The organism is Janthinobacterium sp. PLB04 (assembly GCF_021165895.1).
GTDB lineage: Bacteria > Pseudomonadota > Gammaproteobacteria > Burkholderiales > Burkholderiaceae_D > Janthinobacterium > Janthinobacterium lividum.
Window position 1 is genome coordinate 1,831,439 of sequence record NZ_CP088968.1, and the last position, 201,233, is coordinate 2,032,671.

The window sequence follows — 201,233 nt, forward strand, 5'->3', positions numbered from 1 at the left end:
TTTCGAGCTGGGCGTGGAACTGTCGCAGCGGGAAAAGCGCGCCACGGCCCACTATGCGGGCGAGGAGGGCAGCAGCGAATCGAGATACAGCAGCCGCCGCCGGCAGCTGGCACCGCGCCTGCGCCATTACGGCAAGGTGGGCGGCGTGGGCACGGATACGGAAGTGGGCCTGGACCTGATGCAGTGGCAGCGACGCTCGGGCAGCGATGGCGATGGGCAGCGCCGCCAGTATTCGCGCGCGCTGCTGCTGCGCGAGGAGCTGGCCTTCGGCGGCCTGTATGCGCCGCGCCTGTTGCTGGGACTGCGGCATGAACAGTTCCAGCTCGATCCTGCCGACATGCCCGCCGGTGGCAGCGACTGGGAAAACCAGAATGCCTGGGACGTGCAGGGCAGCCTGCAATTGCGCCCGCAACTGAGCGTGTACGCCAAGGCCGCGCGCAGCTACCGCATCGACGACGATGGTTATACCCGCGCCGGCTACCGCCCCCTGGCGGGACAGCTGCGGCGCGAAATGGAAGTGGGCGCCACCTTCGGGGACGCGGCGCGCAGCGCTTCCGTGCGCGTGTTCAGCGAGCGCCTGAGCAACCAGATCGTTTTCGACCAGAGCCTGGGCCAGCTGGGCTTTGCGGGCAACCTCGACCCCTCGCGCCGCGACGGCATCGCCATCGAGGCCAGCATGGCGCTGGCGCGCGACTGGCGCCTCGACGGGCAACTGCGGCAAGTGCATGCGCGCTATGACGATTACGCCTATGACGGCCCGGATATCGCCCTCGTGCCGAAAACCCTGGCCAGCCTGCGCCTGTACTGGACAGGGCAGGCCGGCGCCAGTGCCGACATGGGCGTGCAATGGCTGCGCGCGCTGCGCTACGGTCCCGATTTCGCCAACAGCTGCCTGGCGCAAGTGCCTGCGTTTGCCACCGTGGACGGGCGCTATGTGCGCAAGCTGGACGCCTGGGAGCTGGAACTGGCCGGCAGCAACCTGGCCAACCGCCGCCATTACGGCGATGCGCCCGGCTGCCGCTCCAGCATTTATCTCAAGGATGCGCGCCAGCTGCGCGTGTCGGCGCGCTACCATTTTTGAGGCGCGGGCGCGGCGGGGCTTAAATGGGGCTTAAGCGGGCGCAGACCGGGGCGATAAAGACGGTTTTTTTCCGCCCGGGCTTCATCGCCCGGCGCAAAAAGTGGTAATCTCGCCCCGTTCACGACCATTTATGATGAAGGATTATTATGCGTTTTCTGCGTTTCTTGCGTCCCCTGCTTGCCGCCGTCACCCTGGTGGCCGCCACCGGCGGCGCCATGGCGGCCGATACCGGCTTTACCACGCTCCCGACGCCAGTGCGCACGGACACGGGCAAGAAGGTGGAAGTGGTCGAGTACTTCATGTATTCCTGCCCGCATTGCTACGCGCTCGATCCGCTGATGCACGACTGGGTCAAGAAGCAGGGCGACAAGATCGCCTTCCGCCGCATCCACCTGGCCTTCAATGGCCCGAAGGATCCGCAGGCGCACGCCTATGCCACCCTGGAAGCGATGGGCCAGCTGGACCAGTTCCACGACAAGATCTTCCGCGCCATCCACGTCGAGCGCAACCGCCTGAACCGCGATGACGCCATCCTCGACCTGCTGGTCAAGAATGGCATCGACAAGGCGAAATACCTGGACATGTTCAATTCCTTCGGCGTGCAGACCAAGCTGAAACGCAATGAACAGCTGATCACCGCCAGCAAGATCGACAGCGCGCCGACCATCGTCATCGATGGCCGCTTCGTGACGTCGCCGGCGCAGCTGTCGCGTCCGGGGCAGTCCGAGCCGCAAACCCAGACAGCGACCCTGCGCGTGATGGATGAACTGGTGGCGCGCGTGCTGAAAGAGCGCGCCCCGGCGGCAGCGAAGAAGTAAGCGGAGCGCATCATGAAACAGCTGCCCTGGACCTTGTGCGCACTGGCTCTTGCCCTCGTGGCGTGGCTGGCGATTGCCGTCGTCAGCGTGGAAAACCAGCGCAATGCGCTGGTCACCAAGGCGTGCGTGGACCCCGCGTTCAAGAACGAGGTCGACGCGAAATGCCTGGCGTCGGTGCAGTCGCGCGAGCACTGGTGGCAGCACTTGACTTACGCCATGACGCACTTCAGGAACTGAAGGTGTTTGCATACAGAACCCGCCATGCGCGGGTTTTTTTTCGTCCGCGTATGATGGAACCACAACTATCGAGGAGGAACGATGAAGGAAGTGATCTTGATTACCGGCAGCAGCCGCGGCATCGGCGCGGCGACGGCACAGCTGGCGGCGCGCCAGGGCTATGCCGTGTGCGTCAATTATGTGCGCGATGCGCAGGCGGCCGACGCGCTGTGCGCGCGCATCGTCGCCGATGGGGGCGAAGCCATCGCCGTGCAGGCCGACGTCAGCGACGCGCAAGACGTGGAACGGCTGTTTGCGGAAGTCGACGCGCGCCTGGGGACGCTCACGGCGCTGGTCAACAATGTGGGCGTGCTGGAGCAGAAATGCCGGCTGGCCGATATCTCCGTGCAGCGCCTGGAACGCGTGCTGCGCACCAACGTGATCAGTTATTTCCTGTGCTGCCAGCAGGCCGTGCGGCGCATGTCGACGGCCAACGGCGGGCAGGGCGGGCGCATCGTGAACGTCTCGTCGGCAGCCGCGCGCCTCGGCTCCCCGGGCGAATACATCGATTACGCGGCCTCGAAAGGCGCCGTCGATACCCTGACCCTCGGCCTGGCGAAGGAAGTGGCGGCCGAGGGCATCCGCGTCAATGGCGTGCGCCCTGGCATCATCTATACGGAGATCCACGCTTCCGGCGGCGAACCGGGACGGGTGGCGCGCCTGGCGTCCGGCGTGCCCATGCAGCGGGGCGGCCAGCCGGAAGAAATCGCCGACGCCATCCTGTACCTGCTGGGACCGGGCGCCAGCTATGTGACGGGCAGCATCCTCGACGTGGCGGGCGGTCGCTGATTTCCACGCATTTTCAACATATTTTCAACCGCTGCAAGCAAGTGATTCAAGCGCGGGGCCAATTGTCAAATACGGCAAGCGAGTCCAGAATGGCGGGGTGCCCTATGCAGCAGGCACGCCGATCAACCTACCTGGACTTACCATGCCCGCACCTGTTCTTGCCCCCGCCATCCTTGCCCTTTCTCTGCTGGCCGCTGCCGCTCCAGCCCATGCCGCCGTAAATCTGCCCATGCCGGCCCACCTGGCCGGCGCGGCCATCACCGACAAGGTGGTACTGGCGGCGCGCCGTTATGCCGCGTTCTGGCAGAGCGGCGATCCGGCCTTGGCGCGCCTGGCGCTGGCCGATGATTTCAACGACCGCACCTTGCCTGCCGGTCGTCCGCAGGGGCCGGCAGGCCCGCTGCAGGCATCGCAAGTGTTCCACGCGGCCGTGCCGGATTTGCAGGTGGCCATCGAGGACATGCTGGTGGCGGGCGACCGTGTCACCTTGCGCCTGCATTTCACGGGGCGCTTCACGGGCGTCTTCCCCACGCCGCAGGGACCTTTGCAGGGGCAGGGGCAAGCCATCGATTTCCATGCCTTCGATCTGTACCAGGTCAATGCGCAGGGCCGCATCAGCGACAACTGGCACCTGGAAGATAATCTGACCCTGCTGCGCCAGCTGGGCGTGCTGGCGCCTTGATGACGGCCCGCTAGCCTTGCGCCGGCAGGGCCGCGAACTGCTGCAGCAGGAATTCGATCAGCAGGGCCACGCGCGGCGGCTGGAAGCGGCTGCGCCGGTACAGCAGGTTCAGGGGAACGCTGTCGGAAAAGTAATCGTCGAGCACCGTCTGCAGGCGCCCAGCGCGCAGGTCGCCGCCGATGTCGAGCAGGGATTTGTAGGCATAGCCATGGCCGGCCACGGCCCAGCGGCGGATGATTTCGCCGTCGTTGCTGTGCCAGGCGCCCTGCAGGCGCAGGCTATGGCGCTTGCCGTCCTCGCGGTAGCGCCACTCCTGCGGCGCGCCGTCGCCCGCCGTGAGCACGAGGGTCGGCAGCAGCGCCAGGTCGCGCGGCGTGGCCGGCACGCCCACCCTGGCGGCCAGCGCGGGAGACACGCACACGACGCGCCGGCCAGGGTGCAGCAAACGCGCCACCATGTCGCTGTCGGGCAGTTCGCCGTAGCGGATGGCCAGGTCGATGTCGTCCTGCAGCAGCCTGGCCGTGGCGTCCGTCAAGGTCAGCGCATGGCGCACCTGCGGGTGCTGGGCGGCAAAGCGGTCGAGCATGGGCAGCAGCAGCTGGCGGCCGATGTCGGACGGCGCCGAGATGCGCACCACGCCGCGTACGCCGGCGCCGCCTGCGTGCAAGCCGTCTTCGGCCTGCGCCAGCAAGTCCAGCGCCTGCTCGCTGTAATGGCGGTAGTGCAAACCCTCTTCCGTCAGGCGCAGCTGGCGCGTGGTGCGCTCGAACAGGGTGACGCCCAGCGCCGTTTCCAGGCGCGCGATGGCGGCGCTGGCGGCGGCCGGCGACAGGCCGTGCTTGCGGCCGGCCGCGGAAAAGCTGCCCAGCGCCGCGGCGTCGAGGAACAGGGCGATTTCCGCCAGGCGCCCGGCGCCGCCGCTGCGGATCATGCCGGGTGCGCGGCCGCGGGCTTTGGCGCCGGCGCAGAATGGGGCGTGATCACCACGGTGCAGGTGGTGCCGGCCACCAGCAATTGCCCTTTCGGCTGCTCGTCGATGTGGATGCGCACGGGCACGCGCTGCGCCAGGCGCACCCAGTTGAAGGTGGGATTGACGTCGGCCAGCAGTTCGCGGCCCGTGGCGGCGTCGCGGTCGGTGATGCCGCGCGCGATGCTTTCGATATGGCCATGCAGGGTGCCGCCGCTCATCAGATTCATTTCAGCCTTGTCGTCCTGCGCCAGCATGCCCAGCTTGGTCTCTTCGAAATAGCCGACGACATAGTACGAGGCGCTGTCGATGACGGCCAGCTTGGCCGCGCCGACGGCGGCGAAATCGCCCTTGTGCACGTTCAGGTTCGTCACGTAGCCGCTGACGGGGGCGCGCACGGTGGTGCGTTCCAGGTTCAATTGCGCCAGCGCGCGCGCGGCCATGGCGGCCTGCACCTGCGACGAGGCCGAGCTGGCGGCAAACGCCGCGCTTTCGCGGCTTTCCGTCGAGATGATGCTGGCGTCAAGGCCTGCGCGGCGCTGGGCTTCCTTGCCGCGGCGGCCCATTTCCGTTTTTTGCGCGGCCAGCACGGCGTCGGCCTGCGCCAGTGCGCTCGTGTAGCGTTCCTTGTCGACGACGAAGAGCACGTCGCCCTTTTGCACCACCTGGTTGTCGCGCACCAGCACGTCCGTGACGGTGCCGGCCACGTCGGCGCTGATATTGACGATGTCGGCCTTGATGCGGCCGTCGCGCGTCCACGGCGACTCCATGTAGCGGTCCCAGACGGTCTTGCCTATCCACAGCGCGGCGGCCAGGAGCAGCAAGGTGATTGCATAGCGGGTCAGTTTGCTTACCATGTCGGCAGCCTTTCCTTGATGGGGTTGAACAGTTTTTTTTATTTGTAAAGCGATAAAGCCAGCGCGCCAAAGATGGCGATGAAAATGCACAGCCGCGCCAGCGACGGGTGCCACACCATGCGGTACACGCCCAGCCAGCCCAGCATGCGGTCGAGCAGGGTTTGCAGGCCGATGCTGAGGATGAACAGGGGCAGCAGGGTAGGAATCAGAATTCCGAACAGGGCGAATTCACGCGGCATGGTGGTCTCCGGCGCCAGGCGCCATATGGTCGAGTAATGAGGTGTAGATCGAATGCAGGTCGGCCAATGCCGTGTGCAGGCGCAGGTCTTGCTCCTGCTTGCGTTCTGGTGTCGCACCAGCTTCCGTCTGGGCCGCGCGCACCACGGCGCCCGCCTGCAGGGTGGCTGCCAGCGCCGCCTGCAGTGCCGTGTCGCTGCGCGTGCGCAGCCAGGCGGCGATGTGGTCCACGCACCGCTGCAGCGCGTGGCGCGTGGCGCCTGGCCGGGCCGTCGCGATCAGTTCGCGCAATTCGATCACCGAGTGGCCGATTTCCAGCAAGGTCAAGGCCTGGCGCACGACGGCGCGCGCAGCCTCGCCCGGCGCCGGTCCGGCCGCCGCATTGAGCTGGCTGAGCAAGTCGCGCACGCGGTTGTCGAAACGGTGTTTCACGCGCCGCGCGGGCGCCGTGCACGCATGCAGCGCTTCGCGCCACAGGGCACGGCCGATGTGGTCCTTGTGGCCCATCGTGTGCTCGGGCAGCAGCACGGCAAACACGAGGGCCGCCAGCATCAGGCCCACGATCAGGGCCATGCCCGTGTTCAAGAAGGCCGCGCCGTCGACATGCATCAGATTCGTCGGCGCCATCTGCGTGATGAAGGTCGACACGCCCAGGCCCACGCCCAGCTTGGCGGGATTCGTCATCAGGTACAGGCCGACGGCGAGGAACGGCGCAAAACTGAGTACCAGCATGGGGAAGCCGTCGCCATGCACCAGCACGAAATACACGCACACCAGCGACAGCGGCATGGCGATGAGGAAGCCCGCCAGCACCTGGCGGATCATCATGATGGGGCGCGGCGAGGACGAGGCCAGCGCGCAGAACACGGCCGCCATCAGCATCGCCGTGCTGGCGTAGGGCCAGGCGAGGAAGTAGGCGCCCAGCGCCAGCAGGGCCAGGCTGATGGCCGCGCGCGCGCCGCTGGCGATCACCAGCGCGGGCGGCGTCTTCGGCGCATACGCCTGCGGCGTGCTGATTTCCAGGGGCGTGTCGTGCGCCAGGCTGAAATACACTTCGTGGAAGCGGCTCATGTCGCGCGCGAAGCGCTCCAGCAGTTCGCATACGGTGTCGAAATCGATGCGCTGCGCATGCGCGATGGTCGCGCCGTCGATATCCGAGCGGGCCTGCGCCAGGGCCGTTTGCAGGTGCAGCTGCATGGTGTCGAGCGAGTCTTGCGAAGGCGTCGCCTGCAGCGCTTCGGCGACGATGGCGTACAGGGGCGCGCAGGCCTGCATGACTTGGGTTTCGCCATCGCGCTGCAGGCGGTCGAACAGGCGGTGGAAGGTGTAGAAAGTGGTCAGCGCCGTCATGAAGGTGGCGTTGAAGGCGTGCAGCTTGCGGTTTTGCGCGCGCACGTGGCTGACCTTGCTGGTGACTTCGAACAGGGCGGCCGAGCGGCCCAGTTCCAGCGCCGCGACGTCGGCGGCAAACTGCAAATGCATCAGTTCCACCTGCGCCGGCGTGAGTTTTTGCTGCAGCACGTCCTGGCAAAAGGTGAGGAATTTGCCGTAGCGGGCCTGCACCGTGCGCATCACCTGCGTGCCCTGGTGGCGCGGCAGCAGCACGCTGGAGACGGCCGCCGAGCAGATGATGCCCAGGCTCACTTCGGCCACGCGCGTGACGGCCAGCGCGAACACCTGCATCGGTTGCTCGATGGCGGGCAGTACGATCATGCAGGCCGTGTAGCCAGCCAGCACGTACACATACGATTGCGCGTTGCGGTGCAGGGCAGAGCCGCTCGTGCACAGGCCCACCCACAGGGCCAGGCCGGCGAACAGCAGCACGGGCTGCTGCGGGAACAGGCCGATCAGGGTCAGCGCGGCCGTGCAGCCGAGCAGGGTGCCGCACAGGCGGTAAAAGCTTTTTTCCAGCACCATGCCGCTGCTGGGCAGGGCCAGGATGATGGTGGTGGTCATCGCCGTGCTGGGCGAATCGAGCCCAAGGCGGTAGGCCAGCCACAGGGCGCAGAAGGACGCGATGAGGGTCTTGCCGACGTAGATCCAGCGTTCGCCTTCCGTTGCGCGCCAGTCCTGCAGCGCCAGCGCCAGCCAGTGAGCCGCCCGGGTCAGGGGGCCGTGTGTGAATTTAGTTGCTGTGGCTGGCGTCATCGATAGGCTATCAGTTCTGGTTGTTGAGATTGTTCAGGTTGCGCAACTGGCGCATGTACAGCTTGTCGAGCACTTGCAGCTCTTCGTCCGTGAACCCTTCATACAGGGCCGAGGTTTCCTGGTACACATCGGGCAGTGCCGTTTCGATCAGTGCGCGGCCCTTGTCGGTCAGCGAGATCATCACCGAGCGGCGGTCGCCGGGACGCGTGCCGCGGTGGATCAGGCCGCGTGTTTCCAGGTCGTTGCACACGCGCGTCAGGTTGGCCGGCTTTTCATGGCAGGCCATGCCCAGGGTGCAGGCGTTCGAGGTTTCGTCGTCCGTGCCGTACAGCACGGCCAGCACCATGTAGCTGGCATCGACCAGGTCGTGCTTTTTCAGCGCCGCGTTGGTCAGGTCCTTCATGCCTTTTTGAATGTGGTACGTCATGCGCAACAGGCGCATCAGTTCCATGGGGAAGCCTGGCATGCGCGTGCGGATGTTTTGCAGCCGCTTGGAGGTGGCGTCAAAAGCGGTCATGTCATATTCCTTCATGTGTGAATAAAGTTCCGATTGTATCTTGTTGGGCTAGGGCAATGCCAGGATTGCAAGCTCAGATGCCGCCTCCCAGTGCATTCATCAAGGAAACGTACAGATCGAGCTCGCGTGCCCCATTCTGCGCCTGCTGCTGTTCTTCCGCCAGCAGCGCCACTTGCGTGTTGAGCATGTTGATGGCGTCGCTCATGCCTGCCTTGTAAGCCTTTTCCGCCAGGTCGCGCGCGCGCTGCGCCGTGGCCAGCGCCTGCACCGTCAGCTGGTGCTGCTTTTCCAGCGACTGGGCGCGGGTGACGGCATTGGCCACGTCCGACATGGCGTTGATGACGGTGGCGTTGTATTGCTCCACGGCGCCGTCGTACACGGCAGTCTGGCTGCCCAGCTGGGCGCGCAGGCGGGCGCCGGCGAAGATGGGCAGGCTCAGTGCGGGCGAGGCGCCGCGCACCTGCGAATTGGCGTCGAGAAAGTGGCTGAAGCCGAAGGCCTGGAAGCCGGCAAAGGCCACCAGGTTGACGTTCGGGTAGAACTCGGCCTTGGCGGCGTCGATGCGCTGCGCCGCCGCTTCCACTCTCCAGCGCTGGGCGGCGATGTCGGGACGGCGGCCGATCAGGTCGGCCGGCAGCGCGGCGGGAATGGCCAGCGGCTGGTCCAGGCGCAGCACGGGGCGGCTCAAGGCCGCGCCCGCAGCCGGGCCCTTGCCCGCCAGGGCCGCCAGCTGGTTGCGCAGCAGGGCCAGCGATTCGGCCGACTGTTCCAGCTGGCGGCGTCCCGCCGGCAAGGTGGTTTCGATCTGCGCCACGTCGATGTCCGTGCCGATGCCGGCGGCCTTGCGCTGGCGCGTGATGTCGAGGATGCGGGCGCGCTGCGCCAGGCTTCGTTCGATCACGTCCTGCAACTGGAATTCATACGACAGCTGGATGTAGGTGCGCACCAGCGCCGTTTCCAGGGCCAGGAGGGCCATCTGCGATTCGGCCGACGCCATCTGCACGTCGCCCAGCGCGGCTGACAGGGCGGCGCGGTTGCGGCCCCACAGGTCCAGGTCGTACGAGGCCGTGACGGTGGCCTGGTTGCGCCAGGCGTAGTTGCCGGCCAGCGGCGCCGGGGTGCTGCCGTGCTGCGAATACAGCTCGCGGTTGATGGAGACATTCGCGTCCGCCTGCGGACGGGTCTTGTCCTCGGCCGCGCCGGCCAGCGCCTCGGCCTGGCGCACGCGCGCCTGGGCGCCGCGCAGGGTGGGACTGTCGGCCAGCGCCTGCTCCATCAGGCGGTTCAATTGGGGATCGTGCAAGTCTTGCCACCATTGCGTGCGCGGCCATTGGATGGCGGCGCTGGCGGCGGCATCCATGGCCTGGCTCGCTTGCAGCTTGTTGGCGTCGAGCATGGCCGATTGCGGCGCGATATGGCCCATGTCGGCGCAAGCGCTCAAGGCAAGGATCAGGCTGGCGGCAAGCAAACGGCGGTGCAGGGACATGCAGGGACTCCGGGAAAGATCGTGTTGGGGGTGCTGCTGACAGCTCGCCGCGGTGAGCGCCGGGAGTGGCCCGGGTGCTGCGCCGCAACTGAGGTGTGTTACTGACTGACTGAAACCGGCTGACTGGTTTCTTATTTCACGACGTGTTTTGTCGTTTGCGCGACATCAAAGTCCGCTTCCGTTTGCGGGATCAGGCCAGCCTTGCGGGCGGCGTAGAACTCGGCCATGACTTGTTCGCGCGTCACGTTGCTGGCGGCGGTGGCCGGCGTTTTCGGGTAGTCGACTTCGCTGGTGGCGATTTCGCCGGCGTTGCGGGCACGGATGTATTCGGCCGTGACGTCGGCGCGTGTGAGTTGCTGGCTGGCAGCGGCTGGCGCGGCGCTTTGGGCGAAAGCCGAGGTAGCGGTGGTGATGGCAAACAATGCTGCGATGAGTGATTTGGCTTGCATGATAAAACTCCAAAATGTGCATGATGGCTGGGTGGATGGGCCGGATCGCCACGTACCGGTCGGTTCGGCGGCAGGGCGCTGGTGGGCGCCCTGCCGCCGATGAAGCAGTTTCTGGATGAGAAGATGCTTACTTGAATTAACTATAGCAATGAATATTACATTTGTGAAGTAATTTTTGAAAATATTTGTGCGCCGCCGCATTTCCCCCAGGGAAAATGCCGTGCAGACGTGCGCCGCTGGCCAGGCCAGGGGAGTAAGCTGGTTTTTTTATCAAGGGGAGCCAGCCATGAGCAGCAGTTCACTCGATCCGGACAATTTGCCCGTCACGCCCGACCGTATCCTGGGCAGCGGCCATGGCAAGGGCGCGCTTGGGCCCAGCGACAGTTCCGACAGCGGCAGCGACATGCAGGGCGTGCCGGGCCAGGACCCGGAAGCGCTCGAGAACGACAGCGATGCGGCCGGCACGGGCGAGCGGGCTGGCGTGGAGCCGCAGAATACGGCGCCCGATGGCGGCGATATCGACGTCGACCATGTGGAAAGCGTGGCGCCCGTGCGGCCGGCAGAGGAGGAGGGCGAGGGCGAACCCGGCGGTTCGCGGGGGACTGCGCCGCGCCCCTGACGGCTGCTGGCGGCACGGTCACCACGAATTACTGTCTCTCCTGCGCCATCAGCGTAAAATGCGGTCAAGGCGGCGTGCGCGCCGCCATGGCCAGCCGGCCGGCACAGGATAGGATGTCAGAGGATGCAAACGCAGATGTCGGAAGAGAAAGAAAAAGACTTGATGTCGATGTACCGCGAGACGCGGCCGCGCGAGTTTTTTGGCGAAAAAAGTAACACCAATCACCTGGCCTGGAGTTTGCTGGTGGTCTTGCTGGCGTTGGCGTTCTGGCTTGTCGTGGCCCTGGCGGCGGCGGAAAACCAGCGTTATGCCCTGGAAACGAAGGCTTGCCAGGATCACGTGTTCCCCACGGAAATCGACACGTCTTGCCTGAAGCAGGTCAAGTCGCGCGATCACTGGTGGCAGCACGTGGGCCACGCGCTGGTGCGCATGGGCGCCTGATCTTGGCGCGATCTGGCTGAACCTGCGGCGGCGGGGGCCGCTGCGGTGATGGAGCGATAGTGCGGGAGGCGCCATGCCACGCGATCACTCGCGCGAGCAGCCGCAATGGCTGCTGGCGCGCCACAGTGCCTTGACGGCGCGCCAGCTGCTGCGCGCCTATGGCTTGCTATGCCTGTTTTCCCTCGTGATTGCCGCCGCCTTTGCGCTGCGCGGCCTCTGGTACATTCCCGTCTTTTCGTTCGCCGAGCTGGGCTTGGTGGCCATTGCACTGCTGCATTATCTGCGCCATGCGCGCGACTATGAACACATCGCCCTGCGCGACGGCGAGCTGATCATCGAACAGGTCAGCGCCGGGCGCTGCCGGCGCCACCACTTTTCGCCGTGGCGCACGCGCATCGCCATGCCGCAAGGGCCGCGCCAGTTGATACGCATCAAGGATGTCGGCCAGGCTGGCGCGCATGTGGACGTGGGCGTGTTCGCCACGCCCGAACGGCGCCGGCAAGTGGCGCAGGAACTGCTGGCCCTGCTGCCACCGCCAGCGTAATCGCCTTACACGGCCCGCGACGGGCCTTCCCACAGATTGATATGCCCTTCGCGCGCCTGCACGTCGATGGCGGCCAGCTCGTCGGCCGTGAATGACAATTGCTGCAGCGCGGCCACGTTTTCGCGGATTTGCGCGCTGCTGCTGGCGCCGATCAGGGTCGAGGTGACGCGGGGATCGCGCAAGACCCAGGCCAGCGCCATCTGCGCCAGGGTTTGCCCCCGCTGCGCGGCGATCTGGTTCAGCGCGCGCACGCGGGCCAGGTTTTCCGCGCTCAGGTGCTTTTGCAGCAGCGAGCCGCCGCCGGGGCGGTTGACGCGCGCATCCTGCGGCACGCCATCGAGGTATTTGTCGCTGAGCAGCCCCTGCGCCAGCGCCGTGAACGTGATGCAACCCATGCCTTGCTCTTGCAGGGTGTCGAGCAAGCCGTCTTCCTCGATCCAGCGGTTGAGCATATTGTAGGCCGGCTGGTGGATCAGACACGGCACTTTCCACTCTTTCAGCAGGGCGGCCGCCTCGGCCGTCTTTTGCGGAGAATACGACGACAGGCCCACGTACAGCGCCTTGCCCTGCTGCACGGCCGTGGCCAGCGCGCCCATGGTTTCTTCCAGCGGCGTGTCGGCGTCGTAGCGGTGCGAGTAAAAGATGTCGACGTAGTCGAGGCCCAGGCGCTGCAAGCTCTGGTCCAGGCTGGCCAGCACATATTTGCGCGAACCGCCGCCCTGGCCGTACGGGCCCGGCCACATGTCCCAGCCTGCCTTGGTGGAAATGATCAGTTCATCGCGGTATGGTAAAAAATCGTCGCGCAGCAGCTTGCCGAAATTGCTTTCCGCGCTGCCATACGGTGGGCCATAGTTATTCGCCAGGTCGAAATGCGTGATGCCCAGGTCAAACGCCGTGCGCAGCATGTCGCGCTGGGAAGCGAGGCTGTTGCTGTCGCCAAAGTTGTGCCACAGTCCCAGCGACAGCAGCGGCAGTTTCAGCCCGCTGCGCCCGCACGTGCGGTATTGCATGGTGTCGTAGCGGTTCTCGGCGGCGTGGTAGGTCATGGCATCTCCTAGTTGAATGAAGTGCTTATTTTCGCGCAAAATCAAGGTCTGCGTGCGTGCGTGCGCCTTGCGCGCGAAGGGACGCGCCTTACAATAAGCGTTGAGAAGTCTCGCAAGGAGCGGTCATGGAAATCGAATTGAAATTGTTGCTGGCGCAGGAAGATGTATTGCGTTTGCGCGCGCACCCGCTGCTGGCGCAGTCTGCGCAAGGCGAGCCGCAACTGCTGCAGATACACGATATCTATGTCGATACGCCCGATTTGCAGCTGTGCCGCCAGCAGGCGGGCTTGCGCGTGCGGCACGTGGATGGACACTGGGTGCAAACCCTGAAGGCGGGCGGCACTGTCAGCGGCGGCTTGCACAGCCGCCACGAGTGGGAAGGCGAAGTTCCCGGGCCGCAACCGGACCTTGCCGCGCTCGATGCGGCCATCGGCCGCAAGCAGCCGATCCGCGCGCTGCTGCGCCAGGACGCCATCCGCGACGCCTTGCAGCCCGTGTTTACCACGCGTATCGAGCGCACCGTATGGCAGTTGCGCACGCCGCAGGGCGACCAGATCGAATGCGTGCTGGACCAGGGTGTCATTGAAAGCGGTGCGGATGGCGCCGTCCGCAGCGTGCCCGTCAGCGAGATCGAACTGGAGTTGAAGCAGGGGCAGGCGGCCAGCCTGTTCGACGTGGCGCTGGCCCTGCTGCAGGACGTGCCGCTGCAGCTGGGCCACATGAGCAAGGCGGAACGCGGTTACCGGCTGGCGGCATCCTATCCCTTGCAAGCCGTCAAGGCGCAGCCCCTGGCGCTGGACGCGGCCATGTCCGTGGAGCAGGTATTCCTGGCCATCGCCGGCAATTGCCTGGAGCAAGTCAGCGGCAACCAGGATGGCGTGGCGGCGGGCGAGGACGTGGAAAGCGTGCACCAGATGCGCGTGGGCCTGCGCCGCTTGCGCTCGGCGCTGGGCATGTTCAAGTCCCTGCTGGCGCTGCCGGACGCCTTGAAGGGCGAACTCGGCTGGCTGGGCGGCGCGCTGGGCGAGGCGCGCGATTGGGATGTGTTGGCTGGCAATACTCTGGCGCAGCTCGATGGCGAGGCGGCCGCGGATGCGGCGGCGCTGGCGGAGGCGGCGCACGCGCAGGCGCGGTTCAAGCACGCGCAAGCGGCCCAGGCCGTCACCTCGGCGCGCTACACGGCCTGCATGCTGGGCTTGCAGCGCTGGCTGCAGGCGTGCGCCTGGCGCGACAATTGCTCCGCGCGCCAATTGCGGCGCCTGGACGCGCACGTCTTGTCGTTTGCCCGCGCGACCCTGCGCAAGGACCAGCGCCGCCTGATGAAGCGCGGCAAGCGCCTGCTGCATGCCACGCCGCAGCAGCGCCACCGGGTGCGCATCGCGGCCAAGAAGACGCGGTATGCGACGGAATTCTTTGCCTCGCTGTTTGCCGCGCGCACCGTGCAGCCGTATGTGGGGCGGCTGTCGCTGCTGCAGGATGAACTGGGTTGGCTCAACGATGTGCAGGTGGCGGACCGGCTGCTGCAGCAATTGCCCGAGGTTCAGACTGGCCAGGCTGACCATTCCGCTCAGTCGGCCCAGTCCGCCCGGGATGGCTTGCGGCTGCACGCGGCCTTCGTGCGCGGCTATCTGGCGGCGCGCGCGCAGGCGCAGGACAGCGATGGCCGCATGCACAAGGCCTGGCGGCGCTTCAAGGCGGCCCGCTTGCCGGCCTGAGCCCGCTCTTGCCGCAGTATCAGGCCAGGCCAAGCCAGACCAGGCGCGGCTAGGCCAGCGGGCGCTGCAACCGGCGTTCGAGGATGGCCAGCGGCGATTTGTGCGGGGCGGCCATGGCGTGCACCGGCAGCAGCCAGGTTTGCTCCAGCGCATGCTGTCCCCGCAGGGCCGCGTGCGATACGGCGTCACTGAAGACGATCCACGTCTGGCCCGGCGCGAACGCATGGGTGTGCTGTTCCACCTGCGCCTGGTAGCCCAGGTCGGCCTTCATGGCGTCGTGCAGCTGCAGCATGTAGTGGTCGTAGGGCGTGCGCCGCGACTTGGTGATGCCCAGCCATTGCAGCAGGGCCGCCAGCACGGGTTGCGGACGCTTCGCGACGGGTAAAAAATGCTGCGCCACCTGCTCGAATGGCGCGCCCAGTTTCCACACGCGGGGTGCGTCGCGCGGATGGATGTTTGTGAAGACGCGCAGGATGCGCCGGCCCTGCGTGGGCGAGGAGGGAAAGCTGTCGACATGCAGGCGCGTATCGTCCTTGCGCCAGGAACTCGCCCGGCCGGCGATTTCCACGGGGCGAAAGCTGCCCTTGCCTTGCTGCAGATGGGAAGAATAGCCAGGCAGCAAGCCGCCCAGCAAGCGCTGCGTGTGCCGCGCGTAGCGCTGCATCAGCGCGGCCAGCAGGGCCGCATCGTAGGCATCGCCGTGGCCGCGCACGCCGCGCGCCGGTTCCCAGCTGATATTCTTGGCGCTGCTGGCGTTACCCACCGCGCCGTTCAGCAGCGCATGCTCTTCCTGTCGCAGGGCGAAGCCCAGGCGGGGCAACAGCAGCACTTGCCCATCTTCGAGTGCCTGCAGCGCCGCCGCCTGCTGCACGGCGCTGCCGCTGGCGTCCCACTGGTTCAGGGAAATGTCGATGAGTTTGCTCATGGCACAAACGGGGAAGACATCGGAGCGGCCAGTATGGGCGCCTGCCGCCCGCTCACGTTTGCGCTAGCGCAGGTTCAGCTCACAGTTTGCTGTTCTGGCAGCCGGCGCTCACGCATTCGCGCACGCGGTCTTGCAGGAATTGCGCGCGTTCGATGGTGGTGCGCGTGGCGCAATCGAGGTTCACATAGAAGCCCGAGCCATCCTTTTTCGAGCATCGCTCGTTGCGCTCGCTGATCCAGGAAAGCTGGCCCGATTTCAGCTTTTGCTTGCCGCCGGCATCGAGCTGGGAGCTAAGTTTCTTGTAGTTGGCGTTGAGTTCCTTGTCCGCTTCCTGGTACACCTTGTTGAGGCAATACAGGCCATCGAAGTCGTTGCGCGGCGTGTCGCAGGCCGAGTTGGCGAAGGCGGAGCCGGAGGCGCAGAGCAATAGGGCGAGCAGGCATTTTTTCATGGAGTGCTTTCAGAAAGTGGTGTGGCAGGATAGGCGAGCACGGCAGCGCTCTTGCGCATCGTATAACATTTTCCATCCGGGCCGCAGACGCTTGCGGGCGCGCCCGCAAGTGTGCCGTCAATAGGCCAGGCGGCCCGGCACGCTCACTTCGATCTGTGTGCCGGCGCCGGGCCGGCTGTCGATGCGCAGGCTGGCCCCGATGGCGGCGGCGCGCTCGCGCATGCCGACCAGGCCCCAGTGGCCGGGCCGCTGGCCCGCCTGCGCCACGGCGTCATCGAGGCCGCAGCCGTCGTCGCGCACGCGCAGGGTGAATGCCCGCTCCGCATAGTCGAGCTCCAGCACGATGTTTGCCGCCTCGGCGTAGCGCGAAGCGTTGAACAGCGCTTCGCGCGCGATGGCATAGATTTCGTCGTGCACGCGCGGCTGCAGGCGCCGGCAGATGCCGCTGACATGCACCGTGAAGGCGTGCGCGCGGTGCTCGGCCAGGCCCTTGCCGAATTGCTGCAGCGCCAGCCGCAGTTCGTCGGGTTCGGCCGAGGCGCGCAAGTCCATGATCTGGTCGCGGCCTTCGATCAGCAGCTGGTCCGCCAGGTTGAGGGTGCCATCGAGGCGTGCCCGTTCGCGCGTGCCCTTGGGCAGCATGTCCGCATGCGCATGGAACGACAGGATCAGGCCTTGCACGCTTTGCAGCAGTGTGTCGTGCAGCGAACGGGCGATGCGCGAGCGTTCGGCCAGGCGCTCCTGCAAGCGTTCCTGCAACCGTTCCTGCATATTGCGCGTCAGGTGGCGGATGCGCAGCACGTAGCCGCCATACAGCAGCAGCGCGGCGCCCAGCGCCAGCAGCACGACGAACCACGGCGTTTGCACGAAGGCGGGCGCGATGACGATGTCGAGCCCTGTCCCCTGCTTGTTCCACACGCCGTCTTCGTTGGCGGCCGTGACGTCGAAGCGGTAGCTGCCGGGGGCAAGGTTGGTGTAGTAGGCTTCGCGGCGTCCCACCGCCTCCTGCCAGCCCGTGTCCACGCCTGCCAGCCGGTAGCGCAGGCGCACGCGTTCCGGCATCGACAGGCTCAGGGCCGTGAAGCCGATCTGTAGGGTCTTGCTGCCTTGCGGCAGGTGCTGCGGCTTGCCATCGTCCAGGGCGTAACGCACGCCATCGGCCAGCAAGCTGTGGATCTGCACGGGCGGCGCCAGGGCGTTGCGGCGGATGTGCAGCGGGTCCAGCATGGCGATGGTGGCCGAGGTGGAGAACCACAGCTTGCCATCGGGCGCATGGATCAGCGACGGCACGGGGCGCAGTTGCGAGGCATGGCCCTGCAAGCCGTCGAGCGCGTCGAAGCGCTCCGAGGTAACAGCGCTGCCGTCCCGCATCCACGCGGCCAGGCTGGCGGCAGCGATATGGTCGATGCCGTCCGCGCCATGCAGCCACAGGTCGCCGTCCGGCAGGCGCACGATGCCCGATACGCCGCGAAACGCCGCCCCGTGCGCGCCGCGCAGCATCTGGAAGCGGCCGGCGCGGTACAGGGCCACGCCGTTTTCGCCGCCGGCCCACATCGCCTCGCCATCGCGGTACAGCTGCAGCACGGTGCCCACCTGCAGGCCCTCGGGCGCGCCGAGCCGCTTGACGGCGCCTGCGCGCTGGCCATCGGCCACCAGGCTGAGCGTATTGTCGGCATGGCCCAGCCAGACGGTGCCGGCGCCATCCATCGCCATGGCCGTGGTCAGCACCGCCGGCAGGCCGGACAGGCCGCCGTCGGCGATCCATTTTCCTTCGCTCAGGCGAAACAGGCCGCCGCCGGAAAACGAGGCCCACATGGCGCCCGAGCGGTCCTGCTGCAGCGCCTGCGGATCGAGTCCCAGCACGGGCGGCACCACGCGCGTCATGGCGCCGTTGCGCGCGCGATGGTGCAGCTCCTGCTCGTTGCCCAGCCACAGCGTGCCGTCGGGCGCCCAGTGGCTGGCCGCCAGTGCTCCTTTCAGTATCACTTTCTTTACTCCGTCGGCGGTAAAGCTGCGCACGTCGCCCACGTAGTCGCCGATCCACACGTCGCCATCGGGCCCCGGCAGCATGCCGGGATGGTCGAAGGGCACGGCGACGGCCAGGGTCTTCAGGCGGTTCGGCCGCAGCCGGTCCAGGCCCGTCGACGTGCCGAACCACAGATTGCCTTCGCGGTCCTGGAACGACGTTTGCGGCAGCGGGCCGCTGATGCCGTTCTGGCGCGTCAGGCGCTGGGCCGGCAGGCTGGGGCCGGAAGGATCGAACTTGCGCTCAATGCCATCGGGCTGCATCAGCCACATGGTGCCGGCGCGGTCGAAGCGGATGCCGTTGCCCGTGGCGTCGGGCCGGATGGGCGCGTCGCCGCGCGGCGCGCTGGTGCGCACGCGATAGTAATTGCTTTGCGCGTCCACAGCCCAGATGGCGCCATCGGGCGCTTCATCCATGCTGGTGAGCATGGTGCGCGGCCAGGCATGGGAAAAGCGCATCTCGCCCGGCCTGCGGAAAAAGACGCCGTGCATGGTGCCCATCCACTGCGTGCCATCGCGCCCGAACAGGATCTGGTACACGCGCTTGTCGGGCAGGCCCACGTTGGCGGCCTGCGCGACGAAGCGGTCGGCGCCCGGCGCCAGGCGCGCCGCGCCATCGCGCGTGCCGACCCAGATGGCGCCGTCGGGCGCTGCCTCGATATGGAACACGGCGCCCGGCGGCAAGCCGTCCGCTTCCCCGTACGTGCGCGTGGCACCCTGGCGAAAGACGCTGACGCCGCCGAGGCGGTAGCCGACCCAGACGGCGCCGTCAGGCGGCGTGGCCAGGCCCAGCACATTGCTCGACGGCAGGCGGTGGCCGTACACGCTGTCGACGCGGTCGAAGCGCACGCCATCGTAGCGGTACAGGCCGGTGGCCGTGGCGATCCACAGCCAGCCATCCTTGCCCTGGGCGAATTTCAGTACGTCGACGGGCGCGCCTTGCAGGGCGCCCCAGGCGTTGTGGGTGTAGTCGGACAGCAGGGGCGATGGGGCGGCCGCGCACGCGTGCAGGTGGCACGCCAGCAGGGGCAAAATCAACAGGCGGCGCAGCAGGCGAGCGGACATCGGGGCAGGGCGGGGTGGGAAGATGCTGATTGTAGCGCAGCGCCTCGCCTTTCAGCAGGCAAAAAAAAGCCCGCGCGGGGCGGCGCAGGCTTTTTCTCCTTACGTTGACAGGAACTGCTTACGCGAAGTTCTTGGCAACGAAGTCCCAGTTGACCAGGCCCCAGAACGTTTCCACATACTTGGCGCGCAGGTTGCGGTAGTCGATATAGTAGGCGTGTTCCCACACGTCGCAGGTCAGCAGCGGCTTGTCGCCGGTGGTCAGCGGGCAGCCGGCGTTCGAGGTGTTGACGATGTCGACGGAGCCGTCGGCTTTTTGCACCAGCCAGGTCCAGCCCGAACCGAAGTTGCCCACGCACGACTTGGTGAATTCTTCCTTGAACTTGTCGAACGACGACCATTTGGCGTTGATCGCGTCAGCCACGGCACCCGCAGGCGCGCCGCCGCCGGCCGGCTTCATGCCGTTCCAGTAGAAGGTGTGGTTCCATACTTGCGCTGCATTGTTGAAGATGCCGCCCGACGATTTCTTGATGATCTCTTCCAGCGACAGGTTCTCGAACTCGGTACCCTTGATCAGGTTGTTCAAGTTGGTGACATACGCCTGGTGATGCTTGGCATAGTGGTATTCCAGGGTTTCTTTCGAAATATGCGGCGCCAGAGCGTCCATTTCATACGGCAGTGGTGGCAGAGTATGTTCCATGTGATGTCCCTTTGTGGTGAATGTTCGGAGTCTTCCAGCCTGCGGCCGGAGGGTTGAGCCAAGCTTGCTTGAAGCAGGCATTCTTGCTGAACGAGCCACTATTGTAAAGCGGATGCGCCATTGCTGCAGATTCCCGCATGCGTTGCGGATACTGGTAGCGTATTGATTCTCGTTCAGGAAAATAATGGTATATGGTGAAGCGTCAGCACCTTGAGAAACCGTAGCGAGCAAGCCCGATATCGGGTTGAGTAGCGCAGCTGTACAAAAAGTACAGCGAGCAACGCCGACCCGAGAGTGGGCTGCGCAGTAGGTTTATCATGGTGCAATCCTTAGCGGATGCGGCGAGTGGTTTCCCGCACGATGAGTTCCAGCGGCGGGATGGCGGCCTGCACGGCTTCGCCATTGATCAGGCCCAGCAGCGCTTCTGTGGCGATGCGGCCGATGTCGTACAGGGGCTGATGGATGGTGGTGAGCGGCGGCGTCGTGTAGGACGAGCCGGGCAAGTCATCGAAGCCGACGAGCGAGATATCGTCGGGCACGCGGATGCCCTTGCGGTACAGGCACAGGCGCACGCCGTAGGCGGACAGGTCGTTGGCGGCGAAGACGGCGCTGAACTGCTGCTGCGTATCGAACAAATGGTTCATGGCCAGCATTCCGCTTGCTTCGTGGAAATCGCCTTCCACCATCAGCTTCGGGTCGATGGCGATGTCCGCTTCGCGCAGTGCGCGCTGGTAGCCCGTCAGGCGCTCGGCCGCATCCGTGTTGTTGGCGGGGCCGGCCACGAAGGCGATGCGCCGGTGGCCCAGTTCCACCAGGTGGCGCACGGCCAGGTAGGCGCCGTATTCGTTGTCGAGCTTGAAGCCGATGGCGCTTTTCGTGGCCAGCAGGCGGCCTGTCGAGACGATGGGACGCTGCTGCGAGAAATCGAGCACGCTCTCGTCCGAGATGCGCCCCGACAGCAAAATGATGCCGTCAACCTTTCTTGCCAGCAGCAGGCGGATGCGGTCCGCCTCTTCCTGCGCATTCCAGTGCCCGCTGACGATGACGGACGCATAGCCCGTGTCCTTCAAGCCATCGTCCACGCCGCGCAGGCTTTCGTCGAAGAAGGGGCTGGAAATATCCTGCACCACGATGCCGATGGTCATCGAGCGGCCTTTTTTCAACCCCTGCGCCATCTGGTTCGGCGCGAATTTCATGTGCGCGATCGCCGCCAGCACGGCGTCGCGCTTGTCGTCGGAGACCCTGGCCGTGCCATTCAGGATGCGCGAGACGGTGCTGGGCGACACGCCGGCCTGGCGTGCCACGTCGAGCAGGGTGGAAGGGGGAGCAGCGTGGGCGCTATCGTTCAAGGTGATTCCTGGGTATCAAGATGGCTGGTTCTCAGTGCTCTGAAAACCTTTTCATCGGAAGATTACCATAAATGGCCACGAGCAACCGCAGGTCGGTGCAGGTCGTTGCAGGTCGGCGTAGGTCGGCTTAGCCCGCAGGGCGTAAGCCGACATATTGTTGGCCGTGCACGTCGGGTTACGCGCTTGCGCGCTAACCCGACCTACGATTGAAAACGTTTTCACAAAAAACAACGGCAGCGCAAATGACGAATTTGTGCGCTTTTTCATAGGAGAAAACGCGCCACGGCGTGCCGCTTGCCACGCTGCCTTCAATAAAAATGACAACTTTTTCGGTTGACTTGATTTTCTTTGCGGTGTTAAATGGACACATGTTGTGAAAACGTTTTCAAGATAGAAGACGCTCAATAAACGGAGATGAAATAATGAAGTCAAGCATCCTTGGCGCCGCCCCGCTGGCAGCGCTGACCCTGGCCGTCAGTGTGGCCGCCGCGCCCGCAGCCGTGCCGCCGGCTGCAGCCCTGCCGACGCTGGCCCCGGCCACGATTACCGTCGCCTCGTTCCCCGACCTGGACCGCGCCGTCAAGACGGCCTTGCCCCTGTGGGAAAAACTGTATCCGCAAGTGAAGGTCAAGCTGGTCAGCCTGCAGATCGACGACCACCATAACTCGATGACGACGGCGCTGGCGGCCGGCGCGCGCCTGCCCGACGTGATGGCCATCGACTTCCGCTATGTCGGCAGCTTCGCCGAATCGAAGGGCATGGAAGATTTGCTGCAAGCGCCATACGGGGCAGGGCAGTACCGCGCCCAGTTCGTGCCGTTCACCTTCGTGCAGGCGACCAGTTCGCGCGGTACCCTGGGCGCCATGCCGGCCGACCTGGGACCGGGCACCCTGTTCTACCGCAAGGACCTGATGGACAAGGCGGGCATCAAGGAAACCGACCTGACGCAATCGTGGGAGTCGTATATCGCCGCCGGCAAGAAGCTCAAGGCCGCCACCGGTACCTATCTGCTGGCCGGCGCCAGCGACCTGGCCGACATCTATATCCGCGCCAATTTGAAAGATGGCGAAGGCATTTACTTTGGCGACAAGGGCCAGGTGCTGGTCGACTCGCCCCGCTTCGTGAAGGCGTTCGAGCTGGCCAAGGCGGCACGGGTGGCCGGCATCGATGCGCGAACCGTGGCCTGGACGGGCGAGTGGGCCGAAGGCTTCAAACGCGACAAGGTGGCCAGCCAGATGATGGGATCGTGGCTCAGCGGCCACCTGGCCAAGTGGCTGGCGCCGGCTTCGTCCGGCCAGTGGCGCGCGGCGAACTTGCCGGCCGGCGCGCTGGCGTCGTATGGCGGCTCCTTCTACGGCATTCCGAAAAAGGCGGCGAATAAAACCCAGGCCTGGGAATTCATCAAGTTCATGACCGTCAACAAGGATATCCAGCTGCACTCGCTGAAAGAGATCGGCGCCTTCCCGGCCCTCAAGGCAGCCTATGCGGACCCGATGATGGACGAGCCGCAGCCGTACTTCGGCGGCCAGAAGACGCGCCTGCTGGCGCGCGACACGGCAGCGAAGATCCCCGTCATCCGCGTCGACAAGTTCGACGCCGTGGCGCGCGACATCGTCAACATGGAACTGGAAAGCGTGCTGGCGCAAAACAAGGATATCAAGACGGCCCTGGCCGACGCCAAGGCCCTGATCACCCACCGCGCGCGGCGCTAGGAGCAGCATGACTACCTCCATGCCTTGTACCGAGGGTGCGCCCGCTGCTGCGGCAGCGCGGCCCGCAAAAAAACGCTTCAACATGAAGCAGTGGGCGCCGTACATCTTCATCAGCCCCTTCTTCATCCTGTTCGCCGTCTTCAGTCTGTTCCCGCTGCTGTTTTCCATCTATTTGTCGTTCAACCAGTGGGAAGCGGCCAGCGGCGTGGAAGCCATGCAGTGGGTGGGCTTGGACAACTACAAGTATGCCTTGAGCGACCCGTGGTTCCTGCGCTCGCTGGGCAATACCGTGTGGCTGGCGCTGGCCTCGGGCGTGCCGCAGCACCTGGTGGCCATTCCGCTGGCGGCCTTCATCCACAACAGCTTCAAGCGCTCGCGCAACCTGGTGATCGGCATCTATTTTTTACCGTTCATCACGTCCAGCGTGGCCATCGCCATGGTCTTCAACACCCTGTTCTCGCGCGACTATGGGCAGATCAATGTACTGATCCAATGGTGCGCCAGCCTGCCGCTGGTGGGCGGCCTGTTTCCGGCAGAATCGATCGACTGGCTGGGCAGCTCGCTGTTCATCAAGCCGGCCGTCGCCTTCGTGATTTTCTGGCGCTACCTGGGCTGGAATCTGGTGCTGTACCTGTCCGCGCTGCAGGTGATCCCGAAGGACCTGTACGAAGCAGCCACCATCGATGGCGCCTCGAAACGCCAGCAGTTCTGGTACATCACCCTGCCGCAGCTGCGCCCCATGATCTACCTGGCCGTGACCCTCACCATCATGGGCAATCTGCAGCTGTTCGAGGAGCCGTTCGTGCTGGTGGCCGAATCGAGCGGCGTGAGCCAGTCCGTGATGACGACGGCCATCTTCGTCTACAAGACGGCGTTTTCCTCGGGCGACTTCGGCACGGCGTCGGCCATTTCCTGGCTGCTGTTCCTCATCATCGCCAGCACCACCTGGGTCAACAACCGCATCTTCAGCCGCAATGAACGCAAGGAGGTCCGATGAAAACCACCCGCTGGACGGCCTACGCCATGGTGGCCATCGGCGCCCTGATCATGGTCGCGCCGTTCTACTTCATGTTCGTCTTCGCCACGCACACGAGCGCCGAGATCTACAGCCTGCCGCCGCCGCGCTGGTTCGGCACGGCCCTGCTGAACAACATCGAGCTGCTGCAGGAGCGCCTGCCATTCTGGCGCAATATCGGCATCAGCCTGTATGTGGCCCTGATGACGACGGCGCTGACCCTGTTCTTTTGCTCGCTGGGCGGCTATGCGTTCGCCATGTACGAGTTCCGCTTCAAGCGGCCCTTGTTTACCCTGGTGATGGCGTCGATGATCATCCCGTCGTTCATGAACATGATCCCCACCTTCATGCTGATGGATTTCCTCGGCTGGCTGGACCAGCCGCGCGCCCTGTACGTGCCGGGAGCGGCCGGCGCACTGGGGATTTTCCTCATGCGCCAGTACATCGGCACGGCGATACCGAAGGACCTGATCGAGGCGGCGCGCATCGACGGCTGCGGCGAATTCGCCATCTACTGGCGGGTCGTGCTGCCGCTGATCGGCCCCGCCATGGGCACCCTGGGCCTGATCACCTTCATCAACTCGTGGAACAATTTCATCACGCCGCTGGTCGTCATGCGCTCGGTCGAGAACTACACGATCCCGCTGGCCCTGCGCAGCATGCAGGCGCCCAACAACACGGAGTGGGGCTCGCTGATGACGGGCGCCGCCATTGCCGTGCTGCCGCTGCTGCTGATGTTTTTTGTTGCCTCCAAGCGCCTGATCGAAGGGCTGACCCAGGGCGCCGTCAAAGGCTAGCACTCTTTTAATCCACTCACACTGACATGACCACCATGCATAACGACGACATTGACAGCAACTTTCCCGCCACCTTCACCTGGGGCGTGGCCACCAGCGCCTACCAGATCGAGGGCGCCGCCGCCATCGACGGCCGCGGCCCATCCATCTGGGATACCTTCAGCCACACGGATGGCAAGATCATCGACGGCAGCAATGGCGACGTGGCCTGCGACCACTATCACCGCTATGCCGAGGACGTGGAGCTGATCGCCAGCCTGGGCGTGAACGCCTACCGCTTTTCCATGTCCTGGTCGCGCGTGCAGCCGGCGGGTTCCGGCGCCTGGAACGAAGCGGGCTTCGACTTCTATGCGCGCCTGCTCGACGCCCTGGCCGCCAAGGGACTCGACGCCCATTTGACCCTGTATCACTGGGACTTGCCGCAAGCGCTGCAGGACGAGGGCGGCTGGCTCAATCGCGCCACCTGCTACCACTTCGCCGCCTATGCGGCCGAGGTGGCGCGCCGGTTCGGCCACAAGGTCGTCAGCATCGCCACCCATAACGAACCGTGGTGCACGGCCGTGCTGGGCCACGGCACGGGCCAGTTCGCTCCGGGCATGGCCGATCCGGCCGCCGCCGTGCAAGTGTCGCACCACTTGCTGCTGTCGCACGGCCTGGCCATGCAAGCCATGCGCACGGTGAATGCGCCGGCGAAGCTGGGCATCGTGCTCAATCAATGGACGGCCACGCCGGCCACCGACAGCGCCCAGGACCGCGAACTGGCCGAACTCGAATATGCACGCTCGGTGCAGTGGTATATGGACGCCATCTTCAAGGGCCGCTACCCGGCCCTGGCCCTGAAACACGCCGACGCTTCTGCTTTATCCATATTTGAAAACGATTTCATAGATATTAAACAGCCTATCGATTTCCTTGGCGTGAACTACTACACGCGCGCTTTCATGAGCGCCGAGACGCCGCCGCGCAAGCCCGACTGCAAGCTCGGGGTCAACGACATGGGCTGGGAAACCTATCCGCAAGGCTTGACGGAGCTGCTCGTTGGCCTGCACCGCGAATACCGGCTGCCGCCCGTCTACATCACGGAAAACGGCATGGCCGTTGCCGACAAGCCCGTCGACGGCAAGATTCATGACGAACCGCGCATCGAGTACGTGCAACTGCACCTGGACGCCTTGCGCGCCGTGATCGCGCAAGGCATCGACGTGCGCGGCTATTTCTACTGGAGCCTGATGGATAACTTCGAGTGGAACTCCGGCTACGCCAAGCGCTTCGGCATGCTGTACGTCGATTACGCCACGCAGCAGCGCAGTTTCAAGGACAGCGCCCTGTGGTACCGCGACTTCATCGCCGCGCAGCGCGCCGCGCATGCCGATGCGGCCGTCCTGGCCGGGGAGCACTGACATGGCCGCCATTTCCCTGCGCGGCATCCGCAAGACCTACGGCGACGGTCCGGAAATCGTCAAGGGCCTGGACCTTGATATCCATGACGGCGAATTCATGGTCTTCGTGGGACCGTCCGGCTGCGGCAAGTCGACCCTGCTGCGCATGATCGCGGGACTGGAAGACATCAGCGCGGGCCAGCTGCGCATCGGCGACCTGCTGGCCAACGACGTGGCGCCGGCGGAGCGGGGCATCGCCATGGTCTTCCAGAGCTACGCCCTGTATCCGCACATGACGGCGCGCGACAACATGGGTTTTGCCTTGAAACTGGCGGGCAAGGGGGAAGCCGAGGTGCGCGCTGCCGTCGGCAAGGTGGCCGAGATTTTGCAGATCACGCACCTGCTCGACCGCAAACCCAAGGCATTGTCCGGCGGCGAACGCCAGCGCGTGGCCATCGGCCGCTCCATCGTGCGCCAGCCCAAGGTATTCCTGTTTGACGAGCCGCTGTCCAACCTCGATGCATCGCTGCGCGTGCAGACGCGCATCGAGCTGGCCAAGCTGCACCAGGAACTGGGCACCACGATGATCTACGTTACGCACGACCAGGTCGAGGCCATGACCCTCGGCGACAGGGTCGCCGTCTTCCACGGCGGTCACCTGGAGCAGGTGGGCGCGCCCCTGGACCTGTACCGCCATCCGGCCAGCCAGTTCGTGGCCGGCTTCATCGGCGCGCTGCGCATGAATTTTTTGCCGTGCGCCGCCGTCCCGGCGCTGGCCAGCCAGCTCGGTGGCGAGGCGGGCATGCTGGTCGGCATACGTCCGGAACACCTGCGCCTGGTGCCGCGCGAGGAGGGCTACGGCGCCACCGTCACGCTGATCGAGCAGCTGGGCGATGCGCAAATCATCCACGCGACGCTCGATGGCGGTATTGACGGCAGACCGCATGCGGTGGCCATCAAGCTGCACGGCGAGGCGCGCCACGCGCTGGCGCAGGGCAGCGCCATCGGCTTTGCGCCGGAAGAAGGCCATGCCTTTCTATTCGACACGGCCGGGCGCGCCGTGGCTACCCATTGACCCCGCACGGAGGCGACATGACTTCAGATTGACACCCAAAAAATGTGCAGCAGTAGCCAAAGAGCTATGTGATCATCATTCAACCAGCGGTACAGGAGACAACAACAATGCAACAGCTCAAACGCAATACCATCGCCCTCAGCCTGGCGCATGCGACATTCGCCCAGTTCATCTTGCTGGGCAGCGGCGCCGCCATGGCCCAGGAAGCGGCAGCTACGGACGCGGCAAAACCGGCCTCAGAACAGATGGACCGCATCGTCGTCACGGCCACGCGCCGCAATACCTTCGTGCAGGAGACGCCGCTGGCCGTCACCGCCTTCAACCAGGACACCCTGCAAAACAACCAGGTCAAGGATCTGGCGTCGCTGGCAACCATGGTGCCCAGCCTCGTCGTCGAGCAGCATGGCGACTCGGGCGGCGTGCACGTCTACATGCGTGGTGTCGGCTCGGCCAACCACACGGAGCTGGGCGACCCGGCCGTCGCCTTTTATGTCGACGGCGTGTATTCGCCGCGTCCGCAGGGCGCCACGGCGCTGATGTATGACCTGTCGCACGTCGAGGTGGCGCGCGGACCGCAGGGCACCCTGAACGGCCGCAATTCCACGGCAGGCGCCGTCAACCTCGTGTCGGCCGCGCCGAGCACGGCCAAGTTCATGGGCTCGGCCGGCATCACGGTGGGCGACAAGCGCCATTTGCAGACGCAGGGCATGATCAATATCCCGTTTTCCGACGACGTGGCGCTGCGCATCGCCGCCATCAAGGATAGCCATGACGGCACGGTGGATTTCCGCCGCGGCTCGAACGTCATGCCGGGCACGGCCAAGTATGGCGCCGGCGACCAGATGGGCGTGCGCGCCTCGCTGCTGTGGAAGTTCACGCCGCAACTGCGCGGCACGTTCATCGCCGACTACTTCCTCGACCAGGGCGCCGGCAACGTGTATCTGGCGGCCGAACCGAAACGGGGCGAGAAGCTGCGCTCGGCCCTGATCGACACGCCGGGCACCCTCGACCAGTCGATTTTGACTTACAAGGGCAAGCTCAATTACAAGCCGACCGATGCGCTGGACTTCACCTACCTGGGCAGCTGGAGCCGCTACAAGCGCCAGAACAGCAACGATGCCGATGCGGGCCTGTTCCCCGGCTTCAAGTCGGAAAACCGCACCGACTGGGCGCAGTTCGACAGCTATTCGCACGAGCTGCAGGCGCGCTCGGACGACGATGCGCCGTTCCAGTGGGTAGCCGGCCTGTTCCTGTTCAATGAAAAGAACAAAGTGCGCTTCGATATCGACCGCAGCCAGATTTCGCAGGCCGCCGTGCAGCAGGATATCGCCAACGGCGCCGTGATCTTCGTGCAGCCGACCGTGGGCCAGTATGCCTCGTCCATGTCCTTCATCCAGGGCGACCGCCAGCTCAAATCAAAGGCCGTATTCGGCCAGGTCAGCCAGCAGTTGACGGACCAGATCAAGCTGACGGCCGGCGCGCGCTACACGAAAGACCATAAATTCGACGTCGGTGGCAAGAACTGGGCCTGCCCGAACTGGCCTGCCAACACGCCGCTGGGCACCACCGTGCTCACGCCCGATCAACTGGCGCAGCTGGTCACGCCGGGCACGGGCCTGGCCAACACGCACAATATCGGCCCCGGCGGCGCCATCACGGCGGCCACCTGCGGCAATACGCCGGGCGACAATACGGCCGACCTGAAATACGGCCAGGCCACCTGGCTGGGCCGCATCGAGTACAAGCTGCGCTCCGATATCCTGCTGTTCGGTTCCGTGACGACGGGTTTCCATTCGCCTGCCATCGGCGATGGCGGCGCCACCACCAAGCCGGAAAAGCTGACCAGCTATGAAATCGGCTTCAAGTCGGACCTGCTGAACCGCGAACTGACGCTGAACCTCGATGCTTTCCTGATGAAGTACAAGGACAAGCTCGAGTCGCAGGTGGTCAACAGCGTGCTGGCCAACTTCAATGCGGCCGGCGCCACCGTCAAGGGCCTGGAAGCGGAATGGGTGTGGCGGCCAACGAAGGTCGACCGCCTGACGGGCAACGCCACCTGGCTGAAAGCCGTGTATGACGACTTCATGTCGTGCGACGTCGATGCGGCGCGCGCGAATGGCCAGTCCTGCGGTTCGACGGCGCCATTGGTGAACGTGGGCGGCAGCACCATGAAGCATGCGCCGAAGTTTTCCACGACCGTCCAGTACGAGCATGATTTCAATGTCGCCGGCGGCCAGCTCACGCCGCGCGCCTCGGTGCATTATGAAACCATGTCGTATGTGGGCGCGGGCGCGTTCAACGGCGACGTGCCGGGCCATGCCGGCGTCAAGCGCCAGGAAGCCTACACGACCCTGGACCTGAGCCTGCGCTTCCAGCCGGCGAACAAGGCCTATACGGTGGAGGCGTTCGTGCAGAACGCCACGGACAAGGCGGTCAAGCTTGACGTCAATGAAATCTGCACGGACGTCGGCATGCCATGCCAGCCCACGCAGCAGATATACGGCGCCTTCTACAATGCGCCGCGCACCTTTGGCGCGCGCGTGTCGATGAAGTTCTGATGGCGTAGGGTGAAAGAGCAGTTGCAGTAGCAGTCCACTCAGTAGGGTAGGTGTTGGGCCGGGGAGCTTCCCCGGCCTTTTTTATTCCAGCGTTTATTCCAAACTCGCTTGCACGCTGGCGATGCCGATCTGCGCGCTGCCTTCGGCCAGGCGCACATTGACGTTCTGGCGCGCCTGCAGCTGCGCCGGCGAGCGCACGATCGCGCCTTTTTCATCGCGCAGGATGGCGTAGCCGCGTTCCAGGGTGCGCTGGGGATTCAACAGCTCCAGCTGCGCCGCCAGGCCGTCGAGGCGGTGGCGCCGCTGTCCCAGCTGCTGTGTCATGGCCGCGCCGCGGCGCCGCTGCATTTCTTCCAGGCGCGCGCGCGGCGCCGCGACGTCGGGCCGCAAGGCCGCCCAGCGCGCACGCAGGCGTTCGAGCGCGTACTGCGACTGGTTCACGGGCGCGCGCGCCGCATGCGTCATGGCTGTCGACAGGGCCAGCAGCTGCAAACGCTGCTGCTGCAGCTGCGCCTTCGGGTTGAGCAGGCGGCGGCTGTGGCGGTCCAGGGTCTGCGCCGCGTCGTCGAGGCTCCGGCGCATGGCGCGGCGCAGGTCGGCCGCATCGGCGCGCAGGGAAGCCATCCAGTCGGCGCGCGGCGTGGCCGCCAGTTCGGCCGCCGCTGTCGGCGTGGCTGCGCGCAGGTCGGCCGCGAAGTCGGCGATGGTGAAATCAGTCTCGTGTCCCACGCCGCTGATCACGGGCATGGAACAGTCGGCAATCGCATGGGCCACGGCTTCATCGTTGAACGACCACAAATCTTCGATACTGCCGCCGCCACGGCACACCAGCAGCACGTCGCACTCGGCCCTTGTGGATGCCGTGCGGATGGCGTGCGCGATCTTTTCCGGCGCCTGCTGCCCCTGGACGGGCGTGGGGTAGAGGATGATGGAGACGTGCGGCGCGCGGCGCTTGAGGGCGATCAGCACGTCGCGCAGGGCGGCCGCCTGCGGGCTGGTGACGATGCCGATGCTGCGCGCGAACATGGGGATGGCGCGCTTGCGTTCCTGGTCGAACAGTCCCTGCGCGGCCAGCTTTTCCTTCAGGCGCTGGAACGCTTCATACAGGGCCCCCACGCCGGCGCGGCGGATGGCTTCCACGTTGATCTGGTAATCGCCGCGCGCGCCGTACAGGGTGACGAGGGCGCGCACTTCCACCTTGTCGCCTTCGCGCGGCGTGAAGCCGGCAAACTGGGCGCGACCGCGGAACATCACGGCGCGCACCTGGGCGCCATCATCTTTTAATGTGAAATACCAGTGGCCGGACGCGGCGCGCGTGAAGTTGGAAATCTCGCCGGCGATCCACGTCAGGGGAAACGAGCGCTCGAGCAGGCGCGCGACGGCCTGGTTCAGGGTGCTGACGGTCAGCACGGGCGGGGCGGCAAAGCCGCTGTCAGTTGGAGTATCGGTCATCATCTGGTGCTATGGGGGAGGGAACTGTCCACATATTATCGGCGAGGTCATGCTTATGTCATATATCGTGCAAAACAACAAGTTCTATTTCTAAGTATTTGATTTCATGATGAATTCCTGTATGCCTGATTTGCGTGCACAGGGAAAAAAACCTTTAATATCAAGCACATCAGTAAAGCCCCTGCCACTTACGCACAAAGTTATCCACAGAAAGTGTGCGGAACTTTTTGCCTTGGACAAACGTTGCCTGACAAGCCAGCATTGAGCGATAAAAGTGCCGTGCTACATTTTTGCGCACGGAAATAAAGTGTATAGGAATCAAGCGCTTAGTATGCCATGCATGGCCTTGCGCACAATCTTATCCACAAAAAATGTGCAGAACTCTGGCACAGCGCCTGATTTATCCACTGGAACGCCCATGGCATGGCTTGCCTGAATTTTGCGCAGCATAAAAATAGCCATATAAATCAAGGGTATAGCATCACGCCGTACGCCTTGCTCACAATCTTATCCACAGAATGTGTGCAAAACTGCATAAACCGTTTCGCCTTTTCGCCTGCTTTTCCACTGCACGACCAGAGCATTCCTCTGCCTCATTTTTCAGCATTGAAAAAAACTCCTTTAAAATCAATGCTCTTACATGGAGTCAATCCGCTTGCTCACAATCTTATCCACACTTTATGTGTGGAACTGCCTTCACGCTTAAAAACTGCCGTGTTGAAGTGAAATCGGAGGCCGAAAACCCTGCTTTTCAGGCCGTGCTACATTTTTATGCATGGCAATAAAAACGATATAAATCAATGTACTTGGCGCCTATCTTTGAGCTTGCGCACAATCTTGTCCACAGATTGTGTGCAGAACTTTTACGGCTACTATGCCGCGTATCGCATGCCAGCTGCCACTTTTTTACTCATTGATTTAATTTCCTTTAAAATCAATGGCTTAATTGAATTACCGGGCTTTGCGCACAATCTTGTCCACAGTAAATGTGCAGAACTCTTCAGGTATTGATTTATTGATATTGACTACTGCCGTTAAGCTGCTATGCCTGTATTTTGCGCAGTTCTATAATCCACATATAAATCAAGGACTTGCCTGATGGACTTCATGCTTGCTCACAATCTTATCCACATAAAATGTGCAAAACTGGGCAGCGCGTGCCCGCCGCGCGGTGGGGACATGCGGGCGCCACTTGCCGCCGGCGCGGCAACGCGCTACATTGCGCCATTCCTGCGCGGACGTACAATCGGTCTTCGGCGCTCGGTACAATACAGGCTGTTCGGGCGGTCCATCGCCTTCCCTTTTCCAGGAGTTTCTTTTGCTCGCTATATTTCAAGCCGCTGGCTGGCCCATCTGGCTGTTGTTGATCGCTTCCATCGTCGCCCTGGCCCTGATCATCGAGCGCCTGCTGTATTTGCGCCGCGCCAAGATCCTGCCCCGCAAGCTGTTTGATGAAGTGGTGCAGGTGTATCGCAGCGGCAAGATCACGCCGGACACGGTGGCCAAGCTGGAAGACAACTCGCCGCTGGGCGTGGTGCTGGCCGCCGCCCTGCGCAACGTCGACGCGCCACGCGAGGTGATGAAGGAATCGATCGAAGAGGCGGGCAGCGGCGTGGCCCACACGCTGGAGCGTTTCCTGACGACCCTGGGCACCATCGCCACCCTGGCTCCACTGATGGGCCTGTTTGGCACGGTGGTGGGCATGATCGAAATCTTCGGCTCGCAAAACGCCAGCGGCTCCAATCCCGCACAGTTGGCCCACGGCATCTCGGTGGCCCTGTATAACACGGGCTTTGGCCTGGCCATCGCCATGCCGACCCTGGTCTTCTACCGCCATTTCCGCGCCCTCGTCGACAGCTTCGTCATTGACATGGAGCAGCAAGCGGTCAAGTTCGTCGACATCGTCCACAGTGGCCGCAAATGAACTTCCGCAAAGGCAAGGGGCGTGAAGATCCCGAAATCAATTTGATCCCGTTCATCGACGTGCTGCTGGTGATCCTGATCTTCCTCATGGTCAGCACCACCTACAGCAAGTTTACGGAGCTGCAGATCACCTTGCCGACGGCCGACGCCGAGCAAGCCAAGGAAAAGCCGCAGCAGATCGACGTCACCATCGATGCCAAGGGCAATTACACGGTCAACCGCGAGCCCGTCTCGTTCCGCGACGTGGCCGGCTTGGCCGACGCCCTGCAAAGCGCGGCCAAGGCAGCCAATGGCGGCAAGGCACCCGCGCAGACGCCGGTGGTGGTGGTCAACGCCGACCAGTTCGCCATGCACCAGATGGTCATCCACGTGATGGAAGCGGCGCGCCTGGCCGGCTATGAAAAGCTGACGTTTGCGGCGCAGGCGGGTGGCAAGTAAGGCCAACCTCCAACCCCAACCGAAGTGCCGGGGTCGGACCCTCAGGGTCTGACCCCAGGTGTCGATTTTGGGTTCCAATTTTAGTTGACACGCATGCCCACATCCTCTCCCGCCAAGCTTGAAACCACTCTTACCCGCGCCTGGCTGACGCGCGGCCCGCTGGCGTGCGCGCTGTGGCCCGTATCCCTGCTGTTCGGCGCCCTGAGCGCCGTGCGGCGCGGCCTGTATCGGGCCAAGCTCCTGAAATCCGCGCGCCTGCCCGTGCCTGTCGTCGTCGTCGGCAATATTTTTATCGGCGGCACGGGCAAGACGCCGCTGACGATCTGGCTGGTGCAAGCCTTGCGCGAGGCGGGCATGCGCCCGGGCGTCATTTCGCGCGGCCATGGCAGCGCCGACCGTTTGCCGCGCGCCGTCAGCGCCGCCTCCACGCCGCAGCAGGTGGGTGATGAGCCGCTGCTGATCTTCCAGCGCGGCGGCTGCCCCGTGATGGTGGGGCGCGACCGCGCGCAAGCGGGCAGGGCGCTGCTGGCCGCGCATCCCGACGTCGACGTGCTGGTGACGGACGACGGCTTGCAGCATTACGCCTTGCAGCGCGACGTGGAAATCGTGCTGTTCGACGGCCGCGGCGCAGGCAATGGCTGGCTGCTGCCGGCGGGGCCTTTGCGCGAATCGCCGCGCCGCCGGCGCGATGTGACGGTGATCAATGCGCCCGAGCTGACGCCGGCACTGGTGGCCAGGGCCGCGCCGCAGGGCGGGCTGGTGGTGCAGATGTTGCTGGCCGGTGGCGTGGCCGAGCGCCTGCTCGACCGCAGCGAGCGCATGCCTTTGGCGACCCTGGCGGCTGGCGGCCAGCGCATCGTGGCGGCGGCCGGCATCGGCAACCCCCAGCGTTTCTTTGCCATGCTGCGCGGGGCCGGATTGGACTTCATGGAATTGCCCCTGCCCGACCATCACGACTTCCTCGACCAGCCATTTGCGGCGCTCGACACGGATGTGATCTTGATCACCGAGAAGGATGCAGTAAAATGTGCGCAAATTGAACATCTCAAAGATGACCCGAGACTGTGGGTCGTCCCCGTCAGTGCGCGCATCGATAGCGCGCTGGCCCAACAAATTGTGGAGAAATGTCGTGGACGCTCGACTGCTTGATATCCTGGTCTGCCCTGTTTGCAAGGGTCCGCTTGAACACGATAAGAAGGCGCAGGAACTGATTTGCCGCGCCGACCGCCTGGCCTATCCGATCCGCGATGGCATCCCGATCATGTGGGCGGACGAAGCGCGCACCCTGCAAGACGCAGTGGAATAACGATGGCGTTCATCGTCATCATCCCGGCCCGCCTGGCCTCGACGCGCCTGCCGGGCAAGCCGCTGGCTGACCTGGGCGGCAAGCCCATGGTGGTGCGCGTGGCCGAGCAGGCCGCCTTGTCGGGCGCCGCGCGCGTCATCGTCGCCACCGACCATGACAGCATCCGCGCCGCCTGCGCCGCGCATGGCGTGGAAGTGTGCATGACGCGCAGCGATCATCCGTCGGGCACGGACCGCATCGCCGAAGTGGCGCGCACGCTCGATTTGCCGTTGGACGCCATCGTCGTCAACCTGCAGGGCGACGAGCCCCTGATCGATCCGGGCCTGCTGGCCGCCTGCGCGGCGCAGATCAGCGCTGCCGTCCCAATGGCCACCTGCGCCCATCCGCTGCACGATGTGCAGGATGCGTTCAACCCGAACGTGGTGAAGGTCGTGCTGGACAAGAATGGCCGCGCCTTGTATTTCTCGCGCGCCACCATCCCGTGGCACCGCGACGGTTTCGCGCAATCGAAAGACAGCCTGCCGGCTGGCTACGTGCCGCTGCGCCATATCGGCCTGTATGCGTACAGCAATGCGTTCTTGCAAGAATATCCGCAATTGTCCGCTTCGCCGCTGGAAGCCATCGAGGCGCTGGAGCAGTTGCGCGTGCTGTGGCACGGTGTGGCCATCGCCGTGCATGTCACGGACTCGGCGCCAGCCGCCGGTGTCGACACGCCGGAAGATCTTGCCAGGGTGCAAGCCCACTACGGCGCCCTGTAAGCGCTACCCGCAAAACGGCAGGCGTGCAAATATAATTTTGTGCGCCTGCAGTAAAAACCACATTTTGAAACGTGCGTCGCGCGAATTGCTGGCTTTGATCAATCAGGGCATAGCAATTCGATAGCAAACTGGCGTTCCGGGGTTTTTTTGTGGTAAGTTTCGTAGGGAAAGATAGCCTTAGCAACACCATCTAAAAATAATTACACATACCACCATCCAAAATCTGTTTTTTAGGAACTTTTCAATGCGTCTGATACTTTTAGGAGCACCCGGTGCCGGCAAGGGCACCCAAGCTAATTTCATCAAAGAAAAATACAACATTCCACAAATCTCCACGGGCGACATGCTGCGCGCGGCGATCAAGGAAGGCACGGAACTGGGCCTGGCTGCGAAAAAAGTCATGGATGCGGGCGGCCTCGTGTCGGACGACATCATGATCGGCCTGGTCAAGAACCGCCTGCAGGAAGCCGATTGCGCCAATGGCTACCTGTTCGACGGCTTCCCGCGCACCATCGCGCAAGCGGATGCCATGAAAGATGCCGGCATCAATGTCGACTACGTGCTGGAAATCGACGTGCCTGACGCGTCGATCATCGAGCGCATGGATGGTCGCCGCAGCCACCCGGGTTCGGGCCGCGTCTACCACGTCAAATTCAATCCGCCCAAGGTCGACGGTATCGACGACATCACCGGCGAACCGCTGATTCAGCGCGACGACGACAAGGCGGAAACGGTCAAGAAGCGCCTGGACGTGTACCACAACCAGACCAAGGTCTTGCTGGGCTACTACAATGACTGGGCCAAGTCCGGCCTGCCAGGCGCACCGAAATACCGCCGCATCGCCGGCGTCGGTCCGGTCGAGCAAATCCGCGACAGCGCATTTGCCGCCCTGGCGGAATAAGCAGTTTATGAAAAGCGGACCTGAGTGTCCGCTTTTTTTGTGCCCGCTTTTCAGCAGCGGTGCCACATCGTTTTCGTAGTTCAGGTTTTTTGCAGGTCGTGTTTTCCTGGCTGCGCGTGCCTACCCGGTGCGGTCTGCAGCTGTTGGCAATGACGTCGGATAAAAACAGAAGGGGACGATATGGCAGCCAGTTTGTGGTTTGCGGTAGCCTGCGGCGTGGTCGCAGTCATTTACGGTTTGGTGTCGCGCAGCTGGATCCTGAGGCAGGATCCCGGCAACGCGCGCATGCAGGAAATCGCCCTGGCCATCCAGCAGGGTGCGGCCGCCTACCTGGCGCGCCAGTACCGCACCATCGCCATCGTCGGCGTGGTGCTCCTGATCGCCATCTATGCGTTGCTTGGCCTGCATACGGCACTGGGTTTCCTGATCGGCGCCGTGCTGTCGGGCGCCTGCGGCTTCATCGGCATGAATGTCTCCGTGCGGGCCAATGTGCGCACGGCGCAGGCGGCCACCCTGGGCATCAACCAGGCGCTGAACGTGGCCTTCAAGGGCGGGGCGATCACCGGCATGCTGGTGGTGGGACTGGGCTTACTGGGCGTGACCCTGTTCTACTGGCTGCTGGTGACGACGGGCGCGCCCGGCCTGACCCAGCATGACCTGATCAAGCCCCTGATCGGCCTGGCCTTCGGCGCCTCGCTCATTTCCATCTTCGCGCGTCTGGGCGGCGGCATCTTCACCAAGGGCGCCGACGTGGGCGCGGACCTGGTGGGCAAGGTGGAGGCGGGCATACCCGAGGATGATCCGCGCAACCCTGCCGTCATCGCCGACAACGTGGGCGACAACGTGGGCGACTGCGCCGGCATGGCGGCCGACCTGTTCGAAACCTATGTCGTGACCCTGATCGCCACCATGCTGCTGGGCGCCTTGCTGATGGCCGAGGCCAGCGGCACGGCCATCCTCTATCCGCTGCTGCTGGGTGCTGTCTCCATCCTCGCCTCCATCGTCGGCTGCTCGATGGTGAAGACCAAGCCGGGCGCGAAAATCATGTCGGCACTGTACACGGGCCTGTGGTGGGCCGCCGGCCTGTCGCTGGTCGGCTTTGCCGTCGTCACGTGGCTGCTGTGGCCCGATGACGCCATGCGCTACAAGATGCTGGGCGCCACCGTCGTCGGCATCGTCCTCACGGGCCTGATGGTGTACATCACCGAGTACTACACGGGCACGGACTTCAAGCCCGTGCGCCACATCGCCGAAGCGTCGACGACGGGCCACGGCACGAATATCATCGCCGGCCTGGGCGTGTCGATGAAATCCACTGCGTATCCGGTGCTGGCCGTCTGCGTCGCCATCCTCGTTTCGTACCAGCTGGCGGGCCTGTACGGCATTGCCATCGCGGCCACCTCGATGCTGTCGATGGCGGGCATCATCGTCGCGCTCGACGCATATGGCCCCATCACGGATAACGCGGGCGGCATCGCCGAGATGTCGGGCCTGCCCGACTCCGTGCGCGCCATCACCGATCCGCTCGACGCCGTCGGCAACACCACCAAGGCCGTTACCAAGGGCTATGCCATCGGCTCGGCCGGCCTGGCCGCGCTGGTGCTGTTTGCCGACTACACGCATGCGCTCGAATCCGTGGGCCAGCACATCACCTTTGATTTGTCGAACCCCATGGTCATCGTTGGCCTGTTCATCGGCGGGCTGATACCGTATCTGTTCGGCGCCATGGCGATGGAAGCCGTGGGCCGCGCGGCCGGCGCCGTGGTGGTGGAAGTGCGGCGCCAGTTCCGCGACATCAAGGGCATCATGGAAGGCACGGCGCGGCCCGAATACGACAAGGCCGTCGACATGCTGACGGCGTCGGCCATCCGCGAAATGATCGTGCCCTCGCTGCTGCCCGTGGTGGTGCCCATCGTGGTGGGCATGCTGCTGGGGCCAGCGGCGCTCGGCGGCCTCTTGATGGGAACCATCGTCACGGGGCTGTTCGTGGCCATTTCCATGACGACGGGCGGCGGCGCCTGGGACAATGCGAAGAAATACATCGAGGATGGCCATTTCGGCGGCAAGGGTTCCGATGCGCACAAGGCGGCCGTCACGGGCGACACAGTGGGCGATCCGTACAAGGATACGGCCGGTCCGGCAGTCAATCCCTTGATCAAGATCATCAATATCGTGGCCCTGCTGCTGGTGCCGCTGCTGCCGGCCACGGGCTGGCTGGCGGTCAAGGCGCCGGCACCCATCCATGCGCCCGTGCCGCCCATCCTGGCGCCGGCGACACCGGCGCAGGTCTTGCCGGCGCAGTAAGGCAGCGCACTCACGCGCAACAGCCCCGCAGCCAGCGGGGCTGTTTTTCTGTGCACACGCGAAACTTTCCTGCCATCCGTATCCCTCGCGTATCAACGGTGAGCATTTGTTACCCTGCCTTTGACTTCCGGCCGCAGCGACCAATAATGGAGTGATAGTCACCGTTGATGGTGCATGGCGGGAGGATGTCATGGACAGCAAGTACAAGAGACGTGGCGTGGGGCTGGTGCTGCTGGTGGTGGGACTGGCGCTCAGCGGCGCCGCCGCGGCCGGGCCTGGCGGACACGGTGGACGTGGCGGGCATGGCGCGCACATGGGGCACGGCCAATTCCATGGCCACCATGGTCATCACGGCCACTTTCACGGCCGCCCGCAGGTGGGCGTATGGCTGGGATCGTCGTGGGGCTATGGGCCGGGCTGGTATGGCGACCCGTGGTATGGCTATCCCTACCGTTATCCGTATGGCCGCACGCTCATCGTGCCGCCGCCGCCCGTGTATATCGAGCAGGGTGGCGTACCGACGGCGCAGAGGTGGTATTACTGCGCGCGGCCGCAGGGCTATTATCCGTATGTGAAAAATTGCCTGACGCCATGGCGCGCAGTGGCGTCCTTGGGCGGACGCTGAGACGCGGGAGGCCGCCGGCATGAACAGGAACGGGTGGTGAAGGGCGACGCCCATGCTGGCAGCGTGCCGGCCAACGCCGGCACGCTGCCGCCCCCTTATCAAGTCTTACAGCCAGGCCTTAAAAACGCGACGTCAGGCCGACGAACATGCGGCGTCCCGGCACGTAATAGTCGACCAGTCCATCGGCCATCGGCCCCTTCTTGAACAGGTTCTGCACGCCGCCACGCACGGTCCACTGTGGCGTGACCTTGTACGACACGACGGTGTCGACGATGGTGTAGGCTTTTTCGGCCAGCTTGCCGGCATCGAGTTCCTTGCCCGTGTACTGGGCCGATACTTCGCCGAACAGCTGGTCGTTGACTTGCCAGCCCAGCGCCGAGTACCACGACAGTTTTGGCGTGGACAGCAGGTTGGCTCCCGTGGTCAGGTTCTTCGCTTCCGCCATGTAGGTGACGTTGTTACGCCAGTTCAGGTTTTTCGTCAGCGGGATGGTGGCCGTCGCTTCCAGGCCGCTGGTGCGCGCCTTCTGGATATTCGTCATCTTGGTCCACCAGCGTTTCTGGTAAAAGCCCAGCGGCGCATAGTCGATCTTGTTCTTGAAATCCGTGTGGAAGTAGGTCAGGCCCACATCCCAGCCATTCTGTTCCCACGCCACGCCGATCTCGCCGGCCGTGCTCGTTTCCGGTTTCAAGTCCGCATTGCCAGCCATGTAGCAGGAGCCGGTGATGTAGCCCAGCGGTTTCAGGCTGCCGCAACCGCGTCCGCCCGAGTTGGTCGCTGCCGCTGGCGAGTTTTCCTTCAGGCTCGGGGCGCGGAAGCCTTGCGAAATGCCGCCCTTGATGGTCCAGGCCGGGGCAGGGTGGTACACGAGGTACAGGCGCGGGCTGTAGTGGTTGCCGAACTTGCTGTGGTGGTCGAGGCGCAGGCCAGCCGTGGCCGTCAGGTTTTCGCGCAGGAACAGCTGGTCTTCCGCAAACAGGGCCGAGGTGGTGCCCGACAGGGTCGCGCCGCTCACGGGGTTGCCCAGGTAATCGGTGGGCACGGTGCCGATGGTGTCCGTGTTCGTCAGCTCCTGGTGCTTCCACTGGCCGCCCATCACCAGCATTTGCTCGATGCCGCCCCAGCCGACCCGTTTTTCCAGGCTGGCGTCCAGGGTGCTGTCCTTGGATTTCGCCACCGTGCCGACGACTTCGTTGTCGAAATCGTTGTGGTACAGATTGACCGTCGCCTTGCCGAAGTCCCAGCGGCCTTCGTAGCCGAGGCTGACGCTCTTGCGTATCAGTTTGTTGGCGCCCCAGCTGTAGACCAGCGGCTCGCCATCCGCATCATGCGCGCTCGAATCGCTGGCTTCCTGCCTGCCATAGCTGGCGTCCAGCGACAGGTTCTGTTTCTTGTCCAGCGCCCAGCTCAGCTGGCCCGAGACAGTCTGGTTGCGTTCGCCGCCCATGCCACCCGCTTTGTCGAATTTTTTATCGGCGTTCTGGCGCGACTGGCTCACGCCCAGGCGCATGCCGACCGTGTCCGACAGGGGGCCGGCCAGGTTTACGCCCAGCTGGTGCGCCGTGCCGCGGTCACTGTCCTGCGGCTGCGTGTAGTTGGCCGTGGCCGAACCGTTCCATTTGCCCGGCACCTTGCGCGTGATGATGTTGATCACGCCGCCCATGGCGTCCGATCCGTACAACGAGGACATGGGGCCACGCACCACTTCGATACGTTCGATCATGTCGGGCGAAATCCAGTTCAAGTCCTGGCGGCCCAGGTCGGGACGGTAAGCCGTGTCGGCCGAGCTGCCCACGCGCTTGCCATCGACCAGGATCAGCGTGTATTTGTCGGGCAAGCCGCGCAGCTTGATCTTCGACGCCTCGCCTTCAGGGCTGGTGCCGCCCGTCACGCCGGGGATACGGCGCAGCAGCGTGTTCAAGTCATACACGGGCTGGCGTTCGATTTCCTCGCGCGTGATGACGCTGATACTGGCCGGCGCATCCTTGATATCGATGGCCGTGCCCGACGCGGTGACGACCACCGTATTCATGGTGGGATCGGCGGCCACATTGCCTTCGGCCCAGGCATTGCTGACGGCCAGCGACAGCAGGCAGGGCAGGAGCAGGGCGGCGGAATGAATGGAGCGGGCGGGAGTGGCGACGGGGGCTACGGAGACGGAACTACGCTTGGTCATGATGAACTTTCCGGATATTGTTATTTCCTGGCTGCCTTCCGGGTGGCTCGGGTATAAATGAGTGAAAAGATAATAAATTGCGCTCTCACTCCACTAATGAGAATAAGAATCGTTCTTATTGTAATGCCATGCTGGCAAGAAAGAAAGTACTGAAAGGAAATAAAACACCGTTACCGGACGCGCATCGGCGGTGTGCGGCACCAGCAAGCGTGAGTAATTGTTACCTTGCTGGCATCTGGCGCGGCATGTGCCAATAATGAAAACCGGGCGATGGATGCGTTGGGAGAGGGCATGAAGCGGATGACAAAAAGCATAGTGGCGCTGGCTTGCGGCATGTCGGTATCGGCTGGCGGCCATGCCTGGGCGCAGCAGCAGGCGTCCGAGTCCTTGCCCGTGTGCCAGCTCGACCCGCGCGACAGCAGCAAGCTGGCGGTGGAACCATGCCGCCCGGCGCCGCCCGTGCAGCCGCGCCGTTCCGTGGCGCAGGTGATCGGCCGCATGCCGGCGCAATCCGTGCCGCCCGTCGTGCCCATGGCGCCCCTGTCGCCCAGCCCGGCTGTACCGATGCCGCGCGCGCCGCAGCCCATCGGTGCATGCGATACGGGCGGTTGCCGCGACTCTGCCGGCACGCGCTATAACGGCGCGGGCAATGCCACGCTCGATGCCAACGGGCGCATCTGCCACCGCAACGGCGCTTTCATCCAGTGTTTTTAACGTTCTCATTCGCCAGCGCTGCAAGTTTTCGCTCGGTGCCCGCAAAAATGGCTACAATTGTCGCCGACATTACGTTTACGTAAACGTAATAGCGCGTAATAGCGCGTAACGATGGCATCGTGCATCCACCATCAGGCGCCGGGAACACGGCCCTTATCACTCAGGAGATTTCATGCAGATTCAGGACAATGTATTCATCATCACGGGCGGCGCATCGGGCCTGGGCGCGGCCACGGCGCGCATGCTGACGGCAGCCGGCGGCAAGGTCGTGCTGGCCGACGTGCAGACGGAGGCGGGCCAGGCGCTGGCCGCGGAGTTGAACGGCGTGTTCGTGCAGTGCGACGTGACCTCGGAAGAAGACGGCCTGGCCGTGGTGGCCGCCGCAAGCCAACTGGGTACCTTGCGCGGCCTGGTCAACTGCGCCGGCGTGGCGCCGGCCGTGAAAACCGTGGGCAAGGACGGCCCGCATCCGCTGGCCCTGTTCCAGAAGGTCGTCAACATCAACCTGGTGGGTACCTTCAATATGTGCCGCCTGGCGGCCGACGCCATGGCCAAGCAGGATGCCACCGTTGAAGGCGAGCGCGGCGTCATCATCAACACGGCTTCCGTGGCGGCCTACGATGGCCAGATCGGCCAGGCCGCGTATGCGTCGTCGAAGGCGGCCGTGGTGGGACTGACCCTGCCGATGGCGCGCGACCTGTCGCGCAACGGCATCCGCGTGATGACGGTGGCGCCCGGCATTTTCGAAACGCCGATGCTGCTCGGCATGCCGGCCGAAGTGCAGGATGCGCTGGGCAAGATGGTGCCGTTCCCTTCGCGCCTGGGCAAGCCCGGCGAGTACGCGCAACTGGTGAAAGCCATCGTGGAAAACGTCATGCTCAATGGCGAGACGATTCGTTTGGACGGCGCCATTCGCATGCAACCGAAATAAGCCTGGCGTGATTTGATGTAGGATACCCCCGTATGGGGCGTACAGCCTTGCCTGGCTGTGCGCCCTTTTTTTATCGGAGAATCCATGATCACATTGAAGCCGCTGGCGCTGAGCCTGACCTTGCTGGGAGCCCTGGCTGCCAGTCCCGTATTTGCCGAGGTGCCGCAAAAGGCGCCGGAAATCGCCACCGCGTATGCGGAAAAATCGGGTTGGGCAGCGCAGAAATTCATGGTCGCCGCCGCCAATCCGCTGGCCGCCGATGCGGGCTACCAGATGCTGAAAAAGGGCGGCAGCGCCATCGACGCGGCCATCGCCACGCAGTTGGTCCTGACCCTGGTCGAACCGCAGTCGTCGGGTATCGGCGGCGGCGCCTTCCTGCTGTATTCCACGGCCAAGGGCGTGCAGGCGTTCGACGGACGCGAAACGGCCCCTGCTAGCGCCGATGAACACCTGTTCCAGAATGCGGACGGCAGCCCCGTCTCGCGCGCCACGGGCGTGGTGGGCGGGCGTTCCGTGGGCGCGCCGGGCGTGCTGCGCATGCTGGAACTGGCGCACAAGGAACACGGCAAGCTGCCGTGGGCGACCCTGTTCGGCCCCGCCATCAAGCTGGCGCACGGCGGCTTTCCCGTCAGCCAGCGCCTCAACGGCCTATTGAATTGGGACCAGGCATTGAAGCGCGACCCTGTCGCCGCCGCCTATTTCTATGACAAAGAGGGCAAGGCCTGGCCCGTCGGCCACGTGCTGAAAAACCCGCAGTTGGCGCGCACCCTGCGCGAGATCGCCCGTGGCGGCGCCGACGCTTTTTACCAGGGCCGCATCGCGCGCGACATCGCCGCCAAGGTGGCGGTGCATCCGACCAATCCGGGCAAACTGACGGCGCAAGATATTTCCGGCTACCGGGCCAAGGTGCGTGAACCCGTCTGCAGCGATTACAAGGCATGGACCGTGTGCGGCATGCCTCCGCCATCGTCGGGCGGCATCGCCATCGCGCAGATGCTGGGCATGCTGGAAGTGAAGGATATCCGGCCGTATGCGCCCGTAGACGGCGTGCTCGATGCGCAAGCGATCCACCTGTTCTCGGAAGCGGGGCGCCTGGCCTACGCGGACCGCAACCGATACGTGGCCGACACGGACTTCGTGCCGCTGCCGGGCAACGGTATCGCCTCGATGCTCGATAAAACCTATCTGGCGCAGCGCGCCTCGCTGATCGGCGACAAATCCATGGGCAAGGCCATGCCCGGCACGCCGCCCGGCATGCAGGTGGCGTGGGGCATGGACAACGCCTTGCAGCGCCCGTCGACCTCGCACCTGGTGGCCGTGGACGCTTTTGGGGGCGGCCTGTCGATGACCACCAGCGTGGAAGACGCGTTCGGCTCGCGCCAGATGGTCGACGGCTTTTTGCTGAATAACCAGCTGACGGATTTCTCGTTCGATTCGCGCGACGCGGACGGCCCGATTGCCAACCGGGTCGAGGCGGGCAAGCGTCCGCGCAGCGCCATGTCGCCCACCCTCGTGTTCGAGAAGGGCACGCACAAGCTGGTGCTGGCGACGGGTTCGCCCGGCGGCTCGTCCATCATCAATTATGTCGCCAAGGTCCTGGTCGGCACCATGGACTGGGGGATGAACGTGCAGCAGGCGATCAACCTGCCGAACTTTGGCAGCCGCAACGGCCCGACGGAACTGGAAAAGGGCCGCGCGCCTGCCGCGCAAGTCGAGGCGCTGCAAGCCATGGGCCACGAGGTGCGCGTCATCGAACAGAATTCCGGCTTGCAGGGCATCATGCGCCTGAATGCGCATGGCAAGGATTTCTGGTTTGGCGGCGCCGACCCACGCAGGGAAGGCATGGTGCGCGGCGACTGAAATTTCCACAAAGTATCAAGACCCTGCTAATCTGCCGGCATGGGAATGCAAAATAAAACAGGCTTGATACTGACGGGAGGAGGCGCCCGTGCCGCCTACCAGGTGGGCGTGCTGCAGGCGATTTCAGCGATTCTGTGGGAAGCGGGCTGGGCGCCGGCGCGCAACCCGTTCGACATCATCTGCGGCACCTCGGCCGGCGCCATCAACGCCACGGCGCTGGCCTGCCGCGCGGATAACTTCGGCGAAGGCGTGCAAAAGCTGCTCGACGTGTGGCAGCACATCGAAGTCGAGCAAGTGTATCGGGCCGATTCACTGGGCGTGATCCGCTCGGGCGCGCGCTGGCTGTCGCTGCTGTCGTTCGGCTGGCTGCTGCGCCAGTGGCATGCGTCGCCGCCCAGTTCCCTGCTCGACAATACCCCGCTGGTCAGCCTGCTGCACCGCATGCTCGACTTGCCGCGCCTGGACGCGGCCCTGGCTGACGGCTTGCTGCATGCGCTGGCCGTGACGGCGTCGTCGTATTCGGGCAGCCGCCACATGACGTTTTACCAGACGGCCGAGGATATCGCGCCGTGGGTGCGCACGCAGCGCCTGGCCCTGCCGGACCAGATCGGCGTGGAGCACTTGCTCGCCTCGGCCGCCATCCCCTTCATCTTTCCTGCCGTGCCTTTGTATGTGGGCGGCCAGCGCGAGTACTGCGGCGATGGTTCCATGCGCCAGCTGGCGCCGATCTCGCCGGCGATCCACCTGGGCGCGAACAAGGTGCTGGTGGTGGGCGCGGGGCGCATGACGGAACCGGCGCCCGCCGCCTCCGAGGCGGCGCGCTACCCGAGCCTGGCGCAGATCGCCGGCCATGCGCTGTCGTCGATCTTCCTCGATGGCCTGGCCGTCGACATCGAGCGTCTGAACCGCATCAACCTGACCCTGTCGATGCTGCCGCCCGAATTACTGGGCAAGACGGCCTTGCGGCCGGTGGAATTGCTGGTCATCGCGCCGTCCGAACGGCTCGACGCCATCGCCAGCCGGCATATCGGCAGTCTGCCCCGTCCCATCCGCACCATGTTGTCGGGCATCGGCGCGGCAGAAGCGCGCGGCGCGGCGCTGGCATCGTATTTATTGTTCGAATCGACGTATACTAACGAGCTGATCCGTCTTGGACAGCGCGATACGCAAGCCCGCAAGGATGATGTCCTGGCGTTCTTTGGTTCCTGAGACGGCCCTTGGAGCGGCGTGCGGGTTTTTCGCGTTTTTTTTGACAGGACGATTGTGCTGGTATTTCGACGTGTTTACGATGTTGCCTTACTGTTAATTCTGCTGCTGGGCGGCCCGGCTGCGGCGGCGCCTGCGCCCACCCTGCGTTTCGACCAGCTCAGCGTCGACCAGGGCCTGGCGCAGGAATCGGTGCTGGCCATCGCCCAGGACCGGCAGGGCTATATGTGGTTCGGCAGCCAGTCTGGCTTGAGCCGCTACGATGGCTACCGCATGGTCGTCTACAAGAATATCGAAGGCGACAAGACCAGCCTGGCCGACAACTGGGTGGGCGAACTGCATGTCGACAGCCAGGGCCAGTTGTGGGTGGGTACCGACAATGGCCTGGACCGCTTCGATGCCGCCAGCCAGACCTTCATCCATTACGTCCCGGCCGAAAAGAGCAAGCGCGGTAACGGCAACCGGCATATCCACGCCATTCTCGAAGATGGCGCGCGCGGCTTCTGGATCGCCACCTCGGACGGCTTGCAGCATTTCGATCCCGCCACGGGCGTCTTCCGTACCTGGCACCATGAAGAGGGAAACCCGCACAGCCTGGGCGACAATGAAATCAAGGCGCTGGCGCTGGACGCGCAGCAGCGCCTGTGGATCGGCACGGTAACGGGCCTGGACATGCTGGCACCGGGCAGCGAGCGCTTCGAGCATTTTGCCGTCGACACGGAGCCCGGCTCGAAGTACAACGTGATCCAGTCGCTGCTGATCGACCGCCAGCAGAACCTGTGGATCGGCACCATGGCCGGCGCCGAGCGCTGGCGCCTGGGCGCCGCCGGCCAGCCGCCGCAGGCAAGAGTGCGCTTCGGTGAGAAAAATGGCTTTTCCGCCATCCGCGTCGCCAGCCTGTACCAGGATGTCGACGCCACTGTCTGGCTGGGCAGCAATGCCGATGGCCTGTTCCGCTGGCTGCCCGAGAGCGACACCTTCCTGCAGTACCGGCATCAGACGGGCGACAAATTCAGCGTCGCCGATAACCAGCTGTCGTCGCTGTACCGCGACCGCGCCGGCACCTTCTGGGTCGGCTCCTGGTACAACGGCGTGAGCCGGGTCGACCTGGGCAGCGGCGGCTTTTCGCGCATGGCGCGCGCGCCCGGCGATGTGGGCGCGCTGGCGGACAAGAAAGTGCGCGCCGTGGCCGACGCGGGCAATGGCAAGCTGTGGCTGGCCACCAAGGGCGGCCTGAAACTGTATGACACGCGCGACGGCAGCTCGCGCCTGTTCGACCTGCGCAGTTCTCCCGGCATGTCGCGCGACGAACAGGTCACCACCCTGTACAAGGCGCCGGACGGCACCCTGTGGGTGGGCGGCTCGACGGGCTTGCACCGCTTCGATCCGGCACTGGGGCGCTTCTTTACCATGCGCTTTGCCGCCGGCGACCCGAACAGCGACACCATCCGCAATATCGTGAGCGACCGCAGCGGCATGCTGTGGGTCTCGACGCGGGGTGGCGTGCACCGCTTCGACCCCGTCACCAAGCGCTTCACCACCTACCGCCACGACCCGGCCAACCCGAACAGCCTGTCCGACAACATGGTGCGGCCCGTGCTGGAAGATGGCAAGGGGCGCCTGTGGATCGGTTCCTTCCACGGTCTGGACTTGCTGGACCGCGCCAGCGGCCACTTCCGCCATTTCCGCCACGATCCGCAAAACCCGCATAGCCTGAGCCACGATGAAGTGCATTTCCTGCACGAAGACAAGCGCGGCGTGCTGTGGGTGGGCACGGCCAATGGCTTGAACCGCATGGACGTCGATGCCAAGGGCGAGATCCGTTTCCGGCGCTTCCTGCGCAAGGATGGCATGGCCGACGACGCCGTCGCCAGCATCCTCGGCGACGACAACGAGCAGCTGTGGCTGAGCACGAATAGCGGCATCACGCGGCTCGACATGCGCAGCGGCCTGTTTCGCAACTACGACAGCGCCGATGGCACGGTGGAAGGCTCGTACTTCGATGGCGCGGCCTTGCGCGCCTCGGACGGGACCATGTATTTCGGCGGCTTCAACGGCATGACGGCGTTCGTGCCGCAGGATATCCACGACAACCGCGTGCCGCCGCTGGTGGCCATCACGGAACTGCAGATATTCAACAAGCCGGTGGCCATCGGCCGCGGCGAGTTCGCGCACGTGCTCAAGGCGGCCATCGACCACACGCGCAACCTCGTGCTGACCAGCCGCGAAAGCGTCTTTTCGCTGGAATTCGCGGCCCTGCATTTCGCCGCGCCCCAGCGCAACATGTTCGCCTACCGGCTCGAAGGCTTCGACCAGGACTGGGTCATGACGGATGCGGGGCGGCGCTTTGCCACCTATACCAACCTCGATGCCGGCAACTACGTGTTTCGCGTCAAGGCGGCCAACAAGGACGGCGTCTGGAACGAGAGCGGCGCCACCCTGGCCATCACGATCCTGCCGCCGTTCTGGAAAACCTGGTGGTTCCGCACCCTGATGGCGGTGCTGCTGCTGGGCGCCATCTATGGCGCCTACCGCCAGCGCGTGCGCGCGCTGCGGCATCAACAGAATGAACTGGAAAAGCAGGTCAGCGAACGCACGGCCGAGTTGCAGAGCAAGGAAATCGAAGTGCTGGCCCAGTCGGAAAAGCTGGCGCAAGTGAACAGCAGCCTGACGAAAAACGAGGAAAGCCTGCGCCAGGCCAAGCGCAAGGCCGAGGATGCGACGCGCCAGAAGTCGGAATTTTTGGCCAACATGAGCCACGAGATGCGCACGCCGCTGGCCGGCGTGATCGGCATGCTGGGCTTTGCCCTGCGCGACGAGCAGCTGCACGACGCCACGCGCGAGCAGATCCTGCGCGGCCAGGCCAACGCCCAGTCGCTGCTGGTGATCATCAATGACTTGCTCGATTTTTCCAAGATCGAGGCGGGCAAGCTGAGCATCGAAAACATCGACTTCGCGCTCGGCGCGGCAATCGAGACGGTCGTCAGCCTGTTCGAGGAGCAGGCGGCCGCGCGCAGCATCGGTTTCTCCATCGACTTTGCGCCCGACCTGCCGCCCTTCGTGGTGGGCGACCCGACCCGCTTGCGCCAGGTGCTGGTCAACCTGGTCGGCAATGCCTTCAAGTTCACCCAGCGCGGCGGCGTCAGCGTGTGCGTCGAGCGCGCCGGCGTGGCCAGCGGCAGCGGCGGACGCAAGGTCAACCTGATCCGCTTCACCGTCAGCGACAGCGGCATCGGCATCGATGCGGAAGCCATGGCGCGGCTGTTCCAGAAGTTCGAGCAGGCCGACGCCAGCACCACGCGGCGCTACGGCGGCACGGGACTGGGCCTGGCGATCTGCCGCCAGCTGGTCGAACTGATGGATGGCGAGATCGAGGTGGCCAGCACGCCGGGGCAGGGCAGCACGTTTGCCTTCACCTTGCCGTTGGCCGATGGCGTGGCGCCGCCGCTGGTGCCGCAGGTGGCGCTGGCGCCGCACAGCCACCAGCTGCGCGTGCTGTGTGCGGAAGACTTCCCCACCAACCAGATCATCATCCGCGTCATGCTCGAAGAGCTGGGGCACCGGGTCGACGTGGTCGCCAACGGCGTGCTGGCGGTGGCGGCCTGCGTGCATACGCGCTATGACCTGATCCTGATGGACGGGCGCATGCCGGAGATGGATGGGGCGACGGCGACGCGCCTGATCCGCGTGGGCGGCTGGCCGGACCAGCCCGTGCGCGACCAGGAACTGATGATCGTGGCCCTGACGGCGAATGCCAGCGAAGAAGACCGCAGCCGCTATCTCGGCGTCGGCATGGATGATTTCCTCAGCAAGCCCGTGGACGAGGCGGCGCTGCATGGCTTGCTGGCGCGCGCCATCGAGCGCCAGCTGCAGCGCGGCTTCATGTTGCCGCGCATGCCGTCGAACGTGCCGCGCGGCGCGGCGCGGGGGCAGGCCGAACTCGATGCCCTGTTCGGCATCGCGCCGGCGATTCCCGTTCCGGCGCCGTCCCAGTCCATCCGCAGCGGCGAACTGCAACGGCGCATCCGCGTCGCCTTTGTCGCCGACCTGGAGGGACGCCTGCGTGAACTCGATGCCGCCCTGGCGGCGCAGGACAAGGAAAACGCCGGGCGCCTGCTGCACGGTTTGAAGGGCAGCGCCGCCTATCTCGATGAAACGCAGCTGCACATGCTGTGCACGGAAATGGAAGAGGCGGCGGACGGCGGGCGCTGGACGCAAGTGGCCGTGCATTTGCCGCAATTGCGCGCACTGTTGGCGCAAATAGCCGTTTCGGGCAAGGAAATGTAAAATAGGCAATGCCGGCCATCGAGCGCGCGGCGAAACTGGGTAGAATACGGCCAGGCACCTTGACGCTGCCGCCAATGGAGAAAGCAATGAAAGTACTGGTGGTTGACGATGATGTCGTGTCGCGCATGGTATTGATGCATTTGATCGACAGTTGCGGCGTGCACGATATCGTGGAAGCCGAAGATGGCGCGGCCGCGTGGGAGCAGCTCGAAGGCGGCTTGCGTCCGTCGCTGTGCTTCTGCGATTTGCGCATGCCGCGCCTGTCCGGCATGGAGCTGCTGCAGAAAATCCGCTCCGACAGCGCGCTCGATGCCATGCCGCTCGTGCTGGTATCGTCGGCCAATGACCATGACACGGTGCGTGACGCCGTGCAGGCAGGTGCTGCCGGCTATATCGTCAAGCCTTTCCAGCCGGAGCAGGTGCGCCAGCATATCGACGCCTGTTTCGACGTCTCCGCCTTGCCGGCCGAGGCGCCGCGCGACACGCTGCAGCGGCTGGGCATCGACAGCGAACGCCTGCTGGCGTATCTGACGGGCTTCCAGGGGCAGATAGTCGCCGCCGGCGAACAGGTCGATGCCTTGCTGGCACGCGGCGAACCGGCCCAGGCGCGCCAGCAGCTCGAACGGCTGCACCTCGGTTGCCGCACCCTCGGCTTGCATGGCGCGGAAGCGGGCATGATGGCCCTGCTGCAGGCCTCGGTGCTCGATGGCGACCAGATACAAGCGGCTCTGGCCGCGCTGGCGCGCAGCGTGGCGCAGCAGGCGCGTTTGCTGCGGCGGCAGGACGGCGTCGACTGAAATTGCTGTTTTCCGCTTGCTGGAAAAATACTTTAGGTTTAAAGTATCTGCTTCCGGGCCTTGTGCACGCGCCCGCTATCAGCCAGGATGAGCATGAGCAGCGACCCTTCGCCTACCACCGCATCTCCCCAGGACGACTTTGCCCACACGCACTTGCCGCCGCGCGAACTCTGGCCGCAGCTGTGCCTGGACTTGCCCGAGCTGCAGTATCCGCCGCGTCTCAATTGCGTCGCCGCGCTGCTCGATGTGGCCGTGGCCGGCGGCGGTGGCGAGCGCACCGCCATCCTTGCCGACGGCCAGCGCTGGACCTATGCGCAGCTGGCGCGGCAGGTCGACCGCATCGCCCGCGTGCTGCGCAGCGACCTGCATCTGATCCCCGGCAACCGCGTGCTGCTGCGCGGCGCGAATACGCCCATGATGGCCGCCTGCCTGCTGGCCGTGCTGAAAGCCGGCTGCATCGCCGTGCCCACCATGCCGCTGCTGCGCGCGCGCGAACTGTCCGCCATCCTGGCCAAGGCGGAAGTGAACGCCGTGCTGTGCGCGCAGGGCTTGCGCGCGGAACTTGACGCGCTGGCGTCCGTGCCGCCCATGCTGTGTTTTGGCGCCGACGACACGGAACTGGAGCAGCGCATGGCGTCCCACGATGCGCCATTTTCCGCATGCGATACGGCGGCCGACGACGTCTGCCTGATCAGCTTTACCTCGGGCACGACGGGCGTCCCCAAAGGCACCATGCACATGCACCGCGACCTGCTGGCCATCTGCGACTGCTTTCCCCGCTCCATGCTGCAGGTGCGCGCCGACGATATCTTCATCGGCACGCCGCCGCTGGCGTTCACCTTTGGCCTCGGCGGCTTGCTGCTGTTCCCCCTGCGCTTTGGCGCGGCCACCGTACTGCTGGAAAAACTCACGCCCGACGGCCTGCTGCGCGCCATCGGCGCCTATCAAGCCACGATCTGCTTCACGGCGCCTACCTTTTACCGCCAGATGGCGCCCCTGGCGGCCAGCCACGACGTGCGCAGCCTGCGTTTGTCCGTGTCGGCCGGCGAGGCGCTGCCGCTGGCCACGCGCGACGCCTGGCAGGCGGCGACGGGCCTGGCCATGACGGACGGCATCGGCGCCACCGAGATGCTGCATATCTTCATTTCCGCCACGGGCGAGGGCATCCGCCGCGGCGCCATCGGCAAGGCGATTCCCGGCTACCAGGCGTGCATCGTCGATGACGCCGGCGTGCCGCAGCCGCCAGGCGTGACGGGCCGCCTGGCAGTGAAAGGCCCCACCGGTTGCCGCTACCTGTCCGACCCGCGCCAGCGCGAGTATGTGCAGAATGGCTGGAACCTGACGGGCGACACCTTCGAGATGGATGCCGACGGCTATTTCTATTACCGCTCGCGCAGCGACGACATGATCGTCTCGGCCGGCTACAACATCGCCGGTCCGGAAGTGGAAGAGGCGCTGCTGCGCCACCCGGCCGTGGCCGAATGCGGCGTGGTCGGGCGCGCCGATGCCGAGCGTGGCCAGATCGTCGAGGCGCACGTGGTGCTGAAGGATGGCTGGCAGGCCAGCGACCTGCTGGCAGCCGAACTGCAGGACTTCGTGCGCCAGCAGATCGCCCCGTATAAATATCCGCGCGCCATCCGTTTCCTGCCTTCCCTGCCGCGCACGGAAACGGGCAAGCTGCAGCGCTTCAAACTTCGCACGGACACCCCATGAATATTGTCTGCATCGGCGGCGGTCCCGCCGGCCTGTATTTCAGCCTGCTCATGAAAAAGCAGAACCCGGATCACCGCATCACCGTCATCGAGCGCAACCGCCCGTACGACACGTTTGGCTGGGGCGTGGTGTTTTCCGACCAGACGCTGGGCAACCTGGCCAATGCGGACGAGCCGACTGCGCGCGCCATCCTGCAGGCGTTCAACCACTGGGACGATATCGAGATCCACTTCAAGGGCGAGACCGTGCGTTCCGGCGGCCATGGCTTTTGCGGCATCGGCCGCAAGCGCCTGCTCAATATCCTGCAGGCGCGCTGCGAGGAACTCGGCGTGCAGCTGGTATTCGAGACGGAGGTGCAGGACGACCAGGCCATCGCGCGCCAGTACGGCGCCGACCTGGTGATCGCCAGCGACGGCTTGAACAGCCGCATCCGCACGCGCTATGCGGCCAGCTACCAGCCGGAGATCGAGCAGCGCCATTGCCGCTTCGTCTGGCTGGGCACGCGCAAGAAATTCGAAGCGTTCACGTTTGCGTTCCGCCAGACGCCACACGGCTGGTTCCAGGCGCATATCTACCAGTATGACGGCGAGACCTCGACCTTTATCGTCGAAACGCCGGAGCACGTGTGGCGGGCGGTCGGCCTGGATGCCATGAGCCAGGAAGAGGGCATCGCCTTTTGCGAAGCCCTGTTCGCCGAGGAACTCGACGGCCATGGCCTGCTGAGCAATTCGCCGCACTTGCGCGGTTCGGCCCAGTGGATCACCTTTCCCCGCATCGTCTGCCGGCAATGGGTGCATGTACAGGACGGCGTGCCCGTCGTGCTGATGGGCGATGCGGCCCACACGGCCCATTATTCCATCGGCTCGGGCACCAAGCTGGCGCTGGAAGACGCCATCGAGCTGGCGCGCTGCTTCGATCAGCATGCCGAGACGGCTGCGGCGCTGGCCGCCTACCAGCAGCTGCGCGCCATCGAAGTGCTGAAAATCCAGAGCGCGGCGCGCAATTCCATGGAGTGGTTTGAAAACGTCGAGCGCTACAGCGCCATGGAAGCGCCGCAGTTCGCCTATTCCATGCTCACGCGCAGCCAGCGCATTTCGCATGAAAACCTGCGCCTGCGCGACCCTGCCTACGTGGCCGGCTATGAACAATGGCTGGCGCGGCGCGCGGGCGAGCAGGCTGGCGTGGAGATGCGGGACGAGGCTTTGCCGCCCATGCTCACGCCCTTCCGCCTGCGCGGCGTGCTGCTGAAAAACCGCATCGCTGTCTCGCCGATGGCGCAGTACAGCGCCGTCGATGGCGTGGCGGGCGACTACCATCTGATGCACCTGGGCGCGCGCGCCATGGGTGGTGCGGGGCTCGTGTTTGCCGAGATGACGTGCGTGTCGGCCGATGCGCGCATCACGCCCGCTTGTCCCGGCATGTACAGCGAAGCGCATACGCAAGCCTGGCGCCGCATCGTCGATTTCGTGCATGCGAACAGCGATGCGAAGATCGCCCTGCAGCTGGGCCACGCGGGGCCGAAAGGCTCGACGCGGCCCATGTGGGATGGCATCGATCTGCCCTTGAAAGAGGATAATTGGACGCTGCTGGCGGCGTCGGAACAGCAATATCTGGCGGGCGTGTCGCAGGTGGCGCGGGCGGCCACGGAAAGCGACCTGGCGCGCATCGAGCAGGATTTCGTGCGCGCCACCCTGGCTGCGGCCGTCGCCGGTTTCGACTGGCTGGAACTGCACTGTGCGCATGGCTATTTGCTGTCGAGTTTTATCTCGCCGCTGACCAACCGCCGCGCGGACGAATATGGCGGCAGCCTGGAAAACCGCTGCCGCTATCCGCTGCGCGTGTTTCGCGCCATGCGCGCCGCCTGGCCGCAGGATAAACCCATGAGCGTGCGCATCTCGGCCCACGACTGGGTCGAAGGCGGTATCACGCCCGACGATGCGGTACTGATCGCCCGCCTGTTCAAGCAGGCAGGCGCCGACCTGATCGACTGTTCCTCGGGCCAGGTCAGCAAGCTCGAACAGCCCGTGTACGGGCGCATGTTCCAGGCGCCGTTTGCCGACCGCGTGCGCAACGAGGCGGGCATCGCCAGCATGGCCGTCGGTTCGATCTTCGAAGCGGACCACGCCAACAGCATCATCGCCGCAGGGCGCGCCGACCTGTGCGCCGTGGGCCGGCCGCACCTGGCCAACCCCGCCTGGACCCTGACGGAAATGGCGCGCATCGGCTACGGCGGCGCCGGCGCCGGAGCGGCTTGGCCGAAACAGTACCGTCCGGGCCGGCAGCAGCTGGAACGCAATCTGCAGCGCGAGCGCCAGCTGGCCGCCGCCAGCACGGGCCTCACCCCGCAACAGGTGGCCGCGCGGCTGCTGGAAGGATGACATGAAGACGCAAGCGATAGTCGACAAGCATGCGCTGGTGACGGGCGCCGGCAGCGGCATTGGCCTGGCCTGCGCGCGCGCCTTGCTGGACGCGGGCGCCAGGGTGACCTTGGCCGGGCGCGATGGCGCGCGGCTGGCGCGCGCGCGCATGCAGCTGGAAGAGGCGGGCCATGCGGGCAGGGTCGCCATCTGCGTGCTCGACGTGAGCGTGGAAGCGTCCGTTCAGGCGGGCTTCGCGCAGGCTGCCGCGCATTTCGGCCGCATCGATATCTTGATCAATAACGCGGGCCAGGCGCATGCGGCGCCCTTCGGCAAGACGGACTCGGCCATCTGGCAGCAGATGCTGGCCGTGAACCTGACGGGCGTGTTCCACTGCTGCCAGGCGGCCATGCCGGCCATGCTGGAAGCGGGCTGGGGGCGCATCGTCAACGTGGCGTCGACGGCGGGCTTGAAAGGCTATCGCTATGTCAGCGCCTATGTCGCCGCCAAGCATGGCGTGATCGGCCTGACGCGCGCGCTGGCGCTGGAAGTGGCGCCGCGCGGCGTCACCGTCAATGCCGTCTGCCCCGGCTACACGGAAACGGACATGGTGGCGCAGGCCGTGCAGAACATCGTGCGCAAGACGGGGCGCGGCGAAGACGCGGCGCGCGCGGAACTGGCGGCCGGCAATCCGCAGCAGCGGCTGGTGCAGCCACGGGAAGTGGCCGATGCGGTAGCGTGGCTCTGCCTGCCCGCGTCGGCCGCCATGAATGGACAATCGATCGCCGTCGCCGGCGGCGAAGTCATGTAACTGAATGAAGACCATGGATAAAGAAACCGAGAACGTACCGGAAGAACCCGTGCTGGACCTGGCAAGCCGGCTGACGCAGGACCACCACCAGTCGCTCAAGCTGTGGCTGCGCATGCTCTCGTGCACGGTCAAGATTGAAAACGAGGTGCGCACGCGATTGCGCGCCACCTTCGGCATCACCTTGCCCCGTTTCGACTTGATGGCGCAGCTCGAACGCTTTCCTGATGGCTTGCGCATGGGCGAACTGTCCAAGCGCATGATGGTCACGGGCGGCAATATCACGGGCATCACCGACCAGCTGGAGCAGGAAAAACTCGTGGCGCGCGTGGTCGATCCGAAGGACCGCCGCTCGTACAGCGTCAAGCTGACGCCGGCCGGCCGGCGCGCTTTCGACGAGATGGCGCGCGTGCACGAAGGCTGGATCGCGGAACTGCTGCACGGCGTGACGCCGGACGACAAAAACCAATTGATCGACCTGCTGTCGCACATGAAGCAGCAGTTGAATAACACTTCCCTCAAGGATTGACCATGCGCCATCTACCCGGCCAGCCGCAAGACCTGCCAGGCAACCGCGCCAGCCTGGCTGGCTACGCCGCGCGGCATTTCCTGTTTTCCGTCGACGCAGGCGTCGCCACCTTGACCCTGCACCGGCCCGAGCGCAAGAATCCGCTCACTTTTGACTCGTATGCGGAACTGCGCGAGCTGTTTCGCGCGCTGGCGCATGCGGACGACGTCAAGGCCGTGGTCATCACGGGCAGCGGCGACAATTTCTGCTCCGGCGGCGATGTGCACGACATCATCGGCCCCCTGACGCAGCTCGACATGCCAGGCCTGCTGGCGTTTACCCGCATGACGGGCGACGTGGTGAAAGCCATGCGCGCCTGCCCGCAGCCCATCATCGCCGCCATCGACGGCATTTGCGCGGGCGCCGGCGCCATGCTGGCGCTGGCTTCCGATATCCGCATCGGCACGGCGCGCAGCAAGACGGCTTTCCTGTTTACCCGCGTGGGCCTGGCCGGCTGCGACATGGGCGCCTGCGCCTTGCTGCCGCGCGTGATCGGCCAGGGCCGCGCCGCCGAGCTGCTGTATACGGGGCGCTCCTTGCCAGGGACGGAGGCCGAACGCTGGGGCTGGCTCAACCGCCTGGTCGAGCCGGAAGAACTGGCGCAGGCGGCGCAGCTGTTCGCCGCCGGCCTGGCCAGCGGTCCCACGTTCGCGCACGGCATGACGAAAAAAATGCTGCAGCAGGAATGGAACATGGGTGTCGATGAAGCCATCGAAGCGGAAGCGCAGGCGCAAGCCATTTGCATGGCCACCAACGATTTCCACCGCGCCTATCACGCCTTCGTGGCGAAAGAAACACCGCAATTCGAGGGCGATTAAGATGCAATATACACGCGATATGACTTACCTGGACTGGCCGTTTTTCGAAGCGCGCCATGCAGAACTGGAACGTGAACTCGATGCCTGGGCGACGCAGCACCTGGACGACGCGCACGGCGCCGACGTCGATGCGGCTTGTCGCGCGCTGGTGGCGCAATTGGGGCAGGGCGGCTGGCTGGCCCATGCCACGGGTATCGACGGCAAGATCGATACGCGCGCCATTTGCCTGATGCGCGAAACCCTGGCGCGCCATAACGGCCTGGCCGATTTCGCCTTTGCCATGCAGGGACTCGGTTCGGGCGCCATCGGCCTGTTCGGCAGCGCGCAGAACAAGGCGCGCTATTTGCCGGACGTGGCCAGCGGCAAGCGCATCGCCGCCTTTGCCCTGTCCGAGCCGCAGGCCGGCTCCGACGTGGCGGCCATGGCGTGCGCGGCGCGCCGCGATGGCGACGATTACGTGCTCGACGGCGAAAAGACGTGGATCTCGAACGGCGGCATCGCCGACTTTTACGTGGTGTTCGCCCGCACGGGCGAGGCGCCGGGCGCGCGCGGCATCAGCGCCTTCATCGTCGATGCCGACAATCCCGGGCTGGAAATCGCCGAGCGCATCGCCGTCATTGCGCCGCATCCGCTGGCGCGCCTGCGCTTTGCCAATTGCCGCGTGCCCGTGTCGCAGCGCCTGGGAGAGGCGGGGCAGGGCTTCAAGGTGGCGATGGCGACACTCGACGTGTTCCGCACCTCGGTCGCCGCCGCGGCGCTGGGCTTTGCGCGGTGCGCGTTCGACGAAGCGCTGCGCCACGCGACAAAGCGCCAGATGTTTGGCCAAACCCTGGCGGACTTTCAGCTGACGCAGGCAAAATTGGCGCAGATGGCCACCGGCATCGACGCGGCCGCGCTGCTCACCTACCGCGCCGCCTGGCAGCGCGACCAGGGTCGCAAGGTGACGAAGGAAGCGGCCATGGCCAAGCTGACGGCCACGGAAACGGCGCAGCAGGTGATCGACGCGGCCGTGCAACTGTTTGGCGGCATGGGCGTGGTCAGCGGGCATCCGGTCGAGCGCCTGTACCGCGAAATTCGCGCCTTGCGCATCTATGAGGGCGCCAGCGAAGTACAGCAATTGATCATCGCGCGCGAACTGCTGCGCGAGGCAGCGGACGCATGAACCGCATGAACAACGAGGAAAACAATATGCAAGTGTTACAACCACCGGGATGGGCCAGGCCGCGCGGCTATGCGAATGGCATTGCCGCCAGCGGGCGCACGGTGTACGTCAGCGGCATGATAGGCTGGGATGCGCAGGGCCAGTTCCACACGGACGATTTTGCGGCACAGGTGCGCCAGGCCTTGCAAAATATCGTCGCCGTGCTGGCCGAGGCGGGCGCCTTGCCCGAGCACATCGTGCGCATGAACTGGTATGTACTGGACAAGAAGGAATATGTGGCGGCATATCCACAAATCGGCCTTGCCTACCGCGAGCTGATCGGCAAGCATTTTCCGGCCATGACGGCGGTGCAGGTGGCGGGACTGATCGAAGACAGGGCGAAGGTCGAGATCGAGGTGACGGCGGTGCTGCCGGGATGAATTTCTGCTATGAAATATTGCGTATCGGCATCTAAATAATAAATATAAAAACATTATCTATCGTGTTATATTTGGCAACCGGAAAATACACCGGTTTTAAATACTGACAGTCGAGGTAGAGATGCGCACTAATTTCAAAGTGACAAGGAATGTGGTTCTGGCCGTGGCCGGTATGGTTTTTTGCTTGGGCGCGCAGGCGGGATCCGGTACGTCGCTACTCTCCCCCGGCTATCAGGCACAGCTGGAAACCTGGCTCGGCGAAGGTCGCCTGGCGCTGACGAATATTTATACCAAGGCGGCGGGCGATACCTCGCTGGATTTTCACAAGGCATCCGACGGCAAGGGACGTACTTTTTCTGTCATGGAAGCAACCAACAGCGCCGGACAGACCTGGCTGATTGGCGGTTACAATCCGCAAAGCTGGAGTTCCACCGACGGCATGCATGTGACCATGGACGATAGCCAGCGTACAGGCTTCCTGTTCAATTTGACGTCAGGATTCATGCGGCCCCAATTGAAACAGTATTTCAATGGCGACGAAATCGGCAAGGATCAAACGTACAATCATGCCGACTACGGCCCCACCTTCGGCTATGGGCATGACTTGTATGTGCCGCGCGACCTGACGCACAACGGCGGCTCTTTTCTGTACACCTATAATGCATTGGGCCAACCCCTCTCCGGCATCAGCCTGCTAGATGGGTCGACTTGGCAGGGTAACAATGTGACCTTTGGCGCGATCCAGATCTTTACTGTCAGCGCGGTACCGGAACCTGCCACCTATGGCTTGCTGCTGGCTGGCCTGGGCGTGCTGATCAGGGTCCGGCGCCGCGGGCGTCCGGACATCCTGGCCTGAATTGCCCGTCAAACGCACGCTTGCCACGCTGTCAATGACGGGCGCTTGCCTGTATAATGCCGCTGCGCGTGTCGCCATCGTACAATGGATAGTACAAGGTCCTCCTAAGACTTAAATGCAGGTTCGATTCCTGCTGGCGACACCACGTTTCCACGCAACGCGCGTCGGCAGCCTGTGATCATCCAGGCGGTAGTTACTGGTCGATGGCGATTGAAGTCCAAGTTATCGGTACAATGCGTGCTTCATTCATCCAATCGGCGGCTGTTTTGCACACCACGCGGTGTGCGCGAGACGGCGCCCGAGCACTCTTACTCATTATGGCTGTCATTTCTCTTTCATCGGCGCAACTTGCGTTCGGTCACGTCGCGCTGCTCGATCACGCGGAATTTTCACTGGAAACCTCGGAGCGGGTCGGCTTGATCGGCCGCAACGGTACGGGTAAATCGTCGCTGTTGAAGGTTATTTCGGGCAAGTTCAAGCTCGATGACGGCTTGTTGGTGATGCAGCAAGGCATCAAGATCGCCTATGTGGAGCAGGAACCGCAATTCGACCCGGACATGTCCGTGTTCGACGCCGTCGCTTCCGGCATGGGCGAATCGCAGGCGTGGCTGAAGGAATACGATGCGCTGACGGGCCAGTTCGGCCAAGGAAATGACGACGAACTGATGGAACGCATGCACGACATCCAGGTCAAACTCGATGCGGCCGATGCGTGGAGCTTGCCGAACAAGGTGGAAACCGTACTCGACCGTTTGAACCTGACGGGCGACATGCTGATGAAAACTCTGTCCGGCGGGATGCAAAAGCGCGTGGCGCTGGCGCGCGCGCTGGTCTCGGCGCCCGACGTGCTGCTGCTCGATGAGCCGACCAACCATCTGGATTTCAGCTCCATCCTGTGGCTGGAAGGCTTGTTGCGCGACTTCAAGGGTAGCGTGCTGTTCATTACCCATGACCGGTCCTTCCTCGACAATGTTGCCACGCGCATCATCGAGCTCGACCGCGGCCGTTTGCTGTCGTATCCGGGCAATTTCACGGCTTACCAGACCCGCAAGGCGGAGCAGCTGGAAATCGAGGAAGTGGAAAACGCCAAGTTCGACAAGTTCCTGGCGCAGGAAGAAGTGTGGATACGCAAGGGCGTCAAGGCCCGCCGCGTGCGTGACGAAGGCCGCGTGCGCCGCCTGGAAGCGCTGCGCCTGACGCGCAATGCGCGCCGCGAACAGCAGGGACAGGTCAAGCTGGATGTATCTGCCGGCGAACGCTCGGGCAAGATTGTGGCGGACCTGGAAAACGTCTCGAAGATCTATGGCGACAAGGTCATCGTCAAGGATTTCAGCGCCACCATCCTGCGTGGCGACAAGGTCGGCCTGATCGGCGCCAACGGCGCCGGCAAGACCACCTTGCTGAAGATGATCCTGGGTCAGGAAGAGTCGGACACGGGCACCATCCGCCTGGGCACCAAGCTGCAAGTGGCGTATTTCGACCAGATGCGCACGCAGCTGAACGAAGAGGCCAACCTGATGGAAACCATCGCGCCAGGCAGCGACTGGGTCGAGATCAATGGTCAGCGCCGTCACGTGATGACCTACCTGAACGATTTCCTGTTCGCGCCGGAGCGTGCCCGTTCGCCCGTCAAGTCGCTGTCCGGTGGCGAGCGCAACCGTTTGCTGCTGGCGCGCCTGTTCGCCAAGCCGGCCAACGTGCTGGTGCTCGATGAGCCGACCAATGACTTGGATATCGATACCCTGGAATTGCTGGAAGAGTTGCTGGAAGAATACACTGGCACCGTTTTCCTTGTCAGCCATGACCGCACCTTCCTCGACAACGTGGTCACGCAAGTGATCGTTGCCGAAGGCGAGGGCAAGTGGCGCGAATTCGTCGGCGGCTACACGGATTGGGAGCGCGTGCGCACCTTGCCGATCGCCACGGCGCCCGCCAGCAAGCCGGCCGTGAAGGTCGAGGCCGCCGCGCCGGCCGCCAAGCAGAAAAAGCTCAGCTACAAGGAACAGCGCGAGCTGGAAGAGTTGCCGAAACTGATCGCCAAGCTGGAAGACGAGCAATCGGTGCTGGCCGCCGAGCTGTCGCACCCGGACTTCTACAAAAAGACGCCGGCCGAAGGCAAGCGCCTGAATGCGCGGGTGGCCGAGATCGAAGGCGAACTGCTGGAAGCGCTGGAAAAGTGGGAGCAGATCGAGGCGCGCGCCAACGGTTGATTGTTTTCCACCTCTCCTGTTGTAATTAAGTTAGGATTATTTGCCACGGCAACGGTTCAGCTTGATATAATTATATAATTATATTTTTTACATCGGGGGATGCATGTTTGTTATCAAAAACACGCGCGCCGGACCACGGCGTCCGGCGCGTGGTTCCACCTCCGGTGCGCATCAGCATGTTTGACCGCGCCGCCTTGCCCCGGGTAGCGCCATTCCTGGCCTACCTCTCCTTTATCTTTATCGCCGACATGCTGGGCCGGGCAGGCTTTGCCGCGCAGGACCTGCGCTGGCTGTACGCCGTCAAGATCGGCGTCGTGCTGGGCATGTTGTTGTATTGGCGCCGCAGCTACACGGAACTGCGGTGGATGCCGCTGGGCGCGCGTGCTCTGGCGGTGGCGCTGGCCACCGGGCTTGTTGTTTTTCTGTTGTGGATTAACCTGGACGCAGGCTGGATGATGATCGGCAGTGCCGACGGCTTCGATCCGCGCAATGACGGCCGGATCGAGTGGAGCCTGGTGGTCGTGCGCATCGCCGGCGCCGCCCTGGTGGTGCCCGTGATGGAAGAGCTGTTCTGGCGCTCCTTCCTGCTGCGCTGGATCGATGCCCCTGACTTCCTGAATTTCCAGCCACGTCTGGCCAGCGCCAAGGCTTTTGTCATCAGCGTCGTGTTGTTTGGCTTTGAACATAATTTGTGGCTGGCGGGCATTGTTGCTGGTGCCGCCTATACTCTGCTTTATATGCGCAGTCAGTCACTGTGGTCGCCCATCCTGGCGCACGGCGTCACCAACGGCGTGCTGGGACTCTGGATTGTTTCCGGCGGCCACTGGACTTACTGGTAATATTGCTAACCAACTGTTTGCTCTTTCAAAGACAATGCCCATGTTGACTTCATCGTATCATTGCCCTGCCCGTATCGGGCAACCAGGATTGCAGCGCAACCGTTTGGCTTCGGCTCTGGCGCGCATATTGCCAGCTACGCTGTTGGCGGCCGGTGGCGCGGCATGCAGTTTGCCGGCTGGCGCCGCTATCAGCGATACGATTTCGCCTTTTATTGCGACCTCGTACTCGTATGACGATAATCTGTTCCGCGTCGATGACAATGTGCCCGGATTTGATGGGCAGCGCTCCGACACCTCGCGCCAGGTGCAAGCGGGATTCCTGATCAAGCGTCCCATCGGCCGGCAATTGCTGACGGGGCAGGTAAAGTGGTCACGCGTCTATTTTGATCATTTTGACCAGCTCAACTACACGGGCAAGGATTATCTGGCTGATCTCGAGTGGCATATTGCGAATCACCTCGAAGGCCATGTGGGTGCCAGCTATGCGCAGACCCTGACGCCGTTCAGCGATTTGCGAAGCTCGGAACGTAACTTGCGCACGATACGCCGCGAGTATGCGAATGGCGGCTGGCGCTTTCATCCCAGCTGGCGCGTGCGGGGGGGATTCTCGCGCGATCGATATAGTTATGATTCGATTGCGCAAAGATTTTCCAACAGGCAAGAAGATGCCATTGAGCTGGGCTTCGATTATTTGCCCGCCAGCGGAAGCCGGATCGGCATACAACTGCGCCATTTGAAAGGGAGCTATCCGAACCGGGAAAACCTGGCTGCGTTCGGTATTGAACAGGGGTATGAGCAGGACGAGGTGAAGGCGAATATTTACTGGATTCTCAGCGGCGTGACGCAAGTGCAGCTGCTTGGCGGCTGGGTGAAACGCAAGAACGAGCTATTTTCCGGACGCGATTCCAGCGGTGCCAATGGGCGCGTCACCGTGAACTGGGCCCCGCTCGGCAAGGTGCGTTTTACGGGAAGCCTGTGGCATGAATTTGCTGCAGTGGAAAATTCCTTAATTACCAGTAGCTTGAATAATGGCGCCAGCCTTGCCGCTGCCTGGGATATCTCGGCCAAAGTGCGCATGGATGCGCAACTGCGGCGCGAGAAACGCGATTTTTCCGCGGCGAGCGGCCTGGTGCTGCCCGTCGATGTCGACGACACCACGAAGACGGCCAGCATCGGTCTGACTTATGCGCCGCGGCCCAATATTCAATTGGGCGTCAGCGCATTCCGCGATACGCGCAGAGGCGCTCCCATTATCAACACAGGTAGTTACCGTGCCAAAGGCGCTTCCATTAACGCCAGCATCCAGTTCTGATGAGTATTATGACGGTCAATGATATACCCCTGATTTCATTTTTCCAGCGCATCCTCGACCCATTGATCATCATGGGGATGCTGTACCTGCTGTCAGTCCTGTCGGGTTCGCCTTTTACCGGTTATTCGCTGGTGCTGATGATTTTGGCGTTTTTTATTTCATCGTCGGTGTTTCAGTATGTCGACCCCTACCGTACGTGGCGCAGCGGCCGCATGCTCGCTTACGCCCGCGATGTCTTTGTCAGCTGGGGCATTACCGCCCTGATTCTGATCTTTCTCGGCTCGGCGACGGGACTGGCGTTCCATTTCGACCGCGAGCTGGTACTGGCCTGGTTTCTGCTGACGCCATTCATATTGCTGCTCAGTCATCTTGCCGCACGGCGCATGGTGGCCGATCCCGGGCGCGACAGCGAAGTGCGCTCGGTCGTCATCATTGGCGCCAATGACGCCAGCCTGAAGTTTGCCACGACCGTGGAGCGCAATCCGAACCTGTTCATGAGCGTGCGGGGGTTTTTTGACGACCGTACCGATGACCGATGGCCGGAGAAGATGCGTGAACCCATGCTGGGCAAGATGGCTGATATTGCCGCCTATGTGCGCGAACATAATATCAAGATGATATTCATCAGCCAGCCGATTTCAGCCCAGCCGCGCATCCGCAAGATGCTCGATGAATTGCAGGATACGACGGCGTCCGTGTACTTCCTGCCGGATATCTATATCTTCGACCTGATGCAGGCGCGCTTCGATAATGTGGGCGGCATGCCGGTGATCGCCATCCGTGAGTCGCCGTTTACGGGCTTTAACAGCATGGTCAAGCGCGGCAGCGACATCGTGCTGGGCCTGCTGATCCAGATCATGTTGTTGCCAGTGATGCTGATCATCGCCATTGCCGTGAAGATGACCTCGAAAGGTCCCGTGATTTTCCGCCAGCGCCGCTATGGCTTGTATGGCGAGGAAATTATTGTGTATAAATTCCGCTCGATGACGGTCAGCGAGGATGGCGACAAGGTGGTGCAGGCCACGAAGAACGACCAGCGCGTCACGCGCATCGGCGGTTTCCTGCGTCGCAGTTCACTCGATGAACTGCCACAATTTATCAATGTGTTGCAGGGCCGCATGAGCATAGTCGGGCCGCGTCCCCATGCGGTGGCGCACAATGAGCAGTATCGTAAGTTGATCAAAGGATACATGCTGCGTCACAAGGTCAAGCCCGGCATCACGGGATGGGCGCAGGTGAATGGATTGCGCGGCGAGACAGAAACCCTGGACAAGATGGAAGCGCGCATTCATTTTGACCTCGACTACCTGCGCAACTGGTCACTCTGGCTGGATCTGTGGATCATCATGCGCACGGTGAAAGTTGTACTCAAGCGTGACAATGCCCATTGAGTGCAGTGACGCCGCAACACTGTAGGAATTTGTTTTGCGTCAGATCAATACGCGTTAAAATGAAGCAAGCATTCGAAGTACGGACCCATGGTCCGTTCCGGCGAACCAGGCGTAATGCAAAGAACAATATGAGAAAGGTGCGACAGCATCATGTGACGGCAGGTGGCCACGCGTATTGCTTCGGTTGTCTTGCCGGCAGCCGGCCTGGTTCGCATGGCTTCGCCTTCTCACCCGCCGGTGGTTTGTCCATGCTGCGCTTCAGACTACGGCCCCATCCTCGCCGATCCTGCGCGGGAACGCGTTACGACAGCGTGCCCGCAGGAAACTACATACGTACCAAGCACAAGAAATGCTATTTTGTTAATCTGCAGGTAACGAATGAAATGGCTGTGGCTGTGAGTTTTCTTGGAAACAGTTGTTTTTAAATCTGCTTAATGGATTTTTAAGCAAATACTTTCCGGCGGCTCTTGTACATTGTGTATCATATTTATAATATTGACAATTATGTGGCCAAGTCCCATAATTTCATGAGAAATCTGTTATTTTGGCAATATTTTTTGATAGTATAGTTGTGTTTTTTGTCATTAAATTGTCGTGATCGATTTCTTTTCTGAACTAAAGGAGTAATTTTGAACCTCTTGCATAAACAACGTTGGAGTGTCCACGTGCCGGAACTGAACTCTCGTATGCTGTGTTCGGCCTTGGTCTTGCTGACTGCAGTAGGGATGGCCGCGTGTGGCAATAAAGAAAAAAAGGCCGGGCAGGCACTGGCAAGTGTGAATGGCGAGGAAATTACTGTTCTTCAGCTCAATGAGGAAATGCAGCGTGCCAATGTACAGGCTGTGCAGCAAGAAGCCGCGAGCAAGCAACTGCTGGAATCGCTGATCGATCGCCAATTGCTGTTGAACGAAGCGGTCAAGGAAAAGATGGACCGCGACCCCAAGGTAGTGCAGGCGGTCGAGCGCGCGAAGTCTTTGATCATTGCACAGGCCTATATGCAGAAAAAGATCGGTGCGCTGCCCCGTCCGGGCAAGGCCGAGGTGGAAGCGTATTTTGAAAAGAATCCACAGTATTTCAGCCAGCGCAAGCAGTTCGATATGCGCGAGTTGATTATTGCCAGCGCCGATATGAATGATGCGCTGAAGGCTGCAATGGACGCAGCCAAGTCGCTCGATGACGTGGCTGCCTGGCTCGACACGCATCAGGTCAAGTATGGTCGTACGCAATTGTCCCGCTCGAGCGCCGATCTGGCGCCGGAGTTGAGCGGGAAGCTGCTGACCATGCCAAAAGGACAGTTATTCATCATTCGCGAAGGCGACCGTACCTTGCTGATTTCGCTGGTCGATATCAAGGATAGCCCAGTGACCTTGGCCCAGGCGGCGCCGCAAATCGAACAGTTTCTCGCCAATAAGAAAACCAAGGAAGTGGCCGATGCTGAGCTCAAGCGTTTGCGCGCAACGGCAAAGATCGAATATCTGAACAAGCCTGCCGCGGGCAAGGACGCAGCCTCGACAGCTGCTTCGGCTTCGGCTGCCCCGTCGGCGTCGGTGTCAGCGCCTGCCGCGCCGGCAGCAGTGTCGAACGAAATGAATGAACGTGGAGCAGCTGGGCTGAAGTAATGCCCGGTATAAGATGAACGCAATTTTTATGGAAGCAGGCAAATCATGAAACGACTTGCAATGTGGATGATGGCAGCCTTTTTTGCGCTGACCGCTGGTGTCGCCGGCGCCGCCGATGTTTTGCTCGGTGCAGGCGATGTGCTGAAAATCTCCGTGTACGGTAGCCCGGACCTTGGTCTGGAAACGCGCGTCAGCGAAGCGGGTGAGATCACGTTTCCTCTGGTTGGCGCTGTACCCATTGGCGGGCTTTCCGTTGCCGCTGCAGAAAAGAAAATTGGCAACCTTCTCGAAGGCGGCGGTTTTCTGCGCAAGGCACAGGTCAATATCATCGTAACTTCGCTGCAGAGCCAGCAGGTATCCGTGCTGGGGCAGGTGAATCGTCCTGGACGTTATCCGCTCGAAGGCAAGCGCAGCCTGATGGATGTGCTGGCAATGGCGGGAGGCTTTACAGCCGATGCGGGCGATACCATCAATCTGATCCGCAAGCGTGATGGCAAGACCAGCAAGGAAGTGATCGACATTATCGAAATGGTGCGCGCCGGTTCACTGGACCGTGACGTTAATCTGACTGGCAATGACGTGATTTACGTGGAACGCACGCCGCGTTTCTATATCTATGGAGAAGTACAGCGTCCTGGGACCTTCCGCCTCGAACGGGGCATGACCGTCCTTCAGGCGCTGTCTGTCGGTGGCGGCCTGACGCAGCGTGGCACGGAGCGCAGCATGCGCATCAAGCGCCGCGACACCGCTGGTAAATTGGAGACGATTGAAGCGAAGCACGATGATCTGCTGCAAACCGACGACGTCGTGTATGTCAGGGAAAGCCTGTTTTAATTTGCGTCGCGCACGTCCGGATGATTTGTCTGAACCGATTTCTCTGATATGAGAGCTGTACCATGAATTTTTCACAATTTTTACTTATCCTGCGTGCGCGCAAATGGATATTGATCATTACCTTGCTGATCACGGTGGGCGCGACCGTCATCGTCAGCGCGCTGCTGCCCAAGACATACAAGGCATCGGCGTCGGTACTGATGAACTACAAGGGCATTGATCCCGTCACCGGGATGGCGATGCCTGGACAGTTGTTACCCGGCTACATGGCCACGCAGATTGATATTATCAGCAGCAAGAATGTTGCACTGCGTGTGGTCGATCAATTGCACCTGGCGGAAAGTCCAGCCGTGATTGCGCAGTTCAATGAAGCCTCGAAGGGCGTGGGCAATGTGCGTGACTGGCTTGCCGAGTTACTGTTGGCCAAGCTGGAAATTGTTCCCTCGCACGAAAGTAGCGTGGTCGACATCAGTTTCAAGGGTAGCGATCCGCAATTTGTTGCGGCAGTAGCCAATGCCTTTGCTGATGAGTATCAAAAGACCAGTATTCAACTTAAAGTCGATCCCATGAGAAAGGCATCGACGTATTTCACGGAACAGACGAAGCTGTTGCGCGATGCCCTGGAGAGCGCGCAAAGCCGTCTGTCCGAGTATCAACAAAAAAATGGCATCGTGAGCCTGGATAACCGCCTCGATGTCGAGTCGAACCGCCTCAACGACCTGTCGGCGCAGTTGGTCGCGGCACAAGGGCTGGCAATGGAAGCGACGTCGCGCCAGCGCATGGCGCAGGGCGGTGCCTTTGCCGAATCTCCCGACGTGGCGGCCAATCCGCTGATCCAGAGCCTGAAGGTGGGGCTGGGTAGCGCCGAATCGAAGCTTGCCGAGATTGGCCAGCGATTGGGCACCAATCACCCGCAGTATCAGTCCGCAAAGGCTGAAGTGGATAAATTACGCAGTGACCTGAAGGAAAGCCTGCGTGTTACTTCCAATAGCGTCGGCAACAATGCGCAGATCATGTCGCAGCGCGAAGCTGCCATTCGTGCCGCGCTTGCCGCGCAAAAGGCGAAAGTGCTGGAATTGAACCGTACCCGGGACGAGATGGGCGTGTTGCAAAAGGATGTGGAAAGCGCCCAGCGTGCTTTCGAGGCGACATCGCAGCGCCTGTCGCAGACGCGCCTGGAAGGGCAATCCGAGCAGTCCGATATCTCGCTGTTGAACCCTGCAGTGCCACCTAGCCAGCCGGCGGGTCCCAAGGTCTTGTTGAATACGGTACTGGCCCTGTTCCTTGGCACAATGTTCGGTATCGGTGTGGCCTTGCTGGCTGAAATGCTGGATCGCCGCGTGCGTTCTGAAAATGATCTTTCCGATGCCTTGCAGTTGCCCATGCTTGGCAGCATTGCCTGGAATGCGCCAGCCCGTTCACGGGGGAACCGTTTCTGGTCGCTGTTGCCGCGCTCTTTGCGCGCAAATTAATTTTTATTGGAAAGCATCATGAATCCAGTCCCACATTCTGTTCAGACCACCCCAACCCTGCCGCGTGGCGGCGACTCGAGCATAGGCGGCTTGCTGCTTGAATCGGGCAAGATTTCGCCTGAAAATGCCGAGCGCGTATTGCGCATGCAAAAAGAACTGGGCATTCGTTTTGGCGAAGCCGCACAGCGCCTTGGACTTGTGACGGAAGCCGATATCCAGCAAGTTCTGGCACGCCAGTTCGACTATCCCTATCTGCAAGCGGGGCAGGGTGATTTTTCCGACAAGCTGGTGGCGGCCTATCAGCCATTCAGTGCCCAAGTGGAAACGTTGCGCGCTGTGCGCAGCCAACTCATGTTGCGCTGGTTTGCGCGCGACCACAAGGCGCTGGTCGTGATGTCCGTCAATCCCGGCGAAGGCGCGAGCCTGTTCGCAGCTAACCTGGCCGTGGTATTTTCACAGCTTGGGGAGCACACCCTGCTGGTGGATGCCAACCTGCGTACGCCGCGTCAGCATGAGATCTTTGATTTGAAGGGCCGGCAGGGGCTGTCGGACATGCTGGCCGGACGCGCTGATCAGGATGCCATCACGAAAATCGACTCCTTTGTCGATCTGTCCGTGCTGGGTGCCGGCACGCTTCCTCCGAACCCGCAGGAGATGCTGAGCCGTTCGCCATTTAGCGGACTCAATGCGCAGCTGGAGTCCCGCTATGATGTGGTGCTGTACGATACCTCCGCTTTTTCCGTTGGTTCCGATGCCTTGATCACGGCAACCCGGGCTGGTGGCGTGCTGCTGGTGGCGCGCAAGAATTACACGCTGCTGCACGATATCCATGCGATGACGGAGCAAATGGTGCAAAGCGGCGTCGAAGTCGTCGGTTCCGTGCTGGTAGATTTTTGATGAGTACGCTAAGCCATCCTGCGTCAGCGCGCGGCAAGTTGCCGTCGCGCGCGATCATTCTGGAATGGTTGCCGATCATTGTTGGCTTCCTGGCGCTGTACCTGCCATCGTTTTACTCGCTTTTCCATGGTATTTGGGCGACAGAAGACCAGGCGCATGGACCGATCATTTTGGCGCTGTCCGTATGGCTGCTGTATCACCAGCGCGCCAAGCTCCTGGAACGTGCTGATCCCCGCGGTTCTCCTGTGCTGGGTTCGGTCATGTTCGTATTTGGCCTGCTGCTGTATGTCGCGGGCGTCTCGCAACAGATCCTGGCGTTCGAGATAGGCTCCTTTGTTGTCGTGACGATGTCGCTTGTCTGCTTCAAGTTTGGCACGGCTTCGCTGCGTGCCGTGTGGTTCCCGTTTTTCTTCATGTTTTTCATGATCCCATTGCCTAGCGCTATTGTCTCGGCATTGACGCTGCCAATGAAGATCGCCGTTTCCTATGTCACGGAACACCTGTTGTTCTGGGCCGGCTATCCCATCGCACGCAGTGGCGTGATTCTGCAGATCGGACAATATCAGTTGCTGGTCGCCGATGCGTGTGCCGGTTTGCAGACATTGTTGACGCTTGAGGCGCTGGGCTTGTTCTACCTGAATCTGGTGCGCCATACTTCACCGTTCCGCAATATCGTCCTGGCGACGCTGATCATCCCGATTTCCTTTACCGCCAATGTGATACGCGTCGTGACGCTCACGCTCATCACGTATTATTTTGGTGATGCCGCAGGTCAAGGTTTCCTGCATGGTTTTGCCGGCATGGTGCTCTTCATCAGCGCCCTGATACTGATTATTAGTCTCGACACCTTGCTGCAATGGATAGTGCGCCGCGGCAATAGCAAACGCAGCCGGGGAGGCCAGCCATGAATACGCATACGCAAGTGAGCAAGTCCTGGATCAGCGGCGTGATACTGGGTCTGTGCATGTTGTTCGCATTATGGCTTGGACAGCGTGCGACCCCCACGATCCGCATCGCTGACAGCCGGCCGAAAATTATGCTGGAAACGGCGATTCCTGCCGAGTTCGGCGACTGGCAGGAAGACCGTACGCAGATTTCCGCCGTTGTCAATCCGACGGCGCTAGCGGAAATCAACAAAATTTATAACCAGACCCTGACGCGCACCTATGTCAATCGTGATGGCGAACGCATCATGCTATCGATTGCCTACGGAACGGATCAAAGCGACAATTTGTCGGTTCACTTCCCCGAAGGCTGTTATGGTGGCCAGGGCTTCGCGGTCGGCGCCACCACGCATGAACCACTGGAGACGATCGCCGGCAGCATTCCTGCCTCGCGCCTGGTGGCAACATTAAATAATCGCAATGAGCCGATCATTTATTGGGTCGTGGTTGGCGAGAAGGCGGTTAACGACATCTGGCAGATGAAAAAGGTCAAGCTGGCCTATGCGCTGGATGGCCGCATTCCGGACGCTACCCTGATGCGCGTGTCGACGATTACGCAGGATAATGCTCGTGGCTTTACTTTAGCCCAGGAGTTTGTCAATCAGATGCTGTCCTCCATGACACCGGCGCATCGTCGTCATTTCTCGGGCCAGGGCAGCTAACGCCTGCCTGGCGAGGTTGCCTGGTTTGCCGCCCAAACAATCAATGTGGTGCAAGCCTGCACCCAAATTGGAATCAAGATGAGTTTTTTTCGAGCTAAGCTAAGCCCGGCAGGTGTGCCGCAAACGAATTCCCCCCGCCGCAAAAACGCGGGCTTGCGCATGCCGGGTGCTTCCACCGTATTTATTGCGCTTGCAGTGGCCTTTCTGGCGCTGCTGCTCGGTGCCGTGGTGGCGCTCGGTTCGAACCAATTGACCCTCATTCTCGCCGGTATCATGCTGATCGTGCCGGTAGTTGCAGTGGTCAACACGAAAAATTTGCTGCCGGTCCTGTTTGTGTTTACTTTCCTGGTGCAGGGCATGGCGCAGTATGCGTTCAACCTGCGTTTGGCGGCATGGCTGGGCAGTGGCCTCGGCGCCCTGTTCTTCGCCCGAGCCATTCTTGAGTTGAGTTCCTTCAATGGACGCCGCGAGCGCGCGCCGAAGCCCGCTTTTGGCGCCAGCGCCGTCATAGTTGCCTCATTCCTCTACTTGTCCTTCTTTTTCTTCGGCATGGCCATTGGGCACTTGAGTTTGCCCAAGATGATTTCCGCCTTTCGCTTTTGCGTACCCATGTTTGGTGTGCTGTTTGCGCTGTACTGGTTTGAATGGCCGTTGAACCGGCTCCAGACGCTTTGGAAGCTGATCGCCATCGTCACTGTGATCCAGTTGCCAATTGTAATTTACCAGCATTTCTTCATGATGAGCAGCTTGGGTTGGGATGGTGTCGTTGGCACTTTCGGACTGGGCATGAGCGCTACGCTGGTCTTGTTCAGCACGAGCGGCCTGCTGTATGTGGTGGCGCGCTGGGTACGCGGCTTGAGCGGCCCTTTGCTGCCAGCGGCTATGCTGGCGGTGGTTCTGGCAATCAGTATCCTGGGCGAAGTCAAGGCAGTTTTTATCTGGCTGCCTTTGACCCTCTTTTTGATCCTGCGCCAGCGCGTGCTGAAAAACATCTTTGCTTTTATTACCTTTGGCCTGTTTATTGGCCTGTTTATGGGTGGCACGTATGGTGCCTATAAGGCACTGTACTGGGGGGATGTGATCGGTGGCGGTAAGACGGTGGAAGAAAAGCTCGACCGGACGGGCGGGTATTTCTTTGACCCACGCAGTGTCAACTACACCACTGGCGAGGTGGGGCGCGGCGCTTCCATGTATCTATGGTATCGCGACCCCATGCCCACCCTGGTGGAGCGGCTGGTCGGTTACGGGCCAGGGGCAAGCGCCACGAATGCAGGTACGGGACAAGGTATTGTTGCGGTGCGTTATCGTCGCCTGGCCATCAACGCCACGGCCATTTCCGCGTTGCTATGGGATGTCGGCGTCCTCGGCTTGCTGGCCTTCCTTGCCATTCCCCTGACGGGCATCGTGGCGGGGCTGCGTTACGTGAAATTCTCGGGGGCAGATCCGGAACGGCTGGCGATAGTGGATGTCAGTACAGTCACAATGATCATGCTCAGTACGACAGTGATCTACAACCGTGCCTTGCTTGATGAGTCCACCTTGCAATTGCTGATGTTTTTCAGTCTGGGCTGTATCGTACATTTCTGCCGTTACCGTCATGCGGATGCGACAGCTGCTCAGCCGCTTCAGAAGCCGCGCACAGCGCGTGCCGGGGCACTGCCGGGACGATGAGCCATTCGCGCAGCAGTTTTAATAATTTGCTCAAGAACAGTTCGATGATGTTTCTGCTGAACATAGCTTCGGCAGGCGTCAGCGTACTTGCCATTCCACTCAGCCTGAAGATTATTGGTATCGCCGCATTCGGTCACCTGGTGTTGGTGCAGTCAATTGCGCTGGCCGTGTTCACCGTGTGCAATTTTCAGTACTGGCAAGGATTGCTGATTGAGTTGCCCGGCCGCCGCCTGTTGCCGCAGGCACTGAGTGCCGCTGTCTGGAAAAGCGCGCGTTTCGAATTGCTCGCGGTGTGCGGCGTCATGACCGTGATGCTGATACTGAAGCTGTTTCAGCTAAGCCAGCTAAGCACCTTTTCTTTGTCGCAGCTGATATTGCTGGCCTTGGCGGCCATCTTTCCCATTGTGGGCACCCCTACGGCTTATTTTCGCCTGATTAACAAATATCAGGTGTTGATGCTGGCTGGTTTGCTGAGCAGTCTGTTACGCCTGCTGTCGCTATTTTTGGCAGCGCATTTTTCGCCAAGCGCTTTTATGCTGGTATTGGCCTATTTTGTGCCGGAAGCGCTGCGCTGTGCGGGCCTCTTTTTATATATTCACTTGGCCAGGAAAGGACTCGATGGCAGCCTCGAGGCCAGCACCGTGGATCAAGGTCGCATAGTTAGAGCTGGACGCTGGAGTACTTTCCAGGCGATCTGTGACTTGCCCGTGGCTCAGCTGGACCGCGTGATACTGGGCTTTTCCCTGTCGGGAGAGTACCTCGGCGTATTCAGTATCCTGAAGCGGATTTATGCCCTGGTGAATATGGCCAGTGCCCCGTTCTATTCAGCCTCCATCCCCGAATTTGCTTCACGCGTGAACGCGGGCGACGTGCGCGGTGCTTTTACGCTGTGGCTGAAAACGCTGCGCGTGCTTTCAGGCGTTTCGCTGGTCGCAGGAGCGCTGTGCTTTGCCAGCCAAACGTTATGGATGCCGTTGATATTTTATGGCCTGCAGAATTATCCATGGGAGTTTGCCGTGGTGCTGGCCAGCGCCATGCTGGCGGGAACCTTCGTCACGACGCATGCCTTATATTGGTCGCTTGGCAAGTTGCGGCAGACGACTATTATCGCGATAGGGTCGAATGTCTTTTACTTGCTGATGTTATGGCTGCTGACCTCGCACTACGGCCTGCTTGGCAGTGTCAGCGCATTTCTCGTGCATGTTTCTCTTGTGGCTATATTAAAAATATTCTTACTACGGCGTTTGATGCCTCAATAAATATGATACCTAAGCTGATACATTATTGCTGGTTTGGCGATGGACAGATGAATGGCTTGCACGAGCGGTGCGTGGCATCATGGAGAAAATACTGTCCCGATTATGAAATCAAGCTGTGGAATGAGAGTAATTCCAATCTGGATAATGCCTATTGTCGCGCGGCGATCAAGCAAAAAAAATGGGCATTTGTCGCCGATTGGGTTCGTTTTGACGCACTGGTGGCGCATGGCGGCATTTATCTGGATACCGATCTTGAGTTGATCCGTCCGATTGATGAATTATTAATTGGCGTGGACTGCCTGCTGGCACGTGAAAGCAAGCGTTCAATTGCCACCGCATTTATCGCCTGTCAGGCTGGTGATTTAACGATGCAGCATGCGCGCAGTCTTATCGCTGATGAGCTAAGCAAGCGCCAGATGTTTGCCACTTCGCCGCATATCCTCAAACGTGCGGTCGCCCTGGCGGGGGCGGAACATAGCAGGATTCTGACGCCCAAGTCGTTTTATCCGTTTAATCCGTATGATCCTGATATCGCGCGCAATCCCCGGCAATTCATGTATGCGGATGTGACGGCGGAAACTTATGGCGTACATCACTATGGATTACATGGTTCCTGGGCCGATGGGCGCGTGCAGCGGCTGCTATCCCGTGCCTTGGCAAAACTTGCCATTCGCCGTAAATGGCAAATTTCCTTCAATCCTTTTCCGGGAAATTGGAATTAATTATTTGATATTTGTTCGCTTGTTGGTTAGTCATGCTTAAAGCGCTATATTTATCCATATTTCACATTTCATTTTCGTAAATGGTTGCTTAAGTCGCATTCCATGCGGATCTGCGTGTATATATTTTTTTGTGGAGTGGTTGTCTCCAAGCGACAGTTATTTACAATTCCTTGGTGTATAGTGACGGCTGAATGCAACATTAATCAGGTTTTTCTGGCACTGCCGTTATTCCCTGTTGCCGTTTTAATTGAAGAAGTTCCCCCCTTGAGTCCGATATGTTCACTGGTGATTGGCACCGGCAAGCCTGACTGCAGTCGGGGAGGCGCTTATCATGCCCTTCACCTCTATATCAGGAGATATCAAATGCCTACAAGAATAATGTCCAGTTCCGGCTTGCTGCTGGCCAGCCTGCTGGTGACTTGTTTGCCCAGCCGGGCGGACTGGGTCATGTCGGCCACGCCAGGCATCGTACGCCCTGCGCCAGATCAATTACAGACGCAGCCGCAAAATCCCCCTTCCATCACATGGGCGCGTCATCGGACTTATCCGGCGCAATATGTCGTTGAAATCCAACGTAAGGGCGGGACGACGACGTCCTATACCGTCAGCCGCAATTTCATCCTGCTCGCGCAGCCCCTGGAGGCTGGCCAGTATGCGTGGCGGGTGCGTCCTCTGAGCACGGTCATCGACTGGTCGGATTGGCGTGGTTTCATGATTGATGCTACGTCCAAACAATTTGTCGTGCCCGAGAATAGTAATATTGGTACGGCGATACTTGCCCACCCACGTCCGCGGCAACTGGCGACCAACTTCCAGCCGGCAAGCACTTGGTCCGCTGTCATGCGCGCAGACCGCGGCGGTGCCCTTGCCAAGCTCACTACCGAGGTGAATACGCGCATGATTTCACTGGCGCCGGTATCCAATGCGACCTTCCCGACCTTGTCATCGACGGCAGGCTCTGCGGCGGTTTCCGCGCAATATACGCTGGTGTCGAATACGATGGGTGGCGTGATACGGCAGCTTGAAGCCGCAGCGCTCATGTATCGGCTCACCCTCGACAAGAAGTATCTGCAAGAAGCCATTGCGCGAGGCGACCAGATCGCTTCGCTCAATCCCGAGGGGGCAACCAGTTTTGCATCGCAAGACCAGGTGGCGCGCATGATGTCGCTGGTGCTGGCCAAGGGGGCCGACTTGCTCTGGAATGAGCTGGATGCGCCACGGCGCAAGGCCTGGATGGACATGGCGGTTCTGCGCGCGCGCCCAATCTACAATAATCTGGCGGTGGCCAATGGCCGGCTCGACCAGACACCGCTGGACTCGCACGGTATCGAGGCACTTGGCTACCTGAGCCTGATTTCTGTCCTGGCACTGGGCGAATCGCCTGAAGCGAAGGTCTGGCTCGATTTTGCAGTGCGCTCATATGCGCACTTGATCCATGTCTGGAGTGGCGCCGAAGGGGGCTATTCAAATGGCACGGCGTATGCGCAATACACGATCGACATGCAGATGCAGGTGTGGCAACCACTGGCCCAGGCAACCGGCATCAACCTGTTCGAAAAACCGTGGGCAGCAGGCTTTGCCAATTTCTTCATGCAATTCACTCCGCCTGGCACCCCTAGCCATGTGTTTGGCGACGTACATGAAGGCGTGCCTGATCAGGCATTGATGAAGGCGTTCATCTCGCGCCAGAAAACGCCCGCTGCGGCGTGGTTTGTCAGCAACACGGTGGGGGAGGAAAGTCCGATTACGTTGCTGCAGGCGCCGTACCCCCTGCCAGTGGCGACAGTGACAGCCTCGGCGCCGCCGCCGAATGCAATGCTGTTTCCAAGTATCGGCTGGGTGGCCATGCATAGCAGCATGGCCGATCGGGCGCGCACTTCCGTTTTCTTCAAGTCCAGCCCGTATGGCTCCTATAACCATAGTCATGGTGACCAAAATAGCATCGTGATCAACAGCGGCGGCCGCAAACTGCTGACGGAAGCCGGTTATCAGGATTATTTTGCGTCGCCGCAAGCGATGAGCTGGTATCGCACCACCAAGGCGCACAATGCGGTGACGGTCGATGGCGGGTTGGGCCAGCCAGTCGCCGGTACGCTGGAGTTGCTTGATCGCAAGGGGCGCATTACTGCCTTCCACACGTCGCCGACGCTGGACTATGCCGAAGGCGATGCCTTGCCCGCTTACAACGGGTTGTTGACGACGGCATTGCGCAAGGTCTGGTATTTGCGCGGGCAGGATATGGTGGTTGTCCTCGATACGCTCGCTTCTGCGACACCGCGTATTTTCGAATGGAACCTGCATGCAGCCGCGCCCATTACTTTTACCGCTACCAATGCGGCGAAGATCGTCAACGTTGATCGCAGCCTGTGTTTGCAGTCATTGTCGACTGACGGCACGGCGCTGGCCAAGCGTTTGAGTCCACCATCGAAGGCCGGTACGGTAGAAGACCACGCAGCCTTCCTCAAACCGACTGCGGCATTGAAAGGCGAGTTTCTGGTGGTGCTCGATGTGGGGTGCAAGGGCATCAAACCGCAGCTGACGCAAACGGCGACAGGGCGACAACTTACCGTGGGCACGCAGACTATCGTCTTGCCTTGATGTAAACTTGATGACAATGTCGGCGCAACGCCGGCATTGTTGCAAGTGTGGTTGCGGTTCTACGATATGGCGCGCGCCGGGATGCCGACCGCAGTGGCGCCGGCTGGCACGTCGTGCAGTACTACCGCATTGGCGCCTATCTTCGCGCCGCGGCCGATCGTAATGGGGCCCAGGACACAGGCGCCCGCACCAATTTCCACATCGTCTTCGATCACCGGCACCTCCAGCAGTCCAGCGCGTCCACCGATGGTGACGTTCTGCGATATCTTGACGCGGTCGCCAATGACGGCACGTGCATGCACCACGATACCCAGCCCGCTATACGCCAGCAATACGTCACCGCCCATTGTTACGCCTGGCGGCAGCACCACGGCAAACAGCATGCGGTTGAGCACATACAGCATTCTTGGCAAGAACGGGATGCGATGACGGTGTAGCCAGGCAGACAGGCGAAATATTCTTAGCATGGAGAGCGCGGCCTTTTCAAGTTGGCGATGGATTACGGCGGCGTGGCGTCGGTAGACGGCAGCGTAACCGGATAGCTGGTGAAATTGCAATGAAATATCGGATGTGTGGCCAGTTGCCCTGTACACTTTGTTCTGCAGTACGAGTGATGTTGCTGAAGATATGGTGTAACTGACATTGTTCCCAGGCATGGATGGTATAATTATAATAATTTTATGCCATTTATGATAATATTTTTCGTCCTCGACGATTGATTCACCCTGCCTCTGCGACTATTCATACATGTTTCTCAAAATACTACAGCTCGTGCCTGAGGCATTGCCGACTTTTCGCCCGGATGTGGCTGTCCTGTTCGGTAAGTATCTGCCCCGCCATCAAGTCGTCTGTGATCTGGTGGGGACGGCGGACAGTACGCCATTCCAGGAGCAGAACTTCGCCTCGGCGCAGCGGCCCCCCTATCACGCCAGCCGCCTGCGGCGCGAATGGTCGTTCATCAAGTTGAGCCTTCGTAGCCTGTTGTCGGCCCGGCGTGGCGATTGCCATATTATCCAGGTACGCGACATGGTATCGATCGGCCTGCTTGGAATGTGGATTGCCCGTTTCAAGAAAATTCCATTTACCTATTGGGTCTCTTACCTGATGTGCGAAGGCCGCATAGAAAACGCGCGCCATCAGCTGGCTCGCCGGCCCAGCCTGCGTCAGCGGCTGGTACTGCTCAAAGGATTGTTGGAGGCGCAACTTCTATACCGGTTCGTCTTGCCGGGGGCCAAGCACATCTTCGTGCAAAGCGATGCCATGCGAGACTATATGATTGCAAAAGGAATTCCCGCCGAGCGCCTGAGTGCCGTGCCGATGGGCGTGGACATGGAACTCATGGAAGGTGCCCCCCGATCGAGCCGGCGTCCGGAAGGCTGGCAGGACGTACCGCTGCTTGCCTATCTGGGGACCCTGGACAAGTCGCGTAATGTGGAACGCATGATCGATGCGCTCCAGTTGTTGCGCGTAACGGTTCCGCGTGCCTGTCTGTTATTGATCGGCGGTTCGCCCTATGCCCAGGATGAGCAGGACTTGCTGCAGCACGCGGCGCGTGCCGGCCTGTCCGACGCTGTGCGCATTACCGGGTGGCTGCCTTCGGCGCAAGCCTGGGAATTGCTGCTGGGCGCCGATCTGGCGCTGTCCTATATTCCGCGCGGAGTCCGCTACGATGTCAGTTCCCCGACCAAATTACTGGAATACCTGGCGCTGGCAATGCCGGCCATCGGCAATGACAGCCCCGACCAGGTGCAGGTGCTGGAGGCCAGTCAGGCAGGCTGGCTGACGGCCAGCGTGCCTGCCGCCATGGCCGGCGCCATGGCCGAAGTGCTGGCCGACCCGGAACGCGCCCGCCTGCGGGCCAGCCGTGGGCCGGCGTATATTGCCAGCGCGCGCAGCTATGCCATCATTGCGGCGCAAGTTGCTCAGCAGTATCGCCATATCGCAGCCGCCTAGGCTTTCGCCATGTAACGAAGGCAAAGGAGATCAATGGATGGGAACTTTGTCGCCAGTAAATAGCACGCCGTCGCGTGACGGGGTGCTCGATGGATTTCGCATGGTGCTGGCCGTCATGGTACTGGCTTTGCATGCCGGCAGCGCGGCCGTGGGAGAAGGGGCTTATTTGACGGTCAACGGCCTGTTCCGTATAGCGGTACCCGTGTTTTTCATCATGAATGGCTATTATTTCAGCAAGGCATGTACGAACCGGGCCACTTTTCTTTCATGGTTGAAAAAAGCCGCAGGTATTTATGTATGCTGGATGGTGTTGTATTTGCCCTGCTATCTGCATCCGCAGACACTCTCCGGCGCGACTGCCTGGGCCATGCTGTTTGCCACGATGGTGATGGGGTATCACCACCTCTGGTATATGGCGGGTCTGATCTGTGGGGGGATCTTGCTGTATTGCTTGCGTGAGCAGGCAAGCATCCGTCTTGCCGCAATGGCGACCATCTTGTTTGTCATGGGGGGCTGCCTGCAATATTGTCGCGTTTATCACAATTTCTCATCGTCTCTGCTACAAAATATCGTGGCGTTGAACTGGACGTCTCGTAACTTTTTGTTTTTCGGCTTCCCTTTCCTGTGTGCGGGTTTCTTGATTGCCAAGCATGCTTGGCGTCCGCGAGGTCTGACGGCGATGGCGAGCGTTGCCGCTGCCGCATTGCTTCTTGTTGTGCTGGAATCGCATGCGAACTATCTCTTGCAAGGCGCAACGAAGAAAAGTTTCGACATGCTGTTTGCCCTGGCCCTGGCCGCACCAGCATGCTTTATGGTGGCACTGCACGCCCCCTCGCACGGCAGCATGCTGGCTTCCAGAATGTCATCCGCAGTCTACTTTATTCATCCTGCTTGCCTGGCCTTGGCCGTCTATTGGGGATGGCAAGACTGGGGAAGCCTGACCTTGGCAGGGCTGTTCCTGTCGCTGCTAGCCAGCCTGCCGTTGATGCTGCTGGCGCGGCGTTGGCGCTATATTTTGTAAGTTGCACGACTGTCCCGCACCGCGTGGATGGTTCTGTTATTAATGACTTGGGATAATCGGTATGCTTGCTTCTATAAAAAAAATGCTTGCTGCACGGCGGGTACGTCGTTTTGAGCAGATGCTCCGCGGGCGCGGCGTTGCGCTTGGCGAAAACATTCGTTGGGGGAATTTGAAGACCATCAGTATCGATGTCACCCGCCCAACCTTGCTGGAAATCGGCGCGGGAACGACGATCAATTCCGGCACGGAGATTCTGACGCATGATTTCGTCACCAACCTGTTCCTGGATTTGCATGGCGACTTCGTGAATTCCTCGGGGAAGGTGGTAATCGGCCGAAATGTGTATTTTGCCCGCAATTGCACCGTGCTCAAGGGCGTGACCATCGGCGATAACTGCGTGATCGGCTATGGGGCCGTCGTCACCAGGGACGTGCCGTCTGGCGCGATCGTGGCGGGTAATCCGGCGCGGATTGTCGGAAATGTTGAACAGTATTATGAAAAACGCAAAGTCAAATGTGTGGCAGAAGCCTTTGAGTATGCGCGCAGCATCCAGGAACGGCTGGGGCGGCGTCCTGTCGTGGAGGATTTCTGGGAGGAATTTCCATTGTTCATGGACGGCGACCAACTGGACGACCGCGTGCCGGTGAAACGCCAGCTGGATCGGGCCTATCCGCGGTATGTGGCGAATCACAAGGCGCAGTTCGCGTCCTTCGAGGCTTTTCTCCATGCCGCCGGCATACGCGACTGAACACTATTTCCGAAAAGCACGTCCTTTAGCCTTTCTCCAGCTTTTTTCTCCGGCGTAAAGTGATGTCGCCCGCACACTGGTTACATGATTAACTAGATTGCAAAAAAATAATTTATAATATGAAAATGATTACTGTGATGTTGCTTGGACCGTCCCTTGATGCGGTCAGTGGGGTTAGTACCCATCTGAATCAAATGTACCGATCCAGCTTGTCGCGAGATTTTCATCTTGTACATTTCCAGGTGGGCAGCGAAGGACGCGGGGAGTCCGCGCCAGGAAAATTGGTGCGTCTGTTGACCAGCCCGTTTCAATTTGCCGTATCGTTGTTGCGGAAACGTCCCGATATTGTCCATGTGAACACGTCGATGGAGCAAAAGAGTTACTGGCGCGATATCGTGTACGTATTTATCGCCAAACTGATGGGCAAACAAGTCGTTTATCAGGTGCATGGCGGCGCGCTGCCAGAGGATTTTTTTGGCAACCGGCCATTGCTTACCGGACTATTGCGCAAGGTGTTGCGTTCCGCTGACAAGGTCGTGTTGCTGGCGCAAACGGAATTGCGCGCCTACCGGCATTTTGACGAAGCGCTGCCGTTGGCGGTGATACCGAATGCCATCGATATCGCCGACGATCCGCAGGACAAACGGATGCATGCTCGCCCCTTGCTTCTGGTCTACGTGGGAAGGCTGGCGGAAAGCAAGGGCCTGTTCGAACTGCTGGCGGCCCTGGCCATGGTTCGCTCTGCCGGCGTGACGGCGACATTGAAGATCGCCGGCAGCGGTCCGGCCGAGGCCTCCTTGCGGGCGCGGGCCGCCGAGTTGGGCTTGCAAGACGCCGTAAGCTTCCTTGGGCCGGTGTTTGGCAAGGAGAAAGACCAGTTGTGGAAATGTGCGGATGTATTTGGGTTTCCCACGCATCATGAGGGCCTGCCCTATGCGTTGTTGGAAAGTATGGCAGCCCGTACGCCGGCGCTGGTGTGTCCGGTGGGCGCCATTCCTGACGTGATGCAGGATGGCGTGCACGGCTTTTTCGTGGCACTGCGCGATCCACAAGCACTGGCGCAGGCTATTTTACGGCTCGATGGGGACCGTGCCTTGCTGCAAAGCATGGGCCAGGCCTGCCGCTTGCGCATCGAGAGCCAGTATTCGCTGGAGCGCCTGGCGCAGGATTTCCGCGACACCTATGGCGCACTGCGTCGATAAGATTACTTTTCAAGAGGCTGTTATTCATGTGTGGTATTGCTGGTTTCATTCTCCCCGCATCTGTTCCTGGACAGCGTGACATCATGACCGCGATGGGCGCGGCGATTGCTCATCGTGGCCCCGACGATACCGGCATACTCGATGTCGCCACCGGCAATGCACAATATCGTGTCGGCCTGGTGCACCGGCGCCTGTCGATCATCGATCTGGCCACCGGCCACCAGCCACTGGGCAATGCCGATGGTTCGGTGCAAGTAATTTTTAACGGCGAAATTTATAATTTCCAGCCCCTGCGCGAGCAACTGATTGCACTGGGACATACGTTCAAAACCGCATCCGATACGGAAACCATCGTGCACGCGTATGTGCAGTGGGGCGAGGAGTGCGTGCGGCATTTCCGCGGCATGTTTGCCTTCGCCATCTGGGATGCGCGCCACGACCGCCTGTTTATCGCGCGCGATCCGTTCGGCAAGAAACCGCTGTTCCTGTGCGAGCACGCAGGCGGCTTGCTGTTTGCCTCGGAAATCAAGGCATTGCTGGCCGTTCCTGGTATGGCCGCGCAAGCTGACGAGTCCGCCATCTGGGATTATTTTGCCTACCGCTATGTGCCGGGTCCGGCAACCCTGTTCCAGGGGATACGCAAGCTCGCGCCTGGCTCCACCCTGACATGGGAAAATGGCGCACTGCGCGAACAGGTGTATTTCACGCCTGCCGACAGCCGGCCGCGCGTGGCGGCACCGTTGCCGGCCGACCCCGTTGCCACTTTTCTCGACAAGCTCGATGAGTCCGTGCGCATCCGCATGATTTCCGACGTGCCCTTCGGCGCTTTCTTGTCCGGCGGCATCGACTCGTCGGCCGTGGTCGCGCTGATGTCGCGCCATGCGGGCATGCCCGTGAAAACCTTTTCCGTCGGTTTCAAGGAGGGCGGCTTCAGCGAGCTGGCGTATGCGGCCGATATCGCGCGGCAATTTTCCACGGAGCACCATGAGCTGGAAGTATCGGTCGACCAGGTCATCGCGCTGTTGCCCGACCTCGTGCGCTTCCGCGACGCCCCCGTGGCCGAGCCGTCAGACATTCCCATCTACTTGCTGGCGAAGGAATCGCGCAAGACGGTGAAGATGGTCTTGACGGGCGAAGGCTCCGATGAAATCCTCGGCGGTTACCCGAAGCACGTGTACGAGCGCTATGCGGGCAACTACCAAATGCTGCCGGGCCTGCTGCGTCACGGCTTGATCGAGCCGGCCATCGGCGCCTTGCCGTACCGTTTCCGCCGTGCCAAGACGGCCATCGTGAACCTGGGCCTGGAAGCGTTCGACGAGCGCATGCCGCGCTGGTTCGGCATGATGTCCGACCAGGAACGCGCGCGCCTGGTGGCCATGCAGGCGCCGTCGCGCCAGCGGGATCCCTCGCTGGGCTGCGGCAGCGCCGGCAACAGCGCCTTGCGCCGTATCCTGTGCTTCGATCAGCGGAGCTGGCTGCCAGACAATCTGCTCGAGCGGGGCGACCGCATGACCATGGCCGCGTCGCTGGAAGCGCGCATGCCCTTCATGGACCACGAACTGGCCGCCTACGTGTCGAGCCTGCCGGATGAGTACCGCGTGCGGGGCCGTACCACCAAGTGGATCTTGCGCGAAGCCATGAAGCAGTTGCTGCCGGAAAATATTCTGTCGCGGCCGAAGGTGGGCTTCCGCGTGCCCGTCAACGAATGGTTCCGCGGTCCCATGAAGGATTATCTGTACGAGCACCTGACGGGCGCCGAGTCGCGCACGCGCCACTATTACCATGCGCAAGCCTTGCAGCAGGTGCTGGCCGAACACGTGGCCGGGCGGCAAAACCACGAGAAGTTGCTGTGGAGCTTGCTCACCCTGGAAATCTGGCACCGCCAGTATCTGTGAGATGTCCATGCTGAGTAACCTGTCCTGGAAACTGAACCGCTTGCGCGCCATGGGGGCGCCCGAGGTGGCGCACCGTGTGCGCGATGCCGTGCAGCAGCGGCTGCAGGCGCGCGGCTATGGCCTGGTGCATGTGCCGCCGCCCGCCGTGCGCCAGCGTTTCGGCGCGCCATGGCTGGGTTTGCCCATCGATGCGGCGCCGCACCTGGCGGCCGCCGAACGCATCCTGGCGGGCCGCTTCGATGTCTTCGCCCTGCGCGATGCGGACCTGGGTTTCCCGCCCCAATGGAACCGCGATCCGAAGACGGGCACCGTGGTGCCGCTGGGCTTTGGCAAGACGCTCAATTACCGCGATGAAGCGGTGGTAGGCGACATCAAATGCCTGTGGGAACCGAACCGCCACCTGGCTGTGGCCGACCTGGCGATGGCGTACCGCCTCGGTGGCGACCTGCGCCATGCGCGCGGCGCGCAAGCCTTGCTCGAATCGTGGTGGCAGCAGTGTCCGTATCCGCTGGGGCCGAACTGGAGCAGCGCGCTGGAACTGGCCTTGCGCCTGGTCAGCTGGTCGCATGCGTGGCATTTGCTCGGTGGCATCAATAGTCCCTTGTTCCAGGGCGCGCAGGGTCAAGCCTTCCTGCAGCGCTGGCTCGACAGCATCTACCAGCATTGCCATTTCATCGCCGGCCATTTTTCGCGCCATTCGTCGGCTAACAATCACCTGTTTGGTGAATTGACGGGCTTGCATATCGCGGCGGTCACATGGCCGTGCTGGCCAGAAAGTGCCGGCTGGCTGGCGCAGACGGAACGCGAGCTGGAAGCGCAGGCGCTCAAGCAAAACGGCCCGGATGGCGTGAACCGCGAGCAAGCGATTTATTATCAACACACGGTGGCCGATGAAATGCTGCTGTGCGTGCTGGCGGGCCGCGCCAATGGTCGGCCCCGCTCGGCCGCCTTTTTGCAGCGCCTGGAAGCCATGCTGGACTTTATCGCCGCCATGACGAACGTGGCGGGCGAGGTGCCGATGATCGGCGACGCCGACGACGCGCTGCTGGCGCACTGGGACAAGGCGCCGGGCGCCAATCCCTACACCTCGCTGCTGGCCAGCGGTGGAGCCCTGTTCGGCCGCGCCGACTTCAAGGCCAAGGCGCGTACCTTCGACGAGAAAAGCGCCTGGCTGCTGGGCGAGGCGGGGCGCCAGGCGTTTGACGCCTTGCCGGACGCTGCGCAGGATACCTTGCCGCGCGCCTTCCCCGAGGGCGGCTATTACGTGATGGGCGCCGGCTTCGGCACGCCCGCTGAAGTGCGCTTGACCGCCGACGCCGGTCCCCTGGGCTACCTGGGTATCGCCGCGCACGGCCATGCCGATGCGCTGGCGCTGACCTTGTCCGTGGCGGGCCAGATGGTGCTGGTCGACCCGGGCACGTATGCCTATCATACGCAAAAGCAGTGGCGCGACTATTTCCGCGGCACCAGCGCGCACAACACCGTGCGCATCGATGGCCGCGACCAGTCCGAGTCGGGCGGTAACTTCCTGTGGCTGCGCAAGGCCAGGGCAGAGTGCCTGGCGTGGCGCGATGATGCGGATGGGCAATTCTGGAGCGCCAGCCATGACGGCTACCTGGGATTGAAAGATGCCGTGCTGCACCGGCGCGACGTGCGCGTGGCGCCCGGCGCCGCGCTGATCGTGGTCGACGATGTGCTCGAATGCGAGGGCGCGCATGAGGTGGAGCTGTTCTGGCACATCGATCCCCGCTGCCGCGTGCAGCTGGACGGCCAGGTGCTGCGCGTGGCGGGCGACACCTTCTCGCTGGAAATACATTTGCCGCCGTTGCCGGATGCCTCCGTGCAATTGGTATGCGGCAGCGAAGCTCCGCCCCTGGGCTGGGTTTCGTACCGCTTCGATGAAAAACAGGCTGCGCCTGTGGTGGTCTGGCGTGGGCAGCTGCAAGGTGCGGCCACCTTGCGCACGCAGTTTCACCTGAGTTTGGCTACCCCTGATCTGTCAGAAAATACGAGGAAAACATGAAAATTAGCATATTTGGTTTGGGTTATGTGGGTGCCGTTTCGGCCGGTTGCCTGGCAACGGATGGACACGAAGTCATCGGCGTCGATCCGAACAGGACCAAGGTTGAGCTGATCAACCAGGGCACCACGCCCATCATTGAAAAAGACATCGGCGAGATGATCGCCGCCACCGTGAAGAGCGGCCATTTGCGCGCCACGTTCGATGTGCGCGACGCCGTCTTCGGCTCGGACATGTCGCTCATCTGCGTGGGCACGCCCTCGCAGCTCAATGGCAACCTGGACCTGAGCCACGTGCGCAAGGTGTGCCAGGAAATCGGCGCCGCCATCCGTGAAAAGGACAGCTTCCACGTCGTCGTGGCGCGCTCGACCATGCTGCCTGGTTCCATGCGCTCGCTGGTCATTCCGACCCTGGAAGCGGCGTCGGGCAAGGTGGCCGGCGTCGACTTTGGCGTGTGCAACAACCCGGAATTCCTGCGCGAAGGCACGGCTGTCTACGATTACTACAATCCGCCGAAGACCGTCATCGGCGAATCCGATGAAAAGGCTGGCGCGCTGCTGGTGCAACTGTATGAAAAGATGGACGCGCCGCTGGTGCGCACGGATGTGGAAACGGCCGAGATGGTCAAGTACACGGACAATACCTGGCATGCCGTGAAAGTGGCGTTCGCGAATGAAATCGGCAACATCTGCAAGGCCGTCGGCATCGATGGCCACACGGTGATGGAAATCTTCTGCCAGGATACCAAACTGAACCTGTCGCCGTACTACATGAAGCCGGGCTTTGCCTTCGGCGGCTCGTGCCTGCCGAAAGACGTGCGCGCGCTGACCTACAAGGCGCGCAGCCTGGACCTCGATTTGCCGCTGCTTAACTCCATCCTGCCGTCGAATCAGCGGCAAGTGGAAAAGGGCATCAAGATGATCGTCGACAAAGGTGCGCGCAAGGTGGGTATCTTGGGCTTCTCGTTCAAGGCCGGCACGGATGACTTGCGCGAGTCGCCGCTGGTCGATGTCATCGAGTATCTGCTGGGCAAAGGTTACGAACTGAAGCTGTACGACAAGAACGTCAACCTGGCTGCCTTGACGGGTGCCAACCAGGATTACATCCTGAACATGATCCCGCATATTTCCAAGCTGATGGTGGACAACATGCAGGACGTGCTCGACTTTGCCGACACCATCGTCATCGGCAATGGCGCAGCCGAATTCAAGAGCGTGCCGGGCAGCCTGAAGCCGCACCAGCACATCGTCGACCTGGTGCGCATCAGCAAGGAACAAAGTGGAGAGCAGTATGACGGCATCTGCTGGTAACACCGTGGCAGGCCAGCCGCGTCGCGTGCTGATCCTGGTGGAAAACCTGCCCTCGCCATTCGACCGGCGCGTGTGGCAGGAAGCGACCACTCTGCATGCGAACGGCTATGAAGTGTCGATCATCTGCCCGACGGGCAAGGGCTACGAGTCGCGCTACGAAGCCATCGACGGCATCCATATCTACCGCTACAACCTCCCGCTGGAAGCGGAAGGGGCGAAGGGCTACCTGGTCGAATATTCGCTGGCGCTGTTCCACACTTTCCGCCTGGCGTGGAAGGTGCATTTCGCGCGCGGCTTCGACGTCATTCACGCCTGCAATCCGCCCGACCTGTTGTTCCTCATCGGCGGCTTCTTCAAGTTGACGATGGGCAAGCGTTTCCTGTTCGACCACCACGACATCAATCCGGAACTGTACGAAGCCAAGTTCGGCCGGCGCGATTTCTTTTATAAATTGATGGTGCTGTTCGAGCGCTGGTCGTTCAAGAGCGCCGACGTGTCGATCGCCACCAACGAGTCGTACAAGAAGATTGCCATCGAGCGGGGCAGCATGAAGCCCGAGGATGTCTACGTGGTGCGCAGCGGGCCCAAGCTGGACCGCTTGCGCGTGCTGCCGCCCGTGCCGGAGCTCAAGAAGGACCGCACTTACCTGGTCGGCTATGTGGGCGTGATGGGCGCGCAGGAAGGCATCGATCTGCTGCTGCAAGCGGCGCAATACATCGTGCAGACCTTGAAGCGCGAGGATGTGCAGTTCGGCCTGGTGGGTGGCGGCACGTCGCTGGAACAGATGAAGCAGATGGCGCAGGACATGGGTATCGCCGACTACGTGACGTTTACCGGGCGCGTGCCGGACCAGCAATTGCTGGAAATGCTCAACACGTCCGATGTGTGCGTGAACCCGGACGTGGCCAACGACATGAACGACAAGTCGACCATGAACAAGATCATGGAATACATGGCGCTTGGCAAGCCGATCGTGCAATTCGACCTGGTCGAGGGCAAGGTGTCCGCGCAGCAGGCGTCGCTGTATGCCTTGAAGAACGACCCCATCGACATGGCGCGCAAGATCGTTGAATTACTCGACGATCCCGCCCGCCGCGAGCAGATGGGCGCGTTTGGCCGCCATCGCGTGATCAACGAGCTGGAGTGGGAATATGAAGCGCCCAAGCTGCTGGCCGCGTATGCGCGCCTGTTTCCCGCCGCCACGCCCGCCGTTTCAGTGACCTTGAGCAAGGATGGCGGCGGATAGCACCGGGCAACAGCGCCGTGCGCGGCCTGCTGATCGTCTGAAGGATTATAGTGTCGAGCGTGCATGCTCCTCAATAAACTGTTTGTGAAGTGAAACCATGAAAATTTATCCAGTCATTCTGTCCGGCGGTTCGGGCACCCGTTTATGGCCGCTGTCGCGCGCCGTGCTGCCCAAGCAGCTGTTGCCGCTGGTAACGGACAAGACCATGCTGCAGGAAACGGCGCTGCGCGTGCAGAGCCTGCCCAACCGCCGTGCCGGCGATAGCGGACTGGCCGATTTCGAGGTCATGCCGCCGCTGGTGGTGTGCGGCAATGAGCACCGCTTCATGGTGGCCGAGCAGCTGCGCGAGATCGGCTTGCCGCCGCTGGGCATTTTGCTCGAGCCAGTGGGACGCAACACGGCGCCGGCCGTGGCCGTGGCCGCGCAATACCTGCTGGCCATCGACCCGCAGGCGCTGATGCTGGTCTTGCCGGCCGACCACGTCATCACCGACGTGGCTGCGTTTCACCAGGCTATCGCCCAGGCGGCGCTGCTGGCGGCCGATGGCGCGCTGGCCACCTTCGGCATCGTGCCGACGGCGCCGGAAACGGGCTATGGCTATATCCGCAGCGGTGCGCCCGTGGCGTCGGGTACGGCGGGCTGCAAGGTCGAGCGCTTCGTGGAAAAGCCGGACCTGGCCACGGCGCAGTCGTTCCTGGCCGCCGGTAACTATTTCTGGAACAGCGGCATGTTCATGTTCCGCGCCGAACGCTATCTGGGCGAGCTGGGGCAATTCCAGCCCGCCATGCTGGCCGCCTGTGAAACGGCCGTGCGCGACGGCTACCGCGACCTCGATTTCTGCCGCCTGGAAGAGAAAGCCTTCGCCGCCTGTCCATCCGATTCGATCGACTATGCCGTCATGGAACATACGGCGCATGCGGTGGTGCTGCCTGCCGCCATCGGCTGGAGCGATGTCGGTTCCTGGTCGGCCCTGTGGGAAGTGCAGCAGGGTGATGCCAACGGCAATGTGGTGCGCGGCGACGTGTATCTCGACGGCGTGAGCAATTGCCTGGTGCGCGCCGAGCGCCGCATGGTGGCCGTGCTGGGCGTGCAGGACTTGATCGTGGTGGAAACGGACGACGCCGTGCTGGTGGCGCACAAGGACCAGGTGCAGCGCGTGAAACAGGTGGTCGATCACTTGAAGCAGGCGGGGCGCAGCGAACACGTGCAGCACCGCAAGGTGTACCGCCCATGGGGCAGTTATGAAGGCATCGATATCGGCGAACGTTTCCAGGTCAAGCGCATCACGGTCAATCCGGGCGGCAAACTGTCGCTGCAGATGCACCATCACCGCGCCGAACACTGGGTGGTGGTCAGCGGCACGGCGCAAGTCACGTGTGGCGAGAAGGTGACTTTGCTGACGGAAAACGAATCGACCTACATCCCCATCGGCATGACGCACCGCCTGGAAAACCCGGGCAAGCTGGCCTTGCACCTGATCGAAGTGCAGTCGGGCAGCTACCTGGGTGAAGACGACATCGTGCGCCTGGAGGATGTTTACCAGCGTGCCTGAGGTGCGGTTTTGGCGATACCAGCACCGTGAAACTATTGGCTTAAAGAATGATGCTATAAAGTAACTTTTCATTAAACAATAGTTAACATAAAAAATTGCTTTATGCTATGATTCTGCCTGGTTTGATCAGATAACTCATGCGGACGCGCTGGCGCGTCCGCGTTTACGCTCAGTGGAATCGCATGAAGAAAAATACGTATTCGGTGCTGGCCGCGCTGGCCTTTGCCGGCTCAGCTTTATTCGCGCAGGCAGCCTTTGCCGCGCCTGTCGACATCAGTTCCACGCCTGGCGCCGTCAATCTGGCAGCGGGCGGTTCGCTGACGTTCAGCGACAAGTTCAAAAATAATCAAAAGAGTAATTTTTTCAATGACCTGTTCACGTTCAATGTGGCACAGGCCAGCGACCTGAGCGTGGTACTGAGTTCGCGCAGCAGCAGCGCGACGAATGGCCTGAACCTGACGGGTTTCGGCTTGTACAGCAGCGTTGGCAATACCTTGCTGCTGGGCGGCGATCAGTTGTTGACCGGCATCGATGACAAGTGGACTCTGTCGTATGCCAATCTGGCCGCCGGTTCCTATTACTTGAAAGTCAGTGGCAATGTGGTGTCGAACACGGGCGCGGCTTTCAGTGCGAATGGCAGCCTGGTATCGGCCGTGCCTGAGCCAGGTACGTATGCGATGTTGCTGGCGGGCTTGGGTCTGCTGGGCTTCATGGCACGTCGCCGCCAGAATGGGGCTTGAGTCCTGCCTGGCTGATTGGCATCCTCGTTTGCGTTTCCTTCCCGCAGCTGGCCTGAGCCAGTTGCAGTCCTCTTGGTGAAAAGTATGAAAAAATTCCTGAAATCCCTGTTTGTGGCCGCCATGTTTGCTGGCAGCAGCCTGGCAGCCCATGCGGCGCCGGTTGACCTCAGCCACGCGACTGTGGATCTGACGCAAGATTTGCTCGATTATTCCAGTAGTGAGCTGCTGGGCTCGTTTTCGCTGGCCTCAGGCCAGTTGGCCGGCGCGGGCAATAACTTTTTCAGCGACAAATTCACGTTCAGCGTGACGGGCTTGAATGACCTGAGCGCATTGGCGACGTCGCTCAAGCCGAGCGCCAACTCGGGCCTGACCCTGACCGGCTTCAGCCTGGGTAATGCCAGCGGCATTCTGTTTCATGGCGCGCTTGACCTGATCAACTTCACGGCGCAAGACCAGGCATGGTCGCTGCAGTCCGGTTCCACGCCTTTGGCTGCTAGTAATTACTTCCTGCAAATTGATGGTTATGTTGCCTCGCCAACTGGCGGCAGCTATAGCGGCATCCTGGCCGTCACGCCGGTACCGGAACCGGAAACCTACGGCATGTTGCTGGCGGGCCTGGGTTTGGTGGGATTCGCGGCACGCCGCCGCAAGCTGCAAGCCTGAAGATAAAACATTCTGGATATGAAACGGAGGCTGCGGCCTCCGTTTTTTTTGCCGCCGGCCGACGTGGGGCTATAATCGTCACGCACAGTGGGCGGCTGCGGCACGGCTGCTTCGATCTTCCTCAACGACGATATTGACCTTGCATAAATTTCTCTTCCTTTCGCTGGCGCTGGCCGCTGGCATCGCCCATGCCGATGCACCATCCATGCCGCCGGGATTGCATGCCGCGCAATTGGCTGTCGTGATCAATGACGCCGAACCGAACAGCATCGCGGTGGGCGAATATTACCGCCAGGCGCATGGCATTCCTCCTGCAAACGTTGTGCACGTGAATATCCCGAACCGCCCGCGCAAGCTCAGCGTGGATCAGTTCGCGCAGTTGAAGGAGCGCATCGATGCGCAATTGAAGCCCCATATCCAGGCCGTGCTGATGGTGTGGAGTGCGCCATATGCGGTCGAATGCAATTCCATCACTTCCGCCTATACCCTGGGCTATGACGCGGGGCAATGCGCGAAGACGTGTGACGCCGGCAAGTCCAGTAGCTATTTCAACAGCAATGTGCCGCAACCATTTACGCAGATGGGCATGCGCCTGTCCATGCTGCTGCCCATCGATTTTGTGGAAGAGGCCAAGGCCGTGGTGGATCGTGGAACGGTCAGCGGTTTTTCCGTGCCTGCCGCCAGCGCGTATTATCTGACCACCAGCGAAAGTGCGCGCAACAGCCGTGCCGCTTTTTTTCCGCCTGCCGGGATTGTGCGCCAGCGCAAGCTGACGGTCAGGAACCTGAAGGCCGATGTGCTCGATGGGGCGCAGGACATCATGGTGTACCAGACGGGCATGGCCAAGGTCGCCAAGCTCGACACCTTGCGCTTCCTGCCTGGCGCCCTGGCGGATCACCTGACTTCGTTCGGTGGCGATCTGCAGGGGACGGCGCAAATGAGCAGCCAGCGCTGGCTGGAGGCGGGCGCGACGGCCAGCTACGGCACCGTCAGCGAGCCGTGCAACTACTGGCAAAAGTTTCCCAATTCGACGGTGTTGCTGCGGCGCTACCTGACCGGCATGACGGCGCTGGAAGCGTACTGGGGCAGCGTGGCCTGGCCCGCGCAAGGCCTGTTTATCGGCGATCCCCTGGCGGCGCCGTATGCCAGGTTCCGGCGCTGAGGTGGTGTTGATCGATGAAAAAAAAGGCTCTTGCGAGCCTTTTTTGTTATGCCTTGCGGCGTGCGGCAAAGCCCAGTAAGGCCAGCCCAGCCATCAGCATGGCCCAGGTTTGTGGTTCAGGAACGGCAGGAATGGGAGGGACCAATGGGACGGGCACCGTATTGCGGCCCGTATCGATACCGCCGCCGCTGCCACCGCCACCCACGCCGCTGCCGGCTGGCAAACTGCCGCCGCTGCTTGAGGTTGAGCTCAGCAATTGCGTAACGTCTTCCGGCACGTTCTGACGCACGAGCGAGGGTGCGTGGTAGCCATCCCAGCTGGGAAACTCATCCGCAGTGGCCGCATAGGTAAACTGGTCGATATTGCTGCCAGAGTTGCGGCTCTTTAAGCCTTTGCCGCCCTGGCCGCCATTCATGCCACTCAAACCAGCATCGTCGAACAGGCCAAGCGAGTGCGTGCGTCCGGACTGAGCTGGTTTGCTCAGGTCGGGCGTGGCGTCATTGCCGTCATATTGCTTTGTCTCGCCGACACCGTCGTTGCTGCGGACATCAATGCCGATATAGCCGTCGATCAGCCGGCATGAGCTATAAGTGCTGTCCATATCGTCATTTTTGTTTGCCTTGCCACCGGCGCTGTTGCCGCCGGCAGCCTCGCATCGTTTCTGTTGTTCCGCCCCGGTTTGCGCGCGCGCGTTCTGCGCGTTAACTGTCGCGTGTGTCAATGTCAACAGCGTGACGAGTAAGAATGATAATTTGAAATTGATCGGTGTGGTCATGTTTGATCTCGCGGAGTTATTACTGACAGCTTGTGCTGTCTTCGTTGGGCCAATGCGGTACATCGCTGTTGCTGTGCACAGCTGAAAAACAGGCATGGGTTGGGCCCGATACGTTTTCGACTGTATTGCTGGTACCTGGAGTATGGGCGCCAGCAACATTTAAATCGTTGCAAGTAATTAAACTTATTTGTAGGAAATATATCATATTTTGCCTGTTGCTGCTGAGGCGATGTTCTGCAGAATTATTTTTGTTGCTTGGTCGCCACTTTAATGGGCGCCACCTTACTCCATTCGGCTTAATCAAATGTCATCAAGTCGTCATCCCGGGCCTTTAATATGCAAATAACAAGTCTGAAATACTTTTGTTAATTGTGGCGCGCCGGCCGATCATGCGGGACCGGCGTCCTTTATTTACCGACCAGGATCCTCATGCACACCTCGTTTTCCCCCTTGCGCACGCCGTTGCGCCTGACCGTCATGGCCTCCCTGCTGGCCAGCCTGTCCGTGCCGGCCCTGGCTGCTTCCGATATCGTCATCAGCCAGGTGTATGGCGGGGGCGGCAATACGGGCGCGCTGTACCGCAACGATTTCATCGAACTGTTCAACCGCGGTGCCAGCCCCGTGAATGTGAGCAACTGGAGCGTGCAATACGCGTCCGCCGCTGGTTCCAGCTGGTCGGTGACGGCCTTGCCGGCTATCGAATTGCAACCTGGCCAGTATTTGCTGGTCCAGCAAGCCAAGGGCGCGGGCGGTACGCAGGACTTGCCTGCACCGGATGCCACGGGCAGCCTGGCCATGTCCGGTACGGCGGGCAAGGTGTTGCTGAGTAATAGCAAGACGGCGCAAACGGGCACCAGCCCCACGGGCGCCGCCGTCATCGACCTGGTCGGCTTCGGCACGGCCAACGGCTTCGAAGGCGCCGTCGCGCCCGCGCCATCGAATACGCTGTCGATTGCGCGTGCGAATGGCGGCTGCGCCGACACGGACGATAACAGCGCCGACTTCGCCACCGGCAGCGTGACGCCGCGCAATACGGCTTCGCCATTGAATGCCTGCGGCGGCCCTGTCGTGCACCAGATCGTCACCAGCTGCCCCGCCAGCCTGGCCTTGGCCGTGGGCAATGGCGGCAGCGCCGTGCTGCGCGCATCCGACGTCGATGGCGTCGTGAATGCCGCCAACTTGAGCTCGCCGGCCGTGGCCGGCATCAGCCTGGCCAATTTCAGCGCGGCCGGCGTGGCGGGCGAGAGCGCCATGGTCAGCCTGCTGGTGGCCGCCGGCGTGCCGGTGGGAAATTACCCTGTCATCGTGAATTTCAGCAACGACCAGCAGCAAAGCGCCAGTTGCAAGATCGATGTCGCCGTGCAAGGCCTGGCTGCCGTCAGCCACACGATCCCGCAAATCCAGGGCAGCGGCGCGGCCAGCCCGTACGCCAATTCCGTGCAGACGACGCAGGGTGTGGTCACCCTGAAAGTAGGCACCGGCTTCTTCATCCAGGACGCGGCCGGCGATGGCGACCCGTCGACCTCGGACGGCATTTTCGTGTACACGGGCGCGACGGCCACCACCGTGCAGCCGGGCGAGCTGGTGCGCGTGACGGGCACGGTGGTCGAATACACGCCGTCGGGCGCGAAAAATTCCTATACGGAATTCAAGGACGTGACGGCCATCCTCACGCAAAGCGCGGGCCACGCCATCGTGCCGACGAATGTGATCTTGCCGAACGAGAACCTGGCCGCCGTGGAAGGCATGCTGGTGCGCTTCACGCAGCCCTTGACCGTGTCGCAAAACGCCTACCTGGGCGCGCGCGGCGAGCTGACCCTCTCGGCGGGACGGCGCGAAGTGCCGACCAACCGTTATCCGGCCGGCTCCGCCGAGGCGCAAGCCTTGATCGCCGCCAATGCGAACAACCTGATCGTGCTCGATGATGGTATTTTCATTGCGCCGCCAACGATACCGTACATCGGCCAGGATAACACCGTGCGCAGCGGCGACACGGTAGCCGACCTGACGGGCGTGGTGGACTTTGGCGCCATCGGCGGTGGCGGTGCCGCCTACAAACTGCAGCCGACGCAGGCGCCGCAATTTTCGCGCGACAACCCGCGCACGGGCAGCCCGGAACTGCCATCAGGCAACGTCAAGGTGGCCAGCGCGAACGTGCTGAACTTCTTTACGACCTTTACCAATGGCAATAACGTGTTTGGCCAGACGGGGCAGGGCTGCACCGTGGGCTCGTCTACCACCAAGAGCAATTGCCGCGGCGCCGACAACCTGGCCGAATTCGTGCGCCAGCGCGACAAGATCGTCGCCGAACTGAAAGCCATCGATGCGGACGTGGTGGGCTTGATGGAAATCCAGAACAATGGCGAAACGGCCGTCACTTATCTGGTCGAGCAGCTCAACGCTGCCATCGGCGGCGTCACGTATGCCGTGGTGCCGAAGCCGGCCGCCACAGGTACGGATGCCATCCGCGTGGCCATGATCTACAAGCCGGCCAAGCTGGGCCTGGTAGGCGGCGCCTTGTCGGATGCCAACGCCATCAACAACCGTCCACCCATGGCACAGACCTTCCGCGCCGGCAATGGCGAGAAATTCTCGCTGGTCGTCAACCACCTGAAGTCGAAGGGCAGTTGTCCATCGAGCGGGCTGGACGCGGACCAGAACGATAGCCAGAGCTGCTGGAATGCCACCCGCGTGCAGCAAGCCCAGCGTCTGGTGGGCAGTTTCGTGCCGCAAGTGGCGGCCGCTGCCGGCGACGCGGACGTGCTGGTCATCGGCGACCTGAATTCATATGGCGCGGAAGACCCGATCCAGGTCATCACGGGCACTGGCTTCGTCAATGAACTCGAGCGTTTCGTGCGGCCGTCCGGCATGCCGTACTCGTATGTATTCGGCGGCCAGAGCGGCTACCTCGACCATGCGCTGGCCAGTGCGTCGCTGAGCCCGCAAGTGGCAGGCGTGGCCGAATGGCATGTGAATGCGGACGAGCCGGAAGTGATCGACTACAACATCGACTCGGCCAAGCCGCAAGACTTGTACAACGGCTTGCCCTACCGCGCCTCGGACCACGATCCCGTCGTCATCAGCCTGGACTTGCAGCCCGCTTACCGCGACATCACGGCCGGCGTGGCGCAAGCCAGTTCGGGCCTCGCGTACAACCGCGTGACGCAAAAATACACGGGCACCTTCTCGTTCACCAACACGGGCACGAGCGCCTTGAACGGCCCGTTCCAGGTGGTGTTCGGCGGCTTGCCTGCCGGCGTGGCCCTGGCCAATGCCACGGGCAGCCATGCGGGCGCCGCGTATGTCACGGTCAACGCGGCCAGCCTGGCGCCGGGCGCGACAGCCTCGTTTGCCGTCAGTTTCACCAATCCGTCGAAAGTGACGATCAATTATTCCGCCAGCATTTTCGCCGGCAACTTCTAAGGACACCATCATGTTGACAACGACACTTCATCCGGCCCTGCGCCGCGCCGTCCTGGCCGCCGTGCTGGCCGCCAGCTCCAGCCTGGCGCTGGCGGATCCGCTCGGCTACCGCGTGGAAATCGACACGAGCCAGTTCTCGGGCGCCGGTTTCCTCGACTTCGCCTTTATCGCCGGCAACAGCCCCGCGCCGGGCGCCAGCGCCGTACTCAGCAATTTCTCGGGTGCGTTCGGCGCGCTGGCATCGCAGGAAGGCAATGTCAGCGGCAGCTTGCCCGGTACCTTGACCTTCGGCAATAGCGGCGCCTACAACGACTGGTTTCACAACGTGACCCTGGGCGGCAAGTTCGGTTTCAATATCGTCTTCGGCGGCGACTTCCTGAACACGGCCGGCAACGCGGGCACGACGTTTGGCGTGGGCTTGCTCGACTACACCGGCATGGCTTATCTGGGCAATGCGAATGGCAACCTCGTGCAATTCGAACTGACCCCGCTCAACGGCGGCTTGCCCGCCAGCATTACAGGCAGTAGCTACGCCAGCATCGCGACGATCTCGGCCGTGCCGGAAGCGTCGGAATGGATGATGCTGACGGGCGGCCTGGCGCTGATCGGTTTTGCCCTGCGCCGCCGCCAGCCTGGCACACGGGCCTAGTCTTTCCAGCCTGGACACAGCGCGCCTGCGGGCCGCTGTGTTTTTTTTGTTTATTTATTTGAAATAGCTATAAATCAGGAAACTAAATTGTATTGGTCACCGTTTTACGCTTGATGCATAGTAAAAAACTTGTCGGGCAGTCTAAGTAACCCCCAATAAATTCTTGTGTTTTCTAGCTTCCATAAGTGGCGCGCTGCTGCGTTACCCATCGCTAGCAGTGCTCGCACTGCGTCGCGCCGGGCGCCTTGCATCACATCCACGTCTGTTTGCTATAAATTCACAATAATTTTCTGGCGATTACTTAGTTCTTCATAGATTGCCGCCAACTTTTTCGGGAGATGCATCGATGCCTGGCCATATCCTGGTGCTGGACCCTGCGCCTGCCATGCAAGCGCTGCTGGCGCATAACTTCGCAGGCGCCGGCTACCGGGTCAGCTGCGCCCTGGATGCGCGCGGCGCGCTGGCGCTGCTGGCGGCCGACCCGCCCGACGTACTGCTGCTGGAATGGGAGCTGCCGGATGCGTCCGGCATCGCGCTGCTGCGCCAGGTGCGCCAGGATGGCGTGCTGTGCGACTTGCCCATCATCATGGTCAGCGCGCGCAACAGCGAACAGGACAAGGTGCTGGCGCTGGAAAGCGGCGCCGACGACTATCTGTGCAAGCCTTTCGGTCCCCGTGAAATGCTGGCCCGCGTGCACGCGCTGCTGCGCCGGCGCGCGCCATCGGCCTTGCGCGCAGGCACGGCAGCGCTGCGGCTCGACCCGCACACCCTGCGCGTGACGGCCGGTAACGTGCCCGTCAACCTGGGCCGCGTGGAATTCAAGCTGCTGCATTTCCTGATGAACCATCCGGGCAGGGTGCATAGCCGCGCGCAGTTGCTGGACCAGGTGTGGGGCCATGCAGCGTATCTCGACGAGCGCACGGTCGACGCCCACGTGGGGCGTTTGCGGCAGGCGCTGCAGCCGGGCGGCTGCGGCCACCGCATCGAAACCGTGCGCGGCAGCGGCTACCGCTATCTGGCGTTTGACGCCGCCGTGTGCGCATGATGCTGCTGCTGACGGGGCGGGAGCAGGAATACCTGCTGCACGCCATCCTCGGCGCGCATGGCATCGCCGCGCCCGGCGATTTCTTTCTGTGGAGCCAGGGGCCGCTGCAAACGCTGTTGCCGCACGACATATTAATGTGCGCGCAACTGGATGCCGATGGTGCCGTGCTGCGCAGCGAAGCCTGGCACAGCGCCGCGCCCGATCACGCGCTGCTGCGCGAGCGCCAGGGCCAGCTGGCGCACCTTGCGCTGGCCTGGCGCGCGGGCGGCCAGGGGGCTGCCGTCATCGACGGCGTGCTGGTGCACGGCAGCGTGGGCGACGCCGGCGGCAGCTTTTTTGCCCTGTTCGCCGTGATGCCGGCGGACGCTGCGCGCCAGGCGTATGTGCTGGAACTGCTGTTGCCCTACCTCCACGTGCACTGGCTGGCGCTGCCAGGCAGCCAGCGTGCGCGCATGACCGGCCCGGCTGCCACGCGCGCGGCCAGTGCGCGCGAACTGGAAGTGCTGCATTGGGTGCGCGAAGGGAAAAGCAATGACGAGGTGGGGGAAATTCTCGGTATCAGCGGCACTACCGTGAAAAGCCATTTGCAGCGTATCTACAAATTATTGGGCGTGAGCAATCGCATGCAAGCCGTGTCGCGCGGCATCGCGCTGCGCTTGCTCAGCCATTAGCGCTGGTCCTGCGGCCTGGCCTGCGGCTTGCCACTGCCGCCGCCATCTTGCGTGTGTTCGATGCTGCCGGGTGATACCCGTGCCACGTCCGGGCTCGCTTGCAGGCGCGCCACTTCGGCGCGTGTCAGCATGGCGGCAAAGCCATTGAAGGCCACCGTGTAGCGGTATTGCACTGGGGCATCGGGCACCAGCGCCAGCACGGCGCGCTGCTGCGCTTCCAGCTGGGCCGTGTAGCGCCGCGCCGCGTCGCTGTCCGTATCGAGCCTATGCACGCCGTCCGCTTGCGAGGCCAGCGGCGGGGCGCGCAATTGCACCAGATAGGATAGTCGCGCCGCAGCGGCCTGCGCCGCGACAGGCAGTGCATGGAGGCTGGCCATGCCGGCCAGGATGGCAATGCTGAGGCGAAATGCGGACATGCAAACTCCTTTGCGCATGGCGGACGAGTTGCCCGTGCGCCGATTGTACGCGTGTTACGCATAAAAAACGCGCCCCGCAGGGCGCGTCGTGTTACCGCCTGGAGCGATACCGTTACAGCTTGGCGTCCGCCTTCACGTTGCGCTGGCTGGGGACGGCCAGCGGCAACGGGCTGTTGGTCTCCACCGACAGCACGGTGGTGGACGCTGCCGCGTTGTTGCCATCAAGGAAGACTACGCCGCCCAGGTAGCGCTTGCCCGTTTCCAGCCCCGACCAGCTGACGCCGGCCGTGGCGCTGCCGCCCACATACACCTTGGTAGGCAGGGTGGCTTTCAGGTTGCCGCCCTTGTCGGCTGTCGTGACGACGGCCGACGACAGGCCGAAGCCGGTCGACGCGCCATTCGCCAGCTCATAGCCGACCACGCACACCTTGTAGCTGCCTGCCGCCGGGGTGGTCACGGTGATCGCCTCGTTCGAGCCGGCCGTGGCCGAGGTGGCAACGGTCGCGCCCGCGCTGTTGAGCAGCAGCAGGTCGAGGTCATTGCCCGCGCCTTCGCTGGTGTCGCGGTCGAAGATTTCGAAGCGCGCCACGACGGTGCTGGCGGGAATGCTGACATTGACGACCCGCACGCCGCTGCCGCCCGCCTTGCACGCGTCGGCCATCTGCACCAGCGTTTCCACGCTGCCCGGCGCGGCCTGGCTGATGGTTTGCGCGCTGCGCGCCACTTCCTTCAGGCCGCCCGTCGCCGCGCCGACCTTGCCGGCAAAGCCGGTGGACAGGGTCAGCGAACGCAGGCCGCTGACCTTGTCGGCCTGCAGCAATGCCGGCGACTGCACCGCGCGGCCCGAGCGGGCCGTGACGGGGCTGCGTACCGTATGCACGCCGTCGCTCCACACGAGGGCGCCATACTGCCAGGCGTTGTCCGGTGCCGTGGTGCGCGTCAGGGTGACGGTGAAGGACTTGGTTTCGCCGGGCGCCAGCGCCAGGGTGGCAGGCGCCACCGCAACGCTGTAGCCGCTGAGCGAGGCGCTGGCCGTGTAGGTGGCGCTGCTGCTGCCCACGTTGGTGACGCGGCGCGTTACCGTTTGCGTGCCCAGCACGTTGCCGATGGTGATGGACGGCATGTTCAGGTTGTAGCCGGCCAGGGTGCCGCCCGCGCACTCGGCCGTCATGCCGACGCCGCACATGTATTTCTTGTAGTCGGCCAGGTTGGCGTCATACACGAGGCCGGGATCGGTCGCCTTGTTCGGCGTCACGTGGCCGGCGCCCTGGCCCCATGGCAGGATGCCGCGCGCGTCGCCAGCCTGGATGTCGGGCAAGGTGGTGCTGCCGGTCGTCATCAGGGCCGACTTGATGGCGGCCGGGCTCCAGTCCGGATGCTGCTGGCGCAGCAGGGCGGCCAGGCCGGCCACGTGCGGGCTGGCCATCGAGGTGCCTTGCAGGAAGATGTAGGCTTGCGCAGGGACCAGGCTGCCATCCTGCACGGCGTCGCGCTGGGCGCGCGACAGGGCAGGCGTGCCGCCGGCCAGGATGTCCACGCCAGGCGCGGTGACGTCCGGCTTGAGCAGGTTGGCGTCGTACAGGTTCGGGCCGCGCGACGAGAAGTCGGCCACCACGGGCGCGGCAGGGCCGTTGCCGTTGGTGACGAAGCGCGAGATGGCGGCCGTGGCCGTGCCCGTTTGCGCCTGGGCATTGATCAGCGCGCCATCGGCGGCGCTCACGTGCACGGCCGGCAGCACGTGCGGGTCGGACACCAGGCCCACGCCCGTGTCGACCAGCACCATGCCGGCGCCGCCCGCTTCGAGCACGGCGACGCCCTTGTCGGTGCGCGCCGTGGTGCCGCGCAGGCAGCTGACGACCTTGCCGGCGACCTTGGCCGGATCCAGCAGGGCCACGCCGCCGTTGTCGCCGGCGCGGTAGCACAGGGCCAGTTTTTGCGCATCGGCGCCGGCCAGGCCCGCGTCTTGCGCGCGGATCAGGGTGGTGGCCGGCAGCGGATTGTAGTTGAGCGAGGCGCCCGTGTAGCTGGCGCCGTTGCTCAAGGTCACCTTGGCCTGGTTGGCGCGGTTGTGCGTCGAGGCGGCCACTGTGGTGATCCATGGGCTGACGTGGGCCACGGTATTGGCCGGTCCCGCATTGCCGGCCGAAGCGGCAACGAAGACGCCCGCATTCGAGGCGTGCAAAAAGGCTTGCTCGACGGGATCGTTGACGGTACCGCCGCCGCTGATCGAGTAATTGATGACATGTACGCCATCCTGCACGGCTTTTTCAATCGCCGCCACGCTGTCGCCGCCGTAGCAGCCGTTCTTCGCACCGGTCGGCTGGGTAGCCAGGTTGTACGACCAGCACACCTTGTAGACGGACAGGCGGGCGCGCGGCGCCACGCCGGAAATGGCGCCCAGCGGCGTGCCGTTGGCCGTGACGGGCACGCCCGCATTGCCGCCCGCGGTGGACGAGGTGTGCGTGCCGTGGCCGCCTTCGCCATTCGGGTCGCCGATGGAATCGCGCGGCGAGGTGAATTCGCTCCAGTGCTGGATCTTGTCCGTCTCGGTCAGGCGCACGGCATTGAAGTATTGCGCACCGAGCAGCTTGTTGTTGCAGTGGTCTTGCGTAAAGCCTTCGCCCGTCTGGCAGCTGCCTTTCCAGGCGGCCGGCGCGGCGCCGTAGGCCAGGGTGGCGTTCGGGTCGAAGGTCGGGGCGCCGTTGGCGTCGACCTTGTCGGCATACGACAGGTTTTCCGGCCACACGCCGCCATCGACGATGCCGATGATGATGTCTTCGCCCGCATGCTGCTTGCCGCCCAGCTGGCTCCACAGGCCGCCCGGCTGGTCCAGGCCCAGGAAGGTGGGTGTGTAGTTCGTCTGCAGGGCGCGCGGTTCGTCGGGGGCGATGCTGGCCACTTCGCCGCTCGCCTGCAGCTGGCGCACTTCGGCGTCGGTCAGCAGGGCGGAGAAGCCGTTGAGGACGATCTTGTACTGGTATTGCACGGGCGCGGCGGCGACAAGGGCTTGTACCCGGGCCTGTTTCTGTTCAAGGTAGTCGCCGTACAGTTGCACTTGTGTGCTGGCCAGGTCGAGGCGGCCGCCGGCGGCAGGCTGGGTGGCGCCCAGGCCTTCCACCGAGCCGGTGTAGGAAGCGATCGGTTTGTCGTTCAGTTGCACGATGTAGGGGCGGCGCAGGTCGTCGGCGTGGGCCTGGAAGCTGAGGCTGGCAAACAGGCTCAGCACGGCGAGCGAAATGGGACGCAAGGCGGGACGGAATGTCATGTAGGGTTTCCTGGTGACGGTAGCGGGAATCGAAAGGGGGAAATCAGGCTTGCTGGCGGCGGCGCGCCGCGAAACCGATGCCTGCCAGGCCCAGCAGCATCATCGCGTAGGTCGATGGCTCCGGTACCGAGGCGACGATATTGTCGAGCGCAAACTGGCCCTTGTTGGTGCTGAAGGCGTTGCAATTGCCGGCCGTGTTGCAAGTGAAGCCGAAGAAGGCCAGCGAGGCGAATTGCTGGCTGCCGAAGCTGGCGCTGGTGTTGTAGTGTTGGAACTGGAAGTTGCCGCCGATGGGGCCGCCCAGCTGGTATGTTTCATACAGGGAAGAGCCGTCCGCGTAGAAACCTTGCACGCGCAGCAGGCCGGCTACCGCCGGATAGGTGACGCCCTGGGCGTAGCCGATGAAGCTGGCGTCGAAACCCTGCAGGCTGACGCTGCCGCCCGGGTTCAGCGGGTCTAGGTAGATGATGCCGTCGTTGAGCGAGGCATAGTAATGGCTCGTATTGTTGGTCGGGCACGCCAGGCCGCAGGCGGCCGGATCCGTGCCGTCGAACACGGCGCCGACCAGGTCGCCATAACTGGCGCCGGCGGTATTCGAAGCACCCGTCAGCAGGAATTTGCCGAATTCCAGGAAGTCGCCATGGCCGACGAACTGGCTATCCAGATTGTCAAAGTTGATCACGTCCGCGATGGCGGCGGGGGCCCAGGCGGCGGACAGGGCCAGGATGGCGGCGCCGGTCCACTGCTTGGCCGAGAAAGGACTTGCTGCGGAAGCTGCCTTCGAATGCACAATACGAGTCATGAATTTTCCCTTGGTGATTATGTAGGATGCAATATGTTTTGCGTCTGGGATGCTCTTTCCTGCGTGGACGGATAAGACCAATACGTAGAAAATTGATTTTTACTATAGCAAAAGAGGCAATTTCATTGTTTGATATTCTTGCAAATTTAATTTGAAAGTTACAAATAATGAATGAATAAAATTCATCACCTACTATGAATTGGTAACCAGTAGTAGATAGTTTCCGCATTGAAAATAGTTGAGTGATTGACCAGCCAGTCAAGCGCGCGCGTCGCCGTGGCGGTTTCGCGCACACTGGATGGTTTCCGCCGGAATTTGTTGTTCACAGTGCAAAGAAAAGATTGTATGAACCATAACCGGCATGGTAGGCTGATAAGCATCAGGCAAGCGCGTGTCGCCTGTGCGTGGCCATCCGCCGCGCGCAGCGACGCAATGTATTGAAGGTAGGCAATAAGGAGTTACCGGATGCATGCAGTACACAGGCAGAACCTTGCGGCAACGCGCCATGCGCGCGGCTTTACCTTGCTCGAATTGCTGGTCGTCATCGTGATCATCGGCTTGCTGGCGGCGTATGTCGGCCCCAAGTATTTCGCCCAGCTGGGCAAATCCGAAGTGACGGTGGCCAAGGCACAGATCGAGGCGTTTGAAAAATCGCTCGACACCTACCGCCTCGACGTGGGGCGCTATCCCACCACGGAAGAAGGCCTGGCCGCGCTGCTGGCCGCGCCGCCCGCCGCCGGCACGCGCTGGAATGGCCCCTACCTGAAAAAGGCCGTGCCGCTCGACCCGTGGGGCCATGCCTATCAATACCGCGCGCCCGGCAGCAAGGGCGAGTACGACATCGTCTCGATGGGCAAGGATGGCCAGCCGGGCGGCAGCGGCGAGAACGCCGACATCAGCTCGCAATAACGCCAGCGCCATTCTTTTTCCTACGGACAAGCCATCATGCAGTTCGAAGTACGCGCGCTTTCCACGGACCAGGCCGTAGCAACCTTGCATACGTGCGTGATCGACGGCCGCGACGAAGCCGACGCACGCCGCCAGGCCGAAGCGCGCGGCCTGTTTGTCAGCGCCATCCGCCCGTTGCGTGCCACGCCGTTCAGCGCGGCCGGGCGCCAGCGGGCGCGCGCCTTGCCACTGCTGCTGTTCAGCCAGGAATTGCTGGCGCTGCTGCAAGCGGGCCTGGGCATCGTCGAAGCGCTGGAAGCCTTGCTGGAAAAGGAAGCGTCGCCGGCCACGCGCAGCGTGCTCACGCGCCTGCTGGAAGGCTTGCGCGAAGGCAAGCGCTTTTCCGCCGTGCTGGCAGAGCAAGCGGAACTGTTCCCCCCTTTGTATATCGGCATCGTCAAGGCGGCCGAGGGCACGAGCGACTTGCCGCGCGCGCTGTCGCGCTACATCGACTACCAGCAGCGCATCGATACGGTGCGTGGCAAGATCGTCAGCGCCGCCATCTATCCCACCATCCTGCTGGCCGTGGGCGGCGGCGTCAGCGCTTTCCTGATCAGCTATGTGGTGCCCCGCTTCGCCGAGGTCTACCAGGGCGCAGGGCGCAACCTGCCGTGGATGTCGCAAGTGATGCTCAGCTGGGGCCAGTTCGTCACGCAGCATGGAGTGCTGTTGCTGCTCGGGCTGGCGCTCGTCGGCAGCGCGGTGTTCATGGCCGTGCGGCGCGTGCTGCGCCATGGCGGCGTGGCGCGCCTGCTGGCGAAACTGCCCGGCATCGGCGAGCGCGTGCGCATCTATGAACTGTCGCGCCTGTACCTGACCCTGGGCATGCTGGCCGAGGGCGGTATCACCATCGTGCAGGCGATTTCCACCGTGCAAGCGATGGTCTCGCCGGGCATGCAGGCATCCTTGCAGGGCGCGCGCGGCGCCATCGAGGCGGGCCAGCCCCTGTCGTCCGCCTTCGAGCAGCATCAATTGACGACGCCGATTTCCCTGCGCATGCTGCGCGTGGGCGAGCGCACGGGCGACATGGGGCCCATGCTGACGCAGTCGGCCGCCTTCTACGACGGTGAAATCAGCCGCTGGATCGACCGCTTTACGCGTACTTTCGAACCCTTGCTGATGGCTGGCATCGGCCTGGTCGTGGGCGCCATCGTGATCCTGCTGTACATGCCCATCTTTGACCTTGCCGGCGATATTTCATGATGCAGACCGCTGCCGAATCCACCCTGGCCAGCGTCGCCATCGACGCCACCCTGCTGCAGCGCGCCCGCGTCCTGAGCCGCCAGTCGAAGCGCAGCCTGGTCGAGGAATTGCAGGAACTGAGCGGCATCGAGGCGCGCGCCGTGGTGCGCGAACTGGCGCGCCCGTTCGGCCTGGACGTGCTGGAAACGGCCGACATGCTGGCGTTTTCTCCCGCCTTCGATGTGCTGCCCCTGTCGCAGGCGCTGGCGCGCCACAGCGTGCTGCTGCGCGCCGCCGACGGCCAACTGGTGGGCGTGATTGCCGACCCGTTCGATCTCGACCTGCAAACCTGGCTGAGTGCGCGCGCCGGGCAGGGCACCTTGCACGTGCGCCTGGCGCTGCAGGCCGACATCGGCGCCTATCTGTCCAAGCAGGAAGAATCGGCGCGCGCCGTCGACAGCCTGCTGCCCGGCGCCGCCACGGACGCGCGGCGCGACGGCAAGACGGCGGCCGTGCTGTCGTTCGCCAGCGTGTCGGAAGCGGCCAGTCCCGCCGTCAAGCTGGTCAACTCGACCTTATATGACGCGCTGAAGGCGGGCGCTTCCGACATCCACCTGGAAAGCACGGCCGGCGGCCTGGCCGTCAAGTACCGCGTCGACGGCGTGCTCGATCACGCCACGTCCGTCAACGGCATCGAAGTGGCCGAGCACATCATCTCGCGCCTGAAAGTGCTGGCAGAACTCGATATCGCCGAGCGCCGCGTGCCGCAGGACGGCAGCTTCCGCGTCGAATCGGGCGGACGCGAAATCGATCTGCGCGTCTCCATCATGCCCAGCATCCATGGCGAGGATGCGGTCATCCGTATCCTCGACAAGCGCGCCATGATCGAGGCGTATGGCGCCCTGACCCTGGAAGCGCTGGGCTTTGACGCGCCATCGCTGGAAGCCTTGCGCGCGCTGGCGCAGGAAGCCTACGGCATGCTGCTCGTGACGGGACCGACCGGCTCCGGCAAGACGACGACCCTGTATGCGGCGCTGACGGAAATCCACAACGGGCGCGAAAAGATCATCACCATCGAAGACCCCGTCGAATACCAGCTGCCCGGCATTCTGCAGATACCCGTCAATGAAAAGAAGGGGCTGACGTTTGCCAAGGGCTTGCGCTCCATCCTGCGCCACGACCCCGACAAGATCATGGTGGGCGAGATCCGCGACCGCGAAACGGCGGAAATCGCCGTGCAGTCGGCCCTTACGGGCCACCTGGTGCTCACCACCGTGCATGCGAATAATGTCTTCGACGTGTTCGGCCGGTTTACCCACATGGGCATCGATCCGTATGCGTTCGTCTCGGCCCTGAACGGCATCTGGGCGCAACGGCTGATCCGCACCAACTGCCCCCATTGCGCCACCGACTACACGCCCGACGATGGTGAGCTGGCCAGCGTGGGCCTGGCGCGCGCCGACGTGGCGCAGTATCAATTCAAGCAGGGCAAGGGCTGCGGCGACTGTCGCGGCACGGGCTACAAGGGGCGCCGCTCGATTGCCGAAATCCTCGTGCTGACCGATGAAATCCGCGAACTGATCGTCGACAAGAAACCGATCCGGCAGATCAAGGCGGCCGCGTATGCGAACGGCACGCGCAACCTGCGCCTGGCGGCGCTGGAACTGGTCAAGCGGGGCGCCACCACCATCACGGAAATCAAGAGGGTCACCCTGCATGCGTAGAGGTTTTGGACAAGGTTTGCGCCTGGGCGTGGCGGCGGGCAAGGTGAGCCTGTGGCGCAGCAGCCGCTGGCGCGCCCCTGCATGGATATTGCTGGGTGAAGCCGCGTATGTGCCGGACGACACGCTGCATGGCGACTTTGCCGCCCTGGGCCAGGCGTTGGAACAGATTCTGCCAGCCAGCCAATACGCCGGCTGGCCCCTGTCCGTGGTGCTTGACGATGGGCTGGCGCGCCTGTGGCAAGTGGACATGCCGCAAGGCGCCGCGCGCCTGGCCGATATCGAGGCTGCCGCCGCGCTGCGCTTCCAGTCGCTGTATGGCGATGCGCCCGGCCTGTGGCACAGCAGCAGCGCCTGGGATGCGCGCGCGCCGTTCTTTTGCGCCGTGCCCCGTGCGCTGCTGGCGCAGCTGACGCGCGTGGCCGACGCACGCAAGCTGGCCCTGATTTTTATCGCACCGCAATTCGCGCGCCACTGGAACCGCTGGCACGGCGCGTTGAAGCCGGGCGCCTGGTTTGGCCAGCTGCAGGAGAACGTCCTGACCCTGGGCGTGCGGCACGATGGCCGCCTGCGCGCCGTGCGCGCGCTGCCCGTGCCCCCGGACGCCGGCCATGCCTGGCTGGCGCAGACCTTGGCGCGCGAGGCGCTGCTGCAAGGCGTGCCCGCACCGGCGCTGCTGCAGCTGTGCGGCGCGCCGCCGCCCGCATGGCTGCCTCAGACGAAAGAGTTCCACTGTCAGATTTTTTCCACGCCGGATGGGGACGGCGCCTTGTCGCCGGCCGCCCGGCTGGCCTGCAGCGGGGGCGTGGCATGACGCGCCTCGATATCGATTTCGCGCCGCCCAGCTGGCGCCGCAGCCTGCACCGCGTGCCCGCGTGGGCGTGGTGCATCGGCGCCGTGGGTGCGGCGCTGATCGCCTCGGCGGCGTACAGCGGCAGCGCCGCGCTGCAGCGGCAGCAGGCAAGCGAGGCACATTGGCGGCTGGCGCAGCAGCGCGTCATGGCCGCCACGCAGGGACCTGTGGCTGCACCGCAAACACCCATCGCGCCGGCGCAGGCGGCGGCCGTGAATGCGGCCATCCTGCAACTGAATCTGCCGTGGCGCGACGTGCAGGATGCGCTGGCCAGCGCCACGCCACCCGCCATCGCGCTGCTGGCGCTGGAACCGGATGCGCGCAAGCGCGTGCTGAAGATCACGGCCGAGACGACCAGTAGCGACGCCATGGTCGCGTATGTGGCGCAACTGAAGCAGCAGGAGCTGTTCGGCACCCGCGTGCAGCTGCTGCGCCATGAAATCAACGCGCTCGATCCGAACAAACCCTTGCGCTTCCAGCTCGAAGCGCGCTGGGGCACGCCATGATGGCCATCGACATCAATAGCGTGCGCCTGCGCGCGCAACTGCTGCTGCGCCGCCTGGGCGCGCCTGCCTGCCTGGCCGTGGCCCTGCTCGCGCTGGGCTTGACCGCCTGGGCGTGGGCCTGGCAGCAGCGCGCCGTGGCGGCGCAGCTGGAAGCGCGGCCCTTGCCGCAGCCATCGCTGGCCGCAGTCATCGCGGCGCCGCCGGCGACATCCAGCGAGAACCTGGCGCGCTTTTATGCCGCCCTGGGACAGCAGCGCCACGCGGAGCAGCAAGTCAAGCAGCTGTTCGACCTGGCCGCGAAAAACGGCTTGCTGCTGGCGCAGGGCGAATACAAGAGCGGCTACGACAAGGCCAGCAGGGTTGCCAGCTATCAGGTGACCTTGCCGCTGAAGGGCAGTTATGCGGCTGTGTGGCAGTTCGCGCTGCAAGCGCTGCGCGCCGTCCCCTTCGCCTCGCTCGACGAACTGAGTTTTCGCCGCGAGCAGATCGCCGATACGGAACTCGAAGCGCGCTTGCGCCTCACCTTTTATCTGACCGATACGCCTAGCGATGCGGGAGAGGCGCCATGACCCCGCGCCATTGGCTCATGCTGGCCGGCGTGCTGGGCGCGGGCGCCTTGCTGCTGTTCGGCGAGCGCCAGCCCGTGGCCGATGTGGCCGAAGCGGTGGAGCGGGCCGTCGCGCCCGCGCGCCATGCGGCCGCCAAGCCGTCAGCCGCGCAGCCGGCCATCCTGGCCCTGCTGCCGCGCAGCGAAGTGGCGGGCGAGGATGGCGATACCTTTGCCGGCGCCGGCGCTGTCTTCCAGAGCCAGAACTGGAATCCGCCGCCGCCGAAAATGGTAGCCGTCGCGCCACCGCCGCCGCCACCGCCGATGGCGCCGCCGCTGCCCTTCGTCTACCTGGGCAAGGCGGCCGCCGATGGCGCCTGGGAAGTGTTTTTGTCGCGCGCCGACAAGACGTATATCGTGCGCGCCAACACCGTCATCGATGGCGCCTACAAGGTCGTGACGATTGCGCCGCCCGTCATGACGCTCACTTATCTGCCGTTGAACCAGGTTCAGCAGCTCAACATTGGAGTTTCCGAGTGATGTCTCGTTCCTTTTCATCGGCGCTGCTGCTCTTGCTGCTGTCCGGCTGCGCAGGGCAGCAAGCCTACCGCGACGGGCGCGAGCTGATTGCGCAAGATCAAATCCTGGCCGGCCTGCAAAAACTGCAGGAGGCGCTGCAGCAGGACCCCGGCAATGCGCAATACCGCAGCGCCTATCTGCAGGCGCGCGAACGGGCGACTGGCAGCCGCTTGCAGCAGGCCGAGCGCCAGGCGCAGGCGGGGCAGGGCGAGCTGGCGCGCGCCTCGTTCATGAGCGTGCTGGAAATCGATGCGCAGAACGAACGGGCCAACAGCGGCTTGCGCGCGCTCGAGCGCGAGCAGCGCCAGGGCAAGCTGCTGGCCGAAGCGCAGAAAGATATCGAGGCCAAGCGCTACGACCCGGCGCGCCAGCGCCTGAACGCGATTCTGACCGAGCAGCCGAATCACGCCGGCGCGCGCGCGCTGCTGCGCGAGGTCGATGACAAAACGGCGCCGCCCGTCGTCGAATCGGGCCTGGCCAAATCGTACAGGCAGCCGATCACCATCGAGTTTCGCGAAGCGCCATTAAAACAGGTGTTCGAGCTGATCGCGCGCCGTTCCGGCCTCAATTTCGTCTTCGACAAGGACGTCAAGGCGGATGCGAAAACCTCGATCTTCCTGAAAAACAGCACGGTGGAATCGGCCGTCTACTTCCTGCTGGTGACGAACCAGCTGGAACAGCAGGTGATGGATGCAAACACGATCTTGATCTACCCGAACGTGGCGGCAAAATTGAAGGAGTACCAGGAAGTGCTGGTGAAAACCTTCTTCCTGGCGAATGCGGACGCCAAGCAGGTGGCCAACACCCTCAAGACCATCTTGAAGACGCGCGACGTGGTGGCCGATGAAAAACTCAACCTCGTCATCGTGCGCGACACGCCGGAGGCGATCCGCCTGGCCGAGCGCCTGATCGCGCTGCAGGACGTGCCGGAGGCCGAGGTCGTGCTGGAACTGGAAATCCTCGAAGTCAAGCGCAGCCGCCTGATGGAACTGGGCGTGGCCTGGCCCACCAGCCTGACCCTGACGCCGCTCTCCACCTCGGGCGGCGCGGGCCTGACCATCAATGACTTGAATAACCTGAACCAGCGCACCATCGGCGTGAGCGACCTGTCCGTGACGGCGAACGCCAAGAAGACGGATGGCGACGCGAACATCCTGGCCAATCCGCGCATCCGCGTGCGCAACCGGGAAAAGGCGAAGTTCGTCATCGGCGACAGGGTGCCCGTGGTGACCACCACCATTTCGCCGGGCACGGGCGGCTTCGCTTCCGAGTCCATCAGTTACCTGGACGTGGGCCTGACGGTGAATGCCGAGCCGACCATTTATTTGAACAATGAAGTGGGCATCCGCATCTCGCTCGAAGTGAGCAACCTGGGCGCGGCCACCACCACCCGCAGCGGCTCGACCCTGTACCAGATCGGCACGCGCCAGGCGTCGACCATGCTGCAACTGAAGGATGGCGAAAACCAGGTGCTGGCGGGCCTGATCAACAATGAAGAGCGCAGTTCGGGCAACAAGGTGCCTGGCCTGGGCGACATACCCGTGCTGGGGCGCCTGTTCGGCAGCAGCAAGGACGACAGCCAGAAGACGGAAATCGTGCTGTCGATCACGCCGCACCTCGTGCGCACGGTGCAGCGTCCGGAAGCGAAGGAATCGGAATTCTCGGCCGGCACGGAAGGCAGCTTCCGCCGCCGGCCCGACATGGCGGCCAAGGCGCCCACGCAGATGCCGGGCACGGTGATCGTGCGTTCCGGCCCGTCGGCCGTCGGCATGCAGTCGGCGCCGGCGCAGCCGCTGATGGTGCCCGGCCAGGTGCCACCGGCCTTGCCGCAGAGCGTTCCGGCGCCGGAAGTGGCGCCGTCGCCCGAGCCGGCCGCCTCGCCCTTGCCGATATCGTCGGGCCAGCCCGTGCCGCTGCAGGCGGCGCCCTTGCCGCTGTCATCGAGCCAGCCGGTGCCGGTGGTGCCGCCGCCGCCCGTCAAATGAGACTGGCGCATGCGCAGGGTGGGCAGGGCGGCTTCACCCTGATCGAGCTGCTGGTGACCCTGGCCATCCTGGGCGTGCTGGCCACCCTGGTGATCCCCGTCACGCAGGTAACGGTGCAGCGGCGCCAGGAGCAGGAATTGCGGCGCGCGCTGCGCGAGATCCGCCAGGGGCTCGATGCCTATAAACGGGCCGGCGACGAGGGCCGTATCCTGCGCGCGCCAGACGCCAGCGGCTATCCGAAAAGCCTGGAACTGCTGGTCGAGGGCGTGCCTGACCAGCGCAACCCGAAGCGCAGCAAGCTGTTTTTCCTGCGCCGCGTGCCGCGCGACCCGTTCAACGCGGACGCTGGCCTGAGCGATGCGCAAACGTGGGGCAAGCGCAGCTACGCCAGCGAAGCGGCCGAACCACGCGAGGGCGACGATGTCTACGATGTGTATTGTACGTCCGGCAAAACGGGCTTGAACAACGTGCCTTACCGTCTATGGTGAACCATGGCTGCTGAAAATATCCCACACCGCAGGCGCGGCTTTACCCTGATCGAGTTGCTGGTGGTGCTCGGCATCGTGGCGCTGCTGCTGACCTTGGCCGTGCCCCGCTACTTTCCCAGCCTGGACAAGGCGAAGGAAACCGTGTTGGCGGACAACTTGCGCAACCTGCGCGCGACCATCGACCAGTTCCACGGCGATACGGGGCGCTATCCCGATACGCTGGAGCAGCTGGTGGAAAAGAAATATTTGCGGGCCATGCCCATCGATCCCATCACCGATAGCGACAGCAGCTGGCTCATCGTGCCGCCTCCCGACGACACGCCGGGCCAGGTGTATGACGTGAAAAGCGGCGCGCCCGGCAAGGACCGCAGCGGCACGCCGTTTGCCGACTGGTAGCGGCCATGCACCGTCCTGCGCGCCGTCAGCGTGGTTTTACCTACCTGGGCCTGATCATCCTGGTGGCTATCCTGGGCCTCGTGGGGGCGGCCGGACTGAAGATGGGTTCCTTGCTGCAGCGCCAGGCGACCGAGCAGGAGTTGCTCGACATCGGCGCGCAGTTTTCAGATGCCCTCTACAGCTATGCGGCCGCTACGCCGGCCGGCCAGCCGCAGCAACCTCCGACCTTGGCGGCCTTGCTGCGCGACCCCCGCTTTCCGCAAGTGCGCCGCCATTTGCGCAAGCTGTATGTGGACCCCATCACGGGACGCGCCGAGTGGGGCTTGCTGTACCAGCCCGGCAGCCAGGGCATCATCGGCGTACACAGCCTGTCGCAGGCGGCGCCTTTAAAGGTTGGCAATTTCGAGGCCCGGTTTGCGGGCTTCGAAGGCAGGGCGCATTTCTCGGAGTGGCACTTCATGGTCGATGCACGGCTGTCATCCGTGCCGCCTGCGGGACCGGCAACTGTTCCGGCGGGTGATGAGGTCGGCATCATGCCCGCCTTGCCGCCACCACCGTTGTTTTCCCGCCCTGTTACTCCATCGCAAGAACAGGCGCCACCTGAGCCAGTTGAGCCGCCTGAACCGCAAAGTCCCGTTGAAAACCTTGCCGAATAGGCGTTTTCACCGTTAAACATGGGAAAAATTAGATGTATGCCCCGGTAACTATTTTTCCATAGAAATTCATAGATAGTGGCAAATAGTTCATTTCGAAAATAGTTATGCCAAATGAAACTTCGATAAAATATTTATAAGTAATTTGATGTGATTATGCTACCATCCTGTCTAGTACTTCCGGTACTAAAACTATTGGTGGCCTGCGCATTGCAGCCATAAATTACTTTTTAAGGGATAAACTATGAAATTGAAATTTATCGCTGCAGGCATTCTGGCAGCAGCATCGTTCAGCGCATCGGCAGCAACGTACGACCTGGGCATCCTGGATCCAACCGGTTCCGATACCCTGTCGGCCATTACCACCAAGTTTGCCGCTAACTCGGCAGTTGACGACTTCTGGACCTTCAAGCTGGTCACCCCATCGTCGACGTCGTTTGGCGCACTGCAAACGTTCTCCGTGGTTGAAGGCGCGATCAAGGATTTCTCGGCCACTTTGCTGGGTTACGGCAACCTGACCAACACCAGCGCCGCTGGTATCCAGAGCCTGAGCTGGGATGGCCAGCTGGCCGCCGGTTCGTACACGGTGCATGTGACGGGCCTGACGGGTCTGAAAAATGCCGCTTACCTGGGTTCCGTGTCGGCCCTGCCAGTACCAGAGCCAGAAACCTATGGCATGCTGCTGGGCGGCCTGGTACTGGTTGGCGCCGTGGCCCGCCGCCGCGCCAAGAAAGCTGCCTAAGCTTTCGCTGCAATGAAAAAAAACCCGCTTCGGCGGGTTTTTTTTCGTCTTTCGTCAGTATGGCGAGACGCCGCAACAACGTCCTGCACAATCCGGACAAGCTGCGCAGGACCAGGCGCCAAGTCGAAGACAGTACGCCAGTACGGCGAGACGTCGGCAACAGCGTCCTGCACAGCTTGTCACGCGTGGCGCTTGAAGTCGCGGAAGCGGAAGCCAACCAGGAACAAAGTGGCAAAGTACGCCACGCCGCACACGGCCACCACCAGGGCCAGCGCGCCGGCCCGCAGCAGCGGATGGGCTTGCATGGCGATCCAGTCGATGCGCATGGCGCCAACATATGCCACGCCGCCCATCACGATGAGTGCCGGCAGCAGGCGCAGGAAAAACTTGGCCCAGCCCGGCTTCGGCTGGTAGATGCCGCGCTTGCGCAAGCCCCAGTACAGGAAACTGGCGTTCAGGCAGGCGCCCAGGCCGATCGACAGGGCCAGGCCAGCCACGGCAATGTAGGGCACGAACAGCAGATTCATCAGTTGCGTGGCGATCAGCACGCCGATGGCGATTTTCACGGGCGTGCGGATGTCCTGGCGCGCATAGAAGGCGGGCGCCAGGGTTTTCACGAGGATGATGCCGATCAGGCCCAGGCTGTAGGCCACCAGCGGCTGCGTCGACATGGTCACGGATTCGGCCGTGAACTTGCCGTAGTGGAAGAGGGTGGCGATCAGCGGCGTGGCCAGGGTCGCCATGCCGACGGCGGCGGGCAGGGCCAGCAGGAAAGTCAGGCGCAAGCCCCAGTCCAGCAGGGCCGAGTATTCCGTCTTGTCGCCATCCACATTCGCCTTCGACAGGCTGGGCAGCAAGATGGTGCCCAGGGCCACGCCCAGCATGGCGGTGGGAAACTCCATCAGGCGGTCCGCATAGGACAGCCAGGAAATGCTGCCCTCGGCCAGGCGCGAGGCGATGCTCGTGTTGATCATCAGGCTGATCTGCGCTGCCGAGACGGCAAACACGGCCGGCCCCATCTTTTTCAGCACGCGGCGCACGCCGCCGTCGGACAGGCCGATGGCGGGGTTGATCGACAGGCGCGGCAGCATGCCGATCTTGATCAGCGCAGGGATCTGGATGGCCACCTGCAGCAGGCCGCCGGCGAACACGGCAATGGCCATGGCATAGATCGGCTGCTCCAGATGGGGTGCGAGGAACAGCGAGGCGGCGATGAACGACAGGTTCAGCAGCACCGGCGTGAACGCGGGAATCTTGAATTCGCGCCAGGTGTTCAAGATGCCGCCGGCCAGGGCCACGAAGGACATGCAAGTAATATAAGGGAACATCAAGCGCGTCATCCACACGGCCGCGTCAAAAGCGCCCGGGTCCTTGGACAGGCCCGTGGCGATGGCGTAGACGAACCACGGCGCGCCGACGATGCCGATGGCGGACACGAGCAAGGTGGCCCAGACGAGGGTGGTGGCCACATGGTCGGCCAGTTGCTTGCTGGCTTCCTGGCCATGCTGGTTCTTGTATTCAGACAAGATCGGCACGAAGGCTTGCGAGAAGGCTCCCTCGGCAAACAGGCGGCGCAACAGGTTGGGGATGCGGAAGGCAACAATGAAGGCGTCCGTGTAGGCGCCGGCGCCAAAGGCGCGCGCGAACAGGCTTTCGCGCAATAATCCGGTTACACGGGACAGCATGGTCATGCTGGAAATGGCGGCGAGGGTTTTAAGCAAGTTCATGGGGCCAGATTATAGCCGGGCGCGGTACTGGCAAACGGTTAAAATATGGTAACAAGCGGGTAACAAGCGCCGCCGATTCGCCCTTGCCAGGCCCATTTTCAGGTGTTTTTACCGCGATACCCGGTTTTTTGATTTGCCCCCGCTTGAAAATATCGCTATAATCGAAGGCTGTACAGAATTCTGTTACGCAGACACTAATGTTTGACAGGCACTGGTTTGGCACACATGGTTCGGCAGACGCACAGAACGCACCGGTTGGCAAACACTAATGTTTGCAAACGCACTTTGACCCTGTTTTAGGAAATTCCATGGCAAATACCGCACAAGCGCGCAAACGCGCTCGTCAAGCAGTTAAGCAAAACGCACACAATTCGTCCCAACGTTCGACCTTGCGCACGGCTATCAAAGCTGCTCGCAAAGCGATCCAGGGCGGCGACAAGGCAGCTGCTGCTGCAATCTTCCAAGCATCCGTGTCGACCATCGACCGTATCGCTGACAAGAAGATCATCCACAAAAACAAGGCAGCTCGCCATAAGAGCCGTCTGGCAGCTGCTTTGAAAGCACTGTCCGCTTAATATTCGCCAGCAGGCAAGCCACCATGGTGGCCTTGTCTGTGCCGGTACGCTGGCACTGGTTGAAAAGCAAAAACCCGCAGATTCATTCTGGCGGGTTTTTTCGCGTTTTTTCAGGATTTTTTGCGGCCGCGTCCGCCAGCGGCAGGCCGCGGCCGCGCCGGCCTAGCGCGCCGCCGGCAAGTTGCCGATGTTCATGCCCGGCTTGATATTCTTTTGCTTGAACCAGCCCAGGTTCATTTCCAGCGCATAGCGCACGGGCACGGTCCTGGTGGAGCAATGGCTGTCGAGCGTGTGCGGCTGCATGTCTTCGATATTGACGATCTTGCCGCCGGCATCGATAAAGGCCACGGACAGGGGCAGCGGCGTGTTCTTCATCCACATGCATTGCGTCGATGGGTTGCCAAAGACGAACAGCATGCCCGCATTGGCCGGCATCTTTTCACGGTACATCAAACCCTGTTCGCGCTGCTCTTCCGTGGCGGCCACTTCTGCCTGGATCAAATGCATGCCAGCCGACAGTTGCAAGCTCTTTGTCTGCGCTTGAGCAATGCTGGCGCACGCCAGCAGGGCGATCGACAGGCTGAGACGGCGTAGGGAATTTTTCATGGGGCGGGACGGTGGCTGCGAAGCGGCGATTAAGCCATGCTGGTGGCTGCCTGGTCAAGCGTGCTGCCTGGCCGCGCCGAAAGCGTGGGGTTACAGCAACATGCTGCCGTAACCCCGGGAACCGCGTTTATTTCACGGGCTTGCCTTCAGCGGCCGGCTGCTTGGTCTTGCGCGCCTGGGGAATCAGGCGCGGCGCATCCGTTGCGGCCGAGGCCTTGGTCGATGCACCTGAGCGCGCCGCATCCGTCGCGGCCGAAGCGTTGACGGTGGCCGATGCCGGCGGCACCGGCTTGGTGGCGTCGGTGGCGGCCGAGGCATGGCTGGCAGCCGATGCGGGCGGCGGCTTGACGGCATCGGTCGCGGCGGAAGCATGCACCTGGGCGCCCGATTGCGCCAGTGCGGCGCCGGCAAGCAGGGAAGCGGCCAGGGCCAGTATTACTTTTGTCATCATCTTTCCTTTTCGGTCATGTTGAGGTCAGATGATTTTAATGCATTATCTAAAAATAAATAGTGCTTATTGGCAAAATTCGGTACGGAAGGCGTTTTTTCTTGTCCGGCTCACGTTTTCCCAATGTTCTCGGCCGGCACCTCGCACCATTCTCCGGGCAGCAAGGGATGGCTGGCCAGCGAGAACGGGCCGATGGCGCTGCGCACCAAGCGCAGGGTGGGCAGGCCGACGGCGGCCGTCATGCGCCGCACTTGCCGGTTCTTTCCTTCTTTCAAGGTGATTGCCAGCCATGAGGTCGGCTTGTCGGCGCGTGCGCGGATGGGCGGATTGCGCGGCCACAGCCAGTCCGGCTCGGCGATGCGCACGGCCTTGCATGGCTTGGTGATGAAGTCGCCCAGGTCCAGCGGCGCCTGCAGGCGCGCCAGGCTGGCCGCATCGGGCACGCCATCGACCTGCACCAGGTAGGTTTTCGCTTCCTTGCGGTCCGGGTGGCTGATTTCGTGCTGCAGGCGGCCGTCGTCCGTCAGCAGCAGCAAGCCTTCGCTGTCGGCGTCGAGCCGGCCGGCCGGGTAGATGCCGGGGATGCTCAGATGGTCGGCCAGGGTGGCGCGGCCATCCTGTGGCGAGAATTGGCACAGGACCTGGAATGGTTTATTGAAGAGGATGAGTGGCATGCTGGTAGAGGAATTGATGTAAGCGATGGTGGCTGCTGGTTGGCGCCGCAAAAGCGTGGCGCCCTGTAGGATACTGGTGCATAATATGGATGTTAGTCTTATGTCTTATAGAAGACATGGACGGTATGGCATTGAGATTCTTTGGCGCCGCAGATGGCCCGGGTGTTCTTTCCCTGCTAAAGTGCGTTGTTGCCGCCATGTTCGCACTTGTTTTTGTAAACTCTGCAACCGCAGAGCGCGTCGCCGGCCTGCGTTGCCCGCCAGCGGTGTGTCCCACTTCGGAGATCACGATGTATCAACATATCACTGTACCTGCTGACGGCCAAAAAATCACCGTCAACGCCGATTTTTCGCTGAATGTACCAGATAATCCCATCGTTCCCTTCATTGAAGGCGATGGCACGGGCATCGATATCAGCCCGGTCATGATCAAGGTGATCGATGCCGCCGTGGCCAAGGCCTACGGCGGCGCGCGCAAGATCAGCTGGATGGAAATCTATGCGGGCGAAAAATCGACGAATGTGTACGGCCCCGACGTGTGGCTGCCGGAAGAAACCTTGCAAGTGCTGAAAGATTACGTGGTCTCCATCAAGGGCCCGCTGACCACGCCCGTCGGCGGCGGCATCCGCTCGCTGAACGTGGCCCTGCGCCAGCAGCTCGATCTGTACGTCTGCCTGCGCCCCGTGCGCTACTTTACGGGCGTGCCATCGCCCGTGAAAGAGCCGGAAAAGACGGACATGGTGATTTTCCGCGAAAACTCGGAAGATATCTACGCCGGCATCGAATACCAGCAAGGCTCCCCCGAGGCCAAGAAATTGATGGATTTCCTCGTCAATGAAATGGGCGTGACGAAAATCCGCTTCCCGGCCACGTCGGGCCTGGGCATCAAGCCCGTGTCCATCGAAGGCACGCAGCGCCTGGTGCGCAAGGCCATTCAGTATGCGATCGACAATGACAAGCCATCCGTGACGATTGTGCATAAAGGCAACATCATGAAGTACACGGAAGGCGGCTTCCGCGACTGGGCGTATGCGCTGGCGCAAAAGGAATTTGGCGCCGAGCTGATCGATGGCGGCCCATGGTGCAAGTTCAAGAATCCGAAGACGGGCCGCGACATCATCGTCAAGGACTCCATCGCTGACGCGTTCCTGCAACAGATCTTGCTGCGTCCGGCCGAATACAGCGTCATCGCCACCCTGAATTTGAACGGCGATTACATTTCCGACGCGCTGGCGGCGCAAGTGGGCGGCATCGGCATCGCGCCGGGCGCCAACCTGTCCGACTCCGTCGCCATGTTCGAAGCGACGCACGGCACGGCGCCCAAGTATGCGGGCAAGGATTACGTGAACCCCGGTTCGTTGATTTTGTCGGCGGAAATGATGCTGCGCCACATGGGCTGGCTGGAAGCGGCCGACCTGGTGATTTCTTCGATGCAAAAATCGATCGCCTCGAAACGCGTCACCTATGACTTTGCCCGCCTGATGGAAGGCGCCACGCAAGTGTCGTGCTCCGGCTTCGGCGAAGTGATGATCGAGCACATGTAACTGGAGGGGCAGGGTGCCGCGCACCCTGCGGACGAAAAAAAACCCCGTCAGGAGACGGGGTTTTTCACATCTGAGGGCCGGCGATGCTTAGGCTGCTTGGATGTTGGAAGCTTGCTTGCCTTTAGGGCCTTGCGTGACTTCGAATTGAACTTTTTGACCTTCTTTGAGGGTCTTGAAACCGTTCATGTTGATTGCGGAGAAATGAGCAAACAAATCTTCGCCGCCATCATCTGGAGTGATGAAGCCAAAACCTTTGGAATCATTGAACCACTTAACTGTACCTGTTGCCATAAAAAGAACTTTCAAAATTAAAACAAATCACACGAGCCATAAAAGCAAGAAGCTTCTTGCCCCCTCCTCGACGTCTCACTTCTTATCAAGCTGTACATTACTGCAACAGTCGATACAGCATTGTTGGCGGAATAAATAATGAAGTCAAGCGCTTTTCCATCGATATTGCCAAATTCTTCACGACAACCAAAAAAGCAACTCTTGATTTTGACGGCAAGGTCGCCATCTGCGCAGTATTAAGAAAACGCGTAAGATTGAAAACAATTGGAAAGGCGTAGATATTGCGCATGACAACCACTGTGAAAGCATTAGAATAAGCGTATGGCAACCAAGCACGACACAGAAACCCTGCTGGAGCGGCAAGTGCTGAAGCCGCCACCGCTCTACCAGGTAGCCTTGCTCAATGACGACTACACCCCGATGGAATTTGTGGTGGCCATCATTCAGGAGTATTTCAACAAGGACCGTGAAACGGCGACGCAAATCATGCTCAGTGTTCATCGCTACGGCAAAGGAGTGTGCGGCGTGTTCTCTAAAGATATAGCGTGTACCAAAGTGGAGTTCGTTTTAACGCATGCGCGCAAGGCGGGGCATCCCCTGCAGTGCGTGATGGAGGAAGTATGATTGCGCAGGAATTAGAAGTAAGTTTGCACATGGCGTTTGTCGAAGCTCGGCAGGCACGGCACGAATTCATCACGGTTGAGCATTTACTGCTGGCACTGCTGGACAATCCCTCCGCTGCCGAGGTGTTGCGTGCCTGCGCGGTCAATATAGAAGACCTGCGCAAGACCCTCACCAATTTCATCGGCGATAACACGCCGACCGTGCCTGGCACGGGCGAAGTCGACACCCAGCCGACGCTTGGTTTCCAGCGCGTGATCCAGCGCGCCATCATGCATGTCCAGTCCGCCTCGAATGGCAAGAAGGAAGTCACGGGCGCCAATGTGCTGGTGGCCATCTTCGGCGAAAAGGATTCGCATGCGGTCTACTACCTGCACCAGCAGGGCGTGACGCGCCTGGACGTGGTCAATTTCATTTCGCACGGCGTGCGCAAGGACCAGTCGACGGAAAGCGCGAAAGCCTCCGAAGGGGTGGAAGAAGCGCCTGTCGATGGCCAGCCGAAGGAAAGCCCGCTCGACCAGTTCACGCAAAACCTGAACAAGGCCGCTGCCGAAGGCAAGATCGACCCGCTGATCGGGCGCGAGGAAGAAGTCGACCGCGTGATCCAGATCCTGTGCCGCCGCCGCAAGAACAATCCGCTGCTGGTCGGCGAGGCGGGCGTGGGCAAGACGGCCATCGCCGAAGGCCTCGCTTACCGCATCACGCAAAGCGATGTGCCGGAAATCCTGCAGAATGCCGTCGTGTATTCGCTGGACATGGGTGCCTTGCTGGCCGGTACCAAATACCGCGGTGACTTCGAACAGCGCCTGAAAGCCGTGCTCAAGCAATTGAAGGACAATCCGAACGGCATACTGTTCATCGACGAAATCCACACCATCATCGGTGCGGGCTCGGCGTCGGGCGGCACGCTGGACGCGTCCAACCTGTTGAAACCGGCACTCGCCAACGGTCAATTGAAGTGCATCGGCGCGACCACGTACACGGAATTCCGCGGCGTGTTCGAGAAAGACCATGCGCTCTCCCGCCGTTTCCAGAAAGTGGACGTCAACGAGCCTACCGTCGAGCAAACCGTGCAGATCCTGCGCGGCTTGAAATCGCGCTTCGAAGAGCACCATGGCGTGAAATACTCGGCCTCGGCCCTGTCGACGGCGGCCGAACTGGCGGCGCGCTTCATCAACGACCGCCATCTGCCCGACAAGGCGATCGACGTCATCGATGAAGCGGGCGCGGCACAGCGCATCCTGCCGAAGTCGAAACAGAAGAAAACCATCGGCAAGGCCGAGATCGAGGACATCATCGCCAAGATCGCGCGCATTCCGCCGCAAACGGTCAACCAGGACGACCGCAGCAAGCTGCAGACGATCGACCGCGACTTGCGCAATGTCGTGTTCGGGCAAGATCCCGCCATCGACGCGCTGGCGTCGGCCATCAAGATGGCTCGTGCCGGCCTGGGCAAGACAGACAAGCCGATCGGTTCCTTCCTGTTCTCCGGTCCGACGGGCGTGGGCAAGACCGAGGTGGCGAAACAGCTGGCCTTCATCCTCGGTATCGAGCTGATCCGTTTCGACATGTCGGAATACATGGAACGCCACGCCGTCAGCCGTTTGATCGGCGCGCCACCGGGCTACGTTGGTTTCGACCAGGGCGGCTTGCTGACGGAAGCGATCACCAAGAAGCCGCATGCGGTCTTGCTGCTCGATGAAATTGAAAAAGCCCATCCGGACATTTTCAATATCCTGCTGCAAGTGATGGATCACGGTACCTTGACGGACAACAATGGCCGCAAAGCCGATTTCCGCAACGTGATCATCATCATGACGACGAATGCGGGCGCGGAAAGCTTGCAAAAGACGTCGATCGGCTTCACGAATTCGAAGCAGGCTGGCGACGAGATGGCCGACATCAAGCGCATGTTTACGCCGGAGTTCCGCAACCGTATCGACGCGACCATCAGCTTCCGCGCGCTGGACCAGGAAATCATCCTGCGCGTGGTCGACAAGTTCCTGATGCAACTGGAAGAGCAGCTGCACGAGAAAAAGGTCGAAGCCGTGTTTACCGAGAAGCTGCGTGCCTTCCTCGGCAAGAAAGGATTCGATCCGCTGATGGGCGCGCGCCCGATGGCGCGTTTGATCCAGGACATGATCCGCAAGGCCCTGGCCGACGAACTGTTGTTCGGCCGCCTGGTGACGGGCGGACGGGTCACGGTCGACCTCGACGACAAGGACCAGGTCTTGCTGGAATTCCCGGAACCGCCAGATGCGGCGCCGACGGCTGCGCCGGAAACGGTGGAAGTGGAATAAGCTTCCTGCTGTCAATAAAAACCCGCCCACGCAAGTGGCGCGGGTTTTTTTACGTTTTTGTGGGCAATAAAGAAGGTTTTAAGAAGGTTTTCTTTGGTCATAGTTATGCCAGAATTGCTGTCCGGTATCGACATGATGTCCATGCCACCTGACCGCTATCTGGATGCTCATATGAAAATTTCCCGCAATCTTAGCTTGCTCCTGTTGTCCGCCGGCCTGCTGGGCAACGCCACCGCTGCCTCTTCTCCTGCCAGCAGCTATTTCCGCTTTCCCGCCGTGCGCGGCGATACCGTGGTGTTTACCGCCGAAGGCGACTTGTGGAAAAGCAGCGTGCGCGGTGGCGCCGCGCAACGCCTGACCACGCATCCCGGCTATGAAACGAACGCGGCGATTTCGCACGATGGCCAATGGATTGCCTTTTCCGCCGCCTATGAAGGGGCGCAGGAAGCGTATGTGATGCCGCTGGCAGGCGGCTTGCCGCGGCGTATTTCGTATGACAATGGCGGCGTGCTGGTCCTGGGCTGGACGGCGCAGGGCGAGGTGCTGGTCAGCACGCAAAACACGGATGGTCCCGCTTCGCGCCGCATCGTCGCCGCCATCGACCCCGTGAAACAGACGCGCCGCGTGTTTCCCGTGGCCGATGCCAACGACGCCGTGCTCGACGATGCGGGCAAGACGCTGTTTTTCACGCGTTTCGGCCTGGCCATGACCAACGACAATGTGCGCAATTACCGGGGCGGCGCGCATGCCACCCTGTGGCGCTATGAGCTGGGCGGCAAGGGCGAGGCCGTGCGCATACATGCGGAACCTGCCGTATTGGCTGGCAACAACAAGCGTCCCATGTGGTGGCAGGGCCGCGTTTACTATATTAGCGACGCGGGCGGCAGCGACAATCTGTGGAGCATGCTGCCGGACGGTTCCGACCGCCGCGCATTGACGGCGCACAAGCAATGGGACGTGCGTAATGCTTCCTTGGGCGACGGCAAGATTGTGTATCAATTGGGCGCGGACCTGCAGGTGCTGGACCTGGCGGCAGGGACGGACTCATCGCCATTGCCGATCAGCCTCGTATCCGACTTCGACCAGCAGCGCGCGCGCCAGATCCGCTCGCCGCTGGACACCTTGAGCAATGTGCAGCTGTCCGGCAAGGATGAGCGCATCATCCTGACGGCTCGCGGACGCGTCAGCATCGCCGGCACGGGCAGCATGCGCCGCGTCGATATCGCCATTCCCGAAGGGGCGCGGGCGCGCGACGCCGTCTTTTCCAGCGACGAAAAATCCGTCTTCGCCATCGTCGACACGAGCGGAGAGAATGAAATCTGGAAGTACGCCGCCGATGGCTCGGGCAAGGGCGAGCAGCTGACGACGCAGGGAGATAACCACCGCTGGAAACTGTACCCGTCGCCGGACGGGCGCTGGCTGGCCCACACGGACAAGAAGGGCCGCTTCTGGCTGCTGGACCTGGCGACCAGGGGCAATCAGCTGATCGACGACGCGGGCAAGGCGGGCGTGGACAAGCACGACGAAGTGCAATGGTCGCCCGACAGCCGCAACTTGGCCATCGTGCGCGTGGCCAGCAATGAGCAGCGCGAGCAGATCGGCCTGTACAACCTCGCGTCGAAACAGCTGCAGTTCGTCACCAGCGACCGCTATACCTCCGGTTCACCCGTGTTCTCGCCCGACGGGCGATGGTTGTACTTCATGTCGGCGCGTAATTTCCAGCTGGCCAATGGTTCGCCGTGGGGCGACCGCAACATGGGCCCCGTATTCGACAAGCGCATCGGCGTGTATGCGCTGGCGCTGCAGCCGGGCAACCGTTTCCCGTTCCAGCCCGACGATGAACTGAGCCGCCCTGGCGTCAAGCCGGCCGAGACGGACGATGAGAAGGCGGCCGAGCAGGCGGCGGAAAAGGCACTGGAAAAGGCCGGCGGCAAGGCGGCCGTGAAAAAGGCGCCGGCCGCCTTGCCGGCCATCGTCAGCCAGGGCCTGGCCGAGCGCCTGTATGAAGTGCCGCTGGCGGCGGGCAATTACAGCGCGCTGGCCGCCGATGACAAGCGCCTGTATTTCCTCGAACGGGACAGCGGCGAGAACAAGTCCAGCCTGAAGACTTTGGCGATTGGCAATACCGGTTCCAAGCCGGAACTGCTGGTGGCCAACGTGCGCGAATTCGACCTGGCGCAGGATAAAAAGCATTTGTACTACCGCACGGCGGCCGCCACCGGCCCGGGCGAGATGCTGGTGATCGAGGCGGGCGCCAAGCTGCCGTCCGACCTGTCGAAAGCCAAGGTCAAGGTTGACGACTGGACGTTTGTGTCGAATCCGCGCCTGGAATGGAAGCAGATGTTCAACGATGCCTGGCGCTTGCACCGCGACTTCCTGTACGACGCGAAGATGCGCGGCGTGAACTGGAAGGCGGCGCGCGACAAATATGCGCCGCTGGTCGAGCGGGTCACGGACCGCGCCGAACTCAATGATCTACTCGGCATGATGGTGGCCGAAGTGGGCGCGCTGCATTCGCAGATCCGTCCCGGCGAATTGCGCCGCACGGAGCAGGAAGGCACGCCTGCGGGCCTGGGCGCCGTGCTGGCGCGGACAAACGACGGTTACCGGGTCGAGCATGTCTACCGCAGCGAAGCGGAATTGCCCTCGGCGCGCGCGCCGCTGTCGCGCCCCGACGTGGATGTGAAGGCGGGCGACGTGATCACGGCCGTCAACGGCAAGGACGTGCTGGCCGCGCGCGATATCAGCGACCTGCTGCTGAACCAGGCCGACAAGCAGGTCTTGTTGCAGGTCAAACGGGGGAATGGCAAGGGCGCGCCGCGCGCCGTCATCGTCACGCCCGTCAACATGGCGAAACAGACGGCGCTGCGCTATGGCGACTGGGAATTGAGCCGCGCCGAGCAGGTGGCGGCCGCTTCGCAGGGGCGCATCGGCTACCTGCACCTGCGCGCCATGGGCCCGAATGACATCGCCTCGTTCGCGCGCGATTTTTACGCCAACATCAACCGCGAAGGTCTGATCATCGACGTACGGCGCAATAACGGCGGCAATATCGACAGCTGGATCATTGAAAAACTGCTGCGCAAGGCCTGGGCCTACTGGGCGCCGCCGGGCGTGCAGCCATCGTCGAACATGCAGAACACCTTCCGCGGCCACCTGGTGGTGCTGGTCGATGAACTCACGTATTCCGATGGCGAGACCTTTGCCGCCGGCGTCAAGGCCCTGGGCCTGGCGCCGCTGGTGGGCAAGCGCACGGCCGGCGCCGGCGTCTGGCTCAGCGACAATACGCGCCTGGCGGATAACGGCATGGCGCGCGTGGCGGAAAACGGCCAGTTCGGCATCGATGGCCAGTGGCTGATCGAAGGCGTGGGCGTGGTGCCGGACGTGGAGGTGGAAAACCCGCCGCACGCCACCTTCAATGGCGCCGACCGCCAGCTGGAAGTGGCGCTGGACATGCTGGCGAAAAAGCTCAAGGAGCAGCCGCGCCCCGCATTCCAGGCGCAGCCGATCCCCGCGCTGAAATAGCCCCGCTACAGGCCGCAGGCGGCCTTGAACTGTTGCGCGCGGCGGCGTGACACCTCGACCACGCTGCCATCCAGCAGGTGCAGGTCGAGGCCATCGGCGCCGTTCGGTGACAGCTGCGCCACCTGCGCCAGGTTGACGATCTGGCGCCGGTTGGCGCGCAGGAACAGGGCGGGACCGAGTTTTTCTTCCAGCTGGTTCAGGGTGCGCAGCATCAGCGGACGCTGTTCGCCGAAATGCGCGCGCGTGTAGTTGCCTTCCGATTCCAGCAGGCGGATATCGTCAAACGCCACAAACCAGCAGCGTTCTCCATCCTTGATGAAGACCTTGCGCGGCGCGGGCGGCGGCACGGCTTGCGCCCGTGCGCCGGCACGCGCCAGCGCCGTGGCCAGGCGCGCCGCCTGCACGGGTTTTTGCAGGTAGTCGAGGGCGCTGACCTCGAACGCCTGCAGCGCGTACTGGTCGAAGGCCGTGCAAAAGATGACGTCGGGCGCATCGTCCAGAGCGGCCAGCAGGTCGAAGCCGGAGCCGCCCGGCATCTGTACGTCGAGCAGCAGCAGGTCGGGGCGCAGTTTGGAGATCTGCGTGATGGCGTCGGCCGCGCTGGCCGCCTCGCCCACGATTTCCACGGCACCTTGCTGCACATGCGGCGCCAGCAGGCGCCGCAGCTCGGCGCGCGCCAGGCGCTCGTCATCGACCAGCAGTATCTTGAGCGGCTGGCCGTTCATGCCAGCTCCGGCAAGTGGATGGTGGCGTATACCCAGCCCGCCTGTTCGCACAGTTCCAGGCTGGCGCGCTCGCCGCAGGCCAGCTGCAGGCGCTGGCGCGCATTGCGCAGGCCGATGCCGGTGGAGCCGGACGCGCTGCGCAGCCTGCCCGTGTTGGCGACCTCGATCTGCAGCGTATCCATGCCAGCGCCGCGCCGCGCCGCGATGCGGATGTCGCCGCCATCGGCACTCGCTTCGACGCCATATTTGACGGCATTTTCCACCAGCGTTTGCAGGGCCATGGGCGGCACGCGCACGAGCTCCAGGCCGGGGGGGATGTCGAAGCTGACGCGCAGGCGTTCCTCGAAGCGACTCTGTTCGATGGCCAGGTAGGCGCGCACGGCCTCCAGTTCTGCCGCCAGCGGCACGGTAGCGTGCTGGCTGGACTGCAGCGCATGGCGCATCAGGTTGGCCAGCTGGTCGATCATGTGCGCGGCCGCTTCGCGGTCTTCGAAGATCAGCGCGCGCACGCTATTGAGGCTGTTGAAGAAAAAATGCGGATTGACTTGCGCCTGCAGGGCACGCAACTGGGCATCCTTGGCCAGCACTTCCAGGCGCAGCGCCTCGGCCTCGAAACGGCTGGCGCGGCGCAGCGACAGCGTGGTGAAGTAGAACACCGTCCAGGTCAGGAATACCCCGAACCAGAACAGCAGCGCGCCGGGCAGCCAGGCGATGCCGCGGATGGTATCCGGCGGATACATGACGTGGAAAGCGGCCGTCACGCTGGCCGTCTGGATGGCGGCCAGCACGATCAGCGACGGCACGATGCGCTGCCAGCGCAAGCCGTTCGCCGCCCAGCCGCGCCGGCGCAGGACGCCATGCCACAGGTGCGACAGCAGCAGCCCGCCCAGCGAGCCCCAGCTGGCAATCGTCACGACGATGCGCAGCTGCGTGGAGCCGCCATACACGCTGTTGAACAGGGTGAGCGCGCCCCAGCCGGCCAGCTGGAAGGTCCAGTACCAGTTGATCCTGGCCAGCAGCGGCGGCCGATGCAAGGGTGCGTTCATCGCCTAGTCCAGGAACTGTTCGATGCGCGCCTGCATCCAGTCCGGCTGGTCGTACATGATGAAGTGGCGTGCCGTGTCGGCCAGCGCGACTTTTACGCCGGGCAGCTGGGCATACTGCTGCTGGAAGGTCGCTTCGATGGCGGCGCGCGGCGCATAGTCCTTGTAGGCGATCCAGGTACCCAGCACCAGGGTTGGCGATTTTATTTTCGCCACGTCCTGGCGCAGGTCGCTGGCCACCAGGGTGCCCATGGCCTTGATCACCGTCTCGCGGTCCGAGCGCTGGCCCCAGCCGATGATGCGCTCCACGTCGGCCGGCGCGCTGGCCATGCTGCTTACCGTGCGGCGCTGGCTGGCGGCGTAGGTGGTCCCATCCTGCGCGCGCATGGCCGATTGCATCTGCGCAGCCATGGCTTGCAGCTGCGGCGGCGTGATGGAGGGCAGCTGCGTCGCGCCCAGCGCCGGCAGCGAGTCGACGATCACCAGCTTGCCCGTTTGGTCAGGATGGTCGATGGCCATTTTCAACGCCAGGAAGCCGCCCAGGCTATGCCCGATGATGGCCGGCTGGCCCAGTTTTTGGGTGCCGATGTAGTCGGCCAGTTGTTGCTCGGCCTGCGCCAGCAAGTCGCCCTCGATGGGCGCCACGCCGGCAAAGCCGGCCAGTGTCAGCACGTGGCATTGGCGTGCGGCTTGCGGGCCGCACAGGCGCGCCACCGTGCCTTGCCAGACTTCGCCGGAAGACGCCAGGCCGGGAATCAGGACCAGGGAACGGCCTTGTCCTGTGACCTCGACCTTGAATGCCGCGGGCGCGGCGGCCTGGCTGGCGCCTGCCAGCAGCACGCCGGCGAGCAGGATGCATGTTTGCAGTGTTCGTTTCATGGGGTACTCCTCCTTGACGACCATGCTAGCGGCGCCGGGAGCGCGCGGCCAGTGCTGCGGGATGAGCGGCGCCAGGGCGGGATGAGTGGTTCAGATCCAAGCATCCTGGTCCTGGCAGTGCTCCGGGAGGTAGGTCAGGTACTGCACCATGCGCGGCGCCGGGCCGCGGTTGGGCGTGGCGCAATGGGGCAGGGCCTGGTGCCAGATGATGAAATCGCCGGCCATGCCTTCGACGGGCACGGGCCGCAAGTCCTCGACGGCCCATTCGCGCGGCTGGCGGCCCGGCGGTACTTGCCGCAGCCAGCCGGCCATGTGGTGCTGGAAGCCGGGCACGCAGTGAAAGGCGCCGTGCTGCGCCGGACAGTCGCTCAGGTACAGCATGCCTTGCAGCTTGAAGGGAACCGGCTGTTGCAGGCTGACGTCCCAGTGCAGGGCGCTGCCAAGGAAACGATGCTGCGGCGTTTCCGGCGGATTGAAGCTCACCTTGTCGATGCTGGCGTAGATGCCGGTGCCGGCGCCGATGCCGGTGTCATATAGCTGCTGACAGGCGTGGCGTACGTGCGCGCAGTGGCGGTTTTCCTCGAGGGCCGGATGGTCGGAAAACTGCAGCATCAGGCCCCGCTTGCCCGGGTGCGGCCGGTACCACGATGCCATATCATCGGGGCTGGCGCCCAGGTATTCCCATATCGCCGTTTGTGCGGCGACGCACTGCGCGCGCGGTACGGCGCCGCGCAGCACCAGGTAGCCGTGCTCATCGAAATGGCGCAGTTCGGCGGCCGACAGCACGTCCTGATGCGCGCTGGCGGCGTGCGCCGGGCGGATGCGCGTGCGGCCAGCCAGCCACGCCTGGAAGGCTTCCAGCGTAGGGCGTTGCTGGAACAGGAACTGCATGGCGTCTTCCATGGAAATGCCGCGCGCATACAGCGCCTTGATGTCGCGGTGGTCGCGCGCCAGTCCCTGGCTGCCGGCCGCGCCGCCGTGTCCCGTGCAGCGTTGCCATAATTCGTGCAAGTGAGGCCAGTCGTCCATGGTGTCTTTTGTCTGGTTGAAGAAATCAGCCGGTGCGCAGGCGGCGCCACAGGGTGGTGCGGCTGATGCCGAGGTAGTGGGCGGCGGCGTCGCGGCGTCCGCCAAAGCGCGCCAGCACGGCGCTGGCGCTTTCGTCTTCCGGGCGCGGCGCGATGGCGGCGGCCGGCGCCGGCGTGCCGGCAGCATTGGCCAGTTCCGGCGCCACGCCCAGCACGAAGGCGGGCGTCAGCGCCTGCAGCGGTTCGGCGGCCAGGAACAGGGCCAGGCGCTCGGCCAGGTTGCGCAGTTCGCGCACGTTGCCGGGCCAGTCGTAGCGGCGCAGCAGCGGCGCGCAAGCCTGGATTTCCGCATGCAGGTTGGGGTGCGGACGGGCGCCCAGCGCGGCCAGCGCATTTTTCAGCGACCACTCGGCCAGGCCGGGAATGTCGCTGGCGCGTTCGCGCAAGGCGGGCAAATGCAGGCGCAGCACGGCCAGACGGTAGAACAGGTCGGCGCGGAAGCGTCCTTCGCGGATGCGCTGTTCCAGGTCGCAATGCGTGGCGCTGATGATGCGCACATTGATGGCGATGGGCCGCGTGCCGCCCACGCGCACCACTTCGCGCTCTTCCAGCACGCGCAGCAATCGCGTTTGCAGGGCCAGCGGCATTTCGCCGATTTCGTCGAGGAACAGGGTGCCGTGGTTGGCCGCCTCGAACAGGCCCGCATGGCCGCCCCTGCGGGCGCCCGTGAAGGCCCCATCCTCGTGGCCGAATAGTTCCGATTCCAGCAGGGATTCGGCGATGGCGCCGCAGTTGATGGCGATGAAGGGGCGGTTCGCGCCCAGGCTGCGCGGGCTTTCGCGGTGGATCGCCTGTGCCACCAGTTCCTTGCCGCTGCCCGTTTCTCCCTGGATCAGCACCGTTGCCGGCGAGCGCGCATACAGCACCACCGACTGGCGCAGCGCTTCCATCGCTTCCGATTCGCCGCGCAGATCGTGCAGGCCGTGCCGCGCGCGCAGGGTGTCGGCCACTACCGTGCGGCGTCCCCGGTTCGATTCGATCTGGGTCAGGCGCGCCAGTTCCAGCGCATCGTCGAAGGCGCGCCGGATGGCCGTGGCCGAATACACGAAGACGGCGGCCAGTCCCGCCTCTTCGGCCAGGTCGGTGACGAGGCCCGCGCCGACGACGGCTTTGACCCCGGCCGCCTTCAGTTCATTGATCTGCGCGCGCGCGTCTTCCTCGGTGGCATAGGTGCGCTGAAAGATCTGGAAGCCGAAGGTGGCGGCAAATTCGGCCAGTTCCGGCATCGGGTCCTGGTAGGTGACGACGCCGATGTGCGGCGAGATGCGCCGCGCGCGCGCCAGCGCCTGCATCACGTCGTAGCCGCTGGCCTTGGCGATGATGACGGGTACCGACAGCCTGCCTTTCAGGTAGGCGCCGTTCGAACCGGCCGCGATGACGGCGTCGCAGCGCTCCGTGGCCATGCGTTCGCGGATGTGGCGCACGGCGTCGTCGAAGCCCAGGTTGATCGGTTCAATCGTCGCCAGGTCGTCGTATTCGAGCGTGATGTCGCGGAACAGGTCGAACAGGCGCGAGACGGAGACGGTCCAGATGACGGGTTTGTCGCGGTGGTCGAGCGGAGGTTGGGGAGGGCGGCGCATGCTTTATTCTAAACGATTTGTTTCATTTTTCAGCCATGCAACGGCGTTGCAACGGGCGTGTTGCAAGTGGTCTGTGGTGTTTCAGATATTGCCAATAAGGAATATGAAAAAACCCCGGGAAACTGGTTTATGATCTAGCAGCACCATGATGCTTGGAAGAATATTTGCCCAGGCGCATGTTTATCTTGTCCTTAACCATCCCATGGTGTCCATGAACCGCGTACCGACCAGTCCCGATTTCATCGCCGATGCCTTGCAACTGATCGCCTTGCCGGCCTGCGCCTGCGATGCCTGCGGCATGGTGGTGGCCGCGAATGGCGCCTTGCAGGCCCTGCTGGGTCGGGATATGGCGGGCCGGCTGCTGGCCGACTGCTTTACGGACGCCTACCGCGCGTCGAGCACCAGCATGCTGCGCGGCACGCTTGGCGCGGCCGGGCGCGAGCGGCACTGGGACAGCAGCCTGGAAGGGGAGGCGGGCGCCATCGCCGTGCAGGTCTGGTCGCGGCCCCTGCTGGTGGACGATGGCCTGCCCGGTGCGACCCTCGTGTTTGCCGACATCAGCGTGCAGCAGCGCGACCAGCAAGCCTTGCGCAAGACCTTGCTCGAGCAGCAGGCGATCCTGGAAAGCGCGGCCGTCGGCATCGTCTTTTCCAAAGGCGGCTTCATCGAGGAGTGCAATATCCGCGCCGCCGAGATGCTCGGCTACGCGCGCCACCAGTTGACTGGCATGCCGGGCGCGGTGCTGTACCGCTCCGCCGAGCATTGCCGCGCCCTGGGGCTGGAAGCGGCGCCGCTGCTGTCGAAGGGCAAGCCCTACCGCACGGAGCTGGAATTGCGGCGCCAGGATGGCACCCTGTTCTGGAGCCGCCTGCACGGGCGCGCCGTCGATCCCCTCAATACGCATGACGGCACGGTCTGGATTATCGAAGACATCAGCGACCACCGGCGCGATGAAGACCAGCTGCGGCGCGCCATGCTGGAAATGCAGGCGGTGATGGATAACGCGCCCTTGGCCATCGGTTTTCAGCGCGACAAGGGCGTGCTGCGCTATAACCGGCGCTTCGCCGAATGCTTCGGTTTTGACGGCGACAGCGGCGTGGGCCTGGCCGTCGCCGACCTGTATCCGTCGCGCGCGGCGTATGACAATGTCGTGCGCCAGGCCGCACCGCTGCTGCGGCGCGGCTTGCCGTTCCAGGGCGAGATGGAGATGCGCCGCCGCGACGGCTCCACGTTCTGGGCCCTGGCGTATGGCTATGTCCTGAATCCCGAGAGCCAGTCCGACCGCGCGCTGCGCGACACGATCTGGCTGTTCGATGACCGCAGCGCGCAGAAGGCAGCCGAGGAGGCGACGCGCCAGCTGATGCTCGAGCAGCAGGCTATCCTCGACAATGCCTCCGTCGGCATCCTGTTTTCCCGTTCGCGCCTGATCCTTCGCTGCAATCCCCGTTTCGCCGAAATGTTCGGCTACGCGCAGGCGGAGATGACGGGCCTGCCCGCCGCCGAACTGTTTCCTTCGCCCGCCGCCTACGAGGAGTTTGGCGTGCAGGCCACGCCGCTGCTGGGGCAGGGCTTGCCATACGAGCAGGATGAATCGCTGTTCCGCCGCCGCGACGGCAGCCTGTTCTGGTGCCGCATCCGCGCCAAGGCCGTCGACCAGACGCACAGCGAGCAGGGCGCCATCTGGATACTGGAAGACATCACGGCCAGCCGCCAGACGCAGATGGAAGTGGCGGCCATCATGACGAATGCCTCGGTGAGCATCCTGTATACCAAGAACCGCCTGATCACGCGCTATAACCTGGGCTTTGCCGCGATGTTCGGCTATAGCGGCGACGAGGCGCTGGGCTTGCCCGGGCGCGCGCTGTACGTGTCGCAGCAATCGTACGAGCTGCTGGGCGCGGCGGCCTTCCCCTTCCTGTCCGTGGCCAAGCCCTTCCAGACGGAAGTGGAAATGATGCGCCGCGACGGCAGCACCTTGTGGGCGCAGCTGATCGCCTATGTCGTCAATCCGGACGATCCCGCCGCCGGCACCATCTGGATCATCGAGGACCGCACGGAAGCCAAGCGCGCCGAAGAATCCCTGCGCAACGCGCTGCTGGAAAACCAGGCCATCCTGGACAGCGCCGTGCTGGGCATCTCGGTGATAGAGGGCGGCTACAATTTGCGTGCCAACAGCAAGATGGAAGAGTTGTTCGGCTATGGACCGGGTGAAATTAACGGCCTGTCGGTGCAGGCCCTGTATCCGGACATGGCCGCGTGGAAGGAGGCGCGCGGCGACACGGCGCGCGATTTCGATGCGGGACGCGTGCACATGTCGGAATACCAGCTGGTGCGCAAGGATGGCAGCCGCTTCTGGGCGCGCCTGTCCGGCCGGCCGTTCGACCTGGCGCATGCGCATGGCCGTTCCGTGTGGCTGGTCGATGACGTGACGGCGCGCCGCGAGGCGGCCGAGGCGGTGCGCCGCGCGCGCGACGAGCTGGAATTGCGCGTGCAGGAACGCACGGCCGAACTGGCCGGCGCCAACCTGCTGTTGCAGGGCGAGATCGTCGAGCGGCGCCAGGCCGAGGCGCGGGTGCACCACATGGCCTATCACGACAACCTGACAGGCTTGCCGAACCGCGCGTTGCTGTCGGACCGGCTGGAACGGGCCATGCTGGCCTCGCAGCGTTCCGGGCGCAAGCTGGCCGTGATGTTCATCGACCTGGACCGCTTCAAGACCATCAACGATTCGCTGGGCCACATGACGGGCGACCTGCTGCTCAAGGAAGTGGCCGCCCGGCTGTGCGGCGCCGTGCGCGCCAGCGACACGGTGGCGCGCCTGGGCGGCGACGAATTCGTCGTGCTGGTGCCGGGCATCCGCGGCAGCGACGAAGCGGCGCGCGTGGCCGAGAAGATCATCGAAGCGCTGACACCCGCCTTTCCGCTCGACGGCCATGTGCTGCACGTGACGCCGTCGATCGGCATCTGCCTGTATCCGGACGATGGCGGCGACGTCGACGCCCTGATGCGCCATGCCGATGCGGCCATGTACCACGCCAAGGGTAATGGCCGCAATAACTACCAGTTCTTCACGCAGACGATGAACCAGGCGGCGGCCTTGCACTTCGACCTGGAAAGCAGCTTGCGCACGGCGCTGGCGCTGCAGCAGTTCGAACTGTTTTACCAGCCCGTCATCGATATCGCCACGCGCCGGCTGCACGGCATGGAAGTGCTGCTGCGCTGGCGCCGCCCGAGCCACGGCCTGGTGCTGCCGGACCGCTTCATTCCCATCATGGAGGAAAACGGCCTGATCGTGCCGGTGGGCGAATGGGTGATGCGCCAGGCCTGCGAGCAAAGCATGGCCTGGCAGCGCCAGGGCTTGCAGCCCGTGCCCTTGGCGGTGAATCTGTCGCCGCGCCAGTTCATGCACAAAGGCCTGGTGGCGGCGATTGGCGCCGTGGTGCGGGAAACGGGCATCGACCCGGCGCTGCTGGAATTCGAGATCACCGAGACGGCGCTGATGCAGCACGGCGAGCATACGCTGGAGATTTTGCGGCAGATCAATGGCATGGGCTTGCGCCTGTCGATCGACGATTTCGGCACCGGCTATTCCAGCCTGGCCTACCTGAAGCGCTTCCCCGTGAAGAAGGTCAAGATCGACCGCGCCTTCATCAAGGACCTGGAGCACAGCGGGGAAGACCGCGCCATCGTGGCGGCCATCATCGCGCTGGCCGACAGCCTGCAATTGTCGGCCGTGGCCGAGGGCGTGGAGACGGAAGAGCAGTTCGCCCTGCTGCAGGCGAACGGCTGCCGCTATGCGCAGGGCTATCTGTTTTCCGCGCCAGTGCCTGCCGTGAACGCGCAGGCCTTGCTGGAGCGGATAGCCGTTAGCTAGTCAATCGTCGCCACGACTGGCGCATGGTCGGACGGCTGTTCCCACTTGCGCGGTACGCGGTCGATGACGCACGCCGTGCAGCGGGCGGCGAGGGCGGGCGAGAGCAGGATGTGGTCGATGCGCAGGCCCTTGTTCAGGCGGAAGCCCAGCTGGCGGTAATCCCACCAGCTGAACGATTTGTCCGCCTGCTCGAACAGGCGGAAGGCATCCGTCAGGCCGATGTCGAACAGGCGCTGCAGGGCGGCGCGTTCCTTGTCCGACACCAGTACCTGGCCTTCCCAGGCGACAGGGTCGTGCACGTCGCGGTCGTCGGGCGCGATATTGTAGTCGCCGACGACGGCCAGTTGCGGGTGCTGCTGCGCTTCTTCGGCCAGCCAGTCGTGCAGGGCGGCCAGCCAGCCCAGCTTGTATTCGTACTTGTCCGAGTCGACGCTCTGGCCGTTCGGCACGTAGGCGCAGACGACGCGCACGCCACCGATGGTGGCGGCCAGGATGCGCTGCTGCGCATCTTCATAGCGCGGGTTGTTCTTCACCACGTCGGTGATCGGCAGCTTCGACAGGATGGCCACGCCGTTATACGTTTTCTGGCCGCTGAAGACCACCTGGTAGCCGGCCGCCTCGATCTCGGCGACGGGGAACTTGTCGTCCGTCAGTTTGGTCTCTTGCAGGCAGAGTATGTCGACCGGGTTGTCTGTCAGCCACTGCAGCACTTGCGGCAGGCGCACTTTGAGCGAGTTGACGTTCCAGGTGGCTATTTTCATTATTTGATTTTCAGTCATGTTTTATGCGGGTTTCAAGGCTTCGTATCTTGTGAAAAACGATCTAGCTACAAATCTAGCTACAAATCGTTGATGAGCCACTTTGGGGCGCTTCTTGCCGCATCATACACGGCCTTTATTCGCCCGGCTTTCTTCCTCTCATGGCCAAAGCCAGGCTTTCCGACGTGATTCGGCTTGCGCCGATGCTGATCTTGACCAGGACCAGCTGGCCGCGCGACACCATGCGGTACAGTGTGGCGCGGGATACCTCCAGGCGCTCCATGGCGCTGCTGATTTTGTACAGGCGTTGTTCGACAGGTTGTGGCGTAGTGTTCATGATGCGTTCTCCATTTGCAGGGTCTTGATAAGGTCGAGCTGGCCCGGGTCGCTGTGGTCCAGCACATAGATGTAGGTCATGCCTCCCGGCGAGCGGTCGTCGCAGTCCGGCTGGTTGTTGGCCACGGCCAGCGCAGCGGCCGTCGAGCACACGCCCACAGAGCGCTCGAACAGGCAGCCGTCGCAGCTGGGCGCGTTCGCTTCCTGCGCTTTGAAGCGCACGGTCGATGGGTTGACCGGTTCGCCGCGCTCGCCACGCCATTTGTCGCTTGTGATGCATTTCGTCATACGGCCACCGGAATATTGCGCCGCGCGCATTCAGCAGCATATTCAAGCCAGGTCTCGACCACCGCGCCGCCACGTTTCACGACACTGCCGCTCTTGTCGACCTTCGGACCGCGCACCATGATCACTGCTTCTCGAACTTCGCCGGGGCTGATCGCCAGCCAGTCGGCGCAAAACTGTGGCGTATCCAGTTCAGGGCTTACTTTCACGCGCCTCGTAGCATCCTTAAACATCTTTTCCGCCAGGGCGTCCCGCTTGCCCCCCCATTCTGCGGGGGAGTAATTGCGGCGGTCCGCGCCTTCCCCTTCTCCAAAGGGCGTTTTCTTCGATGCCGCTGCTTTGCAGACGCCGCGACTGATGCCAAATACACAAAATGCTCCCATGTCATCTCCCAAGTGAGGTTGTAGATTTGTGCTCACACTTGACGCAGCGCCCGTACTGGGCCAGCTGGCGCGCGGTGGTGGCCTTGCCGCAGGCGCAGCGCTTTCGGATTAGCGAATACACAGGCCCCTTGTTGTTTGCCTGGTGCTGGCGTTCGACGCGGGCGAGGTCGTACATCATGCGACCCTCGCAATCTCGCGCTCATGCGCGAAGTTGGCGAGGATCAGCGCCTTGGCCATGGGCGGGCAGACCGAGTTGCCGCACATGCGCACCTGGGCGCTCTTCGTCAGTTTCAGGCCCTGCGTCGGGTCGTCACCGATGATGTAGTCGTCGGGGAAGCCCTGGGCTCGGAACAGTTCGCGCGGCTGCAGCATGCGCAAGCCGATGTCCACGATCTGATAGTCCTGGCCGTGGATCGTCACCAGACCGAAACGGTCGCGGCTCGTGACGGTGGCCAGTGGCCCGTCGATCTCCGGCGCCTGGTCGGTACCGTAATAACTCAGCAGGAACGCACGCACCTCGGCATGGTGCTGGCCGCCGGCGCTGACCGTGCCCAGCGGCTCGTCGGTACCGGCCGCCGTGCTTGTTCCGCGCAGCTTGACCAGGTTGCTGGTGACGATGCCCAGCGCATGCGGCGCGCCGGCGGGCTTTTCCTTCGGCCCGGCCGTGATCGTCGGCAGCGGTGTGTTCATGTCGCTACCGGTGGCGCCGGTGCGGAATTTGGTGATGTGCGCCGACACCATCGAGAAATGGCCGCCCTTGACCTGGGCGCAAATGGTGCGCAGCGGCTCGTCGGCCGGCATCACGCGCTGATTGCTCGCGTTGGCGTGCTCCGTCAAGAAAGCCGTCACCAGGCTGTGGTGGTCGCATGCGGTGACCGTGCCGATAGGATTGGTCAGGTCGGAACCCACAACGCCGGTGTAGTGCTTGGCCAGGAAGGCCGTGGCTACGGCCTTGTTGCCACTGGCCGTCACGGTGCCCAGCGGCGCCTCGACGTCGTGCGCACCCGTGCCCCAGCGCTTTACGCCGCTGGGCGACACCTCGCCGTGCGCTGCATCGACCAGCACAGCTGACACCAACGCCTGATTTCCAGCAGCGGTGATGGTCGGTACCGGCATGTCGGCGGCAGCGCCAAGGTGACCGGTGGTATTGGTCATGACGAAAGGCGCAAGCTCAGCCTCGACCAGCGCATGCTTCGCGGCCGCGCCCACCACCGTGCCCAGTGGCTTCTCGATATCCAGCGCGCGCGGCGCCTGGCCCTCGCGCTCCCCGTAGCCCACCTGTACCAGCGTGGCCACGCCCAGCGCCTTCTCGCCGCGGTGTGCGCCAGTGATGGTGCGGAATGGCTCGCCGATGGATTCGGTGCGGTCGCCGCCCTGGTGCGTGACCGGGACGATGGTTGGTGCGCAGAAATAGCTGTCGTTGCGAGCTAGCAGCGTGCCGAACGGCCGGGCCGTCGGGCGCGGTTCGCCAGCACGTGCTGGGCCGCCGGCGCCGACGATGAACGGATCGGCCGCGTCGACCACATAGCGCATGATGCCCTTGGCGATGCGACGCAGCGTGGCTGGTGCCAGCGGCTTGTCGCGCTCGAAGATCGATGGGCATGGCAGGCTGAAGTCGATGCACTCGGCGGCTGTGCGGTACGGCAGCAGCTTGCCGGCGCGTACACCGATGCTGTCAGGCGCGCCATGTGTCGGCTCTGGCCACTTGATGGCGATGCCGTCGCGGCGCGCCACCAGGAAAAACCGCTTGCGGATGGTCGGCGTATCGTGATCGCAGCCGCGCATTTCGCGGTAATCGACGGTGTAACCGTGCGCGCGCAACTGGCGGATGAAGCTGTCGAAGGTCTTGCCCTTCTTGGCCGGGTCCGGCTTGGCGCTGCCGTCGGCTTCGACCAGCAGCGGGCCCCACGTCTTAAATTCCTCGACGTTTTCCAGCATGATGACGCGCGGCTTGCACTTGGCCGCCCAGCGCAGCGTCACCCATGCCAGGCCACGGATGCGTTTCTCGACGGGCTTGCCGCCCTTGGCCTTGCTGAAGTGCTTGCAGTCCGGCGACAGCCACACCAAGCCGACGGGGCGATTGCCCGTCACCTTGATCGGATCGACGTCCCACACGCTCTCGCACAGGTGCGTGGTGTGCGGGTGGTTCGCCGCGTGCATAGCCAGCGCTTCGGGGTCATGGTTGATGGCGATGTCGACTGGGCGGCCGAATGCCTGCTCCAGGCCGGTGCTGGTACCGCCGCCGCCGGCGAAGTTGTCGATGATCAGCTCATTGCCCAGGTCAAGGGACATGGTGAAGGCGTCGCGCTTCATGCTGCTACCCCTTCAGGCGCTATCGCTGCCTTCGATTGGTCGTATTTCTCGATACCCCAGGCAAGCGCGTAACAGCACCAGACGATGCTGTGCGTGTACTCGGTGAAATCGTGCTCGAACAGATCATCGAACTGCCAGCTGCCACGGGCGGTGGTGTGAGAAAGGGAATGGCTAAAATCGAAGGCGGCGAACTGTGCACGGTCGCCGCCATCTTCCAGCGCACCCATAACCTCGTCCTCAACCGCCTCCCAAAGCTCTCGCCTGCCATCCTTATCGAGCGTGCCGCGCTCCTTGGCGCCGCGCATCCAGCCCACGCGGTATTCGTTGATGACGCGCTTGAACTTTTCGTCATCGAACTCCTTCACCTTTCCGCCGTGTCGGCCGCCATCAATAGCAATCAGCTTCTCTGTCCAGTAGCCAAGATTGATGCTCAGTGCCCGGCCGCGTGACTGGTTATATGCGCGATCATGGCGGAAGAACTCGAACATATCGGTCGTGCGCTGAAACACGTACGTACCCATGTCGCCGGTGTAGCAGAGAATTCCGGGCCATGTGATCAGGTCGAAGTGCATGCAGCTCGTGCCCGGCTTGGCGAACCGGACATGTCGGCTCACGCCATCTTCGCGGATCACGGTCATCGCATGCTCGGCGACGTCGCGCAGGAAGCGCTCCTCGGTGCAGTCGGCGCTCACAGTGCACCGCCTTTCACATCCAGCAGTTGCTGGAGATCGCGCTCAAGGTGAGTGCGGGTGATGATGGCGCAGTTGGCCTGGATGCGGCGGGCCGTCTCAATGCTGGTGAGGCGGTCGATCTCGGCCTGCGACGACACGCTGCCGGCGCCCCAGCCCAAGACAAGCACGGACACCAGGATGATGGCGGCGCTGGCCGCTGGCTCGATTTCGCCCAGGGTCATTGCCAGGCTGCCGGTGATGGTGCCGATGATGGCCACGGCGATCAGCAGGTAGATGTTGATCTTGAATTTCATGCTGCACCGCCTTCCAGAGCGGCGAGGGCGGCCTTGAAGTTGAGGCGGGACATGCGAGCGTCGGCCTGGGCCTGGTCCATGCCCCAGTTGTGCATGAACATGGCGCGGATCTCGGCGACGAGCTCGCCGTCTTCGGGCCACAGTTCGGCGTCGAGCAGACCGTCGGCGATGGCATCGATTGCCAAAGCTGACGCGGTGCCGGTCAGAAATGGGATAGCGGCGTGCGTTTTGTGTAGGTCGGCATGGCTGGCGGCGTGTGACATTTTCTCTCCATCGGTTGAGGTGGTGCGTCGATGGAGTGATTATCACAAACGTGTTTCATGAAGTCAAACACATTTGTGTTTATTTTTGTTGTGGCGAGGCGATCACGTGATTTTTTCAGCGTAAGGTTGAAAAAAAAGCCCGGTAAACCGGGCTGCAGACTAAAGGCGAGCTATTGGGGTGCGAATTGTGTGTCACAGCGGGCGCAGCTTTCCGCATTTCCATCACCCATGTGCTTGCAATAAGGGCAAATCCTCACGGATACTTCGCCGCTGGCATCGGCCAGTCGCGGTTGTGTGATTGGCACATCTTCGCTGTGCTCAGCGGCCTCTTCGGGCAATGGGTGTAGGGAACTGAAGCCAGTGAAGAGTGCCCCAATTACTGCTAAGACACCAGCGAGAATTACAAAATTCAGTCTTTGCGAGAGCCGATCAATATTTGCCACGCCAATCAAATCGCTACCTCGGCCTACAGTAACGGTAACGTCCATCGTAAGGGCATAAAGAGCCAGGACGGAACCTATAGTTAGAAGGATGAAGCCAATAATTCTCATGTCTATATCCTGTTCCCTTGTCGATGAACTACCTTACCTACAATTATACAGTCGCCATTCCGACATAATTTACGACTGAATTTTCTTTGGTCTAAATTATCGGATGTGAGCCACCACTCTCCAGCATCTCGCGTCAGTCTTTTGACCACAGCTTCACCTTCATAATTCACAGCGAACACATCGCCATCCACCGGATCTGTGGCCGCAGTATTTATGACGACCACGTCTCCTTCGTAAAGCGCCGGCTCCATACTCTCACCCTTTACCGTCGTGGCGACAAGTCGACTAGGTACAAGTCCTTGTTTCTGAACCCATGCTGGATCTAGTGTTACTGTTCCAGCGTCCTCAAAGTCGGGATCTGCGATGAATCCTGTGACCCCAGCAGATAGACGAAGCTTTACTTTTTTAATATGGACGAGTCCAGCGCCGTCGGGGTTGCTCAACTTCACGCGCTTGAATTCAGGATTGGCGGCAGTAATGGCCTCTGTACGTGCTTGGTCTAATCGGTAATCTAGCACGTCGATATCTTGCTCCGTAGCCGTTGACCGCCGAATTTCGCCAATGCCCTCTGCCAGCCAGATCGCTGATACCCCCAGGGCGTCTGCGATATTAGCAATACGTCGTGCGCTGAAGCGAATACCTGCCTCCAAATTCCCAATGGTCGACTGTGATACGCCCGCGAGTTTCGCCAGCTCTGCCTGCGTCAGTTTTTTTTGTTCCCTGGCCCAAGCCAAGCGGTGTTCTAGTTTCTTCATATATCACGAATGTAATACAAAAATTAAACACGATGGTGTTGACCAAATCAAACACAACCGTGATAATGAGGCATGGATACCAAAAAAATTACCGAAGAATTGCTCGCTACTGGGCTCACCCAAAAGGCGCTTGCGGACAGAGTTCCGTGCAGTCAAGCGGCAATCAGCGCGTTTTCAAGGGGTATTCGCGGGCGGCGGCCGACCTTGACCATTGGTCTTCGGCTGATGGCGCTTCACAAGGAACTGTGCGGTCTGGCTGTTGCACCGACGCCAGCGCCCGGCGCTGATTGTTAAATCGTTTTCTAGCTTTGCAATATTGTCCATTCACCCAGCATAAATTACCTCACGGGAAAAAGCATGCGTAACGAGTCGCACAAAACCCTGATCGGCATTCTGCGCGAGCACGTGGCCGCCTGGCGCCGCGCCGCGGGGCTGTCGAGCGCAAGCGCCATCGACATGATCGTCGCGGTGCATGCGCAAGTCGGCGGGCCGGCCGTGACCGGTATCCGCTTTGATGCGCACACGGACGAGTTCCAGCGCATGAAGAACAACAGCGACCGCGTGCTGCGCTGGCTCGACGACGAAACCAAGGACACCAATTTCCTGCCGGCGAACTTCGTTTTCTCGATCCTGGCCGGCATGCCCGACGACGCGCGCGTGCACTGCCTGAATGAGATGCTGCGCCGCTTTGGTCTGTGCGTCCGCGCCATTGAGACGCAAGACGAAGGCGGCCTGGACCTGGGCGATATCTGCGACCTGGCCAGCGCCGATGCTGACGCTCTGGCATCGCTGGCCGCCGTCGTGGCCGCACCCACGCAAGCCAATTACGAGATTGCGCTGCGCAAGGCCGCACGAGCAGCCGAGAAGAAGGCGCGCATTGTCCGCATCCTCACTGGCGCGCGCCGGGCCATGTCTCGCACCAGGGACGTGCTGCAGCGTGTGCTGCATCCAGGGCGAGGGGCGAGGGAGAAAGCGTAGTCAGAAGGGTGTTTCGCAGTCTTTTAGATCGAGCACGAACTTGAATTGCATCGAAAGGACCGCGCGATCCCCTGCTGGTTCTTGGAAGTCAATTTCTCTGATTTCGATGCTGCATTTTCTATCGGTCAGTTTTTCGACGGCCTCTGCAAACGCGGTTTGAAGGTCAACAACTGAAACTTTTTTTAAAGGATGTGTCATGGCAATTACTACTCCGTTGATGATTGAAATTTTGCAGCATTTCGCCAGAGTCTTCCCAATGCCTGGCCGTATTGATGGCCGCGAGGATTACATGGCGCTGGTAAAGACCTGGTCCGATCAGCTCGAACCATACAGCGACGAGCAAGTGAAAGATGCTTGCCGCCAGCTCATGGGCAAGCTGAAGCGTTTTCCTTATCCGTCTGACGTGCGTGACGAGTTGGCGCCGACGAGTAAGGCCTCGGCCACGATCGCCAGCCTGTCGATCGAGGTGGACACCATCTCGATCGATGCGGCGGTGGTCAAGGTCGAGCTGCTCAAGGCCGAACTTGCCGACGCCCTTGATGCATGGGATCGCGCGGACCGCGCCGGACGCATCGTAGAGCGAGGCAAGATCGTGGATGCCCTGTGCGTTATGGCGAGAGCGGGCAGCAATGCAGATGAGCTTGCAAATGCTGCACGCGACCTTTCAGCTGCAGTAAACGGGATATCGCTTACTCAGCCCTGGCAATCAAGCGCTTCGCATACTGCTCCATGAAGTTGTGGCAATAGTCGGCCAAGACGGCTCCGTGATTATTGCCAACAGTGTTAGGGCTACTGAAAAGATTTGGCTGATTAACGATCAAAAGTTCCAGTGCCTTGCCGGCTTCCTTCAGCGCAAGCGCTTTATCCATGGGTAGTTCCTTTCCGAAAATTGTTGAGTGGAATTGGCAATTTAACACGCGGCAGGAATTACTCGCCCAATTGCCGGTTTTTCGCCGGAACAAGTTTCAAACGGGGCAGCGGCTGCGCAGCTGCGACCTGGCGAATCCAGCCCGCCGGTCACGCCCCGTCCCCATTCACGGCTGGATGGAAGGCTGGACATGAGTTTGAACAACGACTGGGCGCATGCGATACGCGCCGTCGATGCCGGACGGGGTGGGTGGGAATAATGTCCAACCCCTGGTTCCGCATGTATTCCGAGTTCGCGCACGATCCGAAGGTGCAGATGCTGCCCGAGGTAATGCAGCGTCGTTACGTCATGTTGATGTGCATGCGTTGCAGTAACGCGCTTGTAACGTTACAGGAAGATGAGATTGCGTTTCACCTGCGTATCGACGCCGCGCAACTCGAAGAAACGAAGGCGCTTTTCGTCGCGAAAGGTTTCATCAACGAGGCGTGGGAATTGCTGAACTGGGAAAAGCGCCAATTCAGCTCAGACACCAGTGCACAGAGGGTGGCGAAGCACCGGGCGGCCAAGAAAGCAGCCGAAGAAGCGGCACGAAACGGCGGTGTAACGTTACCGCAACAGAAAAGTAACGCCCTAGATACAGATACAGATACAGATACAGATACAGAAAAGAACAAAGATCATACGGCCGTGCCGGCCGCTGCGGCTGCGCCGAAGTATTCGGCACAAGCGGATCTGGTCGCGTCAGGTGTCACCCAACAAACGGCGGCGGACTGGCTTGCACTGCGCAAGACCAAGAAGGCGCCAGTGAGCAAGACCGCCCTGGACTCGATCAAGCGTGAGGCAGAGACGGCGGGCATGACCCTGGACTCGACACTGGCGCTGTGCTGCACCCGTGGCTGGCAGGGGTTCAAGGCGGAATGGGTTTTGCCGCCGGCAGGAAACGCCCAGCGCGCCGGCCCACCGCAGGCATCGCGGCACAGCAATTTTGACAAAATCGACTACCACGAAGGGATACAGAATGGCCGAATTGCCTAACCGCCTTGCCGCCGTGACGGTGGCGCAGAGCGAGCGCGAAGCTTCATGCGAAACGCATGGCGCCTACATGGCCAAGGGATTCTCCGTCGGCCGCGTGGTGCACTGGATGAGCTGCCCGGAATGCTCGAAGCAGGCCCAGGCAGAGAAGGGCCAGGCAGAAGCGGCCCGTTCCGTGGCAGAGGCGCAGCGCCGACTGGAGTCCAGCCTGAACCAGGCCGGCATCCCTGTTCGGTACCGCCGCAAAACATTCGAATCGTTCGTCGTCGAAAACGATGCACAGGAGCGGGCGCTGTGCGTGGCCATGGAGTTTGCCGCCAATTTTGAGACGCACCGCCGCAGCGGTACCGTGATTGTGTTCTCGGGCGTGCCCGGTACCGGCAAGAGCCATCTGGCAATCGCCATCGCCCAGGCCGTGATGGTGGGCCACACCGCGCTCTACACCAGCGCCATCGATGCCGTGCGGATGATCCGCAATACCTGGCGCCGCGATTCCGAGCGCACCGAAACGCAGGTGCTCGACATGCTGGCGGGCGTGGACCTGCTGGTGCTCGACGAGGTGGGCGTGCAGTACGGCACCGAGGCCGAGCAAGTGAACCTGTTCGACATAATCGACAAGCGGTACCGCGCGCTGATGCCGACCATCCTGCTGACGAATCAAGGCAAGGGCGGCTTGAAAACGTTCCTGGGCGATCGAAGTTTTGACCGGCTGCGCGAGGGCGGCCAGTGGGTTGTGTTCGACTGGGAATCGTATCGCGGACGGGTGGCGGCATGACCTTCCACCTGTTCCGGGCCGGCAAGGCCAAGAATTACCACTACCGCTTCCAGATCGCCGGCGCGCGCGTGCAGCGCAGCACCCGCGAGAGCAGCAAGGCGAAAGCCAACGCGGTGGCGCAGCGCGCGTACGACGAGGCGCTGATCCTGACCAATGGCGGCAAAGTCGTACCCACGCTGTCGGTCATGGCGAAGGAGTGGCTGGAGGTGAATGGCCCGATCAGCAGCGCCGCACACCAGCGCAGCGTCGAGACGACCGCCCGGCTGCACTTTTACGACCTGGGCGACCTGCCGCTGAACCAGATCACCACCAGCCACGTCGAGCTGGCGCGCAACCTGCACCTGGTCGATCACAAGCCGGCCAGCGCAAACCACTGGCTGCGCGTGCTCAAGCTGATCGCAAACTGGGCAGTGAAGCGCGAGTTGATCAGGTCGATCCCCTGGCAGGTGCGCATGCTGAAGGTGCAGAAGCGCCCACGTTCGATACTGCCTATCGCCGCCGTGGCCGAATGGTTTGCAGCGGTCGACCAGGTCACGCGCGCCGACCCGTCGGTGGCCACGGCCATTCGCCTGATGTTCGGCCTGGGCCTGCGCGAGTCCGAGGCGGCCGGCGCGCGCTGGGAATGGCTGGACTGGCAGCGCGCCACCTACACGCCCGGCATCACCAAGGGCCGCGAGGCCGAGCCCGTGCCTGTACCGGCATGGCTGGTCGAACAGCTGGCACCGCACCGCCAAGTGGAGGGCCTGATCGCCGGCAAGCGCGGCGGCGCCCAGCAGCACCCTCCCGGCTTCGCGCGCAAGGCCATGAAGTCCGCCAACTTGAGCTGCAAGATCAAGGGCATCACTCCACATAGGCTGCGCGGCACGTTCGCCACGATGCTGTCGGAGCAGGGGGTGCCGATTCAGACCATCCAGGCGGTGATGCGCCACAAGTCGCCGATGACGACCATGGCCTACCTGGAGAAAAACCGGGAGACGGCAGCGCAGGCGCAGAACGATATCGCCGAGAAAATCGGTTTTGGGCGTGGCGAGAAAGTGGCGGGAAGCACCCAGCAAACCCGCATGGATACGCACCTTCATGATTATCATCAGTCATCAGTTGATGGCAATTCGGGCGCGAAATCGACGCCAGCCGAACCAACCCCAGGAGAATAAATTGGAAGAGAAAAGCGGCAAGCTGACAGTGAAGGAGGGTCCGATGTTGTTCAGTGCGCCAATGGTGCGCGCGCTGCTCGACGGCAGCAAGAAGCAGACGCGGCGCATCATGAAGCCGCAGCCGGTGCCGATTCCTGGAGAGCCGGGCAAGCACTGGTGGCCCTCGAATGCAGCGCAGTCGATGATGCGCGTCGAGGATGGTTTTCAGAAGCATCCCGGCATTTTCGATGACGCTTGCCCTCACGGCCAGCCAGGTAACCGCATTTGGGTGCGCGAGACGTTCTGCCTGGATGATGACGGGCACGAGGAATGGCCTGTCTTCCGCGCTGATGGCGCCAAGCTCCCGCAGCGGCAGCCGACACGGAAACCTGCGCGCTGGACGCCCAGCATCCACATGCCGCGCGCCGCCAGCCGCATCCTGCTGGAGATCGTCAGCGTGCGCGTCGAGCGGCTGAACGACTGCAGCGAGGCAGACGCCTTGGCCGAGGGCGTCAAGGCTGAGCCGTGCGATCACGTTCGTCTGTCGTGCGAAGAGATCGGTTGCTGTGGGCCGACGGCCAAGGGCATGTACGCGGCGTTATGGGACCACATCAATGGCGCCGGCGCCTGGGCCGACAACCCCTGGGTGTGGGTGATCGAATTCAAACGGGTGACGCCTTGAGCGCCAGGAGCGCCGCGCCGGCGCTGGAAACGCCAGCCGAGGCGGCGTACAAGCGTGACCGCGCCCTGCTGCGCGCGCTCTACACCTGCCAGCCCGTGCTGTTCGACGGCAAGCAGCACCACCTGCACAGCATGTATCCCCAAGTGCTGGGCGGCGGGATCTCGACAATTATTTACCTGATGGGCGACGCGACACCGCGCCAACCCAGTGAAATCACTTACATGGAGCAAGCAGAATGATCAACAACGACAGTATTGACGCGCTGGAGCAAGCTGCGCCACTTTCGGCCGCCGCATCGCCGCAGCACATGGCCGTGCCGGATGGCTGGAAGCCTATTGCCAGTGCGCCGCGTGATGGCAGCAACATCATTATCCGTTTCGGCGAAGACGGCGTGTCACAAGCGAAGTACATCGCTGGGCTGCCTTTTCCATGGCAATTTATCGACACAAACGATGGCGTGACCTGGCTTATCAACCACGCGAAAGACGCACCGGGCGGCCCATCGCATTGGATACCACTGCCGTCGAAGGCCGCCCCTACCTGTGCGGCGGACGGCGCTCGGCCGACGCTGACCGTGCCGATGACGCAGTTCCTGACAGATGTTACGACTGCTGCCGGCCTGCTGGCCGGTGGCCGGGCGGACAAGGGCTTGGCCAAACGCATCGGGGCTTTTGCCTTCGATCTGCGCCGGACTCATTTTCCCGCACCTGCAACCCCAGGACTCAGTGCCGAAGCCATCCTCGACCTTGGCCGCGAAGTCGGCATCCTTGGCCCTATCAGTGACGGCAACGTGGTCAAGTTCGCCCGCGCTGTGCTGTCCGCCACGAAGGGATATACAGAATGAAAATCTACATCGCCGGCCCGATGACTGGGCTTCCCGGTCTCAATTTTCCTGCATTCCACGCGGCCACCGCTGAGTTGCGCGCCCAGGGCCACACCGTGATCAACCCTGCCGAGGTGAATCCGGATCAGACCACTTCGTGGCAGGCGTGCATGCGCCGCGATATCGCCGAGCTGGTTACCTGTGACCGCATTCACCTGCTGCCCGGGTGGGAAGTGTCACGCGGCGCGACGCTTGAGCATCACATCGCCACGCAGTTGAGCCTGGCGGTGACGCTGCACGCAGCATAGGAAATGGCAAAAACGTTGGCGGGAAAGTGGCGAAGACCACCCCGCAACGCCGCATATTTCCTCATGTTCATGATTATTGTGAATCATCGGTTAGAACACTTCCAGCACCACCAAACAGGGATTGAAATGCAACGAGAAAAAATTACGCTGGGATGGGCCGGCAAGAGCGCGCCAGTGGCTGATATCACTTTCGTCGAGGTGGAGGCGGTAGCATCGGCGCCAATCTTGACGCCGACAGTTCCGGCGCTGCGCCTCACGGCATGGACCGACCCTGATCCGCTCGACCTTTGCCTGGAATTGTGGAAGGCCTGGATGGCAGGTGATGCCGATCGCGACCTGGGCACCAAGACCATGCGTGGCTTGCGAGGGGAGGGCGATGGGCACGGCATGGATATACATGAGGCCCAGCAGGCGAACGACATGCGCATCGCCCAGGCAACCGACGCGATGATCGACAGTATGGCGCGCATTCACATCTGGGCGATCTACAAGCTGTGTAGTCAGGCTACGCCATGGCGGTTCCCCAACGCAGTATTTGCCGACGTTGCGATGGAGGCGCGTGGCGATCTCACCATGCGCCTTAAAAATAATGTGTGCACCGCCGTACTCTTCTGATATGATTCATCCATAGGCGGTATTCGCACGCCTAAACAAAAGCCCGCCTCTTCACAGATGCGGGCTTTTTGCATTTCAGATCTCCGCCTTTCCCTGGGCTTTAGCTGCTGACCGCTCCGTGCGACAGCGGCCTTTTTATTTGAGGTGCCGATGTTCTCCCAATGCCTTCGGTTCTTGGCGGTGGTTGGCCTTGCTGTTGTTGTTTCTATCGGATTGACGGCTGCTGCCGTCTTTTACCTGGCATGAACCCGCGCCACTACCGAGACATGATCATCCGCGCAGTGGGCGAGCCCGACGGCAAGACGCTCGGCCTGATCGTCGAGCATGTGGTCGATGCCGAGCGCGCCAAGGAAATCTTGCGCGCCAACGGGTACGGCGTGGCGGGCTTATCTGCCAGTGCAACGGCCGCCCTTGTGCCACAAGTAAAACCAACTGAAAGAAAGCCACTTCCATGACCGTTCGCCTGCTGAAGCCTTACGCCCAACGCCCGGTCGGGGCTATTGCCACATTTGACGCAAGCACCGAGGCTGCCATGATCGAGGCGGGCCAAGCATCGGCGAACTTAGCGGGTGGCTTTGAATACTTCCTTCCGCGTCCTGGGCTGCCACTGCAGTCGCCGCAAGTTGCCGTAGGGTCTCTCTCACTCCTGTCAGCTGAACAGTCACGACTTGTATTGCCAGAAGGCCAGGTATTAAACGTAAGTGGTGGAGCTGGATCGGTAGGAAGGGTGCATCGGCTTGACCCCGTTGATGGATTCACGCAAGTGCAATCATGGGTAGTAGGCGATGGGAAGTTGGCGCCAATTGGTCCATTTTCTGGACAGCAACGCTTCTTGGTGAACTGTACGTCCGGGAGCGTCACCGCCGCCCCTCAGTCTGCATCACTAGCAGCGCCACAAATTGCCTATGATGCAGCAGGCAATATGGCAGGGCTGGCTGGCCCAAATGGAGTCGTATCGCTACGGCAGGTAGCCGGCATGCCACGGCTGGCGATAGCCGGCGATTCGACCACGGACATATTGAATGCGTCCACGGGGAACGGCGCAACGATGGTCGCGCCTGGTATCGCCCGCATTACTTTTGATGCGGCGCTTCCTGGTGGTTCGTACTGGCCAGGCGATGAAGTTCGGGCCAGCGCAGCGCCTATCCGTGAATGCAACACTATGGCCGGCGTTGTTACCTCCGTTGACCCAGCTCGCATGTGGGTGGAATACACGTGCCCAGCCGGGCGGGGAAACGGGGTGATCGGCGATAAGCCAAACCTGTACCGTCGCTACTCTACGTCTTCCACCAGCCATATCAGCCAGGCATTCGCCCAACAGGGCATGCGTTTTGTCTTGTCAGTGGATGCGGCGATTGGTGGCGGCGATTCCGAGCAAATCGGGGAGGTGCTGGCCCGCGACTGGGTAGATTCGGATATCGCGATTTACGGCCCAGGCATGAATGACATCTACTCGCGCGGCTGGGGATTTGAGCGCATTAAGGCATCCGATATCTTCAACCTGAAGATAATGCGTCGTGCCGCGCGTTTGGTACTGCTCGGCGTGCCGCCACGCCGCAGCACCGCAACGGGTTGGTCTGCTGGTGCCTTTGCAGTCTGGCGACAGGTCAACGAATGGCGCCGCGCGTACGCCTCCACTATTGGAGCTGATTTCGTGGATATGACCGCAGCCGACCTGGGTGGCATGACGTATGCCGACCCAGCCTCAGCGACTGCCGACGCGTACATCGCCACTGCTACGCAAACCATCAGCGCTGATGGTGTTCACCCGGTCGCTTTAGGTGCTGCGGTCCTGGGTGGCGGAATCGCACGTTCGTTGCGAAGTATTCCTGCTGCCGACTTCCTGCCCGCATCCGCCTCTCTTAATGTGGCTCAGGGCTATTTGCCCGTGAACCCCCTGATGAAGCGGGATGTGGGCGGTACTGCGGTAGGCGCTGCTACCTTCCAGAACTTGGCGGGCGCTGCCGGCGCCGAGGTGGCCGATACCTATGAGCTGAAAACCACAGGCGGAAGCGCCGCAACTGTCGTGAAGGCTGGCATCGTTCAGCGCTCGAAGGCAGTCCATGGCGACTCGCTCGGCAATGCTCAGCGCGTCATTGTCGACAATTCGGCGCCAGGTGCTGTTGCTGTTGTTGTGACGCTTTCCACTGCCTCGTTCCACGCATCTATGGTCGACGGCGACTCTCTTGAGTATGGGATGGCCCTGCTGTTATCAGCGGCATCTACGCCAGGCTCAGGGAACCCTGATGGGTTGATCAGGCTGACGGTCGGTTTCAATGATCAGCATCTGGTCGCAGGGAATAAATTCGGTGCGGCAATTGCGGGAGATACCAGCACTGGCCGCCTCCCAGGACATACCCTTACACCATGGAAGATTGATCGCACGCGCCGTGTTGCTGTGGCAGGCGCGTTTTCCAGCAGTATTGTAAGCGTCAGCTGGACTGTTCCCGCCCTCGCCACTGCATGCTTAGACGTTGGGCGTGTTTTGGCCCGGAGATTCGCCTGATGGCTCGTCTGCAGGCTCTGCGACCACGTTTGCAAGCGACTGCGATCCGTAGTCCGATCATGCAGCCAGGCTCATGGCGCACCGATCAAATGAACAGTACCAAGCGCGGCTACGGCTACGCTTGGCAGAAGGCGCGCGCCGGTTACTTGCGCAGCCACCCGCTGTGCGTGTACTGCCTGCGTGACCCTGCCTATGCTCCCATTCGCGACATGGCGCCCAGCACGGCCATTTTGCGCTGCGCGGAGTTGGGCCTGATTGTTCCCGCGGCTTCCGTGGTCGACCACATCGAGCCGCATCGTGGCGACCAGGCGTTGTTCTGGAATAAGGCCAACTGGCAGTCGCTTTGCGGCACGCACCACAGCGCGGACAAGCAGCGCGAAGAGGCGGCCCAACGGCGCGGCGAATAGATGACGCCAAAGCAACACGAAGAAATGTATCAAAGAGGAAATTTTTCTGACGTTGCAAAATAACAACATGAATCAAAAGAAACCTTTCAAAAAAGCAACATAAGGGGAGGGGGGGCGAAAAGTTCCCGACCCCTCGCCGACCTAGACCGCGTCCTCTCCCACGCGCAGAATTTTTCCCTCATTGAGGATTTTGTTAATGGCTTTAACAGGCAAAAAGCGTGCGTTCGCCGATGCCGTTTTGGCTGGCCGCACCAATAAGGATGCGGCGATTATGGCCGGGTACAGCCCAGCGACGGCGTCAGCTGCTGGCTCGCGTCTTGTTAAAGACCCGGCCGTGGCCGAATACCTGAAGGCGGCGCGCGCCAGTGCCGTACCTGGTGCGCCTGCGGTGGCGCCAGTCGCACCGCCGCCGCGCCCCACGTTCGACTTGAACCGGGCGCTGCAGCACACGGACCCGAAAACGTTCTTGATGGCGGCGATGAATGACATTGCTTTGGGCGAGAAGCTGCGCATCGATGCCGCCAAGGCCCTGATGCCCTTCGTGCACAAGAAGCCCGGCGAGATTGGGAAGAAAGAGGAAAAACTGGATGCGGCACAGAAGGCCGCTGGCGGCCGCTTCGGCGCGCCGCCCCCACCGCCGCGCCTGGTGTCTGGCGGCGGTAAATGACGCCACATCCAGAGTGGACGACAGCATGTCATGACTGGGAGACGCGCATTGTCGCGGGCCTTCCGCTGACGCCGTGCCCGCCGCTCTATCCTGACCAGGCCGAGGCCGCGCTGGCGATCTTTAAAGAACTACGCATGGTCGATGCGCCGGGCAGCCCGCGCATGGGCGACGTCGTGCGCGAGTGGGTTCTCGATTTCGTTGCGGCCATCTTCGGCGCCTACAACGCAGAGACGGGCCGCCGGCTGATCAAGGAATTCATGCTCCTGATCAGCAAGAAAAACGGCAAGTCGACAATTGCGGCGGGCATCATGTTGACGGCCCTGCTGATGAACTGGCGCCTGGAAGGGGAGTATATCGTCCTGGCGCCAACGAAGGAGATCGCCGACAACAGTTATAAGCCGATGGCAGCAATGATCAAGGCTGACGACGAGCTGAGCGTGATGCTGAAGGTGCAGGACCACATTCGCACCATCACCCACCTGACCACCAATGCCACATTGAAGGTGGTGGCGGCCGATGGCGAGACGGTGTCGGGCAAGAAAGCCATCGGCGTGTTTATCGACGAGCTTTGGCTGTTCGGCAAAAACCCGCGCGCCGACGCCATGCTGCTGGAAGCGACGGGCGGCCTGGCTTCGCGCCCTGAGGGTTTCGTGATCTTCGCGACTACGCAATCGGATGACCCGCCGGCCGGCGCGTTCCTGTCGCGGCTGCTGTACGCGCGTGGCGTGCGCGACGGGACGATCCATGACCCAGCGTGCTACCCAATTTTGTATGAATTCCCGACAAGCATGCTCAAGGCCGGCGCGCACCGAGACGTGCGCAACGCGTATGTAACGAACCCGAATATGGGAACGTCCGTAGACGAGGAATTCATCGAGCGCGGTTTCCGTCAGGCGCAGGAAAAAGGCGAAGTCGAGTTTCGCGGCTTCCTCGCCAAGCACCTGAATGTGCAGATCGGCCTGGCGCTGATGTCGAACCGCTGGCCGGGCGCCGATTTTTGGGAGCAGCAGGGCCTGCGCCCGGCGATGACCCTGGAAGACTTGCTGGGGCGTAGCGAGGTGGTAACCGTCGGCATCGATGGCGGCGGCCTTGACGACTTGCTGGGCCTGGCGGTGATCGGCCGCGAGCGCGAAACGCGCCGCTGGCTCCTGTGGACCAGGGCATGGGCACACCCCTCGGTGATGGAGCGGCGAAAAATCGAGGCTGCCCGCTTCGAAGACTTCGCCAAGCAGGGCGACCTGGTGCTGGTCGAGCGCATTGGTGAAGACGTCGAGCAGGTGGCGGCGGCCGTGCTGCAAGTGGAGCAATCCGGACTGCTCGACAAGGTGGGTGCGGACTCGGCCGGCATCGGCGCCATTCTCGATGCGATGGTCGAGGCCGGCGTGCCGCAGGAAAAGATTGTCGCCATCTCGCAGGGATGGCGCCTCGGCGGCGCCATCAAGACCACCGAGCGCAAGCTGGCCGAGGGCGTGATCGAGCACGGCGGCCAGCCGATGATGGCCTGGTGCGTGGGTAATGCCAAGGTCGAGCCACGAGGCAACGCCATTTTGATTACCAAGCAGGCGTCTGGGTCCGCCAAGATCGACCCACTGATGGCGACATTCGACGCCGTCTCCCTGATGGAACTGAATCCGCCGGCGCAAGGTGGTTCGGTGTATGAATCGCGCGGTATAAGGACTGTATAACCCATGAGATTTTTAGATTTCTTCCGGCCAGTAGCAGAGCCGGAGGCACAGTCACGTCCGGCCGATCATGAAGTAGAGCCGGCGCCGGCCGCTGCGGCGCCGGTAGCGCCAAGCGTCCAGGCGTCGACCGGCCACCTGTTTGCCGGCCTGGACGATCCCGACCTATTGGCCTTCATGCGCACCGGTAGCGGAACCGCTTCGGGCGCCTACGTCAACGCGTCGAAGGCGCTGCAGAACATGGCCCTGCTGCGCTGCGTGACGCTGATCTCGGAATCGATCGGCATGCTGCCGCTCAACCTGGTCGAGCGCGGTGACGAAAAGCGCTATGCCACCGAGCACCCGCTGTATGACATTTTGAAGGCTAAACCGAACGGCTGGCAGACCGCCTATGAATTCAAGGCGCTGATGCAGCTGCGCGTGATGATGCACGGCAACGCCTACGCCCGTGTGATCTGGTCGCGCAATCAGGTGCTGCGCCTGATCCCGATGTGCCCGAAGCGCGTGACGGCAGAGCTGGATGACAGCTGGAACATGGTCTACAAGTTCACGCGCAAGGATGGTCACCAGATCACGTTGCCGGCAGAAGAAGTGTTTCACCTGCGCGACCTGTCAGAAGATGGCGTGACGGGCTTGTCCCGCGTACGCTTGGCGCATGAGGCCATCGGCATCGCACAGCAGGCCGAGAAGGCCGCCGCGCGGCTATTCAAGAATGGCGTGATGGCCGGCGGCGCGCTGTCGGCGGCCAACGCGCTCAGTGATAAAGCCTTTGGCCGCCTGCAAGACTCGATCAACGACAAGACCGGTGCCGAAAATGCTGGGAAGTGGATGATCCTGGAAGAGGGCTTGAAGGCCGAACAATTTGCCAACACGGCTGCGGATTCCCAGCACCTTGAAAACCGTAATCACCAGATCGAGGAAATCGCGCGCGCCATGGGCGTGCCGCGCCCGCTGCTGATGATGGATGACACATCCTGGGGCAGCGGCATCGAGCAGCTGGCCATCCTGTTCATCCAGTTTTCGCTGCAGCACTGGTTCACGATCTGGGAGCAAGGCATCGAGCGCACCCTGCTGTCGAAGGACGACAACAAAAGGCTGCGCGCCAAATTCAACGAGCGCGCGCTGCTGCGCGGCACCCTGAAGGACCAAGCCGAATTCTTCACCAAGGCGCTGGGCAGCGGCGGCCACGCGCCGTGGATGACACAAAACGAAGTGCGCGATCTGCAGGACCTGCCCCGCTCCACTGACAAGGGCGCCGACGAGCTGCGGGCGCCCGCCAACCAAGGAAAAAAAGCCAATGAGCCTGCTGCAACTGCCTAAAATCAACGCCGCGCACGGTCTGAGCGCCATCCAGTTTGACATGCGCCCTGACGCGCTGGAGCGCTGGGAACCGGGCATCCGTGCAGCGGCCGACGACGACGGCCCCACCATTTCCATCTACGACCGCATCGGCGAGTCGTATGACGGCGAGGGCGTGACCACCAAGCGTATTTCCGCCGCACTGCGCAACATCGGCGCGCGCGACGTGACGGTCAACGTCAATTCGCCCGGCGGCGACTTCTTCCAAGGCGTGGCCATCTACAACCTGCTGCGCGAGCACAAGGCCAAGGTCACCGTCAAGGTGATGGGCATCGCCGCCTCGGCGGCGTCCGTGATTGCCATGGCCGGCGACGAGATCCTGATGGGGGACGGCGCCTTCTTGATGATCCACAACGCCTGGGCAATGGCGATCGGCAATCGCCACGACATGATTAAAGCGTCCGAGCAGCTGGCGCCCTTCGATGCGGCCATGGCCTCGGTCTACGCCGCCCGGTCAGGGCTGGGTGCGGCGGAAGCAGCCGCCATGATGGACAAAGAAAGCTGGATTGGTGCGGCTCAGGCCGTCGAACAAGGCTTTGCCAGCGGCATTCTGGAGCGCGAGCAGTTGGGCCACGACCCCGAGGCCAGTGCCGACACGAAATATCTTGCGATGGTGGAAGCGGCCATGGCTCGGGCGGGACATTCACGCTCGGTGCGCCGCGAAGCCATCAAGTCCCTGTTTTCTGGCATGCCGGGCGCTGCTGGAAAAATCGCCACGCCGAGCGCTGGCACTAAAGAAGTAGCAGCGTCACTGCAAACCCTGATCAACAATCTGAAAGGCAAGAAATGAAAAAAGTAATGATGACCGGCATCGCCACGGCGATGATCGCAAGCGCCATGGCGGCACACGCCGGCCAGGCCAACCAACCCATCCCGCGCGGCATTGTGGCTGTTCGCGCCGACGGTGACGTAAATGTCCTGATCACCGATCTTAACAAGGCATTTCACGCGTTCAAGGAAGAGCACACCAAGCAACTGGAAGACGTCAAGAAGGGCAACGCTGATGCCCTGCAGGCGCTGAAAGTCGAAAACATCAACGCAGAAATTGCCAAGCTGCAGGCATCGGTCGATGCGGCCAACGAGCGCATGGTTGCCGCCGCCATGAATGGCGGCGGCAACCAGTTGAAGGACAAAGAATATACCGACGCTTTCAGCGCACACTTCAAGAAGGGCGAAGTGCAGGCCTCGCTGAACAAGGGCACTGCCAGCGAAGGCGGCTACCTGGCGCCGGTAGAGTGGGACCGTACCATCACCGACCGCCTGCTGGTGGTCTCTCCGATGCGCGCCCTGTGCTTCATCCAGTCCATCAGCACCAATGGTTTCAGCAAGCTGTTCAACAATCGCGGCACCAGTTCCGGCTGGGTCGGCGAAACGGCGGCACGTCCCGAAACCAATGGCCCGACGCTGGGCAGCCTGGCCTACAACACCGGCGAGCTGTATGCAAACCCGGCCGCCACGCAGCAGATGCTGGACGACTCCGCGGTGAACCTGGAAGCCTGGCTGGCGTCGGAAGTCGAAACCGAGTTTTCGATTCAGGAAGGCGTTGCCTTCCTGACCGGCAATGGCGTCAACAAACCGAACGGCCTGCTGACCTACATCACCGGCGGCGCCAACGCGGCGGCCCATCCCTGGGGCGATATCAAGACCGTCAAGAGCGGCGCGGCGGCGACGCTGACCGCTGACGGCCTGATCGACCTGGTGTATGCCCTGCCGGGCGAGTATACGGCCAATGCACGTGCGGCGATGAACCGCAACACGCAGGCGGCCGTCCGCAAACTGAAAGACGGTCAGGGGAATTACCTGTGGCAGCCATCCTTCGAAGCGGGCGCCCCTGCGACGGTGTTGGGTTACGGCATTGCCGAGATGGCGGGCATGCCTGACGTTGCCGCCAACTCCAAACCGATCGTGTTTGGCGACTTCAAGCGCGGCTACATGATCGTCGACCGCGCCGGCGTACGCGTGCTGCGCGATCCGTTCACCAACAAGCCGTACGTGCACTTCTACACCACCAAGCGCGTCGGTGGCGGCCTGATGAACCCCGACGTGCTCAAGGCCTTGACGGTCGCAGCCTAAACCACCAGCACCGGGCCTGCCTGGCCCGGTGCGACCCTTGAAAGGAATTACCATGATTTTCAGCAAAGAGTTCCGCGGCGTGCGCGACGGCGAAATCTACCCCGAAACGTTCCAGCCGGGCGACGAGTGCCCACCCGAACTGGTCGACGCGGCGCGGAGCCTGGAAGTGCTCGAAGTACCTGAAGCGGTCGAGTCGAAGAAAAAGGACAAGTAATCCATGTTCCTGACACCTGAACTGGCCAAGGGCTACCAGCGCATCGTCGGCAACGATGAGGACGACGTGATCGCCCTGATCCTGTCGGGCGCCGAAAAGGCGGCGCTGGCCTACCTGAACCGTCAAGTGTTCGCCGACGCGACAACGATGGCGGCAGCTGTCGAGGCCGGTACCGCCGGCGCGTTCCCTATGGTGATCGAGGACGATATCAAAGTCGCCATCTTGAAACTGTTCGGCGACATGTACGAGAACCGCGAGGACAGCGTGCTGGCCGTGTCCGTGGCGGAGCTGCCGTTGAGCTCGCGCGAGCTGCTGCGCCCGCATCGTGTCGGGAATGGTGTGTGATGCGGGCCGGCCAGCTGGATCGCCGGATCACCATCGATCGGCCAACCTCGGCTGATGCCGGTGACGGCTACGGCCCGCAGCCTGGCGGCTGGGTGCCGTTCGCCGCGCGCGTGCCGGCCCAGGTGCAGGACGCCTTGCCCAGCAAGTCGGAAACAGTGCAGGACGGCCTTGCCGTGGCCACGCGCCCGGCGCGCCTGCGCATACGTTATCTGCGCGGTATCACCTCGGACATGCGCATCACGCTGCATGGCGATACCGACGAGGTTTTCCAGATCGTTGGTGGCCCGGCCCAGATCGGCCGTCGGGAATGGCTGGAAATGACCATCGAGCAATATTCAACCCAGGGGCAGTAATGGCAGATGACCGCAACATCACCGGCGGGAAGGCTCTTGACGACTTCCTTAAATCCTTGCCTGCCAAGATCGAGCGCAACATCATGCGCTCGGCGCTGCGCCAGGGCGCCAATGTATTCAAGGCCGAGGTGCGCGAAAACATTCCCGTCGACAGCGGCGAGCTGCGCCGCAGCGTGCGCGTGGTCACCAAGGCAAAGGGCGGCCGGGTTACGGCATCCGTGCGCGTGGGCAACAAGCGCGCCTGGTATGGCCACATGGTGGAGTTCGGCACCACGCCGCACAAGATCGTGCCGAAAAAGAAGGGCGCCCTGGTCATTGGACAGACCCGCGCCATGGTGGTCGATCACCCGGGCGCCAAGCCACATCCGTTCATCCGGCCGGCGTTTGACACCAAGCCGGCCGCCGCAATTGCTGCCGTGGGCGCGCAGATCCGCAAGCGCCTGACCGCCGAGGGCATCAATGTGCCAGCGGCTGAAACCGATTAGGACCACCATGAAAATCAAGATGCTGAAAACCATGCCGGGCTCGATCGACGGCGTGACCGTGATTGAGCTGCAGGCCGGTACCGAATACACCATGACCGACGCCGCGCGCGGCGTGCGCCGTGCTGCTGCCTACATCCGCCGCAGCGAGGCCGTCGAAGTCATCGACGCCGCCACCGGCGGCGACCCAGTAGCGGCCGCGCCAGTGCGCAAGGCACGCGCCAAGAAATGAGCGCCATCAAAGTGATCCGCGCGCTGCTGGTCGCGCATGCGCCGGTGCTGGCCCTGGTGCCGGCGGCGCGCATCGTAGCCGGTACCGTGCCGCAGGGCACGTCGCTGCCTGCCATCGGCCTGACCGAAATCAGCCGGGTCGAGCTACCGACCGTGTCGCTGGGCCAGCGCTCCGTCCAGGTTACCGCGCGCGTACAGGTCACGGTGCACGCCGGCACCTATCCGGATCAAAAAGCCGTGCTGCAGGCGGCCAGGCTGGGCGCGGGCGCGCATACCGGCAATGTCGCCGGCATTGCCGTACGTAGTGTGATGCGCGACGTGGTCGGCCCCGATATGACCGGCGACGATGCTGGCGTCTATCAGCAGTCGCGCGACTTCAAAGTGGTTTTCGTCGAAGCAAATTAGTACTTCCCCGGTTTTATCAGCCCGCCCGCACCGCAATTTTGCGTGCGGGCTTTTTTATTGAAAGGTATCAAAATGGCATTCGAAAATGATTTCGAGACAGTCGCCGGCACCAAGCTGTATGTGTGCGCGACCCGCCCGGCCGACAACACGGTAGCGGCCTTCGCGGCGCTCACCTGGGTCGAGGTAGGCGACATTACCAACGTCGGCGGCGTGAAGGGACGCGAATACAACACTTCCACGCTGGCGACCGTCAGCAACGCCCACGACCGCGAAAAGAAGGGGTCCTACAAGTTGCCGAACGCTGAAATGGAATGCGCCTGGGTCGAAGACGACGCTGGCCAGATCATCATCGAAGCGGCGGCTAACAACTACACAATCCCCGCCTTCAAGCTGGAAAAGCAGGGCGGCGGCGTGCGCTACTTCACCGCGCAGGTGTCCAAGTTCATTGAAAACATGGGTACCAGCAACGATACCGTCAAGGGCGCTTTCACCCTGCTGCGCCAGAGCGACACCCTCACCGCGTAACAGCGGCAACCCTTACGGCCTCGGCCACCCCTGCACCGACCTGGTCCGCTTCGCCCTTCGAGGGGCGGCCGGGCCGAGCACGGGCATTTATTCCCTCGAAGAAAGGCTTTACCATGTCCAATATCAAAAAATTCGCAGTCACCGAAACCAGCACCTTGCACCTGAAGGACGCCAATGACGACCTGATGTACGCCGATGGCGCAGACGGCAATCCCGACAAGAACAAACCCATGTGCATCAAGCTGTACGGCCCCGGCTCCAAGCAGTACGCCAAGGTACAGGCCGCCAGCAACAACAAGCTGTTCACCCGCCTGAAGAAAAAAGGCAAGGAAGACCAGTCGGCGGAAGACCAGGCGCAAGAAGGTGCCGACAAGCTGGCAGCCCTCACGCATTCGTTCGAGAACATCAGCTACGATGACCTCGCTGGCGAAGCGCTGCACAAGGCCGTGTACCTGGACGAAACCATCGGCTTCATCACTGCACAGGTCAACGCCCATCTGAATGACTGGGCAAATTTTACGAAAACCTCGGCGAAGAACTAAGCCTGTTCGTGCGGCACAGCGCCTGGCTTGGCGCCGTGCCCGAGGCAAAGGAGGGCGCGCGGACCGACAGCGCCGAGCTGTCTCGCCGCGAACGGATCGAGCGGGACGGTGGCGAAATTGAAACGCCGCCGTTCGATCAAGGCGATTACCTGATTGGCTACCTCTACGAGGTGGGGCCTACCGTGGCGGCCGGCATGGGTGCTGGTCCGGTGACATTTACCGAGATTGCCGCATGGCATGCGGCCCGCGGCTTCGAACTGGAACCATGGGAGGCGCGCCTGCTACGGCGCTTGTCCATCGACTACCTGGCCGAGTCGCACCGCGCTACCAAGAGGGATTGCCCTCCACCGTGGGGTGGATCTGTCGCCATTCGCGTCAGCGCCGACCGCGCGTCAGCACGTGCCCTTGAGATGTTTCTTGCATAAGACCGTCCACGTGGCGGTCTTTTTTCGTCTGCCGCCCATGAGGTGGCTTTTTTATTGGATACGCGATGATCGTCGGTGATCTTGAAATTCGCCTGAGGGCAGATATCGCCCGGCTGCAGGCCGATATGACGCAGGCGCGCCGTACTGTCACGGAAACCCAGGACAGGATCAACTCGGCCGCCAATGCCATGAAGATGGCGCTGGCCGGCATCGGTATCGGCGCCGGCCTGGCCGAAATCATCAAGATGGCTGATGAATACGCCAAATTCACGGCGCAGCTGCGCCTGGCGTCGACGTCGGTCGCCGACTATGCCGCGTCCTATGAAGCTGTCAAACGCATTGCGAAGACCTCGCAGCAGGACATGGCCAGCACGGGGGTACTGTATGCGCGAATTGCCAACGGCACGCGTGAACTCGGCACCACGCAAAAGCAGGTGGCTGCCATCACCGAGACCGTCAACCTGGCGCTGCGCGTCAGCGGTGCCACGGCGACCGAGTCGGCATCGGCCCAGCTGCAGCTGTCGCAGGCATTCGCATCGGGCACGCTGCGTGGCGAGGAATTCAACGCTGTGAACGAGGCGGCGCCGCGCCTGATGAAGGCACTGGCCGACGGCATGGGCTTGCCAGTGGGCGCGCTCAAGGCCATGGCTGGCGAGGGACAGATCACTTCCAACATCATGGCCACGGTGCTGCCGAAGGCGCTGGAGTCGTTGCGCGAGGAAAGCAAGAATATCCAGACGATCTCTGGTGCCTTTACTGTTCTAAAAAATGAAATGCTGGAGTTTTTCGGCATGCAGGCGCAGGCAAACGGTACTGTGGCCATTATCACCGCATCCATTGGGTATCTGGCTGAGCATCTTGACGCTTTGGTAACGGTCCTCAAGACGGCCATGGCCTACCAGATCGGTACCTGGATGGCGAATTGGACGAAGACCACATATACCCAGGTTACGGCGTCAATGGCGTTGCGCGCCGCCACTATAGCCCAAGCCGAGGCGGACGTAATCCGCACAGCGACGGAAGTCGCGCAGGCGGAAGCGGCTATTGCAGGCCTTGCTGTGACTCATGAATCAACTTTGGTCAGTCTGCGAGCTGCAAATGCCACAAGGGCATCCGCACAAGCGGCCATCGCCGCAGCCACGGCGGCAGGTGCACAAAGCTATGCATTAATGGTGCTACGCACCTCCACGGCTGAACTCGCAGTGGCGGAAACCCTGCGGGCAGCGTACCTCGTCGAATCGGCGGCACTCGATAAGGCAAAGGTTGCGGCTCTGGCGCAACTCGCTGCCGCAACTGCCGCGCAGACCTTAGCCCAAAATAGCCTTAACGCCGCTACCGCCGGGGGTATAACCGCCGCTGGAATGGCCTCGAAAGCAATCGCCTTTCTAGGCGGTCCTATTGGCGCCATCATTCTCATCATTGGTGCCCTGACGCTGGCGTGGCAGCTGTTCGGAAAGAAGGCGAAAGAGGCGAATGCCGAGGCGGTGGAATCCTTGGAGGAGGCCACCATCCGCATCAATAAGCTGCTCGACAAGCAAATTGAGAAACACGAAGCGATCTTAGCCCTACGGGACAAAGGAGTTAAGAAGGAAGAAGCCGAGAAACATGCGGATGTATACGCGCAATTGGCAGCTTTAGAGCGCCGTCGTGCGGCGTATGAACAAGGGACAAGGGGGACGTCTGCGAGCGTGGCATTGGACCTGATGCGAGAAATTGATAAGGAAATCGCTGTAGTACAAGCGAAAATCGCAAAAGCGCGCGAGACTGGCGCGGCCGCCGAGAAATTGATGGGGCAAGAGGCCTATAACGAGTGGAAGAAGACCTACGCCACCCGCGAAGAGCAGCGCGCCGCCGAGATCGCCGACCTGAAATCGCGCAATTTGAATGCGGAACAGTACGCCGACATCCTGGGCCGCATTAATTTGAAGTACGCCGACAAGGGCGCGGCGGCGGGCCTGAAAAAAGAAGAGCAGGCCTATGTCACGCTGATCGCCAGCATCCGCGAAAAAATCGAGGCTGGGCGCCTGGAGAATGCCACCGACGTCGATGCGACCGAGAGCCAGAAGCTGCGCATCAAGCTGGAATCGGAGATCAAGGCAGGTAAGCTGAAACTGGCTGATGCACACCTCATTGCGGCCCGTGCAGCGCTGGACGAGCTGGATGCTGTCGAAAAGATCGCCAAGGCCCGGGCCACGGAAAAGGACGTGTCCGCGCGCATTCAGGAAAGCACGTTGGCACGCCAAGACTCCGCGGCGGCGCTGGCGGTGGAATATCTGATGATGGGCAAGTCCAGCGATGCACGTGAATTGGCCATGGTGGCAGTGCGCGAGCAGACAGCGTTGGAAAGATTCCTGCTTCAGGAAAAACTGGCCGGCAAGGCGGTCACCGAGGATCAGATCAAGCGCCTGACGGAAGAGGCTGCCGCGCGCGTGCGCGTCGAGCAAGCCACGCTGGCGCAGACCAAGGCGCTGGGCTATGCCGCCCAACTGGCAGACGAGAACCGTCGCTTCGTCGCTGAATCGCAATTCGACGAGAAATCGCGCGCTGCCGCGCTGCTGAAAATCGACGCCGCCATGTGGCAGGAGCGTATTGCCCTGGCCGGCGCCGGGACGGAAGCGCAGAAGCGCCTGCAGGAGGAATATTCGACCTGGTACAGCAACCAGCTGGCCAAGCCCGAGATCGAAGGCAACCGCAAGATGTGGGAATCGATCGATACGACGGCGCACGATACGTTCGTCTCTATTTTCGATTCGGGCAAGTCGACGTTCGACCGCCTGCGCGATACCCTGAAAAATGGCTTGCTGGACCTGCTGTACCAGATGACGATCAAGAAATGGATCCTGAATATTGGTGCGGCGGTATCCGGGGGAGGGGCGGCCGGCTTGGCCTCGGCCGATGGCCTGGGCCTGACTGGCGGCGCGGCGGGTGGTGGCCTGGGTGGCATCGCGAGCTTGGCCCAGAGCGCCAAAACGGCCTACACCATTGCCACGCAGGGATTCTCCGGTGTGGCTGCCGGCATCGGTGGCAGCATTGCCACTCTTGGTAATCTCTTCGGCTCCTCCGCCGTATCCGCTTTCGGCGCCGGTATGGGGATGACGGGAGCGCAGGCTGCCGCGGCTTCCGCAGCCTATGGCTCGGCAGGTATGGCCGGCACCGGAACGGCGCTGACTTCTGGCGCCCTCGCTGGAGCGGCAGTTACGGCTGCCGCCGGTATTGCTGCCGGCGTGCTGGGCGGAAAACTGATCTCTGGCCAGTACGGCAGCAACTCTACGGTGAATGTCGGTACCGGCATCGGCGCCGTCGCTGGGGCATTCATGGGCGGCCCTATCGGCGCGGCCATCGGCGGCGCCCTGGGCGGCGTGATCGGCGGTATCGGCAATCGTGTGTTCGGCATGGGTGAAAAGAAATACGGGGAGACTGGCATTACCGGCGCGCTGTCCGGTACCGGGTTCAGTGGCACCGAATATGCCAAATGGACGCAAAAGGGCGGCTGGCTGCGCAGCGACAAGAAGGATACCGACCGCAAAGCCGTCGACGCCACGACGTCCAATGCGTTTGTGGAAACATACGCCGCAATCCGCAATGTCTCGGCCACCTTGGCCAATACGCTGGGCATCGACACGTCCAGCCTGGCCACGCGTGCCCAGGCGCTCAACATCAATCTGACCGGCCTCACCACGGAAGCTGACAGGCTGGGCGCCGTGACCAAGTTCTTCGAAGGCGTCGGCAATGCCATCGCCGTCGAGCTGCTGCCGAATGTCGGCCAGTTCAAGCAGGGCAACGAGGAGTTGAGCGTTACCCTGCAGCGCGTTGCGGGAAATTACGCCGGCGTCGACGCGGCCCTGCAGCTGATCGGCCGCACGTCGCAGGATGCCTTCGGCGCGGTGGGCGTGGCCACCATTGGCGCACGCGAGAACCTGATCAAGCTGGCTGGCAGCCTGGACTCGCTCACCAGCGGGACCAGTTTCTTTGCCGAAAACTTCCTGACGGAAGCCGAGCAGATGGCGCCCGTGCTGTCGACCGTGGCCGATACGCTGGGCAAGTTGGGCATGTCTGGCGTCAAATCGGTGGAGCAGTACAAGGAGGTGGTGCTGGGACTTGACTTGGCCAGCACGGGCGGCCAAGAGATGTACATCAAGCTGCTGGCTCTGGCGCCGGCCTTCAAGGCGGCCGCCGACTACGGCAACCAGCTGGCCGCAGCGACCGGCAATTATGCCGCTGTGGTCAAGACTGCCAGCGAGATTGCCAGCGAGCGCATGGATCTGCAAAAGCAACTGAACGAACTGACGAAAAGCGAAACGGAACTGCTGGCCATCCAGCGTTCCAGCATCGCCGCCGTCAATCGTGCGCTGTTCGACCAGGTGCAGGCGGCTAAGGCTGTGGTGACGGCCAAGGACGTGCTGGCCAAGGCTTACGACAGAGAGGCAGCAGCGGCCCAGACGGCGCTGGATAAATCGAAGTCGTGGGTGGCCACGCTCAACGGCCTGAACGCCAGCATGGCCCTGGGCAGCCAGTCTACCCTGACGCCGGAGCAGAAATACGCCGAGGCGCGCGCCCAGTTCGAGAAGACCCTGGCGGCGGCGAATGCCGGCGACACCACGGCGCAGTCCGGTCTGTCTGCTGCAGAGCAGGCATTCCTGACGGCTTCCCAAGTGGTCAACGCCTCGGACGCTCGCTACGCGGCAGATTACGCCCGCGTGGTGGCGGCCAACAACGAGGCGTTGAAATGGGCCTCCGCCCAGGTCGACGTGCAGCAGGCCAGCCTGGACGCCCTCAAGGCCCAGGTGTCGGGCCTGATCACCATCAACGACAGCGTGCTGACGGTGGCGCAAGCCATCGTCAACCTGCGTGCGGCGATGGGCACGGCCGCGGGGCTGGGTGTGGAATTTACCAGTGCGCCAGCCGTCGATGCGCCAGTCGCCTTTTCTAACGCCCCGGCACCCGTAGTTTTTGACGCGATGCGGTATTCGGCTGGCTCGAATGTTGGCTCCGACGCATTGGTCGCTGAAATCCGCGCCTTGAACGCCAGGCTGGATGCCCAGACAGTCGAGATCAAGGGCTTGCGCGCCGATCAGGCCAAGCAAACCGGCGCCACCATTCAGGCCACCGTCGAATCGAACGCCAAAGCGGCTAAAACGGTCGTGGCAGGTGTCGACAAATCCGCCAAGGCATCCGCCTGGGCGAAACAAGTGGAGTATTCCGCATGACCGATGTGCAATATTTAGCGTGGCTGCAAAGCTCCTCGGCCACTCGCATGGTGCTGATCGAGGTACAGGTCAATGTGGCGGGCGTTGAAGTGACGCGTTTTATCTCATCCTGGCCGTACATTACCGGCCCGGCCGACCTCCCGCCCAACGTCGAGTACTTGCCGCTGGCTACCGGCGGGCTGGCATTCACCGAACAGGTTAGCCTGACAGGTGAAGCTGGCCTGTCGGGCGGCGATATTGAACTCGATAACGCCGATGGTGCGCTCGATGGCTGGCTCTCCGACGTATGGCGTAACCGACCCATCAAGGCCTGGGCCGGTGATCCAGAATGGCCGCGCAGCGACTTTCGCCTGATCTTTGACGGCATAGTTGCCGATATCGGCAGCTCCGCGCGCGAATCGATCAACCTGTCGTTGCGCGACAAGCTGCAGCGCCTGGACACGCCTATCGCCGAGGCGAAGCTGGGCGGCACCACGCCAAACAAGGACGCGACCTTGCCGATCCCGTTTGGCGAATGCCACAACGTGACGCCATTGCTGACTAACCCAGCCACGCTGGAATATGGATTCCTGGGTGCCGTGGAGTCGAGCTTCGAAGTGCGCACGAACGGCAAGCCGATTGCCGTGGCCTTGAATGACCAGGTGGGGCGCTTCAACCTGACCACCGACCCGTTTTCCACCACGATCACAGTCAGCGTGCAGGGCGACAACGGCGGCGGATATGCGCCGCGCATCGCCCCGCTGGTGCAGCGTATCGCCACCGCCTACGGCAAGGCATCGGATCGCTTCACTCTGGCCGACCTCGACCTGGTCAACTTGGCTGCCTTCGATGCTGCGCACCCGCAACTGGTGGGCCTGTACGTTGCGGACCGGACGAACCAGGCGCAGGCTATCCAGCAGCTGGCGGCAAGCGTGGGCGCCCAGGCGATCATGTCGCGCACCGGCCAGCTGCGCCTGGTGCAGATCGCGCTGCCGGCCGCCGGCATGCCAGTGGAGATTGGCCCGGAACACATGCGGCTCGATTCCCTGCGTCCGGTGCAGCGCCTGCCGGTGGTGGCTGCCGTCAAGATCGGCTTCGACAAGAACTGGACGGTGCAAACGAACCTGACCACCAGCATTCCACCGGCGCATGCCGACCTGTATGCGACGGAGTGGCTGACGGAAACGGCGGTCGATGAGGCGGTGCGTGCGCGCTACCGTCTGACGGACGACCCGCCGCAGATCGACACCTGCCTCAAGACCAACGAAGACGCACAAGCGGAAGCTGCGCGGCGCCTGGCCTTGAACAAGGTGCAGCGCACGATTTACGAATTTGATGGGGAGTCTGAAATGATGATGCTGGAACTGGGGCAGCCCGTGATGCTGCGCGATGATCGTTTCGGCTTGCAGGGAGGCGTGTCTGGTGTGGTGGTGTTGCTGTCACCCCAGTGGCTGACCGGGCGCGTGACGGTGGGAGTGCTGGTATGACTGCCATCGGCGGTGCCCGTGACAAGCTGCTGCAGGCTACGGCCGAGCGTTTCAGCACGACGGCTGACGGCAAGGCGATCCTGCTGGCTGGCAGCACGCCTGTGTTTCGTGTGAACAGCGCCGGTGCTGGCGCACCTGGATCGATTGCCATCACCGCCAAACCGGTGAACTTGGTGGGCGACATCGTATTTTCGGTATCCGCAGGCACGCAGATCACCGTCAACGGCAACGTGGCCACGGTCGATTTTGCCACCATGACCACTGATACCGCCCTGGTGCAGGCGCGCATCCGCGAATTCGGTGTCGACTATGTTGGCAACTACATGATCAGCAAGGTCTTCGACGGCGTCGCCGGCGAGACCGGCCTGGCCGGCTTGAACACGGGCCAGGCCTTCGCCTACAAGCGCGCGGCTGTGGCGCCAGTTGATTCGCCAGGTGATGTGATCTATACCTTTGCCACGGCCAGTATCACGACGCCGGCCGGCAACGATCTGGCCAACGGCTGGTCGAAAAATATCCCGGCCGGCACGGCGCCGCTGTTTGTGCGCGTGGCTGCCGCCAGTTCGCGCAATGCCACGGACAATATTGCCGCCAATGAGTGGGCAGGAGCGGTGCAGCTGGCCAAAGATGGCGCTGCCGGTGCCAATGGCAGCAACGGCGCAAACGGGGTGGATGGGTTGAATGTGGCGCCCGTGCGCATCTACCAGCGCGGCGCCACGAATATTGCGCCGGCGCTGCCGAGCGCGGCATGCACGTTCACCTTTGCCACGGGCGCGCTGACGGGCCTGAATAATGGCTGGTCGACGCAGGTGCCGACGGCCGGCGGTGCCTACCTGTTCACATCGGGCGCCACGGCCGCTTCGCGCACCGCGACCGACGACATCGCGCCAGGCGAATGGGCCGCCGCTGCGCGCCTGGCTGCCGACGGCGCAGCTGGCCAGCGCGGCACCGTTACCGTGACAGCGCCAGGCTATTCCGCCTGGTCGGATGCTTCGGCCGAGTATGAGCTGGGCCACGCCGGCTACGGCGCGCCGATCAACCGCGACACCGTCACGCTGTACGACGCGACGCATGCAGTGACGAAGTATTTCGAGAACGGCGCCTGGCTGGTGCTGGGCACGGTGCTGAACGGCAATTTGCTGGTGAACGGCTCGATAGCTTCCGCAGCACTGGCGGCAGATACCCTTTCGGCGATTCGAGCAGACCTGGGCCAAGTGACGGCTGGTGACTTGTACGGGACTACGCTGCATGGCGGCTCTGGCTACCCCACAAACGTGGCTGACTGGCCCACAAATGGCGGCACTGGCTTCCACCTGAGCGCCGCCGGACTGCTTCTGGGAAACGCTAGGACGGCAGGAGGATACGCTGCTATCTTTGCCGACGGCACGGTAGCCATGCCAGGATTTAAAGTGAACGGCCTGGTGGCTACTTTTTCTGGCGTGCTATCTGCCGTTACCGGTTCCTTCCAGCTTATCCGCAGCCCTGGACGTATCGCTACAGGAACTGGTGCCGGGTATGACCTCACAAGTTCAGGTTTCTCATTTTTCAATTCTGCCAATACGTTGAAGCTGAAAATGGGTGAACCATGACGACGGCGCTGCAGCTTTTCAACGATGACGGCACCAAGAACTGGGATTCCCGGACCGTTGCCGGCGGCATCATTGCTGACGTCCGTCAATATGCCAGCACCGAGACTGCAGAGTTGACCTATCCCATTTTTGCTGGTCGCTCGGTCGAGATCGTGCCGTTGTTACTGTGGGTCGAAGCGGGCACGATGGGCGTCGTGGCAGATACTGCACTGGGCTATCCACGCATCAGGGTATCCGTTGCCAGCACGACCAGGCGGTTTGCCGTGGAGGTGTATTAATGTCTACCTTTGTTCAAATCGTCAATGACAGCGATGAGCTGGTGATCTCTGATCGCGGCATCACCTACGGCTACATCGGGCGCGCGCAGCTGTCCGGGGTGGCGCAGGCCGGGGGCGGCACTATCACGAAAACGCCAGGGCAGAGCGTCTATACCATCGATTGGGCTGGCGACATTGTCGTCGCCCTGCCGGTCAAGGCCAACGGCACCACGGCGCTGCGCAATATCAGCAAATCCGGCAATACCTGGACCATCAACGTGCATAAGGGAAATGGTGCTTTCGATGCCAATGGCTTCGATATCCAGGAGGCGACCGAGGTGTATGTGTTCGGCGCGCCGGTGCTGGTGCCCGGTTTCACCGCAGCCCTGTATAGCGACGACACCAGTGTTTGTGCCGATCTTACCCGTCAGCCGCTGACATACCGTGCGCGCATCAGTATTGCGGCGGGATCATTGTCCTGGGGCATGCCTGCTGGCGTAACGATCCCGGCCATCGTTGGAACACCGATGGACTACAACGTGACGTCCGTACGGGACGGCGCTTTTTACATCATCAGGAACCAAGGACGCGGCTGGCAGCTTGTGGCCGGCACTGTACAACGCAATATTTTCCAGAACCGCTGGCGGCGCGAAGACGGCGGCGCGAGCGCGGTCGACACCATCCGACAAATCTCCGCCATTCTCATCGATGCAAGCGGCCTTGCCTGAAAGCAACCATGCCCATTCTCAAATCCATTACCTTGCCCAACCATGCTGTTGGTGAATTCCACGTGGCCCGGCGCCTGGAGGTCGATTTTGTCAAATCGATTGCCATGTTATCGGTCTTAAGCTATCCGAACGAGGCAGCATATCTAGCCGGCGCTGGGCCGATTTATACCACTCCTGTCCTGGTGCCGGCGACGGCATGTGCCGCCCCGTTGTTGGCCTCGGCAGAGGTTTGGCTTACAGGTGCTACGGATAGCATCTTTGCGGGCGGCGTGATCACGACGGACCAGGCTCAAGGCCTGGAGGCGATGAAATTGCGCCAATGGGACCAGATCAAGGTGGCGCGCGACGCAGCACTCGCTGGCGGCATTGCGTTCGACGGCAGTATTTTTGACAGCGATCCGGTTTCGATCTCGCGCATCACCGGCGCTGCCATGCTGGCCATGATGGCGGTCTCTGCCGCCACACCGTACAAGGTGACATGGGTATTGGCCGATAACACGTCACGCGATCTGGATGCCGCCGAAACGATGGCCCTGGGCGCGGCGGCCGGCGCGCACGTGCAAGCCGTCATCGATCAGGGGCAGGCGTTGCGCCGAGATCTGGATGCCGCCACCACGATAGGGCAGGTAGCAGCTGTGACATGGCCGGTACCAGTTTTGCAGGAGTTTTGATGACCAATCTGCGCATCATCTACGACAACGCCGGCGACCGCGCCGTGTTGACCGCCGCGAGCCAAACCGGAGAGCTGGGCCCGGCCAACCTGCAGGTTGACCGCAAATCGGCCGTGTTGCGAGCCGCCGGTGTCACCCAGACCATTATGGCCACATGGCCCATTCAGGAGGCGATTGCCTGTGTGGCGCTGATCAATACGAACATGACCAGCAGCGCGCGCGTGCGCGTGCGCGGCTATGCACGGATCGGTGACGCTGTGCCTGTGCTCGATACTGGCGAGGTATTTCCCTGCCCGCCGGTTCCGCTGGGGCATTTCACGTGGGGCGCGCAGCCACTGGGCTGGAATGCTTACAAATGGGGCTGTGCAAATACCTGGGCGCGCGGCGGCGGCTCCGACGGCGTGGTCTGGTTCCCTGTGGCACGGGTCGCGCAGCTGGCCATCGATATATCTTCGCCATACAGCGACGGCGGCTACTTGGAAATATCACGTCTGGTGGCCGGCAATTACTGGTCCCCGGAATATAACGCTGAATACGGTGCTCAGCTGCAACTGCAGGACACCGGCGAGAATTACCGCACGTCCGCCGGTGACCTGCACGCCGCCCAAGGCGTGGCAAGCGACAAGATCAGCGTCAACCTTGCACACCTAACGCCAGCAGACCGAGCACAGCTGATGCGCATCCTGCGCCAGAACGGCACTCGGCGGAGCCTGTTGTTCAGCCTGTTCCCTGAGCATACCGACGTCTTGCTCGAGCAGGACCACATGGTTTATGGCCGCGTCAGCAATCTTGACGCTGTGGTCACCCCGTATTTCGACACCTATGCAGCACCACTACAAATCGAGGGTATTTAAATGGCAGATTTTTTTAAGGACGGGCAGATCGACTATATCCAACGCCTCAACCAGATGTACACGGCGTTTGCTGCCGGGCCGTATAACGCGCTTCCGCTAACGGGAGGTACGCTGAGTGGGGCACTGTACGGCACACTCGTTTCCGCGAACTCGTTACAGACGCGGGCCCTGGTCGGGGCCGGGTTGCAAACCGGTGGCGGAGGGCAGTGGTATAAAGTAGGGCGATTGATCGGCGTGACGCCCTCCGCAGGCCGCATGGTGGTTGGCGGGGTAAATGGGTACGGCGCCGGAGGGGCAACCGCTGCCAGTGCGGGCGCCACCGTAATTCATTTTCGCGGTGAAAATGATAACGTAATTCGCGGTTTTTTTTACAGCACGACGGCAGGTAACAGTGCAGTATCCGCCGTGATCATAGACAGCCTGAAAGACGTATATTTGCTTCTTGGGGCATTTTTTAATGGTGATGTGCAAGTATATGGTCAGTTTGGATTCACGCCCGACTTCCAGCCGTACGGGGTTGTGGCGCCGGCAGGGCAGGCGATGTTGGCCCAGCAGATCACCGCATTTGGCAGCGTCAAATCATTAACCATTACACCAACAACGATCAGCACGCCATGCGAATTTACGGCGGCGCGGCTTCTCCCTGCTGCCGATAATGCGCATGACATCGGTTCGGCGGCGACGGCATACCGCACCATCTATGCCCGGACCGGCACCATCAACACCTCCGACGCACGCCTGAAATGTGATTTCCGTGACCTGACTGCGGCCGAGATTGCCGCCGCGAAGGATATTGCCAGTGCCATTGGCGCTTACCGATGGCGTGATGCGGTTGACTGTAAGGGTGCCGCCGCGCGGGAGCACGTCGGTCCGACCGTACAGGCCGCCATCGAAATCATGCAGGCCCACGGCCTGGATCCTTTCAACTATGGTTTTATCTGCCACGACATCTGGGAGCAGCAAACCATCGAGCATCCGGCCATCGAGGCCCAACCGGCCATTCCCGCCACCGAGGCGGTGCCGGAGGTGCGCAATTCATTCGGTGACGTCATCACGCCAGGAGTGCTGGCCAGCGCGGGCTTTCCAGCCGTCGAAGCGCGCACGGCTTACACGGAGGTCACGCAGGAGGCTGGCGACCGCTACGCGTTCCGGTATGACGAACTGGCCATGTTTATTGCCGCCGGCCAGGAGGCGCGGCTGGCTTTACTCGAAGCAGCTTAAAAAATCAATGCTCCACCACAAACCCGCTTCGGCGGGTTTTTTCATTTCCACCACTTGAAAGGCATTACATGGCCATCGAAACGACCGCCGCCGGCGGCGCACTGATCAAAATTTTTGGCATCCCGGTTCTGGCCGGCGCTGCCGCAACCTCACTAGGATTCATGTTTATGTGGCCAAAAACTGCCAAGGAAGCGGGCGTGCGCTTCTTCGTCACCATTCTGTTTTCCGCCCTGATGGGGCCGGCCCTGGTCGTGGTCGTGCGCAACTGGATGCCAGGCCTGTTCGACAGCGCGCGCGCCGTCGCCGTGCTGTACGGTAGCGACCCGGCGCTGGGCTTCCTGTTCATCGCCGCGCCGCTGATGGTGGCCGCCGGCTTGCCTGCTTGGTGGGTACTGGGCGCCACGGTGCGCTGGTTCGACAAGCGCAAGGACAAGGACATTGGCGAGATGGCGCGCGATGCGGCCGCCGTCGTCAAGGACGTGCGGGGTGGCATGTGAGCGCCGTCACGCTGGCCCAGCTGCTGGCGATCATGCCGCTGGCTCGCACGCGCGCGGTAGCCTTCTTGGCGCCGCTGAATGCGGCCATGGTGGAATTCGGGATCACGACGCCGGCACGCCAGGCTTCCTTCCTGTCCCAGGTGGGGCACGAGTCCGGCCAGCTGCGCTATGTGCGCGAGCTGGCCAGCGGCCAGGCCTACGAGGGGCGCGTCGACCTGGGCAACACCCAGCGCGGCGACGGCGTGCGCTTCCGTGGGCGAGGCTTTTTGCAGGTGACTGGCCGCGCTAACTACGCTGCCTGTGGCAAGGCGCTGGGGCTGGATCTGCTGGCTCAGCCTGAGCTGCTGGAGCAGACCGTCAACGCCTGCCGTTCGGCCGGTTGGTTTTGGCAGACGCGCGGCCTGAATGCCCTGGCTGACGCTGGCGACCAGGAACGGGTGACGCGCCGCATCAACGGTGGCGTGAACGGCCTAGCCGAGCGCTTGGCCTTGTATCGGGAAGCGCGCAAGGTGCTGGTGTGATCGCGCTGGCCAAGCTGGCGAGCATGGTGCCTGGCTGGCTGTACGGCGCCGTGCTGGTATGCGTGGTGTCCGGCGCCAGCATGCTGCATCAGCGTGCGCAGGGCAACGCCCAGGGGAGGGCGGCCGTGCAGGCGCTGTGGGATGCCGACAAGCAGATCTGTGCGGCGGCGGAAATTAAAGCGGTGGCGCAGCGCGCTGCCAAGAATCTGGTGCAAGCCAGGCAGCAGGCCGCCGCTGCGCTGGCCATCAAGAAAGTCTACGATGATGAAATCAACGATGTCCGCGCTCGCCTTGCTGCTGAGCGCATGCGCAAGCCCGCCTTCTGTGCAAGTGCTGGACCTGCCGCCCCGGCCGGTGCCAGTGGCCCCGAAGGAGGCGCTGCAGCCGATCCCGCCGGCGGGCTACTTCCTGACGCAGTGGCGCGAAATATTCAAGCCTTGATCCTGCAAACGGAGGAAGTTGCCGCGACGGGCCGCGCATGCCAGTCATTCGTGCGTGAAAATGGCATGGCGCCATAGAAGGGATGGCTGATTGTCGCTGCGCTACACGCTCGGCCATAGTTTACTTTACAGCGTTCGATGTTTGGATATACTGTATGCATATACAGTATATTGAGGTGCCACCGTGCTTGTAATAGCAGCAAAATTATATTCCGATCAAGGCGTGCCCTTACCTCGGCATAGGGAAATTACCTTGCGTTGCACGGGCGTAGGTGTATTTACGATGATCGAGAGATTCGAAAAAGACTTTCAGCGCACAGTGCGTGTAGCGCACTTGAGTCCAATTGGCGGCGGGAAAAACCTCATCCTTCCCCAATTGTATGACGCTGCCATTGTGTGGGTGGGGGATGGGCGGTTGCGGGTCCGTGGATTTGAAATCAACCCCATGACCAAGGCTCATGTGGCGATGGCTTGGGGCGCGGAGATTGTGGCAGATCAGCGTCCTGGGCGAGTACTGGTGCCACTTGACGGAGAAACAGAGGTTTCAGTGCTCACCTCTCAAGCGGACCTGGAAAAAGCGGCCGCCGCCCGAACTGGCCCTGCGCAGTGGAAGCGCTGAAATTTGATCGCGTTGAAAAGATCAGGATAGAAAATTTTATGCTTCGGCTTGGAGTGGCAGTGCCAATACGTTATCTGGGCGGCCAAACTCACAAGCTACCAAGAACAGTGCCCATTGCTCTAGAGCCCTGCGGCGTTCAGGTATTTCTTCTCGCACGTCGTAGATGCCTTCCATCCCCTTGAGTGCGTGGTTAAGTGCAATTTCCGAAATCTCTCTCGAGATACCCATGTTTCGCATATGCCCTTTGGCGGTACTGCGCGTGTCATGAGGGGTAAAGCGTTGAATTTCTATATCCCCACGTTCGAACGCTCGTGTGATCGCCGCCCAGAGGGTTGTCCGGCCGACGTGCTGCCCAGCGCGGCTGGGGCGCCTCGATGGCAACACCCATTCGGAGCCATCAGATAAATCACGAAGGCTGCCAAACCAGTTCAATACTGTTGGCGTGAGCGGAACAAGGAAGCCTGTACGTGTCTTTACAGATTCGTCCGGCACGAACCAGGTTGCACGGTCGAAATCGATATCCGCCCATTTTGCCTTGACGAGTTCGACAGATCGAACGCAGGTCGCCAACATGATGCGGAATGCCAAAGCGTTTTCTGTTCCGATGTCCGCGATTGATGATAATAGTTTCCGTAAATCTTGCTCGGATAGCATCACACGCTTCCTTGGTGCTGGCCGCTTGCCCATCAGCGCGGCGAGTTTGATCGCGGCACATGGATTGCTATGTATCAACTGTTTTCCAATGGCATGATCAAATATTTGTGTCGTCGAGGTCAATATCCTCTTCTGTACAGCCCACGTTTTCTCGGATTTTTCCAGCATGTGGACCACGTGAGCGGGCGTAACATCAGTGACGTTTAAAGTCCCGAGAGTAGGCCCTATATCGTTGGTAAAGTCACTTTTTCGGTAATATATAGTGCCTTCGGCGAAATCGGGCGGCACAAGTCGCTTGACCGTGTAATCTTTGATTAAGGCGTTAACAGTCCAGGCCATCTTCGACTTCATCCGCGCCTCCTTCTTTTGCGCGGCCGGGTCTTGGCCTCCATCAATGGCGCCACGCTTCTCGCGAGCGATCTTCCTGGCAGCAGCCAGCGAGATGTCGGGGTAGTTCCCGATAGTCAGCTCACGGGCCTTGGCGTCGCGCATGTACCGTAAAACCCAGCTTGCGGTACCGGCGCGTGATAGAGTAAATGTTAGCCCGCCGCCGTCGGACTTGGCGATCGGCTCCCCCTTGGCAATCCATCGCTTGATCTGCAAGTCTTCCAGCTGGTTGGTTCCGCGCTTCGCCATTTTTCTCCCGTATCCTGTGGGCTATCCTATCGGTTTTGTAGCTAGCTACAAATCTAGCTACAAATATCACAGGCGCCATTGTGCGTTAACATGAGACACAAGGAAACATTTTTTTGCGTCGCATAGGGGTGAGATGGTCAGGGCTGGCATGCAAGGCTACAACTTGATACCCGAATGAAACTGGCAGGTGGCGAGTTTCATGGGAAAAATCCTTGCTTGAATGGGTATCGATAGGCGCGAATCTTACCGCATGCGTGTCGATGACGTCTTGCGCCGCTTGCCGGGTAGGAGCTTTATTTGCTGGCAGGGAAAAAGAGTACAAATAAAGTATTTATACTTAACCAATCGTGACGCATGAATATTATGTTTTTGTGTATCATTGATCAACCCCTATGTTTGATTTGGCATAAGTGGCTGGCGTGGCAGGATGCGTCTCGCTGATTAACGCGACAAAGGTGTAAAGTTTCTCGCTAAAACGCGATAAAAACTACTAAAATGGCACCGTGTAACAACTGTGTCACACAGCTTTGTTACGGCCAAGTTGGCAACCAGACAGGAAGCAGTTGTAATTAGTTGTAATTGCTATTCCGATTACATGACCACTGTGCCGGGGACGGAGTGTCAATTCCGTCCCTGGCGCCGCCAGACTTGTTATATAAATTGCAGTACTATATCTATGAGACTGTTTTGCGACATCAATAGATGGTACTATTTTGAAATGTTGCAGTTTTAATAGTGAGACTTGCGCGTAGCATTTGCAAAGGAAGAAAATGCGAACTGCATTTGAAGCGTGGGCGCAGCGTGACGGCCACATTGTGCGGCGAAGAGAAGACAAACCGGATGAGTACCTGATTTTCGAGACCCAGCGCCGCTGGGTTATCTGGCAGGCTGCTCTGACGCATGGCAAGACGGCTGCCAAGCCGCGCGTGAGCGCTGCCGAAAAGGCGGCGAAAGCCCAGCGCGCGCTGGAAATGTCTTCCGATGAAGCGACCGTGCGCAACAAGGTGCTCAATGAAGTGCTCGACGCCTTCAGCGGCGCCGATGGCGCGGCCGGCATGGAAGGCATACTGAAAGTGATCCAGGGCCTGAAGCAGAAGCAGAAGGCGCTGGCCGACGACAAGAGCGAAGATTCAACGGCTTGAGGGGACGGCGATGCGTTATCGGCACTACAAGGGCGGCATTTACGAACTGGTGTGCGAAGCCACGCTGGAAGCGGATCTGACGCCGATGATCGTCTATCGCGCCGCCGACGGTTCCATCTGGACCCGGCCGAAGGACGTGTTCTTTCAACTGATCGAAGTCGAAGGCGTCATGGTCCAGCGTTTCGCTCCCATCAACTGATGGCCGCCTGCGTGCGTGCCCGGGATACTCTTCATGCGTAAATTGCTGCCTGCCGTTCTGGTGCTGGGCTTTGCCTGCGCCGCGGCGCACGCCGAAACCATCGGCTCGGTCGACACGGTGTTCAAACTGATCGGTCCTGACCACAAGATCGTCGTCGAAGCGTATGACGACCCGCGCGTCGCCGGCGTCAGCTGTTATCTGTCGCGCGCCAAGACGGGCGGCATCAAGGGCGCCGTCGGCCTGGCCGAAGACAAGGCCGATGCGGCCGTGGCGTGCCGCCAGGTGGGGCCGCTGCAATTCAAGGGCAAGCTGCCACGCCAGGAAGAAGTGTTTACCGAGCGAGCCTCGATCTTCTTCAAGCATGTGCGCGTCGTGCGCATGGTCGACAGCAAGCGCAATGCGCTGGTCTACCTCGTGTATTCCGACCGCCTGATCGACGGCAGTCCGAAAAACAGCGTCACCGCCGTTGCCGTGCCTGGCGACCAGCCGATTCCCGTCCGTTAAGCGAGCTTCCCATGCGCGTGCCATCGTCTGCCGCCCTTGCCGCCAGGACGCTGCTGCTGCTGTTTGGCCTGGGCGGCTGCGCCACCCTGACTGGCAACACCGAGCAGATGGTGCTGGTGCAAACCATCCAGGACAACCGCGAACTGACGGGCGCCGGCTGCATCCTCAGCAACGACGTGGGCAAGTGGTTCGTCACCACGCCCGGGCGCATCACCATCCGCAAGAGCCAGGAACCGTTGAAGGTCGACTGCCGCAAGCACGGTTCGCCCGCCATAGCGACGGACGACCATATCGACCCCAAGCTCAATGGCAGCGTCTGGGGCAATGTCATCCTGACCCTGGGCGTCGGCTATTTCGTCGACCGCAACACGGGCGCCGGCTTTGACTACCCATCCATTTTGACCATCGTCATGCAGGACCCCGCGCGCCTGGCGCCGCCGCCCGCGCCCGTCGCCGCGAAGCCGCAGCCGGCCGCCGTGCCGGAAACGGTGGTGCAGCCGAAGGTGGCGCCGTCGCCCTTGCCCAATCCCGTCGTCTACTGATTCAACTGCACATGAAAAAGCCGCCAGGGTCAGTGACCGTGGCGACTGTCTTCTTGCGTAACGACGCCTGACAAAACCGTAGCGAGCGGGAGCTAGTGGTGGCCGAGAAGCGCAGCTGTACTTTATGTACAGCGAGCATCGCCGGCCGCCAATGGCCCCGCGCAGTAGGTTTGGTCTGGCGTTCTCTTACACGCGGTTGATCAGGAACGTCGTCAGCAGTGGGACTGGACGGCCGGTCGCGCCTTTTGCGCCGCCCGATTTCCATGCCGTGCCGGCGATGTCCAGATGCGCCCAGGTGTACTTCTTGGTGAAGTTTTCCAGGAAGGCCGCTGCCGTCACCGAACCGCCGCCTGGCGTGCCGATGTTGGCCAGGTCGGCGAAGTTGGACTTCAGCTGCTCGTTGTACGCCTCTTCGATCGGCATGCGCCATGCCGTGTCGCTCGACTGTTTGCCCGCTGCCAGCAATTCATTGGCCAGCTGGTCATGCGCCGCATCGCTGCGCGTAAACAGGCCGCTGTTGTGGTGGCCCAGGGCCACGACGCAAGCGCCCGTCAGGGTGGCGATATCGACCACGGCTGCCGGCTTGAAGCGTTCGGCGTAGGTCAGCGCGTCGCACAGCACCAGACGGCCTTCGGCGTCCGTGTTCAGCACTTCGATGGTCAGGCCGTTCATGGAAGTGACGATGTCGCCCGGCTTGGTGGCACGGCCCGACGGCATGTTTTCGCACGCGGCGATGATGCCGATGACGTTCAGCTTCAGGTTCATTTCGCCGATGGCGCGGAAGGTGCCCAGGACGGAGGCGGCGCCGCACATGTCGTACTTCATTTCATCCATGCCAGGACCGGCCTTGATCGAAATGCCGCCCGTGTCGAAGGTGATACCTTTGCCGACCAGGACGACTGGCGCATCCTTGGCCTTGCCGCCCATGTGTTTCAGGACGATGAACTTCGGCGGCTGCTCGCTGCCGTTGGTGACGGACAGGAAGCTGCCCATTTTCAGCGCTTCGAGCTGTTTGCGGTCCAGCACTTCGACTTCGAACTTGTAATCCTTGGCCAGCTGCTTGGCCGTGTTGGCCAGGTAGGTCGGATTGGCGATGTTTGCCGGCAGGTCGCCCAGGTTGCGCGTCAGGTCGGAACCGTTGGCGATGGCGATGGCTTGCGCCAGCGCGCCGCGCGTGGCGGCCGTTGCAGGAGCAGCCAGGACGATCTTGCGCACGCCTGCTGGCGCCGGATCTTTTTTGCTTTTTTGCGAGTCGCAGCGGTATTGGCTGTCATGTGCGGCTTGCACCACGCAACGGATTGCCCAATTTACGTCGCGCTCTTTCACTTCAGCCAGCGGTAATGCGATAATGGCGTCCGCAGCGCCCAGCGAGCCGAAGGCCTTCAGTGCGGCTTGTACGCCGGTCGTGAAGCTTTTTTCGCTGACAGTGTCATCGCTGCCCATGCCTACCAGCAGAACACGTTCGGCGGCGACGCCGTCGACTGCGCGCAGCAGCAAGGTGCTGCCAGGCTTGCCGCTGATGTCGCCGGACTTCAGCGCAGCCGAAATCGCACCCTTGCTGTCCAGCGATTTTGCCGCTGGCGACAGTTTTTTGTTTTCGAATACCGCAACCGCGATGCATCCGCTTTTGGCCGTGCCGAGGGTGCTCTTGGTATCGAATGCTTTTATGCTAAAGTCCATTTGGTTCTCCGTTTTCATTTACTAGTAACGTGTTACTCAACTAACTGATCCGAATTATAAACTCCGAATGATCTTTCAACGCGCCCTTCGACGTGAATTGGCTAGTGCCGCCGGGGCCACCTTCACAGTTTTGTTCAGCATCCTGCTCACCTGGATGCTGATCGGTATTCTCGGCAAGGCGGCGGGCGGCAAGATTGCGTCGTCCGACGTCATGTCGCTGATGGTCTTTTCCGCCCTGATGCAGCTGCCCACCATCATCATCCTCACCGGATTCATTTCGGTGCTGATGGTCGTCACCCGCAGCTACAAGGAGTCGGAGATGGTGGTGTGGTTTGCCTCCGGCCTGAGCCTGTCGCGCTGGATCTGGCCCGTGCTCAGCTTCGGCCTGCCGCTGGTGCTGGCCACCGGCATCCTGAGCCTGTACGCCACGCCGTGGGCGCAAAAGAAAAGCGATGAATATGTGGCGCGCTTTGAAAAGCGCGAAGACCTGCAGAAAGTCACGCCGGGCCAGTTCCGCGAATCGGCCGGCAGCAACCGCATCTTCTTCGTCGAGGGCGTCAGCGGCGAGAAGACGGTGGTGCAAAACGTCTTCGTCAATACCGTCGATGAAAAAGGCAGCGCCGTCGTCGTCGTCGCCAAGGAAGGCGTGATCAATACCGACGCCAAGGGTGAACGCTTCCTGGTGCTCAAGAGCGGCCGCCGCTACCAGGGCGTGCCGACGCAGGCGGACTTCCAGACCATGGAGTTCGAACAGTACATCATGCGCATCGAGAGCAAGCAGCAGGAACTGGGCGCGGAACTGGGCGTGCGCGCCATGAGCACCATGGCGCTCATCGCCGATCCGAATCCGTATACCATGGCCGAATTGCTGTGGCGGGTCAGCGCGCCCCTGATCGGCCTGATGCTGATCCTGCTGGCCATTCCGCTGGGCTTTGTCAATCCGCGTGCCGGCAGTTCGACCAACCTGATCATCGCCCTGCTGATTTTCTTTACGTACAGCAACCTGATCAAGGTCATCGAAGCGAGCGTGAAACAGGGCCGCCTGACCTTTGGCCTGGCCTGGTGGCCGCTGCACCTGCTGGCGGCGCTGGCCGTGGTGGCGCTGTTTGCGTGGCGCCTGAATGTGAACCACCGCTATCATCCGCTGGTCCTGCTGGCGGCTTTCAAGCGCGCGCGCCGCGCCGGCAATACAAGTAAAGCGGCATCGAAATGAAGATTTTACAGCGCTATTTTGCGGTCTCGATATTCCAGGCGGTGCTGTTCGTGCTGCTGGCCTTCCTGGCACTGCAAGCCTTCATCGACCTGACGGGCGAGCTGCCCAAGGTGGGCCGCAACGGCTACACCATCCAGTATGCCTTCCTGTACGTGCTGGTGCTGGTGCCGGGGCACGTGTACGAGGTGATGCCGATCGCGGCGCTGATCGGCACGATCTATACGATGGCGCAGTTTGCCGCCAGTTCCGAATTTACCATCATGCGCGCATCGAGCATGTCGACGGCGATGGCGGCCGGTTTCCTGTTCCGCATCGGTATCGTCTTCGTCGTCATCACCTTCATCTTCGGCGAGTTGATCACGCCGCGCACGGAACCGCTGGCCGAACGCCTCAAGCTGACCTCGCGCGGCGCGGCCGTGTCGAGCGAGTTTCGCTCGGGCCTGTGGACCAAGGACATGGTCAAGAGCGATGGCCTGACGGGCACCGTCACCGGTTCGCGCTTTTTCAATGTCGGCGAAGCGCGTCCGGACGGCCAGCTGAAAAACGTCAAGCTGTATGAATTCGACACCGATATGCGTTTGCGCACCCTGACCGTGGCCAAGGGCGCGACGTATCGGGGCAATAATATCTGGCGCCTGACCGATGTGACGGAAACCTCGTTCTCGAACAGCGCGGCCACGTCGCCCGGCTTCGAGCCGAAGCTGTCGAACTACTATGGACAGGAAACGAGCCTGGTGCATACTGTGCAAAGCGCCAGCAAGGACATGACGTCGGAAGTGACGCCGAAGATCCTGACGGTGTCGGCTTCCGATCCCGAGCGCATGTCGGCCAGCGAACTGGCCGTGTACACGCGCCACCTGGCCGAGAACAAGCAGGAAACCGAGCGTTTCCGCATCGCCTTCTGGAAAAAGCTGATCGATCCGCTGGCCATTTTCGTGTTGATGGCGCTGGCGCTGCCGTTCGCCTACATGCATACGCGCAGCGGCGGCATCAGCCTGAAGATCTTCATCGGCATCATGATCGGCGTGAGCTTCATGCTGGTCAACACCCTGTTCTCGCATCTGGGGCTGCTCAGCACCTGGCCGGCCTTCCTGACGGCGGTGGCGCCGAGCGCGCTGTATCTGCTGCTGGCGCTGGGCGCCCTGTGGTGGGTGGAGCGGCACTGATGGAGACGAACGCGGAACAGGCGCTGATCCTGTTTGCCCATGGCGCGCGCGCCGCATCGTGGGCCGCGCCCTTCGAGCGCCTGCGCGACCTGACCCAGGCGCGCATGCCCGGCACCGGCGTGCACCTGGCTTTCCTTGAACTGATGACGCCACGCCTGCCCGAGCTGGTGCAAAGCCTGCTGGCCAAGCTGCCGGCCGGCGCCATCCTGGACGTCACCGTGGTGCCCGTGTTCCTGGGGCAGGGCGGGCATGTGCTGCGCGACTTGCCGCTATTGCTGGAAGAATTGCGCCAGCGGCATCCGGCACTGCGCCTGAAGGTGGTCGAGGCGGTCGGCGAGAACGCCAGCGTGCTCGCCGCCATCGCCGATTACTGCGTGGCGGCGCCAGGCTCCAGCACTCTCCCTTGAGCGGCATCGACATCGTCTACCTGTGGGTTGACGGCACCGATCCCGCCTGGCGCGCGCGCTGGCAGCACGCGTATGCCGCCTGGGCGCAGGCGCATCCCGGCCAGCTGGCCTTGCACGGCAACGTGGCGGGGCGCTACCGCGACAACGGCGAGCTGCGTTACAACCTGCGCGCGCTCGAGCGCTTCTTCCCCGGCCACGGCCATGTCTACCTGCTGACGGACCGGCAAGTGCCCCACTGGCTGCGCGCCTCACCGCGCCTGACGGTGATCGATCATGCGAGCCTGATGCCCGGCGCCGCCTTGCCCGTGTTCGATTCCGGCCATATCGAATCGTATCTGCACCATATCCCGGGCCTGTCCGAGCGCTTCCTGTATCTGAACGACGACGTATTTTTTGGCGCGCCGTTCGAGCCCGCATTCTGGTTTGGGGAGGAAGGGGACGGGCGTTTGAGCGTTTTCACGGAGAGTGCGCTGCACGAAGACATGCAGTGCTTGCGCGCCGACGTGGCGGCGCCTGTCAATTGCGCCACCTTATCGCGGCAATGGCTGTCGGCGCAGTATGCAGCTTACCAGCATGAACCGCGCCTGTATGCGCACGCGCCGCGGCCCATGCTGAAAAGCGCGCTGCATGCACTGGAAGGGCTGGCGCCGGCCATGTTTGCCGGCGTGCGCGCGACGGTGTTTCGCTCGTGGCAGGTGCCGGCGTTGCTGCCAGACCTGGTGCCGCGCTGGATGGTGCATCAGGGGATTGCGCGGTCGCGCATGCTCGACCCGCTGCATATCGCCAGCGGCGATGTGGCGGCGCCGCAGCAGCTTGAAGAGCTGGCGGCGCGTTTTGGCAGCTTGCCGTTTTTCTGTATCAACGATACCTGCGACGAGGCCGAGGATGACGACCCGCGCCTGCTGCGCGTGGCCGCGACCTTGCAGCGGCTGCTGCCGCTGCCATCTTCATTTGAAGGCGCTTAAGCCGATTTCTTCTTTGGTGCCAGGCTGATGCGGGCGGCGGCAGAACTGTCGGACAGCGAAGCGAGGAACAGCAGCAGATAGGCGCCCAGTTCGAAGACTTCCTCGCCCAGCAGCGCGTAGGCGTCCGGCATGCCATGGAAGACCTTCTTGTCGAAGGGCCAGCCGGCGACCATCAGCAAGCCGCCGATGGCCGTCAGGATGGTGATGCGCATGCTGAAAATCAGGCCGGCATGGGCAAACACCTTGCGGGCACGCGGGGCGAAAAAGATCAGGATGCGTATCAGGATCAGCAATTCCAGCACGCGCAGGGCTTTTTCCAGCTGGGCCCAGACGGGCGCAGTGCCGAACTGGTCGATATCGAGTTCGCGCAGCAGGAAGCCGAACAGCAGGGCGCACAAGCCTGCATGCATGAGGAAGCGCAGCGACTGGCGGTCAGTCTCTTGCCAGGCGCGCACGCCGTGCACGGTGCAAGCCAGGGCCAGGAACAGCGCTTGCAGCCATTCCAACAAATGGTTTTCGTCGTCGATATTCGGGAACACCGTCCACAGGGCGATAGAGGCGAGCATGCTTAACAGCACAGCGCTGGCGACGCCGACATTGCTGCGGCTGAGCGAAGTCAGGGCTTCGCGCATGGAGGTGAAATTCATGTGTGGTCGTAAGGCTAAAGTTGCGCGGCGCGGTATTGCAGCCTGCGGGCGCAGCTTTTTTCGGGGAGGTTGCCAGTGGTTCCGTCAGCCGGGAGACCGCATGGCAAGCGCTATGGCGGGGCGAAGCGTGAATTTATTGCTATCACACAACAACTTCTCGAGAAAAGATGCGTCCGCATCGTATCATGTTTCCTCTGAAGACGTCGATTACTGACTTTAAAGTCGGTAAAATACGGTGTGTTTATTCAAGCATGGCGCGCCAGCATGGCCGCTGCTTCTTCGGTGCTCTGGTGCGCGCGCGCGGCCATGGCGTCGCCCAGCATCACCAGCACGGGGCCGTGGGTATCGCCCAGGCCATGCGCCAGGGCGCTCAGCGGCAGGCGTACGATGCGCTGGTCCGGGCGGCTGCAGTTTTCAATCACCACCACCGGGGTGTCGGCACGGCGGCCCTGCGCTAGCAGGCGCTGTGCCGTGGCGATGGCTTCACGGCCGCCCATGTATTGCACCAGGGTGTCGCAGTCGGGAATGCGCGTCTGGTCAGGTTCGCCCGGCGCCGTGCTGGACGTGAAAAAGGCCACGCTGCGCGACACGCCCCGCTTGGTCAGCGGCTGCTGTGTGGCGGCCGCTGCCGCCAGTGCCGTGGTAATGCCGGGCACCACTTCCACCGCGATGCCCGCCTCTTCCAGCGCGCGCAATTCCTCGTCGGCGCGCCCGAACAGCATGGGGTCGCCCCCTTTCAGGCGCACGACGACGGCGTGCTTGCGCGCATGGTCGACCAGTTGCTTGTTGATGAAGGCCTGCGCCGTCGACAACTGGCCGCAGCGCTTGCCTACGAGGATTTTCTTCGCCTGCGGGCACAGCTCCAGCATCTCTTCGGTGACCAGCGCGTCGTGCAGCACGACGTCTGCTTGCGCCAGCAGGCGCGCGCCGCGCAAGGTCATCAGGTCTTGCGCGCCGGGGCCGGCGCCGACCAGGTAGACCTTGCCGGGGAGAGATGGGGAGCTGTTCATGTGGCTGCCTTTCCTGGACGATGCGGAGTTAGAGTCGAACCATGCCGGCCGCGACCGTCTGGTGGGTGACTTCATCGATCAGGATGAAGGCACCGGTGGCGCGGATATCGGCATACGCGTCGGCCGCCAGCGCCTGCTGCACATTCAGGCTGATGCGGGCGATATCGTTGAGCTTCAAGCCTTCGGCCGGATGGCGCTGCTGCGTATTGATGTCGAGGATCGATTCGATCGCCGTCACCTTGGCTGCCGTCTGTTTCGTGCCGTGCTTGATCCAGTACTTGCGGCGCAGGTCCAGCGCGTCTTCCGACAGCCAGCACACGTCGGCCACCACCTGTTTCAGCAGGGTGGCAGGACGCTCGCTGCTTGCCAGCAAGTCGCCGCGCGAGATATCGAGGTATTCATTGAGCAGCAGGGTCACGGACTGGCCCACCACGGCCGTCGACAGCGAACCGTCCAGGGTGACGATATCCTTGACGGTTGCCGTCTGGCCCGATGGCTGCACCACCAGGGTGTCGCCGATGCTGACCTTGCCCGCTTCGATGCGGCCCATGTAGCCGCGGAAGTCGTTCGCTTCGTGGCCATTGTGGCGCGCCACCAGCTGCACCGGGAAGCGGAATGGCGTGTCGTGCGATTCATCGTAGACGGACAGCGATTCGAGCAGTTCGATCAGGGTCGGGCCCGTGTACCAGCCCAGCTTGTCGCCGCGTTCGACGACGTTGTCGCCAGTGAGTGCCGACAGGGGAATCGGCGTGATGTCCTTCAAACCCAGCGACTGGGCAAATTCGCGGTAGGCGGCCACGATGCGCTTGTACACCGTTTCATCGTAGTCGACGAGGTCCATCTTGTTGACGGCCACGACCACGTGCTCGATCTGCAGCAAGTGCGCGATGGTCGAATGACGCTTGGTCTGGATCAACAATTCCACGCTGCCATCGTCGCCCAGTTTTACCTTCGACACGTCGATCAGGATGATGACGGCATCGGCGGTGGAAGCGCCCGTGACCATGTTGCGCGTGTATTGTTCGTGGCCCGGGGTGTCGGCGATGATGAATTTGCGTTTCGGCGTAGCAAAGTAACGGTAGGCCACGTCGATGGTGATGCCTTGCTCGCGTTCCGCTTCCAGGCCGTCCGTCAGCAGGGACAGGTCGACCGTGTCGCCCACCGTGCGCTTGTGCTTGGAGCGCGACATGGCGTCGAGCTGGTCGGCGAAGATGCCCTTGCTGTCGAACAGCAAACGGCCGATCAGGGTGCTTTTGCCGTCATCGACGGAACCGGCCGTGATGAAGCGCAACATGCCGCGCTCCAGGCTGTCGGTGAGGTTGGTGTTCTGGATTGCTGCGTTCATTAGAAATACCCTGCTTTCTTGCGTTTTTCCATCGAGGCTTCGGAAGTCTGGTCATCCATGCGGGTGGCCCCCCGTTCCGTGATTTGCGTGATTGCCGTTTCGGCGATGATGGCGTCGACCGTCGCCGCATCGGAGGAGACAGGGCAGGTGCACGAGATATCGCCCACCGTGCGGAAGCGCACGACTTGCGTTTCCACTGTTTCGCCTTCGCGTGGCGGCGTCAGGTCCGTCAGCGGCACCAGCAAGCCGTTGCGCGGGATCACCTGGCGCTCGTGCGCGAAGTAGATCGGCGGCAATTCCAGTTGCTCGCGGGCGATGTATTGCCACACGTCCAGCTCCGTCCAGTTCGAGATGGGAAACACGCGCATGTTTTCACCGGGATGCACGCGGGTGTTATACAGGTCCCACAGTTCCGGACGCTGGGCTTTCGGGTCCCAGGCGCCGAATTCGTCGCGGAACGAGAAGATGCGTTCCTTGGCGCGGGCCTTTTCTTCATCGCGGCGGGCGCCGCCGATGCAGGCGTCAAAGCCGTGTTCGGCGATGGTTTCCAGCAAGGTGACGGCTTGCGCCGCATTGCGCGAATCCGTGGCCGGGTTGCGCAGACGCACGGTGCCGCGCTTGATCGAGTCTTCCACGGAGCCGACGATCAGGCGTTCGCCCAGTTCCGCCACCTTTTTATCACGGAAAGTAATGACTTCCGGGAAGTTGTGGCCCGTGTCGATATGCACGAGGGGAAATGGGAACTTGCCCGGGCGGAAGGCTTTTTCAGCCAAGCGCAAGAGGACGACGGAATCCTTGCCACCGGAAAACAGCAGCGCAGGATTGGCCGATTCGGCCGCCACTTCACGCATGATGTGGATGGCTTCCGATTCAAGGCTGTCGAGGTGACGCTGGTTCAAAATATTGCTCATATGGGTGCTTTCTTATTCTGCTGAGTCTGTTGTGTCTGTTCAGGCTGCCACGGATTTGATGCGTATCAATTTGCCGTCCACCATGTGCAGGCCGCATTCCTTGGAGTCCGGGTTTTCCCACCACCAGCGTCCGGCGCGCACATCTTCGCCCGGCTGGACGGCCCGCGTACAGGGTTCGCAGCCGATCGACGGGTAGCCCTGGTCGTGCAGCGCGTTGTAGGGCACGTCGTTGGCGCGGATGTATGCCCACACGTCTTCTTCCGACCAGTCGGCCAGCGGATTGAATTTCGTCATCGCGTGCGCCGCGTCGTCTTCCTGCACGTGCAATTCGGCGCGCGTGGTGGACTGGGCGCGGCGTTGTCCCGTCACCCAGGCCTTGTTGCCGGCCAGGGCGCGCCCCAGCGGTTCGACCTTGCGGATGCGGCAGCATTCGCGGCGCATCTCGACGCTGTTATAAAAGGCGTTCAGGCCGTTCTGTTCCACGTAGGCAGCCACCGCTTCCGGCTGCGGGCGGTACAAGGTGATGTCGTGGTCGTAACGGGTCTTGACCTTGTCGAGCACGGCCAGGGTTTCCTGGTGCAGCCGGCCCGTTTCCAGGGAAAAGATGCCGATGGGCAGCTTCGCCTTGAGAATCATGTCGGTCAGCACCATGTCTTCGGCTGCCAGGCTGGACGCGAACACGGCCGGCGAAAAATCCGCGGCGATGCGTGTCAGCGTTTGCTCGGTGGCGTCAATCAAAGAAGTCAAATTGCTCATGATGGGCCCTCAGATGCCGGCCGCGTTGTCGAGGTCAGGATTCTGGCCTTCGCGCTGGTGGCGGCGGAACAGCGGTGATTTTTGATCCCACGAAGCCTGGTAGGTTTCCGAAAAGACCGACAAACCTTTCAGGGCGTCGTGGATGCTGCGGTCGGGCCGGGTGGCATAAGCGTCAAAGCCTACCCTGTGCATGGAAAACAGCTGATCGCGCAGCACGTCGCCGATGGCGCGCAACTCACCCTGGAAACCCAGGCGGGCGCGCAGGTTGAAGGCGATCGAATAGCCGCGGCCATCCGTGAATTTCGGGAAGTCCACGCCGATCACGGGCAGTTGCGCCACGTCGGCCGCCAGTTCTTCCGGGCGCTCGTCGCTGGCCAGCCATACGCCGATGTCGGGCAGGCGGGCGGTCAGGGTCTCGCGCTGGGCTTGCCATACGAGCAGGGGCACGATGACCTTGCCTGCAGGCACGACGACTGTTTCCGGCGTGTCGTTTTCATCGAGGCGCAGCAAGCCCCAGGTATTTGGCACCACGGCGGCATTCTTGATGATTTCTTCGCGTACTTCAAACATATTCGTCCTCTCCCACCAGGTTGCCGACCGTGATCGGCGTTGCATATACGTGTTCCTTGAACGGCGCCACTCCCAGGCGCTGAGCCGTATCGACGAAGCGCTCGCCTTCGTGGCGGTCGCGCACATAGACGTGCAGCAGGCGGCCGATGACTTCAGGCATCTGCAGGGAAGAGAACGATGGTCCGATGATCTTGCCGATGGCCGCATTGTTGCCTTGTGCGCCGCCAATCGACACTTGATACCATTCGCTGCCATCCTTGTCGACGCCGAGGATGCCGATGCTGCCCACGTGATGATGGCCGCAGGCATTGATGCAGCCGGAAATATTCAGTTCGATCTCGCCGATGTCATGCTGGAAGTCGATGCTGTCGAAGCGTTCGGCAATGGCGGCCGCGATCGGCAGCGACTTGGCGTTGGCCAGCGAGCAGAAGTCGCCACCGGGGCAGCAGATCATGTCCGTCAGCAAGCCGATGTTCGGCGTGGCCAGGCCATGCGCCTTGGCTTCCTGCCACAGTTTGAACAGTTTCGACTGCTCCACGTCGGCCAGCACCAGGTTTTGCTCGTGGGTCACGCGCAGTTCGCCAAAGCTGTAGCGGTCGGCCAGATCCGCCACGAAGTCGATCTGCTCGGCTGTCGCATCGCCTGGCGGCACACCCGTTTTCTTCAGCGACAGTACCACGGCCACGTAGCCGGGACGCTGGTGCGGCTTGACGTTGCGCGCCAGCCAGTTTACGTACGCCTTGTTGTCCGCGTGCTCCGCCTTGTAGTCGAGTTCCGGCAGGGCAAGGTAGGCGGGTGGATTGAAGAAGTCCGCCACGCGCTGCATTTCCTCGGCCGTCAAGGTTTCCGGACCATCTTTCAAGTCGACCCACTCTGCTTCCACCTGGCGCGTGAATTCTTCCACGCCGATGGCCTTCAACAGGATCTTGATGCGCGCCTTGTATTTGTTGTCGCGGCGGCCGTGCAGGTTGTACACGCGCATGATGGCCTGGATATACGTCAGCAAATGCTGCCACGGCAAGAATTCGCGCACGACGCTGCCCAGGATCGGCGTGCGGCCCATGCCGCCGCCTGCCATCACCTTGAAGCCCACTTCGCCAGCTTCGTTGCGCACGGCCGTCAAGCCGATATCGTGCACGGCGATGGCGGCACGGTCTTCTTCGGCGCCATTGATGGCGACCTTGAATTTACGCGGCAGGGCGATGAACTCGGGGTGGAAGGTGCTCCATTGGCGCAACACTTCCGCGTACGGGCGCGGATCGATGATTTCATCGGCGGCGACGCCGGCGAACGGGTCCGATGTTGTATTACGGATACAGTTGCCGGAAGTCTGGATCGCGTGCATTTCCACCGATGCCAGGTCCGTCAGGATATCGGGGGTTTGCTCCAGTTCGATCCAGTTGAACTGGATATTCTGGCGCGTCGTGAAGTGGCCATAGCCGCGGTCGTACTTGCGCGCGATGTGCGCGAACATGCGCATCTGCTTCGACGACAGCAAGCCGTACGGCACGGCGATGCGCAGCATGTAGGCGTGGCGTTGCATGTACAGGCCGTTTTGCAGACGCAGCGGAATGAACTCCTCTTCCGTCAGCTCATTGGCGATACGGCGCGCAACCTGGTCTCGGTACTGGGCGATGCGTTCTTTGATGATGAGGTGGTCGTACTGATCGTAGTGGTACATATCAATTCCTAAAAAAGCCGGGGTGCTGGAAGATTGCCTGGGATTATGTTCTTGATACTGCTCTTGTCACTTGTTCGGTAATTAATAGATTAGCTTCACTGCCACGCCGGTCAAGGTCATCGCCAGCAGCACTCGTAAAAACTTTTCCGGCACGGAGCGGGCGACCCAGGAACCGAGCGTGATGCCGGGCAGGGAGCCGACCAGCAAGGAGGCCAGCAATTCCCAGTGGATGGAGCCGAGCCACCAGTGGCCCAGGGCGGCGATGGCCGTCAGGGGCACGGCGTAGGCGATATCGGTGCCCGCCACTTCGGCCGAGCTCATGCGTGGATACAGCATCACCAGCAGGGTCGCGCCGATGGCGCCGGCGCCGATCGAGGACACCGTGACCAGCACGCCCAGCACGGCGCCGGAAATAATGGTCGCAGCGGCAAGCTTGTTACCTTGCAATTGTTTCTCGGGGTGTGCATTGATCCAGGCCAGCATGCGGCCCTTGAAAATCAGCGCCACGACGGTCAGCAGCACGGAGCCGGCGATCGAGTAACGGATGATCTGGCCGATTTCCGGCGACAGGGTGCCGAACGATTTCAGCGCCAGGGTCGCGATGACGGCGGCGGGCAGGGCGCCGATGCACAGGCGCTTGACGATATCCCAGCGGATGGTGCCGCGCAGGCGGTGCGTGAGCGTGCCGGCGCTCTTGGTGATCGAGGCGAACGCCAGGTCGGTGCCCACCGCCACGGAAGGCGGCACGCCAAACAGCAAGGTTAACAGCGGCGTCATCAGCGAACCGCCGCCCACGCCGGTCATTCCTACGAGTAATCCTACGGCAAATCCTGAGACTATATAAGACAAAGTCATGCTTGCACCCCCAAAGTACCCGCAATAGTAATAAACTTAGTGTTTATTCCAAACTACTAAGTACGCATTTGCTTATATGCGATATGCGTATATGCATGAACGTAAAATCATGGGTGGGGCGGAAACTCGGCAAATTACGGCAATCTAGGGCAAACCAGCAATGAATCTCCATCAATTGCGCTTCGTGCGCGAAGCGGTCCGGCAGAATTACAACCTGACGGACGCCGCCAAGGCCTTGTTTACGTCGCAACCGGGCGTATCGAAAGCCATCATCGAGCTGGAGGAAGAGCTGGGCGTGGATATTTTTACGCGCCACGGCAAGCGCATCCGCGGCTTGACGGAACCGGGCCGCCTGGTGCTGGAGTCCGTCGAGCTGATCATGCAGGAAATCGACAGCATGAAGCGCATCGGCAAGGAATTCGCGGCGCAGGACAGCGGCAGCTTTACCATTGCCACCACGCATACGCAGGCGCGCTACACCTTGCCGAAGGTGGTGCAAGCCTTCATGTTGAAGTTCCCGAAGGTAAGATTGTCGTTGCTGCAAGGCAATCCGCGCCAGATCGCCGAGATGGTGCAGCGCGACCAGGCCGACCTGGCCATCGCCACGGAATCGATCGCCGCCATCGATGGCTTGATCACCTTGCCATGCTATCAGTGGGAGCACGTGGTGGTGGTGCCGGTCGACCATCCGCTGCTCAAGTCGAAGTCCGTGACCCTGGAAGAAATCGCCGCTTTCCCCCTGATTACCTATGACAGCGCGTTTGCCGGACGCAACAAGATCGACCACGCTTTCGTGTTGCGCGGCCTGAAGCCTGACATCTTGCTCGAAGCCATCGATGCGGACGTGATCAAGACTTATGTCGAGTTGGGCATGGGGATTGGTATCATAGCGGGTATGGCCTTCGATGCCGAGCGCGACAAAGGCTTGCGCGCCATCCCTGTCGGCCACCTGTTCGGCATGAATGTGTCGCGCGTGGCTGTCAAGCAAGGCGCGTATTTGCGCAGCTATATTTATACCTTTATCGAGTTGCTGACGCCGACCCTGAACCGCAAGCTCATCGAGCAGGCGATGAGCGGTGATAAAGAGCACTACGAACTATAACAATGCATGAAGTCGGCCGGGCGAGGTGCCTGGCCAAGATTATTTAAGAAGAGAAGAAACAATGATTACCGATCAGCTTGCCAAATATTACGCCACCATCGCGCAGCAGTACGAGCGCGTCTATGACAAGCCCGAACGCCAGGAAGACCTGGAAGTGTTGCGCGACAAGGTCGCCGACGTGCTGGAAGGCCACACCGTGCTGGAACTGGCTTGCGGTACCGGCTATTGGACGGAGGTGGTTGCCGAGTCGGCCGAGTCCGTCCTGGCCACCGATATCAACGATGAAATGCTGGCGCTGGCCCAGGCGCGCGGTTTGCCCGACAACGTCACCTTCGCCAAGCTCGACGCGTTCAACTTGCCGGACGACTTGCTGGGCAAGTTCACGGCCGTGTTTGCCGGTTTCTGGTGGTCGCACGTCAAGCGTGAAGACCAGGACAAATACCTGAAGCAATTGCGTAGCAAGCTGGGCAAGGACATCCTGCTGGTACTGATTGACAATTCCTATGTCGATGGCAGCAGCACCGTTATCGCGCGCACCGACCTGGAAGGCAATACCCACCAGTTCCGCACGACGGATGGGGGCGAGCGCTATGAAGTGCTGAAGAATTTCCCGTCGGATAGCCACCTGCGCAAGAAGTTCGCCCATTCGGCCCGCGAAATCCGCATGAAGCGCCTGGAATACTACTGGCTGCTGAGCTGCCGCCTGAAGTAAGGCCGGACTGCCGCCACAAGCCGCCCTCGGGCGGTTTTTTTTCGCCTGTTGTTTTTATCTGACAAGACATTGTGCCAAAAAACAACATCTTGTCGATGTCATATTGTTGAAGTATTTGGTGGGCATGATTCGGTTCAGCAGCTAAGCAGCAACATTCTTGTCCAACCTAATGTAGAGAATCTCAAGTGAAAAAAATTACTCTGGCAGCATTGATCATCGGCACCTTCGCAGCAGCTACGGCACAAGCACAATCGAACGTCACCGTGTATGGCCTGGTTGACCTCGGTATTGCCAAGACCACTGGCCAGCCGACGGTACAACGCGAAAACAATGCGTCGCGCCTCGGTTTCAAGGGTACGGAAGATCTGGGTGGCGGTCTGTCCGCAATTTTCAACCTGGAAAGTGAATTCCTGGCCGATACCGGCGCACAAAAAGGCGTGTTGTTCGACCGTCAAGCTTATGTGGGCTTGAAAGGCGCGTTTGGTACCGCCATCCTGGGCCGCACCAAGAACCTGGTCGATGGCACCATCGCCCGCGTCGATCCATTCAACACCTACGGCGTGGTCGGCAAGAACAATGAAACCCTGCTGCGTTCGGGCGTCGGCACATCGCGCGTCAACAACGCCGTGACCTACAACAGCCCAAGCTTTGAAGGTTTCGTGGGCAGCCTGCAATACGTGCTGAGCGAAGTCAACAGCGCTGACGCAGGCGTGATCGGCCTGGCAACTTACGACAATGGCCCGATCAGCTTGCACGCCGGCTACGAAAAAGCCGTGCAAGCAACGGCAACGGCCGCCAAGCCTGACCTGTGGTCCATCGGTGGCGGCTATAAATTCGGCCCAGCCAAGATCACGGCCGCCTACTCGAAAGGCGACACCAAAGTTGCAACGACCGGCGAATTCAAGTCTTACCTGATCGGCCTGAACTACACGGTTGGCGGCGGCGATGCCAAAGTGTCGTATGGCAAGCAAGAGCAAAGCAACAACAAGTTCAAGGATCAGGACACCATCAAGGAATTCGGCGTCGGTTATGACTACCACCTGTCGAAGCGCACCGACGTGTACGCTTACGCTGGCCGCGAGCGCGTGAAGTCGCTGACTTCGTACCAGATCGGCCTGGCACACAAATTCTAAGCATCATTCGATGTAAGGAAGCAAAGGCGCCTGCGGGCGCCTTTTTTATTGCATCGCCGCTGCTGCTGCCGCCTCCGCATGCATGGGCAGCGAGATGTCGATGCGCGTACCGCCCAATTCGCTATCGGCGCCGATATGGATGCTGCCGTTCAAGCCCCACACCCGTTCGCGCATACCCAGCAAGCCCAGGGCCGTGGCTTTTTCCAGGTCGTGTTCGGCAATGCCGCGGCCGTCATCCTGGATGGTGATGGCGAGCGAGGAATCGATGCGGTGCAGAGCGATGGTGATGTGGCTGGCCTCGGCATGGCGCGCGATATTCGTCAGCGCTTCCTGCACGATGCGATAGATGGCCGTGCTGCGCGCATCGTCGAGCACGAGGTCGGCTTCGTCGGCCAGCAAGTCGAAATGGATGGCGCGGCGCAGCAGGAAGTCGTGCCGCAGTTTTTGTAGCGCAAAATATAAGCCCCCTTCATCGAGCGCGCGCGGACGCAGGTTGCTGGCGATGCGCCGCAGCGAGGTGATGGCCGTCACCAGCAAGCCGTCCATGCTGTGCAGCAGTGCTTGCAAGGATGCGGTGGTATCCGTGTGCTGGCGCACCAGGGTCAGGTCGACGCGCAAGGTGGCCAGCAGCTGCCCCAGGTCATCATGCAGTTCGCGTGCGATATGCTTGCGCTCCTCTTCGCGGATGGATTGCAGCGCGCTCGACAATTCGCGCAGTTGCGAAAAGGAGCGGGCCAGCTGTTCATGCATTTGCTGGCGCGCACTGATATCGCGCACGATGATGGTAAACACGCTATGGCCGTCTTCCTGCATGGCCGAGAGTGAACCTTCGAGGGGAAACATGGCGCCATCGCTGCGCCGGCCCGTCAAGGTGTAATCGGTGGCACGCCGGCCCGTCAGGCGCAGCTCCTGGCTGATGTCGCCAAACGGCGGATCGCCATCGTGCTTGCCCAGGCCGTCAAGGGTACGCAAGTCGCGCAGGATGTAGTGGCCCAGGCGCATGCCGCGCATGCCGTCCGGCGTGTCATCGAACAACCTGGCTGCCGCCGCGTTCGCATGCAGGATGATTTGCCCGCTGTCGATGCTGATGATGGCGTCGCTGGCGCTGTCGATGATGGCCTGGCCACGCGCCTGCCGTTGCCGGAGGGCTTTCAGGGGAGGAAACAAGCACAGCAAAAGCGCTGCAGCCATGCCCAGCGGCAGGATGCGCAGCAGTGTGGAACTGCCTCGGTCAGGCATGGGGTTCTCCTTGCGAACGTGAACGAAGGCAAGACAGGAATGGCAGACAGGACTTTAGCCTATGCCTGTTGGCACGGCGCGGCTTGATATGGCGCAGGAAGGGGAAAGAAGCGAGTGATGCGCCGCGCCGGCCTGGGCCGGGCGGCGGCGAGAGACTTACATTTGCTTGAACAGGTGCAGGAAGCTGCGGCTCACTTCGAGCTTGTCGGACTTGCCTTTGATGAGCACCAGGTGGCGGCCGCGGATGTCGCGCGTCACGCCTTCGATGGCATTCACGTTGACCAGTGTGGCGCGGTGGATTTGCCAGAACAGCGAAGGATCGAGCTCTTCGGCCAGGTCGCGCACGGGCTTGCGGATCAGCGCCTCATACTTGGCTGTCTGCACGCAGGTGTATTTCTCGTCAGAACGGAAGAACAGAATTTCTTCCACGGGGATCATGCGCAAGTCCTGGCCGATGCTGGCCTGTATCCATTGCAGATACGTGGGCTTGGCCGTGATTTTTTCCGCCAGTTGCGACAGCATGGCCGTGACGCTGCTGTTGACGTCCAGGGCCGGCTTGTTCAAATGGGTTTTCAGGCGCTCCACCGTGACCAGTAAGCGCTCATGCTCGGGCGGCTTGAGCACGTAGTCGACGGCGCCCCGCTCGAAGGCTTCGACGGCGTGGGTATCATAGGCCGTGACGAAGACGATATGCGTCTTGCCGCCAATCACTTGCGCTGCTTCCATGCCTGTCTTGCCCGGCATGCGGATATCGAGGAAGGCAAAGTCCGGCTTGAGTTGCTCCACCAGTTTGATCGCTTCGTCGCCATTCTTGGCTTCGCCGATGATTTCCAGTTCAGGCCAGGCTTGGCCCAGGCGCAGGCGCAGCTGGTCGCGCATCAGTCTTTCGTCGTCGGCAATAATAGCGGTAGGCATAGGTCTCAAGTGTGAACAGGCGAAGATTGATTATTCAATGATTTAGCGTTTTTATCAACTACTCTGTCTTATTTGGACAATTGATATGGCACTTCGATCACGGCGCATACGCCGGACGGTTGATTAGGCGTAATGGTCAGGCTGCCCTGGTCGCCATGCAGCAGCTTCAGGCGCTCGCGGATGGTGGGCAAACCGAGTCCCGTGCCATCGCTGGGTACCACGCCAAAGCCCAGGCCGTCATCGGTCACCGTGACGCGCAGCTTGCTGTGCGCCACTTCTGCCACGATGCGCAGGGTGCCGCCTTCCGGTTTGACTTCCAGGCCGTGTTTGATGGCATTCTCTACCATCGATTGCAGCATCATGGGCGGGAAGGCGGCGCTGCGCAGGCCGTCGGGAATCTGGAAATCGACGGTCAGGCGTTCTTCCATGCGCATTTTCAGCAGGTTCAAGTACGCTTGCACCATATCCGCTTCACGGCCCAGGTTGGTAATCAGGGCGTTGTCGCGCATTTGCGGCAGCACGGCGCGCAGATACTGGATCAGGCTGCGCTGCATCTTGGCTGCGCGCGGCGGATCGACCTGGATCAGGTGTTCGACGGAGGCCAGTGTGTTGAACAGGAAGTGCGGCTCGACTTGCGCCTGCATCATCTGCATCTTCGCTTCGCTGAGCTGGCGCTGCATGGATTCGCGCTCGGCCGCTTCGTTTGCCGTGACAGTTTCCGCTTCCGCACGTTTCTTGCCGCCAACCAGGGCTTTCATGGCAAACAGGGCCAATACCAGCAAGGACACAAAGCTCTTGAACCAGGTCGATGCCTGCTGGTGATAGCGCGACACTTTTTGTTCTGCCGCATCATCGACCGCTTCTTCAATAGCATTCGACAGCTCTTCGCCGATTTGCGGCGGCAATTCAATATGGACTTCTTCGCCCGAGGCATTCGTCGTTACTGGATAGCTGGGTTTGGCAGGGGCCGCCGGTGGTTCAGGCGGTTCGGGCGGCACGGCACCGGCTTGTGCGTCTGCCTCGGCGGCATCGGCTGGATCGGCCGGGCTGCTACGGCGGTTCTTGCTGTTGCGGGGATTGAAGTGAATGCCCGTATCGTCGATCAGGATATTGGTTTCGCCCGAGCCCTTGCTGCTGCGTTTATGCGACTTGATGACCACTTCTTCGTCCGGGCTGGACGAGAACAGCTCATCTTGCAAAATGGAGCCGGCGATCAGTGCCAGTGCAGCGAACAGGAAGAATTTCCACCAGGACAGTTGGGTAACCCAGGTCGTCGTCGCGTCGAATGCCCGTTGCAACCAAGCGAGGATGGTTTTCAACAATTGGGGCAGGCTGGAAATCGGAAGCATGAGGGCACTTTCAAATACAAGAGTTAATCGACGCAGCGGGCAAGTTTAACCCCTTGTTGAGTAGCGTCAGAGTCTGATGTTGCCACTGTGCCTAAAGACCACGAACTACGCCAGCCGATTGCGACAGGCTGCACAAAAAGGCGCTTGAAGTGAAGACAAGGCTTGCTGGGCCGTGAGGGCGGGGAAATAGCCCTTGCGGAGAGTGCGGGGCACGGCTATAATTCGCCCCCTCGCTGAACGACGCATGCAAATGCCGAGTAAAGCAGGGTGAAAAAAGAAGGTTGACGAAACGATCTAAACGCTTCATACTCTTCCTTCTTCGCAGCTGACAAACACAACGCTTTGTCGATAGCGCGAAAGCAGTAACCGAATACAGTTCTTTAACAATTAACAGTCGATAAGTGTGGGCATTTGATGTAAGTGCAGCAGTGATCTTCGGATCGCTGTAAAACTTAAAATATCAAATGTTCACAAGAAATAATGAAATAGGCGCTACGAAAGTAGTGGCCTGTCAGTTTTTTGAGTGAGCAAATCTTTTGCAATGCAAAAGATTTGGATGGTAGTGATACTGTCCGACCTGTCAG

General features: G+C 62.2%; 190 protein-coding genes and 1 tRNA gene (1 of these 191 cut by a window edge). 137 read left to right on the forward strand and 54 right to left on the reverse strand.

Features of this window, described 5'->3' with window-relative positions:
* From LSO07_RS07965 to LSO07_RS07985, 5 genes are all read left to right on the forward strand, one after another.
* Positions 1-1,081, forward strand: the 3' portion of a protein-coding gene (locus tag LSO07_RS07965; protein WP_151093199.1) for a TonB-dependent receptor domain-containing protein. Its footprint begins 455 nt before the window's first position; 1,081 of the gene's 1,536 nt are visible here — the last part of the coding sequence; its start codon lies beyond the left edge, outside the window; the stop codon is at positions 1,079-1,081.
* Between the two features lie 146 nt (positions 1,082-1,227).
* A complete protein-coding gene (locus tag LSO07_RS07970; protein ID WP_151093201.1) occupies positions 1,228-1,899 on the forward strand; it encodes a thiol:disulfide interchange protein DsbA/DsbL in 672 nt (223 codons plus the stop codon).
* Positions 1,900-1,911: 12 nt separating this feature from the next.
* Entirely contained in the window at positions 1,912-2,136 is a 225-nt protein-coding gene (locus LSO07_RS07975) for a hypothetical protein (protein WP_034782054.1), read from the forward strand.
* An 81-nt stretch (positions 2,137-2,217) separates the two neighbouring features.
* Positions 2,218-2,964, forward strand: coding sequence for an SDR family oxidoreductase (locus LSO07_RS07980; protein WP_151093203.1), 747 nt, complete (start codon positions 2,218-2,220; stop codon positions 2,962-2,964).
* A 142-nt stretch (positions 2,965-3,106) separates the two neighbouring features.
* The gene (locus LSO07_RS07985) at positions 3,107-3,646 is read left to right on the forward strand and encodes an ester cyclase (RefSeq protein WP_151093205.1); all 540 of its coding nucleotides are present in this window, start codon (positions 3,107-3,109) and stop codon (positions 3,644-3,646) included.
* Between the two features lie 10 nt (positions 3,647-3,656).
* Here the strand turns inward: LSO07_RS07985 and LSO07_RS07990 are convergent, their stop codons facing one another.
* The 7 genes from LSO07_RS07990 to LSO07_RS08020 all read right to left on the reverse strand — a co-directional run bounded on the left by LSO07_RS07990 (position 3,657) and on the right by LSO07_RS08020 (position 10,307).
* Positions 3,657-4,577: a LysR substrate-binding domain-containing protein gene (locus LSO07_RS07990; protein WP_151093207.1), complete on the reverse strand. Its 921-nt coding sequence runs from the start codon at positions 4,575-4,577 to the stop codon at positions 3,657-3,659.
* Entirely contained in the window at positions 4,574-5,470 is an 897-nt protein-coding gene (locus LSO07_RS07995) for an efflux RND transporter periplasmic adaptor subunit (protein ID WP_151093209.1), read from the reverse strand. Before LSO07_RS07995 ends, LSO07_RS07990 begins: the two co-directional genes overlap by 4 nt.
* 38 nt (positions 5,471-5,508) lie before the next feature.
* Complete coding sequence (locus LSO07_RS08000) at positions 5,509-5,709, reverse strand: DUF1656 domain-containing protein (protein WP_034782062.1); 201 nt, start codon at positions 5,707-5,709, stop codon at positions 5,509-5,511.
* On the reverse strand, positions 5,699-7,855 hold the full coding sequence (locus tag LSO07_RS08005) for an FUSC family protein (protein WP_225317210.1): 2,157 nt from the start codon (positions 7,853-7,855) through the stop codon (positions 5,699-5,701). Before LSO07_RS08005 ends, LSO07_RS08000 begins: the two co-directional genes overlap by 11 nt.
* A 10-nt stretch (positions 7,856-7,865) precedes the next feature.
* Positions 7,866-8,372: a MarR family winged helix-turn-helix transcriptional regulator gene (locus LSO07_RS08010; protein WP_034782299.1), complete on the reverse strand. Its 507-nt coding sequence runs from the start codon at positions 8,370-8,372 to the stop codon at positions 7,866-7,868.
* A 73-nt stretch (positions 8,373-8,445) separates the two neighbouring features.
* A complete protein-coding gene (locus LSO07_RS08015) occupies positions 8,446-9,858 on the reverse strand; it encodes an efflux transporter outer membrane subunit (protein WP_151093211.1) in 1,413 nt (470 codons plus the stop codon).
* A gap of 131 nt (positions 9,859-9,989) precedes the next feature.
* On the reverse strand, positions 9,990-10,307 hold the full coding sequence (locus tag LSO07_RS08020; RefSeq protein WP_151093213.1) for a DUF4148 domain-containing protein: 318 nt from the start codon (positions 10,305-10,307) through the stop codon (positions 9,990-9,992).
* A 286-nt stretch (positions 10,308-10,593) separates the two neighbouring features.
* Here LSO07_RS08020 and LSO07_RS08025 point away from each other — a divergent pair, with 286 nt between their 5' ends.
* The 3 genes from LSO07_RS08025 (at position 10,594) to LSO07_RS08035 (ending at position 11,911) form a co-directional block, all read left to right on the forward strand.
* A complete protein-coding gene (locus tag LSO07_RS08025; protein WP_151093215.1) occupies positions 10,594-10,926 on the forward strand; it encodes a hypothetical protein in 333 nt (110 codons plus the stop codon).
* A gap of 123 nt (positions 10,927-11,049) precedes the next feature.
* A complete protein-coding gene (locus LSO07_RS08030; RefSeq protein WP_034782067.1) occupies positions 11,050-11,367 on the forward strand; it encodes a hypothetical protein in 318 nt (105 codons plus the stop codon).
* A gap of 73 nt (positions 11,368-11,440) precedes the next feature.
* The gene (locus LSO07_RS08035) at positions 11,441-11,911 is read left to right on the forward strand and encodes a DUF2244 domain-containing protein (RefSeq protein WP_070253504.1); all 471 of its coding nucleotides are present in this window, start codon (positions 11,441-11,443) and stop codon (positions 11,909-11,911) included.
* Positions 11,912-11,916: 5 nt separating this feature from the next.
* Here the strand turns inward: LSO07_RS08035 and mgrA are convergent, their stop codons facing one another.
* Positions 11,917-12,957 carry an L-glyceraldehyde 3-phosphate reductase gene (gene mgrA / locus LSO07_RS08040; protein WP_151093217.1) on the reverse strand — a complete coding sequence of 347 codons (1,041 nt, stop codon included), beginning with the start codon at positions 12,955-12,957 and terminating at the stop codon, positions 11,917-11,919.
* Between the two features lie 125 nt (positions 12,958-13,082).
* Between mgrA and LSO07_RS08045 the strand changes: the two genes are divergently transcribed.
* Positions 13,083-14,672, forward strand: coding sequence for a CYTH and CHAD domain-containing protein (locus tag LSO07_RS08045; RefSeq protein WP_151093219.1), 1,590 nt, complete (start codon positions 13,083-13,085; stop codon positions 14,670-14,672).
* Positions 14,673-14,721: 49 nt separating this feature from the next.
* Here LSO07_RS08045 and LSO07_RS08050 read toward each other — a convergent pair whose 3' ends face one another.
* From LSO07_RS08050 to LSO07_RS08070, 5 genes are all read right to left on the reverse strand, one after another.
* Positions 14,722-15,597, reverse strand: a complete 876-nt coding sequence (locus LSO07_RS08050) for a Kdo hydroxylase family protein (RefSeq protein WP_151093221.1) — start codon at positions 15,595-15,597, stop codon at positions 14,722-14,724.
* Between the two features lie 79 nt (positions 15,598-15,676).
* Positions 15,677-16,048, reverse strand: coding sequence for a lysozyme inhibitor LprI family protein (locus LSO07_RS08055; protein WP_034782071.1), 372 nt, complete (start codon positions 16,046-16,048; stop codon positions 15,677-15,679).
* Between the two features lie 117 nt (positions 16,049-16,165).
* Positions 16,166-19,138, reverse strand: coding sequence for a sensor histidine kinase (locus LSO07_RS08060; RefSeq protein ID WP_151093222.1), 2,973 nt, complete (start codon positions 19,136-19,138; stop codon positions 16,166-16,168).
* A gap of 118 nt (positions 19,139-19,256) precedes the next feature.
* Positions 19,257-19,835: a superoxide dismutase gene (locus LSO07_RS08065; protein WP_034751750.1), complete on the reverse strand. Its 579-nt coding sequence runs from the start codon at positions 19,833-19,835 to the stop codon at positions 19,257-19,259.
* 329 nt (positions 19,836-20,164) lie between these two features.
* Positions 20,165-21,184, reverse strand: a complete 1,020-nt coding sequence (locus tag LSO07_RS08070; protein ID WP_034751748.1) for a LacI family DNA-binding transcriptional regulator — start codon at positions 21,182-21,184, stop codon at positions 20,165-20,167.
* 422 nt (positions 21,185-21,606) lie between these two features.
* Here LSO07_RS08070 and LSO07_RS08075 point away from each other — a divergent pair, with 422 nt between their 5' ends.
* The 6 genes from LSO07_RS08075 to LSO07_RS08100 all read left to right on the forward strand — a co-directional run bounded on the left by LSO07_RS08075 (position 21,607) and on the right by LSO07_RS08100 (position 29,720).
* Complete coding sequence (locus LSO07_RS08075; protein ID WP_151093223.1) at positions 21,607-22,896, forward strand: extracellular solute-binding protein; 1,290 nt, start codon at positions 21,607-21,609, stop codon at positions 22,894-22,896.
* Between the two features lie 7 nt (positions 22,897-22,903).
* Complete coding sequence (locus LSO07_RS08080) at positions 22,904-23,893, forward strand: carbohydrate ABC transporter permease (RefSeq protein WP_225317211.1); 990 nt, start codon at positions 22,904-22,906, stop codon at positions 23,891-23,893.
* Entirely contained in the window at positions 23,890-24,708 is an 819-nt protein-coding gene (locus tag LSO07_RS08085; RefSeq protein ID WP_151093225.1) for a carbohydrate ABC transporter permease, read from the forward strand. Before LSO07_RS08080 ends, LSO07_RS08085 begins: the two co-directional genes overlap by 4 nt.
* Positions 24,709-24,734: 26 nt before the next feature.
* Positions 24,735-26,108 (forward strand): GH1 family beta-glucosidase, encoded by a 1,374-nt coding sequence (locus LSO07_RS08090; protein ID WP_151093227.1) that lies wholly within the window; start codon positions 24,735-24,737, stop codon positions 26,106-26,108.
* 1 nt (position 26,109) lies between these two features.
* The gene (locus LSO07_RS08095) at positions 26,110-27,162 is read left to right on the forward strand and encodes an ABC transporter ATP-binding protein (protein ID WP_151093229.1); all 1,053 of its coding nucleotides are present in this window, start codon (positions 26,110-26,112) and stop codon (positions 27,160-27,162) included.
* Positions 27,163-27,269: 107 nt separating this feature from the next.
* Positions 27,270-29,720 carry a TonB-dependent receptor gene (locus LSO07_RS08100; protein WP_151093231.1) on the forward strand — a complete coding sequence of 817 codons (2,451 nt, stop codon included), beginning with the start codon at positions 27,270-27,272 and terminating at the stop codon, positions 29,718-29,720.
* Between the two features lie 93 nt (positions 29,721-29,813).
* On the opposite strand, the gene xseA is transcribed toward LSO07_RS08100, so the two are convergent.
* Positions 29,814-31,175 (reverse strand): exodeoxyribonuclease VII large subunit, encoded by a 1,362-nt coding sequence (gene xseA / locus LSO07_RS08105; RefSeq protein ID WP_151093233.1) that lies wholly within the window; start codon positions 31,173-31,175, stop codon positions 29,814-29,816.
* A 1,315-nt stretch (positions 31,176-32,490) separates the two neighbouring features.
* On the opposite strand from xseA, the gene LSO07_RS08110 reads away from it, so the two are divergent.
* The 8 genes from LSO07_RS08110 (at position 32,491) to LSO07_RS08145 (ending at position 39,427) form a co-directional block, all read left to right on the forward strand.
* Positions 32,491-33,096: a MotA/TolQ/ExbB proton channel family protein gene (locus LSO07_RS08110; RefSeq protein ID WP_070224614.1), complete on the forward strand. Its 606-nt coding sequence runs from the start codon at positions 32,491-32,493 to the stop codon at positions 33,094-33,096.
* The gene (locus tag LSO07_RS08115; RefSeq protein ID WP_070253518.1) at positions 33,093-33,533 is read left to right on the forward strand and encodes an ExbD/TolR family protein; all 441 of its coding nucleotides are present in this window, start codon (positions 33,093-33,095) and stop codon (positions 33,531-33,533) included. The genes LSO07_RS08110 and LSO07_RS08115 overlap by 4 nt, the downstream gene beginning before the upstream one ends.
* A gap of 93 nt (positions 33,534-33,626) precedes the next feature.
* Entirely contained in the window at positions 33,627-34,682 is a 1,056-nt protein-coding gene (gene lpxK, locus LSO07_RS08120; protein WP_151093235.1) for a tetraacyldisaccharide 4'-kinase, read from the forward strand.
* Complete coding sequence (locus LSO07_RS08125; protein WP_010395789.1) at positions 34,663-34,839, forward strand: Trm112 family protein; 177 nt, start codon at positions 34,663-34,665, stop codon at positions 34,837-34,839. The genes lpxK and LSO07_RS08125 overlap by 20 nt, the downstream gene beginning before the upstream one ends.
* Positions 34,840-34,841: 2 nt before the next feature.
* Positions 34,842-35,597: a 3-deoxy-manno-octulosonate cytidylyltransferase gene (gene kdsB, locus LSO07_RS08130; protein WP_151093237.1), complete on the forward strand. Its 756-nt coding sequence runs from the start codon at positions 34,842-34,844 to the stop codon at positions 35,595-35,597.
* 244 nt (positions 35,598-35,841) lie between these two features.
* On the forward strand, positions 35,842-36,498 hold the full coding sequence (adk, locus tag LSO07_RS08135; RefSeq protein WP_034782090.1) for an adenylate kinase: 657 nt from the start codon (positions 35,842-35,844) through the stop codon (positions 36,496-36,498).
* Between the two features lie 180 nt (positions 36,499-36,678).
* On the forward strand, positions 36,679-38,802 hold the full coding sequence (locus LSO07_RS08140) for a sodium-translocating pyrophosphatase (protein ID WP_151093239.1): 2,124 nt from the start codon (positions 36,679-36,681) through the stop codon (positions 38,800-38,802).
* A 190-nt stretch (positions 38,803-38,992) separates the two neighbouring features.
* Complete coding sequence (locus LSO07_RS08145; RefSeq protein ID WP_225317212.1) at positions 38,993-39,427, forward strand: hypothetical protein; 435 nt, start codon at positions 38,993-38,995, stop codon at positions 39,425-39,427.
* Between the two features lie 118 nt (positions 39,428-39,545).
* Here the strand turns inward: LSO07_RS08145 and LSO07_RS08150 are convergent, their stop codons facing one another.
* Positions 39,546-41,603: a TonB-dependent receptor domain-containing protein gene (locus tag LSO07_RS08150; RefSeq protein ID WP_151093241.1), complete on the reverse strand. Its 2,058-nt coding sequence runs from the start codon at positions 41,601-41,603 to the stop codon at positions 39,546-39,548.
* 291 nt (positions 41,604-41,894) lie between these two features.
* On the opposite strand from LSO07_RS08150, the gene LSO07_RS08155 reads away from it, so the two are divergent.
* The 29 genes from LSO07_RS08155 to LSO07_RS08295 all read left to right on the forward strand — a co-directional run bounded on the left by LSO07_RS08155 (position 41,895) and on the right by LSO07_RS08295 (position 78,529).
* Positions 41,895-42,317, forward strand: a complete 423-nt coding sequence (locus tag LSO07_RS08155; protein ID WP_208672456.1) for a hypothetical protein — start codon at positions 41,895-41,897, stop codon at positions 42,315-42,317.
* Positions 42,318-42,489: 172 nt separating this feature from the next.
* A complete protein-coding gene (locus LSO07_RS08160; RefSeq protein ID WP_151093245.1) occupies positions 42,490-43,248 on the forward strand; it encodes a 3-hydroxyacyl-CoA dehydrogenase in 759 nt (252 codons plus the stop codon).
* 84 nt (positions 43,249-43,332) lie between these two features.
* Positions 43,333-45,108 (forward strand): gamma-glutamyltransferase, encoded by a 1,776-nt coding sequence (gene ggt / locus LSO07_RS08165; RefSeq protein ID WP_151093247.1) that lies wholly within the window; start codon positions 43,333-43,335, stop codon positions 45,106-45,108.
* Positions 45,109-45,147: 39 nt separating this feature from the next.
* Complete coding sequence (locus LSO07_RS08170) at positions 45,148-46,317, forward strand: patatin-like phospholipase family protein (RefSeq protein ID WP_034751717.1); 1,170 nt, start codon at positions 45,148-45,150, stop codon at positions 46,315-46,317.
* Positions 46,318-46,371: 54 nt separating this feature from the next.
* Positions 46,372-50,601: a hybrid sensor histidine kinase/response regulator gene (locus LSO07_RS08175; protein ID WP_225317213.1), complete on the forward strand. Its 4,230-nt coding sequence runs from the start codon at positions 46,372-46,374 to the stop codon at positions 50,599-50,601.
* Between the two features lie 86 nt (positions 50,602-50,687).
* Positions 50,688-51,398, forward strand: coding sequence for a response regulator (locus LSO07_RS08180; protein ID WP_151093250.1), 711 nt, complete (start codon positions 50,688-50,690; stop codon positions 51,396-51,398).
* A gap of 93 nt (positions 51,399-51,491) precedes the next feature.
* Positions 51,492-53,111: an AMP-binding protein gene (locus LSO07_RS08185; RefSeq protein WP_151093252.1), complete on the forward strand. Its 1,620-nt coding sequence runs from the start codon at positions 51,492-51,494 to the stop codon at positions 53,109-53,111.
* On the forward strand, positions 53,108-55,489 hold the full coding sequence (locus LSO07_RS08190) for a bifunctional salicylyl-CoA 5-hydroxylase/oxidoreductase (RefSeq protein ID WP_151093254.1): 2,382 nt from the start codon (positions 53,108-53,110) through the stop codon (positions 55,487-55,489). The genes LSO07_RS08185 and LSO07_RS08190 overlap by 4 nt, the downstream gene beginning before the upstream one ends.
* Position 55,490: 1 nt before the next feature.
* Positions 55,491-56,279 (forward strand): SDR family NAD(P)-dependent oxidoreductase, encoded by a 789-nt coding sequence (locus LSO07_RS08195; RefSeq protein ID WP_151093256.1) that lies wholly within the window; start codon positions 55,491-55,493, stop codon positions 56,277-56,279.
* A gap of 13 nt (positions 56,280-56,292) precedes the next feature.
* Positions 56,293-56,805 carry a MarR family winged helix-turn-helix transcriptional regulator gene (locus LSO07_RS08200; RefSeq protein WP_081345395.1) on the forward strand — a complete coding sequence of 171 codons (513 nt, stop codon included), beginning with the start codon at positions 56,293-56,295 and terminating at the stop codon, positions 56,803-56,805.
* Positions 56,806-56,807: 2 nt separating this feature from the next.
* Positions 56,808-57,662 (forward strand): enoyl-CoA hydratase family protein, encoded by an 855-nt coding sequence (locus LSO07_RS08205; RefSeq protein WP_151093258.1) that lies wholly within the window; start codon positions 56,808-56,810, stop codon positions 57,660-57,662.
* 1 nt (position 57,663) lies between these two features.
* Positions 57,664-58,824, forward strand: a complete 1,161-nt coding sequence (locus tag LSO07_RS08210) for an acyl-CoA dehydrogenase family protein (protein ID WP_151093260.1) — start codon at positions 57,664-57,666, stop codon at positions 58,822-58,824.
* A 26-nt stretch (positions 58,825-58,850) separates the two neighbouring features.
* Positions 58,851-59,243: a RidA family protein gene (locus LSO07_RS08215; protein WP_034782311.1), complete on the forward strand. Its 393-nt coding sequence runs from the start codon at positions 58,851-58,853 to the stop codon at positions 59,241-59,243.
* A gap of 121 nt (positions 59,244-59,364) precedes the next feature.
* On the forward strand, positions 59,365-60,099 hold the full coding sequence (locus LSO07_RS08220) for a PEP_CTERM-anchored TLD domain-containing protein (protein ID WP_175445124.1): 735 nt from the start codon (positions 59,365-59,367) through the stop codon (positions 60,097-60,099).
* 70 nt (positions 60,100-60,169) lie between these two features.
* Positions 60,170-60,244: transfer RNA gene (locus LSO07_RS08225), tRNA-Arg, on the forward strand.
* A 172-nt stretch (positions 60,245-60,416) separates the two neighbouring features.
* Positions 60,417-62,309, forward strand: a complete 1,893-nt coding sequence (locus LSO07_RS08230; RefSeq protein WP_034782110.1) for an ATP-binding cassette domain-containing protein — start codon at positions 60,417-60,419, stop codon at positions 62,307-62,309.
* A gap of 149 nt (positions 62,310-62,458) precedes the next feature.
* Entirely contained in the window at positions 62,459-63,148 is a 690-nt protein-coding gene (locus LSO07_RS08235) for a CAAX prenyl protease-related protein (protein ID WP_225317214.1), read from the forward strand.
* A gap of 40 nt (positions 63,149-63,188) precedes the next feature.
* Positions 63,189-64,460, forward strand: a complete 1,272-nt coding sequence (gene epsL / locus LSO07_RS08240; RefSeq protein WP_151093262.1) for an XrtB/PEP-CTERM-associated polysaccharide biosynthesis outer membrane protein EpsL — start codon at positions 63,189-63,191, stop codon at positions 64,458-64,460.
* Positions 64,461-64,468: 8 nt separating this feature from the next.
* Entirely contained in the window at positions 64,469-65,851 is a 1,383-nt protein-coding gene (locus tag LSO07_RS08245) for an undecaprenyl-phosphate glucose phosphotransferase (RefSeq protein ID WP_034782111.1), read from the forward strand.
* 629 nt (positions 65,852-66,480) lie between these two features.
* Complete coding sequence (locus LSO07_RS08250; protein ID WP_318526562.1) at positions 66,481-67,470, forward strand: EpsD family peptidyl-prolyl cis-trans isomerase; 990 nt, start codon at positions 66,481-66,483, stop codon at positions 67,468-67,470.
* A 45-nt stretch (positions 67,471-67,515) separates the two neighbouring features.
* Complete coding sequence (gene epsE / locus LSO07_RS08255; RefSeq protein ID WP_034782113.1) at positions 67,516-68,304, forward strand: polysaccharide export protein EpsE; 789 nt, start codon at positions 67,516-67,518, stop codon at positions 68,302-68,304.
* Positions 68,305-68,366: 62 nt separating this feature from the next.
* Positions 68,367-69,776 (forward strand): chain length determinant protein EpsF, encoded by a 1,410-nt coding sequence (epsF, locus tag LSO07_RS08260; RefSeq protein ID WP_034782114.1) that lies wholly within the window; start codon positions 68,367-68,369, stop codon positions 69,774-69,776.
* Positions 69,777-69,794: 18 nt separating this feature from the next.
* Positions 69,795-70,673, forward strand: coding sequence for a chain length determinant protein tyrosine kinase EpsG (gene epsG, locus LSO07_RS08265; RefSeq protein WP_034782117.1), 879 nt, complete (start codon positions 69,795-69,797; stop codon positions 70,671-70,673).
* Positions 70,673-71,581 carry an exosortase B gene (gene xrtB / locus LSO07_RS08270; protein ID WP_070282731.1) on the forward strand — a complete coding sequence of 303 codons (909 nt, stop codon included), beginning with the start codon at positions 70,673-70,675 and terminating at the stop codon, positions 71,579-71,581. The genes epsG and xrtB overlap by 1 nt, the downstream gene beginning before the upstream one ends.
* Entirely contained in the window at positions 71,578-72,279 is a 702-nt protein-coding gene (epsI, locus tag LSO07_RS08275) for an exosortase-associated protein EpsI, B-type (RefSeq protein ID WP_052140107.1), read from the forward strand. The genes xrtB and epsI overlap by 4 nt, the downstream gene beginning before the upstream one ends.
* Before the next feature lie 78 nt (positions 72,280-72,357).
* Complete coding sequence (locus LSO07_RS08280; protein ID WP_034782122.1) at positions 72,358-73,950, forward strand: hypothetical protein; 1,593 nt, start codon at positions 72,358-72,360, stop codon at positions 73,948-73,950.
* The gene (locus tag LSO07_RS08285) at positions 73,947-75,209 is read left to right on the forward strand and encodes a lipopolysaccharide biosynthesis protein (protein ID WP_151093264.1); all 1,263 of its coding nucleotides are present in this window, start codon (positions 73,947-73,949) and stop codon (positions 75,207-75,209) included. Before LSO07_RS08280 ends, LSO07_RS08285 begins: the two co-directional genes overlap by 4 nt.
* 47 nt (positions 75,210-75,256) lie before the next feature.
* Positions 75,257-75,931 (forward strand): glycosyltransferase family 32 protein, encoded by a 675-nt coding sequence (locus LSO07_RS08290; protein WP_191909603.1) that lies wholly within the window; start codon positions 75,257-75,259, stop codon positions 75,929-75,931.
* Positions 75,932-76,309: 378 nt separating this feature from the next.
* Positions 76,310-78,529 (forward strand): heparinase II/III domain-containing protein, encoded by a 2,220-nt coding sequence (locus LSO07_RS08295; protein ID WP_225317215.1) that lies wholly within the window; start codon positions 76,310-76,312, stop codon positions 78,527-78,529.
* 59 nt (positions 78,530-78,588) lie between these two features.
* Here the strand turns inward: LSO07_RS08295 and LSO07_RS08300 are convergent, their stop codons facing one another.
* The gene (locus LSO07_RS08300) at positions 78,589-79,185 is read right to left on the reverse strand and encodes a serine O-acetyltransferase (protein WP_225317216.1); all 597 of its coding nucleotides are present in this window, start codon (positions 79,183-79,185) and stop codon (positions 78,589-78,591) included.
* A gap of 91 nt (positions 79,186-79,276) precedes the next feature.
* Between LSO07_RS08300 and LSO07_RS08305 the strand changes: the two genes are divergently transcribed.
* From LSO07_RS08305 to LSO07_RS08360, 12 genes are all read left to right on the forward strand, one after another.
* Entirely contained in the window at positions 79,277-80,482 is a 1,206-nt protein-coding gene (locus tag LSO07_RS08305) for a glycosyltransferase family 4 protein (RefSeq protein ID WP_080753334.1), read from the forward strand.
* A 37-nt stretch (positions 80,483-80,519) separates the two neighbouring features.
* Complete coding sequence (locus LSO07_RS08310) at positions 80,520-81,503, forward strand: acyltransferase family protein (protein WP_191909604.1); 984 nt, start codon at positions 80,520-80,522, stop codon at positions 81,501-81,503.
* A gap of 61 nt (positions 81,504-81,564) precedes the next feature.
* Positions 81,565-82,251 carry an acyltransferase gene (locus LSO07_RS08315; RefSeq protein WP_070282741.1) on the forward strand — a complete coding sequence of 229 codons (687 nt, stop codon included), beginning with the start codon at positions 81,565-81,567 and terminating at the stop codon, positions 82,249-82,251.
* Between the two features lie 119 nt (positions 82,252-82,370).
* Entirely contained in the window at positions 82,371-83,453 is a 1,083-nt protein-coding gene (locus LSO07_RS08320) for a glycosyltransferase family 4 protein (RefSeq protein WP_080753338.1), read from the forward strand.
* An 83-nt stretch (positions 83,454-83,536) separates the two neighbouring features.
* Entirely contained in the window at positions 83,537-85,348 is a 1,812-nt protein-coding gene (asnB, locus tag LSO07_RS08325) for an asparagine synthase (glutamine-hydrolyzing) (protein ID WP_231773001.1), read from the forward strand.
* 7 nt (positions 85,349-85,355) lie between these two features.
* Positions 85,356-87,371 (forward strand): heparinase II/III family protein, encoded by a 2,016-nt coding sequence (locus tag LSO07_RS08330; protein ID WP_225317217.1) that lies wholly within the window; start codon positions 85,356-85,358, stop codon positions 87,369-87,371.
* On the forward strand, positions 87,368-88,678 hold the full coding sequence (locus LSO07_RS08335; protein WP_034782139.1) for a nucleotide sugar dehydrogenase: 1,311 nt from the start codon (positions 87,368-87,370) through the stop codon (positions 88,676-88,678). The genes LSO07_RS08330 and LSO07_RS08335 overlap by 4 nt, the downstream gene beginning before the upstream one ends.
* Positions 88,659-89,924, forward strand: coding sequence for a glycosyltransferase family 4 protein (locus LSO07_RS08340; protein WP_151093272.1), 1,266 nt, complete (start codon positions 88,659-88,661; stop codon positions 89,922-89,924). The genes LSO07_RS08335 and LSO07_RS08340 overlap by 20 nt, the downstream gene beginning before the upstream one ends.
* 97 nt (positions 89,925-90,021) lie before the next feature.
* Entirely contained in the window at positions 90,022-91,476 is a 1,455-nt protein-coding gene (locus tag LSO07_RS08345) for a mannose-1-phosphate guanylyltransferase/mannose-6-phosphate isomerase (protein WP_151093274.1), read from the forward strand.
* A 182-nt stretch (positions 91,477-91,658) separates the two neighbouring features.
* Entirely contained in the window at positions 91,659-92,216 is a 558-nt protein-coding gene (locus LSO07_RS08350; RefSeq protein WP_034782143.1) for an FxDxF family PEP-CTERM protein, read from the forward strand.
* 84 nt (positions 92,217-92,300) lie between these two features.
* Entirely contained in the window at positions 92,301-92,879 is a 579-nt protein-coding gene (locus tag LSO07_RS08355; protein WP_151093276.1) for an FxDxF family PEP-CTERM protein, read from the forward strand.
* A gap of 133 nt (positions 92,880-93,012) precedes the next feature.
* Positions 93,013-94,041, forward strand: a complete 1,029-nt coding sequence (locus LSO07_RS08360; protein ID WP_034782146.1) for a TIGR03790 family protein — start codon at positions 93,013-93,015, stop codon at positions 94,039-94,041.
* A 46-nt stretch (positions 94,042-94,087) separates the two neighbouring features.
* Here the strand turns inward: LSO07_RS08360 and LSO07_RS08365 are convergent, their stop codons facing one another.
* Positions 94,088-94,816 carry a PEPxxWA-CTERM sorting domain-containing protein gene (locus LSO07_RS08365; protein ID WP_225317218.1) on the reverse strand — a complete coding sequence of 243 codons (729 nt, stop codon included), beginning with the start codon at positions 94,814-94,816 and terminating at the stop codon, positions 94,088-94,090.
* A 429-nt stretch (positions 94,817-95,245) separates the two neighbouring features.
* On the opposite strand from LSO07_RS08365, the gene LSO07_RS08370 reads away from it, so the two are divergent.
* The 4 genes from LSO07_RS08370 (at position 95,246) to LSO07_RS08385 (ending at position 100,604) form a co-directional block, all read left to right on the forward strand.
* Positions 95,246-98,239, forward strand: coding sequence for an ExeM/NucH family extracellular endonuclease (locus tag LSO07_RS08370; RefSeq protein ID WP_151093280.1), 2,994 nt, complete (start codon positions 95,246-95,248; stop codon positions 98,237-98,239).
* Positions 98,240-98,249: 10 nt separating this feature from the next.
* Entirely contained in the window at positions 98,250-98,888 is a 639-nt protein-coding gene (locus LSO07_RS08375; RefSeq protein ID WP_151093282.1) for an NF038129 family PEP-CTERM protein, read from the forward strand.
* Positions 98,889-99,234: 346 nt separating this feature from the next.
* Complete coding sequence (locus LSO07_RS08380) at positions 99,235-99,933, forward strand: winged helix-turn-helix domain-containing protein (protein WP_151093283.1); 699 nt, start codon at positions 99,235-99,237, stop codon at positions 99,931-99,933.
* On the forward strand, positions 99,930-100,604 hold the full coding sequence (locus tag LSO07_RS08385; protein ID WP_225317219.1) for a LuxR C-terminal-related transcriptional regulator: 675 nt from the start codon (positions 99,930-99,932) through the stop codon (positions 100,602-100,604). The genes LSO07_RS08380 and LSO07_RS08385 overlap by 4 nt, the downstream gene beginning before the upstream one ends.
* Here LSO07_RS08385 and LSO07_RS08390 read toward each other — a convergent pair.
* The 3 genes from LSO07_RS08390 to LSO07_RS08400 all read right to left on the reverse strand — a co-directional run bounded on the left by LSO07_RS08390 (position 100,601) and on the right by LSO07_RS08400 (position 105,087).
* On the reverse strand, positions 100,601-101,020 hold the full coding sequence (locus LSO07_RS08390; RefSeq protein ID WP_034782162.1) for a protease inhibitor I9 family protein: 420 nt from the start codon (positions 101,018-101,020) through the stop codon (positions 100,601-100,603). The genes LSO07_RS08385 and LSO07_RS08390 overlap by 4 nt on opposite strands.
* 112 nt (positions 101,021-101,132) lie before the next feature.
* Positions 101,133-104,285 (reverse strand): S8 family peptidase, encoded by a 3,153-nt coding sequence (locus LSO07_RS08395; RefSeq protein WP_151093286.1) that lies wholly within the window; start codon positions 104,283-104,285, stop codon positions 101,133-101,135.
* Between the two features lie 43 nt (positions 104,286-104,328).
* Positions 104,329-105,087, reverse strand: a complete 759-nt coding sequence (locus LSO07_RS08400) for an NF038120 family PEP-CTERM protein (RefSeq protein ID WP_151093288.1) — start codon at positions 105,085-105,087, stop codon at positions 104,329-104,331.
* A 465-nt stretch (positions 105,088-105,552) separates the two neighbouring features.
* Here LSO07_RS08400 and gspG point away from each other — a divergent pair, with 465 nt between their 5' ends.
* From gspG to LSO07_RS08460, 12 genes are all read left to right on the forward strand, one after another.
* Entirely contained in the window at positions 105,553-105,996 is a 444-nt protein-coding gene (gene gspG / locus LSO07_RS08405) for a type II secretion system major pseudopilin GspG (RefSeq protein ID WP_099389351.1), read from the forward strand.
* Between the two features lie 36 nt (positions 105,997-106,032).
* Positions 106,033-107,238 (forward strand): type II secretion system F family protein, encoded by a 1,206-nt coding sequence (locus LSO07_RS08410; RefSeq protein WP_070282765.1) that lies wholly within the window; start codon positions 106,033-106,035, stop codon positions 107,236-107,238.
* Positions 107,235-108,941: a GspE/PulE family protein gene (locus LSO07_RS08415; RefSeq protein WP_191909605.1), complete on the forward strand. Its 1,707-nt coding sequence runs from the start codon at positions 107,235-107,237 to the stop codon at positions 108,939-108,941. The genes LSO07_RS08410 and LSO07_RS08415 overlap by 4 nt, the downstream gene beginning before the upstream one ends.
* Complete coding sequence (locus tag LSO07_RS08420) at positions 108,934-109,752, forward strand: hypothetical protein (RefSeq protein WP_151093290.1); 819 nt, start codon at positions 108,934-108,936, stop codon at positions 109,750-109,752. The genes LSO07_RS08415 and LSO07_RS08420 overlap by 8 nt, the downstream gene beginning before the upstream one ends.
* On the forward strand, positions 109,749-110,297 hold the full coding sequence (locus LSO07_RS08425; RefSeq protein WP_151093292.1) for a hypothetical protein: 549 nt from the start codon (positions 109,749-109,751) through the stop codon (positions 110,295-110,297). The genes LSO07_RS08420 and LSO07_RS08425 overlap by 4 nt, the downstream gene beginning before the upstream one ends.
* Entirely contained in the window at positions 110,294-110,866 is a 573-nt protein-coding gene (locus LSO07_RS08430; RefSeq protein ID WP_151093294.1) for a hypothetical protein, read from the forward strand. Before LSO07_RS08425 ends, LSO07_RS08430 begins: the two co-directional genes overlap by 4 nt.
* Positions 110,863-111,384: a hypothetical protein gene (locus LSO07_RS08435; protein WP_151093296.1), complete on the forward strand. Its 522-nt coding sequence runs from the start codon at positions 110,863-110,865 to the stop codon at positions 111,382-111,384. The genes LSO07_RS08430 and LSO07_RS08435 overlap by 4 nt, the downstream gene beginning before the upstream one ends.
* The gene (locus LSO07_RS08440) at positions 111,384-113,408 is read left to right on the forward strand and encodes a secretin N-terminal domain-containing protein (protein ID WP_151094118.1); all 2,025 of its coding nucleotides are present in this window, start codon (positions 111,384-111,386) and stop codon (positions 113,406-113,408) included. Before LSO07_RS08435 ends, LSO07_RS08440 begins: the two co-directional genes overlap by 1 nt.
* Entirely contained in the window at positions 113,405-113,896 is a 492-nt protein-coding gene (locus LSO07_RS08445) for a type II secretion system protein (RefSeq protein WP_034782178.1), read from the forward strand. Before LSO07_RS08440 ends, LSO07_RS08445 begins: the two co-directional genes overlap by 4 nt.
* 3 nt (positions 113,897-113,899) lie before the next feature.
* On the forward strand, positions 113,900-114,292 hold the full coding sequence (locus LSO07_RS08450; RefSeq protein WP_034782179.1) for a type II secretion system protein: 393 nt from the start codon (positions 113,900-113,902) through the stop codon (positions 114,290-114,292).
* 5 nt (positions 114,293-114,297) lie between these two features.
* Entirely contained in the window at positions 114,298-114,948 is a 651-nt protein-coding gene (locus LSO07_RS08455) for a type II secretion system protein (protein WP_151093298.1), read from the forward strand.
* Between the two features lie 241 nt (positions 114,949-115,189).
* Entirely contained in the window at positions 115,190-115,687 is a 498-nt protein-coding gene (locus tag LSO07_RS08460) for an FxDxF family PEP-CTERM protein (RefSeq protein WP_151093300.1), read from the forward strand.
* Between the two features lie 179 nt (positions 115,688-115,866).
* Here the strand turns inward: LSO07_RS08460 and murJ are convergent, their stop codons facing one another.
* The gene (gene murJ / locus LSO07_RS08465; protein WP_034782184.1) at positions 115,867-117,414 is read right to left on the reverse strand and encodes a murein biosynthesis integral membrane protein MurJ; all 1,548 of its coding nucleotides are present in this window, start codon (positions 117,412-117,414) and stop codon (positions 115,867-115,869) included.
* Positions 117,415-117,722: 308 nt separating this feature from the next.
* On the opposite strand from murJ, the gene rpsT reads away from it, so the two are divergent.
* Positions 117,723-117,989, forward strand: coding sequence for a 30S ribosomal protein S20 (rpsT, locus tag LSO07_RS08470; protein ID WP_010395935.1), 267 nt, complete (start codon positions 117,723-117,725; stop codon positions 117,987-117,989).
* A gap of 162 nt (positions 117,990-118,151) precedes the next feature.
* On the opposite strand, the gene LSO07_RS08475 is transcribed toward rpsT, so the two are convergent.
* The 3 genes from LSO07_RS08475 to LSO07_RS08485 form a co-directional block, all read right to left on the reverse strand.
* Entirely contained in the window at positions 118,152-118,595 is a 444-nt protein-coding gene (locus LSO07_RS08475) for a DUF192 domain-containing protein (RefSeq protein ID WP_151093302.1), read from the reverse strand.
* Between the two features lie 127 nt (positions 118,596-118,722).
* Positions 118,723-119,043, reverse strand: coding sequence for a hypothetical protein (locus tag LSO07_RS08480; protein ID WP_180277064.1), 321 nt, complete (start codon positions 119,041-119,043; stop codon positions 118,723-118,725).
* A 110-nt stretch (positions 119,044-119,153) separates the two neighbouring features.
* The gene (locus LSO07_RS08485) at positions 119,154-119,717 is read right to left on the reverse strand and encodes a pseudouridine synthase (RefSeq protein WP_034782188.1); all 564 of its coding nucleotides are present in this window, start codon (positions 119,715-119,717) and stop codon (positions 119,154-119,156) included.
* Positions 119,718-120,007: 290 nt separating this feature from the next.
* Here LSO07_RS08485 and icd point away from each other — a divergent pair, with 290 nt between their 5' ends.
* A complete protein-coding gene (gene icd, locus LSO07_RS08490) occupies positions 120,008-121,261 on the forward strand; it encodes an NADP-dependent isocitrate dehydrogenase (protein ID WP_070253571.1) in 1,254 nt (417 codons plus the stop codon).
* Between the two features lie 87 nt (positions 121,262-121,348).
* On the opposite strand, the gene cspE is transcribed toward icd, so the two are convergent.
* Positions 121,349-121,552, reverse strand: a complete 204-nt coding sequence (gene cspE / locus LSO07_RS08495; protein ID WP_010395943.1) for a transcription antiterminator/RNA stability regulator CspE — start codon at positions 121,550-121,552, stop codon at positions 121,349-121,351.
* A gap of 321 nt (positions 121,553-121,873) precedes the next feature.
* Here cspE and clpS point away from each other — a divergent pair, with 321 nt between their 5' ends.
* The 3 genes from clpS to LSO07_RS08510 all read left to right on the forward strand — a co-directional run bounded on the left by clpS (position 121,874) and on the right by LSO07_RS08510 (position 127,998).
* Complete coding sequence (gene clpS, locus LSO07_RS08500) at positions 121,874-122,176, forward strand: ATP-dependent Clp protease adapter ClpS (RefSeq protein WP_034751577.1); 303 nt, start codon at positions 121,874-121,876, stop codon at positions 122,174-122,176.
* On the forward strand, positions 122,173-124,473 hold the full coding sequence (gene clpA / locus LSO07_RS08505) for an ATP-dependent Clp protease ATP-binding subunit ClpA (RefSeq protein ID WP_034751575.1): 2,301 nt from the start codon (positions 122,173-122,175) through the stop codon (positions 124,471-124,473). The genes clpS and clpA overlap by 4 nt, the downstream gene beginning before the upstream one ends.
* A 171-nt stretch (positions 124,474-124,644) precedes the next feature.
* Positions 124,645-127,998, forward strand: a complete 3,354-nt coding sequence (locus tag LSO07_RS08510; protein WP_225317220.1) for a S41 family peptidase — start codon at positions 124,645-124,647, stop codon at positions 127,996-127,998.
* A 5-nt stretch (positions 127,999-128,003) separates the two neighbouring features.
* On the opposite strand, the gene LSO07_RS08515 is transcribed toward LSO07_RS08510, so the two are convergent.
* The 5 genes from LSO07_RS08515 to prpR form a co-directional block, all read right to left on the reverse strand.
* On the reverse strand, positions 128,004-128,723 hold the full coding sequence (locus LSO07_RS08515) for a LytR/AlgR family response regulator transcription factor (RefSeq protein WP_151093306.1): 720 nt from the start codon (positions 128,721-128,723) through the stop codon (positions 128,004-128,006).
* A complete protein-coding gene (locus tag LSO07_RS08520; protein ID WP_151093308.1) occupies positions 128,720-129,769 on the reverse strand; it encodes a sensor histidine kinase in 1,050 nt (349 codons plus the stop codon). The genes LSO07_RS08515 and LSO07_RS08520 overlap by 4 nt, the downstream gene beginning before the upstream one ends.
* 3 nt (positions 129,770-129,772) lie before the next feature.
* Entirely contained in the window at positions 129,773-130,645 is an 873-nt protein-coding gene (locus tag LSO07_RS08525) for an alpha/beta fold hydrolase (protein ID WP_151093310.1), read from the reverse strand.
* Positions 130,646-130,735: 90 nt separating this feature from the next.
* Complete coding sequence (locus LSO07_RS08530; RefSeq protein ID WP_151093312.1) at positions 130,736-131,674, reverse strand: phytanoyl-CoA dioxygenase family protein; 939 nt, start codon at positions 131,672-131,674, stop codon at positions 130,736-130,738.
* A 25-nt stretch (positions 131,675-131,699) separates the two neighbouring features.
* Entirely contained in the window at positions 131,700-133,313 is a 1,614-nt protein-coding gene (gene prpR, locus LSO07_RS08535) for a propionate catabolism operon regulatory protein PrpR (protein ID WP_151093313.1), read from the reverse strand.
* Positions 133,314-133,524: 211 nt separating this feature from the next.
* On the opposite strand from prpR, the gene LSO07_RS08540 reads away from it, so the two are divergent.
* The gene (locus LSO07_RS08540; RefSeq protein WP_151093315.1) at positions 133,525-137,187 is read left to right on the forward strand and encodes a sensor domain-containing protein; all 3,663 of its coding nucleotides are present in this window, start codon (positions 133,525-133,527) and stop codon (positions 137,185-137,187) included.
* Here the strand turns inward: LSO07_RS08540 and xth are convergent.
* The 9 genes from xth to LSO07_RS08585 all read right to left on the reverse strand — a co-directional run bounded on the left by xth (position 137,184) and on the right by LSO07_RS08585 (position 143,816).
* Positions 137,184-137,948 carry an exodeoxyribonuclease III gene (gene xth, locus LSO07_RS08545; protein ID WP_151093318.1) on the reverse strand — a complete coding sequence of 255 codons (765 nt, stop codon included), beginning with the start codon at positions 137,946-137,948 and terminating at the stop codon, positions 137,184-137,186. The genes LSO07_RS08540 and xth overlap by 4 nt on opposite strands.
* Positions 137,949-138,081: 133 nt before the next feature.
* Positions 138,082-138,282 carry a helix-turn-helix domain-containing protein gene (locus tag LSO07_RS08550; protein ID WP_151093320.1) on the reverse strand — a complete coding sequence of 67 codons (201 nt, stop codon included), beginning with the start codon at positions 138,280-138,282 and terminating at the stop codon, positions 138,082-138,084.
* Positions 138,279-138,569, reverse strand: a complete 291-nt coding sequence (locus LSO07_RS08555) for a hypothetical protein (protein WP_151093322.1) — start codon at positions 138,567-138,569, stop codon at positions 138,279-138,281. The genes LSO07_RS08550 and LSO07_RS08555 overlap by 4 nt, the downstream gene beginning before the upstream one ends.
* Complete coding sequence (locus tag LSO07_RS08560; protein WP_151093324.1) at positions 138,566-138,949, reverse strand: hypothetical protein; 384 nt, start codon at positions 138,947-138,949, stop codon at positions 138,566-138,568. Before LSO07_RS08560 ends, LSO07_RS08555 begins: the two co-directional genes overlap by 4 nt.
* Before the next feature lie 174 nt (positions 138,950-139,123).
* Entirely contained in the window at positions 139,124-141,262 is a 2,139-nt protein-coding gene (locus LSO07_RS08565; protein WP_151093326.1) for a DNA cytosine methyltransferase, read from the reverse strand.
* Positions 141,259-141,954, reverse strand: a complete 696-nt coding sequence (locus tag LSO07_RS08570; protein WP_151093328.1) for a hypothetical protein — start codon at positions 141,952-141,954, stop codon at positions 141,259-141,261. The genes LSO07_RS08565 and LSO07_RS08570 overlap by 4 nt, the downstream gene beginning before the upstream one ends.
* A complete protein-coding gene (locus LSO07_RS08575) occupies positions 141,951-142,247 on the reverse strand; it encodes a hypothetical protein (RefSeq protein WP_151093330.1) in 297 nt (98 codons plus the stop codon). Before LSO07_RS08575 ends, LSO07_RS08570 begins: the two co-directional genes overlap by 4 nt.
* Positions 142,244-142,510: a hypothetical protein gene (locus LSO07_RS08580; protein ID WP_151093332.1), complete on the reverse strand. Its 267-nt coding sequence runs from the start codon at positions 142,508-142,510 to the stop codon at positions 142,244-142,246. Before LSO07_RS08580 ends, LSO07_RS08575 begins: the two co-directional genes overlap by 4 nt.
* Positions 142,511-143,063: 553 nt before the next feature.
* Positions 143,064-143,816 carry an XRE family transcriptional regulator gene (locus LSO07_RS08585; protein ID WP_225317221.1) on the reverse strand — a complete coding sequence of 251 codons (753 nt, stop codon included), beginning with the start codon at positions 143,814-143,816 and terminating at the stop codon, positions 143,064-143,066.
* A gap of 72 nt (positions 143,817-143,888) precedes the next feature.
* Between LSO07_RS08585 and LSO07_RS08590 the strand changes: the two genes are divergently transcribed.
* Together LSO07_RS08590 and LSO07_RS08595 are read left to right on the forward strand one after the other, a co-directional pair.
* Complete coding sequence (locus LSO07_RS08590; protein ID WP_151093334.1) at positions 143,889-144,110, forward strand: helix-turn-helix domain-containing protein; 222 nt, start codon at positions 143,889-143,891, stop codon at positions 144,108-144,110.
* Positions 144,111-144,173: 63 nt separating this feature from the next.
* Positions 144,174-144,794: a hypothetical protein gene (locus LSO07_RS08595; protein ID WP_151093336.1), complete on the forward strand. Its 621-nt coding sequence runs from the start codon at positions 144,174-144,176 to the stop codon at positions 144,792-144,794.
* Here LSO07_RS08595 and LSO07_RS08600 read toward each other — a convergent pair whose 3' ends face one another.
* The gene (locus LSO07_RS08600; RefSeq protein ID WP_151093338.1) at positions 144,795-144,992 is read right to left on the reverse strand and encodes a hypothetical protein; all 198 of its coding nucleotides are present in this window, start codon (positions 144,990-144,992) and stop codon (positions 144,795-144,797) included. It abuts the gene before it with no gap.
* On the opposite strand from LSO07_RS08600, the gene LSO07_RS08605 reads away from it, so the two are divergent.
* Positions 144,991-145,527 carry a hypothetical protein gene (locus LSO07_RS08605; protein WP_151093340.1) on the forward strand — a complete coding sequence of 179 codons (537 nt, stop codon included), beginning with the start codon at positions 144,991-144,993 and terminating at the stop codon, positions 145,525-145,527. The genes LSO07_RS08600 and LSO07_RS08605 overlap by 2 nt on opposite strands.
* Here the strand turns inward: LSO07_RS08605 and LSO07_RS08610 are convergent.
* Entirely contained in the window at positions 145,484-145,663 is a 180-nt protein-coding gene (locus tag LSO07_RS08610; protein ID WP_151093342.1) for a hypothetical protein, read from the reverse strand. The genes LSO07_RS08605 and LSO07_RS08610 overlap by 44 nt on opposite strands.
* Before the next feature lie 257 nt (positions 145,664-145,920).
* Here LSO07_RS08610 and LSO07_RS08615 point away from each other — a divergent pair, with 257 nt between their 5' ends.
* From LSO07_RS08615 to LSO07_RS08795, 37 genes are all read left to right on the forward strand, one after another.
* Entirely contained in the window at positions 145,921-146,697 is a 777-nt protein-coding gene (locus LSO07_RS08615; RefSeq protein ID WP_151093344.1) for a hypothetical protein, read from the forward strand.
* Entirely contained in the window at positions 146,681-147,469 is a 789-nt protein-coding gene (locus tag LSO07_RS08620) for an ATP-binding protein (RefSeq protein WP_151093346.1), read from the forward strand. The genes LSO07_RS08615 and LSO07_RS08620 overlap by 17 nt, the downstream gene beginning before the upstream one ends.
* A complete protein-coding gene (locus tag LSO07_RS08625; protein WP_151093348.1) occupies positions 147,466-148,623 on the forward strand; it encodes a tyrosine-type recombinase/integrase in 1,158 nt (385 codons plus the stop codon). The genes LSO07_RS08620 and LSO07_RS08625 overlap by 4 nt, the downstream gene beginning before the upstream one ends.
* Before the next feature lies 1 nt (position 148,624).
* Positions 148,625-149,284 (forward strand): hypothetical protein, encoded by a 660-nt coding sequence (locus LSO07_RS08630; RefSeq protein WP_225317222.1) that lies wholly within the window; start codon positions 148,625-148,627, stop codon positions 149,282-149,284.
* On the forward strand, positions 149,281-149,523 hold the full coding sequence (locus LSO07_RS08635; protein ID WP_151093350.1) for a hypothetical protein: 243 nt from the start codon (positions 149,281-149,283) through the stop codon (positions 149,521-149,523). The genes LSO07_RS08630 and LSO07_RS08635 overlap by 4 nt, the downstream gene beginning before the upstream one ends.
* Entirely contained in the window at positions 149,520-150,128 is a 609-nt protein-coding gene (locus LSO07_RS08640) for a hypothetical protein (protein ID WP_151093352.1), read from the forward strand. The genes LSO07_RS08635 and LSO07_RS08640 overlap by 4 nt, the downstream gene beginning before the upstream one ends.
* The gene (locus tag LSO07_RS08645) at positions 150,125-150,415 is read left to right on the forward strand and encodes a DUF4406 domain-containing protein (RefSeq protein WP_151093354.1); all 291 of its coding nucleotides are present in this window, start codon (positions 150,125-150,127) and stop codon (positions 150,413-150,415) included. The genes LSO07_RS08640 and LSO07_RS08645 overlap by 4 nt, the downstream gene beginning before the upstream one ends.
* A gap of 3 nt (positions 150,416-150,418) precedes the next feature.
* Complete coding sequence (locus LSO07_RS08650; RefSeq protein WP_151093356.1) at positions 150,419-151,030, forward strand: hypothetical protein; 612 nt, start codon at positions 150,419-150,421, stop codon at positions 151,028-151,030.
* 266 nt (positions 151,031-151,296) lie between these two features.
* A complete protein-coding gene (locus LSO07_RS08655) occupies positions 151,297-151,485 on the forward strand; it encodes a hypothetical protein (RefSeq protein WP_151093358.1) in 189 nt (62 codons plus the stop codon).
* Entirely contained in the window at positions 151,482-153,536 is a 2,055-nt protein-coding gene (locus tag LSO07_RS08660) for an SGNH/GDSL hydrolase family protein (RefSeq protein ID WP_151093360.1), read from the forward strand. The genes LSO07_RS08655 and LSO07_RS08660 overlap by 4 nt, the downstream gene beginning before the upstream one ends.
* A gap of 89 nt (positions 153,537-153,625) precedes the next feature.
* Positions 153,626-153,943, forward strand: coding sequence for an HNH endonuclease (locus tag LSO07_RS08665; protein ID WP_225317223.1), 318 nt, complete (start codon positions 153,626-153,628; stop codon positions 153,941-153,943).
* Between the two features lie 196 nt (positions 153,944-154,139).
* Positions 154,140-154,610 carry a terminase small subunit gene (locus tag LSO07_RS08670; protein WP_151094124.1) on the forward strand — a complete coding sequence of 157 codons (471 nt, stop codon included), beginning with the start codon at positions 154,140-154,142 and terminating at the stop codon, positions 154,608-154,610.
* Positions 154,607-156,295, forward strand: coding sequence for a terminase large subunit (locus LSO07_RS08675; protein ID WP_151093364.1), 1,689 nt, complete (start codon positions 154,607-154,609; stop codon positions 156,293-156,295). The genes LSO07_RS08670 and LSO07_RS08675 overlap by 4 nt, the downstream gene beginning before the upstream one ends.
* Before the next feature lie 3 nt (positions 156,296-156,298).
* A complete protein-coding gene (locus tag LSO07_RS08680; RefSeq protein ID WP_151093366.1) occupies positions 156,299-157,612 on the forward strand; it encodes a phage portal protein in 1,314 nt (437 codons plus the stop codon).
* A complete protein-coding gene (locus LSO07_RS08685) occupies positions 157,590-158,441 on the forward strand; it encodes a head maturation protease, ClpP-related (protein ID WP_151093368.1) in 852 nt (283 codons plus the stop codon). The genes LSO07_RS08680 and LSO07_RS08685 overlap by 23 nt, the downstream gene beginning before the upstream one ends.
* A complete protein-coding gene (locus LSO07_RS08690; RefSeq protein ID WP_404811482.1) occupies positions 158,438-159,724 on the forward strand; it encodes a phage major capsid protein in 1,287 nt (428 codons plus the stop codon). Before LSO07_RS08685 ends, LSO07_RS08690 begins: the two co-directional genes overlap by 4 nt.
* Positions 159,725-159,776: 52 nt before the next feature.
* The gene (locus tag LSO07_RS08695) at positions 159,777-159,938 is read left to right on the forward strand and encodes a hypothetical protein (protein ID WP_191909606.1); all 162 of its coding nucleotides are present in this window, start codon (positions 159,777-159,779) and stop codon (positions 159,936-159,938) included.
* Between the two features lie 3 nt (positions 159,939-159,941).
* Positions 159,942-160,283, forward strand: coding sequence for a head-tail connector protein (locus LSO07_RS08700; protein ID WP_151093370.1), 342 nt, complete (start codon positions 159,942-159,944; stop codon positions 160,281-160,283).
* Entirely contained in the window at positions 160,283-160,636 is a 354-nt protein-coding gene (locus LSO07_RS08705; RefSeq protein WP_225317266.1) for a head-tail adaptor protein, read from the forward strand. The genes LSO07_RS08700 and LSO07_RS08705 overlap by 1 nt, the downstream gene beginning before the upstream one ends.
* The gene (locus tag LSO07_RS08710) at positions 160,636-161,121 is read left to right on the forward strand and encodes an HK97-gp10 family putative phage morphogenesis protein (protein ID WP_191909607.1); all 486 of its coding nucleotides are present in this window, start codon (positions 160,636-160,638) and stop codon (positions 161,119-161,121) included. Before LSO07_RS08705 ends, LSO07_RS08710 begins: the two co-directional genes overlap by 1 nt.
* Before the next feature lie 7 nt (positions 161,122-161,128).
* Positions 161,129-161,350, forward strand: a complete 222-nt coding sequence (locus tag LSO07_RS08715; RefSeq protein ID WP_151093377.1) for a hypothetical protein — start codon at positions 161,129-161,131, stop codon at positions 161,348-161,350.
* Positions 161,347-161,754, forward strand: a complete 408-nt coding sequence (gene gp17, locus LSO07_RS08720; protein ID WP_151093378.1) for a tail completion protein gp17 — start codon at positions 161,347-161,349, stop codon at positions 161,752-161,754. Before LSO07_RS08715 ends, gp17 begins: the two co-directional genes overlap by 4 nt.
* A gap of 72 nt (positions 161,755-161,826) precedes the next feature.
* On the forward strand, positions 161,827-162,279 hold the full coding sequence (locus LSO07_RS08725; protein WP_151093380.1) for a hypothetical protein: 453 nt from the start codon (positions 161,827-161,829) through the stop codon (positions 162,277-162,279).
* A 113-nt stretch (positions 162,280-162,392) separates the two neighbouring features.
* Positions 162,393-162,821: a hypothetical protein gene (locus LSO07_RS08730; RefSeq protein ID WP_151093382.1), complete on the forward strand. Its 429-nt coding sequence runs from the start codon at positions 162,393-162,395 to the stop codon at positions 162,819-162,821.
* A gap of 35 nt (positions 162,822-162,856) precedes the next feature.
* Entirely contained in the window at positions 162,857-163,246 is a 390-nt protein-coding gene (locus tag LSO07_RS08735) for a hypothetical protein (protein ID WP_151093384.1), read from the forward strand.
* 65 nt (positions 163,247-163,311) lie between these two features.
* Positions 163,312-168,453 (forward strand): tape measure protein, encoded by a 5,142-nt coding sequence (locus LSO07_RS08740; RefSeq protein WP_151093386.1) that lies wholly within the window; start codon positions 163,312-163,314, stop codon positions 168,451-168,453.
* A complete protein-coding gene (locus LSO07_RS08745; RefSeq protein WP_151093388.1) occupies positions 168,450-169,919 on the forward strand; it encodes a hypothetical protein in 1,470 nt (489 codons plus the stop codon). The genes LSO07_RS08740 and LSO07_RS08745 overlap by 4 nt, the downstream gene beginning before the upstream one ends.
* On the forward strand, positions 169,916-171,508 hold the full coding sequence (locus tag LSO07_RS08750) for a hypothetical protein (protein WP_151093390.1): 1,593 nt from the start codon (positions 169,916-169,918) through the stop codon (positions 171,506-171,508). Before LSO07_RS08745 ends, LSO07_RS08750 begins: the two co-directional genes overlap by 4 nt.
* Positions 171,505-171,786: a hypothetical protein gene (locus tag LSO07_RS08755; RefSeq protein ID WP_151093392.1), complete on the forward strand. Its 282-nt coding sequence runs from the start codon at positions 171,505-171,507 to the stop codon at positions 171,784-171,786. The genes LSO07_RS08750 and LSO07_RS08755 overlap by 4 nt, the downstream gene beginning before the upstream one ends.
* A complete protein-coding gene (locus LSO07_RS08760) occupies positions 171,786-172,493 on the forward strand; it encodes a hypothetical protein (protein WP_151093394.1) in 708 nt (235 codons plus the stop codon). Before LSO07_RS08755 ends, LSO07_RS08760 begins: the two co-directional genes overlap by 1 nt.
* An 8-nt stretch (positions 172,494-172,501) precedes the next feature.
* Entirely contained in the window at positions 172,502-173,164 is a 663-nt protein-coding gene (locus LSO07_RS08765) for a DUF4376 domain-containing protein (RefSeq protein ID WP_151093396.1), read from the forward strand.
* Complete coding sequence (locus tag LSO07_RS08770) at positions 173,164-174,018, forward strand: hypothetical protein (protein WP_151093398.1); 855 nt, start codon at positions 173,164-173,166, stop codon at positions 174,016-174,018. The genes LSO07_RS08765 and LSO07_RS08770 overlap by 1 nt, the downstream gene beginning before the upstream one ends.
* A complete protein-coding gene (locus LSO07_RS08775) occupies positions 174,019-175,239 on the forward strand; it encodes a tail fiber domain-containing protein (RefSeq protein WP_151093400.1) in 1,221 nt (406 codons plus the stop codon).
* A gap of 167 nt (positions 175,240-175,406) precedes the next feature.
* Entirely contained in the window at positions 175,407-175,736 is a 330-nt protein-coding gene (locus LSO07_RS08780) for a hypothetical protein (RefSeq protein ID WP_225317224.1), read from the forward strand.
* Between the two features lie 86 nt (positions 175,737-175,822).
* Complete coding sequence (locus LSO07_RS08785; RefSeq protein ID WP_225317225.1) at positions 175,823-176,257, forward strand: glycoside hydrolase family 19 protein; 435 nt, start codon at positions 175,823-175,825, stop codon at positions 176,255-176,257.
* Positions 176,254-176,775 (forward strand): hypothetical protein, encoded by a 522-nt coding sequence (locus LSO07_RS08790; RefSeq protein WP_151093405.1) that lies wholly within the window; start codon positions 176,254-176,256, stop codon positions 176,773-176,775. The genes LSO07_RS08785 and LSO07_RS08790 overlap by 4 nt, the downstream gene beginning before the upstream one ends.
* 205 nt (positions 176,776-176,980) lie before the next feature.
* Positions 176,981-177,316, forward strand: a complete 336-nt coding sequence (locus LSO07_RS08795; RefSeq protein ID WP_151093407.1) for a hypothetical protein — start codon at positions 176,981-176,983, stop codon at positions 177,314-177,316.
* 36 nt (positions 177,317-177,352) lie between these two features.
* On the opposite strand, the gene LSO07_RS08800 is transcribed toward LSO07_RS08795, so the two are convergent.
* Positions 177,353-178,606, reverse strand: a complete 1,254-nt coding sequence (locus LSO07_RS08800) for a tyrosine-type recombinase/integrase (protein WP_151093409.1) — start codon at positions 178,604-178,606, stop codon at positions 177,353-177,355.
* 770 nt (positions 178,607-179,376) lie between these two features.
* Here LSO07_RS08800 and LSO07_RS08805 point away from each other — a divergent pair.
* The 4 genes from LSO07_RS08805 to LSO07_RS08820 are packed head-to-tail and all read left to right on the forward strand — an operon-like array spanning position 179,377 to position 180,993.
* The gene (locus LSO07_RS08805) at positions 179,377-179,748 is read left to right on the forward strand and encodes a hypothetical protein (protein ID WP_034751548.1); all 372 of its coding nucleotides are present in this window, start codon (positions 179,377-179,379) and stop codon (positions 179,746-179,748) included.
* A gap of 10 nt (positions 179,749-179,758) precedes the next feature.
* Positions 179,759-179,947 carry a DUF1653 domain-containing protein gene (locus LSO07_RS08810; protein ID WP_034782199.1) on the forward strand — a complete coding sequence of 63 codons (189 nt, stop codon included), beginning with the start codon at positions 179,759-179,761 and terminating at the stop codon, positions 179,945-179,947.
* A gap of 33 nt (positions 179,948-179,980) precedes the next feature.
* Entirely contained in the window at positions 179,981-180,451 is a 471-nt protein-coding gene (locus LSO07_RS08815) for a CreA family protein (RefSeq protein WP_151093411.1), read from the forward strand.
* Between the two features lie 11 nt (positions 180,452-180,462).
* Positions 180,463-180,993 (forward strand): hypothetical protein, encoded by a 531-nt coding sequence (locus tag LSO07_RS08820; protein ID WP_225317226.1) that lies wholly within the window; start codon positions 180,463-180,465, stop codon positions 180,991-180,993.
* Positions 180,994-181,179: 186 nt separating this feature from the next.
* Here the strand turns inward: LSO07_RS08820 and LSO07_RS08825 are convergent, their stop codons facing one another.
* Positions 181,180-182,673, reverse strand: a complete 1,494-nt coding sequence (locus tag LSO07_RS08825) for a leucyl aminopeptidase (protein WP_034782204.1) — start codon at positions 182,671-182,673, stop codon at positions 181,180-181,182.
* 67 nt (positions 182,674-182,740) lie between these two features.
* Here LSO07_RS08825 and lptF point away from each other — a divergent pair, with 67 nt between their 5' ends.
* The 4 genes from lptF to LSO07_RS08845 are packed head-to-tail and all read left to right on the forward strand — an operon-like array spanning position 182,741 to position 186,424.
* Positions 182,741-183,886, forward strand: coding sequence for an LPS export ABC transporter permease LptF (lptF, locus tag LSO07_RS08830; RefSeq protein WP_034782206.1), 1,146 nt, complete (start codon positions 182,741-182,743; stop codon positions 183,884-183,886).
* The gene (lptG, locus tag LSO07_RS08835) at positions 183,883-185,052 is read left to right on the forward strand and encodes an LPS export ABC transporter permease LptG (RefSeq protein WP_034782207.1); all 1,170 of its coding nucleotides are present in this window, start codon (positions 183,883-183,885) and stop codon (positions 185,050-185,052) included. The genes lptF and lptG overlap by 4 nt, the downstream gene beginning before the upstream one ends.
* On the forward strand, positions 185,052-185,459 hold the full coding sequence (locus LSO07_RS08840; protein WP_034782209.1) for a sirohydrochlorin chelatase: 408 nt from the start codon (positions 185,052-185,054) through the stop codon (positions 185,457-185,459). The genes lptG and LSO07_RS08840 overlap by 1 nt, the downstream gene beginning before the upstream one ends.
* Positions 185,456-186,424: a Stealth CR1 domain-containing protein gene (locus tag LSO07_RS08845; protein ID WP_151093413.1), complete on the forward strand. Its 969-nt coding sequence runs from the start codon at positions 185,456-185,458 to the stop codon at positions 186,422-186,424. The genes LSO07_RS08840 and LSO07_RS08845 overlap by 4 nt, the downstream gene beginning before the upstream one ends.
* Here LSO07_RS08845 and LSO07_RS08850 read toward each other — a convergent pair.
* From LSO07_RS08850 to LSO07_RS08885, 8 genes are all read right to left on the reverse strand, one after another.
* Positions 186,421-187,071: a hypothetical protein gene (locus tag LSO07_RS08850; protein WP_139144061.1), complete on the reverse strand. Its 651-nt coding sequence runs from the start codon at positions 187,069-187,071 to the stop codon at positions 186,421-186,423. The two genes, LSO07_RS08845 and LSO07_RS08850, sit on opposite strands and share 4 nt — an antisense overlap.
* Before the next feature lie 245 nt (positions 187,072-187,316).
* Positions 187,317-188,081 (reverse strand): uroporphyrinogen-III C-methyltransferase, encoded by a 765-nt coding sequence (gene cobA, locus LSO07_RS08855; protein WP_099389335.1) that lies wholly within the window; start codon positions 188,079-188,081, stop codon positions 187,317-187,319.
* 28 nt (positions 188,082-188,109) lie between these two features.
* Complete coding sequence (locus LSO07_RS08860) at positions 188,110-189,426, reverse strand: sulfate adenylyltransferase subunit 1 (protein WP_034782214.1); 1,317 nt, start codon at positions 189,424-189,426, stop codon at positions 188,110-188,112.
* Positions 189,426-190,337 carry a sulfate adenylyltransferase subunit CysD gene (gene cysD / locus LSO07_RS08865; protein WP_034782216.1) on the reverse strand — a complete coding sequence of 304 codons (912 nt, stop codon included), beginning with the start codon at positions 190,335-190,337 and terminating at the stop codon, positions 189,426-189,428. Before cysD ends, LSO07_RS08860 begins: the two co-directional genes overlap by 1 nt.
* A gap of 39 nt (positions 190,338-190,376) precedes the next feature.
* Positions 190,377-191,093: a phosphoadenylyl-sulfate reductase gene (locus LSO07_RS08870; protein ID WP_070282804.1), complete on the reverse strand. Its 717-nt coding sequence runs from the start codon at positions 191,091-191,093 to the stop codon at positions 190,377-190,379.
* 9 nt (positions 191,094-191,102) lie between these two features.
* Positions 191,103-191,663 carry a DUF934 domain-containing protein gene (locus LSO07_RS08875; protein ID WP_151093415.1) on the reverse strand — a complete coding sequence of 187 codons (561 nt, stop codon included), beginning with the start codon at positions 191,661-191,663 and terminating at the stop codon, positions 191,103-191,105.
* Entirely contained in the window at positions 191,656-193,344 is a 1,689-nt protein-coding gene (locus LSO07_RS08880; RefSeq protein WP_034782222.1) for a nitrite/sulfite reductase, read from the reverse strand. The genes LSO07_RS08875 and LSO07_RS08880 overlap by 8 nt, the downstream gene beginning before the upstream one ends.
* 81 nt (positions 193,345-193,425) lie before the next feature.
* Positions 193,426-194,199, reverse strand: a complete 774-nt coding sequence (locus tag LSO07_RS08885) for a sulfite exporter TauE/SafE family protein (RefSeq protein WP_034782225.1) — start codon at positions 194,197-194,199, stop codon at positions 193,426-193,428.
* 160 nt (positions 194,200-194,359) lie between these two features.
* Here LSO07_RS08885 and LSO07_RS08890 point away from each other — a divergent pair, with 160 nt between their 5' ends.
* The 3 genes from LSO07_RS08890 to LSO07_RS08900 all read left to right on the forward strand — a co-directional run bounded on the left by LSO07_RS08890 (position 194,360) and on the right by LSO07_RS08900 (position 197,146).
* Positions 194,360-195,301: a CysB family HTH-type transcriptional regulator gene (locus LSO07_RS08890; protein ID WP_034751505.1), complete on the forward strand. Its 942-nt coding sequence runs from the start codon at positions 194,360-194,362 to the stop codon at positions 195,299-195,301.
* A gap of 61 nt (positions 195,302-195,362) precedes the next feature.
* Positions 195,363-196,013, forward strand: coding sequence for a class I SAM-dependent methyltransferase (locus LSO07_RS08895; protein WP_034782226.1), 651 nt, complete (start codon positions 195,363-195,365; stop codon positions 196,011-196,013).
* A gap of 185 nt (positions 196,014-196,198) precedes the next feature.
* On the forward strand, positions 196,199-197,146 hold the full coding sequence (locus LSO07_RS08900; protein WP_052140115.1) for a porin: 948 nt from the start codon (positions 196,199-196,201) through the stop codon (positions 197,144-197,146).
* A 45-nt stretch (positions 197,147-197,191) separates the two neighbouring features.
* Here the strand turns inward: LSO07_RS08900 and LSO07_RS08905 are convergent, their stop codons facing one another.
* From LSO07_RS08905 to LSO07_RS08915, 3 genes are all read right to left on the reverse strand, one after another.
* Positions 197,192-198,385 (reverse strand): PAS domain-containing sensor histidine kinase, encoded by a 1,194-nt coding sequence (locus LSO07_RS08905; RefSeq protein ID WP_099389331.1) that lies wholly within the window; start codon positions 198,383-198,385, stop codon positions 197,192-197,194.
* A 156-nt stretch (positions 198,386-198,541) separates the two neighbouring features.
* Entirely contained in the window at positions 198,542-199,300 is a 759-nt protein-coding gene (locus LSO07_RS08910) for a LytR/AlgR family response regulator transcription factor (RefSeq protein ID WP_151093417.1), read from the reverse strand.
* A 68-nt stretch (positions 199,301-199,368) separates the two neighbouring features.
* Positions 199,369-200,649, reverse strand: coding sequence for a sensor histidine kinase (locus tag LSO07_RS08915; protein WP_151093419.1), 1,281 nt, complete (start codon positions 200,647-200,649; stop codon positions 199,369-199,371).
* Positions 200,650-201,233: the final 584 nt, after the last annotated feature.

Bases quoted from the DNA above. Each gene is read 5' to 3' on its own strand.
- LSO07_RS08280 (WP_034782122.1), top strand. From the start codon at position 72,358: ATGAGTTTTTTTCGAGCTAAGCTAAGCCCGGCAGGTGTGCCGCAAACG.
- LSO07_RS08430 (WP_151093294.1), top strand. From the start codon at position 110,294: ATGATGGCCATCGACATCAATAGCGTGCGCCTGCGCGCGCAACTGCTG.
- LSO07_RS08090 (WP_151093227.1), top strand. From the start codon at position 24,735: ATGACCACCATGCATAACGACGACATTGACAGCAACTTTCCCGCCACC.
- LSO07_RS08660 (WP_151093360.1), top strand. From the start codon at position 151,482: ATGACCGTTCGCCTGCTGAAGCCTTACGCCCAACGCCCGGTCGGGGCT.
- LSO07_RS08390 (WP_034782162.1), bottom strand. From the start codon at position 101,020: ATGTCCGCATTTCGCCTCAGCATTGCCATCCTGGCCGGCATGGCCAGC.
- LSO07_RS08455 (WP_151093298.1), top strand. From the start codon at position 114,298: ATGCACCGTCCTGCGCGCCGTCAGCGTGGTTTTACCTACCTGGGCCTG.
- LSO07_RS08015 (WP_151093211.1), bottom strand. From the start codon at position 9,858: ATGTCCCTGCACCGCCGTTTGCTTGCCGCCAGCCTGATCCTTGCCTTG.
- LSO07_RS08075 (WP_151093223.1), top strand. From the start codon at position 21,607: ATGAAGTCAAGCATCCTTGGCGCCGCCCCGCTGGCAGCGCTGACCCTG.
- LSO07_RS08645 (WP_151093354.1), top strand. From the start codon at position 150,125: ATGAAAATCTACATCGCCGGCCCGATGACTGGGCTTCCCGGTCTCAAT.
- LSO07_RS08180 (WP_151093250.1), top strand. From the start codon at position 50,688: ATGAAAGTACTGGTGGTTGACGATGATGTCGTGTCGCGCATGGTATTG.
- LSO07_RS08365 (WP_225317218.1), bottom strand. From the start codon at position 94,816: ATGACCACACCGATCAATTTCAAATTATCATTCTTACTCGTCACGCTG.
- LSO07_RS08690 (WP_404811482.1), top strand. From the start codon at position 158,438: ATGAAAAAAGTAATGATGACCGGCATCGCCACGGCGATGATCGCAAGC.
- LSO07_RS08700 (WP_151093370.1), top strand. From the start codon at position 159,942: ATGTTCCTGACACCTGAACTGGCCAAGGGCTACCAGCGCATCGTCGGC.
- LSO07_RS08290 (WP_191909603.1), top strand. From the start codon at position 75,257: ATGAATGGCTTGCACGAGCGGTGCGTGGCATCATGGAGAAAATACTGT.
- LSO07_RS08420 (WP_151093290.1), top strand. From the start codon at position 108,934: ATGCGTAGAGGTTTTGGACAAGGTTTGCGCCTGGGCGTGGCGGCGGGC.
- LSO07_RS08650 (WP_151093356.1), top strand. From the start codon at position 150,419: ATGGCAAAAACGTTGGCGGGAAAGTGGCGAAGACCACCCCGCAACGCC.
- LSO07_RS08445 (WP_034782178.1), top strand. From the start codon at position 113,405: ATGAGACTGGCGCATGCGCAGGGTGGGCAGGGCGGCTTCACCCTGATC.
- LSO07_RS08610 (WP_151093342.1), bottom strand. From the start codon at position 145,663: ATGGATAAAGCGCTTGCGCTGAAGGAAGCCGGCAAGGCACTGGAACTT.
- mgrA (WP_151093217.1), bottom strand. From the start codon at position 12,957: ATGACCTACCACGCCGCCGAGAACCGCTACGACACCATGCAATACCGC.
- LSO07_RS08785 (WP_225317225.1), top strand. From the start codon at position 175,823: ATGGTGGAATTCGGGATCACGACGCCGGCACGCCAGGCTTCCTTCCTG.
- LSO07_RS08670 (WP_151094124.1), top strand. From the start codon at position 154,140: ATGGCTTTAACAGGCAAAAAGCGTGCGTTCGCCGATGCCGTTTTGGCT.
- clpS (WP_034751577.1), top strand. From the start codon at position 121,874: ATGGCAACCAAGCACGACACAGAAACCCTGCTGGAGCGGCAAGTGCTG.
- LSO07_RS08805 (WP_034751548.1), top strand. From the start codon at position 179,377: ATGCGAACTGCATTTGAAGCGTGGGCGCAGCGTGACGGCCACATTGTG.
- LSO07_RS07985 (WP_151093205.1), top strand. From the start codon at position 3,107: ATGCCCGCACCTGTTCTTGCCCCCGCCATCCTTGCCCTTTCTCTGCTG.
- LSO07_RS08050 (WP_151093221.1), bottom strand. From the start codon at position 15,597: ATGAGCAAACTCATCGACATTTCCCTGAACCAGTGGGACGCCAGCGGC.
- lptF (WP_034782206.1), top strand. From the start codon at position 182,741: ATGATCTTTCAACGCGCCCTTCGACGTGAATTGGCTAGTGCCGCCGGG.
- LSO07_RS08080 (WP_225317211.1), top strand. From the start codon at position 22,904: ATGACTACCTCCATGCCTTGTACCGAGGGTGCGCCCGCTGCTGCGGCA.
- xrtB (WP_070282731.1), top strand. From the start codon at position 70,673: ATGAGTACGCTAAGCCATCCTGCGTCAGCGCGCGGCAAGTTGCCGTCG.
- epsE (WP_034782113.1), top strand. From the start codon at position 67,516: ATGAAACGACTTGCAATGTGGATGATGGCAGCCTTTTTTGCGCTGACC.
- LSO07_RS08905 (WP_099389331.1), bottom strand. From the start codon at position 198,385: ATGCCTGACCGAGGCAGTTCCACACTGCTGCGCATCCTGCCGCTGGGC.
- LSO07_RS08750 (WP_151093390.1), top strand. From the start codon at position 169,916: ATGACTGCCATCGGCGGTGCCCGTGACAAGCTGCTGCAGGCTACGGCC.
- LSO07_RS08095 (WP_151093229.1), top strand. From the start codon at position 26,110: ATGGCCGCCATTTCCCTGCGCGGCATCCGCAAGACCTACGGCGACGGT.
- LSO07_RS08440 (WP_151094118.1), top strand. From the start codon at position 111,384: ATGTCTCGTTCCTTTTCATCGGCGCTGCTGCTCTTGCTGCTGTCCGGC.
- LSO07_RS08385 (WP_225317219.1), top strand. From the start codon at position 99,930: ATGATGCTGCTGCTGACGGGGCGGGAGCAGGAATACCTGCTGCACGCC.
- LSO07_RS08525 (WP_151093310.1), bottom strand. From the start codon at position 130,645: ATGAAACGAACACTGCAAACATGCATCCTGCTCGCCGGCGTGCTGCTG.
- LSO07_RS08395 (WP_151093286.1), bottom strand. From the start codon at position 104,285: ATGACATTCCGTCCCGCCTTGCGTCCCATTTCGCTCGCCGTGCTGAGC.
- LSO07_RS08860 (WP_034782214.1), bottom strand. From the start codon at position 189,426: ATGAACGCAGCAATCCAGAACACCAACCTCACCGACAGCCTGGAGCGC.
- LSO07_RS08220 (WP_175445124.1), top strand. From the start codon at position 59,365: ATGCGCACTAATTTCAAAGTGACAAGGAATGTGGTTCTGGCCGTGGCC.
- LSO07_RS08695 (WP_191909606.1), top strand. From the start codon at position 159,777: ATGATTTTCAGCAAAGAGTTCCGCGGCGTGCGCGACGGCGAAATCTAC.
- gspG (WP_099389351.1), top strand. From the start codon at position 105,553: ATGCATGCAGTACACAGGCAGAACCTTGCGGCAACGCGCCATGCGCGC.
- LSO07_RS08065 (WP_034751750.1), bottom strand. From the start codon at position 19,835: ATGGAACATACTCTGCCACCACTGCCGTATGAAATGGACGCTCTGGCG.
- LSO07_RS08185 (WP_151093252.1), top strand. From the start codon at position 51,492: ATGAGCAGCGACCCTTCGCCTACCACCGCATCTCCCCAGGACGACTTT.
- LSO07_RS08850 (WP_139144061.1), bottom strand. From the start codon at position 187,071: ATGAATTTCACCTCCATGCGCGAAGCCCTGACTTCGCTCAGCCGCAGC.
- LSO07_RS08045 (WP_151093219.1), top strand. From the start codon at position 13,083: ATGGAAATCGAATTGAAATTGTTGCTGGCGCAGGAAGATGTATTGCGT.
- LSO07_RS08210 (WP_151093260.1), top strand. From the start codon at position 57,664: ATGCAATATACACGCGATATGACTTACCTGGACTGGCCGTTTTTCGAA.
- LSO07_RS08035 (WP_070253504.1), top strand. From the start codon at position 11,441: ATGCCACGCGATCACTCGCGCGAGCAGCCGCAATGGCTGCTGGCGCGC.
- LSO07_RS08555 (WP_151093322.1), bottom strand. From the start codon at position 138,569: ATGACGAAATGCATCACAAGCGACAAATGGCGTGGCGAGCGCGGCGAA.
- LSO07_RS08380 (WP_151093283.1), top strand. From the start codon at position 99,235: ATGCCTGGCCATATCCTGGTGCTGGACCCTGCGCCTGCCATGCAAGCG.
- LSO07_RS08895 (WP_034782226.1), top strand. From the start codon at position 195,363: ATGATTACCGATCAGCTTGCCAAATATTACGCCACCATCGCGCAGCAG.
- LSO07_RS08640 (WP_151093352.1), top strand. From the start codon at position 149,520: ATGATCAACAACGACAGTATTGACGCGCTGGAGCAAGCTGCGCCACTT.
- LSO07_RS08530 (WP_151093312.1), bottom strand. From the start codon at position 131,674: ATGGACGACTGGCCTCACTTGCACGAATTATGGCAACGCTGCACGGGA.
- LSO07_RS08780 (WP_225317224.1), top strand. From the start codon at position 175,407: ATGTGGCCAAAAACTGCCAAGGAAGCGGGCGTGCGCTTCTTCGTCACC.
- LSO07_RS08605 (WP_151093340.1), top strand. From the start codon at position 144,991: ATGGCAATTACTACTCCGTTGATGATTGAAATTTTGCAGCATTTCGCC.
- LSO07_RS08475 (WP_151093302.1), bottom strand. From the start codon at position 118,595: ATGAAAAATTCCCTACGCCGTCTCAGCCTGTCGATCGCCCTGCTGGCG.
- LSO07_RS08195 (WP_151093256.1), top strand. From the start codon at position 55,491: ATGAAGACGCAAGCGATAGTCGACAAGCATGCGCTGGTGACGGGCGCC.
- LSO07_RS08215 (WP_034782311.1), top strand. From the start codon at position 58,851: ATGCAAGTGTTACAACCACCGGGATGGGCCAGGCCGCGCGGCTATGCG.
- LSO07_RS08765 (WP_151093396.1), top strand. From the start codon at position 172,502: ATGCCCATTCTCAAATCCATTACCTTGCCCAACCATGCTGTTGGTGAA.
- LSO07_RS08740 (WP_151093386.1), top strand. From the start codon at position 163,312: ATGATCGTCGGTGATCTTGAAATTCGCCTGAGGGCAGATATCGCCCGG.
- LSO07_RS08055 (WP_034782071.1), bottom strand. From the start codon at position 16,048: ATGAAAAAATGCCTGCTCGCCCTATTGCTCTGCGCCTCCGGCTCCGCC.
- LSO07_RS08655 (WP_151093358.1), top strand. From the start codon at position 151,297: ATGATCATCCGCGCAGTGGGCGAGCCCGACGGCAAGACGCTCGGCCTG.
- LSO07_RS08915 (WP_151093419.1), bottom strand. From the start codon at position 200,649: ATGCTTCCGATTTCCAGCCTGCCCCAATTGTTGAAAACCATCCTCGCT.
- LSO07_RS08585 (WP_225317221.1), bottom strand. From the start codon at position 143,816: ATGAAGAAACTAGAACACCGCTTGGCTTGGGCCAGGGAACAAAAAAAA.
- LSO07_RS08625 (WP_151093348.1), top strand. From the start codon at position 147,466: ATGACCTTCCACCTGTTCCGGGCCGGCAAGGCCAAGAATTACCACTAC.
- LSO07_RS08755 (WP_151093392.1), top strand. From the start codon at position 171,505: ATGACGACGGCGCTGCAGCTTTTCAACGATGACGGCACCAAGAACTGG.
- LSO07_RS08230 (WP_034782110.1), top strand. From the start codon at position 60,417: ATGGCTGTCATTTCTCTTTCATCGGCGCAACTTGCGTTCGGTCACGTC.
- LSO07_RS08010 (WP_034782299.1), bottom strand. From the start codon at position 8,372: ATGACCGCTTTTGACGCCACCTCCAAGCGGCTGCAAAACATCCGCACG.
- LSO07_RS07980 (WP_151093203.1), top strand. From the start codon at position 2,218: ATGAAGGAAGTGATCTTGATTACCGGCAGCAGCCGCGGCATCGGCGCG.
- LSO07_RS08880 (WP_034782222.1), bottom strand. From the start codon at position 193,344: ATGTACCACTACGATCAGTACGACCACCTCATCATCAAAGAACGCATC.
- LSO07_RS08150 (WP_151093241.1), bottom strand. From the start codon at position 41,603: ATGACCAAGCGTAGTTCCGTCTCCGTAGCCCCCGTCGCCACTCCCGCC.
- LSO07_RS08745 (WP_151093388.1), top strand. From the start codon at position 168,450: ATGACCGATGTGCAATATTTAGCGTGGCTGCAAAGCTCCTCGGCCACT.
- LSO07_RS08840 (WP_034782209.1), top strand. From the start codon at position 185,052: ATGGAGACGAACGCGGAACAGGCGCTGATCCTGTTTGCCCATGGCGCG.
- LSO07_RS08335 (WP_034782139.1), top strand. From the start codon at position 87,368: ATGAAAATTAGCATATTTGGTTTGGGTTATGTGGGTGCCGTTTCGGCC.
- adk (WP_034782090.1), top strand. From the start codon at position 35,842: ATGCGTCTGATACTTTTAGGAGCACCCGGTGCCGGCAAGGGCACCCAA.
- LSO07_RS08575 (WP_151093330.1), bottom strand. From the start codon at position 142,247: ATGAAATTCAAGATCAACATCTACCTGCTGATCGCCGTGGCCATCATC.
- LSO07_RS08140 (WP_151093239.1), top strand. From the start codon at position 36,679: ATGGCAGCCAGTTTGTGGTTTGCGGTAGCCTGCGGCGTGGTCGCAGTC.
- LSO07_RS08305 (WP_080753334.1), top strand. From the start codon at position 79,277: ATGTTTCTCAAAATACTACAGCTCGTGCCTGAGGCATTGCCGACTTTT.
- asnB (WP_231773001.1), top strand. From the start codon at position 83,537: ATGACCGCGATGGGCGCGGCGATTGCTCATCGTGGCCCCGACGATACC.
- LSO07_RS07995 (WP_151093209.1), bottom strand. From the start codon at position 5,470: ATGGTAAGCAAACTGACCCGCTATGCAATCACCTTGCTGCTCCTGGCC.
- LSO07_RS08355 (WP_151093276.1), top strand. From the start codon at position 92,301: ATGAAAAAATTCCTGAAATCCCTGTTTGTGGCCGCCATGTTTGCTGGC.
- LSO07_RS08580 (WP_151093332.1), bottom strand. From the start codon at position 142,510: ATGTCACACGCCGCCAGCCATGCCGACCTACACAAAACGCACGCCGCT.
- LSO07_RS08340 (WP_151093272.1), top strand. From the start codon at position 88,659: ATGACGGCATCTGCTGGTAACACCGTGGCAGGCCAGCCGCGTCGCGTG.
- cobA (WP_099389335.1), bottom strand. From the start codon at position 188,081: ATGAACAGCTCCCCATCTCTCCCCGGCAAGGTCTACCTGGTCGGCGCC.
- LSO07_RS08910 (WP_151093417.1), bottom strand. From the start codon at position 199,300: ATGCCTACCGCTATTATTGCCGACGACGAAAGACTGATGCGCGACCAG.
- kdsB (WP_151093237.1), top strand. From the start codon at position 34,842: ATGGCGTTCATCGTCATCATCCCGGCCCGCCTGGCCTCGACGCGCCTG.
- LSO07_RS08480 (WP_180277064.1), bottom strand. From the start codon at position 119,043: ATGACAAAAGTAATACTGGCCCTGGCCGCTTCCCTGCTTGCCGGCGCC.
- LSO07_RS08685 (WP_151093368.1), top strand. From the start codon at position 157,590: ATGAGCCTGCTGCAACTGCCTAAAATCAACGCCGCGCACGGTCTGAGC.
- prpR (WP_151093313.1), bottom strand. From the start codon at position 133,313: ATGCGCCGCCCTCCCCAACCTCCGCTCGACCACCGCGACAAACCCGTC.
- LSO07_RS08435 (WP_151093296.1), top strand. From the start codon at position 110,863: ATGACCCCGCGCCATTGGCTCATGCTGGCCGGCGTGCTGGGCGCGGGC.
- LSO07_RS08295 (WP_225317215.1), top strand. From the start codon at position 76,310: ATGTCCAGTTCCGGCTTGCTGCTGGCCAGCCTGCTGGTGACTTGTTTG.
- LSO07_RS08810 (WP_034782199.1), top strand. From the start codon at position 179,759: ATGCGTTATCGGCACTACAAGGGCGGCATTTACGAACTGGTGTGCGAA.
- lpxK (WP_151093235.1), top strand. From the start codon at position 33,627: ATGCCCACATCCTCTCCCGCCAAGCTTGAAACCACTCTTACCCGCGCC.
- murJ (WP_034782184.1), bottom strand. From the start codon at position 117,414: ATGAACTTGCTTAAAACCCTCGCCGCCATTTCCAGCATGACCATGCTG.
- LSO07_RS08510 (WP_225317220.1), top strand. From the start codon at position 124,645: ATGAAAATTTCCCGCAATCTTAGCTTGCTCCTGTTGTCCGCCGGCCTG.
- LSO07_RS08795 (WP_151093407.1), top strand. From the start codon at position 176,981: ATGATCGAGAGATTCGAAAAAGACTTTCAGCGCACAGTGCGTGTAGCG.
- LSO07_RS08825 (WP_034782204.1), bottom strand. From the start codon at position 182,673: ATGGACTTTAGCATAAAAGCATTCGATACCAAGAGCACCCTCGGCACG.
- LSO07_RS08675 (WP_151093364.1), top strand. From the start codon at position 154,607: ATGACGCCACATCCAGAGTGGACGACAGCATGTCATGACTGGGAGACG.
- ggt (WP_151093247.1), top strand. From the start codon at position 43,333: ATGATCACATTGAAGCCGCTGGCGCTGAGCCTGACCTTGCTGGGAGCC.
- LSO07_RS08170 (WP_034751717.1), top strand. From the start codon at position 45,148: ATGGGAATGCAAAATAAAACAGGCTTGATACTGACGGGAGGAGGCGCC.
- cspE (WP_010395943.1), bottom strand. From the start codon at position 121,552: ATGGCAACAGGTACAGTTAAGTGGTTCAATGATTCCAAAGGTTTTGGC.
- LSO07_RS08815 (WP_151093411.1), top strand. From the start codon at position 179,981: ATGCGTAAATTGCTGCCTGCCGTTCTGGTGCTGGGCTTTGCCTGCGCC.
- LSO07_RS08870 (WP_070282804.1), bottom strand. From the start codon at position 191,093: ATGAGCAATTTGACTTCTTTGATTGACGCCACCGAGCAAACGCTGACA.
- LSO07_RS08450 (WP_034782179.1), top strand. From the start codon at position 113,900: ATGGCTGCTGAAAATATCCCACACCGCAGGCGCGGCTTTACCCTGATC.
- epsL (WP_151093262.1), top strand. From the start codon at position 63,189: ATGTTGACTTCATCGTATCATTGCCCTGCCCGTATCGGGCAACCAGGA.
- LSO07_RS08020 (WP_151093213.1), bottom strand. From the start codon at position 10,307: ATGCAAGCCAAATCACTCATCGCAGCATTGTTTGCCATCACCACCGCT.
- LSO07_RS08310 (WP_191909604.1), top strand. From the start codon at position 80,520: ATGGGAACTTTGTCGCCAGTAAATAGCACGCCGTCGCGTGACGGGGTG.
- LSO07_RS08005 (WP_225317210.1), bottom strand. From the start codon at position 7,855: ATGACGCCAGCCACAGCAACTAAATTCACACACGGCCCCCTGACCCGG.
- LSO07_RS08890 (WP_034751505.1), top strand. From the start codon at position 194,360: ATGAATCTCCATCAATTGCGCTTCGTGCGCGAAGCGGTCCGGCAGAAT.
- LSO07_RS08725 (WP_151093380.1), top strand. From the start codon at position 161,827: ATGGCATTCGAAAATGATTTCGAGACAGTCGCCGGCACCAAGCTGTAT.
- LSO07_RS08155 (WP_208672456.1), top strand. From the start codon at position 41,895: ATGAAGCGGATGACAAAAAGCATAGTGGCGCTGGCTTGCGGCATGTCG.
- LSO07_RS08730 (WP_151093382.1), top strand. From the start codon at position 162,393: ATGTCCAATATCAAAAAATTCGCAGTCACCGAAACCAGCACCTTGCAC.
- LSO07_RS08715 (WP_151093377.1), top strand. From the start codon at position 161,129: ATGAAAATCAAGATGCTGAAAACCATGCCGGGCTCGATCGACGGCGTG.
- LSO07_RS08375 (WP_151093282.1), top strand. From the start codon at position 98,250: ATGTTGACAACGACACTTCATCCGGCCCTGCGCCGCGCCGTCCTGGCC.
- LSO07_RS08115 (WP_070253518.1), top strand. From the start codon at position 33,093: ATGAACTTCCGCAAAGGCAAGGGGCGTGAAGATCCCGAAATCAATTTG.
- LSO07_RS08315 (WP_070282741.1), top strand. From the start codon at position 81,565: ATGCTTGCTTCTATAAAAAAAATGCTTGCTGCACGGCGGGTACGTCGT.
- LSO07_RS08415 (WP_191909605.1), top strand. From the start codon at position 107,235: ATGATGCAGACCGCTGCCGAATCCACCCTGGCCAGCGTCGCCATCGAC.
- epsI (WP_052140107.1), top strand. From the start codon at position 71,578: ATGAATACGCATACGCAAGTGAGCAAGTCCTGGATCAGCGGCGTGATA.
- LSO07_RS08590 (WP_151093334.1), top strand. From the start codon at position 143,889: ATGGATACCAAAAAAATTACCGAAGAATTGCTCGCTACTGGGCTCACC.
- LSO07_RS08710 (WP_191909607.1), top strand. From the start codon at position 160,636: ATGGCAGATGACCGCAACATCACCGGCGGGAAGGCTCTTGACGACTTC.
- LSO07_RS08030 (WP_034782067.1), top strand. From the start codon at position 11,050: ATGCAAACGCAGATGTCGGAAGAGAAAGAAAAAGACTTGATGTCGATG.
- epsG (WP_034782117.1), top strand. From the start codon at position 69,795: ATGAATCCAGTCCCACATTCTGTTCAGACCACCCCAACCCTGCCGCGT.
- LSO07_RS07975 (WP_034782054.1), top strand. From the start codon at position 1,912: ATGAAACAGCTGCCCTGGACCTTGTGCGCACTGGCTCTTGCCCTCGTG.
- LSO07_RS08345 (WP_151093274.1), top strand. From the start codon at position 90,022: ATGAAAATTTATCCAGTCATTCTGTCCGGCGGTTCGGGCACCCGTTTA.
- LSO07_RS08410 (WP_070282765.1), top strand. From the start codon at position 106,033: ATGCAGTTCGAAGTACGCGCGCTTTCCACGGACCAGGCCGTAGCAACC.
- LSO07_RS08190 (WP_151093254.1), top strand. From the start codon at position 53,108: ATGAATATTGTCTGCATCGGCGGCGGTCCCGCCGGCCTGTATTTCAGC.
- xth (WP_151093318.1), bottom strand. From the start codon at position 137,948: ATGAAAATAGCCACCTGGAACGTCAACTCGCTCAAAGTGCGCCTGCCG.
- LSO07_RS08550 (WP_151093320.1), bottom strand. From the start codon at position 138,282: ATGAACACTACGCCACAACCTGTCGAACAACGCCTGTACAAAATCAGC.
- LSO07_RS08705 (WP_225317266.1), top strand. From the start codon at position 160,283: ATGCGGGCCGGCCAGCTGGATCGCCGGATCACCATCGATCGGCCAACC.
- cysD (WP_034782216.1), bottom strand. From the start codon at position 190,337: ATGAGCAATATTTTGAACCAGCGTCACCTCGACAGCCTTGAATCGGAA.
- LSO07_RS08160 (WP_151093245.1), top strand. From the start codon at position 42,490: ATGCAGATTCAGGACAATGTATTCATCATCACGGGCGGCGCATCGGGC.
- LSO07_RS08330 (WP_225317217.1), top strand. From the start codon at position 85,356: ATGCTGAGTAACCTGTCCTGGAAACTGAACCGCTTGCGCGCCATGGGG.
- LSO07_RS08595 (WP_151093336.1), top strand. From the start codon at position 144,174: ATGCGTAACGAGTCGCACAAAACCCTGATCGGCATTCTGCGCGAGCAC.
- LSO07_RS08205 (WP_151093258.1), top strand. From the start codon at position 56,808: ATGCGCCATCTACCCGGCCAGCCGCAAGACCTGCCAGGCAACCGCGCC.
- LSO07_RS08485 (WP_034782188.1), bottom strand. From the start codon at position 119,717: ATGCCACTCATCCTCTTCAATAAACCATTCCAGGTCCTGTGCCAATTC.
- LSO07_RS08200 (WP_081345395.1), top strand. From the start codon at position 56,293: ATGGATAAAGAAACCGAGAACGTACCGGAAGAACCCGTGCTGGACCTG.
- LSO07_RS08300 (WP_225317216.1), bottom strand. From the start codon at position 79,185: ATGCCTGGGAACAATGTCAGTTACACCATATCTTCAGCAACATCACTC.
- LSO07_RS08565 (WP_151093326.1), bottom strand. From the start codon at position 141,262: ATGAAGCGCGACGCCTTCACCATGTCCCTTGACCTGGGCAATGAGCTG.
- lptG (WP_034782207.1), top strand. From the start codon at position 183,883: ATGAAGATTTTACAGCGCTATTTTGCGGTCTCGATATTCCAGGCGGTG.
- LSO07_RS08320 (WP_080753338.1), top strand. From the start codon at position 82,371: ATGAAAATGATTACTGTGATGTTGCTTGGACCGTCCCTTGATGCGGTC.
- gp17 (WP_151093378.1), top strand. From the start codon at position 161,347: ATGAGCGCCATCAAAGTGATCCGCGCGCTGCTGGTCGCGCATGCGCCG.
- LSO07_RS08285 (WP_151093264.1), top strand. From the start codon at position 73,947: ATGAGCCATTCGCGCAGCAGTTTTAATAATTTGCTCAAGAACAGTTCG.
- LSO07_RS08760 (WP_151093394.1), top strand. From the start codon at position 171,786: ATGTCTACCTTTGTTCAAATCGTCAATGACAGCGATGAGCTGGTGATC.
- LSO07_RS08885 (WP_034782225.1), bottom strand. From the start codon at position 194,199: ATGACTTTGTCTTATATAGTCTCAGGATTTGCCGTAGGATTACTCGTA.
- LSO07_RS08775 (WP_151093400.1), top strand. From the start codon at position 174,019: ATGGCAGATTTTTTTAAGGACGGGCAGATCGACTATATCCAACGCCTC.
- rpsT (WP_010395935.1), top strand. From the start codon at position 117,723: ATGGCAAATACCGCACAAGCGCGCAAACGCGCTCGTCAAGCAGTTAAG.
- LSO07_RS08100 (WP_151093231.1), top strand. From the start codon at position 27,270: ATGCAACAGCTCAAACGCAATACCATCGCCCTCAGCCTGGCGCATGCG.
- LSO07_RS08770 (WP_151093398.1), top strand. From the start codon at position 173,164: ATGACCAATCTGCGCATCATCTACGACAACGCCGGCGACCGCGCCGTG.
- clpA (WP_034751575.1), top strand. From the start codon at position 122,173: ATGATTGCGCAGGAATTAGAAGTAAGTTTGCACATGGCGTTTGTCGAA.
- LSO07_RS08025 (WP_151093215.1), top strand. From the start codon at position 10,594: ATGAGCAGCAGTTCACTCGATCCGGACAATTTGCCCGTCACGCCCGAC.
- xseA (WP_151093233.1), bottom strand. From the start codon at position 31,175: ATGATGACCGATACTCCAACTGACAGCGGCTTTGCCGCCCCGCCCGTG.
- LSO07_RS08875 (WP_151093415.1), bottom strand. From the start codon at position 191,663: ATGTTTGAAGTACGCGAAGAAATCATCAAGAATGCCGCCGTGGTGCCA.
- LSO07_RS08145 (WP_225317212.1), top strand. From the start codon at position 38,993: ATGGACAGCAAGTACAAGAGACGTGGCGTGGGGCTGGTGCTGCTGGTG.
- LSO07_RS08615 (WP_151093344.1), top strand. From the start codon at position 145,921: ATGTCCAACCCCTGGTTCCGCATGTATTCCGAGTTCGCGCACGATCCG.
- LSO07_RS08085 (WP_151093225.1), top strand. From the start codon at position 23,890: ATGAAAACCACCCGCTGGACGGCCTACGCCATGGTGGCCATCGGCGCC.
- LSO07_RS08620 (WP_151093346.1), top strand. From the start codon at position 146,681: ATGGCCGAATTGCCTAACCGCCTTGCCGCCGTGACGGTGGCGCAGAGC.
- LSO07_RS08560 (WP_151093324.1), bottom strand. From the start codon at position 138,949: ATGGGAGCATTTTGTGTATTTGGCATCAGTCGCGGCGTCTGCAAAGCA.
- LSO07_RS07970 (WP_151093201.1), top strand. From the start codon at position 1,228: ATGCGTTTTCTGCGTTTCTTGCGTCCCCTGCTTGCCGCCGTCACCCTG.
- LSO07_RS08460 (WP_151093300.1), top strand. From the start codon at position 115,190: ATGAAATTGAAATTTATCGCTGCAGGCATTCTGGCAGCAGCATCGTTC.
- LSO07_RS08515 (WP_151093306.1), bottom strand. From the start codon at position 128,723: ATGAACGGCCAGCCGCTCAAGATACTGCTGGTCGATGACGAGCGCCTG.
- LSO07_RS08680 (WP_151093366.1), top strand. From the start codon at position 156,299: ATGAGATTTTTAGATTTCTTCCGGCCAGTAGCAGAGCCGGAGGCACAG.
- icd (WP_070253571.1), top strand. From the start codon at position 120,008: ATGTATCAACATATCACTGTACCTGCTGACGGCCAAAAAATCACCGTC.
- LSO07_RS08520 (WP_151093308.1), bottom strand. From the start codon at position 129,769: ATGAACGCACCCTTGCATCGGCCGCCGCTGCTGGCCAGGATCAACTGG.
- LSO07_RS08665 (WP_225317223.1), top strand. From the start codon at position 153,626: ATGAACAGTACCAAGCGCGGCTACGGCTACGCTTGGCAGAAGGCGCGC.
- LSO07_RS08370 (WP_151093280.1), top strand. From the start codon at position 95,246: ATGCACACCTCGTTTTCCCCCTTGCGCACGCCGTTGCGCCTGACCGTC.
- LSO07_RS08350 (WP_034782143.1), top strand. From the start codon at position 91,659: ATGAAGAAAAATACGTATTCGGTGCTGGCCGCGCTGGCCTTTGCCGGC.
- LSO07_RS08800 (WP_151093409.1), bottom strand. From the start codon at position 178,606: ATGGCGAAGCGCGGAACCAACCAGCTGGAAGACTTGCAGATCAAGCGA.
- LSO07_RS08600 (WP_151093338.1), bottom strand. From the start codon at position 144,992: ATGACACATCCTTTAAAAAAAGTTTCAGTTGTTGACCTTCAAACCGCG.
- epsF (WP_034782114.1), top strand. From the start codon at position 68,367: ATGAATTTTTCACAATTTTTACTTATCCTGCGTGCGCGCAAATGGATA.
- LSO07_RS08000 (WP_034782062.1), bottom strand. From the start codon at position 5,709: ATGCCGCGTGAATTCGCCCTGTTCGGAATTCTGATTCCTACCCTGCTG.
- LSO07_RS08820 (WP_225317226.1), top strand. From the start codon at position 180,463: ATGCGCGTGCCATCGTCTGCCGCCCTTGCCGCCAGGACGCTGCTGCTG.
- LSO07_RS08400 (WP_151093288.1), bottom strand. From the start codon at position 105,087: ATGACTCGTATTGTGCATTCGAAGGCAGCTTCCGCAGCAAGTCCTTTC.
- LSO07_RS08425 (WP_151093292.1), top strand. From the start codon at position 109,749: ATGACGCGCCTCGATATCGATTTCGCGCCGCCCAGCTGGCGCCGCAGC.
- LSO07_RS08540 (WP_151093315.1), top strand. From the start codon at position 133,525: ATGAACCGCGTACCGACCAGTCCCGATTTCATCGCCGATGCCTTGCAA.
- LSO07_RS07990 (WP_151093207.1), bottom strand. From the start codon at position 4,577: ATGATCCGCAGCGGCGGCGCCGGGCGCCTGGCGGAAATCGCCCTGTTC.
- LSO07_RS08060 (WP_151093222.1), bottom strand. From the start codon at position 19,138: ATGTCCGCTCGCCTGCTGCGCCGCCTGTTGATTTTGCCCCTGCTGGCG.
- LSO07_RS08245 (WP_034782111.1), top strand. From the start codon at position 64,469: ATGACGGTCAATGATATACCCCTGATTTCATTTTTCCAGCGCATCCTC.